Origin of the sequence: Pseudomonas chlororaphis (genome assembly GCF_001921865.1) — a bacterium.
In the GTDB taxonomy this organism is placed as follows: domain Bacteria; phylum Pseudomonadota; class Gammaproteobacteria; order Pseudomonadales; family Pseudomonadaceae; genus Aquipseudomonas; species Aquipseudomonas chlororaphis_D.
Genome location: NZ_MSCT01000014.1, coordinates 53201 through 232543, shown reverse-complemented (window position 1 = coordinate 232543; position 179343 = coordinate 53201). Strand labels below are relative to the sequence as shown.

The following is a 179343-nucleotide window of genomic DNA, read 5'->3' as shown; positions in this document are numbered from 1 at the left end:
GTGAATCAGCCAGCCGCCGTGGGGCAGCTGTTCGGCGTAGTCGCCCTGGGCCCAGACCCCGGGGAACTGGCTGAAGTAGGACGCGCGCAGCTTCTCCTGGCCAGGGTCGTGCCACAGGCCGATGGGCATGGCCGGGAAATGCCGGGTGCACACCAGCTCGCCTTTTTCGCCGATCACCGGCCGACCCTGGTCGTTCCACACCTCGATGGCCATGCCCAGGCTCTTGCCCTGCATCTCGCCGCGGCGCACCGGAGTCAGCGGGTTGCCGATGACGAAGCAGGACACGATATCGGTGCCGCCGGACATCGAGGCCAGGCACAGGTCCTGTTTCCATTCGCGGTAGACGTAGTCGTAGCTTTGCGGCGACAGCGGTGAACCGGTGCACAGCAGGGTCTTGAGGCTGGCCAGGGAATGGCTGCGGCGCGGCTGCAGGCCGGCCTTCTCCAGGGCGGCCAGGTACTTGGGGCTGGTGCCGAAGACGGTGATGCGTTCCTGGTCGATCAGGTTCACCAGGTGCTCGGGCCCCGGGTGGAACGGCGAGCCGTCGTACAGCAGCACGCTGGCGCCCACCGCCAGGCCGGAGACCAGCCAGTTCCACATCATCCAGCCGCAGGTGGTGTAGTAGAACAGCACCTCGCCGGGGTGCAGGTCGCTGTGCAGGCCGTGCTCCTTGAGGTGCTGCAACAGCACGCCGCCGGTGCTGTGGACGATGCACTTGGGCACGCCGGTGGTGCCGCTGGAATAGAGGATGTACAGCGGATGGGCGAAGGGCACGGCGACGAATTCCGGCTCGCCGCCGGGGCAGTAGAAGTCTTCCCACAGGCTGACCCCTGCCTGGGTGCGGAAGTCTTCGACGCGGGCCTCGGGCCGGGCGTAAGGCACCACGATCAGCTGTTGCAGGGACGGCAGGCGTTCGAGGATTTCGTTGAGCTTGGCGCTCTGGTCGATCGGCTTGCCGGCATAGCGGTAGCCGGCGCAGGTGATCAGTACCTTGGGTTCGATCTGGCCGAAACGGTCGATCACCCCCTGGGTGCCGAAGTCCGGCGAGGAGCAGGACCAGATGGCCCCGATGCTGGTGGTGGCGAGCATGCCCACCAGGGTCTGCCAGGTGTTGGGCATGCAGGCCGCGACCCGGTCGCCAAGGCCGACGCCGGCAGCTTGCAGGCTGCGTTGCAGGCCGGCGACATGGTCCGCCAGTTGCCGCCAGGTCAGCTGTTCGCGCTGGCCGTTCTCGTTGATCGCCACCACCGCGACGCCGTCGTCGCGGCGCTTGAGCAGGTGCTGGGCGAAGTTCAGGGTGGCGCCGGGAAACCAGCGGGCGCTGGGCATGCTGCGGTCTTCGACCAGCACGGCGCTGGGCGGCGTCTGAAACTCGACGTCGAAGAAATCGACGACGGCCTGCCAGAAGGCTTCGCGCTGGTCGATGCTCCACTGGTGCAGGGCGGGAAAGTCGGCAAGGTCGAGGTCGTGACGGTGGTTGACCAGGCGCCGGAAGGCTTCCATGCGGGTCTTGCTGATGCGCTCGGCGCTGGGTTGCCAGAGTATTTCGGACATGGGATGCCTCTTGTTGTTCTTATTGCACGCAAACCGATTCTAATGCCGTATGCCCTGTAGCCGCTGCCGAAGGCTGCGATAAGGCGCGTAGCGCCTTCCGGGGCCTTGAAGAACACGTCTCCTGCGGAGCCGATCGCAGCCTGCGGCAGCGGCTACAGATCGCGTTCTACTGGGCCAGCCAGCCGCCGTCGATATTCCACGCCGCGCCGCGCACCTGGCTGCCGGCTTCGCTGCACAGGAACAGCACCAGCTCGCCCAACTGCGCAGGGGTGACGAACTCCAGCGACGGCTGTTTTTCCGCCAGCAGATCGTGCCGCGCCTGTTGCGGGTCGACCCCGGCCGCGGCGCGATCGTCGATCTGTTTCTGCACCAGCGGGGTCAGCACCCAGCCCGGGCAGATGGCGTTGCAGGTGACGTTGCTGGCGGCGGTTTCCAGGCCGACCACCTTGGTCAGGCCGATCACCCCGTGCTTGGCCGCCACATAGGCGGCCTTGCCCACCGAACCGACCTGGCCGTGCACCGAGGCGATATTGACGATCCGCCCCCAGCCCTTGGCGCGCATGCCCGGCAGGCTCAGGCGGGTGCTGTGGAACACCGACGACAGGTTGATGGCGATGATCGAATCCCAGCGCTCCACGGGGAATTCCTCGACCGCCGCCACGTGCTGGATGCCAGCGTTGTTGACCAGGATATCGACGCCGCCGAACTCGCGCTCGGCGTAGGCCAGCATGTCGGCGATCTGCGCCGGGTCGCTGACGTCGGCCGGGTGATGGCCGACCTTGCCGCCGAATTGTCGCACCTCGGCAATCACCTTCGAGGTATCGCCGAAACCGTTGAGGATCAGGTCGGCGCCGGCCTTGGCCAGGCTCAGGGCTATGCCTAGGCCAATGCCGCTGGTGGAGCCGGTGACGAGGGCGGTCTTGCCCGCAAGATTGCTCATGGATACCTCACACAATGCCGGTGGCGTAGAAAGTGGCGATGACGACGAAGACCGCCAGGGTCTTGATCAGGGTAATGCAGAAAATGTCCTTGTAGGCCTCGCGGTGGGTCAGCCCGGTGACGGCCAGCAGGGTAATGACCGCGCCGTTGTGCGGCAGGGTGTCCATGCCGCCGCTGGCCATGGCGGCCACCCGGTGCAGCACTTCCAGCGGGATGTTGGCGGCGTGGGCGGCGCTGATGAAGGTCTCGGACATGGCCGCCAGGGCGATGCTCATGCCGCCCGAGGCGGAACCGGTGATGCCGGCCAGCAGGGTCACGGTGATGGCTTCGTTGACCAGCGGGTTGGGGATGCTTTTCAGCCAATCCGAGAGCACCAGGAAGCCCGGCAGGGAGGCGATCACCGCGCCGAAACCGTATTCCGAGGCGGTGTTCATCGCCGCCAGCAGCGCGCCGCTGACCGCGCTCTTGCTGCCTTCGGCGAGCTTGCTGCGAATGGCCGAGAAGCCGAACACCAGGACCATGACGATGCCCACCAGCAAGGCCGCCTGGACCGCCCAGATGGCGGTGAGCTTGGCTACGTCGGTCTGCACCGGGGCGGCCATGCCGGCCAGGGCCAGGCTGTGGGTCTTGCCGTACCACTGGGGAATCCAGTGGGTGAACAGCAGGTTCATCAGGCCCACCAGCAACAGCGGCGACAGGGCGATCCAGGGGTTGGGCAGCTGGATGTCGGCGGCGGTTTCCGGCTCGTTGCGCAGCTCGGTGCCATAGCCTTCGCCGGCTTTGTGCGCCTTGTTGCGCTGGCGCTGGAGGAACAGCATGCCGGCGCAGAACACGAAAATGGTGCCGATCAGCCCGAGCCAGGGCGCGGCCCAGGCGGTGGTGTTGAAGAAGGTGCTGGGGATGATGTTCTGGATCTGCGGGGTGCCGGGCAGGGCGTCCATGGTGAAGGAGAACGCGCCGAGGGCGATGGTCGCCGGGATCAGGCGCTTGGGGATGTTGCTCTGGCGGAACATCTCGGCGGCGAACGGGTAGACCGCGAACACCACCACGAACAGCGACACGCCGCCGTAGGTCAGCAGGGCGCAGACCAGCACGATCACCAGCATGGCCTGGCGGGTGCCGAGCAGGCGGATGGCCGCGGCGACGATCGAACGGGAGAAGCCCGACAGCTCGATCAACTTGCCGAACACCGCGCCGAGCAGGAACACCGGGAAGTACAGCTTGATGAAGCCGACCATTTTCTCCATGAACACCCCGGTGAACGCGGGGGCGACGGCGGAAGGGTCGGTGAGCAGCACGGCGCCGAGGGCGGCGATGGGGGCAAAGAGAATGACGCTGTAGCCGCGGTAGGCAGCCAGCATCAACAGCGCGAGGGCTGCCAGGGCAATGATCACACTCATGGTGTGTCTCTCCAGGATTGTTATTTTTGTGGGGTGAAGCGTGTGGAGAGGGGCTATAGCGAGTTTTGTGCCATGTCGTTAAGTTATTGAAATGTAAGTTATTTTGTATTTTTTTTGGTGGCGGTGCAGGGTTTTGTCTCTGTTTTGAGACATTTTTCGGGCTTGAGGACGCCATCGCGGGCAAGCCTCGCTCCTACAGAAGTGTGCAGGGCTCTTATAGGAGCGAGGCTTGCCCGCGATCAGCGCGAAGCGCTGGCTCTTTCTCTCTGTGGAGACGATTGTCTCTTTATCGAGACTCTTCGATCCCCAACGCCGCCATCTTCTTGTACAAGGTCGAACGCCCCAGCCCCAGGCGCGCCGCGGCTTCAATGACCTTGCCGCCGCATTGGGCCAGGGTCGTCTCGATCAATTGCCGGTCGAAGCGCTCGCGGGCGGCGGCGAAGGTTTGGTTGGGCAGGGCCTCGGCGTTGGGCGCGCTGGCGGCGCGCGGCACCGGGCTGAAGCTGCCGATGGCCGCGCGCAGGTCGACAACGTTGAGCATCAGGTCGTCGCTGAGCAGGGCGGCGCGCTCCAGCACGTTGCGCAGCTCGCGGATATTGCCCGGCCACGCGTGTTGGCCGAGCAGGGCCAGGGCGTCGGGGGCCAATTCGTGCTGGCTGCGCAGTTCTTCGAGAATGGCTTCGCTCAGGGCCGGCAGGTCGTCCAGGCGTTCGCGCAGCGGCGGCACCTGGATCGGCAGCACGTTGAGGCGGTAGTACAGGTCGGCGCGGAATTCGCCGCGCTTGATCGCCGCCTCCAGGTCGGTGGAGGTGGCGGCGATCACCCGCACGTCGCTCTGGATCACCTCGTTGGAGCCCACCGGCTCGAACTCTTTTTCTTGCAGCACCCGCAGCAGCTTGCTTTGCAGGGGCAGGGGCATGTCGCCGATCTCGTCGAGAAACAGCGTGCCGCCCTGGGCGATCTGCAATTTGCCGGCGCGGCCCTTGCGGTCGGCGCCGGTGAAGGCGCCGGGGGCGGTGCCGAAGAATTCGGCCTCCAGCAGGGCTTCGGGAATCGCCGCGCTGTTGATGCTGACGAAGGCCTTGTGCGCTCGCGGCGAAGCGGCGTGGATGGCCTGGGCCAGCAGTTCCTTGCCGGTGCCGGTCTCGCCTTGCAGCAGCACCGGCGAGTCGGTGCTGGCGCTGCGTCGGGCGCGGCGCTTGACTTCCAGGCTGGCGGCGCTGGTGCCGATGAAGTGGGCGAAGTTGTATTTGGTCTGTCGCGCCCGCAGCAGCGAACGCGTGGAAGCCAGTTCTTCCTGCATGCTCAGGTAGCGCTTGAGCATCGGCGACAGGCTGCGCAGCTCGTCGAACAGGGCGAAGCCGATGGCGCCGATCACCGCCCCGGCATCGTCGTGGATCGGCAGGCGCATGACCACCAGCGGGTCCTTCGGCGTGTCTTGCATGTCCAGCAGAATCGGCCGGCCGGTGCGCACCACCTCGCGCAGCAGGCTGCTGGGGATCACGCTCTCGCAGGGCTTGCCGATGGCGAACGCCGCCGACTCCAGGCCAAAGCGCCGGGCGTAGCGTTCGTTCATCCAGACGATATTCGCGTCGCGGTCGACGATCACCGTGCCCTCGCTGGACTGCTCGATGATCTCGAACAGCGAGCGGATCGCCAGTTGCCGGACCCGCTGGTAATCCTTGAGGTTTTCGGTGTCGTTCATGGGCTGGAGTCCTGAGGGAAGCGCGGCGCCGATTATGCCGGGAATCCCCGCGTCGACGCGACTGTGGTGGCCAACGCCAACCCTGTAGCCGCTGCCGCAGGCTGCGTACGAGCGGCACGCTCGCAACGATCTTGCGACCGTCGGAGACCCTGCGGGTCTTACGCAGCCTCGCGGGCTCGGCAGCGGCTACAGGGTGTCGCTTTTGTCGGAACGAGCCGGGTCAGCCGGGGTGGGCGGCGGCCAGCAGCTCCTGGGTGTAGGGATGTTGCGGCGCGTCGAACACGTCGTGGCTGGGGCCGCGTTCGACCACCTTGCCGTCCTTGATCACGATCATGTCGTGGGCCAGGGCACGGACCACCGCCAGGTCGTGGCTGATGAACAGGTAGGTCAGGCCGTGCCGCTCCTGGAGCTGGCGCAGCAGCGCCACCACCTGTTTCTGCACCGTGCGGTCCAGGGCCGAGGTCGGCTCGTCGAGCAGGATCAGCGCCGGCTTGAGCACCAACGCGCGGGCAATCGCAATGCGCTGGCGCTGGCCGCCGGAAAACTCGTGGGGGTAGCGATGGCGGCTGGCCGGGTCGAGGCCGACTTCTTCCAGGGCCTGGATCACCTGCTGCTCGCACTGCTGGGCAGTAAGGCGGCTGTGCACTTCCAGGCCTTCGCTGATGATCTGCTGCACCGACATCCGCGGGCTGAGGCTGCCGAACGGGTCCTGGAACACCACCTGCATCTGTTTGCGCCAGGGCCGTAGCTGCTTCTGGTCGAGGCCGTCCAGCGCCTCGCCCTGGAAGCGGATGCTGCCTTCGGAATCCAGCAGGCGCAGGATCGCCTGGCCGAGCGTGGACTTGCCCGAGCCGGACTCGCCGACGATGCCCAGGGTCTTGCCCCGTTGCAGGCTCAGGCTGATGCCGTCCACCGCGCGCAGGTAGCGCTTGCGCTGGAACAGCCCGCCGCCGATCTGGAACTCGACGCTGAGGTCGTCCACCTGCAGCACCACTTCGCGCTCGTCCCGGGGCAGCGCTTCGCCTTCCGGCTCGGCGTTGAGCAGTACTCGGCTATACGGGTGTTGCGGCGCGTTGAACAGGGTTTCGCACGGCGCCTGCTCGACGATCTGCCCGGCCTTCATCACACAGACGCGCTGGGCGATGCTGCGCACCAGGTTGAGGTCGTGGCTGATCAGCAGCAGCGACATGCCCAGGCGCTGTTGCAGGGATTTGAGCAGCAGCAGGATCTTGCGCTGCACGGTCACGTCCAGCGCGGTGGTCGGCTCGTCGGCGATCAGCAGTTCCGGCTCGCAGGCCAGGGCCATGGCGATCATCACCCGCTGCCGTTGGCCGCCGGAAAGCTGGTGCGGATAGGCCTTGAGCCGTTCCTCGGGTTTCTGGATGCCCACCAGGCGCAGCAGTTCGAGGATCCGCGCCTGGGCCGCCTTGCCGCCCAGGCCCTTGTGCAGCAGCAGGGTTTCGCCGATCTGTTTTTCGATGCTGTGCAGCGGGTTGAGCGAGGTCATCGGCTCCTGGAAGATCATGGCGATGCGGTCGCCGCGCAGCTTCTGCAAGGTCTTGGCGTCGGCGCCGAGCAACTCCTGGCCGCGGTAGCGGATGCTGCCGCTGCTGCGGGTGTCGCAGTCGGGCAGCAGTTGCAGGATCGAGTGGGCGGTCACCGACTTGCCCGAGCCCGACTCGCCGACCAGCGCCAGGCACTCGCCGGGGCGGATATCCAGGCACAGGTCGCGCACCACTTGCTGCGCGCCGAAGGCGACGTTGAGGTTGCGGATTTCGATCAGGGGGTCGGTCATTTCGGCATTCGCTTGATCAAGGTCGTGGTTCAAGAGCGCGGCTCAAGAGCGTGGATCGAAGGCATCGCGCAGCGCCTCGCCGATAAACACCAGCAGCGAGAGGATCAGCGCCAGGGTGAAAAATGCCGTCAGGCCCAGCCACGGCGCTTGCAGGTTCTGCTTGCCCTGGCCGATCAGCTCGCCCAGGGAGGCGCTGCCGGCGGGCATGCCGAAGCCGAGGAAGTCCAGGGCGGTGAGGGTGGAAATCGCCCCGGTGAGAATGAACGGCAGGTAGCTCAGGGTCGCGTTCATCGCGTTGGGCAGGATGTGCCGCACGATCACCTTGCGGTCGTTGAGGCCCAGGGCGCGGGCAGCCTTGACGTACTCCAGATTGCGTCCGCGCAGGAACTCGGCGCGCACCACGTCGACCAGGGCCAGCCAGGAAAACAGCGCCATGATCCCCAGCAGCCACCAGAAGTTCGGCTCGACGAAACCGGACAGGATGATCAGCAGGTAGAGCACCGGCAGCCCCGACCAGACCTCCAGCAAGCGCTGGCCCAGCAGGTCGACCCAGCCGCCGTAATAGCCTTGCAGGGCGCCGGCGGCGATGCCGATCAGCGCGCTGATGGCAGTCAGCGCCAGGGCGAACAGGATCGACACCCGGGCGCCGTAGATCACCCGGGCCAGCACGTCGCGGGCCTGGTCGTCGGTGCCCAGCCAGTTGACCGCGCTCGGCGGGCTCGGCGCGGGGCGGCTGAGGTCGTAGTTGGGCGTGTCTTCGCTGAACGGGATCGGCGGGAACAGCAGCCAGCCGCCGTCCTGGCGGATCAGCTGCTGCACGTAGTCACTGCGATAGTCGGCCTGGAACGGCAGCTGGCCGCCGAACTCCTGCTCGGTGTAGCGCTTGAACACCGGGAAATACAGCGAGCCCTGGTAGCTGACCACCAGCGGTTTGTCGTTGGCGATCAGCTCGCCGCCCAGGGTCAGGGCGAACAGGCCGATGAACAGCCACAGCGACCACCAGCCGCGGCGGTTTTTCTTGAACCGTTCGAAGCGCCGACGCGCCAGCGGGGAGAGCGTGAGCATCAGGCGTTCCTCGCGGCGAAGTCGATCCGCGGGTCGACCAGGGTGTAGCAGAGGTCGCCGACGAGTTTTATCAAGAGGCCGAACAGGGTGAAGATGAACAGCGAGCCGAACACCACCGGGTAGTCGCGCGACACCGCGGCTTCGTAGCTCATGCGCCCGAGGCCGTCGAGGGAGAAGATCACCTCGATCAGCAGGGAGCCGGCGAAGAACACGCTGATAAAGGCCTGGGGAATCCCCGATACCACCAGCAGCATGGCGTTGCGGAACACATGGCCGTACAGCACCCGGCGCTCGCTCAGGCCCTTGGCCCGGGCGGTGACCACGTACTGGCGGGTGATCTCGTTGAGGAACGAGTTCTTGGTGAGGATGGTCAGGGTGGCGAAGCCGCCGATCACCAGGGAGGTCACCGGCAGCACCAGGTGCCAGAAGTAATCGGCGATCTTGCCGACGGTGCTCAGTTGCTCGAAGTTGTCCGAGACCAGCCCGCGCACCGGGAACCAGTTCAGCGAGGTGCCGCCGGCGAACACCACGATCAGGAACATGGCGAACAGGAACGCCGGCATGGCGTAGCCGATGACGATCGCGGTGCTGCTCCAGATATCGAAATGGCTGCCGTGGCGCACCGCCTTGCGAATCCCCAGGGGGATCGACACCAGGTAGGTGATCAGCGTGGCCCAGAGCCCGAGGGAGAGGGTCACCGGCATCTTCTGCAGGATCAGTTCGGTGACCGTGGCGCCGCGGAAGAAGCTCTTGCCGAAGTCCAGCTGCGCATAGCTCTTGAGCATCAGCCACAGGCGTTCGTGGGCCGGCTTGTCGAAGCCGTACTGTTTCTCGATGTCCTTGATCAGCTGCGGGTCGAGGCCGCGGCTGGCCCGGGAGTTGCCGCTGATAGTGTCGCTGGAACCGCCGAGGTTGCCGCCCCCGCCGATGCCTTGCAGGCGGGCGATGGCCTGTTCCACCGGGCCGCCGGGCGCAGCCTGGACGATGGCGAAGTTGACCAGCAGGATGATCAGCAGCGTCGGCACGATCAGCAGCAGGCGCCGCAGGATATAGGCCAGCATCAGTGCGCTCCTCCGGGTTTGCCGCGCTGGATGCGTTCGGCCGCCATCTGCTCGTTGGTCAGGGGCGTGGGGCTCATTTCCCACCAGCTTTCGATGGCTTCGTCATTGCTCGCGGGAATGGCCGGCATGCCGAAGCGGTTCCACCACACGGTGGAGGTGCCTGGTGGGTAGTAGTTGGGGATCCAGTAGTAATTCCATTGCAGCACCCGGTCCAGGGCATGGGCGTAGCGTAGCATTTGCGGCTGGGTGGTGGCCTTGACCAGGCCGGTGATCAGGCTGTCCACCGCGGGGTTCTTCAGCACCATCAGGTTGCTGGAGCCGGGGTCGTTGGCCGCCGCCGAGCCGAAGTAGTTGTACAGTTCCAGCCCCGGCGAGGTGGTCACCGGGTAGCCGGTGACGATCATGTCGTAGTCGCGGGCCATCAGCCGGTTGACGTACTGCGAGGAGTCGATGCGGCGGATCTCCAGGGTGATGCCGATCTGCGCCAGGTTGCGCTTGTAGGGCAGCAGCAGACGCTCGATGCCGTTCTGGCTGTTGAGGAAGGTGAAGCGCAGCGGCTCGCCGTCGGCGTTCACCAGCGTGTCGCCGTCGGGTTTCCAGCCGGCGGCTTCGAGCAAGGCCAGGGCTTGCAGCTGCTTGTCGCGGATCAGGCCGCTGCCGTCGGTTTTCGGCGCCTCGAAGACCTGGTCGAAGACTTCGTCGGGGACCTGCCCGCGCAGCGGTTCGAGGATTTTCAGCTCCTCGGCGTCGGGCAAGGCCCGGGCGGCCAGGGCGCTGTTGGAGAAGAAACTCTGCTGGCGGATGTACAGGTCGCGCATCATCTGCCGGTTGCTCCACTCGAAATCCCAGAGCATGGCCAGGGCCTGGCGCACCCGGCGGTCCTGGAACATCGGCTTTTGCAGGTTGAACACGAAACCCTGGGCCGGTTGCGGCGCTTCCTTGGCCAGGTGGGCCTTTTGCAGGCGGCCGTCGTCCAGGGCCGGGCCGGCGTAGCCGATGGAAAAGCCGGTGGCGGAGAACTCGCGGTTGTAGTCGTAGGCGCCGCCGCGCAGCACTTGGCGGGCGACGTCGGTGTCGCCGAAATACTCGATGCTGAAACGGTCGAAGTTGTACAGGCCGCGGCTGACCGGCAGGTCCTTGCCCCACCAGTCGGCGTCACGGGCGAAGGTGATGCTGTTGCCGTTGTCGACCTTGCTCACCTTGTACGGGCCGCTACCCAGGGGCGCTTCGTAACCGCCGCCGCCAGCGAAGTCGCGACTCTTCCACCAGTGCTCGGGCAGCACCGGCAGGGTCGCGATATCCAGGGGCAGGGTGCGGTTTTCGTTGTTCTTGAAGTCGAAGCGGATCACCTGTGGCGACTCGACCTGGACGTCCTTCACATCGGCGAACTGGGTGCGATAGCGCAGGCTGCCCTGGGTCATCAGCAGGTTGTAGGTGTAGCGCACATCTTCGGCGGTGATCGGCACACCGTCGGCGAAACGCGCCTTGGGGTTGATATAGAAGCGCAGCCACAGGCCGTCGTCGGCGCGCTCCATCTTTTGCGCCACCAGGCCGTAGACGGTGTAGGGCTCGTCGAGCGAGCGCTGGGCCAGGGGCGAATAGATGTAGCCGTCGAGTTGCGAGACGCCGATGCCTTTGTCGATGTAGGGCAGCACATGGTCGAAGCGGCCGATCTCGATGGCCGAGCGGCGCAGGCTGCCGCCTTTGGGCGCTTGGGGGTTGGTGTAGGCGAAGTGGCTGAAACCCGCGGGGTACTTGGCCGGTTCGCCGTAGACGGTCAGGGCGTGTTGCGGTGCGGCGTCGACACTCGCGGCCCCCAGCAGCAGGGCCAGGGCGGTGAATAGCGCGGAGGGGAAAAGCAGTCGCATTGTCAGCCTTAAGAGCCGGGTGATCGATGACCACGATTTGTACGCTACCGGCGCGCTGCTGACCAGCGCGGGCGGTAGCCCAAACGCAACGGCCCACCAAAGGGCGGGCCGTCGTTCATGCGCATCGCGACAGGATCAGTCCTGGCGGCTGGTGACTTCCAGCAGGTGGTAACCGAACTGGGTCTTCACCGGACCTTGCACGACGTTGACCGGGGCGCTGAACACCACGGTGTCGAATTCCTTGACCATCTGGCCCGGACCGAACGAGCCCAGGTTGCCGCCGTCGCGGCTGGACGGGCAGGTGGAGTTCTTCTTCGCGACGTCGGCGAAGTCGGCGCCGGCTTCGATCTCGGCTTTCAGTTCGTTGCACTTGGCTTCGCTGGCAACCAGGATGTGACGGGCAGTGGCTTTGGCCATGGGGAGTTGCTCCTTTCAAGAAAGTGGTGAGCCTACCGGATTGTGTAGCCTATTTCTTGTCAAAGTTCCGTCAAGGCGTTGCAGCGTCGGATCGTCGGCAGCGCGGCGATATCATCGAAGACCCTGCGGGTCTTATCGCAGCCTGCGGCAGCGGCTACGGAGAGAGTGGGGTTGTGTAGGAGCGAGGCTTGCCCGCGATGCAGGCGACGCGGAGCAACAGTCACACCGCGTCACCGTTCATCGCGGGCAAGCTCCGCTCCTACAGCTCAGGCAGAGGCCGGAACCTGTTGCCGCTTGTCGCGCAGCTGACGGGCGGCGTTGCGCAGCAACTGCTCGGTGGCGTCCCAGCCCAGGCAACCGTCCGTCACCGAAACCCCGTAGCGCAGGGTCGGGCTCAGCGGCTGGCACCCCTCGAACAGATGGCTTTCCAGCATCACCCCGACCAGCGTTCCGTCGCCCTGCAGGCGCTGCTCCAGCACTTCGTTGAACACCGCCGGTTGGCGCAACGGGTCTTTGCCGCTGTTGGCATGGCTGCAATCGACCATGATCCGCGCCGGGATCTTCAGCTTGTGCAAGTCGTGCTGCACCTGGGCCACGCTCTGGCGGTCGTAGTTCGGGCCGCGATGGCCGCCGCGCAGCACCAGGTGGGTGTCGGGGTTGCCCGGGGTCTGGATCACCGCCGGATGGCCCTGGCTGTCGACGCCGAAGTGACGGTGCGGGTGCGCCGCCGAGCGCATGGCGTCGCAGGCAATGCCGACGCCGCCGTCGGTACCGTTCTTGAAGCCCACGGGCATGCCCAGGCCGCTGGCCATTTCCCGGTGGATCTGCGATTCGGTGGTGCGCGCGCCGACGGCGACCCAGCTCAGCAGGTCGTCGAAGTAGCCGGCGGCCATGGGTTGCAGCAGCTCGGTGGCGATCGGAAGGCCCAGGCGCAGCATCTCGCGCATCAGCTCGCGGGACAGGGTCAGGCCGCCGGCCATGTCGTCGCTGCCGTCCAGGCGCGGGTCGTAGGCCAGGCCTTTCCAGCCCACGGTGGTGCGGGGTTTTTCGACGTAGGCGCGCATCACCAGCAGCAGCTCGTCGCTGACATCGGTGGCCAGGCGGGCGAGATTAGCGGCGTATTCCAGGGCGGACTGTGGGTCGTGAATCGAGCAGGGACCGACGACGACCAGCAAGCGCGAGTCTTCACCGTTGAGGATGGCGCGCACCGCTTGGCGATGGGCGGCGACTTGTTGGCCGAGGGCGGTGCTCAACGGCAGTTGCTGCTTGAGTTCAAGCGAGCTGGGCAGGCGCTGGCTCAGGGTTTCGTTGGCGCAGTCGCGGGTGGACAGTGGCAGAGCGGAGACGGACGAATTCATGTTCAAGGCTTCCTGGGCGGGCGGCGGGTGGTTTCCCCGCGCGCGGCCCTACTGGGGTGTTCGACAATTGGCCGGATTCGTGATGCAGCTGTTTTTGCCACCAGCAGGTGACCGGTCGGAGGCGGCAGGCTGTCCCGAACGGAGGCTGCTAAATCGCCAGGCGCTGTACAGGTCGTAACGGTAATAAGTGGCGTAGTTCATGGTTTGAATCCTCGTTAAGTTCGGTGTCGCAAAAAGTCGTGGTTGAAAATCTTCGGCCCAGAAAAACAAAACCCCCGGTCGGGAGGCCGACCGGGGGTGAGATTTTCTCTGGTAGGCGACCCGTTGAAGTGGGCGCCGTTTGGGTATCAGGCGCGCCAGTGGCTAAACCAATACCCAAAATAAAAGCTGACGGTTGCGTTGGCGTTTTTCACCCAGGCAGCCAAACCTGCGCACGAGGCGTTGGCGGTGTGGCGATGCGAGGAAAGGGTGAGGGACGACATGCTGTTTCTCCGTGAAGTGGGGCGAGCTTACTAGAGGCCGGGGGCGCGGTTCAATCAGAAAATCCTATCGCGTTGCCAGTCGCCGCCTATGAGTTAAGCGCCTCGGCGTTTTATGACACACTCGCCGCGCCCTCATTTGCGCTCCTCCAGGACCGATCATGACCACGCTGACCCTCGCTGCCGCTCAATCGATTGCCATCGCCGGGGACCTGCCGGGCAATATCGCCCGGCACCTGGCCTTCATCCGCGCCGCTGCCGCGCAGGGCGTGCAATGGCTGGTGTTTCCCGAGCTGTCCCTGACCGGTTACGAACCGACGCTGGCGGCCGAGTTGGCGATAGTGCCGGACAGCCCGCTGCTGCAGCCGCTGCGCGAACTGGCCCGGGAGCTGGGCGTGACCGCGGTGGTGGGCATGCCGATCCGCCTGTCCGCCGCGGGGCCGCTGTTGATCGGCGCCCTGGTGCTGGCGGCCGACGGGTCGCTGGCGGTGTACAGCAAGCAGCACCTGCATGCCGGCGAGGAGCAGGTCTTCACGCCGGGAGTGGGCGGCGCGAACCTGGCACTGGCCGAGGAGCGGATGGCCCTGGCGGTCTGCGCCGATTTCTCCCAGGCCAGCCACGCGCGGGCTGCGGCGCGGTCTGGAGCCAGCATCTATGCGGCCGGGGTGTTGATTGGCGAGCAGGGTTACGCCGCCGACAGCGCGCTGTTGCAAGGCTATGCCGCGGAACACGCCATGCTGGTGCTGATGGCCAACCACGGCGGGCCGACCGGGGGCTGGGTGTCGGCCGGGCGCAGCGCGATCTGGGGCCCCGATGGCCGCTTGATCGTGGCGGCGGCGGGCACTGGCGACATGCTGCTGATCGCCCGGCGCGACGCCGGTCGCTGGAGTGGCGCCCAGGCGAAGGTCGAAGGGCTTTGAACGGTCTGGAGCTACGGCCGGCCAGCGCCGCGCAGGACCTGGTTTTCGCCCGTGACCTGACCCGCAGCACCATGCTGGGTTACTACATCCGCCATGATCTGTTGTGGCTGGATGAAGGTTTCGACGTGGCCTGGGCCGGGCGCAGGAACCTGCTGATCTGCCAGGGCGCCGCGGTGCAGGGTTTCGTCAGCCTGAGCCGCGATGCCAAGGCGTTGTACATCCGCGAACTGCATATGCTCGAGGCGTATCGCGGGCAGGGCGCGGGAGCCTGGACCATCACGCAGGTGTTGGCGATGGCGCGTGACGAACGGCGCGGGCTGCTGCGTTTGACGGTGTTCAAGGACAACCCGGCGCAGGCGCTCTATCGGCGGATGGGGTTGGAGGTGGTTGGCGAGGACGAGTGTTTTCTGCGGATGGAACGCGGCAGTGCCGCGGATGAGTAGCAGCGTGATTCTGCTTCAGCGACGGGGGGATTTGCAGATCAGGCGGGCGCCTGGTCGGGGCCTTCGGGCTCGGCCAGGATGATGCCGTCTTTCATGCCCAGCAAGACCGCCACCTTGTGCGCTTCTCCGCGGCGTCCTTTCTTGCGACCGGCCAGGACCTGGTAGGTGGTGGCTGGATCGACCCCGTGTTCACGGGCGAACTGTTGAACCGATTTACCTTGATGTTCAAGCCAGGCCTTGGCTTGTGCGGCAGTGCGGATACCGGGCATAGTTCAAAACCGTTCAAATTTGTTCAATGCTTGAAGGGTGTAACACCCCTAGGGGTGCATAAAAAAGGATCATACATCCAAATGAGTGGAATCGGCGCGCGGTTAAGACAGGAAAGGGAACGCCTGGGGTTGTCGCAGAAAAAATTTGGTGAAGTTGGCGGCGTGGAAGCCAATGCCCAAGGCAGATACGAAAGTGGAGACCGGGTACCCAAGGCGGATTATCTGTCGCGGGTGGCGGTCAAGGGGGCCGACGTCCTCTATATCGTCACCGGCAGACGGACCCCGGCCCGGGCCGAAAACCTCAGTCAGTGCGAGGAGCGAATCCTCGTCAGCTATCGGGCGCTGTACAAGGAGGATCAGGATGCAATCTGCCACCTGACCACGACCCTTGCCGAGCGCTCGGTTTGCAGCCTCTTGAAAACCAGGGCGAACACCCGAGAGCCTTAGGGCAGGGCGTTCGCAGTGTACTTACCCCCTGCCGGATATTTCGCGCGAACAGCGGCTTTTATATGGCGTTTGTCATTAGCTCAGCACGCTGCTTTTTTGCTAAGGTGTCCGGCAACCTATAAAGACCATATCGCGAGGTGTCTGCTTGATTAGGGTGCTAGTAGTCGATGACCATGATCTCGTTCGTACAGGTATTACACGAATGCTGGCTGACATCGATGGCCTGCAAGTGGTCGGTCAGGCCGAGTCAGGGGAGGAGTCCCTGCTCAAGGCCCGGGAGTTGAAACCCGATGTGGTTCTGATGGACGTCAAGATGCCCGGGATCGGCGGTCTTGAAGCCACGCGCAAATTGTTGCGCAGTCATCCGGATATCAAAGTCGTGGCCGTCACTGTGTGTGAGGAAGATCCGTTCCCGACCCGCTTGCTGCAAGCCGGCGCGGCGGGCTACTTGACCAAGGGCGCGGGTCTCAACGAAATGGTCCAGGCCATCCGTCTGGTGTTTGCCGGCCAGCGTTACATCAGCCCGCAAATTGCCCAGCAACTGGTGTTCAAGTCCTTCCAGCCGTCCAGCGAGTCGCCGTTCGATGCCTTGTCGGAGCGGGAGATCCAGATTGCGCTGATGATCGTCGGTTGCCAGAAAGTGCAGATCATTTCAGACAAGTTGTGTCTGTCCCCGAAAACCGTGAATACCTACCGTTACCGTATCTTCGAGAAGCTCTCGATCAGCAGCGATGTCGAACTGACGTTGCTGGCGGTCCGCCACGGCATGGTCGACGCCAGCGCCTGACGATGACCGAACCGTTCGATCCGAGTGCCTTTCTTTCCACCTGCAGTGGCCGCCCCGGCGTGTATCGCATGTTCGACAGCGATGCGCGTCTGCTCTACGTCGGTAAAGCCAAGAACCTGAAGAACCGCCTGGCCAGTTACTTTCGCAAGACCGGCCTGGCGCCCAAGACCGCCGCCCTGGTGGGGCGCATCGCACAGATCGAAACCACCATCACCGCCAACGAAACCGAGGCCCTGCTGCTCGAGCAGACGCTGATCAAGGAATGGCGGCCGCCGTACAACATCCTGTTGCGCGACGATAAGTCCTATCCCTATGTGTTCCTGTCCGACGGCGAGTTTCCGCGGTTCAGCATCCATCGCGGGGCGAAGAAGCAGAAGGGCAAGTACTTCGGGCCGTACCCCAGTGCCGGGGCCATCCGTGAGAGCCTGAGCCTGCTGCAAAAGACCTTCATGGTCCGCCAGTGCGAAGACAGCTACTACAAGAATCGCACCCGGCCGTGCCTGCAATATCAGATCAAGCGCTGCAAGGCGCCGTGCGTCGGCCTGGTGGAGGCCCCGGTGTACGCCGAAGATGTGCGCCACTCGGTGATGTTCCTCGAAGGCCGCAGCAATGCCCTGAGCGACGAGCTGTCGAGCGGCATGGAGCAAGCGGCCGCGACCCTGGACTTCGAGAAAGCCGCCGAGCTGCGCGACCAGATTTCCCTGCTGCGGCGGGTGCAGGACCAGCAGAGCATGGAAGGCGGCAGCGGCGACGTGGACGTGGTCGCGGCGTTCGTCAACCCGGGCGGCGCCTGCGTGCACCTGATCAGCGTGCGTGGCGGGCGGGTGCTGGGCAGCAAGAACTTCTTTCCCCAGGTGGGCATCGAGGAGGAAGTGGCCGAGGTCATGTCGGCGTTCCTCGGCCAGTATTTTCTCAGCAGCCCGGAACGCGACCTGCCCAGCGAGCTGATCGTCAACGTGGTCCACGAGGATTTCCCGGCGTTGATCGCCGGCATCCAGGAGTTGCGCGGCCGCGAACTGAGCATCAGCCACCGGGTGCGCGGTACGCGGGCGCGCTGGCAGCAGTTGGCGGTGACCAACGCCGAACAGGCCTTGAGCGCGCGCCTGGCCAACCGTCAGCATGTGGCGGCGCGTTTCGAGGCCCTGGCCGAAGTGCTGAACCTCGACGAGCCGCCGCAACGCCTGGAGTGCTACGACATCAGCCACTCCAGCGGCGAGGCGACCGTGGCCTCCTGCGTGGTGTTCGGGCCGGAAGGGCCGCTGAAGTCCGATTACCGGCGCTACAACATCGAAGGCGTGACCGCCGGCGACGACTATGCGGCGATGCACCAGGCCCTGACCCGACGCTTCAGCAAGCTCAAGGAGGGCGAGGGCAAGCTGCCGGACATCCTCCTGGTAGACGGCGGCAAGGGCCAGTTGTCCATGGCCCGCGATGTGCTCAACGAGCTGGCGGTGCCCGACCTGATCCTGTTGGGCGTGGCCAAGGGCGCGACGCGCAAGGCCGGTTTCGAGACCCTGTACCTCAACGACGCGGCCCATGAGTTCACCCTCAAGGGCGATTCGCCGGCGCTGCACTTGATCCAGCAGATCCGCGACGAGGCCCACCGTTTTGCCATCACCGGGCACCGCGCGCGCCGCGGCAAGACCCGCCGCACGTCGACCCTCGAAGGCGTGGCCGGCGTCGGCCCCAAGCGCCGCCGCGACCTGCTGAAACATTTTGGTGGATTGCAGGAGCTGTCTCGTGCAAGCATCGACGAGATCGCCAAAGCACCGGGGATCAGTAAAAAGCTCGCTGAGTTGATTTATGCAAACCTGCACAGCGAGTAGAATGCCAACTCACCTCGTAGCCAGTTGTGCCGATGAATATCCCTAATCTGATCACCGTTCTACGCGTTCTGCTCATCCCGATCTTCATTTTGCTGTTTTACCTGCCTTATAGCTGGAGCTACATGGCCGCCAGTTCCGTGTTCGCGTTCGCCGCGGCCACCGATTGGCTCGATGGCTACCTGGCGCGGCGCCTGGAACAGAGCACGCCGTTCGGGGCTTTCCTCGATCCGGTGGCCGACAAGTTGATGGTGGCGGTGGCCCTGGTGCTGCTGGTGCAGGAACACGGCAACCTGTGGCTGACCCTGCCGGCGGCGGTGATCATCGGACGCGAAATCGTCGTCTCCGCCCTGCGCGAGTGGATGGCTGAAATCGGTGCCCGCGCGCAAGTGGCGGTATCGAACATGGGCAAATGGAAAACCGCCGCGCAGATGCTGGCGCTGGTGATCCTGCTGGCCAACCCGTCAGCCTTCACCTTCTGGGTACTGCTGGGTTATGCGTTGTTGCTGATCGCGGCGGGGCTCACCCTGTGGTCCATGCTGCAATACCTGCGCGCCGCCTGGCCGCATCTGAAGACCGATGTGGAAAAGAAATAAAACTTTTTTGAATCAAGGGGTTGACGCAGTTTCGAATTTCTATAGAATGCACACCACCAAGACGCGGGAATAGCTCAGTTGGTAGAGCACGACCTTGCCAAGGTCGGGGTCGCGAGTTCGAGTCTCGTTTCCCGCTCCAAACATAGCGTCGTAGAGCTCAATCGAATTCAACGGCGATCGCAAAAAGGACCTTCGGGTCCTTTTTTCGTTTGTGTCGTATTCTCCTGACATCTACTGCGTTCCCTCTGCATCCTAAGCGCTTCTTCGGTCGAACGTCCCAGGCGGAGATCGAATGGATGAAGACGGCCGACGCATTGCCCGCGCCGTCCATGCCCTCTGTCGATGTCTCGTCGCATGCGTCCTGCGCGCCAGCCTGCCATGCCATGGTGTGGGCGATATGGCGAAGATGGGCCCGGCGCTTGAGCACAACCATACAAGACACCTCATTGCGCCCTCGGGCATAGTCCTTCGATTCATTTTTCGCTCTCGGAATCGGCTTATGGACACGTTGCTCGCGTTGAAGAGGGTCGTTGAAGCCGTGCGCCGTGGCGGCTATTCATCGGCGGGCGTCTGCCTGCCCAGCAGCGCGACGATGCCGGCGCGGCGTGGCTGATCCGGGCTGGAGCTGTACCAGGCTAAACCCGGCGCCGTCGGTACTTGCGTCAAGGGACTGCGTCTGTCCAACCCTCGCCGTTCCAGTCGTATCAACGGGGTCATCGAACTCCTCGAGAAAACCCTCGCTACCCGAGTATCGCCCAGGCCTTGAGCAAGACCGTGTTGTGCGCCCCGTGGCTGTTGGCGCGGCCGGTGCGGGCCTGGAGTCTGGCTCTCTTCGTGGATACAAGGTGGTCGCTATGGCTAACGACATTCATCCGGCGCACGGCTTCATCAATTCCAGGTGCCGGTTCGGCGGCCTGTCGCGCGACCGGCCCGCGCCGTGGGTCAGGGGTTGGGCCGCTGCCGAAGGGCCTCTCCGGGGCGCGGCCCGTGGCCCGGCATCAGAAAGGCCCGAGCTTGAGCGGGTACTGGATGACGATGTACAACCGGTCGATGTCGTCGCCGGCCTGGGCGCTGTTGGCCCGGTGGCTGACATGGGACAGTTGCAGCGACAGGTCCTTGGCCGGGCCCGCTTGCACGATGTAGTGCAGGTCCAGGTCGCGTTCCCAATGGCGTCCGCCCCGGCCCTGTTGCGGGTTGTAGGTGCCGCTGTCGGCATCGAAGGGGTTGTAGGCGCCGCCTTGGGGCGCATGGCTGCCGTCGATACCGCGGCCGCTCACGTAACGGGCCATGAAGCTCAGGCCGGGAATGCCCAGGACGCCCAGGTCGAGGTCGTAACGGGCTTGCCAGGAGCGTTCGCCCGGGCCGTTGAAGTCGGCGTACTTGATCGAGTTGGCGAGGTAGATGGAGTCGCCGCCGACGAAATCGAAGGGCGTGTCGCCGTGGATTTTCTGGTAGCCCAGGGTGAACGCCTGGGCATCGATCCGGTATTTGCCGGAGAGGCTGTAGGCCGTGGTGTCGATGGCGCCGGCCTCGGCCCGGCCCTGGTCGCGGGTGTGGTACAGGTTGCCGTCGAGGAACAGCTGGCCAAGGCTGGCATGCAGGTTGGCGTAGTACTGGCGCCAGGTATCGCTCAGCTCCGAGGCGTAGAGGGCGCCACCCAGCGCCTGGTCGGTGAACAGGTCGGCGCCGATGAAGCCGATGCTGGCGTGGCGGGTCGTTGCCCCGTAGCCAGTAAAGTCGCCCTCGCGGGTCGAGGCGTCCTGGTTCTTGAAGGCGTTGAAATGACCGGCCTGCAACTCGACCCCCTCGAACTCGCGGCTGGAGAGCAGCAGGCCGCTGGCGTATTCCGGTTGCAGGCGTTTGTCGGCGGTGTCGAACACCGGGGTCGCCACGGTCATTTCACCGAGCGTCAAGGTGGTTCGCGAGGCCTTGAGTTTCAGCGCGCCGCCGGCACTGGAGTAGCTGTCTTCGCCGCGTCCGTCATGGTCCAGTGGCAACAGGCCCGTTCCGGAATGCCCTTTGCCACCGTCCAGTTTCAAGCCCAGGAAGCCATGGGCGTCGATCCCCACGCCGATGGCGCCGGGGGTGAAACCGGACTCGAACGTGGCGATGAAGCCCTGGGCCCATTCCTTGGTGTAGCTCTTGCCGGACGGGGCAGGGGATCGATAGTCGTTGTTGAGGTAGAAGTTGCGGCTGAGCACTTCAAGACTCGCCCCTTCGAGAAAGCCGGGAATGTCTTGCGCGTTCTGCGCCGCCATCGCTGGCGCGGTGCTGCCGGTGAGCAGGGCAAGCAGCCAGAGCGGTTTCAGCGAGACGTTCGCTGGCCCCGGCGCGCTGAGGTTTTTCGATACAGGCGACATGCTTATTTCCCGCGTGAAAGTGAGTTGTCCAGGACGCGGGTGGTATCGCTGCCGGCAGAGGGCGGCAGGGATTCGATCAGTCCGCGTCCGCTTGGCGTGACCATCGGATCAAGGCGAGGAATGGTTGCGTGTTACGCGGCGCGAGGATTGTACGGCTGTGCTGCTTTCGGGCGTTTCGGGGGCGCGAATGCGGGGAGGATGGCGTGGCGCGCCTGCCGGGTTTTACCCGTGGCGGGTTGCTACGGGCCAACCCCTCTCGCCGCGGAGCACGCTGGCGGCCCCTTCGGCAATCGACAGCCACAGGATCGTGTCAGTCACCTTCCGGCTACCGCCCGGCGATCGTTCTCGACGCAAGCCCCGCTGGGGCCGTACTTCAAACCGCTTCCCACGACTCAAGGATTGTCATGAAAAAGACCCTCGATACCGCTCAAGGCGCGACCTCCCTTTCGCCCTGGAGCCCGCTGAAGAATGGCCTGTTTCGCGGGCTGTGGCTGGCCAGCATCGCCTCGAACATTGGCACCTGGATGCATGAGGTGGGCGCTGGCTGGCTGATGACCTCGCTGTCGGCCAGCCCGATGACGGTGGCGCTGGTGCAGGTGGCCGCCGCGGCGCCGATGTTTTTCCTCGCGCTGCCGGCGGGGGCGCTGGCCGACATCGTCGACAAGCGCCGTTACCTGTTGCTGGTGCAGGGCTGGATGGCCAGCATCGCCATGCTGCTGGCGTTCCTGACCCTCAGCGGTCTGATGACGGTGCCGTTGCTGCTGCTGTTGACCCTGGCCATGGGCATTGGCACGGCCCTGATGATGCCGGCCTGGTCGGCCCTGACCCCGGAGCTGGTGCCCGCCGGCGAATTGCCCGCGGCCATCGCCTTGAGCAGCGTCGGGACCAATGTGGCGCGCGCGGTGGGCCCGGCCATCGCCGGGGTCCTGGTGAGCCTGGCGGGACCCTGGGCGACTTTCGCGGTGAACGCGCTGTCGTTCTTCGCGGTGATCGCCGTGCTCGCCTGCTGGCGGCGCGAGCCGAAGGTCGCGGTGTTGCCGGCGGAGCGCCTGTTCAGCGCGATTCGCGTGGGTTGGCGCTACGCCTGCAGTTCCCACCCTCTGCAACGGGTACTGGTTCGCACCCTGGGGTTCTTCTTTGGCGCCAGCGCGGGCATGTCCTTGCTGCCGTTGATCGTGCGTGGCGAGTTGCAGGGCAGCGCGACCCAGTTCGGCGTGTTGCTCGGCAGTGTCGGCCTCGGCGCCGTGCTGGGGGCGATGCTGTTGCCACGGCTGCGCCAGCGCATCGCGGTGGACCGCCTGGTAGCGCTGGCCAGCGTGATCTACGCCCTGGTGTTGTTCGCCCTGGCCTGGCTGCGCGACTTCTATCTGTTGATCCCGGTGATGCTGATCAGCGGCGGCGCCTGGATCGCGGTGCTGTCGAGTTTTCAGGTGGCGGCCCAGACTTCGGTGCCGGCCTGGGTACGGGCGCGGGCGCTGGCGGTGTATATCCTGATGTTCTTCGGCAGCATGGCCCTGGGCGGGTTGCTCTGGGGTTGGGTGGCCAGCCAGTTGTCCATGAGCGTGGCGCTGAGCGCGGCGGCAGCGGTGCTGCTGGCCGGGGTCGGGCTGACCTGGCGCGTTGGCTTGCCCCAGCGCAGTGCCGAAGACCTGGCGCCGTCGTTGCACTGGCCGCAACCGCTGCTCGGCGACGACCTGGACCAGGAGCGCGGGCCGGTGATGGTCAGCTTGGAGTACGACATCGCCCCCGAACACGCCCAGGCCTTCCAGCTGGCGATGAACCCGGTGCGGCGCATGCGCCAGCGCAACGGTTCGTTTTCCTGGTGCCTGCTGCAGGACAGTGAAAATCCGCGCTTGTGGTGCGAGCTTTTCTTCGACGAGTCCTGGGTCGGCCACTTGCGCCACCATGGGCGGGTAACTCGCGCCGAGCTGAAGATCGAGGCGGCCGCCCGGCGTTTTCAGAGCGAAGGGGTGGAGATCCGGATCCGCCATTTCCTCAAAGGGCAGGGCTGAAGGAGCGTGGCGTTCCCGTGCCCTGTAGCCGCTGCCGCAGGCTGCATACGAGCGGTATGCTCGCGGAGATTCGACGGCCGCCGAGGCCCTGCGGGCTCGGCAGCGGCTACATAAACTTATGTGTTGTCAGGTGATGCGCCCACCCCTTGTAAGAGCGAGCTTGCTCGCGAAAAAAACGCGCGACATGCACGGTTTTCTCTTTGATTCGTGAAGTGTTTTTCGAAAGTATCGCGCATCTTCGCGATTTGGCGTCCTGTGCCTGCTGCAAGTTCGGGCTTGCAGCCCCGGTCGTCGCAACATCGGCGACCGTGACCGCAAGCCCGAACAAACCAGTCGGTCAGAACAACTGCGGCAGCTCCTGCGCCCGCAGATCGAACACCAGCACTTCGGCATTGACGCCGCGGCTCAAGGTCAACGCCTGTTCCTCCCGGACCCGTACGCCATCGCCTTCGTGCAAGCTCAGGCCGTTGAGGTCGACCGAGCCGCGGGCCACATGCACATAGGCGTAGCGGTTGGCGTCGAGTGTCAGGGTGGCGCTTTCCTGGCCGTCAATCAGGCCGGCATAGACCCGCGCGTCCTGGCGAACCTGCAGCGAGCCGTCGGCCCCCTCGGGGGAGATGATCAGTTGCAGGCGGCCGCGTTTTTTCTGCGGGCTGAAATGCTCTTGCTGGTAACGCGGCTTGGCGCCGCTGACGTTCGGCACTATCCAGATTTGCAAAAAGTGCACAGGGGCGCTGGCCGAGTGGTTGTACTCGCTGTGCGCCACGCCGCTGCCGGCGCTCATCAGTTGCACGTCGCCGGGACGGATCACCGAACCGGTGCCCAGGGTGTCCTTGTGTTCCAGGGCACCCTCGAGCACATAGGAGAAAATCTCCATGTCCCGGTGCGGGTGCTGGCCGAACCCCTTGTCGGCGGCGACCCGATCGTCGTTGATCACCAGCAGGTCGGAAAAACCCTGTTCCCGCGGGTTGCGATAGTTGGCGAAGGAAAAGGTGTGGAACGACTTCAACCAACCGTGGTTGGCCGCGCCGCGATCAGAGGCTTTACGAAGGGTCAGCATGGTGGAATCTCCTGTCGGGACGGGAATTCGTCCGGTTGAGGAGAAGGTTAATGTCTACTTTTTTTGCAATAAGTAGATCAAAAACGAAATACTGTCCCTTTATGGTTGACAATTTTTTCGCGATAAATCACGTATTCTTGTCCCTCGAGCGCGTGCCGTCCGGGCCAGCAGCCCGCTGTCGGTGCCTGTTTCCAACTCTTTGATATCGGTGATGCTCACCCATGAAGACCGTGGCTATGGTGCTGTTTCCAGACTTTCTCCTGCTCGACATGGCTGGGCCCATGGAGGTGTTTTCCACCGCCAATCGCTATCTGCAGCCGGGCGACCGTTATCAGCTGTCGCTGATCGGCACCGAGCCCGGCGTGCTGCGGGCTTCCAACGGCGTCCGCGTGCAGGCCGATATGCATATCGACCAGGCGCGCGGCGGCTATGACCTGCTGCTGGTGTCCGGGGGGCCGGGGGCCAGCAGTGAAAGGTGCCCACCGTTGCTCGAGTGGTTGCCGGGCGCCGTCGGCCGGTCGGTCGATTACGGCTCGATCTGCACCGGGGCTTTCATCTTGGGGCATGCCGGTTTGCTCGACGGTTACCGGGTGACGACTCACTGGGATTACACCGAGCGATTGGTCCGAGCCTTTCCCGGGGCGACGGTGGAGACCGACCGGATTTACGTCAGGGACCGCAACCTGATCACCTCGGGCGGAGTCACCGCCGGCATCGATCTGGCCTTGGCCGTGGTCGCTCGCGACCACGGCAGGAAAGTTGCTCAGGACGTGGCCAAGCTGTTGCTGGTGGTGATGAAGCGCCAGGGTGGGCAGGCGCAGTTCAGTCCGTTGACGGCCCCGGTCGGGGCCCGGGAAACCCCGGTGACCCGGGTGCAGAACCATGTGCTCGAACACCTCGACGAGACCTTTGGCATCGAGCGCATGGCAGGCCTGGCGAATATGAGCGCGCGCCATTTCTCCAGGGTGTTTGCTCGCGAAGTGAACATGACGCCCATGGCGTTTCTACAAAGTGCGCGCATCGACCGCGCCAGGAGCCTGCTGGAGACCAGCGACCTGCCGCTCAAGACCGTGGCTTACAAAAGCGGTTTCGGCAGCGTGCGGCACATGCGCTTTCTGTTCAGTGAAAAACTCGGCCTGACGCCCACCCAGTATCGGCAACAGTTCAGCTAGTGTCCGTCTGGCGCATTGCGATGGCCGTGCCGCTCCCTCCAGGGCGGTTGTTCCGTCATCCGGGCCTGCCCAAGATACCCAGGAATTTCTGGAAGTGGAGAGGGGAGCCAGGGCCGACTCATGCAACACCTTGGGCGAGGCCGGGTTTTCAGTACGTGGATGATTATGAGCAGCGTCAAAGATTTCAACGGCAATGGGGTGCTGCGGTTCGGCCCCTATGTGTTCCACCTGCGGCAACGGCTGGTCCTCGACGGTGACCGCCCTTTGCGCATGGGTGGGCGAGCCCTGGACATCTTGCGGGTACTGGTCGAGCACGCCGGCGAGGTGGTCGGCAAGGACGAATTGATCGCCTGTGTCTGGCCGAACTCCGTGGTCGAGGACATCAACGTGCGCGTGCACATCGCCGCTCTGCGCCGGGCCCTCGGCGACGGCCAGGACGGGCAGCGCTACATCGTCAACATTCCGTTGCGCGGTTATTGCTTCGTCGCCCCGGTCCTGCGCGTGTCGTTCGAGAGCCTGCACAAGCCCCAGCACAACCTGCCGGCAAGGTTGACACCGGTCATCGGTCGAGACCCGGTGGTCGACAGTCTGGTCCGGCAGTTACCGGTGCGTCGGTTCATGACCCTGGTCGGTCCGCCGGGAATTGGCAAGACCACGGTGGCGCTGCGCGTGGCCGAGTTACTGTTGCAGCACTATGGCGATGGGGTGTGGTTCATCGATCTGTCGGCAATCGACGACCCGACGCAGATGATCGGGCATTTGACGCGCACCCTTGAACTGGACGCCGGCCTGGAAGCGCTGGTGGCCTGGCACGCCTTGCTGGTGCTGGACAATTGCGAGCACCTGCTCGAACCCTGCCGGACAGTGCTGGAGCCGTTGCTGGCCTCGGCGCCGTGGTTGTCGATCCTGGCCACCAGCCGTGAGCCGCTGCGGCTTCCGGGGGAAACCGTGCATGGCCTGGCGGCCCTGTCGGTGCCGCCGGTTTCGGCCTTGCACAGCGTGGCCGAGGTCATGGGCCATTCGGCGGTGCAACTGCTCGTCAGCCGCGCCCAGGCCCGCCAGCAAGGGTTTGCCTTGCGTGAACAAGACTTGGAGGTGGTGCGCGAAATCTGCCATCGGCTCGATGGCCTGCCATTGGCCATCGAACTGGCGGCGGCGCAGATCGACGCACTGGCGCTGGTGGGGCTGCAAGCGCAACTGGACAATTGCTTTCAACTGCTGACCCGCGGCCGGCGCACCGCCGTGGCGCGACATCAGACGCTCAAGTCCGCCCTGGACTGGAGCTACCTGCGGTTGAGTGCGCAGGAGCAAACCGTGTTTCAACGGCTGGCGGTGTTTGAAATGGCCTTCACCCTGGACGTTGCCACTGACGTCATCAGCTGTGAGCTGTTGCGGCCCGAGTGTGTGGCGATGGCGTTGGAGCGGCTTGCGGCACAATCGCTGCTGTCGGTCGAGCAGGGCCATGGCGCGACAGGTTACCGGTTTCTCAACATCCCCCGCGCCTATGCGCTGGAGAGGCTGGAGCACAGCGGACAGCGGCAGTTGTTCGAAAGGCGTCATGCCCACCGCAGCGGCGAGGCCTGGGATTCAGCCAGGAGCCTGCCGCCGCAGCTCGTCGAGCAATTGACGGACGCGGATCAGCTCGGACATGGCCAGGCCTTCGGTGAACCGCGTGCAGATGGGTTCGAGTAGCCCGAGGGCGCGCCGGTAGCGCCCCTGACGCTGCCAAAGCCGCGCCAGTGACGCAGCGCTGCGCAGCTCCCAGGCCAATGCGCCCTGAGCCTTCGCCACCGCCAGGGCCTGGTGCAGCAGCGCCTCGGCTACCTCCGGAGCGGTATCGCTGGGCAGGGTCTCGGCCCTGGCGCGGAGCAGTTCCGCCGTGCTCCAGCTCGCCGCGTCGGTTTCGGCCCGTTGCAGCAAGGCCTTGTCAATAAAGCGGCTGTCGAGCGTGACCATGATTTCCCCGAGCAACCCGCTGGCCGGTTGCGTTGGGGCGAGCGCCGGAGCGCCTTCGATGACTTGCGCATAGTGCCGGCCCCAGGTGTAGAACAGCAGCACCGAATGCTTCTGCGCCTGCTCCAGCAGCAGGCGCAAGAGTTCGCGGGCCGTCGGGGTGTCGCCGTTGTAGTGGGCGATCAGGCAGCCGGACAATGCCAGGGTGTAGCAGATGGATGCGCCGTGATTGATCTGCAACGCTATGTCCAGGGCGTGGCGGGCGGTGCGCCAGGCCTTTTCCGGATAGCCTTGCAGCCAGAGGATCCGCGCCAGGATCGTCAGGGCAGCCACGCTCTGGTCGTACTGCACGCCCAGGCCACGGGTAAAGCGGCTGAGATACCCGCTCTGGGCCATGAGCTGGATGACCTGCTCGGCTTTGTCCCGGGCTTGCGCCTGGTCTCCGGCAAAGTGCAGGGCCAGCGCCTGCAAGCGCTGGACGCTGAGGGCACGCTCGACGCGGCCGGCGTCGCGCGACGCCAGGTGCTCGAACTGGCGGCTTTGCTCCAAGGCCTGCTGGTAGTGACCGCCATTGAGGTTGACCACCATGTGCCCGGACACCGCCTTGAGCTGGGAGGGCAGATCGGCACAGCTTTCGGCCAGGGCCCTGGCCGTCGTGAAGGCATCGATCGCTTCGGCGCTATTGTCCTGGGTGTGATAGCAGGCGCTGCCCAGGGCGAGCTTGAGGGCCAGGGTCAAGCGCGGGCAAGGTTCGCCCGTGGCATGCGGCAGGGCCGCCAGGGCCTTGCGCACATACAGGTCGTGCTCCTTGAGCAGCGACAGCTCCTGCCACAGTGGCGCGCAGGCCGCAGCCAGACGGATTGCCAGCATTCGCGGGCCCTGGGTATTCAAGCCCCAGTCGAGCGCCGCCCGGATGTCTTCCAGGCTGCGGGCGTAGCGCTCGATCAAAAGCTGCGAGGAGGTGTGCTCCCAGTCGTCCCGGGCCTGGCGCATCAAGGCCAGGCAACGTTCGGCATGGCGCTTGCGCGTCGCCGCCAGCTCAGCGGCCTGCTCGAGTTTTGCCAGGACATAGCGGCGGGTGGTGTCCAGCAGGCGATAGAACACTTCCTCGTCGCCGACCTCCACGCTCAGCAAGGACTTGGCCACCAGTTGGGTGATCGAGGTGAAAACCCCATTGGGCTTGATGTTCCCGTCGACGATCACCGCCGCTGCCGATTGCAGGGTGAAGCTGCCCCTGAAAATGCCCAGCCGGCGCAGACAAGCCTGTTCGTGGGCATCGAGCAGCTCGAAACTCCAGTCCAGGGTGGCATGCAAGGTCTGATGACGCCCCTGGGGTATCTGGCCGCCGTGGGGCAGCAGGCGAAAATTGCCTTGCAGTTGCTCCAGCAATCCGCCGAGCCCCAAAGCACCAACTTGGGCGGCCGCCAGCTCGATGGCCAGGGGAATGCCGTCCAGGCGCCGGCAGATTTCGCTCGCCAGGGGCAGTTCGTCTTCGCCCAGTTCAAAGCTGTCGTGACTGGCCATCGCCCGTTCGACGAACAATTGCAGGGCCGAGAAGGTCAGGGCCTGGGTGCGATCCAGCACCGCGATGGGCGCAGGGCAGTCCAGCGACCCCAGGCGTTGCACGAATTCGCCTTCGGCCCGCAGGCTCTCGCGGCTGGTGGCCAGAACATGCACCTGTGGCGCGGCGCGCAGGATGCTCTCGCAGAGTGGTGCGATGGCGTCGAGCAAGTGCTCGCAGTTGTCGATCACCAGCAGCATCTGCCGCTCGCGCAGGAAACTTGCCAGGCTGCCCAGCGGTTCGCCCTCGTGCAGTGCCAGGTCGAGGAGTGTCGCCAGCTGGCTGCCGATCATCTGCGGGTCATGGATCGGCGTCAGGTCCAGCAGCCGGATACCGTCCCGGTAGTTGCCAATCAGTTGTTCGGCAACCCGCAGGGCCACGCTGGTCTTGCCGATACCGCCGGGGCCGACCAGGGTGATGAACCGCTGGCGCGCCAGTTGCTTCGTGAGGCGCTCCACCAGCGCCTGGCGGCCGATCAAGCGAGCGCGCCGCACCGGCAGGTTGTGGCTGCTCGATCCGACAGAAGCGTTTTCGGGCTGTTGTCCGATAGGCTCCAGGGCGAACGGCGCGACAAAGCTGTAGCCACGCTGGGCCACGGTGACGATGTAGCGCTGGCCCGCCTGGCCGTCGCCCAGGGCTTTGCGCAATGCCGCCATGTGCACGCGCAGATTGGTGTCTTCGACGACGCTCTTGGGCCAGACCCGCGCGATCAACTGCCGCTTGCTGACCACCTGCCCGGCCTGCTCCAGCAGGGCCAGTAAAATATCCATGGAGCGCCGACCCAGGCGCAAGGGGCGCTCGGCTTCCAGGATCAGGCGTTGCCCGGGGTAGATCCGGTAGGGGCCGAAACGCACGGCCTGTTCGGGGCGAAGGGTCAACGGCTTACTCCTGCTGCTGGTCTTTGGCGTCTTCCCCGCCGCACCTGCGCGGGGAGAGAGGACGAAGGGCGCAGCTTTCTATCGCGGGCTTTTCGAGCATGTTCCCCAGGTTTTTCGAGCAACGCAACGCGCTGCCCGGACAGGCTCGCGCCCTGGGCGCTACCCGCTGCAACCTCCTTGCCCTCGCCGGATGCCGCGGGTATGGGGCGCGGCATCGCTGAGCGGGGCGGCGGGGCGGTGCTTGCGTCATTGAAAATTAACAACGTTTAACTCGTCTCGCGTTCGACATTGGCCTAAGACTCCAACCCTTCAAGCGCGTCAATCGAAGCACGGTGGCAGCTGCTCCAGGCTACGAAGCGGGGGATCAGGAAATGAGCAATGTGATGGTCTATCACCGTGGCTATGGTCATACCCGAGCCATGGCCGAAGCCGTGGCCCGGGGCGTTCGATGGGCCATTGAACCGGCTCGGCAGTTTCCTGGGGGCCCCGTCGAATGTCGAGCAGTCCCCCGGGCACGCGCGCCTGGCCGAGCGCATGGGCTAGCCGGCGTTTCCCGGTACCTGCGTGCTCGCGTGGCGAGGGCCTGGGTGGGCGCGCATCACCTGGCCGCGCCAGGTAAACGGATTGATGCCTTCGCTGTGGGTGAAGATATGGCAGAAGTGCGCCTGATCGCAGAACCCGCATTCCAGGCTGATCTGCGTCAGGGTCAGGTCGGTGTTGCGGATCAGGTGCTTGGCCCGGGCGATGCGCTGGCGACGGATCCATTCCTGGGGCGACAGGCCGGTGCTGCATTTGAAGGCCCGGGAGAAATGGCTGCGGGAGAGGGCGCAGGCCCTGGCAAGTTCGGTGACCTCAAGGGTGTCGCTCAGGCCGTCGAGGATCATTTGCTTGACCAGGCTTTCGCGCCAGGGAGAGAGGCCGCCGTTGGTGGTTTTTTGCGTTTGTGGGACTGACGCCCTGATGGCGTCGTGCTGAGCGTGGGCCATGACAAAATTCCGTGTCGGAGGGAAATGCGCCGGCCCACCGAAGGGTGGGCTGGCCGCTTCCCGCTTTGAGAAAACAGGTCTGCGCAGAGGGCTTCATTCTTGGTGGCGGGGCGGGGGCGCGCGAGTTAAACGTTGTTAATTCCGTTCGGAGGCCATGCCGGGCAAGGCATGCCGCCGTGGGTTTGCGGGGGGCGGGAGAGGGATATGCGGTGCTCTTGCGCGCCTCACCAAAAGCGCCGGCCCCTGGGGCTGGGCGACCGTCCAGCCGGACCCTCTGGCAAAGAGAGCACATCCATTCAATTTTTCCTTGCCCCGGCCACGCATTATTCGGTCACGGCGCAGCAACGTCGGTGACTTTTCAATGATGTGGGGGCGCCAATGAACGCTTCACCATGGGATGAACGGGCTCGGGATTTCGGGCTGCTGTTTCTGCGGGTCAGTGCCGGGCTGTTTCTGTTGTGGGTGCATGGCCTGCCGAAGCTGCTTGACTACAGTACGGAGTTGCAACGCATCGAGGACCCGTTCCACCTGGGGGCTGGCCTGACCCTGATGCTGGCGATTTTCGCCGAGGTGCTGTGCCCATTGCTGATCGTCGTCGGGGTGGCGGTGCGCCTGGCCTGCCTGCCGATCCTGGCGGTGCTGCTGGTGGCATTGCTGGTGGTGCATCCGCAGTGGAGCCTGGCCGAAGGACAGTTCGCCTGGCTGCTGTTGATCCTGTTCAGCAGCATCCTGATCGCCGGCCCGGGACGGCTGGCCCTTAATGATCGTTTTGCCGGAGCTTTACGTTATGCCTGATGCCAAGCGCCTTGAAGCCACCACGCAGGCGGGTTCCGACGAGGTCGTGACCTTGATCGTCAAGCACCGGGTCAAGGCCGGTTTCGAGGTGTCCTATGAGGCTTGGTTGCGCAATGTCGTGGCGGTCGCCGGACAGCACGAAGGGCATCTGGGCGTGGACGTGATTCGCGGCAAGAGTGGCGGTCTGGACCTCTTCACTTGCGTGCTGCGTTTCTGCTCCACCGAGGCCATGCAGCGCTGGCTCGAATCGCCGCAGCGGCAGGCGCTGGTCGACGAAGCCGCGCCCATGCTGGCGGACGGCGACCAGACCGAAGTCCTGCCGCTCCATGAGTTCTGGTTTTCTGCGCAGACCGACGACTCGGCACCGCCGCGTTGGAAGCAGGCGGTGTTGACCCTGCTGGTGATCTTGCCGCACACCTTGCTGGTGCCGCTGATCTGGGGGCCTGTGCTGGAGCTCCATGCCTGGCTTGGCAACTACGTGGTCGCCACCTTCCTGATCACCCTGACCATCGTGGTCTCGGTGGTGTACCTGTTCATGCCCATGGCGACCCGGCTGTTCGCGCCCTGGCTGCAAGCTTCCGTTACCCCACAACGCCTGGAGCCCGGTCATGGCCAATAACGACAAACCGATCGATCCGCTGCGCCGCCGTCTGCTGGCAGCCGGGTCCTTGCTCAGCGCGGCGGCTTTCTGGCCGCACCTGTCCCATGCCTCTTCCCATTCAGAAGGACATCCGATGAACGCCGATCTGATTCTATTCAATGGTCAATTCCACACCGTCGACCGTGAGAAACCCCGCGCCAGCGCGGTCGCCATCAGCCAGGGGCGCTTCGTCGCGGTAGGCACAGACGCCGAGGCCATGGCCTTGCGCGGCAGCGCTACCCAGGTCATCGACCTCAAGGGCCGCACGGTGATTCCCGGTCTCAACGACTCGCACCTGCACCTGATCCGCGGTGGCCTGAACTACAACCTGGAACTGCGCTGGGAAGGCGTGCCTTCGCTGGCTGACGCGCTACGCATGCTCAAGGACCAGGCCGACCGCACGCCGACCCCGCAATGGGTGCGCGTGGTCGGTGGCTGGAACGAATTCCAGTTCGCCGAAAAGCGCATGCCGACCCTGGAAGAGCTCAACCGGGCCGCGCCGGACACGCCGGTGTTCGTCTTGCACCTGTACGACCGCGCCTTGCTCAACCGTGCGGCGTTGCGCGTTGCCGGCTACACCCGCAACACGCCGAACCCGCCGGGCGGCGAGATCGTGCGCGACAGCAACGGCGAGCCCACTGGCATGCTGGTGGCCCGGCCCAACGCGATGATCCTTTACTCGACCCTGGCCAAGGGGCCGAAGCTGCCGCTGGAATACCAGGTCAACTCGACCCGCCAGTTCATGCGCGAGCTCAATCGTCTGGGCCTGACCAGCGCCATCGACGCCGGCGGCGGTTTCCAGAACTACCCGGACGACTACGCGGTGATCGAGCAACTGGCCAGGGAGCAGCAGTTGACGGTGCGCATCGCCTACAACCTGTTCACCCAGAAGCCCAAGGAAGAACTCACCGACTTCAAGAACTGGACCGGCAGCGTCAAGCTGCGCCAGGGTGACGACTTCCTGCGGCACAACGGCGCCGGGGAAATGCTGGTGTTCTCCGCCGCCGACTTCGAGGACTTCCTCGAGCCGCGTCCGGACTTGCCGCAAACCATGGAGCAGGAACTGGAGCCGGTGGTGCGCCACCTGGTGGAGCAGCGCTGGCCGTTCCGCCTGCACGCCACCTACGACGAATCGATCTCGCGCATGCTCGATGTATTCGAGAAGGTCAACCGCGATATTCCGTTCAATGGCCTGCCATGGTTTTTCGACCACGCCGAAACCATCACACCGAAAAACATCGAGCGGGTGCGGGCGCTGGGCGGCGGCATCGCGATCCAGGACCGCATGGCGTTCCAGGGTGAATACTTCGTCGACCGCTACGGCGCCAAGGCTGCCGAACAGACCCCGCCGATCCAGCGCATGCTCGCCGAGGGCGTGCCGGTGGGCGCCGGCACCGACGCCACCCGGGTCTCCAGCTACAACCCCTGGACCTCCTTGTACTGGATGGTCAGTGGCAAGACCGTGGGCGGCATGGCGCTGCACGCTGAAGGCCTGCCACGGCTGACCGCGCTGGAGCTGTTCACCCACGGCAGCGCCTGGTTCTCCTCGGAGCAGGGCAAGAAAGGCCAGATCAAGGTCGGCCAGCTGGCGGACCTGGCGGCGCTGTCCGCGGACTTTTTCAGTGTCGAGGAAGAGGCCATCAAGTGGATCGAATCGGTGCTGACCGTGGTCGACGGCAAGGTGGTGTATGCCGCCGGCGACTTCGAGAAACTCGGACCGGCCGGTATACCGGTGCTGCCGGACTGGTCGCCGGTGGCCAAGGTGCCGGGGCACTGGCGCCCGACCTCGCCGCTGATGGCCCAGGTGCACCAGTGCAGTGGCCCGTGCGCGGTACACGCCCACAGCCACGAGCGGGCGCGCCTGTCGAATGTGCCGGTCAGTGACTTCCAGGGGTTCTGGGGTGCCTTCGGCTGCTCGTGCTTTGCCTTCTGACGTTCAACCACAGCGCCGGCTACGGCGGCCGGCGTTTCTCGCGACATCCATCCGCCAAGGAGTTTCACATGAGTAACGTACCTTACAAACGCCTGGACATTAATGACGCCGCTGTCCTGCTGGTCGACCACCAGACCGGCCTGATCTCGCTGGTACAGGACTTCTCGCCGAACGAGTTCAAGAACAACGTGCTGGCCCTGGCCGATTGCGCCAAGTTCTTCAAGTTGCCGACCATCCTCACCACCAGCTTCGAGTCCGGCCCGAACGGCCCGCTGGTGCCCGAGCTGAAAGAGATGTTCCCGGACGCGCCCTACATCCCTCGTCCAGGCCAGATCAATGCCTGGGACAACGAAGACTTCGTCAAGGCGATCAAGGCCACCGGCCGCAAGCAACTGATCATCGCCGGTGTCGTGACCGACGTCTGCGTGGCGTTCCCGACCCTGTGCGCGCTGGAGGAAGGTTTTGATGTGTTCGTCGTGACGGATGCTTCCGGTACCTTCAACGAAGTGGTGCAGCAGGCCGCTTGGGCACGCATGGCCGCCGCCGGCGCGCAACTGGTCAACTGGTTCTCCGTGGCGTGCGAGTTGCAGCGTGACTGGCGCAACGACATGGAAGGCCTGGCCAACCTGCTGTCGCAACGTATCCCGAACTACCGCAACCTGATGAACAGCTACTCGGCGTTCAACACCAAGTAAGCCTGCGCTACTGCCGATACAAAAAATGCCCGCTCAAGGGCGTAATGCCAGTCAGTCAAGTGAAGAGCAACCCTGTAGGAGCGAGTGTGCTCGCGATGGGCTCAAGAACACCGCGTTTACCCAAGCAAGGGCGCGGTATCGTTCGCCGCTATCGCGAGCACGCTCGCTCCTGCAATGTCCTTGACCGATCGGCATTACGTGCAACGGCGGGCATTTTTTTTGCCGTGAACCCTGATCGATGAGGTGCCAGATGGCCCAAAAACCGCTATAAGCGTTCGACTGTCCACCAGGAAGTGACAATGAACCCGTTCGAGGATATGCGTATTTTTTGCCAGGTCATGGACTCCGGCAGCTTCACCGCGGCCGCGGATCAGCTGGGCTTGTCCAAGCAGTTCGTCAGCCGGCGCGTGATGCAACTGGAAGAGCGCCTGGGCGTGCGCCTGCTCAATCGCTCGACCCGAAGCCTGGATGTGACGCCCCTGGGGCAGAGTTACTACGAGTCGGCCTTGCGCCTGCTCAACGAAGTCGAGCAGGTGGAGCAGGGCATCGCCGGCCAGACCGTCGAACCCCGGGGCACCATTCGCCTGAGCGCGCCGCTGTCGTTCGCCATGGCCCATCTGGGGGAGCTGTTGCCAGCGTTCCTGCGGCGCTATAGCGGGGTCACGGTCGAGGTCGATCTCAGCGATCGCCCGGTGGACCTGATCGGCGAGGGCTACGACCTGGCCTTGCGCATCGGCGTGCTGGAAGACTCGACGCTGATCGCCCGCCGTATCGCCTCGATCCAGCGGGTGTATTGCGCCAGCCCGGCTTATCTCGCCGAACGTGGCACTCCGCTCAGGCCCGAGGAACTGTCGGGCCACGACTGCCTGCCTTACGGCCACGGCCGCCAGGTGCAGTGGCGTTTTGCAGGGCCGGGCCACAAGCCCTTGCTGGTCAACGTCACCGGCAGGATGCGGGTCAACAACGGAGAATTGCTCAAGGACGCGGCCATCGCCGGCATGGGCATTACTTACCTGCCGGCCTTCATCGTCAGGGCGGCGCTGAAGGACGGGCGCCTGGTGTCGCTGCTGGACGACTTCGAGCCCGAGCCCCTGGCCTTGTCGGCGGTCTATCCGCAGCACCGCCAGGGTTCGCGGCCGGTGCAGGTCTTCATCGAGTTCCTGCGCGAACAGCTCAATCGCGGTGCCATTCCTGCTTCAGGCATCAGTGAGTTTTAGGTTCAGTGGGCCGAACGCCGGAGGCGAGTCTCGTTTCCCGCTCCAAACATAGCGCTGTAGCGTTCAATCGAATTCCACGGCGATCGCAAAAAGGACCTTCGGGTCCTTTTTGCGTTTCTGCGGATTCAACCGAGATCCGGCGCCTGCCGCTTTTGTTCAGCACAGCACCAGCGAAGTGCGCCCGCGGAACCCGAGGTTGCTATTGAACCGCGTCGCAGCGCCTGGCGCCGGGGCCAGCGTCGGGTAATGCCGCAGGACGGCACCCAGGGTTTCAGCGGCAATGACTCGGACCGCCGGCGCACCCAGGCAGTAGTGGGCGCCCTGGCCGAAGGCCAGATGCTGGCTGTCGCTGCGCTTGAGGCGAAAGCTGTCCGGCTGGTGATAATGCCCGGCGTCGCGATGGGCGGAAGCCACATAGGACAGGACGACCTGACCCGTTTCCATTCGGCAGTCCTTCCAGGTGAACGCCTCGCGGACCAACCGGCCGACAAACTGCACCGGCGTGTCGTAGCGCAGCGTTTCCTCGACCAGGGCGTCGAGCAACTCCGGTTCCTGTTGGACCAGCGCCAACTGATCCGGATGCGCCTGGAGCGCGGCAATGGCATTGCCCACCAGATAGGCGGTGGGCTCCAGGGCGGCGAACAGCAGCATCACCACTTGGGCGACCGCCTCGGAGCGACCCGGTCGGTAACCCTTGACCTCCATGCCCATGAGCTCATGCAGCAACGAGCCTTCGTGGTTATCCGAGCGGGCGATTTCATCCAGGTACCCCAGCAGCGCCAGGGCGCTGTCGCGGATAGGGCGGATGTCTTGCGGCGCGAGGTTGGTCGAGCCGTAGAGCCTGGAGATGTCTTGCGACCAGGATTTCAACCGCGGCGCATCGGCGGCGGGAACGCCCAGCAACTCGGCGAGCGCCAGCCCCGGCAGGGGCGTCGCCAGATCCTGCATGACATCGAATCGGCCAGGCTCCGCGCGTTGGCGCATCAGCGTGTCGATGAGGCGTCGTACCCGGGGGAGCAGGTTTTCCGGTCGGAGCTGAACCGCCGCCTTGAGGGCATGCTGGCGCATGCACAAGTGACGATGGTCTTCGTTGAACGCGATCCAGCCGTCGAACGCGCGGAACATGTCCTCGAACTCTGCCCGCTGTTCCGCGCGTAACCCCGCGACCGGCAGCCGGGCGCGCGAGGTCGACAGGCGAGGGTCGCACAGCAGTTGGCGCGCATCGTCATGGCAAAAGACCAGCCACGCGCCGCCGAACAGATGCGCGGCTCGATAACGAGGACTGCACCGACGCATATAGGCATAGAACGGATAAGGGTCGGCGATAAAGCGCTCATCGTTGTGCTCGAACACGCGGGGGTCGAACTCATCGCCTGGCATGGGCGTTGGGGCGTTCTGCCGGGGTCGTGATATGGAGCGGGTTGCCGTCCGGGTCCTCGACCACGGACATGACCTTGCCCCACGGCTGCGGTTGCACTTCCTTGATGATCTTGACCCCGGCCTGGCGCAGCTTTTCGATGGCCGCCTCGGTGTCTTCCACGTACAGGCACAACTCGCCGCGCGGCCCCGAAGGCGGGGGAAGCATGCGTTGCTGGAAGTAGCTCGCGGCGACGTAGGTCCACAGCCCCAATCGCTTGCCGGCCAGTTCCAGCGTCACGTATTCGGGGTCTGCGCCGGCTTCCTCCGGAAAGCGGAAGGTTTCCTGAAACTCGAGCAGCTCGGTGTAGAACTTCAAGGAACGCTTGAGATCGGCAACATAGAAAATAGGAAACATATCGAAGTACATGGCTCCCTCCATCGCGCGGAACGCTGTGTCGTCACTGACCGTCCAGATAACAGGTTTAGGATTTGGCGAAGCGCTTGTCAAAGCGGGTGGAGGCCTTGGCGTGCAAAAACAGACTGAAGGTCTGCTGCCGGTAATACCCGGGGATTGAATAGGTGGCTTTGGGCAAGTCATAGGTCAAGTACAAGAATTGAAAGCATCGCTTTGCCACTGATCGAGAGTCAGGTCGGCACGATTTTCTAAGCCCGTTAGTTGTACTCCAGTATGTAGGTCAGGGTGGCATCTGCTCTGCCTACGCTGATTTCCCCGCCCGTAGCGATGTAACGTGCCTTGCCGGAAAAACGATACATTTCGTTCCCGGGCCCGCTCGCTTGCCAGTCCAGGGCAACGGCTTTGGCTTTGGAGAAGGGCAACGGCGCGCCGCTGTCGGTGGTGAGTGAAATACCCACGCCCTTGGCCACGCCTTGCTGTCCGGCGCCATTCAGATTCAGTAGACCGTCGCGAACGGAGTTGCCCTCGAAATAGACCTTTACCGGTGGCTTGGTCGTCGGGTTCAGCCCTTCACAGACGACGTCCAGGGCGAAGGGGTGATCCACGACCGATCCTCGACTGATCTGGGCAACGGCGGGGCGCCCCATAGTGACGACGGTATCGGTTTTTGGAGTGAAACAACTGGTGAAGAACGCGTTGTGCTCCAGCTTTGTCTTCAGGTTCGTTCCTTGAATGTTGAAGGTTGCGCGTGTTGGCGTGGTGTAGGTGGTGTCGATAAAGAAGCTGGTTTGATAGTTGAAGGGCGGCATGTCCCCTTTTCCAACTCCCATTGCTGTTCGCACGAACTCAACGGAGAGAATGTTTGGGAAATACATAATCACTCCGTCATGTCCTGTGCTCGAGGAAAAGGGTGGAAAAGATGGGGTTGACCAGTTTGAGTTTGCGCGGTGCCCAATCCGTATACCCACACCGGGAATGCCAGACTCGTACAATCCTCGATTATCAATTGGTATGAGATTAGTGCTGGGGGTTGTCATTCCACGTTGGCCACGTTTTCCATCGTAGGCGCACCAAGACCATCCGCCCCAGTTGCCCGAGGCTCCAGCCACAATTGAATAAGAGGCCATCACTCCCCCAATAGGGACGCTTTTCAAGCTCGTTACAGCAGGCAACGGCGAAATGCTGGATAAACTTGGCGGATTCCTTTCTGGTTTCTCGCAGTAGGCCATGGCCGATGTCGCTCCGGCGCAACCGACCGCGATGATGAGCGCGCGAGTCAGTTTTCTAAGGACGTGGTGTTGGATCGGACTTGGGAGCTTCATAGGCAGTAATCGATAGGTAATTAATGTCCAAGGATTGTATGGGTTTTTATGTGATTTGTGGGGGCGATACTGGATTTTAAGAAACGTCTTAGTCTTTGGTTTGTAAGTGTGACTATGTAGGTGTTTAGTGTTTTAAGTTGCTATTTTGTGTAAGGGTTGGTTGGTTTTTTACTTTTTATATGGGTTTTTAATGTGTGTTTTTCTATTGTTGTTGATTGAAGTTAAGTTTTTTAGCGGGTGTATGGGGTTGGGTTTTTGAGGTGGGGAAAAATTTAATATCAATGTGCAAGTAGTTTTATATGCCGGGCGAGTAAGGTGGTTTTGCATTAAGTCCAGTCTTGAGGGGCAGTACCCGCCTCCCTCGACGGAGTAGATCGGAAAATGAGCCTGCCCGAGGTTGGTAAGGTTGTTTCTAGCATGCCAGCAGGATTTTGAATGCGCAGGGCGCGTTGATACGGTTGTTTCCCGAGCTCGAGTGGCACTCCAGGGCGCTGTACGCGATCTACTCCAGCCGCCACCAGCTGCCGCTGAAAACCCGTCGCTTCATCGATTTTCTCGTCGCCTATCCCCACAGCCCCCAGGACCTCTAGCCAATATGTGGCTTACTCGCTAACAGGGATTGCCGCGTTGCGGTGAGTTTCAACACGATCAAAAAAACGACCCTCGGGGCCTTTTCCCTGTCGCCGGATTTTATGCGTTGGCGAACGGCGCCCTTACGCGGTGACGTCCTATATCGCGATCAATCTAGGAATGTCCTTATTTATCTGTGGTTTACCCCTTTGATATGGTTTTTGCCGATTTCAAGGAGGTGATCCCGGTGCTCTATTTTTCTTCGGTCCTGCGTAAAGGTCTTTTTTTCGGCTTGTCCGTTCTTGTGCCTCTGGCGGCCTCTGCTGAGGAATGCCATATCGAGGTTAACGACGTGAAAGTCCCCAACCCTTATGTCATGTCCGTGGGGCCATTCAACTCGGTGGCTTTCGACCCTCAGGTCGCCAACGGTACCGTGGTGTTCTCGCAGCAGGTCCCAACGATTGGTAGCAGTGGGAATATCCTGTGTCCGGGCTCTGGCGGGGTACGTAATGTCTACAGCGGGCAGATAGGCCCTACGGGGGCCTACAGTACCTGGCCTACGCAAGTCCAAGGCATAGGGGTGAGATTACGTCACAGTAACCACAGTACGTGGTGGCCCTTTGAGTTCTCTAACGCTCAGAACTCAATGTTTTTCGGAAAAAGCGACCTCGTTGTCGAGCTGGTCAAGACCGGCCCTATCACTGCGGGAGGTAGCCTGACCGGCGAGCTGGGCGGCAGTTGGGTTCGCGACAAGACTTTCCAATTTCTGTCATACAGGATTTCCGGTTCGCTCCAGATCAAACCGACCGTGCCGAGTTGTCACTACACAGGACCGAGCACCATTCCCGTGCCACTGGGCTCGATGAGTATGAACAGTACCAGTGCAGTAGGTCCCGCCAAGTCGTTCACCATCAACCTGGCGTGTTCCGGCGGTACCCAGAATGCCACCACTCGGGTCTACATGACGCTGACCGACGTCGCCAATCCGGGCAATCGCACCGACCTGTTGACCCTGGCCCCGGACTCGACCGCCAAGGGCGTCGGCATACGCCTGATGAATGACAACACCGCCGTCCGTTTCGGCCCCGAGACCGACGCCAGCGCGGCCTGGTTCGTCAAGCAGAGTGGCAACGGCACTATCTCCATTCCGCTCTCCGCCCACTACATCAAGACCGGAACGCTCAAGGCCGGTAGCGTGAAGGCCATGGCGACCTTCACTATTTCCTATCGATGACAGGGCTCGACATCCCGATCAGGGCGTGTCGAAGAACGCCGACGCGAAGCGTGTTCGGCAAGCGCCTCTACTGAAAAGCCCGGCATTGCCGGGCTTTTTTTATGGCTGCACCGGCCGTTACGGTTTCGGCGGCTTGGTGAAGGTGCCCCGGCAGTAGGCCGCCGTGCCGTAGTTCTGGGTTTTCTTGACGATGTCGCTCAGGTCCGCCGCGCTGTTGAAGTCGTAGGAATAGATGCCGAGCTCGGGGTCGAAGAAAAACAGGTTCTGGGCGTTTTTATAGAGGCCCATCGCATGCCCGCCGACCCCGGGACGGCCGTCGGCGGAGACGAAGTAGAAGCTTCCCGCCGTCATGGCTTTCAGCGCATCGACGCTGGGCGGCAGCCCTTCAAAGGGGTGGAAGCTCGACGTCGGCAACAGCATGGGCGGGAGCAGCAGGGCAAAGGTCTCGCCTTTTTCCACCTGATCCTGCAGGGCGTCGCATTGCTCCGGCGTCAGCTTCAGCGACTGGGCCAGGCCCGCGTTGTCGATGGCCGCCAGCCATTTCATGACGGCCGCTTCGCAGACGCCGTGGGGGTGCTTCTGGGTCCGGTTGACCCATTTGACCAGTAGTTTTGCGCTCATGACCGCTCCTTGGTGGTGCTGCTGTCCGGTTCGCCGAAAATGGCCTGTTGAGGTATAGGTCGGCTTTTTATCCCTGGCCAGCGCCGCGAAACCTCGGCGCGATGAGCGGCCGATCCGTCGTCAGCGGAGGCCTTGGGCCAGGGCCAGGTCGGCCGGTTCCTGCCAGGCGCCGCCCAGCGCGGTGTACAGGTTGACCTCGGCGATCAGCTGCGCCAGCCGGTCGTTGATCAGGCCCTGCTGCGCGCTGAACAGCGAGCGCTGCGCGTCGAGGAACACCAGGTTGCTGTCGGCGCCGGTGCGGTAGCGGTGCTCGGCCATGCGGTAGTAGTCCTGGGTGGCGGCGACCAGGTCCCGCTGGGCGTCGAGCTGGTGGTTGTAGGTCTGGCGCGCGGCGAGGCCGTCGGCGACTTCCTGGAAGGCGGCCTGGATCGATTTTTCGTACTGCGCGACGCCGATGTCTTTCTGCAGCTTGGCGTAGTCGAGGCTGGCCCGCAGGCTGCCGGCATTGAAGATCGGCAGGTTGATCTGCGGCTTGAAGGTCCAGCCGCCCGAGCCGCCCTTGAACAGCCCGGCCAGTTCCAGGCTGGAGGTGCCGGCGTTGGCGGTCAGGCTGATGCTCGGGAAGAACGCCGCGCGGGCCGCGCCGATATTGGCGTTGGCGGCTTGCAACTGGTACTCGGCCTGGAGGATGTCCGGCCGGCGTTGCAAGAGGTCCGAGGGCAGCCCGGGCGGAACCCTGGCGACCAGGTCGCTGGCCAGCGGCCGGGCGGGCAGGGCATCGTCCACCGGCGCGCCCACCAGCAGGGTCAGGTTGTTGAGGTCGTGGGCGATCTGGCGCTGGTAGCGAGCCAGGTTGGCGCGGGCGGTTTCGACGCTGGTCTGCGCCTGGCTCACATCCAGCGCCGAGACCTTGCCGGCGTCGGCGCTGCGTTGGGTCAGGCGCAGGCTCTGCTCGTCGGCGACCAGGGTCTTGGCGGTCAGCGCCAGCAGTTCCTGGTCGGCGCGCCAGGTCAGGTAGGCGTTGGCGACGTTGGCCACCAGGCTCAGCTGGGCGCTGTGTCGGGCCTGCTCGGTGGCCAGGTAGCTGAGCAGGGTCTGCTGGGTGAGGCTGCGCACCCGGCCGAAAAAGTCCAGCTCGTAGGCGCTGACCCCCAGCGTCGCCGAGTAGGACGACTTGATCGCCGCCTGGCCGGTGCCGGTGACTTTCCCCGGCAGGCGTTGGCGCGAACCGGCGGCGTTGGCGGACACCGCCGGAAACAGGTCGGCGCGCTGGATGCGGTACTGGGCCTGGAAGGCTTCCACGTTCAGCGCCGCGACCCGCAGGTCGCGGTTGTTGACCAGGGCCCGGCGGATCAGCGTCTGCAACTCGGGGTCGTGGAACAGCGCCTGCCAGTCCGCGCCTGCTTCGACGGACGGGCTTGCGGCGGCATAGGCCGGGCCCTGGGGGTACTGCGGCGCGATCGGCGCCGCGGGCTGGCGGTAGTCCGGGATCAGCGAGCAGCCGCCCAGAACCAGCGCCACGGTGGCCACAGCCAATGGGAACTTACTCATCGAACAGCCTCGTGTAAAAACCACGGGGCCTGTCGACGGCGTCCCGGGCGGGTTGAAAGAAACGTGCGCGGCGCGGCTCAGGCCCCGACCATCCATTTGGCCAGGCCGTGCCGGCCGCTGACCCCGAGCTTGGCGGCGGCGCGCTTGAGGTAGGTTTCCACGGAGCTGTTCTTGACGCTGAGCCGCTCGGCCAGCTCCGGCACCGTGCCGCCGGTCAGCAGGCCCAGGCAGACCTCTTTCTCCCGGGCCGACAAGCTGATGTCGCCCTGGCTCAGGCGTTGGTTGAACTCCCGTTGCAGCGGCGATTGCTCGACCTGTGCCAAGGGGCTGTCGGGGGCGCGGCCGAGGGTTCGCCGGCCGCGCTGGCGGTTGATCTGCGCATGGCGTTCCACCAGCGGCAACAACGTGTGCGAAAGGCTCTTGAGGAACGACAGCTCGGCGAGGGAGAAGGGCCGTTGCGTGTGGGGGCGGTGGAAGGTGATGACGCAGCGCCGGTTGGATTTGCGCGACACCAGGTTGCACTGGTGGGAGAGGTGATGCGGGTGGGTGCCGGTGGCCTGGGCGTTCATCTGGATCAGCAGTGCGTCGTCCATTGCGATGACCTTTTCCAGCAGCGGATGATCGTCCTGGTACTGTGCCGGGGTGGGCGGCGGCTCTTCGTGCAGGCCGGCGCTGCCCAGCGGGTTGACCTCGAGGAGGCTGGCCTGGCGCTCGTCGAGGGTCCATTCGCCGAGTTCCACCTGATGCACCGCCACCAGCTTGTCCACCAGGTGCAGCATCTTCGCCGCGAAGACCCCGTGCCCGGTGCTGGAAATCAGCTCCCCCAGTTCGTTGTAGAAATGCGGACTGTCTATGTTGCGCATGCTGCTGGTCAGACTCATATCCCTATCATCCTTGATCTAGACAGAACGTCGAACGGTTGGCGTGGCGGCCTCCGGAGACCCTGGCGGCGGGTCGGCGCAGGCGGGTTTTTTTCATTTAATCGCGTGGGTTTGCCCAGCGTCTGTAGCTGAAAGCGGGGACACACGCTGCCATAAAAGCCGCGCTGGCGAATGGGCGGGAGCGGCGCAAAACCGCGGCCGCGCCAGTTCGGCGACAGGCTTGTCTGACAGTTAAATCATTGATGATGGTCAGATTTATCTGATTTGTCGGCGGCCCTGGCGAGGCGCTTTGCCGCACGCCGCTGGCGGATGTCCTACACGCTTTTAAGCCATTGAATCGGGAATTTTTAGCTAACACGCGCGCGCAGAAAACGGCTTAGCCCCTGGCCAGGTGAGTTGCGGGTTGTCCGGGTTTCAGGTGACAGACAGCGCGCTCGGGCGCTGGTTGAATCCGCGGATACCTCCCATCACCAGCGCTGCCGGGCCCTGCCTCGCGCAGGGACACTCCACATGAGAAGGATCTTATGACGCTCTATTCCGCAGCCGCCGTGGACGCGTTCCCCCTGACCGCCGCCCAGCGCGATATCTGGCTCGACCAACTGAGCCGCGGCGACTCGCCGCTGTACAACATCGGCGGTTATGTCGAACTCAGCGGCCCGTTCGACGCCGGGCTGCTGCAACAGGCGGTCGAATTGCTGGTGCGCAAGCACGATGCGTTGCGCACGGTGCTGCTGCCCGGCGCCGGCAGCGACGGCTTGCCCTTGCAGGCCTTCGCCCAGGCGATGCCGGCGGCGGTGCCGCTGCACGACTTGAGCACCCGGGCCGAACCCCTGGCCCAGGCCCAGGCCTTGATGCGGCAACGGATGGAGCAGCCGTACCGCTTCGACGGCGAGCCCTTGTTCCGGTTTTTCCTGGTGCGCCTGGACGAGCGCCATCACCTGCTGTGCATCCAGGTCCACCACCTGATTCTCGACGGCTGGGGCTTTGGCCAGCTGTTGCAATCGCTGGGCGGGATCTACACCGCGTTGCAGCGCGGGCGGCGTCCCGAATTGTCGGCGCCGTCCTATGTCGATTTCATCCACGACGACGAGCGCTACCACGGCTCGCCGCGCTACCTGCGCGACCGTGCGTACTGGCAGGACAAGTACCGCACGTTGCCCGAACCGCTGCTGACGCCGCGTTATCGCGAGCGCGCGGCGGCGGGCGGTGGCCAGGGCAACAGCCTGGTGCGGGCGTTTCCCGGGCACTTGCACGAGCGCATGAAACAGCTGGGGAAAACCACCCGGGCCTCGGCGTTCCATGTGCTGCTGGCCGCCCTGTATGTGTATTTCAGCCGCACTGAGCAGCGCGACGATTGGGTGGTCGGGCTGCCGCTGCTCAACCGCTCCAACGCCCGCTTCAAGAACACCCTGGGGCTGTTCGCCCAGGTCAGCGCGGTGCGTTTGCGCTTCAGCCAGCAGCTGTCGTTCGGCGAGTTGGTGCGGGCGATTCGCGACGGGCTCAAGCAGGATTTCCGCCATCAGCGGTTTCCCCTGAGCGAGATGAACCGTTCCCTGGGCCTGCTGCGCGAGGACCGCGGCCAGCTGTTCGACCTGTCGCTGTCCTACGAGCAGGACGAGCACGATTGCCGCTACGGCGAGGCGCTGGGGCACCCGGTCAAGGTCGCCAACGGCCACGAGCCGCTGCCCCTGGCCATCCACCTGCGCAGCAACAGCTACAACGACAAGGCGTGGATGCATTACATCTACAACGAGGCGTACTTCCAGGGCGAGGACATCGAGGCCCTGGCCGAGCGCCTGGTGCAGGTGCTGGAACAGGGGCTGGCCGCGCCCGAGCGGCCGATTGCCGGCTTGTCCCTGCTCGCGGCCCGCGACAGCGCGCTGTTGCAGCAATGGCATGCGAGCCGCCCGGCGCCGGTCTGCCCAGAGCCTGTGCATGCGCGCATCGAGGCCCGGGCGGTCACCGCGCCGAATGATCTGGCGGCGGTCTGCCAGGAGCGCTCGCTGACCTACGCGGCGCTGAACCGCCAGGCCAACCAGTTGGCCCATCGGCTGCGGGAACTGGGGGTGGCGCCCGACGACCGGGTCGCCGTCGTCGCCCGCCGGGGCCTGGAGACCCTGGTCGGGTTGCTGGCGGTGCTCAAGGCCGGGGCGGCCTATGTGCCGATCGACCCGGCCCATCCCGCCGAGCGCCTCGCCTACCTGCTGCACGACAGCGCGCCGGTGGCGGTGCTCAGCCAAGGGCCGCTGCTGGCGCGCTTGCCGGCCCTGGCGGTGCCGGTTCTCGACCTGCTCGCGGCAGACGGCTGGCGGCAGTACCCCACGGACAATCCGCAGGTGCCGGGGTTGACCCCGGCCAATCTGGTCTACGTGATCTACACCTCGGGTTCCACCGGCTTGCCCAAGGGCGTGATGGTCGAGCACCGGACCCTGGCCAACCTGGTGGACTGGCATTGCGCGGCGTTCGACCTGGGCCCGGGCCGCCATACCTCGAGCCTCGCCGGCTTCGGTTTCGACGCCATGGCCTGGGAGGTCTGGCCGGCGCTGTGCAGCGGCGCGACCCTGCACCTGGCGCCGGCCCGCGACGGCAACGAAGACATCGACGCGCTGCTCGACTGGTGGCGCGCGCAACCGCTGGACGTGAGCTTCCTGCCGACCCCGGTGGCCGAATACGCCTTCAGCCAGCGGCGCGGCCATCCGACCCTGCGCACCTTGCTGATCGGCGGCGACCGCCTGCGCCAGTTCGTCGAGGCGCAGCGCTTCGCCGTGATCAACAACTACGGGCCGACCGAAGCCACGGTGGTCGCCACCTCCGGACGCGTCGAGGCCGGGCAGGGCCTGCATATCGGCCAGCCCATCGACCACACCCGGGTCTACCTGCTGGACGAGCAGTTGCAACCGGTGCCGGTGGGCGTGGCCGGCGAGTTGTACGTCGGCGGCGCCGGGGTGGCCCGGGGTTACCTGAACCGTCCCGAGTTGAGCGCCGAGCGTTTCCTCGACGATCCGTTCAGCGACCTGCCCGATGCCCGCATGTACCGCAGCGGCGACCTGGCGCGCCGGCGGGCCGACGGCACACTCGAATACCTGGGGCGCAACGACGACCAGGTGAAGATCCGCGGCATGCGCATCGAACTCGGCGAGATCGAAAGCGCCCTGGCAGCCGTGGCCGGAGTCGGCGAAGCGGTGGTCGAGGCCCGCGACGGGCGCCTGCTGGCGTACTTCACCGACGCGGCCGGCGGGTCGGCGCCAGAGGTCGGCCAACTGCATGCCGAGCTGCAAGGCCGGCTGCCGGACTACATGCTGCCCGCCGCCTACGTGCGCCTGGCGGCGCTGCCGCTGACGGCCAACGGCAAGCTCGACCGCCGCGCCTTGCCGGCGCCTGGGCCGACGGCTTTTATCAGCCGCGGCTACGAGGTGCCCGAGGGCGAAGTCGAGATCGCCCTGGCGGCCATCTGGGCCGAATTGCTCAAGGTCGATCAGGTCGGCCGCCAGGATCATTTCTTCGAGCTGGGCGGCCATTCGCTGCTGGCGGTGGCGCTGGTGGAACGCATGCGCGAGGCCGGGTTGCAGGCCGACGTGCGCGTGCTGTTCGAGCAGCCGACCCTGGCCAGCCTGGCCGCGGCGGTGGGCAACGGCCGCGAAGTCGCGGTGCCGGCCAACCGGGTGCTCGAGGATTGCCTGCTGATCACCCCGGACATGCTGGCCCTGGCGCAGCTGGATCAGGCGAGCATCGAGCGCATCGTCGCCACGGTGCCGGGCGGCGCGGCCAACGTGCAGGAAATCTACCCCCTGGCGCCGTTGCAGGAAGGCCTGTTGTACCACCACATGACCGCCGAGGAGCGCGATCCCTACCAGCAGCACGCGCTGTTCGCCTTCGACTCGCTGCGCCACCTGGACGACTTTGCCCAGGCGCTGCAACAGGTGGTGGCGCGGCACGACATCCTGCGCACCAGCCTGGTCTGGGACGGCCTGGCGCAACCGATGCAGGTGGTCTGGCGCGAGGCGCGGCTGCGGCTGGAGGAAGTGCTGCTCGACCCGCAGGCCGGCGACGTCGCCGGGCAACTGCGCGAACGCCTGGACCCGCGCCTGCGGCCCCTGGACCTGGGGCAGGCGCCGATGATGGCCCTGGCCTACAGCGAAGACCCGCGCAACGGGCGCTGGGTCGGCATGCTGCGCTTTCACCATCTGGTCAACGACGCCACCTCCACCGGCGTGCTGCTGGAGGAAATCCACGCTTACCTGGTTGGAAGCGCGGCACAGTTGCCGGAGCCGGTGCCGTATCGGCGTTATGTGGCGCAGACCCGCCTGGGCGAGCGGGACGAAGAGCACGCCGGGTTTTTCCGCGAATGGTTGGCGGACGTCGACGAGCCGAGCCTGGCCTTCGGCCTGCTGGAACATCCGCTGGCCGGCGATGCACACGACAAAGTCCAGGGCTTGCTGGCGCCGGCCCTGGCCCGGCGCTTGCGCAGCCAGGCGCGGACGCTGGGAGTGAGCGCGGCGAGCGTCTTCCACCTGGCCTGGGCCCTGGTCCTGGGGCGCCTGTGCGGGCGCGAGGACGTGGTGTTCGGCACCGTGCTGCTAGGTCGTTTGCAGGCCGGTGCCGGGGCGGATCGGGCCCTGGGCATGTTTATCAATACCTTGCCGCTGCGCCTCGACGTGAGCGGGCAGGGGGCCGCCGACGGGGTGCGCGAAACCCATCGCCGCCTGAGCGCCTTGCTCGCCCACGAACATGCGCCGCTGGCCCTGGCCCAGCGTTGCAGCGGGGTGGCCGCGCCGTTGCCGTTGTTCAACAGCCTGCTCAATTACCGCCATGGCGGCCAGGACCTGGGGAGCGAGCTGCCGGGCGTCCAACTGCTGAGCAGCGACGATATTGTCAGCTACCCGCTGATGCTGGCGGTGGACGACTTCGACGAGGCCTTCCGCCTCAGCGCCATGGCGCCGCGCAGCCTGGGGCCGCAGCGCCTGCTGGATGCCCTGCACACCGCGCTCGAGGGTTTGGTCGATGCCCTGGAACAGGCGCCGCAGACTGCCTTGCGCCAATTGCCGGTACTGCCGGCGGCGGAGCTGCATCGGCTGCTGGTGCAGTTCAACGCCACGGAGGTCGACTATCCGCGCGAGCAGACCCTGCACGCGCTGTTCGAGGCCCAGGTGCGGCGCACCCCGGACGCCGTGGCGTTGCAGGCCGGCGACCGACAGTTGAGCTACGCCCAGCTCAACCAGCGGGCCAACCAGTTGGCCCATCACCTGATCGAACTCGGCGTACGGCCCGATACCCACGTGGGCATTTGCGTCGAGCGCAGCCTGGAGCTGGTGATCGGCCTGCTGGGCATTCTCAAGGCCGGCGGCGCCTATGTGCCGCTGGACCCCGGCTACCCCCTGGAGCGCCTGCACTACATGCTGCAAGACAGCGCGCCGCTGGCGGTGCTGATGCACGAAGCGACCCGCGAGCGGCTGGACGGGGTGCCGATCATGTGCGTCGACTTCGACCAGGGCGACTGGCAACGGCACCCCACGAGCGACCCGCAGGTGCCGGGGCTCGAGGTCTCGCACCTGGCCTATGTGATCTACACCTCCGGCTCCACCGGCCTGCCCAAGGGCGTGATGATCGAGCATCGCGGCCTCGGCAACCTGATGCACTGGGGGTCGCAGATCTGCCCGGACGCGCAACAGGGCTCGCTGTTGCAGCGTGCGCCGTTCAGCTTCGACGGCTCGGTGTGGGAGCTGTTCTGGCCGCTGACCAACGGCATGCGCCTGGTCCTGGCGCGGCCCGACGGGCACCGCGAGCCGGCGTACCTGGCGCAGACCATCCGCGAGCAGGGCATCACGGTGATCAAGTTCGTCCCGGCGCTGTTGCAGCAGTTTCTCGAACTCGACGAGGTCAGCCAGTGCAGCAGCCTGACCGACGTGTTCTGCGGCGGCGGCGAACTCACCGCGGCCATCGCCCGGCGCTTGCGGCAACTGTTGCCACAGGCCCGGCTGCACAACGTCTACGGCCCTACCGAAGCCACGGTGGACAGCACTGCCTGGACCCTGGAGCCCGGGGCTCCCGTGCCGGACAGCCAGTTGCCGATCGGCAACACCCGGGTCTATGTCCTGGACGACCACGACCGGCCCGTGCCGCTGGGGGTGAGCGGCCACCTGCATATCGGCGGGGTCGGGGTGGCCCGCGGTTACCTGGGGCTCGCGGCGTTGCAGGCCGAGCGTTTTATCGACAGCCCGTTCGTCGCCGGCGACCGCCTGTACCGCACCGGCGACCTGGTGCGCTATCGCGCCGACGGCTGCCTGGAGTTCCTCGGGCGCAACGATTTCCAGGTCAAGCTGCGCGGCCTGCGGGTCGAGCTCGGCGAGATCGAGGCGCGCCTGGCCAGCCATTCGGCCCTGCGCGAGGTGGTGGTGCTGATGCGCGACGAGCGCCTGGTGGCCTACTTCACCCTGCGCGCGGGCGCCGCGGCGCCGGGCATCGAGGGCTTGCGCGGGTATCTGCTGGCGCAGGTGCCGGAGTACATGGTGCCTTCGGCCTTCGTCCAGCTCGACGAACTGCCGCTCGGCCCCAACGGCAAGCTGGCGCGCAAGGCGCTGCCGGCGCCTGGGCAGGACGCGGTGCTCAGCCGCGGTTTCGAGGCGCCCCAGGGCGAGGTGGAAACCGTGCTGGCGCAGATCTGGGCCGAGGTGTTGAAGCTCGAGCGGGTCGGGCGTCACGACCACTTCTTCGAGCTGGGCGGGCATTCGCTGCTGGCGGTCAGCCTGGTGGCGCGCATGCGCCAGGCCGGGCTCAACGCCGACGCCCGCGTGCTGTTCAGCGAGCCGACCCTGGCCCAGCTGGCGGCCCGGACCGAGAGCCAGGTGCAACGCCTGGCGATCCCGGCCACCACCATCCCGAGCCTGAACCGCAAGCGCCGGCTCTGATCCGTCCACACATCCGGCAACACAACCTGTCCCTGGCCGCGCCGCGCCCCGCTGGCGTTGCCAGGGCGGCGCGGCGTCGGGCCGGGGGCTTGTCCCGGCTTCCCGTGTCAGACGGTCGCACCCGGATGTTTTAGTTTTCCAGGCCTGCGGGACAGCACCGTCGGGCTCGCTGCCCCTGTCGTTTTCCAACCGGGCAGGTTGGGAGCGCAGGGCGCAACGGGTCGAGGCGCGGGCATCAGGTTGCAGCTGAAAAACGGAATTTCTCCTCAACCCTTGGCGAATTTAAAGCAGGTTACTCAATGCAGTTCAGCGAATTGATGGCAATTATTTCCACCCACCCGATCCGTCTTCAACAGGAAGAAGGCGACCTGGTGATCCTGGGGGACGACGAGGGGCTGGACGATGCGTTGTGGGACAACCTGGTGGCGCACAAGGCGCGCCTGCTGGAGCTGGTGGCCCGCCACGGCGGCGACTGGCTGAGCCCGGCGTTTCGCATCACCCCGGACATGCTGCCGCTGGTGGAGCTGGACCCGGCGGCCATCGAGCGCATCGTCGCCAGCGTGCCGGGCGGCGCGGCCAACGTGCAGGACATCTACCCGCTGGCGCCGCTGCAAGAGGGCATGCTCTACCACCATCTGTCCGCGCAGCAGGGCGACCCCTACGTGCTGCACGCGCAGTTCGCCTTCGCCAGCCGCGCGCGCCTGGAAGCCTTCGCCGAGGCCCTGCAATGGGTGATCGAACGTCACGACATCCTGCGCACCGCGCTGTTCTGGGAGCGCCTGGATGCGCCGGTGCAGGTGGTCTGGCGCGAGGCGCGGCTGACCTGCGAAGAGGTTCGCTTCGAGGTCGGCGGCGATGCGTTGGCGCAACTGCGGGCGCGTTTCGATGCCCGGCACTTCCGCCTCGACCTGCGCCAGGCGCCGCTGCTGCGCCTGGTGTTCGCCGAAGACCCGGAGCAGCAGCGGCTGGTCGGCATGCTGCTGTTCCATCACACGGTCATGGACCATACGGCGCTGGACCTGGTGCGCGAGGAAATCCACGCGCACCTGTCGGGCCGGGCCGAGGGCGTGGCCGCCGCCGTGCCGTTTCGCGACTATCTGGCCCAGGCGCGGCAGGGGGCGGACGAGCAGGCGCACGAGGCGTTCTTTCGCCAGATGCTCGGCGACATCGACGAGCCGACCCTGCCGTTCGGCCTGCGCGACGTGCAGGGCGACGGCCGCGGCATCGAGGAGCTGCGCCTCGACCTCGACGCGGGCCTGAGCCTGCGCTTGCGCGGCCAGTCCCGGCAACTGGGGGTGAGCACCGCGAGCCTGATGCACCTGGCGCTGGCCATGGTGCTGGGCAAGGTGTCGGGGCGCGCCGCGGTGGTGTTCGGCACCGTGCTGTTGGGGCGCATGGACGCCGGCGAAGGCGCCGAGCGCGCCCTGGGCATGTTTATCAATACCCTGCCGCTGCGGGTGGACGTCGGCGAGCAGGGCGCGCGGGCGGCGGTGCAGGCGACCCACCAGCGCCTGACCGCGCTGCTGGCCCACGAGCAGGCCTCCCTGGCCCTGGCCCAGCGTTGCAGCGCGGTGAGCGCGCCGACGCCGCTGTTCAGCGCCATGCTCAATTACCGGCACAGCGCCGCCGGCGACACGGCCGCGGTGATCGACATCGCCGAGGGCATCCAGGTGCTGGGTGCCGAGGAGCGCACCAACTACCCGCTGACGGTCAACGTCGACGACCTCGGCGAAGGCTTTCGCCTGACCCTGCTGGTCGCCGCCGAGATCGGCGCCGCGCGCGTCGGCGGTTACCTGCGCACCGCCCTGGAAAGCCTGGCCGAGGCCCTGGAGCAGAACCCGGACGCGCCGTTGCAGGGCCTGGACATCCTCCCGGCCGCCGAGCGCCAACAACTGCTGGACGGCCTCAACCCAAGCCCGCGCGCGTTTCCCGACAGCGCCCTGATCCATCAGCAAGTGGAAGCCCAGGCCGCGGCCCGGCCCGAGGCCGTGGCGCTGATCCACGAAGGCCAGTGCCTGACCTACGGCGAACTGAACGCGCGCGCCAACCAGCTGGCGCACCGCCTGCTGGCCCTGGGCATCCGCCCGGACGACCGGGTGGCGATCTGCGTCGAGCGCGGGCCGCAGATGATCGTCGGCCTGCTGGGCATCCTCAAGGCGGGCGCCGGCTATGTGCCCATCGACCCGGCCTATCCCGAGGAACGCATCCGCTACACCCTGGGCGACAGCGAACCGGTGGCGCTGCTGGTCCAGGCCGGCACCCGGCATTTGCTGGGCGATTCGCCGCTGGCGCTGCTCGACCTCGACAGCCCCGAGCTGCGCCTGGAGTCCCCCGACAACCCCGAAGTGCCGGGGCTGACCGCGGCGCACCTGGCCTATGTGATCTACACCTCCGGCTCCACCGGCTTGCCCAAGGGCGTGATGATCGAGCACCGCAACGTCGCGCGGCTGTTCTCGGCCACCCAGGCCTGGTTCGACTTCAACCCGCAGGATGTGTGGGCGCTGTTCCATTCCTTCGCCTTCGACTTTTCGGTCTGGGAAATCTGGGGCGCGCTGATCCACGGCGGCCAGTTGCTGGTGGTGCCGCAGTTGCTCAGCCGCTCGCCGGACGAGTGCTACGCGCTGCTGTGCGAGGCGGGGGTGAGCATTCTCAACCAGACCCCGAGCGCCTTCCGCCAGCTGATCGCGGCCCAGGAACGCAGCCCGTTGCAGCATTCCCTGCGCCAGGTGATCTTCGGCGGCGAGGCCCTGGATCCGGGCATGCTCAAGCCCTGGTACGCGCGCATCGGCAATGCCGGCACGCAGCTGGTGAACATGTACGGCATCACCGAAACCACGGTGCACGTGACCTACCGCCCGCTGGAAGCGGCGGACGCCCAGGGCCCGGGCGGTAGCCCCATGGGCGGGGCCAGCCCTATCGGCAGGCCGATCCCCGACCTGCGCCTGTATGTGCTCGACGCGCAGCGCGAGCCGGTACCGTTGGGGGTGGTCGGCGAGCTGTATGTCGGCGGCGCCGGGGTGGCGCGCGGTTACCTGAACCGCGAGCAACTGAACGCCGAGCGCTTTATCCGCGACCCGTTCCGCGAAGACGGCCAGCGCCTGTACAAGACCGGCGACCTGGCACGCTGGAACGCCGCGGGCGACCTGGAGTACCTGGGGCGCAACGACGATCAGGTGAAGATCCGCGGCTTTCGGATCGAGCTGGGGGAAATCGAGGCGCGGCTGGCGGCCTGCGCCGGGGTGCGTGAGGCGCTGGTGATCGCCCGCGAGGACGAACCCGGCGAGCGGCGCCTGGTGGCCTACCTGATCGCCGCCGAAGGGCTTGAGCTGGACGCGGCGGCCCTGCGCGACCAGTTGCTGCTGTCGCTGGCCGACTACATGCTGCCCAGCGCCTTCGTCCAGCTCGACGCCTGGCCGCTGACCACCAACGGCAAGCTCGACCGCAAGGCATTGCCGGCGCCGGACAGCGCGGCCCTGGCCCGGCGCGAATTCGAGGCGCCGCGGGGCGCGGTGGAAAGCCGCATCGCGGCGATCTGGCAGGAGCTGCTCAAGGTCGAGCGCGTGGGGCGCCACGACAATTTCTTCGAACTGGGCGGGCATTCGCTGCTGGCGGTCAAGCTGATCGAACGCATGCGCCAGGTCGAACTCGGCGCCGACGTGCGCGTACTGTTCGGCCAGCCGACCCTGGCCGCCCTGGCCGCGGCCGTTGGCGGGCAGCCTGAGGTGGCGGTGCCGGCCAACCGCATCGGCGCCGACTGCGCGCGCATCACCCCGGACCTGCTGCCCCTGGCGAACCTCGACCAGGCCGCCATCGACCGCCTGGTCGCCGGCATTCCCGGCGGCGTCGAGAATGTGCAGGACGTCTATGGCCTGGCGCCGTTGCAGGCGGGGATTCTCTATCACCACCTGGCCAGCGCCGAGGGCGACCCCTATGTGCTGCAAGTGCAGTGCGCCTTCCGCGGCCGGGACCAGGTCGAGGCCTTCGTCGGCGCCCTGGACAGCGTGATCGAACACCACGACATCCTGCGCAGCAGCGTGCACTGGGAAGGCCTGGACGAGCCGGTGCAAGTGGTCTGGCGCCAGGCGCCGCTGGTGGTCGAGCAACTGGAACCGCAGACCGACAGCGACGTCCTGGGCCAGTTGCAGCAGCGCTTCGACCCGCGGCATTACCGGCTGGACCTGGGCCGCGCCTCGCTGATGCGCTTCGCCTATGCCCGCGATGAGCGCAACGGGCGCTGGCTGGGGATTTTGCTGCTGCACCACATCCTGCTGGACCACACCGCGCTGGCCGCGCTGGTGGCGGACATGAGCGCCAGCCTGGCGGGGCAGGCCCGGCCGCTGGACGCCGCGGCGCAGTACCGCAACTACGTGGCCCAGGCCCGGCTCGGGGTCAGCGAGCAGGCCCATGAAGCCTTCTTTCGCGAGATGCTCGGCGACATCGACGAGCCGACCCTGGCCTTCGGCCTGGGGGACGTCAACCGCGACGGCAGCGGCATCGCCGAGACGCACCTGGGCCTGGACGCCGCCCTGGCCAAGCGCCTGCGCGCGCAGGCGCGGCAACTCGGGGTCAGCGCCGCGAGCCTGGTGCACCTGGCGTGGGCCCAGGTGCTGAGCCAGGTCACCGGCCGCGACGACGTGGTGTTCGGCAGCGTGCTGCTGGGCCGGATGCAGGGCGGCGCAGGCGCCGACCGGGCCCTGGGGATGTTTATCAATACCTTGCCGCTGCGGCTTGGCCTCGGCGCATTGGGCGTGCGCGACGGGGTGCGCGCCACCCACCAGCGCCTCGCGCAACTGCTCGGCCACGAGCATGCCTCCCTGGCCCTGGCCCAGCGCTGCAGCGGCGTGTCGGCGTCGCTGCCGCTGTTCAACAGCCTGCTCAATTACCGCCACAGCGCCGCCGAAGACGTCGCCTCGGTGGACGCCGTGGCCTGGGACGGGATCGAGATCATCAGCTCTGAAGAGCGCAGCAACTACCCGCTGGTGCTCAATGTCGACGACCGCGGCGACGCCTTCGAGCTGGTGGTGCAGACCCTGGCCGAGGTCGACGGCCCGCGCGTGGCCGGCTACATGCACAGTGCCTTGCAGGGGCTGGCGCAGGCCCTGGAACAGGCGCCGGACCGGCCGCTGCGCGAGCTGACGATACTGTCGAATGAAGAACGCCAGCGCCTGTTGCTGACCTTCAACGCCACCCGGCGCGACTACCCGCGCACGCAGACCGTGCACGGCCTGTTCGAGGCCCAGGCGCGGCTGCGGCCCGAGGCCGAGGCGGCGGTGCAGGGCGCGCGGAGCCTGAGCTACGACGCGCTGAACCGTCGCGCCAACCAGCTGGCCCACCGCTTGATCGGCCTCGGCGTGGCGCCGGGGGACCGGGTGGCGCTGTTGCTGGAACGTTCCCTGGACCTGCTGGTCGGCCAGTTGGCAGTGAGCAAATGCGCCGCGGTCTATGTGCCGCTGGACGCCCAGGCGCCGGCCGAACGCCAGGCCTTCATGCTCGACGACAGCGCGGCGAAAGTGCTGTTGAGCCATAGCCGCGAGGCGTGCGGCCACCGCGTCGCGCGGATCGACCTGGACCTGCCGGCGCCCGCCGGCCTGGCGGAGCACAACCCGGGGCTGGCGCAATCGTCCGAGGCGCTGGCGTACATCATGTACACCTCCGGTTCCACCGGTACGCCCAAGGGCGTGCTGGTGCCGCACCGGGCAATCGTGCGGCTGGTAATCAACAACGGCTACGCCGATTTCAACCCGCACGACCGCGTGGCGTTCGCCTCCAACCCGGCGTTCGACGCCAGCACCCTGGAAGTCTGGGCGCCCTTGCTCAACGGCGGTTGCGCGGTGGTGGTCGAGCAGGACGTGCTGCTGGCCCGCGACCATTTCTCCCGGCTGTTGCAAGCGCAGCGGGTCAGCGTGCTGTGGCTGACCGCGGGGCTGTTCCACCAGTACGCCGACGGCCTGATGGCGGCGTTCGGCCAACTGCGCTACCTGATCGTCGGCGGCGACGTGCTCGACCCGGCGGTAATCGCCCGGGTCTTGCAACAGGGCGCGCCGCGGCACCTGCTCAACGGTTACGGGCCGACCGAGGCCACGACCTTTTCCACCACCTTCGAAATCGCCGCGGTGGAGGCGGGCGGCATTCCCATCGGCCGGCCGATCGGCAACAGCCGCGCCTACGTGCTCGACGCGCAGCGGCAACCGCTGCCGATCGGCGCGGTCGGCGAGCTGTACATCGGCGGCGACGGCGTGGCCAAGGGCTACCTGAACCAACCGCAACTGACCGCCCAGGCGTTTATCGCCGACCCGTTCAGCCAGGCGGCGGCCGGCGAGGCGCCGGGCTTGCTGTACCGCACCGGCGACCTGGCGGCGTGGCGCGCCGACGGCACCTTGCTCTACCTGGGGCGCAACGACCAGCAGGTGAAACTGCGCGGGTTGCGCATCGAGCTGGGCGAGATCGAAGCGCGGCTGGCGTCTTGCCCGGGCGTGCGGGAGAGCGTGGTGCTGGCCCGCGAGGATGAGCCGGGGGACAAGCGCCTGGTGGCCTATTTCACCGTGACGGCCGACGTCCCGGCGCCGGACATCGAGCGCCTGCGCGCCCATCTGCACGAGCAATTGCCCGACTACATGGTGCCTTCGGCCTATGTGCGCCTGGACCGCCTGCCGCTGACCGCCAACGGCAAGCTCGACCGCAAGGCGCTGCCGGCGCCGGCGCGCGAGGATTTGCTCGACCGCGGCTTCGAGGCGCCAGAGGGCGCGCTGGAAATCGCCCTGGCGCGGATCTGGAGCGAGTTGCTCAAGGTCGAGCGCATCGGCCGTCATGACCACTTCTTCGAGCTGGGCGGGCATTCGCTGCTGGCGGTGAGCCTGATCGAACGCATGCGCCAGATCGGCCTCAGCGCCGACGTGCGCGTGCTGTTCCGCCAGCCGAGCCTGGCGGCCCTGGCCGCGGCGGTGGGCAGCGGCCGCGAAGTCGCGGTGCCGGCCAACCGTATCGGCGCCGACTGCCGGCGCATCACCCCGGACCTGCTGCCGCTGGTGCAGCTGGAGCAGGCCGAGATCGAGCGCATCGTCGCCCAGGTGCCCGGCGGCGCCGCCAATGTGCAGGACATCTACCCCCTGGCGCCGTTGCAGGAAGGCATTCTCTACCACCACATCAGCGCCGGGCAGGGCGACCCCTACCTGCTGCAATCGCGCATGGCCTTCGACAGCCTGGCGCGCTTGCAGGCCTTTGCCGGGGCCTTGCAGAAGGTCGTCGCGCGCCACGATATCCTGCGCACCGCGGTGCTCTGGGAGGGCCTGAAGCAGCCGGTGCAAGTGGTCTGGCGCGAGGCCGAGCTGCCCCTGCAACGGGTGCCGCTCGACCCGGCCGCCGGCGACGTGCTGGAACAGTTGCACGGCTGCTTCGACGCCCGCCATTACCGTCTCGACCTGAGCCAGGCGCCGCTGTTGCGCATGGTCTACGCCGAAGACCCGGACAACGGGCGGCTGGTGGCGATCCTGCTGTTCCATCACTTGGCCCTGGATCACACGGCGATGGCCGTGGTCGGCGAGGAAATGCGCGCCTTGCTGTTCGGCGAGGCCGACCGCCTGGGCGCCCCGGTGCCTTATCGCAACTACGTGGCCCAGGCACGCCTGGGCGCGGCGCAGGAGGAGCACGAGGTGTTTTTTTGCGAAATGCTCGGCGATATCGACGAGCCGACCCTGCCGTTCGGCCTGCAGGACGTGCAAGGCGACGGCCATGATATCGAGGAGGCCGAGCTGAGCCTGGACGCCGCGCTGAGCCTGCGCCTGCGGGCCCTGGCCCGGCAGTTGGGGGTGAGCGCGGCGAGCCTGATGCACCTGGCCTGGGCCCAGGTGCTGGGGCAGCTTGCCAACCGCCGCGAGGTGGTGTTCGGCACGGTGCTGATGGGCCGTATGCAGGGCGGCGCCGGGGCCGACCGGGCCCTGGGGATGTTTATCAATACCTTGCCGCTGCGGGTCGACCGCGGCCTGGGGGTGCAGGCCGCGGTGCAGGCGACCCACGCCCGGTTGAGCGCGCTGCTCGGCCACGAACACGCGTCCCTGGCCCTGGCCCAGCGGTGCAGCGGGGTGGCAGCCGCGGCGCCGTTGTTCAGCGCCTTGCTCAACTACCGCCACAGCCGGCCGCAGGACCTGGCGCAATCCGGGGAGGGCATCTGGCAGGGCGTCGAGCTGCTGGGCGGCGAAGAGCGCAGCAACTACCCGCTGACCCTGAGCGTCGACGACCTCGGCGCAGGCTTCGGCCTCCATGTGCTGACGCTGGCGAGCGTCGGCGCGCCGCGCATCTGCCAGTACCTGGAGCAGGTGCTGGAGCAATTGGCCCAAGCCCTGGAGCACACGCCCGAGCTGGCGCTGCAACGGCTGTCGATCCTGCCGCTGGCGGAACGCGAGCGCCTGCTGTCGGGCTTCAACGCCAGCGCCGCGGATTACCCGCGCGGGCAGACCGTCCACGGCCTGTTCGAGGCCCGCGCCGAAGCGGCCCCGGACGCCATCGCGCTGTTGCAGGGCGAGCACCGCCTGACCTACCGCCAGCTCAACCAGGCGGCCAACCAACTGGCCTGGCACCTGCTGGCCCGGGGCGTGCAGCCGGACGACCGGATCGCCCTCTGCGTGCGCCGCAGCCCGCAGATGCTGATCGGCCTGCTGGCGATCCTCAAGACCGGCGCCGCCTATGTGCCGATCGACCCGGCGCACCCGGCCGAACGCATCGCCTACCTGTTGCAGGACAGCGCGCCGGTGGCGGTGCTGGCGCAAGAGGCCACCCTCGGGTTGCTGGGCGAGGGCCTGCCGGTGATCGACCTGGCGTCCCGCGACTGGCAATACCGCCCCGTGACCAACCCCTGGCTGGCGCGACTGGGCCCGACCCACCTGGCCTATGTGATCTACACCTCCGGCTCCACCGGTTTGCCCAAGGGCGTGATGGTCGAGCACCGCAGCCTGGAAAACCTGGTGCACTGGCACTGCGCGGCGTTCGACCTGGGCCCGGGCAGCCACACCTCCAGCGTCGCCGGTTTCGGCTTCGACGCCATGGCCTGGGAGGTCTGGCCGGCGCTGTGCGCGGGCGCGACCCTGCATGTGCCGCCGACCGAGCTGGGCAACGAACAGATCGACGCGCTGCTCGACTGGTGGCGCGCCCAGCCGCTGGACGTCAGCTTCCTGCCGACCCCGGTGGCCGAATACGCCTTCAGCCAGGACCAGGAGCACCCGACCCTGCGCACCCTGCTGATCGGCGGCGACCGCCTGCGCCAGTTCGCCCGGAACCAGCGCTTCGCGGTGATCAACAACTACGGCCCGACCGAGGCCACGGTGGTGGCCACCTCAGGAAGGATGGCCGTGGGGCAGCCGCTGCATATCGGCAAGCCCATGGCCAATGCCCGGGTCTACCTGCTGGACGAGCAGTTGCAACCGGTGCCGGTGGGGGTTGCGGGCGAGCTGTACGTGGGGGGCGCCGGGGTGGCCCGGGGTTACCTGAACCGTCCGCAACTGACCGCCGAACGGTTTATCCAGGACCCGTTCGACAGCCAGCCGGATGCCCGCCTGTACCGCACCGGCGACCTGGCGCGCTGGCTGGCCGACGGCAGCATCGACTACCTGGGGCGCAACGACGACCAGGTCAAGGTACGCGGCATGCGTATCGAACCGGGGGAAATCGAAGCGGCCCTGGCCAGCCACCCGGCGCTGCGCGAATGCGTGGTGCTGGTGCGCGACGGGCGCCTGGTGGCCTGGTTCAGCGCCCAGGGCGAGGTGGCGAGCGACGCGTTGCGCGAGCACCTGCAAGGGCGCCTGCCCGAGTACATGCTGCCCGCGGCCTATGTGCGCCTGGACAGCCTGCCGCTGACCGCCAACGGCAAGCTCGACCGCAAGGCGCTGCCGGATCCGCAAGCGAGCGCCTTGCTCAGCCGCGGTTACCAGGCCCCCGAAGGCGAGGTGGAGGTCGCCCTGGCGGCGATCTGGAGCGACGTGCTCAAGGTCGAGCGGGTCGGCCGGCACGACCACTTCTTCGAGCTGGGCGGCCATTCGCTGCTGGCGGTGAGCGTGATCGAGCGCATGCGCCAGCTCGGCCTCGGCGCCGACGTGCGCGTGCTGTTCAGCCAGCCGACCCTGGCGGCGCTGGCCGCGGCGGTGGGCAACGGCCGCGAAGTCGAGGTGCCGGCCAACCGCATCGGCGTCGACTGCCAGCGCATCACCCCGGACCTGCTGCCGCTGGTGGCGCTGGACCAGGGCGCCATCGACCGGGTGCTGGAGACGGTCCCGGGCGGCGCCGCCAATGTGCAGGACATCTACCCCCTGGCGCCGTTGCAGGAGGGCATTCTCTACCACCACATCATGGCCGAGCAGGGCGATCCCTACCTGCTGCACGCCCAACTGGCGTTCGCCAGCCTGGAGCGCTTGCAGGCCTTCAGCCAGGCCCTGCAACAGGTGATCGCGCGCCACGACATCCTGCGTACCGGGGTGGTCTGGGAAGGCTTGCGCCAGCCGGTGCAAGTGGTCTGGCGCGAAGCGCCGCTGGCGGTGCGCGAGGTGCCGTGCGACCCGGCCGGCGGCGAGGTGCTGGCGCAACTGCACGCGCGCTTCGATGCCCGGCACTACCGCCTGGATATCGCCCGGGCGCCGCTGATCCAGCTGATGTACGCCGAAGACCCGGCCCACGCTCGCGTGGTGGCGGTGTTGCTGTTCCACCACCTGGCCATGGACCACAGCGCGCTGGACGTGGTGCGTCACGAACTCCAGGCTTTCCTGTTGGGCCAGGGCCGGCAACTGGGGCCGGCGGTGCCGTTTCGCAACTATGTGGCCCAGGCGCGCCTGGGCACCAGCGAGCAGGAACATGAGGCGTTCTTCCGCGAGATGCTCGGCGATATCGACGAGCCGACCCTGGCCTTCGGCTTGCAGGATGTGCGGGGCGATGGGCACGGGATCGAGGAGCGGCGGCTGCACCTGCCGGCGTCCCTCAACCAGGCCCTGAGAAGCCAGGCGCGGTGCCTGGGGGTGAGTACCGCCAGCCTGTTCCATCTGGCCTGGGCCCAGGTGCTGGCCGCCACTTCGGGCAAGCGCAGCGTGGTGTTCGGCACGGTGCTGGTGGGCCGGATGCAAGGCGGCGCGGGGGCCGACCGGGCGTTGGGGATGTTTATCAATACCCTGCCGCTGCGGGTCGATATCAATGGGCTGGACGTGCGTGCCGGCGTGCGCGCCGCCCATGCCCGGTTGACGGCATTGCTGGGGCACGAACACGCGTCCCTGGCCCTGGCGCAACGTTGCAGTGGCGTCGCCGCGCCGCTGCCGTTGTTCAGCGCCATGCTCAACTACCGCCACAGCGCTACCCCGCACCCGGCGCTGCAACAGGCCTGGGAGGGGATCGAAACCCTGGCCAGCGACGAGCGCACCAACTACCCGCTGACCCTCAACGTCGACGACCTCGGCGACGGCTATGAGCTGACCGCGTTGGTGGCCGCCGGGATCGGCGCGCAACGGGTCTGCGACTACATGCAGACCGCCCTGCAAGGGCTGGTGGAGGCCCTGGAGCAGGCGCCGCAAACGGCGCTGGAGCGCTTGCCGGTGATCACCGCCGAGGAGCGTCGGCAGCTGCTGGACGGCTTCAACGCCACCGCGCGCGACTACGACCTGGAGCAGACGATTCACGGGCTGTTCGAGGCCCAGGTCGAACGCACGCCCGAGGCCCAGGCGGTCAAGGCCGGCGCGCACTCGCTGAGCTACTGTGCCCTCAACCAGCGGGCCAACCAGCTGGCGCATTACTTGCGCGAACAGGGCGTGGGCCCGGATTCGCGGGTGGCGATCTGTGTCGAGCGCGGGCTGGAGATGGTGGTGGGCCTGTTGGCGATCCTCAAGGCCGGCGGCGGTTACGTGCCGCTGGACCCGGCGTACCCGCCGGAGCGCATTGCCTACATGCTCGAAGACAGCGCGCCGGTGGCGGTGCTGGCCCAGGGCGCGACCGGCCATCTGTTGGGCAACGTGCCGGTGATCGATATGGAGCGGCCGCTGTGGCAGGACCGGCCGCTGGACAACCCGCAGATTCCCGAGCTGACCCCGCGGCATCTGGTCTACGTGATCTACACCTCCGGTTCCACCGGCAAGCCCAAGGGGGTGATCAACGAACACCGCGCGGTGGTCAATCGCCTGTTGTGGATGCAGGAGGAATACGCCCTGGACGCCGCCGACGCGGTGCTGCAAAAGACCCCGTTCAGTTTCGATGTGTCGGTCTGGGAATTCTTCTGGCCGTTGATGACCGGCGCGCGACTGGTGATGGCCCGCCCCGAAGGCCACAAGGACCCGACCTACCTGGGCGAGGTGATCGAGGCCGAGCACATCAGCACCTTGCACTTCGTGCCGTCGATGCTCGACGTATTCCTCGCTCACGGCGACAGCGCACGCTGCGCCGGCCTGACGCGGGTGCTGTGCAGCGGCGAAGCCTTGCCGGGCAGCCTGGTGCGGCGCTTCAAGACGCAATTGCCGGGCACTGAGCTGCACAACCTCTACGGCCCGACCGAGGCGGCGGTGGACGTCACCGCCTGGAATTGCGCGGGCCCTGTCGAGCAGACCCCGGACAACACGCCGATCGGCAAACCCATTGCCAACACCCGAATGTACCTGCTGGACGAGCAGTTGCAGCCGGTGCCGCTGGGGGTGGTGGGCGAGTTGTATATCGGCGGGGTGCAGGTGGCGCGCGGCTATCTGCATCGCCCGCAACTGACCGCCGAACGTTTTCTCAAGGACCCGTTCCGCGACGAGCCGCAGGCCCGGATGTACCGCACCGGCGACGTCGGCCGCTACTTGCCGGACGGCGTCATCGAGTACCTGGGGCGCAACGACGATCAGGTGAAGATCCGCGGCTTGCGCATCGAGCTGGGGGAAATCCAGGCGCGCCTGACCCAGTTCCCTGGGGTCAAGGAAGCAGTGGTGGTGGCCCGCGAGGATGTGCCGGGGGACAAACGCCTGGTGGCCTATTTCACCCTCCAGGTGGCAGGCCAGGCCCTGGAAACCGAAGCGCTGCGCAGCCACCTGCTGGAGCAGCTGCCGGAGTACATGCTGCCGGCGCTGTTCGTGCCGCTGCCGGCCTTGCCCCTGAGCCCCAACGGCAAGCTGGACCGCAAGGCGCTGCCGGCGCCGGACCTGGAAGCGCTGCGGGTCCGCGAGTACGAGGCGCCGGTGGGCGATACCGAGATCCTGTTGGCGCGGATCTGGGCCGAGTTGTTGAACCTGGAGCGGGTGGGGCGGCACGACCATTTCTTCGAGCTGGGCGGGCATTCGCTGCTGGCCGTCAGCCTGGTCGGCCGCTTGCGCCAGGAAGGCATGGAAGCCGATGTCAGGGCGTTATTCGAACAGCCGACCCTGGCTGGATACGCCGCAATTACCGAACGAATGGAGATCGTCCTGTGAGCATGCTCGAACTGTTGGCGACACTGAAAGCCAAGGATATTCAACTGGCGCTCAAGGGCGATCAACTGCTGGTGCAAGGCAACAAGCAAGCGTTGAGCGAACCGGCGGTGCTGGCCCTGCTGCGCGAACACAAGCCGGCGCTGATCGAGCTGATCCGCGCCGGCGACTACAGCGCGAGCAAGGCCGGGCAGGTCGAGGTGCCGGCCAACGTGATCGCCGTCGACGCCGAGCGGATCACCCCGGCCATGCTGCCGCTGGCCAGCCTCGACCAGGAGGCCATCGACCGTATTGTCGCCAGCGTTCCCGGCGGGGTGGCCAACGTGCAGGACATCTACCCGCTGGCGCCGTTGCAGCGAGGCATCCTCTATCACCACGCGAGCGCCGCCCAGGGCGACCCCTATGTGCTCCAGGCGCAGTTCGCCTTTACCGATGCCGGGCGCCTGGCGGCCTTTGCCGAAGCCTTGCAGGGGGTGATCGACCGCCATGACATCCTGCGTACGGCGGTGCATTGGCAGGGCCTGGAGGAGCCGGTGCAAGTGGTCTGGCGCCAGGCCGCGCTGGTGTGCGAGGAGATCGGCCTCGACCCGGCGGCCGGCGAGGTGGCCGAGCAGTTGCGCGCGGCGTTCGACCCCCGGCATTACCGCCTGGACGTGACCCGGGCACCGCTGATCCGGCTGATGCACGCCTCCGACCCGGCGCGCCAGCGGGTGGTGGCGGTCTTGCTGTTTCATCATATGGCCCTGGACCACAGCGCCCTGGACGTGGTGCGCCACGAGCTCCAGGCGTTCCTCTCGGGCGAGGGCCGGCAATTGGGGCCGGCGGTGCCGTTTCGCAACTACGTGGCCCAGGCGTGCCTGGGCACCAGCGAGCAGGAACATGAGGCGTTCTTTCGCCAGATGCTCGGCGATATCGACGAGCCGACCCTGCCGTTCGGTTTGCAGGACGTGCAAGGCGACGGCAGCGCCATCGGCGAATTCGACCTGCCGCTCGCCGCGCCGCTGAGCCAGGGGCTGCGCCAGCAGGCGCGGCAGGCGGGGGTGAGCGCCGCGAGCCTGTTCCACCTGGCCTGGGCCCTGGTGCTGGGCGCGTTGTCGGGCCGCCAGCAGGTGGTGTTCGGCACGGTGCTGATGGGGCGTATGCAGGGCGGCGGCGACAACGACCGGGCCCTGGGCATGTTCATCAACACCTTGCCGCTGCGGGTGAGCCTGGGCGCGCAGTCGGTGCAGGACGCGCTCAAGGCCACCCACGGGCGCCTGACCGCCTTGTTGCGCCACGAACACGCACCCCTGGCCCTGGCCCAGCGGTGCAGCGGGGTGGCGGCGCCGACGCCGCTGTTCAGCGCCTTGCTCAACTACCGGCACAGCGCCGCGCCGGCCGCCGTCGAGCCGAGCGCGGCCTGGCAGGGCATCAGCAACCTCAGCGCGCACGAGCGCAGCAACTACCCGCTGACCCTGAGCGTCAACGACCTGGGCGAAGGGTTCAGCCTGAGCCTGCTGGCCGTCGAGTCGGTCGACGCGGCGCGGATCTGCGGCTATATGCAGGCGGCCCTGGAACAACTGGTCCAGGCCCTGGAGCAGGCCCCGCAGCGGGCGCTGGAACAGCTGTCGATCCTCGCGCCGGCCGAGCGCGAGCACCTGCTGCATGGCTTCAATGCCAGCCATCGGCAATTCCCCGCGCCGCAGACCGTGCACCGGCGCATCGAGGCCCGGGCCGCGGCGACCCCGCACGCCCTGGCGGCGGTCTGCCTGGAGCAGTCGCTGAGCTATGCCGAGTTGAACGCGCGGGCCAATGCCCTGGCCCATCACCTGCGCACCCTCGGGGTCGGGCCCGACGAGCGGGTCGCCATCGTTGCCCGCCGCGGCCTGGAGACCCTGGTCGGGCTGCTGGCGATCCTCAAGGCCGGCGCCGCCTATGTGCCGGTGGACCCGGCGCACCCGGCGGAACGCATCGCCTACCTGTTGCAGGACAGCGCGCCGCGGGCGGTGCTGAGCCAGTCCGGGCTGCTGGCGCGGTTGCCGGCGCTGACCGTGCCGGTGATCGCCCTCGATACGTTCGACGGCAAGGCGCATTCGCCAGACAACCCGCAGGTGCCCGGGCTGAGCCCGGCGAACCTCGCCTATGTGATCTACACCTCCGGCTCCACCGGCCTGCCCAAGGGCGTGATGGTCGAGCACCGCAGCCTGGAAAACCTGGTGCACTGGCACTGCGCGGCGTTCGACTTGGGCCCGGGCAGCCACACCTCCAGCGTCGCCGGTTTCGGTTTCGACGCCATGGCCTGGGAGGTCTGGCCGGCGCTGTGCGTGGGTGCGACCCTGCACCTGCCGCCGGCCGAGCTGGGCAACGAACAGATCGACGCGCTGCTCGACTGGTGGCGCGCCCAGCCGCTGGACGTCAGCTTCCTGCCGACCCCGGTGGCCGAATACGCCTTCGGCCAGGATCAGGAGCACCCGACCCTGCGCACCCTGCTGATCGGCGGCGACCGCCTGCGCCAGTTCGCCCGGAACCAGCGCTTCGCGGTGATCAACAACTACGGCCCGACCGAAGCCACGGTGGTCGCCACCTCCGGGCGCGTCGAGGCGGGAGGGCCGTTGCATATCGGCCAGCCGGTGGCCAATGCCCGGGTCTACCTGCTGGACGAGCAGTTGCAACCGGTGCCGGTGGGCGTGGCGGGCGAACTTTACGTCGGCGGCGCCGGGGTGGCCCGGGGTTACCTGAACCGTCCGGAACTGAGCGCCGAGCGCTTTATCGACGATCCGTTCAGCGACCTGGCCGATGCCCGTCTGTACCGCACCGGCGACCTGGCGCGCTGGCTGGCCGATGGCAGCATCGAGTACCTGGGGCGCAACGACGACCAGGTGAAGATCCGCGGCGTGCGGATCGAGTTGGGGGAAATCGAGACTTGCCTCAACCAGTTGCCGGGCATCCAGGAAGCTGTGGTACTGGCCCGCGAGGACGAGCCCGGGCACCCGCGGCTGGTGGCGTATTTCACCGCGCAGCCGCAGGTCGAGGCGCTGGCGGTGGGCGAACTGCGGGCCTGCCTGATGGCCCGGTTGCCCGACTACATGGTGCCGACGGCCTATGTGCCGCTCGACAGCCTGCCGCTGACCGCCAACGGCAAGCTGGACCGCAAGGCCCTGCCCAAACCCCAGGACGACGCGCTGTTCTCCCGCGCCTACGAGGCCCCGCAAGGCGAACTGGAACAGGCCCTGGCGCAGATCTGGGCCGAGGTGCTCAAGGTCGAGCGGGTCGGGCGCCAGGATCACTTCTTCGAGCTGGGCGGCCACTCGCTGCTGGCGATGCGCATGGTCTCCCAGGTCCGCCAGCGCCTCGGGGTGGAGCTGGCCCTCGGCGAGCTGTTCGCCAATGCCGAGCTGGCGGCCGTGGCCCGGGTGCTGGCGGAGGCGGGGCGCAGCACGCTGCCGCCGATCCTGCCGGCGCCGCGCGACGAGCCGCTGCCGCTGTCGTTCGCCCAGCAACGCCTGTGGTTCCTGGCACAGATGGGCGGCGCCAGCGCCACCTACAACATTCCCCTGGGCCTGCGCCTGCGCGGGCGGCTCGACGTGAGCGCGCTGCAACGGGCGCTGGCGCGGATCGTCGCGCGCCACGAAAGCCTGCGCAGCCGCTTTGTCGCCTGTGACGACGAGCCGCGGGTGCTGCTGGCCGCCGCCGACGAGGCGCTGGACCTGCCCGTCGAGGACCTGCGCCATCGGCCCCAGGCCCAGCAGACCGTGCAGGCGTTGCTGCGGGAGGAGGCCGCCGAGCCGTTCGACCTGCAGCGCGGGCCGCTGTTGCGCGGGCGGCTGCTGGCGCTGGCCGACGACGAACATGTCTTGCTCCTGACCCTGCACCACATCATCACCGACGGCTGGTCCATGGGCGTGCTGACCGGCGAGCTGACGGCGCTGTACCAGGCCTTCAGCCAGGGCCGGGACGACCCGCTGCCGCCGCTGGCGGTGCAGTACGGCGACTTTGCCCTGTGGCAGCGGCGCTGGCTCGACGGCGAGCTGCTGCAACGCCAGGGCGCCTATTGGCAACAGGCCCTGGGCGGGGCGCCGGCCTTGCTGATGCTGCCCACCGACCGCCCGCGCCCGGCGCAGCAGGACCACCGGGGGCAACGCCTCGAGGTGCTACTGGACGAGCCGTTGAGCGCCGCGCTCAAGGCCCTGGCCCAGCGCCATGGCTGCACGCTGTACATGGTCATGATGGCGGCCTGGGCGCAGTTGCTCGCGCGTCTGGCCGGACAGGCCGAGGTGGTGATCGGCTCGCCGGTGGCCAACCGCGCGAACGCCGAAGTCGAAGGGCTGATCGGCCTGTTCGTCAACACCCTGGCGGTGCGGATCGACACCGCGGGCGCGCCGAGCGTCGAGGCGCTGCTGGCCCGGGTCAAGGCCTGCACCCTGCAAGCCCAGGCCCATCAGGACCTGCCGTTCGAGCGGGTGGTGGAGCTGTTGCGGCCGGTGCGCAGCCTGTCCCACAGCCCGCTGTTCCAGACCCTGCTGAGCTGGGAAAACCACGACGGCCCGCAACTGGAGCTGGGCGAACTGCGCCTGGAAGGGCTGGCGGCGGCGGGTGAAGTGGCCAAGTTCGACCTGTCCCTGAGCCTGGGCGAGGTGCGCGGGCGCATCGGCGGTTCGCTGGAATACGCCACGGCGCTGTTCGACGCCGCCACCCTGCAACGCTACCTCGGCTACTTCACCCGGCTGTTGCAGGCCATGGTCGGCAACGATCAGGCGCCGCTGGAGCAGGTCGCGTTGCTGGACGAGCGCGAGCGCCGGCAGTTGCTGGAAGGCCTCAATGCCACCGCCCGCGACTACGACCTGGAGCAAACCATCCATGGGTTGTTCGAGGCCCAGGCGCAGCGCACGCCCGAGGCGCTGGCGGTCAAGGCCGGCGCGCAGTCGCTGAGCTACCGCGCCCTCAACCAGCGGGCCAACCAGCTGGCGCATTACCTGCGCGAGCAGGGCGTGGGCCCGGATTCGCGGGTGGCGATCTGCGTCGAGCGCGGGCTGGAGATGGTGGTGGGCCTGCTGGCGATCCTCAAGGCCGGCGGCGGTTATGTGCCGCTGGACCCGGCGTACCCGCCGGAGCGCATCGCCTACATGCTCGAGGACAGCGCGCCGGTGGCGGTGCTGGCCCAGGGCGCGACCCGCGGCTTGCTCGGCGAGGTGCCGGTGATCGACCTGGAGCGGCCGCTGTGGCAGGACCGGTCGCTGGACAACCCGCGGATTCCCGAGCTGACCCCGCGGCATCTGGTCTACGTGATCTACACCTCCGGTTCCACCGGCAAGCCCAAGGGGGTGATCAACGAGCATCGCGCGGTGGTCAACCGCCTGCTGTGGATGCAGGAGGAATACGCCCTGGACGCCGCCGACGCGGTGCTGCAAAAGACCCCGTTCAGCTTCGACGTCTCGGTCTGGGAGTTCTTCTGGCCGCTGATGACCGGCGCGCGGCTGGTGATGGCCCGCCCCGAAGGCCACAAGGACCCGGCCTACCTGGGCGAGGTGATCGAGGCCGAAAAGATCAGCACCTTGCACTTCGTGCCGTCGATGCTCGACGTATTCCTCGCTCACGGCGACAGCGCACGTTGCGCCGGCCTGACGCGGGTGCTTTGCAGCGGCGAAGCCTTGCCGGGCAGCCTGGTGCGGCGTTTCAAGACGCAATTGCCGGGCACTGAGCTGCACAACCTCTACGGCCCGACCGAGGCGGCGGTGGACGTCACCGCCTGGCACTGCGCGGGCCCTGTCGAGCAGACCCCGGACAACACGCCGATCGGCAAACCGATCGCCAACACCCGAATGTACCTGCTGGACGAGCAGTTGCAGCCGGTGCCGCTGGGGGTGGTGGGCGAGCTGTATATCGGCGGGGTGCAAGTGGCGCGCGGTTATCTGCATCGCCCGCAACTGAGCGCCGAACGTTTTCTCAAGGACCCGTTCCGCGACGAGCCGCAGGCCCGGATGTACCGCACCGGCGACGTCGGCCGTTACTTGCCGGACGGCGTGATCGAGTACCTGGGGCGCAACGACGATCAGGTGAAGATCCGCGGCCTGCGCATCGAACTGGGAGAGATCCAGGCGCGCCTGACCCAGTTCCCCGGGATCAAGGAGGCGGTGGTGGTGGCCCGCGAGGATGTGCCGGGCGACAAGCGCCTGGTGGCGTACTACACCACCGAGGCGGCGAACGCCGCGCCGGAGGCCGAAGCCCTGCGCAGCCACCTGCTGGAGCAGTTGCCGGAGTACATGCTGCCGGCCGCGTTCGTGCCGCTGGATGCCTTGCCCCTGAGCCCCAACGGCAAGCTGGACCGCAAGGCGCTGCCGGCGCCGGACCTGGAAGCGTTGCGGGTCCGCGAGTACGAGGCGCCGGTGGGCGATACCGAGATCCTCCTGGCGCAGATCTGGGCCGAGTTGTTGAACCTGGAACGGGTGGGGCGGCACGACCATTTCTTCGAGCTGGGCGGGCATTCGCTGCTGGCGGTCAACCTGATCGCGCGGATGCGCCGGGTCGGCCTGGCGGCGGATGTGCGGGTGCTGTTCGGCCAGCCGACCCTGGCCGCGCTGGCGGCGGCCGTGGGCGACGGGCGCGAGGTGGCGGTGCCGGCCAACGGCATCGTCCCCGGGGCCGAGCGGATCGTTCCGGCGATGCTGCCGCTGGCCAGCCTCGACCAGGAGGCCATCGAGCGCCTTGTCGCCAGCGTGCCCGGCGGCGTCGCCAACGTGCAGGACATCTACGCCCTGGCGCCGTTGCAGGCGGGCATCCTCTATCACCATATCGCCGCCCGCCAGGGCGACCCCTATGTGCTCCAGGCGCAGTTCGCCTTTGCCAGCCCGGAACGCCTGGCGGCGTTTGTCCTGGCCTTGCAAGCGGTGATCGAGCGCCACGACATCCTGCGCAGCTCGATGCACTGGAAGGGCCTGGAAGAACCGGTGCAAGTGGTCTGGCGCCAGGCCCCGCTGGTCTGCGAGGCGGTGGCGGTGGACGCCGCGCAGGGCGATGTACTGGGCCAGTTGCAGGCGCGTTTCGAGCCGCGCCAGTATCGCCTGGACCTCGCCCAGGCGCCGCTGCTGCGCCTGGTGCACGCCCACGACCCGGTCAACCGGCGCGTGGTGGCGCTGCTGCTGTTCCATCACCTGGTCATGGACCACCTCGCCCTGGAGGTGCTGCAGTATGAAATGCAGGCCTGGCTGCTGGGCGAGGGCGAACACCTGGGGCCGGCGGTGCCGTACCGCAACTACGTGGCCCAGACCCGCCTGGGCGTCGGCGAGCAGGAGCACGAGGCGTTCTTTCGCCAGATGCTGGCGGACTTCGACCAACCGACCCGGCCGTTCGCCCTGGCGGCGCCGACCGGCGAGGGCGACAGCGAAGCCGCGCAGGTGCTGCTCGACAGCGGCTTGAGCCGCCGCCTGCGGGTCCAGGCCCGGCAGCTGGGGATCGGCGTCGCGAGCCTGATGCACCTGGCCTGGGCCCAACTGCTGAGCCGGGTGTCGAACCAGTCGTCGGTGGTCTTCGGCACCGTGCTGCTGGGGCGGATGCAGGGCGGCGAAGGCGCGGAGCGGGCGCTGGGGGTGTTTATCAACACCTTGCCGCTGCGGGTTGACCTGGCCGACCAGGAGGTGGCCGAAGCGGCCCTGGCCACCCACGGGCGCCTGAGCCAGTTGCTCGGCCACGAACATGCGCCGCTGGCGCTGGTGCAGCGTTGCAGCGCGGTGGCGCCGGCCACGCCGCTGTTCAGCACCTTGCTCAACTACCGCCACAGCGCCCCGGCCGAGGCGCTGGCGGACGCTGCCGCGACGGCCTGGCAGGGCATGCAATTGCTCAACGCCGAAGAGCGCAGCAACTACCTGCTGACCCTGAGCGTCGACGACCTGGGCGAGGATTTCCAGCTGACCGCCCTGGCGCTGCCGGGCATCGGCGCGCAGCGCATCTGCGGCTATATGCAGGTGGTCCTGGAGCACCTGGCGCAGGCCCTGGAGCAGGCGCCGCAGACACCGGTCGAAACCCTGGAGATTCTCGGCGCCGAGGAACGCCGGCAACTGCTCGAGGGCTTCAATGCCAGCGCCCGCGACTTCCCCCACGAGCAGACCGTGCACCGGCTGTTCGAGGCCCAGGCCCGGGCCCGCCCCGAGGCCACGGCCGCGGTGCATGGCCCGCAGGCGCTGAGCTACGGCCAGCTCAACGCCCGGGCCAACCGGCTGGCCCACCATCTGCTGGCCCTGGGCGTGTGCCCGGGGGCTACGGTGGCGATTCTCCTGGAGCGTTCCCTGGACTTGCTGGTCAGCCAGCTGGCCGTCTGCAAGTGCGCGGCGGTCTATGTGCCGCTCGACCGCCATGCGCCGGCCGAGCGCCAGGGGTTCATCCTCGAGGACTGCCAGGCGGCGCTGTTGCTGACCCGCAGCGACGAAACCCTGGGCGGCGCGGTGCGCCGGGTCGAGCTGGACCGCCTGGACCTGGCCGGCCAGCCGAACCACGACCCGGGGCTGGAGCAATCCAGCGAAGCGGTGGCGTACATCATGTACACCTCCGGTTCCACCGGCGCCCCCAAGGGCGTGCTGGTGCCGCACCGGGGCATCACCCGCCTGGTGCTGAACAACGGCTACGCCGATTTCAACGCCGGCGACCGCGTGGCGTTCGCCTCCAACCCGGCGTTCGACGCCAGCACCATGGACGTCTGGGGCGCCTTGCTCAACGGCGCCCAGGTGCAGGTGATCGACCATCACACGCTGCTCGACCCGCTGCGTTTCGGCGCGGCGCTGAAAAGCACCGGCAGCAGCGTGCTGTTCGTCACCACGGCGCTGTTCAACCAGTACGTGCAGCTGATTCCCGAGGCCCTCAAGGGCCTGCGGATTCTCCTGTGCGGCGGCGAACGGGCCGACCCGGCGGCGTTCCGGCGCTTGCTGGCGCAGGCGCCGGACCTGCGCCTGGTGCATTGCTACGGCCCCACCGAAACCACCACCTACGCCACCACCCACGAGGTGCGAACGCTGGCGGCGGACGCCGAGAGCGTGCCGGTGGGCCGGCCGATCTCCAACACCCAGGTGTATGTGCTCGACGCCCGGCAACAGCCGGTGCCCCAGGGCGTGGTGGGCGAGATCTACATTGGCGGCCACGGCGTGGCCAAGGGCTACCTGAACCGGGCCGCGCTGACCGCCGAGAAGTTTCTCCACGACCCGTTCAACCCGCGGCCGGATGGCCTGATGTACCGCACCGGCGACCTTGGGCGCTGGCTCGACCAGGGCCTGCTGGAGTGCCTGGGGCGCAACGACGACCAGGTGAAGATCCGTGGCTTTCGCATCGAGCTGGGCGAGATCGAAGCGCGCCTGGCGACGTGCCCGGGGGTCAGGGAAGTGGTGGTGCTGGCCCGCGAGGACGAGCCCGGCGACAAGCGCCTGGTGGCGTATTGCAGCCTGGAGCGGCCGGTGTCGGTCGAGCAGTTGCGGGGTTATCTGCAGGGCCGCCTGCCGGACTACATGGTGCCCGCGGCCTATGTGCTGCTGGAGCGGTTGCCGCTGACCGGCAACGGCAAGGTCGACCGCAAGGCGCTGCCGGCGCCGCAACTGGACGCCCTGGCGCACGCGGTGTACGAGGCCCCGGTCGGCCCGTTGGAGCAGCGCCTGGCGCAGGCCTGGGCCGAGGTGCTGAAGCTTTCGCAGGTCGGGCGCCACGACAGTTTCTTCGAGCTGGGCGGCCATTCGCTGCTGGCGATCCGCCTGGTCAACCTGCTGCAAGAGGCCGGCCTGGAATTGACCCTGGCCGAGCTGTTCGAGCACGCCAGCGTCGCCTCGGTCGCCGCCTTGCTGGGCCAGCGCGACGCCGCCCCGCAACGCGACGAGACGCTGGTCAGGGTGCGCAGCGGCGGCAGCCAGCCGCCGCTGTTCCTGGTCCATGAATTCAGCGGCCTGGATGTGTATTTCCCGGCGCTGGGCCAGCACATTCCCGGCGACTTCCCGATCTACGGCCTGCCCGGGGTCGCCCTCGGCCAGCCGCAGCTGCACACCATGCAATGCCTGGCTGCGCGCCTGGTGACGATCATCCGCGGGGTCCAGGCCGAAGGGCCGTATCGCCTGGCGGGCTGGTCGTTCGGCGGGGTACTGGCCTACGAGATCGCCCTGCAACTGATCGGCCAGGACCAGCCGGTGGAATTCCTCGGCCTGATCGACAGCTACGTGCCGCGCCTGACCGACCAGGGCAAGGCGCGCTGGTCCGGCGACAACGCCCTCAAGCTGCACCTGTTGCTGCAATGCAGCCTGTACTGGAAAGCCCAGGGCGCCGCTGGCGGCGCGGCGCTGGCCAGCCTCGACGGCTTGCAGCGGCAACTGGACGAGCTGGACGTCGCCGCGCTGCTGCGCCGCTGCCGCAGCGAACAGCTGCTGTACCCGGAGATGGCCGCGGCGTCGGACACCGACCTGCTGTATTTCCTCGAACGCGAAGTCGGCCACGGCCATGCCCTGGCGCACTACAGCCTGGCCGCCTACCCGCTGCCGGTGCACCTGTTCTGCGCCGAGGAGCGGCCCACCGAGTTGTCGCGGCGCAGCCGGCGGCTGGGCTGGGACGCGGTGCTGGCGGCGGATCGCCTGCGGGCGATCGACGTGCCGGGCGACCACCAGAGCATGATGCAGGCGCCGCATATCCGGGCGCTCGGCCGGGCCATGGGCGAAGCCTTGCAGGCCTCGGCGGCGGAGCATGCCGCGGCGGCGCCGCGAACGCCCTATCAGCCGGTGCTGAGGATCCAGGGCGGGGCGGCGGGGCAGTGGCCGATCGTCTGCGTGCCGGGGGCCGGCGACAGCGTCACCGGGTTTATCGGCCTGACCGACGCCCTGGGCCCGGACTGGCCGATCCTCGGCCTGCAACCTCGCGGCCTGGAGGGCGACGCGGTGCCCCACAGCCGGGTCGAGAGCGCCGCGGCGTACTACCTCGACGCGTTGGAGCAGCAGTACCCGACGGGGCCGCTGCACCTGATCGGCCATTCCTTCGGCGGCTGGGTGGCGTTCGAAATGGCCGTGCTGCTAGAGGCCAAGGGGCGCGAGGTGGCGTCCCTGACCCTGATCGACAGCGAAGCCCCGGGCGGCGACGGCGTGGTCGGCAAGCCCTATACCACCACCGCGGCCCTGCATCGGCTGATCGACGCCATGCAACTGGCCTCGGGCCAATCCCTGGGCATCGACCCGCGGGCGTTCGCCATGGCCGAGGACGTGGCGCAGCTGGAGCAGTTGCATGCCGGCATGGTCCGCGTCGGCCTGATGTCGCCGCGCTCCACGCCCGAGGCCATGCACGGGCCGGCCCGCACCTTCGCCAGCGCCCTGCGCACCTTGTATCAGCCGCGCCAACGCTACCAGGGCCGGGCGCGCCTGGTGCTGGCGGACGACCCGGGCCTGGATGCCGCCGGCAACCGACGGGAGCAGCAGGCCATGGTCGAGGGCTGGCGCGGGCAGGTGGCCGGGCTGGAGGTCTGGCATGGCCCCGGCAACCATTTCAGCCTGCTCAAGGCGCCCCATGTGGCGAGCCTGGCGGCCTGGTGGCACGAGGGCCGGTCGGTGCCGACGGGAGAGGGGGTGTCATAGGGCGGGCGTGGCGACAACGCGTCACGGACGGGATCGGCGGCCGGCTCCACGGCCCGCCGGCCCGCTTGGTTCAACGGGAAGCACCGCTCATGACGGCAATAGGGTGCTTCGCAGTGGGGCCCGGCAGTAGCCGGGCCCACCCTCAACGGATGTGTGGTCACCTATGGAAAAGTCGAAGTTTCGCAAAATCGCTATGGGGTTGGCGCTGGCCGTGGCGGCCGCTCTGGTTTTCTATGCGGTGCAGGTGCCGGCGCAGGCGCCGCAATACCTGACCGCCACGGTCGAGCGCGGCGATATCGAGAACGCGGTGCTGGCCGCCGGGTTGCTCGAAGGCATCAAGCAGGTGGATGTCGGGGCCCAGGTGTCGGGGCAGTTGAAGTCGCTCAAGGTCAAGCTCGGCGACAAGGTGAAGAAGGGCCAGTGGCTGGCGGAAATCGACCCGCTGGTGTTGCAGAACACCTTGCGCCAGGCCCAGGTCGACGAGGAAAACCTGCAGGCGCAGCGGCGCGCCACCGCTGCCCAGCTCAAGGAAACCAAGTCGATCTACGAGCGCTACCACGGCTTGCAGGTCGACGCGGCGATTTCCAAGCAGGAGTACGAGACCGCCGAGGCCAACTACGAGGTGCAGCGCGCCAACCTGTTGTCCCTCGACGCGCAGATCAAGAGCGCGCATATCCAGATCGACACCGCCAAGGTCAACCTGGCCTATACCCGCATCGTCGCGCCTATCGACGGCGACGTGGTGGGCATCGTCACCCAGGAAGGCCAGACCGTGATCGCCCAGCAACTGGCGCCGGTGCTGCTCAAGCTCGCCGACCTCGACACCATGACCGTCAAGGCCCAGGTCTCGGAGGCCGACGTGATCCATATCAGCCCCGGCCAGGAGGTGTACTTCACCATCCTCGGCGAGGACCGGCGCTACTACGGCAAGCTGCGCGGCACGGAGCCGGCGCCGCAGAACTTCCTCGACACCCAGACCGCGGGCACGCCGAAACAGACCACCGCGGTGTTCTACAACGCCTTGTTCGATGTGCCCAACCCGGACCATCGCCTGCGGATCTCCATGACCGCCCAGGTGCGGATCGTGCTCGACACCGCCAAGGACGTGCTGACGGTGCCGGTGGCCGCCCTGGGCGCGCGCAACGGCGACGGCAGCTTCCCGGTGCGGGTGCTGGACGCCAAGGGCCTGGCCCAATCGCGCAACGTGCGGACCGGGATCAACAACAACGTCAAGGTGCAGGTCGAGGACGGCCTGGCCGAAGGCGATCGGGTGGTGATCGGCGATCCGGCGCCGGCCGTGGCGGGGGCGTGAGCATGAGCCAGCCCCAACCGCTGCTGGAACTCAAGGGCATCAGCCGCAGCTTCAAGGCCGGCGAGCGCGAGTTCATGGCCCTGAAACACATCGACCTGACGATCCACGCCGGGGAAATGGTGGCCATCACCGGCGCCTCGGGCTCCGGCAAGTCGACCCTGATGAACATCCTCGGTTGCCTCGACTACGCCACCGGCGGCAGCTACCGGATCAATGGCCGGGAAACCCGCGACCTCGACGACCAGGCGCTGGCGGAACTGCGCCGCGACTACTTCGGCTTCATCTTCCAGCGCTATCACTTGCTGCCGCACCTGAGCGCCATGCATAACGTCGAGATGCCGGCGATCTACGCCGGCACCGCCGAGGCCAAGCGCCACGGCCGGGCCCGCGAGCTGCTGGCGCGGCTGGGCCTGACCGGGCACCTGAGCCACCGGCCGAGCCAGCTGTCCGGCGGCCAGCAGCAGCGGGTGAGCATCGCCCGGGCCTTGATGAACGGCGGCGAAGTGATCCTCGCCGACGAACCCACCGGCGCCCTGGACACCGCCAGCGGCAAGGAGGTGATGAACATCCTGCTGGAACTGCACGCCGCCGGGCACACGGTGATCATCGTCACCCACGACCCCAAGGTCGCGGCCCACGCCGAGCGGATCATCGAGGTGCGCGACGGCGAGATCCTCAGCGACCGGGCCAATGTCCGCGAAGGCGTCCCGGCCAGCGACGCGCCGGTGGTCCTCGAGCCCAGCGGCGCGCGGCGCCTGGTGGCCAGCCTGGGGCTGTTCCGCGAGGCCTTCAACATGGCCTGGGTGGCGCTGGTCTCCCACCGCATGCGGACCTTGCTGACCATGCTCGGCATCGTCATCGGCATCACCTCGGTGGTGTCGATCTCGGCCATCGGCGAGGGCGCCAAGCGCTATGTGCTCAAGGACATCCAGGCCATCGGCAGCAACACCATCGATATCTATTCCGGCACCAGCTTCGGCGACAGCCGGGCGACAGCCATCGAGACGTTGGTGCCCGCCGATGTCGTGGCCCTCAACCAGCTGTACTACGTCGACAGCGCGACCCCGGTGGTGGGGCGCAACCTGTTGTTGCGCTACCGCAACATCGACCTCGACGCCCAGGTCAACGGCGTCAGCCACCAGTACTTCCAGGTGCGCGGGTTGAAGCTGGAGGCCGGGATCGCCTTCAGCGAAAACGACGCCCGGCGCCAGGCCCAGGTGGTGGTCATCGACCACAACACCCGGCACCGCCTGTTCGGTCCGGGAGAAGACCCCCTGGGCCAGGTGATCCTGGTGGGCAACCTGCCGTGCACGGTGATCGGGGTCACCGCCGAGAACAAGAACATGTTCGCCGCGAGCAAGGCGCTGAACGTCTGGGTGCCCTACGAGACCGCGGCCGGGCGCCTGCTCGGCCAGCGCTACCTGGACAGCATCACGGTGCGGATCAAGGACGGCCAGCCGAGCAAAGTGGTGGAAGACAACGTCACCAAGCTGATGCTGCAACGCCACGGCACCAAGGATTTCTTCACCAACAACCTGGATAGCATCATGCAGACGGTGCAGAAAACCAGCCGCTCCCTGGCGCTGCTGCTGTCGCTGATCGCGGTGATTTCCCTGGTGGTCGGCGGCATCGGGGTGATGAACATCATGCTGGTGTCGGTCACCGAGCGCACCCGTGAGATCGGCATTCGCATGGCGGTGGGCGCGCGCCAGTCGGACATCCGCCAGCAGTTCCTGGTGGAGGCGGTGATGGTCTGCCTGATCGGCGGGATGATCGGCATTTCCCTGTCCTATGCCATCGGCTACCTGTTCGCGCTGTTCGTCAAGGAATGGGAAATGGTCTTTTCCATGGGCTCGATCGTCACCGCGTTCGCCTGCTCGACCCTGATCGGCATCGTCTTCGGCTTCGTGCCGGCGCGCAACGCCGCGCGCCTGGACCCCATCGAGGCCCTGGCGCGGGACTGACCGCAGGTGCCCGCCGACGGCGAACGTCGGCGGGCGGCGGACTCAGAGGCCGGTGCCGGGGCCCGTGGCGGCGCCGGCTTCGTCCGGGGAGTACATCCAGCGCAGCAGCGAGTGCCGCCCGCTGATGCCGAGCTTGATCGCGGCGCGCTTGAGGTAGCTTTCGACGGTGTGCACCTTGAGTCTCAACTGGACGGCCAGCTCCGGCGCGGTACGCCCGGCCAGCAGGCCGACGCAGACCTGCATCTCCCGGTCCGACAATTTGAGCCCCGACTGCCGCAGGCGGGCGGCGAAGCGCAGGCGCAGGGTTTCCAGGCCCTGGCGTTCGAGGCTGGCGCCGGCGGCGTGGTCCGCCATGGCGTCGAGCGGTTGCAGGGCGGTCAGGTGTTTTTCCACCATGGGCAGCAGCAGCGGGGAAAAGTCCTGCAAGAGAATGCGTTCCTGGGGCGAGAAGCTCTGTGACTGGCAGGAGCGGTAGACCGAGATCCCGTAGCGGTAATCGTCCTTGTGCCCGGTCAGGTGCAACTGCGCGGCGCCTGTGTCGCAGGGTTCGTGGGCGGCGTCGCTGTAGACCTCGTCGTGGGCGGGCCCGGGCTGCGATGGGCCCTGCGCGTACGCCGGCCTCTGGGTGATGTGCGTGGCGTCCACCGCCAGTTGGGTGCGTATCAGGTCATGCAGCCTGCGCGGGAAGCTGCGGCTGCCGGTGCTGGCGATGACCTTGCCGATGTGGGGGAACAGTAGTTGTGAGTTCATCGTTTCATCCATGAGTTTCGTGTTGCGCGACACCTGTCTTTATAGCGACGAGCGCGCCGGGTCCATGTTTACAGCCTTATGTCCAAAACAGCGGATTTAGAGCGCCTCGGCGGATTCGACGCCGTCTCGTATCCTAGTACAGGGTTGCGGTGGCGGTTTGATGAATCACGGTAAAAAGCCCGCGGCAGAGCGCTTTCTTGCGCGCGACGCCGATCTGGCGGGCGCCGGAGACCCTGCGGGTCTTGCGCAGCCTCGCAGGCTCGGCAGCGGCTACAGGGATTGCGAACACCCCAATATCCCCGCCATGCCCGCTCTGTGTAGCCGCTGCCGCAGGCTGCGCACGAGCGGCACGCTCGCAGCGATCCCACCGACGCCGGAGACCCTGCGGGTCTTGCGCAGCCTCGCAGGCTCGGCAGCGGCTACAGGGCCCGCGAACACCCCAATATCCCGCCGCTCTGTGTAGCCGCTGCCGCAGGCTGCGCACGAGCGGCACGCTCGCGGCGATCTTGCGGGCGGGTCAGTGGGACGAGACGTACGGGGACGGCGTGGCCGGTTCGGGCAGGGCGTAGGTGGCTTTCATCCATTCGATCTCGGCGTGGGGCGTGCGGCCGAAGAAGCGCTTGAACTCGCGGCTGAATTGCGAGGCGCTTTCGTAGCCGACGTCGAACGCCGCCGTCGACGCGCTCATGGCGTGGCGCAGCATCAGCAGCCGCGCCTGGTGCAGGCGGGTGGACTTCAGGTACTGCATGGGCGAGGAGTGGGTCACGTTGCGAAAATGCAGGTGGAAACTGGTCACGCTCATGCTCGCTTCCCGGGCCAGGGACAACACGTCCAGGCGTTCCTGGTAGCTGCTGTGGATCTTGCGGATCGCCCGCACGATCTTGGCGAAATGCCCCTGGCGGTCGAGCGCGGCGCGCATCGAGCCGCCCTGTTCGCCGGTGAGGATGCGGTAGTAGATCTCGCGCACCAGCGCCGGCCCGAGTATCCGCGCGTCGCCCGGGACGCTCATCGCTTCGAGAAAACGCAGGGTCGAGTCACGCAGCCCATCGTCCATGGGCGAGGCATACAGGCCCTTGGGCGGGGCGTCGCTGGGCCCCAGCGCCTCGTCCACTTGCAGCAGCAACTCGCTGGCCAGTTGCAGGTCCAGGCGCATGTAGACCGCCAGCATGGGCTCGGCCTGGCTGGCGTCGGTCTCCATGGTGAACGGCACGGGCACGGACACCACCAGGTAGTGCTGGGCGTCGTACACATAGACGTCGTCGCCCAGGTAGCCGCGCTTGCGTCCCTGGCACAGGATCACGATCCCCGGGTCGTACAGCACCGGGGTTCGCGTCAGCGGCCGGTTCGAGCGCAGAAAGCGGACGTCGTCCAGGGCGCTGAGGTTGTAGCCCTCGACCGGCGCGAGCTGTTCCAGCAACCGCACCATGCGCGCGGCGGATGAATCGGCCTGAGTCATTGCGGTCTCCCTTGTCTGCTCAACCGTCGGTCGAACGGCTCAGCGCTTGCCATTGATCGATCTCGCTGGCCGCGTGCTTGAGCTTGTCGCGCACCAACTCCAGGGCATCGCTGCCCAACAGCACGTGGGCCGGCGGGGCCGGGCTGGCGATGATCTGCAACATCGCCTGCGCGGCCTTGCGCGGATCGCCGAGCTGCTTGCCGCTCTTGGCCTGGCGCGCCTGGCGCACCGGGTCGAAGCTCGCGTCGTAGTCGGCGATGCTGCGTGGGGTGCGCTGCATCGAGCGGCCGGCCCAGTCGGTGCGAAACGAGCCCGGCGCCACGGCGGTGACGAAAATATTGAAAGGCGCCAGTTCCTTGCTCAGCGTATCGGAGATGCCTTCCAGGGCAAATTTGCTCCCGCAGTAGTAGGCGATGCCGGGCATCGTGATAGTGCCGCCCATGGAGGTGATGTTAAGGATACGGCCAGCGCGGCGCTGGCGAAAATACGGCAGGAACGCCTTGGTCACCGCCACCGCGCCGAACACATTGACGTCGAACTGACGGCGCAGGGCTTCCAGCGGCGACTCTTCGAAAATGCCCTCGTGCCCGTAGCCGGCATTGTTGACCAACACATCGACCGGGCCGTGGCGCGCCTCGACCGCCGCGACCACGGCGTCGATCCGCGCGAAGTCGGTGACATCCAGGACGACGCCGTGGGCCCGCTCCGCGGCGAGCGCCTCGAAGGCCTGCAAGGCCGCTTCGCTGCGCACGGTGCCGATGACCCGGTGGCCGGCGGCCAGCGCTTGCTGCGCCAGGGCGTTGCCGAAGCCGCTGCTGACGCCAGTGATGAACAGGGTGTTGCTGCGATTCATGGCCAAGGCCTCTGTAGTGGGTACGAGGCGATGGTAGCGAGCGTCCATCCGCCGACCTATGCCGGTTCGTCCGCGAGGATTGCCTATTCCTACCGGTGTCGGGAGCGCGCGTGGCGGTCCGACGAGGGAGTCGCAGGTCGCCCGTGCCGGCTCGACCTGGATCGATGTGGTTTTTTTACGCAAGGACCCGCCAGGGCGGCGGGTCCGGCGGGGCTCAGAGTTTCGGCAACTGGCCGATGCGGCCGATCATTTCGGTGACGATCTGCAGGTCCAGCTGGAACTGCTCGGTGGTCTTGAACTCGTTGTCGGTGTGGCCGGTGTACTTGACCTCGGGACGGGCCAGGCCGAATTGCACGCCGTTGGGCAATTCATGCACCGAGGTGGCGCCGGCGGAGGTGCCGAACTTGTGCTCCATGCCGAGGTTTTCGCTGGCCACCGCCAGCAGCGCCTTGACCCATTCGCCTTCAGGGTTGCGGTACATCGGCTCGGCGATCTTGTAGTCGAAGTTCACCGCGACATGGCTCTTCTTGCTCCAGACGGCGAGCTTGTCGGCGATTTCCTTCTTCAGCACGTCCGGGGTCTTGCCCTTCGGCACCCGCAGGTTGACCGCCAGCTGGAAGGCCTTGTCGTCCTGCGCGACATAGGTCAGGGAGGTGGTCAGCGGGCCCATGAAGGGATCGGCGAAACCCACCCCCAGTTTGTTGCCCAGGTAGTCCAGGCCCCAGTTGTCGGCGGCATACCGCGCGGCGTCGGTGATCTGGTTGTGCTTGAACGCGACCTTGCCGTTCAGGCCGTTGACGAAGTCGAGCATGCGCGCCACCGGGTTGACCCCCGACTCGGGTTCGGAGGAGTGGGCGGAGACGCCGGTGACGGTCAGCTTGACGTCCTTGCCGTCGACCTTGGCCGCGACGCTGAAGTCGCCGCCATGGGCCTTGGCGTATTCGGCGCCGGCTTTTTGCAGGCTGGCGGCCAGTTCCGCGGGCTTGTCGGTCAGCAGGGTGGCGACCGATGCGCCGGGGATCTGGTTGGTCGCCAGGCCGCCGGTCATCGAGACGATCTCGGCGCCTTTGCCTTCGGCCGCGCGCCGGGGGAAGGTGGCCATGACCGTGCCGTAGCCTTTCTCGGCGATCACCACCGGGTAGCCGCCGTCCAGCGCCAGGTTGTAGTTGGGCGTCGGGTTGCGCTCGAAGTAGTAGGGGATGGCGTCGCCGCTGGTTTCCTCGGTGGTGTCCACCAGCAGCTTGAAGTTGCGCGCCAGGGGCAGTTTTTCTTCCTTGATGATCTTCATCGCGTAGAGCGCGACCACGATGCCGTTCTTGTCGTCCTCGGTGCCGCGGCCGTACATGCGATCGCCCACCAGGGTGACCTTGAACGGGTCGAGCTTGGTGCCGTCCGGCAACACCCAGTTTTCCGGGGTCACGGGCACCACGTCGGCGTGGGCGTGGATGCCCACCACTTCGTCGCCGCTGCCTTGCAGGGAGATTTCATAGACGCGGTTGTCGACGTTGCGGAAGGTCAGGTCGAAGGCCTTGGCCAGGTCCTTGATCTTGTCGGCGATCTTCAGGAACTCGGGGTTCTCGTGCTGCGGCACGCCGTCGACACGGACGGTGGGGATGGCCACCAGCTCGATCAGGGTCTGGGTCGCGGCCTTGCCGTATTTCACCCGGGCATACAGGCCCAGCAGGCGATGGATTTCGTTCTGCTGCTCGGCGGTCAGCGTCTTGTTGTCGACAAAGGCGGCGATGGCCGGGCCGAGGTTGGCGCTCTTGGCCACGTCGCTCTTGGCCAGGGTGCCGAGGAACTGGCGGAAATCGGTGACCGAGGCTTCGTTGAAGTCCTTGAGGATGGCCGCGCTCTGTTGCGGGGTGATGTTGGCGTGGGCGCTGGTGAAGGCTGACAGGCTGGCCAGCATCAGGGTGGCCGCGGCCAGGTGCTTGAGGGAGAAATCCATTACGGGGCATTCCTTGCAAGAGAGTAAGAAGTGTCTGAACGATCAGGCAGAAACCTTCCCAAGCTAACACCACGAGGGCGGCCGACGGGAGCCCCCGAAGTGGGATCTGTCGCACAGAACGGCAAAAGCGGCGCACAAACGCAAAAGTCCTGGCGTGGCCCGGTGCCATGTCTGCGCCCGGGTTCCGCCCCCTGTCCTGTTCGCAGGGCGGGGGGCAACGCGGTGGCCGTCAGAACGCGTATTGCAGGCGGGTGTAGTAGTAGCCGCCGGTGAAGCCGAAGGGCGAATAGCTGCCCCAGTTGTCGCCGAACGAGGAGTTGCTGACGCCGATGTGGTCGGGGTACTTGTCGAACAGGTTCTGCGCGCCCACGGCCACCGTCAGCTGTTTGTCGAAGGCGTAGGCCACGTCCAGGTCGGTGATCCACTTGGCCGAATACTCGCGGTCCAGGCTCGGGTCGCTGGAGCTGTTGACCTCGGTGTAGGTGCCATAGCGGGTCAGCCGCAGGTTGACGTCGAAGTCATGGATCGCCCAGTCGGCGGAGAAAATCATCTTGCTGCTCGGCGAGGTCTTGGTGATCAGCGCCCGAGACTGTCGCCCCAGCAACTGGAAGCCGCTGCCCAGGGCGCTCAATTGCGCCGGGGTGTCGCTGACGCTGAGGATCTGCGTGTGGTTGTAGTTCAGCGCCGCGGTCCATTTCACCGAACCGTAGCGCTCCAGGTCCTGCCGGTAGTTGCCCACCACGTCGACGCCCGAGGTGCGGGTGTTGGCGCCGTTGGTGAAGTACTGCGCGCCGGCGGTGGCCGGTACGCCGATGCTGTCGAGCAGGGCGGCGACGCCCGGCCCCTGGAAGCGTTCGCTGAGCACCAGGCGGTCACGCAGGTTGATCACGTAGCCATCCACGGTCAGGCTCAGGTCGTCGCTGGGGGTCAGGGCGAAGCCCAGGCTGAAGTTGGTCGAGCGCTCCGGCTTCAATGACTGCGCGCCCAGGGCCTGGGCGCCGGCCGAGTCCACCGGCAGGATCACGTAGTTATACGACTGGTAGACACCGTTGATGGTGTCGAAACCGGTGGAGCGCGCGGTGAAGATCTGGTTGGCCAGGGACGGCGCGCGAAAGCCGTTGCTGATGGTGCCGCGCAGGGCGAACACCGGGTTGAATGCGTAGCGCGTACTGAGCTTGCCGCTGCGGGTGGCGCCGACGCCTTCGTTGTAATGCTCGTAGCGCGCGGCGACGCCGACGTACCACTGTTCCACCGGGTAGAAACCCAGGTCGACGTAGCTGGCGACGCTGTTGCGGCTGATCTTCTGTTCGTCCTCGGGGCTGATGCCATTGGTGACCTGGGCGCCCGGGTCGGGGCGTTGCCCGGCGCGCGGGTGGCCGGCGGGAAACACATAGCCGCCGTCGATGTAGGAGGCTTCGGAGCCGGCGCGGGTCTCGTAGCTTTCGCGCCGGTGCTCGAAGCCGAAGGCCACGTCCAGGGGCTTGGCCAGGCCGATGTCGTAGCTGTTTTTCAGGTCCAGGTTGCTGGTCAACTGGTCGGCGATGTAGATGCCCGAGGTGAATTTGTTCGGGGTGTTTTCCCCCAGCGACGGGTTCTGGTTGTCGTAGGTGCGCTGCTTGGCGTAGTTGCGCCCGTAGGTGCTGCTCAGGTCCCAGGCCCAACCGGCGAGGTCGCTGCCCTTGGCGCCGAACGCCGACTGGAAGTCGGTTTCGTTGATCAGCCAGTAGGGGCTGTAGCCGTCGGGGTAGCCGTTGGGGCCGGTGGTGATGGTGTTGCGCCCGTTGGGCAGGCGGAAGTTCTGGCCGTCGTTGTTTTCCCGGGTGGCCAGGGTGGAGAACGAATACAGGGTCAGGTTGTCGCCCAGCGGCAGGTCGAGGTTGTAGCCGGCGTCGGCCAGTTGGCTGCGCGGCAGGCCGTAGCCCTTGTAGGTGTGGTGGCTGGCGCCGGCCTCGCGCGGGTCGGGCGAACCGTCGGCCTGGGGGTAGTAGTGGTTGGCGTAGCCGTTGCTGCCGGCCTTGTTGTCGCGTTCCTGGTAGCGGGTGTCGAGGGAGAGATTGAGCACGCCCGCTTCGCCGACCTGGAAGCCATAGTTGAGCGCCTCCTGGGCGGTGCCGCGCTTGCCGTCGTAGCCCTGGCCTAGGGTGGTGTCGGAGCTGCCGCCGGTGGTCTGCTTGAGGATGATGTTGATCACCCCGGAAATCGCGTCCGAGCCGTACTGCGCCGCCGCGCCGTCGCGCAGCACCTCGATGTGGTCGATGGACGCCACGGGGATCAGGTCGAGGTCGCTGGGCGCCGCGCCGCTGTTGATGCCGTTGATGTTCAGGGTGGCGCTGGTGTGCCGGCGCTTGCCGTTGACCAGCACCAACACATGGGAGGCGGTGAGGCCGCGCAAGGTGGCCGAGCGCACCACGCCGCTGGCGTCCCAGCCGGCGCGGTCGGGCAGGTTGAACGAAGGAATGAACTTGCTCAGCGCTTCCAGCAGGCTGGGTTTGCCCACCGCGCGCAGTTGCTCGCCGGTGACCACGTCGATCGGCGTCGGGCTGGTGGTCACGGTGCGTTCGGCGGTGCCGCGGTTGCCGGTGACCACCACCGTGTCGAGGGTCGGCGCGGCGCCGTCGGCGGCGTGCAGGTTGAGCGAGGCCAGGCCGCAGGCGATCGACAGCGGCAGCAATAACGGGCGATAGGCAGGCGCGGCAGGGCGTCTTGGGCGGTTGGGCATGGGGGCAGGCTCCTGAAGGGCGGCGGGCGTTACTTTTTACGAGCGGCGATGGCTTCGATTTCCACCAGACCGCCGGGCAGCGGCAAGGCGACCACTTGCACCGCGGTGCGCGCCGGTTTGTGCGGTTGTTCGGCGCTGCCGAAGAACGGCGTGTAGCCCTGTTGCAGCCCGGCGAAATCCAGCTTGCCGCCCTTGGCCGGGTCGCCCACCAGGAACACCCGCAACTGGATCACGTCGCCCAGGTCCAGGCCCTGGCTGCGCAGCACGCCCTTGAGCTTGTTGAGGATGGAGGTGGTCTGGGTCGCGGTGTCGCCGTAGGCGGCGAACGAGTCCTTCGGCGCTTGCGGGTCGTGCAGGTCGGCGAGCAGGCCGCTGACGAACAGCAGCTCGGTCTGCGCCGGCACCGCCACCGCCAGGGAGATCGGGAAGTCGGAGTTGGGCAGGGCGATGCGCTTGATGTCGTCGGCCTGGGCGGCGCCGGTGAGCAGGGTGGCGGTCATGAGCAGTCCTATGAGCAGTGCGTTGGTTTTCATCGGTCGATCCTTCTGGGTAGGGAAAAATGCCGGCACTCAGGCGGCGACGCCCGCGTGCTGGCGTTCGGCGTGGCGGCCGATCAGGCCGACGATGCGCCGCGCCGAATCGGCGGCGCTGTTCTGCCAGATGCCGACGCCGCCGTGGGCCAGGGCGTCGCTGGCCAGGTAGGTGCGGCCTTGAGGCTGGTTGAGCACCTGGTAGGCGGGCTCGCCGACCTCGTCGTTGACGATCCACGGACCCTTGCTGAAGGGCACCTTGGACCAGTTGATCGCCACCGGTTTTTGCAGCTTGGCGCTGTGCCCGGGGTGCAGCAGCTCGACCGCCTGGCGCGAGGAGGCGAACTGCTCGGCCAGGGGTTTCTGGCAGAAGGCCTGGGCGGTCTCGGCGATGTTGTAGGCGGCGACCAGGATGCCCTGGGCGCTGTTCAGGCGGTCGCTGGGGTACCACAGGCCCTTGACCTCATGGTCCAGGTAGGAAAGCCCGCCGTAGATGTTGAAGTCGGTTTCCCAGAAGCGCGGCGACTGCCACGCCACCTTGTTCGCCAGGTCGCTCTGGGCGCTGAGGATCGCCTGCTTGAACGGCGCGCTGAAGTTGTTCGGCAGCCGCGCCAGCAGCGGCAGGGGCACGGTGACGATGGCGTAGTCGGCGCTCAGGGTCTGGGTCTTGCCGGTCTGGCGGTCCTTGTAGGTGATGCGGCTGCCCTGCTCGGAGGTCTGGATATCACTGACTTCGGCGTGGAAACGCACCGCGTCCTTGAGTTTTTCGTAGAACGCCAGGGGGATGCGGTCCATGCCGCCCACCGGTTGGAACATGGTGGTGGAGAACTCGGGGATCTCGTCGAACACCAAAGCCGCCCAGAGCTTGGGGTTGAGCAGGGTCTGCAACGACAGCGGGTCGCGGGTGATGCCGGTCTGGTCGCCCGCGCCGGGAATGCGGGTGTAGCCCGAGCGCACCGAGCCCTTGTATTTGAAGTCGGCGTTGAGGTCGCCGTAGACCTTGAGGAAGTTCAGCAACGCCTGGCGGTCGTCGGCGCTCAGGTCCTGGTCCAGGGCCTTGCGGCTGACGGTGCGCGCCAGCAGTTCCGAGAGCTGGCCGCGGGTGTCGTTGACCGCCTGGCGCAACTGGAACGCCGGTTGCCGGGCGTCAGGCAGGGCCAGAGCGTTGCGGCTGCTGTTGACCAGCACTTGCAGCTCGACCCCCAGCTCGCGGCAGTAGCCGAGCAGGGTCTGGTGATGGCTGGGAATGCGCGCCGGGCCGGCGTTGAAGAACTGCCCGTCGTCGAAGTCCACGGTCTGGCTGACGCCGTCGTCGAAATCGATCTTGCTGCCGCGGCGCAGGGTCCAGTTGCGGCCGCCGACCCGTTCGCGGGCTTCCAGGATGGTCACGGTAAAGCCGGCCTTGCGCAGTTCATAGGCGCTGACCAGCCCGGAAATGCCGGCGCCGACCACCACCACATGTTTGCCTGTGCCGCTGCTGCCCAGCTGCAACGGCTCGAAGCTGGCGGCCAGGGCCTTGGGGGCAAGACCGAGGGCGTCGAGGGCGCCGACGGCGGCGGAATAGCCACCGACGGCGGCGATTCGGGAGATCAGTTGCCTGCGGGTAAAAGCCATGAGGTGCTCCTTGGCATAGTTGCCTGTATGGGGGTCAGAGGTCGTAGCGCACGGTCAGCAACAGGGTTCGCGGGTCGTTGACGGCGTAGTAGCGGGCGCCGCTGGACGGCACGTAGCCGACCGATTGCGGGTAGGCGCGGTCGAGCAGGTTTTTCACCGCCAGGGTGGTGGTCCAGTGGCCGTCGGCGGAGAGGTAGCGGGTGTTGGCGTTCCAGAAGGTCTGGGCGGGGATTTCCTGGATGTCGTCGTTCAGCGCGTTGGCGTAGGACTTGGTCTGGAACTGCGCGTCGGTGCCCGCCAGCCAAGTGCCGGGCAGGCCGACGGGGAGGGTGTAGTCGAGGCCGACGCTGGTGTTCCAGCGCGGCGAGAACACCAGTTGCTTGCCGTTGGCGTCGACCCCGGCGCCGCTGGCGTTCTCGAAGTCGTCGTACTGGCTTTGCAGGTAACCGAGGTTGAAGGTCAGTTGCAGGTCCGGCGTCAGGGCGCTGAGGGTTTCCAGTTCGACGCCGTAGGTGTGCGCCCGGCCGACGTTGGTGCGCAGGCTGACGCCCAGGGCCGGGTCGTAGGCGTTGGTCTGCAGGTCCTTGTAGTCGTTGTAGAACAGCGCCAGGTTGGCGCGCAGGCGGCGGTCGAGGAAGTCACCCTTGAAGCCGGTTTCCCAGGTGGTCACGTCTTCCGGGGAGAACGCCTGCTCGGCGGCGGCGCGGGTCGGCGCGCGATTGTCGTAGCCGCCGGCCTTGAAGCCCTTGGCCACGTAGGCGTACTGGTTCAGGTGCGGGGTCCAGGCGTATTCGAAGCCGAGCTTGGGGCTGGTGGACTGCCAGGACTTGCTCGAGTCGGCGCTGAAATTGCTCCCGATGACCTGCCGCTCAGGGGTGATCGCGGCGTTGTCGTAGTCGAAATTCTTGTGCTCGCGGGTAAAGCGCAGCCCGGCGATCAGCGCCAGTTGCGGGGTCAGCTTGTAGCTGCCCTGGCCGTACAGCGCGTAGCTCTCGGTGTGGGTGGTGCTGTACTGGCCCTGGCCGATCACCCGGTTGCGGGCGACGGAGTAGGTGAGGTTGTCGCGGTCGGCCTCGAACTTCTCGCGGTACAGGTACAGGCCGGTGCTGAAGCTGAAGTCGTCGTAGTCGCCGTTGAGCTGCAACTCCTGGGTGGCGTAGTCCTGCTTGTAGGTGATCAGGTTGTTCTGGATCAGCGCCGCCTGCCCGGAGTTGTCGTAGTCCACGGGCTGGTCGAAGGCCGAATAGGCGGTCACCGACTTGAAGCTCAGGTGCTCGTCGATGGCGTAGATCGCCCGCAGCACCGAGCTGCCCTGGTCGAGGCGGTTCTTCGGGGCGAGGCTGCTGTAGCTCTTGAACTTGTCGAAGCGGCCGTTGGCGTCGAACGGCGTGTAGCTGGTGGTGTCGCCGCGGTCGAAGGTGCCGGCCAGGGTCAGTTGCACGTCCCAGGGCGAGTCCTCGGGCTTGTAGCGCAGCTTGCCGCGGTACGACTGGATATCGACGTTGTTCACGTCCTTGCCGCGGGTCGGGTTGGAGACGGTGCCGTCGCGGCTCAGGCGGATCGCCGAAAAGCTGCCGAACAGGGTGTTGTCCACCAGCGGGCCGCTGATCAGCAGGCGGCCGTTGCGGGCGTCGTAGTTGCCGGCGCCGAGCTCGATGAAACCGCGGGTTTCCTGGGTCGGGTCGCGGGTGATCACACGGATCGCGCCGGCGCTGCTGTTGCGTCCGTAGAGGGTGCCCTGGGGCCCGCGCAGCACCTCGACGCGCTCGACGTCGTTGAAGTCGAGCATCGAGGAAATGGCCCGCGGGATGTACAGGTCGTCGGCGTAGACCGCCACCGCCGCTTCCTGGATCGGGTCGGTTTCGCCGATGCCGCGGATGCCGTAGGTCTGCGCGCTGTAGGAGATCGACTGGCGGCTCAGGGTCAGGTTCGGCACCTGCCCCGAGAGGTCGCGGATGCTCTTGATCTGCTTGTCTTCCAGGGCCTTTTCGTCGAACGCGGAGATCGCCAGCGGGGCTTTCTGCAAGTCCTCGCTGCGGTGTTCGGCGGTGACGGTGACCACCGGCAGGGCGCCGTCTTTGCCGGCCTCCTCGGCGAGCGCCGGCACGCCGGCCAGGTTCAGCGATAAGCCCGCGCTCAGGGACACGGCCAGCGTCAGGCGGTTTTGGGTGAAGGTGTGCATGGTGAAAACCCCGGTGTAGGTACGGCGTTGGCGTCGTTATGTTTTTTTCGGCGCAGAGCGGCCGGGGCCAGGGCGGTAAAGCCATGGCGGCGGAGGGCCTGGGGCCGGTTTCAGGTTCGGGTGCAACGGTTGACCGTGGAGTGGTGTCGGCCGGAAAAAATGCAGTTCCGTGGGCCTCCACCTGGTCGGGTGGTCGGTGCTGGGTGTAACAGTATTTGTATAAATACGCGCTGTAAAAGTCTGAATAGTTATAAGTTAATTATAAAAATATGTAATTTAAAAAAAGAAATAGATGCGTATTTCTGATGTTTATTTTTAGGGTTCGGAAACGCAATCGCGAGCCAGCTCGCTCCTGCAGGCTACGTAAGACCTGTAGGAGCGAGCTGGCTCGCGATGGCGGTGAAGCGTCTGGCGCTACTTAATAACCGCGCGTGAGGTTCGCCGGATTCTCCAGCGGCCGACCGCCGAGAAAGCGTTCGAGGTTGGCCAGGAAGCTCTCGGCGATCTCCTCCCCGCTGCGGGTGGAGATCGCCGAGGTATGCGGCGACAAATGCACCCGGGGGTGGGTGTACAGCGGATGGCCCGCCGGCAGCGGCTCGGGCTCGGTGACGTCCAGCGAGGCCAGGCCGACGCGGCCGTTCTCCAGGGCTTCGAGCAGGGCGACGTGGTCCAGCAGGCCGCCGCGGGCGATGTTGATCAGGTGCAGGCCGGGCTTGGCGCTGGCCAGCACGGCGCGGTCGACGATGGCGCGGGTGGCTTCGGTCAGCGGCGCCGCCAGCACCAGGTGATCGGAACGGCCGAACAGCGCGTGGATATCCCGCGCGGCCTCGACGCCTTCGACCTCGAACGGCGTCGAACTCTGGCGCAGCGCCAGCACGTTGAGCCCCAGCGCCCGGGCCTTGGCCGCCAGGCTACGGCCGATCGCGCCGAAGCCGAACAGCCCCAGGGTGCTGCCCTTGAGCGGGGCCAGGGCGCTGTACTGCCATTGCCCGTCGTGCACCCAGATCTCGGGCAGGCGCTTGGCCGCGGCGAAGATCGAGGCCAGGGCGAACTCGGCGATGTTCTCCGCGGCGCTGCCGCGCGAGGTGCTCACCGGCGGGCCGTCGAACAGCCAGCGCGGGTAGAAGTCGATGCCCGACGACACCAGGTGCACCCATCGCAGGCCATAGGGCCAGCCCGGCGGCGGGGTGTCCGGCGCCACGTAGCCGCGCACGTTGATCGGCCGGGCGAGGAGAATGCCGACCTCGGCCGGCAGGTCGCTGGGCACCCCGGCCGGCACGTCGATCAGTTGCGCCGTGGGGTGGGTCAGGGCGAGGCGCTGGCGCACCGCGTCGTTGAAATCCGGGTCCAGCTGGCTGGCGATGACGATCGGGTTCATGGGCGTTCCTTTGGCTGGCGCTGGGCGAAGACGGCTTTGCCGACGCCTTGCAGCACGGCATCGTTCTGGGGGGTGTGCACGCGGCTGCAAAGCACGTCGCGGTAATGCCGCTGCAACGGGTTATGGCGCGACAGGCCGGGGTTGCCGCTGGCCTCGATGGCCAGCTCGACGGCGCGAATGGCGTTGTCGGTGACCAGGTATTTCAACTGCGCGGCGTGGCTGGCGTGGGTGCGGCCTTCGGCGGCGGCATCCAGCAGGCTGCGGTTGGCGAACAGCAGGGTGTCGATCTGGCCGACGGTTTCCTGGAAGCGCGGCAGGGTCGACAGCGCCGCGCCGAGGTTGGACGGCTTGCGCGTCTCCAGCCAGCCCACCAGCCAGTCCCGCGCGGCCTGGGCGACCCCGTCGTAAACCGCCGACAGCAGCACCGCCATCCACAGGAAACCGTCGCCGTCGAGTTCCGCTTGCGGCGCGCTCCAGGGGCTGACGCTGACCGCGTGGTCCAGCGGCACCAGCACGTTGTCGAACTGCACCTCGTGGCTGCACGTAGCGCGCATGCCCAGGTGGTCCCAGTCCTCGACGATGCGAATCCCGGGGGTGTCCTTGTGCACCAGCCAGGCGCCCACCAGCGGGTCCTCGTCGGTGCTGCGGGCCCAGACGCTGAACCAGCTCAGGCCGTGGCTGCCGGTGGAGTAGATCTTGCGCCCGCTGATGCGCCAGCCGGCGGCGGTGCGCCGCGCCACGGTCGCCGGCAGGCCGCCGCGGGCCGGGGTGCCGAGGTCCGGCTCGACCCGCAGGGCGTTGATCAGCGCGCCGTCGCGCACCGCGTCCGCGGCCACCCGCAGGCGCAGGGCCTCTGGCCAGTTCTTGTTGTCTTGCAGGCGTGCGTGCTGCAGGTACTGCATCACCAGGATCAGCGCCGTGGAGGGTTCGCCCTTGGCCACCGCGGCGATCGCCTGGCGCGCCTGGGCCAGGTTGGCGCCGCCGCCGCCCAAGGCCTTGGGCACGGTCAGCGCCAGCAGGCCGTGCTCGTGCAGCAGGCGGAAGTTGTCGTGGGGGAAGGCGCCGCTTGCGTCGTACAGGTGCGCCGTGGCCGCCAGCTGTTGGCCGAGGCGTTCGAGCAGGGCGTCGAAGCCGGCGGCTTCCACCGATTGCAGCAAGGGCGTGTGAGGCGAAGGAAGACTCATGGTGCGTTCACTCGGTCGGGAGGCTGGGAGGCGGTTCATGACGGCAACAGGTGGAAGCTCTTGTCCCACAGCGGGCTGACGTCGAGGCGTTCGCTGAGCACGCCGGCGTCGAAGAACAGGTCGGCGACTTCCTGCTGCGAGGCGATGGCCTGGTCGTTGACCGCGATGATCCGCGAGGGCTGGCTGCGGTTGTTATACATGTCGAGGAACACTGCCTTGTCGACGCCCAGCAACTGTGCCGACTTGGCCGCCCAGGGCTCGGGGTTGTCGTTGATCCAGTCCAGGGTCCGCGCCTGGCGCTGGATGTAGTCCTGGATCGCCTGGCGGCGCAGCGGCTCGTCGAGGGCCGCCGGGCGCGCGGCGATCAGGTAGTTGCCGGACAGGTAGCCCAGGGCGGTCTTCAGCACCCGGGCGCCGCTGCGGAATTTCGCCAGCTGGATGAACACCCCGTAGATCACCCAGGCGTCGAGCTGGCCGCTCTGGAAGGCGCTGAAACCGTCCTGCGGGGTGAGCGCCACGGCAGTGATGTCGTTCAGGGTCAGGCCCTGTTCCTTCAAGGCCTTGATCAGGAAATAGTGCGAGGTGGTGGAGCGCACGTAGCCGACCCGCTTGCCGCGCAACTGGCCGACCGACTCGATTGGCGAGTCCTTGGGGATCAGGAACACCTGATTGTTCACGTCGCCCTGCAACACCGCGATCAGGCGCGGCTGGCGATGGCTCTGGATCGAGAAGATCGGCGGGATCTCGCTCATCCCGCCGACGTCCAGGCTGCCCGAGGCCAGCGCTTCGACGATCAGGTTGCCGCCGGCGAACTCGGCGTATTCGACCTTGTAGGGCGTGTCGGCGGTGCCGGCGTCGTCGACGAAGTAGGAGTCCTGGCCGCGGTAGGTGGCGACTCCCAGGGTCAGCTCCGAGAGCTTGCTGGCCGCGGCGAAGGCGCGCCCTGGCAAGCCCAGCGATGCCAGCCCCAGTGATGACAAGCCCAGGGCGCCGAGGGCAAGGGAGCCGGCGGCGAGAAATTCGCGGCGGTTGAACGGCTGGCGGGTGATGAATTTGCTCATGGTCGGGCCCTGGTCAGATGGCGAGTTGCACCGGGACGCGCCCGAGCAGATGTTCGACGGCGCGCAGCACCGGGTCGGCTTCGGTGCGCACCAGCCAGTCCGGGCTGACCTCGGCGAAGTGCACGCTGGCGTCCCGGGCGATCACCAGCACGGTCGGCTGGGGCAATTCCCAGGTGCCGGTGCCGGTGACGTCGCCGATGGGGCTGCCCTTGGCCAGGGCGGCCCGGCGCGAGGCCTCGTCGAAGCGGTAGAGGATGCCCAGGTGCCCGCCGAGGCGGTTGTCCGGGTCGCTGGCCACTTGCAGTTGCAGGTCGTGGCGGGTCTTGATCTCGACCAGGCGTTCGGGCACCTGCGGGCTGACCGCCACCAGCGGCACCCCCAGCGCCTGCAACCGTGGGTACAGCCGCCGCTGGTAATAGGGCAGGGCGATATTGCAGGCCGGGCAGCCGGCGAAGCGGAAGAAGATCAGCACCGCCGGCCCGTTGGCCAACAACTCGTCGCGGCTCAGGCTGCCGCCTTCGACCTTGAGCAGGTTGAACGGCGCGATCAGGTCGCCGGCCTTGACGAAGCTGGCCTCCCGGGCCTCGTCCAGCAGGCGCTGGCGCTGGTCGATATTGACTTGCAGGGCCGCCGGCTCCCAGGTGGCCAGGCGCTGCGCGTGCAGCTCAGCCAGTTGGCGGTTGAGGGATTCGCTCATGCCACGGCCTCGCTGTCGGTCGGCGACGTGGGCGCGTAGCGGTTGGCCGGCACGTCCAGGCCGAGGTGGTCGCGCAGGGTCTGGCCGTTGTATTCGCGGCGGAACACACCGCGTCGTTGCAGCACCGGCACCACCAGTTCGGTGAAGTACTGCAGGCCGTCCGGCAGCAGCGAATTGATGATGAAGCCGTCGGCCGCGCCGGCCTCGAACCATTGCTGGAGCGCGTCGGCCACCTGCTCGGGGGTGCCGACGAAGTCCCGTCGCGGCCGCGAGAAGCGCAGGGCCACTTCGCGCAGGGTCAGGCCTTCGTCCCGGGCCAGTTGCTTGATCCGCTCCGAGCCGCCTTTCTGGCTGTTGGCCCCCAGGTCGCCCAGGTCGGGGAAGGGCGCGTCCAGCGGGTACTGGCTGAAGTCGTGGTCGTTGAACGGCCGGCCGAGGGCGACGATCGCGTCCTCGATGCTCACCAGCGCCACGGCCTGCCGGTAGCGCTCCTCGACCTCGGCGGCATCGCGCCCGACGATGGGCCGGATGCCGGGCAGGATCGACAGCGCGTCGGCGTCGCGACCCGCGCCCTTGGCGCGGCGCTTGAGGTCCTGGTAGTAGGCCTGGGCTTCCTCGACATGCTCGGGGCTGACGAAGATCGCGTCGGCGTTGGCGGCGGCGAAGTTGCGCCCGTCCTCGGAGGTGCCGGCCTGGAAGATCACCGGCTGGCCCTGGCGCGAGCGGGCGATGTTGAGCGGGCCCTTGACCGCGAAGAACTCGCCCTGGTGGTCCAGGGCATGCAGCTTGCCGGGGGTGAAGAATTCGCCGCTCTGCTTGTCGTAGGCGAAGGCGTCGTCTTCCCAGGAATCCCACAGGCCCTTGACCACCGCCACATGCTCCTGGGCGATGCGGTAGCGCACGGCGTGGGGCGGGTGTTCGGCCTTGCCGAAGTTGGCGGCGGTGCCGCTGAGCCAGGAGGTCACCACGTTCCAGCCGGCGCGGCCGCCGCTGATGTGGTCCAGCGAGGCGAACTGGCGGGCCACCTGGAACGGCTCGGTGTAGCTGACGGTGACGGTGGCCACCAGGCCGATATGCCGGGTGGTGGCGGCCAGCGCCGAGAGAATGGTCAGCGGCTCGAAGCGGTTGAGGTAGTGCGGGCTGGATTTCTCGTGGATGTGCAGGCTGTCGGCGATGAACACGAAGTCGAATTTCGCCGCCTCGGCCAGCTGCGTCTGCTGTTGATAGAAGCTGAAGTTCACGCTGGCGTTGGCCAGGGCCTGCGGGTGGCGCCATTCGCCCCAGCCGTGGCCGACGCCGTGGACCATCGCGCCGAGTTTCAGTTGACGTTGCTTGCTCATGGTGGTGCTCCTGGGTCCGTGGGCTCAGCGCGATGCCTGGCCGAGTTGTGCGCGTGGGGCGTTGAAGCTCTTGTCGAAGCCGCTGGAAACGTCGATGGCTTTGCCGAGCAGGCCTTCCTCGCGGTAGATGTCCGCGGTGGCCTGCAGGCCGGCGATGACCCGGTCGTCGATGGCCACCGGCTCGATGTGCGTGGCCCTGGCCACTGCCAGGTGCACCTCCAGCGGCAGGCCGGTGACCCGTGCCAGGGCCGCGGCGTATGCCTCGGGGTGGGCGTTGGTCCAGCGGTAGGCGCGGTCGATGCGGGCGACGAAGTCGTCGAGCTGCGCGCGTTTCTCGGTGATGGCCTGGCGGGTGGCGGCCAGGTACAGGTGGTTGCTCAGCAGGTGGTCGCCGCTGACCAGCACCTTGGCCTGGCTCTGGGTGGTGGCGATGGTGGTGTAGGGGTCCCAGGTCGCCCAGGCGTCGGCGGTGCCGTTGTCCAGCAGCAGGCGCGACTCGCTGGGCAGCAGGTAGATGAATTGCACGTCACCGGTGCTCAGGCCGACCTCGCGCAGGGCCTTGATCGCCAGGAAATGGCCGATGGAGCCGCGGGTGGTGACGATGCGCTTGCCCTTGAGGTCGCGGGCGTCGTTCAGGGGCGACTCCCTGGGCGCGAGGATCGCCGTGGTGTAGCGCCCCTGGGCATGCACGATGCTGACCACCTTGAGCGGCGCGCCGGCGCCGAGGGCGAACACATAGGGCGCGTCGCCCAGGCCGCCGACATCCACGGCGCCGGCATTCAGCGCCTCGCCCAGGGGCGCGGCGGCGGGGAATTCGGAGAACTGGATCGGGTAGGGCACATTCTCGAGTTCGCCGGAAACCTCCAGCAGGACCTTGAGCGTGGACTTCTGGTTGGCCACCCGCAGCGGTTGCAGGTCGGCGGCCTGGGCGGCGGCAGTCAGGGTGACGGCCAGGGTGGCGGCGAGGCTCAGCAAGAGCGTCAACAGCGGGTGGCGGGGCAGGGTAAGGCGCATGACGGCAGGCTCCAGGCGGTGTCGTGGTTTCGGGGTGCCTCCGCCTGGAGAAAGGGGTCGGTCCGGGTGTCGCTTCGGGTGGCTCGCGTGCCGGTCGGGCCCGCGAGCTTTTTTAGATCGGTGGTTTCAGATCCCGGGTTTCAGATCCCAGGTTTCAAATCACCTGGAAACCATGGGTGCCGTCGCGGGCCAACTGGTCCACCAGGCCGAACTCCCAATCCAGGTAGGCCTGCATCGCCTCATGGGGGTTGTCGGTGCCCTCGTAGGGCCGGCGGTAACGGTCGATGCGCGGCGAGGCCAGGCGGCTTTCGCCGGTTTCCAGCGGCAGCTGCGCGTCGATCCAGCCGGCGGTGCCGTTGTGCAGCAGGAACACCGCCTGGCCGGTCAGGGCCTCGACCTCGGCGACCGCCAGCCGCGCCAGCTGGCTGCTGCCGCAGGTCAGCACGTAGCGCTGGGCCGGCGGCACCTGGGCCAGGGCGTCGGCCAGTTGCCCGCGCAAGGCCCACCAGGCCCCCGGAATATGACGCTTGACGTAGTTGGCGCTGCTGGTGAAATCCAGCACCGCGGTGTCGCCATGTTCCAGCCAGTCGGCCAGGGTCCCGGCGTCGATGACTTCGGCCTGGCGCGGCGCGGGCACCGGCGCCTGCCAGGGGCCTCGTTCGCTGAAATCTCCAGGCGCCAGGTCGTCGAGGACGTGCACCTGCCACCCCAGCTGCGCGAGCCAGGAGGCCGACATATTGGCGCGCACGCCGTCGTCGTCCACCAGCACCAGGCGCGCGCCGCGCACGCTGGCGAAGTGATCGGTTTCCTGCACCAGCTGGCCGCCGGGGGTCGAGCGCGCGGCGGGCAGGTGGCCGGCTTCGTATTCTTCCGGGCTGCGCACATCGAACAGGTAGGTGCTGCGGCTCGCGTCCTGTTGCCAGCGTTGCAGGTCGGCGAGGCTGGCGCGGCCGACCCGGGCCTTGTCGGCCACCCGGCGGGCGTCGACGGCGGCGATCAGCCGGCTGGCTTCGCCGACAGGCGCGAAGCGCCGCGACTGGCCGTGTTCCAGGGCTTGCCCGGCCAGGGTCCAGCCGATGGTGCCGTTGCGCAGGGCCGCCACCGGGTTGGCGATGCCGGCGTTGATCAGCGACTGGGTGCCGATGATGCTGCGGGTGCGCCCGGCGCAGTTGACGACGATCCGCGTGGTCGGGTCCGGCGCCAGCTCGCGGGCGCGCAGCACCAGCTCCGCCCCCGGCACGCTGATCCCGGTGGGAATGCTCATGGTCTGGTATTCGTCGAAGCGCCGGGCATCGAGCACCACCACATCGGCCTTGGACGCGAGCAGCGCCTGGACTTCCTGCGCCGCCAGGGACGGCGTATGGCGCTGGCTTTCCACCAGTTCGCCGAAGGCCTTGCTCGGCACGTTGACGTCGATGAACAGCTCGCCGCCGGCGCGGCGCCAGCCCTCCAGGCCGCCTTCGAGCAGGCTGACGCGGGTATAGCCCAGCTCGCGCAGGCGCTGCGCCGCGCGTTGTGCCAGGCCTTCGCCGTTGTCGTAGACGGTGACCTGGGTATCGCGCCGGGGAATCCGCGAATAGACCTCCAGCTCCAGCTTCGACAGCGGGATATTGGCGGCGAACAGCGGATGCCCCTGGGCGAAGGGCGCTTCTTCGCGCACATCGACCAGGGCCAGCTCTTCACGGTCCAGCAGCGCCTGGCGGATCTCGGTATAGGCGCGGGTCGATGCAGTGCTCATAGGGCTTGGCTCTCTTTGGACAGGTCCCAGATATTGGGCAGGAAGGCGTTGGAATAACCGGAGATGAACAGTTTTTCGCTGCCGTCGTCCTGGTACACCGCGCGGCGTACCGCGCCGATGTTGGCGCCGTACACGTGGATGCTGATCGACACCCGGTCGTCGAAGGCATTGCTGACCTGATGGATATCGCCGACCCGCGGCGACACGGCCTCGACCTGGCCGGGGCGCAGTTCGATCCGCGGGCCGGCGGCGCGCAGCTCATCGTCGTGGCGCTGGAAACCCTGGGAATACTCGGCGCCGCGCAACATGCCGATCAGCCCCCAGACCCGGTGGTCGTGGATCGGCGTGCTTTGCCCCGGGCCCCAGACGAAACTGACCACACTGAAGCGCTGCCGCGAATCGGCGTGCAGCAGGTATTGCTGGTAGCGCTCGGGGTCGGGCCGGGCGAAGTCCTCGGGCAGCCAGTCGTCATGGCTGACCAGTTGCGCCAGCAGCTGGCCGCCGCGGTGCAGCAGGTCGCCTTCGCGGGGGTTGCCGTCGAGCAACTCCGCCAGGGCGCCTATGAAGGCTCTGAGTCGCTCCGGGTGTCGGGCCTGGGTCATGGCGGTTCCATCGTCGTGGGGAAAAGTTGGTTTGATGATTTAAGCATAATGATTTTTCTTAATATGCTATTTTTTTATGATTAGGTTATATCCGAAAGGAATTTAGAACCCTTGTGAATAGTGTTAGACGTTATCGATAGATGCGCCGGGCTATCCAGATATTCACAATGGAATTATGCTTTTCAAACATCTTGTCGACTGTTCTCTATGTGCGGGCCAAATGAAAATTGACGATATCGACGCTTTCGTCGAAGTGATTCGCTGCCAGTCCATCAGCCATGCCGCCGAGACCCTGCAACTGACCCAGCCGGCGATCACGCGGCGCGTGCAGAACTTCGAGCAGGCCCTGGGCGTGGAGTTGTTCGACCGCAATACCAAGCCGCTCAAGCCCACGCTGATCGGCACGCGGGTGTACGAGCAGTGCCGGCTGATCCTGCGGGAAATGGATGCCCTGCGCGAGCTGGTGGCCACTGACGCGCCGCCCACCGGGCTGTTGCGCCTGGGCGTGCCGCAAACCATCGGCGACGTGGTGCTGCTCGACGCCCTCAAGCACCTGCGCGTCGAATACCCCGAGTTGCGCGCCCAGGTGGCCACGGGCTGGGGCAGCCAGCTGGTGGGCAAGATCGAGCGCGGCGAACTGGACGCGGCGGCGGCGCTGTTCCCGGCCGGCAAGATCTTCCCGGACAACATCGTCGGCGAGTCGATCGGCAAGATGGAGCTGGTGGTGGTCTGCGCCAAGGCGCAGTTGCCCAAGCGCCCGTGCAAGCTGGCCGACGTCTACCAGAACGGCTGGATTCTCAACCCCGACGGCTGCGGTTTCCGCGCCGGGTTGCAACGCACCCTGTCGGACCAGGGCCTGGCGCTGCGGGTCAACCTGGAAACCTTCGGCACCGAATTGCAACTGGGTCTGGTCGCCGACGGCCTGGGGCTGGGCCTGGTGCCGCGGCCGTTGCTCGAGCGCAGCGTGCACCGCGAACAGCTGGCGGCGATGCCGCTCAAGGACTTCAAGCCGGTGATGGACCTGTGGCTGATCTACCCGCATTTCCTCGGCAACCTGCAAGGGCCGGTGGACGCCTTCGGCAAGCTGGTCGCCGGTTCGTTGCAGAAGATCAAGAGCGCTGCCTGAGGGCAAAAGGGGTAAGGCTTAACATGAAAAAATATAATAATTAGCTTAGATTAAAATGTGCTTTTTATTATGTTTGGCCTTCCCCTAGGCTTGCCGGAGATTCTCTACGAGCCTCCAGGAAGCCTAGCCATGAGCAGCGTCAGCCCGTTGTCCAGCGTCTCGAAGAATGTCCGCCAGCGCGTCAGCCCCGAAGAGTGGGAGGTGCGGGTGAAACTGGCCGCGGCCTATCGGCTGGCGGCGCTGTTCAAGTGGACCGACCACATCTACACGCATTTTTCCGCACGGGTGCCGGGGCCCGACGAGCACTTCCTGATCAATGCCTTCGGTTTGCTGTTCGACGAAATCAGCGCCTCCAACCTGGTCAAGGTCGACATCGACGGCACCATCGTCGACGACCCCACGGGCCTGGGCATCAACTACGCCGGCTACGTGATCCACAGCGCCATCCACGGCGCCCGGCCCGACCTGCACGCGGTGCTGCACACCCACACTCGCGACGGCATTGCCGTGTCCGCCCAGCGCGACGGCTTGTTGCCGATCTCCCAGCACGCCATCGGCTTTTCCGGGCGAGTGGCTTACCACGGCTATGAAGGCGTGGCCCTGGACCTGGACGAGCGCGAGCGGTTGGTGGCCGACCTGGGAGACAAGAGCGTATTGATCCTGCGCAACCACGGCCTGCTGACCGCGGGCATCAGCGTCGAGCACGCGTTCCAGCAACTGCACGGCCTGGAGCGCGCTTGCAACATCCAGATCGCCGCCCAGGCGGCGGGCAATGCCGAGTTGATCTTCCCGCCGCGCGAGGTGGTGGCCAAGGTCGAGAAACAGGCCGAAGTCTTCAGCCAAGGCGACGGCCCCGGCGTCGTGCGGCACTGGGACGCGCTGATCCGCCAGCTGGAACGGAGCGATACGGGCTATAAGGACTGACGGCCCGAAGCGCGATTTGCCAGGCCTGCCCTCGCGGCTGCTGCGCAGCCGTACGCAGCCTGCGGCAGCGGCTACAGGGCGGTGCCAAGTCGCAGCCCTGACGCAAAACCCGTAGCCGCTGCCGAGCCTCGGCGAGGCTGCGTACGAGCGCGCAGCGCTCGCTCAAGCAGGCGCCGCCGAGGGTCGGTGACGGCGCTACCGTTCAGGCCACTTTTTCCGCCGCCTGGCGTTCGCGCTCGGCGACGAGTTGCCGGGTCAGGGGGATCAGGCGTTTGCCGTAGTCGATGGCGTCGTCGAGCGGGTCGAAGCCGCGGATCAGGAAGGTGGTGATGCCCAGGTCGTAATAGTCGAGCAGGGCCTCGGCCACCTGTTCCGGGGTGCCCACCAGGGCGGTGGAATTGCCTTGGGCGCCGAGCAGGCCGGCGATCCCGGTCCATAGCCGCTTGTCCAGGCGCGAGCCCTGGGCCGCGGCGGCCAGCAGGCGGCGCGAGCCTTCGTTGGGCGGTTCGCGGCGCACGAAACCGCTCTGTTCGGCCAGGGCCGTGGCCTGTTGCAGGATACGTTCGGCGCGTGCCCAGGCCTGTTCCTCGGTGTCCGCCAGGATCGGCCGCAACGACAGGCTGAAGCGGATGCTGCGCCCATGCCTGGCCGCTTCGGCGCGCACCTGGGTCACCACGTCGCGCACCTGCTCCAGGGTTTCGCCCCACAGCGCGTAGACGTCCGCGTGCTTGCCCGCCACCGCGATAGCCGCCGCGGAGGAGCCGCCGAAATACAACGGGATATGCGGCTGTTGCGGCGAGCGCACCGCCGAGTGCGCGCCCTCGACCTGGTAGTAGCTGCCGTGATAGTCGAAAGGTTGTTCACTGGCCCATTCCTGGCGCAGCACGTCGAGGTATTCGTCGGTGCGGGCGTAGCGTTCGTCCTTGCCGATATGGCTGCCGTCGGCCCGCAGTTCGCGGTCGTCGCCGCCGGTGATGATGTGCACCGCCGTGCGCCCGCCGTTGAACACATCGAGGGTGGCGAACTGGCGCGCGGCCAGGGTCGGCGCAGCGAAGCCCGGGCGGTGGGCGATCAGGAACTGCAGCTTTTTCGTCACGCTGGCGGCGTGGGCGGCGATCAAGGTGCTGTCCGGGCTGGTGGAATGGAAGGCTACCAGCGCGCGGTCGAAGCCGGCTTCTTCATGGGCGCGGGCGACCTGTTCCACGTATTCGGGTTGCAGGACAGGGCCGCTGCGGGGTTGGATCTCCGACGACTGATGGCCGCCGATATAGCCGATGAATTCGATACTCATGGTGGATTCCTTTAGGGGGTAAGCCGCTCTGACAAGCCTCCACCGGGCAGGGGGTCGGTCCGTGGCATCGAAAGTAGGCGCAGCGGGGCGGGCTGTGAAATGCCGTTTTGTTCTAAGTTAATTATTAAATTAACTGATTATTTAAATATCTATTTATCAGCAATGCGCATTTTTAAGTAAACCATGGCCACACCTCTCGAAGGGCCCGGTTCGATCGGCTTTACTATGCAAATTATTTATCAGCTCAACGTTCTATCTGATTTTTAATCATATTAGGTTATTCCCAAAAAGAATTTCACTGGCTTTTTTTATGCGAATAGCATGAATCCAAAGGGGCGGCATGACGCCTCCCGCCCGGTCCTCGATGAGGAAGGAAGCCCGATGAGCGAAAAGACCTTCGATCCGCCGAGCGCCAGCAGTTCGTTTTCCGTGGACAAGGCCGCTCGTCCCGGCACTGCCGGCTCGGGGGCGTCGCGGCTGATCCCCGACTGGTTGCGCACTTGGCGCACCCCCGACGTCCTGTTGCGCCTGCTCAGCCCGATCGTGCTGCTGTTGCTGTGGGAACTGGCCTCGCGCTGGGGGCTGATTCCGCAGCGGGTGATCGCCGCGCCGTCGCAGATCGGGGGCACGCTGTGGGCCATGATCGCCTCGGGCGAGCTGGGCCGGCACCTGCTGGTTTCGTTGCAGCGGGCGCTGGTGGGGCTGAGCATCGGCGTCAGCCTCGGGGTGGTCGCGGCCCTGATCAGCGGCCTGTCGAAACGCGGCGAGGTGGTGCTCGATTCGCCGATGCAGATGCTGCGCACCATCCCTTCGCTGGCCCTGGTGCCGCTGTTCATCCTCTGGTTCGGCATCGGCGAGTTCACCAAGATCGCCCTGATCGTCACCGGCACCACCTTCCCGGTGTACCTGAACCTGTTCGCCGGCATCCGCAACATCGACCCCAAGCTGATCGAGGCCGCCAACACCCTGGGCCTGAGCCGCCGCGAGCTGATCTGGCACGTGATCCTGCCGGGCTCGCTGCCGTCGTTTTTCGTCGGCCTGCGCTACTCCCTGGGGATCTCCTGGCTGGCCCTGGTGTTCGTCGAGCAGATCAACACCACGGCCGGCATCGGCTACCTGGCCAGCGACGCGCGCGACTTCATGCGCACCGACGTGATCGTGATCTGCCTGTTGATCTACAGCGTCCTCGGCCTGTTGATCGACGGGCTGATCCGCACCCTGGAACGTTTTGCCCTGGCCTGGCGCCCATCTTTCGTGAGGAACTGATATGTCGAGCATCGAGCGTGTGAACGCCCCTGAACCCGCGCCCGTGCAACTGCGCAACGTGGTGCGCCAGTTCGGCGAGCAGCGGGTGATCGACGGCCTGGACCTGGACATCGCGCCGGGGGAATTCGTCGCGCTGCTGGGCGCCAGCGGTTCGGGCAAGACCACCTTGCTGCGCAGCCTGGCCGGGCTCGACAGCATCGACAGCGGCCAGTTGCGGGTGCCCAAGGCCCGGGCGGCGGTGTTCCAGGAGCCGCGGCTGATGCCCTGGAAACGCGCCTGGAAGAACGTGATTCTCGGCCTGCGCATCCCCAACGCCCGCGCCCGCGCGGTGCAGGCCCTGACCGAAGTGGGCCTGGCCCATCGGCTCGAAGCCTACCCGGCGACCCTCTCGGGCGGCGAAGCCCAGCGGGTGGCGCTGGCCCGCGGCCTGGTGCGCGAGCCCAAGCTGCTGTTACTCGACGAACCCTTCGCCGCGCTGGATGCCCTGACCCGGATCCGCATGCACCGGCTGATCATCGACCTGTGGCGCAAACACACCCCGGCGGTGCTGCTGGTGACCCACGACGTGGACGAAGCCATCCTCCTGGCCGACCGGGTCATCGTGCTGGCCAACGGCAGGATCGCCGAGCAACTGAGCATCGACCTGCCGCGCGCGCGCGATACCGGCCAGGAAGGTTTCCAGGCGATCCGCGCGCGCCTGTTGCGGCTGTTGGGCGTGGAAGCGACGGAGCCCGCGGTGCAGGCCAGCGGTACTGTGCGCCAGGTGGCCGGCGACAGCGTCCGGCGTTTTGCCCACGCCTGAGCCGCCGGGCGCGTGGCACGTTGTCCCAGGTGCTTGGGGCCCGCACATAAACGTTGCGCGGGCGCGAAGAAAGCAGGATGTTTGGCGCGCGCCTGTCGTTGCCCTCGGCAACGACAGGCCAGCAACGTTGGAGTGGGCAATCGCCTGCGCCGGCTTTCGACCTGAATCACAGGAGAGTGAGGGATGACGTCCTTTAGCATTCGCCCGCTGCACAGCGCCGACACCGAAGCCTTGCTGGCGTTCGAGGTGCGTAATCGCCAGTGGTTCGAGTCGCAGATCGACGCGCGTGCCCCTGGGTTTTATTCGCCACAGGGGGTCGCCGAGCATATTGAGACGTACCTGGCCGGTTTCGCCGCCGGCACCTGGCACCCGCTGGTGATCGAGGATTCGCAGGGGAATATCGTCGGCCGGGCCAACTTGAAAGACATCGACCCGCAGCAGCGCTGCGCCGAGGTCGGCTACCGGATCGACCAGCAGGCGTGCGGGCAGGGGCTCGCGACCCTGGCGCTGCAACAGCTGATCCACGAGGCGCGGCTGCGCTGGGCGCTGAGCCACTTGGTGGCTTACGTCTACGAGGACAATATCGGCTCGAAAAAAGTCCTGGTGCGCTGCGGCTTCTCGCCCTCCTGCAACCACAGCCAGGGCCCTGAAAGCGGCTTCGTGCTGGCGCTCTAGATCGCCCCCAGCGCTGGACGGCGCGGGCGGATTGGCGAGCGCCGCGCCGGGGCTTCGGTCGCAAATATTTGAAATGCTCGGCATTGCCCGACAGAATCGCGCCCCGATCCGGCCGTAGGCGCTGGACGTTCGTAACAAAAGGGGCGGCCGTTGAACCAACAGACATTATCCATACGCCTGGAGCGCGTGGCGGCGCAGGTGCCGGCCGGCGCGCGCCTGGCCGATATCGGCTCGGATCACGGTTACCTGCCGGTGGCCTTGCTGCGCCGTGGTGCCATCGCCGCCGCGGTGGCCGGCGAGGTGGCGTTGACGCCGTTCCACGCGGCCGAACGCAGCGTGCGCGACAGCGGCCTGGAACACTCCATCAGCGTGCGTTTGGCCGACGGCCTGGCGGCGATCGAGCCGGCGGACGGCATCACCGCGGTCAGCCTGTGCGGCATGGGCGGCGAGACGATTCGCGACATCCTCGACAGCGGCAAAGCCTATCTGCGCGGCGATGAGCGCCTGATCCTGCAACCCAACGGCGGCGAGCAGCCGCTGCGCCAATGGCTGATGGACCACGGCTACCGCATCCTCTTCGAGGACGTGCTGCGGGAAAACCGCTTCTATTACGAAATCATCGTCGCCGAGCGCGCCGGGCAGGTGAGTTATACCGACCAGGAGCTGTACTTCGGCCCGTTGCAGATGCAGGCCCGCAGCCCGGTCTTCCTGGCCAAGTGGCAGCGCCTGCTGCGCCTCAAGCAGAAGACCCTGGGCCAGTTCGCGCGGATGGGGCAGGCGGTGCCCGAACAGAAGGCCCGAGACCTCGCCCGCCAGGTCGAGTGGATCGTCGAACTGCTGGCGTGAAGTTACGCGGGCCTAGCTTCGCGGTTCGGCCACCAGCAACAACGATTGCGGCACGGGGCTTTGCGGGTGCTGCGGCTCTTGCAGGGCGGCCAGCCGGAAGCCCGCCATGTCCAGGGCATTCAGCCAGCTGGAGAGGGTCCGCATGTACCACGGCATGGGCTGCCACTGGCCCTTGAACCCGGCGAACGTTTCTTCGCGCCAGCCGTCCTGATAGTCGCCCGCTGCCGCGGCCCAGGGGTGCAGCGTCTGGATCGTCAGCGCGCCGCCGGGGGCGAGCAGGGCGTGCAGGGCCGCCAGCAACGGGATGATGTCCTGGTGCAGCAGGGCGAAGTTGGCGCAGATCAGGTCGTAGCCGCGGCCGATGTCGACCCGGGCCTCGACCAGTTGCTCATAGCTGGCCAGGTGCACCGGCGCGGAGCCCGCCGCCCGCGCCGCCTCGACCAGCGTCGCGTCGCCGTCCACGCCGACCGCCTCGATGCCCCGCTGGGCCAGGGCCCGCAGCAGCCAGCCCTCGCCGCAGCCGAGGTCGAGCACGCGTTCGGGTTGACGGCTCAGCGCCGCCAGGAGAATGGCCTGGTCGGTGACCTCGACGCGGCTGGCGATGGCGCCGCCGCGGACCGCGTCGATCCAGGCCTGGGCGTTGTGTTGCCAGCTGTGCAGCAGAGCGGATTCGGGAGTGGGCATGTCGAGGTCCAGGGTGGTGGCTGAGCGGAGCGGCAAGGCGCGTCGGGCTGACGTTAGCAGACGGCAACCGGTACCTGAATGGTGGCTTTAGTGACCGTGGCGGAAGTTGTCAAATGAACATTTTATGATTGTGAAAAATGAAGATTTCTTTCGGATAAGTCTGATATCTGTTGTAGGAATGGCCAGTCAAAATCCTTCGCTCGAATAATTATATTTTCGGTTTAGGGGGCTTCTATTGAACGCGTGCAGACTCAGTAGGTTGGCGGTATTCCTTATCATTCCAGGCGGCATGTTTCCTCAAATCTCAGCCGCTGCCCTTGCTGACGTCTGCCGCCCCGTGGGCTCCTCTGTCGTCAGCGTTCCCTTGCCGGCCACGATCACCGCGCAACGGGATCTTGCCGTTGGTGGGGTACTGGCTTCCGTCGAAGTCAAAGCCGCGATGAGTTGCAACAATATTTTCTTTCCGACCGGGTGGAGCGCTCAATACTTCAAGTCGCCTTCCAATGTGGCGGTGGGTCTTAGTCGGGAGACGTTTTTGACGGGGGTCAACGGAGTCGGTTTGAGATGGACCCTGGCGGAGCCCAATGGGGGGCGTTATTCGCTCAGCAATACGGGCCTCAACAACTCAACCCCTGTGACTGAGTTTGGTTTTCCGTATCTGGGCGGGACGCGCTATTACACTCTCCAGCACACGTTCGAGTTGATCAAGTTGGGGGATATTGCCGGGGGGAGTTTCCGGTTTCCGAACTTCTCGGTCATGACCCGCCCCAGCTCTGCTTTGGGTGGGCTCTACGATCAGACCCTGAACAGTTTCTCGTTTTCAACGGTCCAGGTCGCGGTCGCGTCGTGCTCCCTGGTCAAGAACAGCATCCTGGTCAAGATGGGGCGTGTCGATATCGGTGCTTTTCGCGGTGCGGGAAGCAGTACGCCGGAGAAAGGGTTTTCCATCGACCTGCGTTGCGATGCCGGGGCGAGGGTCAACCTGACGCTCGACAATACCTCCCAGGTCAGCGGCTATCCGGGCACCATCAGATTGACGTCTTCCGGACAGTCGGCCAGGGGCGTGGGCATCCAGATCCTGGATGCTTCCAAGGCCAGCCCTACGCCCATGCCCCTGGGCCAGCGCCAGGCATTGGGGACGGCGGAAAACGGCGTCAATTCGATAAAGCTGGCGGCCCGTTATATCCAGATCGGCAGCAACGTCTCCGGCGGCAAGGCCGATGGCTCGCTGACCTTTATCCTCAATTATCTTTGAAGCGTCCGATGCGAATCGTCCGGCGGCTTATCTACCAGCCGGGTCGCTGCCCGCGCCGCTGAAGCTGGTGGACAGGCCACTCAGTGCGCCTTGGCTTGCCTGATCCTGACCAGGATCAGCGCCAGGATCGCAATCGCCAAGGGCGCCATGCCGAGCATCGCCGGCCGTGGGTCGATCTCGACGCCGAGCAGGTGCACGCCGGAATAAACCAGCTTCAGCAGATTCAACAGGTAGTAGGTGATGGCGATGATCGACAGGCCTTCCACGGCCCGCTGGATCTTGATCTGGGCGTCGGCGCGGGCGTTCAGGCTCTTGAGGATTTCCGCGTTCTGCTCCTCCATTTCCACCTGCACCCGGGCCTGCAACAGGTCGCCCAGGTTGGCCACGCCCTTGGCCAGGTGCTCCAGGCGTTGTTCGGTGGCGGCGCAGTAGCGCACGGTGGGCTTGAAGCGCCGCTCGATAAACACTCCCAGGCGCTGGCAATCGCCGAGATGGCTTTCCCGCAGTTCGCCCAGGCGCTCGAACACCAGTTGCGCGTAGGCCTGGATGGCGCTGAAGCGATGACGGGTTTTCGCGGTGTTGCTGACCAGCTGCGCCGAGAGGCTGGAGATATCCGCCAGCAGGGCCTTGGCGTCGCCGCTGCCGGCCTCGGCGTTGCGCTCCGACAGGCTGACCAGGGTCTTGTCGAAGGCATCCAGTTGCGCGCTCAGGTGCTTGGCCGTGGTCAGGGACAACGAGGCCATCATCCGGTAGGTCTCGATTTCCAGCAGCCGGCGGATCATCCGCCCCTGGCGGTAGGCATTGAGGCGTCGGTTGATGAACAGCAGGCGGTTGCTGCCGTCTGCGGCGAGCCGGAAATCGCTCCAGACCAACGCATCGCCGCCGCCCACGGACGAGCCGCAGGGGTCCTTGAAACCGTAGTCGGCAAGCTCCAGGCCGGCTTCGCCGCGCACCACGATCTGCACCGAATTGATCAACTGCCCGCGGTGCGGCTCGATCCGCTCCGCCAGCGCCGCGGGCAGCGAGGTCCAGCACGGTTCGCCGTCGGGCGCGGCGACCACCAGGGTCAGGGTGACGAACTCGGCGTGGCGCTCCCACTTCAGCGGGTGGCCGTCGAGCCGGGTAATGCCCTGGGCGGCGTGCGGGTCGAACGGCTCGGAGCAGCAGCGTTGCAGCAGGGCGTTGCACTCAGGGGCGTCGCCGAGGAAGGCCAGGTGGAACACATGGGCCGGCTCGTCGAAATACAGGGAAGGGCGGGCGTGGAGCTCGTTGTGCAGAGGTTGTCTTTGCGGGTGCATGGAGGCTGGCCGTGTTGGAATTGTTGTGGGCGCGTGCGATCGATGCCCGTGGACGACGGGCAGCGATTCGCGGCTATCGATGCTGGGACAGATGAGGTCCCCCGCGAGTCACCGCCAACCGGACAGGCGCCCTTAAACGCCCCGGCTTCTCTCTGGCGGCAACTGGAACAGCCCGAGGACCCTGATCGGCTTGCCGGCCACCGAGCTCCAGAACCAGCCGGAAACTGGCAGCGCCAGCAGGGCCGCGGCGTACAGGGTCCAATGGGCGTAGTGAGCGACGGCGCGGGCGAGGGCGGGCATGGTCTCGGGCTGGCGCGGCGTCGGGTGGGTCAGGCGCCAGTAGAGGCGCAGCGGGATGATGAGCAGTATCGAGCTGGCCAGGGCCTTGTGCAGGAAGGTCAGCTGGTGTTCGTCGTTGAGCTGTTGGCGGGCGTACACGGCGACCATGCCCAGGGCAAAGCTGCCCAGCCAGATCAGCGCCATCGCCCCGTGCAGCCATTTTGCCGTTGCTGTGTAGTTCAGGGTGAATCCGTCGTTCAGGCACCGCCGGCGATGACCTTGCAGGTTCGGCAGAAGCCCGGCGAAGGGGCCGGCGGGGATACTCTTGGTGGCGCGGATTAATCCGCGTCGGTCCGGGCTGGGCCGGGCCCCTCAGGTTGTGGTTGCAAGCCGCGATGGCGCACACGACAATGCGAGTCATTATCAGTCGCGAATTATTCCATCGTCATGCCCGCCAACGACTTGTCCTTACGCAGCGCTGTCAACGATCTGTATTGTGACCATCACGGTTGGCTCCAGGGCTGGTTGCGCAAGCGCCTGGGCAATACCTTCGATGCCGCGGACCTGACCCAGGACACCTTCGTCCGGGTGATCAAGGCGCGCTCCGCGCTGGACATCCGCGAGCCGCGCTCCTACCTGTCGATGATCGCCAAGGGCCTGTTGATCGACCTGTTCCGGCGGCGCTCACTGGAGCAGTCCTACCTCGAAGTGCTGGCGGCCATGCCAGAGTCCCTGCAACCGTCGCCGGAGGAGCAGGCGATTCTGTTCCAGGCCCTGATGGAAATCGACCGCCTGCTGCAAGGGCTCGGGCCTCGGGTCAAGCAGACCTTCATCCTGTCGCAGTTCAATGGCCTGACCTACCCGCAGATCGCCGAGCAGTTGGGCATCAGCGTGCGCACGGTGAACAACCACATGGCCAAGGCCATGGCGCATTGCTGCCTGATGCAGATCCAGTTGCAATGCCCATGAGCCTGCCCGCCGAAGAAGTGAAGGCCATCGGGGTCGCGGCGCAGTGGTACGCGCGGTTGCATTCGGGCACCGCCAGCGACGCCGATCGGGCGGCCTGGGACAGTTGGCTGGCCGCCGATCCGCTGCACTGCCAGGCCTGGCAACGCATGGCCGCGGTGGCCGAGCAGATGGCCAGCGTGCCGGGTGCCCTGGCGGCGCCGACCTTGAGCAAGGCCGGCAACCGTTCGCGGCGCCAGGTGCTGCGCAGCGCCTTGTTGCTGACCTCCGCCGGCACCCTGGGCTGGCTGGGCTGGCGCAGCCAGGCGGCGCAGGACCTGCTGTGCGACTACCGCACCGCGGTGGGCGAGCGTCGCGAGTTCCTCCTGGCGGACGGCAGCCGCCTGCTGCTCAACACCGACACCTCGGTCAACCTGCGTTTCGACGGGCGCCAGCGAGTGCTGGAATTGCTCTGGGGCGAGATTCTGGTGAGCACCGCGGCCGATCCGTCGCAGCGGCCGTTCAAGGTCGTCACCCGGCATGCCGAGGTGCTGGCATTGGGCACGCGTTTCATCGTCCGCAGCCAGGCCCGCGGCGGCGAGGTGGCGGTGCTGGAAAAAGCGGTGGAGGTCAGCGTGCCGGGCAGCGGTCCGGCGGTGCGTGTCGAGGCCGGCAAGCGCCTGGCGTTCGACGAGCGGAACCTGGGCCCGCTGCGCGGCAACGATGTTTCGGTCGGCGCCTGGCAGCAGGGCAGCATCATCGCCATCGACCGGCCGCTGGCCGCGCTGCTCGACGAGCTGGCGCGTTATCGTCCCGGCGTGTTGCGCTGGGACCCGGCCATCGCCGGGCTCAAGGTTTCCGGGGTCTTTCCCATCGACGACACCGATCTGGCCCTGGCGGCGCTGGAGAGCGGATTCGCCTTGCGCGTGACCCGCTACAGCCGGTTCTGGGTCCAGGTCGCCGGGGCCGATTCGCGCTGACGCCGTGCCCTGGAAAAAAAACAGGCGCGGCGCCTGCATTTTTTGTCCGCGCCGTTCGGCTCATCCCTCAGTGAATGTTTATTGACCATTGTGGGGGAGCAGAGCATGTCGTTGGGGAATACGCCGGGTCGTCTGGCGAATGCAGTGAAAGTCGCGTTGCTGGCGGCGGGCATGGCCGGCGCCTGTTCGGCGAATGCTGGCCAGGCAGCGGGGGCCGCGGCGCAACAGAGCCAGGTCCGCGCCTATGACATCGGCGCTGGCAGCCTGGTGGAGGTGCTGACCCGGTTTTCCAGCGCCGCCGGCGCGGCGATTTCGTTCGATGCGCGGCAAACCCAGGGCTTGCAATCGCCCGGGCTCAAGGGCGAGTTCGGGGTGGGCGAAGGTTTCGCGCGGATCCTGCGCGGCAGCGGCCTGCGCGCCGAGCCCCAGGCCAACGGCAGCTATGTGCTGCGGGCGATTCCTGCGCTCGGCTCGGCGCTGGAGCTGGGCGCCACCCACATCGACGGCCAGTTGCTCGGCGCGACCACCGAGAACAGCGGCTCGTACACCACCGGGGCGGTGACCATCGGCAAGGGCCAGCACTCCCTGCGGGAAACCCCGCAATCGGTGACGGTCATGACCCGCAAGATGCTCGACGACCAGAACCTGAACACCATCGACCAGGTCATGGAAAAGACCCCGGGCATCACCGTCTACGACTCGACCATGGGCGGCAAGTATTTCTATTCCCGCGGCTTTCGCATGTCGGGCCAGTACCAGTACGACGGGGTTCCCCTGGACATGGGCAACCTCTATGTCCAGGCCGACAGCTTCAGCGGCGACATGGCCTATTACGATCGGGTGGAGGTGCTGCGCGGCGCCGCCGGGATGATGAAAGGCTCGGGCGGCACCGCCGGCGGTGTGAACTTCGTGCGCAAGCGCGGCCAGGGCACCCCGCAGACCGAGGTCACGCTGTCGGGCGGCAGCTGGGACAACTACCGTGGGCAGGTCGACACCGGCGGCCCGTTGAACGAGTCCGGCACCTTGCGCGGACGCGTGGTAGTGGCCGAACAGAGCCGGCATTACTTCACCGACGATGCCAACCGCAAGGACCAGGTGTATTACGGCGCGCTCGATGCCGACCTGAGCCCCGACACCACCCTCGGCCTGGGCATCGCCTATGAAGACGTCGACGCCAACCCGTGCTGGGGCGGCTTGCCGCGCTACAAGGACGGCAGTGACCTGAAGCTCAGTCGCTCGACCTGCCTCGATCCGTCCTGGAACACCTGGCGCAGCAAGCGCACCACGGTGTTCGGCGACCTCAAGCATCAGCTCAACGACGACTGGGCGCTGAAGGTCGCCGGCGTCTACACCAAGAACACCCAGGACATCAAATACGCCTTCGCCTCTGGTTCGGTGACGCCCGGCACCGACACCACCGGCATGCTCGGCAGCCTGTACGACTACGACCAGGTCGACTACGGCCTCGACGCCTACCTGGACGGCAAGTTCACCGCCTTCGGCCTGCAACATGAGCTGTTGCTGGGGGTCAACGGCAGCCGTTCGGACAAGGACGACTTCTACTCGGTGGCCTTCTTGCCGCAGCGACAGAACGTGTTCGACCCGGACCGGCATATCCCCGAGCCGGACGACAGCTACTTCAGCGAGCGCTCGACCCGCGGCGGCCCGGTGAAAAGCGTCACCGAACAGCAAGGCTTGTACTCGACCCTGCGACTCAAGCTGGCCGAGCCCCTGACCTTCGTGGTTGGCGGCCGCGTGAGTTGGTACCGCTCGAAAACCGATTCGCTGTTCATTCGTTCCGGCACCTCGGAGCACGCCCGAAGCACCGAGACCGGGCAGGTCACGCCGTTCGCCGGGCTGTTGCTGGACCTCAACGACAACCTGACCGCCTATGCCAGCTACGCCGAGATCTTCACGCCCCAGGGCAACTACCGCTCGCAAAGCGGCTCGACGCTCAAGCCGCTGGTGGGCCAAAGCTACGAGCTGGGGATCAAGGGCGAATGGTTCGACGGGCGCCTGAACAGTGCCTTCAGCCTGTTCCAGACCGTGCAGAAGGACCAGGCACAGACCGACTACAACTCCAGCTGCCCGTCCTCCGACGGCTACTGCTACCTGAACTCCGGCAAGGTCCGGGCCCAGGGTTTCGAAGCGGAAATCAGCGGCGAGGTCATCGAGCGCCTGCAACTGCTGGCCGGTTACACCTACACCCAGACCAAGACCCTGGACGACATCGACAGCAGCCTCAACGGCGCCGCGTTCAACAGCTATGTGCCGCGCCATGTGCTGCGCCTGTGGGGCGACTACGCCCTGGGCGGCGCGTTCGAGCGCTTCAGCATCGGCGCCGGAGTCAACGCGCAAAGCGACAACTTCCGGGTGTCCCCGGCCAGCAACGAGAAACTCACCCAGGCCGGCTACGCGGTATGGAACGGCCGCGTCGGCTACCGCATCGACGACACCTGGTCGCTGGCGCTCAACGGCAACAACCTGTTCGACAAGCGCTACTACGCCACCATCGGCACCGAAACCTTCGGCAACTACTACGGCGATCCGCGCAACTTCACCCTGACCCTCAAGGCGCGGTTCTGAGCCTCGGCCGATAAACAACGCCACTCTCTGAGTGGCGTTGTTGTCTGCGACTGGCTCAGCCGATCTCCACCCAGGGCCGATCGCTCCCCGCAGCCAGCAACGCCTCGACCGATTGCACGACAATCCGCCCATCCGCCGTGCCCAACGCCAGGTGCCCGTCGCGGGCGTCCATGGCGTAAATCAGGGTCGGCCAACCGTCGATACGCACCTTGGCATCGAGCCGTCGGGCGCCGCTGCGGGCGTCGATCAGCAGCAGGCGGCCATCGAGGAAGGCCGCCGCCACCAGGCCCGCTTCGGGCAGATGCGCCAGCGAACTGGGGGAGGCAGCGGTGGGGTGGCGCCACAATTCCTGGCCGGACGGCAACTGCTTGCGGTAGATGAAACCCTGGTACGGCTCGCTGACCGACGGGCTGTAGTGCCGGCCGGCGATGGCCACGCCGGCGCCCAGGGCGTCCTCGACGTAAGCGCCGCGACATTCCATGGCGTGGCTGGCGGGGGTGCGATCGGGCTTGAGCAGCGGCCACAGCCGGCGCACCTCGCCGTCGGGCTGGACGATGCACAGGTACTTGTGTTCGTGGGAGCTGGCCGGGGTGCCCTGGAGGGCGAACAGTTGCGGGGCGCCGCTGATGCCGAGGTAGTGGTTGAAGCAGTCGTAGTGGCCGATATCCAGGCGCCGGACGCTGTCGCGGGCCGGGTCGAGCAGGGTGTCGCCGGCTGTCGAGCCGGGGGCGCGCAGGCGGTTGCGGCGCCCCAGCAGGCGGCCGTCGGTGGACGCGGAAAAGGTGTATTCGTCGTCGTAGGCCCGCACCAGGACCAGGCCGTCGTCCGTCAGCCGGTACAGGCGCGAATCCCGTCGATAGGCTTCGGGGCCGTCCTGCAGCTGCACGCCGTGCACATGCACCCCGGCCCCGCGCAGGATCTCGGCGCCGTAGCCCGAGCCCGCATAGTGGGCAAGCCGGGTGCCGTCCGTGCCGTAGATGTCCAGCAGGCAATCGTCGTGGGTGACGCCGATCCGCTGCGGGCCGAGCCAGACGATGTCGCGGATCGCGCTGCGGCATTCCAGCGCGGGCACGCCCAGCCACTGGGCCAGGCGCGTCGTCGGCGGGCTCGGCTCGTCGGCGGGGCGTTGCGCGGCGGCGACGGTGGCGGCCGGGTCCAGTTCCAGCACCGCGGGCGTTTGCGCGGCCCACGCCGCGTCACTGTCGTCGGCCTGTACCCGGAACAGGGTGTCGAGGACCGCCGGCCAGTCGCTGTCGTCCAGGCCGTCCCATTCTTCGTTCCAGGGGCGGACCCAGGCTTCGATCCGCTCGCCGCTGGCGTCGTAGCGGCAGCGCTGCACTTCGGGAATATCGGCAAAAGGGCGGCGGTTGTGGCCGCTCTGCCAGTCCCAGACCACCAGTTCGCCCTCGAACAGATAGCCGCCGTCGTAGCTGCCGGCGCCGATCAGCAACCGCGGCAGGCTGGGGTGGAAATCCAGGTCGTTGATCGGCAGGCGCAGCTCGTCGAAGACCGCGAACGGTACCGCGGCGCCGCGTCGGTACAGGCCGACCCGATAGCGCAGCGCCGTACCGCCGTAGGCCGCCCGCGCGGGCGGGTTGATCAGCAAGGGAAATTCCGAGACCACGGCGGCGATATCGCCGGCGGGGTGGAAGAACGCGCCGGTGATCCTGCCTGTTGCGTGCAAGGTGGGGTCCATGATGCGGGTCATTGCGGCTTCCTGATTGACGGCCGTGTGGCGTGGCCATGCTACCCGCAGCGTGCCCACGCGCGGAAGCATTCGTCGGCGCGCTGGTTTCTTGATTGGCGTCAAGCGCGGCGGCGGGCGGCGGCGCTAGGCTCGCCTTCCATCCATGGCTTGTGGGGCCCGGGGACGCATGATCTATCCGTTGCTGCTTACGCTGCACCTGTTCGCCGCGCTGGTGTTCATCGGCACGGTGTTCTTCGAAGTGCTGTTCCTGGAACACATCCGAAAGCAACTGCCCGCCAAGCTCATGGTGCTGCTCGAACAGGGCATCGGCCGCCGTGCGCGGACGCTGATGCCCTGGGTCCTGCTGACGTTGTTCGGCGCCGGCCTGGGCATGGTCTGGGCGCGCTACCTGCCGGTGCTGGCGGCGCCGCTGGCGTCGTCGTTCGGCACCTTGCTGCTGCTGAAGATCCTGCTGGCCGCCAGCGTGCTCGGGCATTTCCTGGCGGCCATGCTGCTGTTCAAGCGCGGGCGCATGAATGCCCGTTACTCGCACTTCATCCATCACAGCCTGTTCGGCCACATGGTGCTGATCGTGCTGCTGGCCAAGGGGATGTTCTACCTGAGCTGGTGAGCCGCCGACCTCACGTTTGATGCAAGTCAAGGAGCCCCGGGCGTTAACGCCGGACACTGGCCCTCCATCGCCAGTCCCGGAGGCTTGTCATGCCCGATCCACTCCAGCACCGCCGCGAGCCGGGCCTGCGCCGCGATCAAGGCGTGCTCGACCCCAACTGCCACGCCGACACGCGTAGGTTCCATGCCGGCATCGGCTCGCTGGACCTGCTGCGCGCCTTGCGCAGCAGCCGGCAGAAACATCGGCCGCTGTCGCTGAACGTGCAGTTCCCGAGCCGTGGGGCGGGCCTGGCGGACGAACACGCCGCCGACGAGGCTTACCTGCGGCGCCTGGCGCGCGAGATCGAGCTGGTCGGCTGCCACCTGGGGCCGGAGCAGCGCGTCGAGCAGTTCCACCTCGGCGGCGCCACGCCCGGCGCGGCGCATCTGCAACGCCTGATGCAGCAGCTGCGCCAGCGCTTCCATTTTCTCGACCACGATTGCGGCGACTACAGCATCGAGGTCGACCTGCACCGCACCGACTGGGCGACCATGGGCCTGCTGCGCGAGCAGGGGTTCAACCAGGTCTGCATCGGCGTGCCGGACATCGGCGCCGACTGCGAACGGTCAGAGGCCTGCTACCAGAATCCGGCGCCCATCCACTCGCTGATCGATGCCGCGCGGACCTTCGGCTATCGCTCGGTGAACGTCGACCTGGGGTACGGCCATGCCTGGCAGACCCCGGCGAGTTTCGCCAGCAAGCTGGCGACCCTGATCGAGCTGGAGCCCGACCGCCTGCTGGTGTTCGACTACGCCCAGCCGCCGCTGCGCTATCGGCGCCAGGGCCAGGCCGGGCGTCGCGAACCCTGTGCCCCGCAGGCCAAGGACGCGATGCGGCGGATCTGCTTCGAGCACCTGCTGGCAGCGGGTTACCAGTACATCGGCCTGGGCCAGTTCGTGCGCCCCGACGACGACCTGATGCTGGCCCAGGAGCGCGGCAGGCTGCGGCGCAACTGCCAGGGTTTCACCTGCCACGGCTATTGCGACCACGTGGGGCTCGGACTGGGCGCCATCAGCCAGTTCGACGAGCTGTACACCCAGAACAGCGAGGTGGAACACGACTATCAGCAGCAACTGGACCTGGGCCAGCTGGCCACCTGTCGCGGCTGGCGCTGCGAGGCCGCGGACCGGGTCCGGCAGTTGGTGATGGAGCGCCTGGCCTGCGACCTGGAGCTGGACATCCTGGCCATCGAAAGCCGCTACGGGCTGATCTTTCGCCAGTATTTCGCCGGCGCCTGGCGGCGTTTGCAGCAGCTGAGCTGGAGCGGCCTGGTGGAACTCTCGGACCGTTTCATCAGCATCCTGCCCGCCGGCCGGCCGGAAGTGGACAGCATCTGCCAGCTGTTCGAGGAAGACCTGAACAGCCCCGGGCAGGCCTGCGCCCGGGAATGCATCGAGCCGGACAGCGAGCGCTGAGTCGAGCGGTCGCTGTGCGCTTGACGGCGATCAAGTTTGCCGGCCGGGTGGCTTGTCGGGTCGCGCGCGGCGCCTTAGCGTGGTGCCGAACCCCGCCGTCGAATCAGGTAGCCCATGGACCTCGGACACGCTCGCGAACCCTTCTACCAACCGCTGGACAATGAACAGGCGCTGTTCGAGCAGGCCTGGCGGCATGGCCTGCCGGTCCTGATCAAAGGCCCCACGGGCTGCGGCAAGACCCGTTTCGTGCAGCACATGGCCCATCGGCTGAACCTGGCGTTGCACACCGTGGCCTGCCACGACGACTTGAGCGCCGCCGACCTGACCGGCCGCCACCTGATCGGCGCCCAGGGCACCTGGTGGCAGGACGGGCCGCTGACCCGGGCGGTGCGCGAGGGCGGCATCTGCTACCTCGACGAAGTGGTCGAGGCGCGCCAGGACACAGTGGTGGTCCTGCACCCCCTGGCCGACGACCGTCGCGAGCTGTTCCTCGAACGCACCGGTGAAGTGCTGCGGGCGCCGCCGTCGTTCATGCTGGTGGTGTCCTACAACCCCGGTTACCAGAACCTGCTCAAGGGCCTGAAACCCAGCACCCGCCAGCGCTTCGTGGCACTGCGCTTCGACTACCCGGCGCCGGCCGAAGAAGCGTGCATCGTCCAGCGCGAGGCCCAGGTCGAGGCGGCCCTGGCGGCGCGGATCGTTGGCCTCGGGCACGCCCTGCGACGCCTGGAACAGCATGACCTGGAGGAGGTGGCCTCGACCCGGTTGCTGATTTTCACCGCGCGCATGATCGCCGCCGGCATGACCCCGCGCGAGGCGTGCCGGGCCTGCCTGGCCGAGCCCCTGAGCGACGACCCGGCGACGGTGGCGGCGCTGATGGACGTGGTCGATGTGCACTTCGGCTGAGCCTGTCGCGGCCCCCGGACGACGCTTGCCGGGGGACCTGGCGATGTGGTTGTTCATCCTCGCCGAGCTGTCGGTGTTCGCCTTGTTGATCCTCGCGTTCGCCGTGACCCAGCAACTCAAGCCGCAGCTGTTCGCCGCCAGCCGCCAGTGGCTCGACACCTCCACCGGCCTGGCCATGACCCTGAGCCTGCTGGGCACCGGGCTGCTGGCGGCGCTGGCCCTGGAGCGGGTCCGGCGGGCCCGGCCGCGCTCGGCGGCGACGCTGTTGCTGGCGGCCTTGCTGGTGGCCGGCGTCTACCTGCGGCTCAAGCTCGGCGAATACCGGCACCTGCTGGAGCTGGGACTGGATCTTGCGCACGACACCTTCTTCACCCTGTACTGGGTCCTCACCGGTTTTCATTTCCTCCACGTGCTACTCGGCCTGCTGATGCTCGGCTGGCTGGCTCACGGCTGCCTGCGCGGGCGCTACGGCGCCGGGCGCCAGGCGGGCTTCGAGTCCGCGGTGCTGTATTGGCACATGGTGGACCTGGTCTGGGTGCTGCTGTTTCCGCTGGTCTACGTTCTGGATTGACGAGGTGGGCATGTCCGCGCGCGGTTTCTTGTTGGTCTGTTGGGCGGCCCTGGCCGGTCTCAGCCTGGGCACCGTCTGGCTCGGCGGCTGGGCCCGCAGCGGCGCGCCGGGCTGGCCGCTGGCGCCGCTGATCCTGCTGCTGGCGGTGGCCAAGGCCTGGCTGATCGTCGACGGTTTCATGGAGCTGCGCCACGGGCCGCGTCTCTGGCGCGGGCTGTTGCTGGGCTGGGCGGTGCTGCTGGCGTTGCTGCTGGGCCTGCTCCTGCTGGGCTAATACCCGAGTAAAACCATCGGAGTTTCTTGATCGCCATCAAGCGGGTTCGCGACCCGCGCTTCCTAGAATGGCCGGGCCAAGCAAAGAGGAAGCGAGCATGTCGGACACCTTCACCAAAGGCATGGCCAGGAACATCTATTTCGGGGGGAGCGTGTTCTTCTTCCTGATCTTCCTGGCCCTGACCTACCACACCGAGCAGACCTTTCCCGTACGCAGCAACGACGCGCTGTTGAGCGCGGCGGTGGTGCGCGGCAAGACGGTCTGGGAACAGAACAACTGCATCGGCTGCCACACGCTGCTGGGCGAGGGCGCCTACTTCGCGCCGGAGCTGGGCAACGTGTTCCAGCGCCGCGGCGGCGAGGCCGGCTTCAAGCCGTTCCTGCAGGCCTGGATGAAGATGCAGCCGTTGGGCGTGCCCGGGCGCCGGGCCATGCCGCAGTTCAACCTGAGCCAGCAGGAGGTCGACGACATCGCCGAGTTCCTCAAGTGGAGCTCGAACATCAACACCAATGGCTGGCCGCCAAACAAGGAGGGCTGAACCATGCGCGTTGCCAATCCCCATCTGAAATTCGCTTCGCAAGCCGTGGCCAAACCCTACTTCGTGTTCGCCCTGATGCTGTTCCTCGGCCAGGTGCTGTTCGGGTTGATCATGGGCCTGCAATACGTGATCGGCGACTTCCTGTTCCCGGTCATTCCCTTCAACGTGGCGCGGATGGTCCATACCAACCTGCTGATCGTCTGGCTGCTGTTCGGCTTCATGGGCGCGGCCTATTACCTGATCCCGGAAGAAGCCGACCGCGAGCTGCACAGCCCGAGGTTGGCGCTGGTGCTGTTCTGGGTGTTCGCCGCCGCCGGCGTGCTGACCATCCTCGGCTACCTGCTGGTGCCCTACGCGGGGCTGGCGCGGTTGACCCACAACGAGCTGCTGCCGACCATGGGCCGCGAGTTCCTCGAACAGCCGACTATCACCAAGATGGGCATCGTGGTCGTCTGCCTGGGCTTTCTCTACAACATCGGCATGACCCTGCTCAAGGGTCGCAAGACCACGGTCAGCATGGTCATGATGACCGGCCTGATCGGCCTCGCGGTGTTCTTCCTGTTCTCCTTCTACAACCCGGCCAACCTTGCCCGTGACAAGTTCTACTGGTGGTGGGTGGTGCACCTGTGGGTGGAAGGCGTGTGGGAATTGATCATGGGCGCGATGCTGGCTTTCGTGCTGATCAAGATCACCGGCGTCGACCGCGAAGTGGTGGAGAAGTGGCTGTACGTGATCATCGCCATGGCGCTGATCAGCGGGATCATCGGCACCGGCCACCACTTCTTCTGGATCGGCGCGCCCGAGGTCTGGCTGTGGGTCGGCTCGATCTTCTCGGCGCTGGAGCCGCTGCCGTTCCTGGCCATGGTGATCTTCGCCTTCAGCATGGTGAAGAATCGCCGCCGGCAACACCCGAACCGCGCCGCCACGCTGTGGGCCAAGGGCACTACGGTGACCGCGTTCTTCGGCGCTGGGGTCTGGGGGTTCCTGCACACCCTGGCGCCGGTCAACTACTACACCCACGGCACGCAACTGACCGCGGCCCACGGCCACCTGGCGTTCTACGGCGCCTACGCGATGATCGTCATGACCCTGATCAGCTACGCCATGCCGCGCCTGCGCGGGCTCGGCGAGGCGGCGGACGAACGCTCGCAGACCCTGGAGGTCTGGGGCTTCTGGCTGATGACCCTGTCGATGGTGATGATCACCCTGTTGCTCACCGCCGCCGGGGTGGTTCAGGTGCTGCTGCAACGCTGGGCCGAAGACGGCAGCGCGCTGCCGTTCATGGCCACGGTGGAGCATCTGGGTGGGCTGTTCTGGGCACGCCTGGCCGCCGGCCTGGGCTTTCTCGCCGGGCTGCTGTGCTACCTGCTGAGCTTCCGCCAGCGCGGCCGCGCCGCCCTGCGTGCAACCGCCCCGGCCATGCCCTGATGACATGCCGCAGGCCGAACGACGTGGCGTGCCAGGCAAACCCGGTGCGCAGGCCTTGCGAGGACTGCGTCCTCGTACGCAGCCTCGCAGGCTCGGCAGCGGCTACAAAAGCGCACAGGACCTTGGCCCTGTAGCCGCTGTCGAGCGCCAGCGAGGCTGCGCACGGGCGCGCAGCGGCCGCCAACCGGACGGCGCGGTGTTTCAGGCAAACCCGGTGCGCAGGCTTTGCGAGGACTGCGTCCTCGTACGCAGCCTCACGGGCTCGGCAGCGGCTACAGGCGTCCGGGCCGTTTCCCGGCATTTGAAAAGGAGGGCCGCATGGCCTTTACCCCGGAACTGGAAGAGTGGGTCGGCAGCGTCTGGCACCGTTTCATCACCCGCCGGGCCAGCGTGGATTTCCCCGAGGCGCGGGTCGAACTGGCGTCGCGCCAGCGCGCCCTGGCCCTGTTGTTGCGGGCGATGGGCGGGGCCGGTCGCGGCGTGGAGGCGGCCAGCGAGCGCGACCTGCTGCTGCGCCGCAGCCTGTTGCAGCAGATCGCCGGTACCTGCCGGCAGGTGCCCCTGGCCTGGTGCGACGCCGACAACCTGCGCCTGCCGGCGAGCCTCGCGGTGTTTCCCGAGGCCGCCCTGAACGAGGAACTCTACCGCTGGCTGGCGCTGCTGGCGGCGCAGTCCGGGCCGCTGCGCCATTGGGGCCGCGACAACCAGCGCTGGACCCGCCAACTGTTGCAGCGCTACCCGGCGTTGCGCGGGCGTTACCAGCGGCTGGTCGAGGCGCACCTGCCCCTGCGCCCGGACCCGACGACCTTGAGCCGCGCCGACGCCGCGCTGGAACGCGCGGTGTGCCGGGCCCTGCGCGAACCCGGCAGCGTCGCCGAATTTCCCCGCAGCGAACGCGCGGCCTGGCCGGTGCCGTTGTGGCTGTACCCGCCGTTGCAACTGGCCAGCCCGCTGGCCGCCGACCTGGAGGACTCGCCCGAAGAGCTTGCCAGCACCGCCGGCGAGCAGGCCGGCGGACGCAAACGCGCCAGCCGGGTCGAGGAACACCCGCGCGACGGCGGCCTGCTGATCGTGCGCCTGGAGAACCTGTTCAGCTGGACCGAGCATGTGGACCTCGACCGCTGGGCGCACGACAGCGAAGACCCGGACGCTGCCCGGGTCGCCGCCGACCTCGATGAGCTGACCCTGTCGCGCACCCGCCTGCGCAAGGGCGGCGGCCTCAAGCTGCACCTGGACCTGCCGCCGGCGGACGTCGACGATATTCCCCTGGGCGAGGGCATCCGCCTGCCGGAATGGGACTACCGCAAGGAGCGCCTGCAACAGGCGTTCGTCAACCTGCAGATGCTCGCCCCGCGCGACGACCTGCCGCAGCCGTTGCCGCCGCGCCTCAAGGCCCAGGCGCAGCGTTTGCGGCGCCAGTTCCAGCAACTGCGCAACCAGCGCCAATGGTTGCGCCAGCAGCCCCAGGGCAAGGAGCTGGACCTGTCGGCCTGGGTGGATTTTCAGGTCGAGCGCGCCCATGGCGGCTGCGCCGAACGCGGGCTGTTCCTGGAGCGGCGGCCGGCCCGGCGCGACCTGGCGTGCCTGTTGCTGGCCGATGTCTCGATGTCCACCGACGCGCACCTCAACGATATGCAGCGGGTGATCGAGGTGATCCGCGACAGCCTGCTGCTGTTCGGCGAAACCCTCTCGGCCCTCGGCGACGATTTCGCCCTGTACGGGTTTTCCTCGCTGCGCCGCCAGCAGGTGCGGATGCTCGAACTCAAGGCCTTCGACCAGGGTTACGACGACCGCACCCGCGGGCGTATCCAGGGGCTCAAGCCGGGGTTCTACACGCGCATGGGCGCGGCCATCCGCCAGGCCACGCGCCTGCTCGGCGGCCGCCCGCGCCAACGCAAGCTGTTGCTGTTGCTGACCGACGGCAAGCCCAACGACCTGGACCTCTACGAGGGCCGCTATGGCGTGGAGGACACCCGCGCGGCGCTGCTGGAGGCGCGGCGCCAGGGGCTGACGCCGTTCTGTATCACCATCGATCGCGAGGCCGCGAGCTACCTGCCGTACCTGTTCGGCAACCAGGGCTACACCCTGATCCGCCAGCCCGAACAACTGCCCCTGCGCTTGCCGCAGCTGTATCGCCAACTGACCCGGCCCTGAGGCGCCATTACGAGCGAAGGTCCGTAGCCGTGCGCGGTCTGTAGCCGCTGCCGAGCGAAGCGAGGCTGCGTACGGGCGCGCAGCGGCCGCCAATCGGGCGGCGCGGTGTTTCAGACAAACCCGGTGCGCAGGCCTTGCGAGAACTTCGTTCTCGTACGCAGCCTCGCAGGCTCGGCAGCGGCTACAGGCGTACACCCTCGCGTGTCGCCGCCAATCGGGCGGCGGGGTGTTTCAGCGCGGCAACCAGAAAAACATCGCCACGCAGAACAGCGTCAGGCCCAGGCAGAACCACTGGAAACACCGCAGCCGACGGGCCTCGACCTGTGCCGTCGGAGCCGGCAACGGCATGCCGCAGTGGCGGCAGTGGGTTTGCAGCGGCGGATTGCGGCCCTGGCAGTACAGGCAGACCGAGGCTGCGCTCATTCGAATTGCTCCAGGCGCGGCCGGTCGAGAATGACGATCTGGCGGCCGTCCTGGCTGATGATCTTGTCGTCGATCAGCCGGCGAATGATCCGCGAGAAGGTCTCCGGCTGGATCGCCAGGTGGCCGGCGATCAACTGCTTGGCCATTGGCAGCTCGAACTGGCGCTGCACCGGTTGTACCTGCATCAGCTGCGTCAGCAGGTAACGCACCACGCGGTGGGTGGCGTTTTTCAGCGACAGGGTCTCGATCTCGTTGACCCGCTGGTGCAGGCGCACGCAGAGCTTGCCGAGCAGGGCGAAGGTCAGGCGGCTGTTGTTTTGCAGCAGCCGCAGGTAGGTGGCGTTGGCCAGGCGGTAGAGCTGGGTCGGGCCGATGGCTTCGGCCGAGGCCACGTAGTCCGGGGTGTCCATCAGCATCATGGCCTCGGCGAAGGTCTGGCGCGGGCCGATGACCTCGAACACCTTTTCCTGGCCGTCCGGGGTCAGGCGGTAGACCTTCACCGCGCCGGCGATCACGAAATAGAAGGCCTCGGCCGGTTCGCCCTGGCGGAACAACGGGTCGCCCTTGTCGAGGCTGAGCAACTGGCTGGCCGCCATCAGCTCGTCCAGCTGCTCCTCGTTCAAGGGCTCGAACAGGTGATGGCTGCGCAGGATCTGGTGATGGACGCGGTGAAGCACCATGGCATTCATCCTTGGGTCAGGGGAGGGTGGAGGGCGCTCAGATAAGGGTCAGGGCGACACGGCTGGCGAGGGCGAGGATCGCGCCCAGGACGGCGAACCACGTCAGTGGCTGGATGACGTTATGCATGGTGGCTCCGGCGGTTCGAGAAGGATCGGGGTGCCCGGGGTTCAGCAAGAGCCGGGCCAGGCGCCCAAGCCGCGGAATACACGGGAAGCTTTCAGTGCTGTAGTCAAAACGACCCTTGGTGTTTCGGGTGTAAATGACTATCGATTGGTCATTTTGACTCTGCTTGCGCAAGCACGCCCGCGCGCCGATACCGGGCGCACCCCACGGCTCCGGGCCGGGCGAGGGTGGCCGGCGTCGGGGCACGCCCCTTGCACAGCCAATGGCACGGGCGGGCAGTGTGCCCGCCGTCCCTCGGCAAGCTTGATATACGACAAGGGCAAGCCCGGGCCCATGGCCGATGATGCTGGAGGACCGATTCGCCGGATCGGCCGCTGGGTAAAAAAGTGCGGGGTAAAAAATGCCGGGTAAAAAGGAGTGGCTTCATGCAAGTACTTGAGCGTCGCGCGGCCCTGGCCATAGTGCCGCTGTTGCGCCTGGCCTTCCGGCCGTTTTTTCTCGCCGGCTGCGCCCTGGCGTTGCTGGCGGTGCCGCTGTGGCTGGCGGCCCTGCACGGTAGCCTGGGCGATTGGCAACCGGCGGGGGGCTGGCTGGGCTGGCACCGTCACGAACTGCTGTTCGGCTTCGGCCTGGCGATCGTCGGCGGTTTCCTGCTGACCGCGGTGCAGACCTGGACCGGTCAGCCGGGCCTCAGTGGCACACCGCTGGCGGCCCTGGCCTTGCTCTGGCTGGCGGCGCGCCTGGCCTGGCTGGGTAACGCGCCGTGGCCGCTGCTGGCCGTGCTGGAGTTGGGGTTTCCCCTGGCGCTGGCCGGGTTGATGGGGCGCCTGCTGTGGAAGGTCAGGCAACGGCGCAATTACCCGATCGTCCTGGTGCTGCTGTTGCTGGCCGCGGCGGACGGCGTGTCGGTGGCTGGCCTGCTGCCGGGCCACGGAGGCTGGCAGCGCCAGGGCGTGCTCAGCGGCCTGTGGCTGGTGGCGGCGATGATGGGCTTGATCGGCGGCCGGGTGATTCCGTTCTTCACCCAGCGCGGCCTTGGCCGGGCCGCGGCGGTGGCGCCCTGGCCGTGGCTCGATCGCCTGGTGCTGGTGGGTTCGGCGCTGGTGGCGCTGGCGTACGCCACGGGGCTGGCGCTTACGGTCAATGCCGGGGTCGGCGCACTGTTTCTGCTGCTGGCGGCCGGGCACCTGCTGCGCTTGTGGCGCTGGCACGACCGCGGGTTGTGGCGGGTGCCGCTGCTGTGGTCGCTGCACCTGGCCTACGCCTGGCTGGCGCTGGCCTGCCTGGGCATGGCGCTGTGGCATTTCGGCGCGCCGCTGAACCCCAGCCTGGCCGTGCACGGCCTGACCATCGGCGCCATGGCCGGGCTGATCCTGGCGATGATCGCGCGGGTCAGCCTGGGGCATACCGGGCGCCCGCTGGAGCCGCCGGCGGGGATGACCCTGGCATTCGTGCTGCTCAACCTGGCCTGCTTCAGCCGGGTCGTGCTGGTGCTGTGGCTGCCGCTGGCGGCGTTGTGGCTGGCGGGGCTGTGCTGGGTCCTGGCCTTCGCGCTGTACCTCTGGCGGTACGCGCCGATGCTGCTGCGGGCGCGGGTCGACGGGCATCCGGGTTGAACGCTGGGCTTCGCACGCTGAACAAGGAAACACGCCATGATTTACCCCTGGTTATTGGGCGCCCACCTGCTGGCGGCCATCGCGTTCATCGGCACGCTGTTCTTCGAGGTGTGCATCTGGCACACCGCGCGCCGGCAGTTGGCCAGCGACGCCCAGGCGCTGGCCGACCAGGCCATCGCGGTGCGTTCGCGCAAGGTCCTGCACGGCGTGGTGCTGCTGTTGTACGGCTCCGGCCTCGGCCTGGCCTGGCACCATCGCGGCGCCCTGGGCCAGCCCCTGGGCAGCCATTTCGCCAGCCTGCTGAGCCTGAAGATCGCCCTGGCCCTGAGCATCATCGGCCACTACCTGGTGCTGGCGTACTGGCTGAAAACCGCCCGGCTGACAGCGGTCCGCGCCTGCTGGATCCGCCGCAGCGTGCTGGCGCACATGCTGCTGATCGTGGTCCTGGCCAAGGCCATGTTCTATTGGCACGGTTGAGCCGCCGCGGTGTTCCAGAGAACGTTGATTTGCGACAAAGGCCGGTGCGCGCCGATGGCCGATGATGGCCAGCCAGCGGACCGCACAGGGCGGTGCCTGCTGAAAACAATGGACTGGACTTTTGTCGCGCGGGCGGCGGCCCCGAGCCTTCTGGGGCTTGCCCGCGGTAAGGGTGATACGAGCATGTTGCGTGAAAGTCTGGTGGCCGACCTGAGTGTCGAGCTGCCCAATGCCGAGCGTTTGCAGCGTCTGGTGCAGACCCTGCGGCACTCCTTCAAGGCCGGGGCCGTGGGCCTGTTGCGCCTGGACGACGACAGCCTGCGGCCGGTGGCGACCGCGGGCCTGGTCGAGGAAGCCCTCGGGCGGCGTTTCGCGGTTGCCCGGCACCCGCGCCTGGCGGCGCTGCTGGCGTCGCGTGAGCCCACCGGATTCGCGCCCGACAGCCGCCTGCCGAACCCTTACGACGGGCTGTTCGACCATCCGCTCGGCGCGCCGCTGGCGGCGCACGATGGCCTGGGCGCGAGCCTGTACGTGGAGGGGCGGCTCTGGGGCGTCGTCACCCTCGATGCGTTGCCGCCCGGGGCCTTCGAGCGGTCGGCTGGGGACGAACTCAAGCGCTGCCTCGGGCAGATCGAGGCCGCGGTGCGGATCACTCGCCTGGAGCAGGAAAACCGCAGCCTGCGCCTGGCGCGCGGCGACGCCGAAGAGCCATTTCTGCCCCTGAGCGCGGCGGTCGACGATTGCCAGCGGCAGAAGATCCGCCAGGCCCTGAGCCGCTGCCGGGACAACTGGGCCCGCGCCGCCCGGCTGCTGGAAGTCGACCCCAGCAACCTGCACAAACTGGCCCGGCGCCTGCGCCTCAAGTAACGCCTGTTTTTGTAGGCGCGCAGCTTGCTCGCGATGGTCGTCAACGCTTACGCGTGCAAGCTGACACCCCGCGCCGCGTTCAGGTTCATCGCGAGCAAGCTGCGCTCCTACAGTGGCGTAGGGCGATCAATCGGTGGTGGTCGTTGATGGCGGTCAAGGCGCTGTGGGGCAGGGCCTCGCAGACTGCGCCAAACCCCTGACGGAGATCGCCCCCATGCCCCTTTCCCTGGCCCAGATGCGCCGTGACTACTGCCGCGACGGCCTGCCCGACGCGGGCGCGCCCGACGATCCGCTGGCGCTGTTCGGCCAGTGGTTGCAACAGGCCCGCGACACCGAGCAGCCTCCGGTGGAGGCCAACAGCATGTGCCTGGCCACGGTCGACGAGCACGGCCAGCCCCATTGCCGGGTGCTGTTGCTCAAGGGCGTGAGCGAGGCGGGCCTGACCTTTTTCGGTAACTACCAGAGCGCCAAGGGCGAGGAACTGGCGGCCAACCCGCGGGCGGCGATGACCTTCTTCTGGCCGGCCCTGGAGCGCCAGGTACGCATCGAAGGGCCGGTGGCGCGGCTCGCGCCGCGGTTGTCGGATGTGTATTTCGACTCGCGTTCCCTGGCCAGCCGCCTCGGCGCCTGGGCCTCGCCGCAAAGCCAGCCACTGGCCGACCGTTTGCAGTTGGAGTCCTTGCTGGCCAGTGCCGCCAGCCGCTTCGACGGCCAGCCGCTGCCGCGCCCCGAACACTGGGGCGGCTACTGCCTGCGCCCGCAGCGCCTGGAGTTCTGGCAAGGGCGCAGCGACCGCCTGCACGACCGTCTCGACTACCGCCTGCGCGACGGCGCCTGGCAGCGCGCGCGGCTGGCGCCCTGAGGGCTGTCGGCCCGTCGAGGTACCTCCTTGGAGGAATAGGTTCGCCGGCGCTTTCGGTTCAGGCTGGGGCCTGTCCTCATTCACGGGAAGGCTTGATATGGCCCATCTGGCGCAACGCACGTTTCACCCCCTGAACATCGCCGTGCTGACCATCAGCGACACGCGCACCCTGGAAACCGATACCTCGGGCCAGACCCTCAGCGACCTGCTGCGGGGCGCCGGGCATGTGCTGGTCGACCGCGGCCTGGTGCCGGACGACATCTACCAGATCCGCGCGCGGCTCTCGCAGTGGATCGCCGACCCCGCGGTGCAAGTGGTGCTGATGACCGGCGGCACCGGTTTCACCGCGCGGGACAACACGCCCCAGGCGGTGCTGCCGCTGCTGGACAAGTCCGTGGACGGTTTCGGCGAGCTGTTCCGCCAGGTCTCGCTGGAGGAAATCGGCATGTCCAGCTTGCAGTCGCGGGCCTTGGCGGGGATGAGCAACGGCGTGCTGGTGTGTTGCCTGCCGGGTTCGCCGGGCGCCTGCCGCACCGCCTGGAACAAGATCCTCGGCGAGCAGTTGGACAGCCGCACCGGCCCGTGCAATTTCGCCCCGCACCTGAAGCCGCAGGCCGAACAGGCTATCGGCGCCTGTGGGGTGCGCCCGTGAGCGTCTGCGGCAGCGGCCCGCTGCTCCCGGTGGAGCAGGCCATCGCCCAGCTGCTGGAGCAGGTGCCGCCGCCACCGACCGTGCAGAGCATTGCCCTGGAACAGGCCCTGGGCCGGGTCCTGGCGACGGATATCGCCTCGCCGCTGGACCTGCCCGGCTGGGACAACAGCGCCATGGACGGTTACGCCTTCCGCGCCGCCGACCTGCCCGCGGGCGGCGGCAGCCTGGCGCTGGCCGGGCGCGTCGCCGCCGGGCAGGCCGCCGATTCGCCCCTGCTGCCGCAGCAGGCGGTGCGGATCTTCACCGGCGCGCCGTTGCCGCGGGGCGCCGACAGCGTCGCGCCCCAGGAGGTCTGTCGGGTCGAGGGCGAACGGGTGCGGGTGCCGCCGGCGACGGCGGGCGATCACGTGCGCCAGCAGGGCGAGGAACTGAGCCGCGGGCAACTGCTGCTCAAGGCCGGCAAGCGCCTGCGGGCCCAGGAACTGGGCTTGCTGGCCGCCGCCGGGATCGCCCGGGTCGAGGTCTACCGGCCGTTGCGGGTGTGCCTGCTGAGCAGCGGCAACGAGCTGCGCGAGCCCGGCCAGCCCCTGGCGCCGGGGCAGATCTACAACAGCAATCGGTATTGCCTGGGCGCGCTGTTGCGCGGCTGGGGCGTCGAGGTGCACGACGACGGGGTCATGGCCGACGAACTGGCGGCCAGCCGGCATGCCTTGAGCCTGGCCTCGTCGGAGTGCGACCTGCTGCTGACCTCGGGCGGGGTCTCGGTCGGCGAGGAGGACCACCTCAAGCAAGCGATCGAAGCATTGGGCCGGGTGGATTTCTGGCGCCTGGCGATCCAGCCGGGCAAGCCGCTGGCCTTCGGCCAAGTGGCCGGCAAGCCCTGGCTCGGCCTGCCGGGCAACCCGTCGGCGGCGCTGGTGACCGCGCTGGTGGTGGTGCGCCCGTTCCTGCTGCGGGCCCAGGGCGTGATCGATGTGCTGCCGAACAACCTGGCGCTGCCGGCCGGCTTCGAGTGGTTGCAGCGCAACCGGCGCCGGCAGTACCTGCGGGCACGCCTGGTGCCCGGCGCCGACGGCCAGGCCAGCGTGCAACTGCACCCGCAGCAGAGCTCGGCGATGTTGAGCGCCGCCTGCTGGGCCGACGGCCTGGCGGTGGTGGAGTGCGAGCGCCAGGTGCGCCTGGGCGAGCCGGTGCCGTTCCTGTCGTTCGCCGAACTGATGCAATGACGTCATTGATGGCGATCAAGGCCGTGGCCGGCGGCGTGGCTAGACTGGCAGCGCCGTTTCGATCGCCGCGCACGCGTGCTCGCGCCGTGTGCCTTGTTGAGGATCCCCCATGCAACTGGTCTGTCCGGCAGGCAACCTGCCTGCGCTGAAAGCGGCGGTGCGCCAAGGCGCCGATGCCGTCTACGTCGGTTTTCGCGACGACACCAACGCCCGGCATTTCGCCGGGCTGAACATGGACGACAAGCAGTTCGACGCGGCGGTCGCGCACATCCGCCAGCACCAGCGCCAACTCTATGTGGCGGTCAACACCTACCCCCAGCCCGACGGCTGGGCGCGCTGGCAGCGGGCGGTGGACCGCGCCGCCGACCATGGCGTCGACGCGCTGATCGCCGCCGATCCCGGGGTGCTGGGCTACGCCAGCCAGCGCCATCCGCAACTGAACCTGCACCTGTCGGTGCAGGGCTCGGCCACCAACGCCAGCGCCCTGGCGTTCTACGTCCAGCGCTACCGCATCCGCCGCGCGGTGCTGCCGCGGGTGCTGTCCCTGGCCCAGGTGCGCCAGGTGGCGGCCAGCGGCACGGTGCCGGTCGAGGTCTTCGCCTTTGGCAGCTTGTGCATCATGGCCGAGGGCCGCTGCCACCTGTCGTCCTATATCACCGGCGAGTCGCCGAACCTGTGCGGCGTCTGTTCGCCGGCCAAGGCGGTGCGCTGGAGCGAGGAAGCCACGGGGTTGAACGCGCGCCTGAGTGACGTGCTGATCGACCGCTACGGGCCGGACGAGCCGGCGGGCTACCCGACCCTGTGCAAGGGCCGTTTCCTGGTCGGGGGCAAGCGCTTCCACGCCCTGGAGGAGCCCACCAGCCTCGACACCCTGGACCTGCTGCCGGAGCTGGCGGCCATGGGCGTCGAGGCGGTGAAGATCGAAGGCCGCCAGCGCAGCCCGGCCTATGTCGAGCAGGTCACCCGGGTCTGGCGCGCGGCGCTGGACACCCATCGCGCCGCGCCTGCGGGGTTCGCGGTCAAGGACCAGTGGCGCCAGGTGCTGGCCGGTTTGTCCGAGGGCAGCCAGACCACCCTGGGCGCCTATCACCGTTCATGGCAATGAGGAGTTATCGATGAAGCTCAGCCTGGGCCCCGTCCTGTTCTACTGGGACAAGGAGCAATTGGGGCGTTTTTATGCCGAGATGTCGGCCTTGCCCCTGGATGTGATTTACCTGGGGGAAACCGTGTGTTCGAAACGCCGGGCCTTGTCCCTGGACCAATGGCTGGGCCTGGGGCGCGACTTGCAGGGTGGCGGTTCGAGGCAGATCGTGCTCAGCGGCCTGACCCTGATCGAGGCCGCGTCGGAGCTGTCGAGCCTGCGCCGGCTGTGCGACAACGGCGAGCTGCTGGTGGAGGCCAACGACATGGGCGCGGTGCAGATGCTCGCCGAGCGCAAGCTGCCGTTCGTGGGCGGTCCGGCCCTCAACCTGTACAACGGCCAGGCCCTGGCCCAGTTGCTGGGCTGCGGGATGATCCGCTGGGTGCCGCCGGTGGAATGTTCGGCGCGCCTGATCCGCGCGGTGCTCGACCAGGCGCGGGAGCTGGGGCATGCGTTGCCGGAGGTCGAGGTGTTCGCCTACGGGCATCTGCCGCTGGCTTACTCCGCACGCTGCTTCACCGCCCGCGCGCAGGACCGGCCCAAGGACGACTGCCGCTTCTGTTGCATCGAGTACCCCGACGGCCTGGCGCTGAGCAGCCAGGAAGGCCAGCCGCTGTTCACCCTCAACGGCATCCAGACGATGTCCGCCGAGGTCACCAACTTGCTGGCCGACTATTCCGGGTTGCAGGCCTGCGGCGCCGATCTGCTACGCCTGAGCCCGCGGGCCCAGGGCATGGGCGAGGTGGTCGAGGCTTATCAACGGGTCCGCCAGGGCGCGACGCCGCCGCTGTTCGTCGACGGCTGCAACGGTTACTGGCATGGCCAGGCCGGCATGCTGCGTGTCGAGGAGGTGGGCCTGTGCTGAAGGCAAAATCGTCACGCCAGCCTGGCTGGTTGCCGGTCGCCGACCGCGTCTTGCCGCTGCTGCGCCGGGTGCCGTTCGGCGTGCAGCGCCTGGCCTTGCAACAGGGCCTCAACCGTTGCCTGGCCGAGCCGTTGCGCGCCGGCGAGTTCGACCTGCTGCGCCGTCGCTGGCTGTGCCTGCGCATCCCCGACCTGGGCCTGTGCTGGTACGTGACCCGCGAGCGCGACGGCCTGCGCATCGCCGAACGGGCCCGGGCCGACGTGACCATCAGCGGCAACTGGCGCGAGTTCCTGCTGCTGGCCAGCCGCCAGGAAGACCCGGACACCCTGTTCTTTCGCCGGCGCCTGGTGATCGAGGGCGACACCGAGCTGGGCCTGACCCTGAAGAACCTGATCGACAGCCTCGACCCCGAGGTGCTGCCGCGCTGGCTGTGGCACAACCTGGAGCGGGCGGGGAAAGGACTGGCGGCGGGGTGAAGCCGCCCCGGTTCCTGTAGGCGCGAGCTTGCTCGCGATGGCGGCTTTCCAGGCCTACCGCGGCGCCTGGATCGCCAGCAAGCTGGCTCCTACAGGTTTGGCGGTGTTCGCGAGGCCGGCGTTGTCCCCGATCCACTGTAGGAGCCAGCTTGCTCGCGATAGCGGTGGCCCAGGCACAGCGCGGCGCCTACAGGTTCGGCAGGCGTTCAGCCCGGGTAGGCGGCCAGGGCCTCGACGCCGAGGATCTGGATGGTGCGCCGCTGCACGGCGATCAGGCCGTCTTCCGTCAGGCGATGGAGGATGCGCGAGAAGGTTTCCGGTTGGATCCCCAGTTTCGAGGCCACCAGGCGCTTGGACACTTGCAGCACCACCTGGTCGCTGTGGGGGTCGCGTTCCTGCAACAGGAAGTTGGCCACGCGCCGGCCGGCGCTGCCCAGGGTCAGGGTGTCGATGTCCTTGAGGCGCTGGTGCAGGTGCACGCTCATGCTCGCCAGGATCGCCAGGCACACCTGCGGCTGGTCTTCCAGGGCGTTGCGGTAATGCTGGCCGTCGAGGCTGACCAGCACGCTGTCCTTGAGCGCGGTGGCGTTCACCGGGTAGCAGCGCGCCTGGCTGAACAGCAGGGCCTCGGCGAAGGTCTGCCCGGGCTGGATGATTTCCACCAGGTTCTCCTGGCCCTCGCCGGTGATCCGGTACAGCTTGAGCTGCCCGCTGACCAGCAGGAAGAAACGCCTGGCCGGGTCGCCCTGGTGCAGCAGGGTGCCCTGGCTGTCCAGGCGCTTGAGCTGGGCCAGGGCGCAGACTTCCTCGAAGACCTTGTCCGGCAGTTGCTTGAACAGGTGATGGCGACGCAAGCACAGCACGATCGATGGGTGGGTCAGCATGGCGTACCTCCGCTGCCGGCCATGGTAGGGCGTGCGCCGACCGCGGCCTATGCCTCCGCCGACCTACCTCTAAAGGGGCAGACGGCTCAGCCGGCGTTGCGCAGGTGCTCCATGGCCCACACGGCGGCCTCGACCCGCGAGCGCAGGCCGAGCTTGTGCAGCAGGTTCTTCACATGGACCTTGACCGTGCCTTCGGTGATGCCCAGCTTGTGGCCGATGACCTTGTTGCTGTAGCCGCCGGCAATGGTCTTGAGCACCTGGCGCTCGCGCTCGGTCAGCTCGACGTCCGCCTGGCGCGGCGGCGAGCGCAGGGCCTGGGCCATGACCCGGGTCAGCCCCGGGCTGATCACCAGCGCGCCGTTCAAGGCGTCGCGCAGGTACTGGATCAGCAGCTCGGGCTCCATGTCCTTGAGCAGGTAGCCGTCGGCGTCCAGGCGCAGGGCGTCGCGGATGTCGTCCTCGGCGTCGGACACGGTGAACAGCAGCACCTTGCCGGCATAGCCCATGGCGCGCAGGCGGCGCAGGGTCTCGATGCCGTTGAGCTGCGGCATGTTGTTGTCGAGCAGCACCAGGTCGGGCCGCAAGGGTTCGATCAGCGCCAGGGCTTCTTCGCCGTGGCCGGCTTCGCCGACGATCTGCAGGTCGTCTTCGAGTTCGAGCATCTGGCGGATGCCGCGCCGCATCATCGGGTGGTCGTCGACCAGCAGGATCCGGTAGGAGGGGGACGGGTTCATGTGACGCTGCCTTCTGTGGGGTGGCCGACCGTCGGGTGGCCGAGAAATTCCGGGCAGAACTCCATCTGCACCCGGGTGCCCTGGGGTGTTCGGGAAAAGATCTGTAACTGGCCGCGCAGGCTGCGGGCGCGCTCGTCCATGATGTTCAGCCCGTGGTGTTCGCGCTGGTCGCACGGCGCGCTGAAGCCGCGGCCGTCGTCCTCGACGGACAGGCGCAGGGTTTCGCCGTGCTGGCGCAGTTGCAGCCAGACGTTCTCGGCGTGGGCATGGCGCAGGCAGTTGGAGAGCGCCTCGCGGGTGATCTGCAACAGGTGGATCTGCTCGCTGGCCGAGAGCTCGAAGGCCAGGCTGTCGAGGTGCAGGTGCACCTGGAAATCGCCGCGCCGGGAGAACTCCTCGGCGGTCGCCTTGAGCTCCTGGGTCAGCCCGGCGTCGTGGATCTGCAAGCGGAAAGTGGTCAGCAGCTCGCGCAGCTGGCGGTAGGCGTTGTTGACCCCTTCGCGCAGTTCGGCGGTGACGTTTTCCAGGGTGCTGACCGGTTCGCCGCGGCGCATCAGGGTCTGCATGCGGCTGACTTGCAGCTTCATGTAGGACAGGGCCTGGGCCAGCGAGTCGTGCAGTTCGCGGGCGATGATCGCGCGCTCCTCGAACAGCAACAGGCGGTGGTCTTGCTCGCGCTGGCGCTTGAGCGACAGCGAGGTGCCGATCAGCGTGGCCAGGGCCTGGATCAGTTCGGTTTCCCAGGTTTGCGGGGCGTGGCCGTCGACGAAGTGCGCCTTGAGTTCGCCCAGCGCGTTGCCCTGGTTGCTGATGCTGAAACTCTGCCGCCCGGTCGGCTGGTGCCGCTGGCAGCTGGCGCAGTCGCTGAGGGCGCAGACCTCGCGGCTGTCGGCGCCATGCAGGGCGATCAGTTGCGGGGTCGGGGCCTGCAACTGGCCGTGCAGGCACAGCGACAGGCGCAGCCCCGGCAGGCGCTGCTGGAAGCGTCGGATCAGCTCGTCCAGGCCTTCGGCGTTGGCCAGCCGCGTGGCCAGGCTGCGGCTGCTCTGGTACAGCAGTTCGAGGGCGGCGTTGGCCTGTTGCAGGTTGAGGGTCTTTTGCCGCACCAGGGTTTCCAGGGTGCGGTGGGATTGCTCGATGGTCTCGGCCATGGCGTTGAAACTGGTGGCCAGCTGGCCCAGCTCGTCCTGGGACTGGTGGTTGACCCGCGCCTGGAAATCGCCGCGGCGAAAGCGCTGGGTGGCTTCCACCAGTTCCTGCAAGGGCGTGACCACGCTGTATTGCAGTTCGTACAGCCCCAGCAGCAGGACGAACAGGGTGGTGAACAGCGCCGCGCCCTGGATCACCTGTTGCCAGGTCTGCTTATGTTCGCTCTGGCGTTGCAGCAGGCTGACGAACTGGTTCAGCTGTTCGACGAAGGGCAGGGCCAGGGCCTGGAACGCCGCGGCGTCGCGCTGCTCCAGGGCGGGCTGCAACTGGTTGTTCCAGCGTTGCAGGATCTGCTGGTAGCTGCCTTGCAGGTCGGCGTCGGCGCCGTCTTCCAGGACCCGCTTGAGCGACGGGCTGTCCAGGCGCTGGCGCAGGCTCTGGCCGATCTCGGCGAGTTCCTCGGCGCTGGCGCCCGCGGCCAGTTTCCAGCTCAGGTGGTAGGTCTCCATGCGCACCGAACCCGCGGTGTTGATGGCCGCGGCGTCGCCCTGGCTGAACCAGGCGATCAGCCCGGCGCTCAGGGAACTGGCCAGGGCCAGCACGGCGATCAGGATCACCGCCAGGCCGGCGCGGGCGGGCAGGGAACTGCGCAGCCAGCGGATCAAGGGCGCGGGCCGCGGACGAAGCGGGGGAAAACGGGCATGGAGGCTCCAGGCGATGACAGGCGATGGTGTGGCCGCCGGTCCCTGGCGCTCTACCTCTAAAGAGTTGTGGTGGGTCGGATCCGCGCGGCGGCGGTGTGCAGCGCCGGCAGGAGCCCGGAAAACCAAGGGTTCAGAGGTTTTTCGGCCCTACCTCGTTGGAGGTAGGCGCCGCAAGCATAGGCCCGCGAGGCCCCGGGCTTCCTTGATCCGGGTCAAGTTTTTGCCGGGTTTGCCTCTCTAGTCTGCGGCCATGAACGACTGACTGGAGAGCGAGATGACCCAACCGCGTGTACGCCAAGGCCTGGTGCTGGGCATGAGTACGCTGGCCTTCACCGTGTGCTTCATGGTCTGGATGATGTTCGCGGTGCTCGGCGTGCCGATCAAGGAACTGCTGGCGCTCAACGAAACCCAGTTCGGCCTTCTGGCCGCCACACCGGTGCTGACCGGTTCCCTGGCACGCCTGCCGCTGGGCCTGTTGACCGACCGTTTCGGCGGGCGCAGCGTGTTCTTCCTGCTGATGCTGAGCTGCGTGCTGCCGCTGTACCTGATCAGCCACGCCACCGCCTATTGGCAGTTCCTGGTGCTGGGGCTGTTCGTCGGCCTGGCCGGCGGTTCGTTTTCCGTCGGCATCGCCTACGTCGCCAAGTGGTTCGACCAGGACAACCAGGGTTTCGCCATGGGCATCTTCGGCGCCGGCAACGCGGGCGCCGCGGTGACCAAGTTCCTCGCGCCGGCGCTGATCGCCGCGGGCAGCTGGCACCTGGTGCCGAAAGTCTTCAGCGCGATCCTGTTTATCACCGCGCTGCTGTTCTGGTTCCTCAGCGCCGACAACAAGGCCCACCGCAGCGCCTCGGGCGCCACCTTGCGCGAGCAGTTGGGCGCGCTGAAAGACCCGGCGGTGTGGCGCTACTGCCAGTACTACTCGATCGTCTTCGGCGGTTACGTGGCCCTGGCGCTGTGGATGACCCAGTACTACGTGCAGGAATACGGTTTCAGCCTGCAGAGCGCGGCGCTGCTGGCCGCTTGCTTTTCCCTGCCGGGCGGCGTGCTGCGCGCGGTCGGCGGCTGGATGTCGGACCGCTGGGGCGCGCAGAGCGTGACCTGGTGGGTGCTCTGGGTCAGCTGGATCTGCCTGTTCCTGCTGTCCTACCCGCAGACCCAGCTGCAAGTGCGCACCGTCGACGGCAGCCTGGATATGCATATCGGCCTGAGTCCCGCGCTGTTCACCGTGCTGCTGTTCGTCATGGGCATCGCCTTCGCCTTCGGCAAGGCCTCGGTGTTCAAGTACATCGCCAACGACTACCCGCAAAACATGGGCGCGGTGTCCGGCATCGTCGGGCTGGCCGGCGGCCTGGGCGGCTTCGTCCTGCCCATTCTGTTCGGCGCGCTAGTGGACCTCACCGGCGTGCGCTCTTCCTGCTTCATGTTGATGTACGGCGTGGTCTGGGTGTCGCTCACCTGGATGTACCTCAGCGAAATCCGCCAGCGCCCGCTGCTGGGCAGACAGCCCCAGGCAGCCGCGGCGCCGTTTTCCAGCATTGCCCAAGGAGAAGACCATGTCGGTTCTTAACACGCCTGACCACGGCCCGGTGATTCACGACTGGCGCCCGGAAGACCCCGCGTTCTGGGGCCGCAGCGGCAAAAAGACCGCCACCCGCAACCTGTGGATTTCCATTCCCGCACTGCTCCTGGCGTTCGCCGTGTGGATGGTCTGGAGCACGGTGATCGTGCGCCTGAACGCCATCGGCTTCAGCTTCAGCACCGACCAGCTGTTCTGGCTGGCGGCGCTGCCGGGGCTGTCGGGGGCGACCTTGCGGGTGTTCTATTCGTTCATGGTGCCGATCTTCGGCGGCCGCCGCTGGACTGCCCTGAGCACCGCTTCGCTGTTGCTGCCGTCGTTGTGGATGGGCTTTGCCGTGCAGGACCCGAACACCCCCTACAGCGTGTTCGTGCTGATCGCGCTGCTCTGCGGTTTCGGCGGCGGCAACTTCGCCTCGAGCATGTCCAACATCAGCTTCTTCTACCCCAAGGCGCAGCAGGGCACGGCCCTGGGCCTGAACGCCGGGCTGGGCAACCTCGGGGTCTCGGTGATGCAGTTCTGCGTGCCGCTGGTGATCACCTTCGGCCTGTTCGGCTGGCTTGGCGGGCAGCCCCAGGCACTGGCCGACGGCAGCCAGCTGTGGTTGCAGAACGCCGGCTTCCTCTGGGTGCCGTTCATTATCGCGGTGACCCTGCTGGCCTGGTTCGGCATGAACGACCTGTCCAGCGCCAAGGCCTCGTTCCGCGAGCAGGCGGTGATCTTCAAGCGCAAGCACAACTGGCTGATGTGCTGGCTGTACCTGGCCACCTTCGGCTCGTTCATCGGTTTCTCGGCGGCCTTTCCGCTGCTGATCAAGACCGCCTTCCCCCAGGTCAACGCCTTGACCTTCGCCTTCCTCGGCCCGCTGGTGGGTGCCCTGGTGCGGCCGCTGGGCGGCTGGCTGGCGGACAAGCTGGGCGGCGCGCGGGTGACCCTGTGGAACTTCGTGGCGATGATCGCGATGGTCTTCGGCGTCCTGGCATTCCTCCCGCAGCAGGGCGAGAGCGGCAATTTCTACGGCTTCCTCGGGATGTTCATGCTGCTGTTCGTCACCACCGGCATCGGCAACGGTTCGACCTTCCGCATGATCCCGGTGATCTTCCGCACCCTGCACGAACAGGCCGCCGCCGGGCAGAGCGCCGCGGTGCGCGAGCAGGCGCAGAAGAACGCCGGCAAGGAGTCGGCCGCGGTCCTGGGCTTCAGCTCGGCCATGGGCGCCTTCGGCGCGTTCTTCATCCCCAAATCCTTCGGCACCTCGATGGCCCTGACCGGCGGCCCGCAGATGGCCTTCTACCTGTTCGTCGGCTTTTACCTGAGCTGCATCCTGGTGACCTGGTGGTGGTACGCGCGCAAAGGCGCGGCGACTCCCTGCTGACACCACATGAATTCATCCCTTGCCCGGCGGGGCGCAGAACCCCGCGGCGAGCCTGAGAGGAAAGCACCATGAGTCATTTGTTGGATCAACTGCGGTTCTTCAACCGCAAGCAAAGCGAATTCGCCGACGGCCACGGGGAGACCCGCAAGGAGTCCCGCGACTGGGAAAACGTCTACCGCTCGCGCTGGCAGTACGACAAGATCGTGCGTTCGACCCACGGGGTGAACTGCACCGGTTCCTGCTCGTGGAAGATCTACGTGAAGAACGGCCTGATCACCTGGGAAACCCAGCAGACCGACTACCCGCGCACCCGCAACGACCTGCCCAACCACGAGCCGCGCGGCTGCCCGCGGGGCGCCAGCTACAGCTGGTACATCTACAGCGCCAACCGCCTGAAATACCCCAAGGTGCGCAAGCCGCTGCTCAAGCTGTGGCGCGAGGCACGCCAGACCCTTGCGCCGGTCGAGGCCTGGGCCAGCATCGTCGAGGATCCGGCCAAGGCCGAGTCGTACAAGAGCAAGCGCGGCATGGGCGGCTTCATCCGTTCCAGCTGGGACGAGGTCAACGAGATCGTCGCCGCGGCCAACGTCTACACCGTCAAGCAATACGGCCCTGACCGGGTGGTGGGTTTCTCGCCGATCCCGGCCATGTCGATGGTCAGCTACGCCGCCGGCGCCCGCTACCTGTCGCTGATCGGCGGCGCCTGCCTGAGCTTCTACGACTGGTACTGCGACCTGCCGCCGGCCTCGCCGATGGTCTGGGGCGAACAGACCGACGTGCCGGAGTCGGCCGACTGGTACAACTCCAACTACATCATCGCCTGGGGTTCCAACGTTCCGCAGACCCGCACCCCCGACGCGCACTTCTTCACCGAGGTGCGCTACAAGGGCACCAAGACCGTGGCCATCACCCCCGACTACTCGGAAGTGGCCAAGCTCACCGACCTGTGGCTCAACCCCAAGCAGGGCACCGACGCGGCGCTGGCCCAGGCCTTCAACCATGTGATCTTCAAGGAATTTCACCTGGACAGGCCGAGCGCCTATTTCACCGACTACGCCAAGCGCTACACCGACCTGCCGGTGCTGGTGCTGCTCAAACCCATGCTCGGCACCGCGCCGGGCGCCGGCTACCAGCCGGACCGCTTCCTGCGCGCCTCGGACCTGGCCGGCAACCTCGGCCAGGACAACAACCCCGAGTGGAAAACCATCGCCATGGATGCCGACGGCGAACTGGTGTCGCCCCAGGGTTCGATCGGCTATCGCTGGGGCGAGCAGGGCAAGTGGAACATCCTGCCCCGGGAAGGCGGCGAAGGCCGCGAGATCGACCTGCGCCTGAGCCTGCTCGGCGGCGACGTCGCCGAAGTGGCGTTCCCGTATTTCGCCGGCGAGACCCAGGAGCACTTCCAGCACGTGGCCGGCGACGCCGTGCAGTTTCGCCGGGTGCCGGTGCGCAGCCTGACCCTGGCCGACGGCAGCGAGGCCCGAGTGGCCACGGTGTTCGACCTGTCGGCGGCCAACCTGGCCATCGACCGCGGCCTGGGCGGTGCCAACGTGGCCAAGGACTACGACGATGCCAGCGTGCCCGGTACCCCGGCCTGGCAGGAGCAGATCACCGGCGTCAGCCGCGAAAAAGCCATCCAGATCGCCCGCGAGTTCGCCGACAACGCCGACAAGACCCGCGGCCGCTCGATGATCATCGTCGGCGCGGCGATGAACCACTGGTACCACATGGACATGAACTACCGCGGGCTGATCAACATGCTCATGCTCTGCGGTTGCGTGGGCCAGACCGGCGGCGGCTGGGCGCACTACGTCGGCCAGGAAAAACTGCGCCCGCAGTGCGGCTGGCTGCCCCTGGCCTTCGGCCTGGACTGGAACCGTCCGCCGCGGCAGATGAACGGCACCAGCTTCTTCTACGCCCACAGCTCGCAGTGGCGCCACGAGAAGATGAACATGCACGACGTGCTCTCGCCGCTGGCCGACAAGCGCCAGTTCCCCGAGCATGCGCTGGACTACAACATCCGCGCCGAACGCGCCGGCTGGCTGCCCAGCGCGCCGCAGCTGGACCGCAACCCGCTGCACATTGCCCGCGACGCCGCGGCGGCCGGCATGGCGCCGAAGGATTACGTGGTCAAGAGCCTGCACGAAGGCTCGCTGCGCTTTGCCTGCGAACAGCCGGACAGCCCGCAGAACTTCCCGCGCAACCTGTTCATCTGGCGTTCCAACCTGCTGGGCTCCTCGGGCAAGGGCCACGAGTACATGCTCAAGTACTTGCTCGGCACCCGTAACGGGGTGATGAACGAGGACATCGGCCAGTCCGGCGACTGCAAGCCGCAGGAAGCCGAATGGGTCGACGAAGGCGCCATCGGCAAGCTCGACCTGGTGACCACCCTGGACTTCCGCATGTCCTCGACCTGCGTCTATTCCGACATCGTCCTGCCGACCGCGACCTGGTACGAGAAGGACGACATGAACACCTCGGACATGCACCCCTTTATCCACCCGCTGTCGGCAGCCATCGACCCGGCGTGGGAATCGCGTTCCGACTGGGAGATCTACAAAGGCATCGCCAAGGCGTTTTCCAGCATGGCTGAAGGGCACCTGGGCGTGGAGCAGGACCTGGTCACCGTGCCGCTGCTGCACGACAGCGTCGGCGAGCTGGCCCAGCCGTTCGGCGGCACCGACTGGAAAACCGCCGGCGTCGCGCCGCAGCCGGGCAAGAACGCGCCGAACCTGCAAATCGTCGAGCGCGACTACCCGAACATCTACAAGCAGTTCACCTCCCTCGGCCCGTTGCTGGAAAAACTCGGCAACGGCGGCAAGGGCATCAACTGGAACACCGAGCACGAGGTGCAATTCCTCGGCGAGCTGAACTACCGCGAAGGCGCCGAAGGCATCAGCCAGGGCCGGCCGAAGATCGACACCGCGATCGACGCCGCCGAGGTGATCCTGTCCCTGGCCCCGGAAACCAACGGCCATGTGGCGGTCAAGGCCTGGGCCGCGTTGTCGGAATTCACCGGCATCGACCACAGCCACCTGGCGCTGCCCAAGGCCCATGAGGCGATCCGCTTCCGCGATATCCAGGCGCAGCCGCGCAAGATCATTTCCAGCCCTACCTGGTCGGGCCTGGAGGATGACCACGTGAGCTACAACGCCGGCTACACCAACGTCCACGAGAACATCCCGTGGCGCACCATCACCGGTCGCCAGCAGTTCTACCAGGACCACCCGTGGATGCAGGCGTTCGGCGAACAGCTGATGAGCTACCGGCCGCCGGTCAACACCCGGACCATCGAGGCGGTGAAGGGCAAGCGTGCCAACGGGCACCCGGAAATCGTCCTCAACTGGATCACTCCACACCAGAAGTGGGGCATCCACAGCACCTACAGCGACAACCTGTTGATGCTCACCCTGAGCCGCGGCGGGCCGATCGTCTGGCTCTCGGAGATCGACGCGAAACGCGCCGGCATCGAGGACAACGACTGGATCGAATGCTTCAACGCCAACGGCGCGGCGACCGCCCGCGCGGTGGTCAGCCAGCGGGTCAAGGAGGGCATGGTGATGATGTACCACGCCCAGGAACGGATCGTGAACGTGCCGGGCTCCGAGACCACCAGGACCCGCGGCGGCCACCACAACTCGGTGACCCGGGTGGTGCTCAAGCCGACCCACATGATCGGTGGCTACGCCCAGCAGGCCTACGGTTTCAACTATTACGGCACGGTCGGCTGCAACCGCGACGAGTTCGTCGTGGTGCGCAAGATGGCCCGCGTCGACTGGCTCGACGGTTCCAGCGGCGACGACCTGCCGCGCCCCCTGCCGACCGAGATGGATTGAGGAGTTGTCATGAAGATTCGTTCACAAATCGGCATGGTCCTGAACCTGGACAAATGCATCGGCTGCCACACCTGCTCGATCACCTGCAAGAACGTCTGGACCAGCCGCGAAGGCATGGAGTACGCCTGGTTCAACAACGTCGAGAGCAAGCCCGGGATCGGCTACCCCAAAGAATGGGAAAACCAGGACAAGTGGAAGGGCGGCTGGGTGCGCAACGCCAATGGCTCGATCAACCCGCGCATCGGCGGCAAGTTCCGGGTGCTGGCGAACATCTTCGCCAACCCTGATCTGCCTGGCCTGGACGACTACTACGAGCCGTTCGACTTCGACTACCAGCACCTGCACAGCGCGCCCCTGGGCGACCATCAGCCGACCGCGCGGCCGCGCTCGGTGGTGTCCGGCAAGCGCATGGAAAAGATCGAGTGGGGCCCGAACTGGGAAGAGATCCTCGGCAGCGAATTCGCCAAACGGCGCAAGGACCAGAATTTCGACCAGATCCAGGCGGACATCTACGGCGAGTACGAAAACACGTTCATGATGTACCTGCCGCGCTTGTGCGAGCACTGCCTGAACCCGGCGTGCGCGGCGTCTTGCCCGAGCGGGGCGATCTACAAGCGCGAGGAGGACGGCATCGTCCTGATCGACCAGGAGAAATGCCGCGGCTGGCGCATGTGCATCAGCGGCTGCCCGTACAAGAAGATCTATTTCAACTGGAAGAGCGGTAAGTCGGAGAAGTGCATCTTCTGCTACCCGCGGATCGAAGCGGGCATGCCCACGGTCTGCGCGGAAACCTGCGTCGGCCGTATCCGCTACCTCGGCGTGCTGCTGTACGACGCCGACCGCATCAGCGAGGTGGCGAGCACCGCCAGCGAGCAGGACCTGTACCAGAAGCAGCTGGAGATCTTCCTCGATCCCCATGACCCGGCGGTGATCCGCCAGGCCCTGGCCGACGGCGTGCCGCAGTCGGTGATCGACGCCGCGCAACGTTCGCCCGTGTACAAGATGGCCGTCGACTGGCAGCTGGCGCTACCGCTGCACCCGGAATACCGCACCTTGCCGATGGTCTGGTACGTGCCGCCGCTGTCGCCGATCCAGAACGCCGCGGCCGCCGGCACCGTGGGCATGAACGGGGTGATCCCGGACGTCGACAGCCTGCGCATCCCCCTGCGTTACCTGGCCAACCTGCTGACTGCGGGCGACGAGAAACCGGTCAAGCGCGCCCTCAAGCGCCTGCTGGCGATGCGTGCCTACAAGCGTTCCGAGCAGGTCGAAGGGGTGCAGGATTTGCAAGTGCTCGAGGACGTCGGCCTGAGCGTGAGCCAGGTCGAGGAGATGTACCGCTACCTGGCCATCGCCAACTACGAAGACCGCTACGTGGTGCCCAGCGCGCACCGCGAGGAAGCCATGAGCGACGCGTTCGCCGAACGTTCCGGTTGCGGCTTCAGTTTCGGCAGCGGTTGCAGCGGCAGTTCCGACACCAACATGTTCGGGGCGAAGAAAGCCAACCGCCGCGACATCCTGAAAACCGTACAGCTGTGGGAGGACTGAGCATGCGCATCCTTAAAGTGATTTCGCTGCTGCTCGATTACCCGAGCGCAACCCTGGTCGAGGGCCGCGACGAACTGGAGCAGGCGATCATCCAGGCCCGGGAGATCAGCCCGAAACAGCGCGGCGCGTTGTTCGAGCTGCTGGAACTGATCTGCAACAACGACCTGATGGACGGCCAGGAACACTACGGCGCGCTGTTCGGCCGCGGCCGCGCGCTGTCGCTGCTGCTGTTCGAGCACGTGCACGGCGAGTCCCGCGATCGCGGCCAGGCCATGGTCGACATGCTGGCGCAGTACGAGGCCGCCGGTTTCGCCATCGGCGTCAAGGAGCTGCCGGACTACATCCCGCTGTACCTGGAGTTTCTCTCCACCTGCGACGACCTGGAGGCCCGCGAGGGCCTGGCCGACGTCGCGCACCTGCTGGCCTTGCTCGCCGCGCGCCTGGAAGAGCGCGAGAGCGCCTATGCCAGTTGCTTCCGCGCCTTGTTGCAGATTGCCGGCGAGGAACCGCACCAGGCGGTGGCCGACCTGCGCGAGCAGGTCGCAGCCGAGCAGCGCGACGACTCCCTGGAAGCCCTGGACAAGGTCTGGGAAGAGGAGGCGGTGGACTTTCTCAAGGCCGAGCAGCAGGAACGTTGCAGCGCCCTGCCGAGCGCCCCGGGCAAGGCCCGGGAAGAGAGCGCGGTACCGCTGCACTGGGTGGGTTTTCAGCATCAGGAGCTGGCCGCCGTGCCAGCCAAGGAGATCGGCAATGTCTAAGTGGAATCTGTTGGCGTTCGGGGTCTATCCCTACGTGGCCCTGGCGATCTGCCTGTTGGGCAGTTGGGCGCGTTTCGACCTGTCGCAGTACAGCTGGAAGGCCAGTTCCAGCCAGATGCTCAACAACCGCGGCATGCGGGTGGCGAGCAACCTGTTCCATGTCGGCGTGCTGTTCGTCCTGGCCGGGCACTTCGTCGGCCTGCTGACCCCGGCCTCGGTCTATCACCCTGTGATCAGCACCGAGCACAAGCAATTGCTGGCGATGGTCTCCGGCGGGTTCTTCGGCCTGCTGTGCCTGATCGGTCTGCTGATGCTGATCAAGCGGCGCTTGAGCGACCCACGGGTCCGCGTCACCTCCAACCCGTCGGACATCCTGATCTTGCTGGTGCTGCTGGCGCAGTTGCTGCTGGGGTTGCTGACCATTGTCGCGTCCACCGCGCACATGGACGGCTCGGTGATGGTGATGCTCGCCGACTGGGCGCAGAACGTCGTGCTGCTGCGGCCCATGGACGCGGCGGCGGCCATCGCGCCGGTCGGCCTGACCTACAAGCTGCATGTGTTCCTCGGCCTGACCCTGTTCGTGCTGTTCCCCTTTACCCGCCTGGTGCATGTGATCAGCGCGCCGGTCTGGTACCTGGGGCGGCGTTATCAAATCGTGCGGCAGAAAATCTGAGGAGGTGCTCATGTCAGGCGGATGTGGATGTGGGGGCGGTAAAGGCGGCAGCGGCGGTTGTGGGTCTTCGGCCCGGGAAGAGCCGGCGCTGCCAGGAGGCGAGGGTAGTGGGGCGCTGGCGTTCACACCGCCGGTGCTGCCCGCGGCCGACGAGGCCCCGGCGCAACTGATTGCCAGCAGCGAGCAGGAGTGGCCGATCGTCAGCGTCAACCAGGTGGCGATCACCCCCCAGGCGCTGGCCCAGGAGCTGCAATATCACCCGGCGCAAAACCGCGAGGAGGCGGTGTACCTGGCGGCCAAGGCCCTGGTGATTCGCGAGCTGTTGCAGCAGCGGATCGCCGAGCTGGGCCTGGAGCTGCACGTGGGCGCCGGCGAGAACCAGGAGGAGGCGGCCACCCGCTTGCTGCTGGAACGCGAGGTGCAGGTGCCGGAGTGCGACGAAGCCAGTTGCTGGCGCTACTACGACAACAACCGCGGGCGCTTTCACAGCGCGCCGTTGCTGGCGGTGCGGCACATCCTGCTCGAGTGCGCGCCGGACGACGCGGCGGCGCGCAGCGTGGCGCGGGTCCAGGCGGAAATCTTGCTGCAACGCCTGGATGAAGCGCCCGACAGCTTCGCCGAGCTGGCGCACAAGTATTCGGCCTGCCCGTCGAAGGCCCAAGGCGGTTCCCTGGGGCAGATCAGCAAGGGCCAGACCGTGCCCGAGCTGGAGCGCCAGCTGTTCGGCCTGGCCCCGGGGCTGGCCGGCCAGCCGCTGGAAAGCCGCTACGGCTGGCATGTGATCCACGTCGACCAGCGGGTCGAAGGCCAGGCCTTGCCGTACGAGGCGGTGGCCACGGCGATCCGCAACCAGCTGCAACAGGGCGTCTGGCAAAAGGCCGTGGTGCAGTACCTGCAAACCCTGGTCGGCGCCGCGGACATTCGCGGCATCCAGTTGCAGGGCGCCGACTCGCCGCTGGTGCAGTAAGGGGAAGGCCATGAGCAATGTGATGCAGGACGGTTTCGGGCGGCAGATCGATTATCTGCGCTTGTCGGTCACCGACCGCTGCGATTTTCGCTGTGTGTACTGCATGGCCAAGAACATGACCTTCCTGCCGCGCCAGCAGGTGCTGACCCTGGAGGAGTTGCAGCGGGTGGCGGCGCTGTTCGTCGGCCAGGGGGTGAGCAAGATCCGCCTGACCGGCGGCGAGCCGCTGATTCGCCCGGGCATCGTCGACCTGTGCCGCAGCATCGCGGCCTTGCCGGGGTTGCGCGAGCTGGTGATGACCAGCAACGGCTCGCAGCTGGAGCGCCTGGCCCGGCCGCTGGCGCAGGCCGGGGTCAAGCGCATGAACATCAGCCTGGATAGCCTGGACCGGCAGAAGTTTCGCGCCATCACCCGCAACGGCGACCTCGAACAAGTGCTGCGCGGCATCGAGGCGGCGCGCGACGCGGGGTTCGAGCGGGTCAAGCTCAACTGCGTGGTGATGAAGGGGCGCAACTTCGACGAAGTGCCGCGGCTGGTGCAGTACGCCATCGAGCAGGGCATCGACATCAGCTTCATCGAGGAAATGCCCCTGGGCGACGTCGGTCGTTCGCGGGGCGAGGCCTTCTGCGCGAGCGACGAGGTGCGGGCGCTGATCGCCAGCCGCCACGCCTTGCTCGACAGCACCGAACACAGCGGCGGGCCGGCGCGTTATGTGCGTCTGGAGCGCCATCCGCAAACGCGGATCGGTTTTATCTCGCCCAACAGCCACAACTTTTGCGGCAGTTGCAATCGGCTGCGCATGACGGTCGAGGGCAAGCTGTTGTTGTGCCTGGGGCAGGAGGATGCCCTGGATTTGCGCGGGTTGCTGCGGCGCTATCCGCTGGATGATCGGCCGTTGATCGAGGCTTTGCACAAGGCGGTGCGGGGGAAGCCGTGGGGGCATGAATTCAGTCCGCAGGGGGTGGTGCAGGTGGTGAGGTTTATGAATATGAGTGGGGGGTGATGAGATTGGGGGTATATCCGTTGCTGCGGTAACGGCTGCTTATGGTTCCGCTCTTACAGCGGGTCACTTTTGGCAAACGCCCCAAAAGTAACCAAAAGGTCTTGCCCCTCCATTCGGTGCCTCGCCTAGGCTCGGCATGCCCTCACTCCGGTCTTGCTCCGGGGGCCGCCGCGAGGGGCCATCCCTGGCCCCGCGCGGCTACCTCGGCATCCCTGCCGAGGTGCCCCCTGCGCAAGACCTGCGCTCGGCCTCTGGGAACGGGGCAGGGTGGATCAAAAGCCGGCGCTGGCGCGACCTACCGGTCGGCGCGAAACGGTGTAGCCGCTGCCGAGCCTGCGAGGCTGCGTACGAGGCCGAAGGACTCGCCAAACCTGCCCACGCGGTTTATCAGGGAAAACGCAGTGCCTGGTTTTGCGACTGCTGCGCAGCCGTACGCAGCCTCGCAGGCTCGGCAGCGGCTACAGGAACCGTGTCCAGCCTCAGGCCGGCCTGTAGGCCGCCGTCTTGCTTTTGATTTTGATCTCAGCGCCCCGTTAACCACGATGGCCGAACGCAGGCATTGAGCCGTGGGCAACCCGGCAGGACGCCGGGTTAGCCGCACGGGGCCAGGGATGGCCCCTTGCGGCGGCCCACGGATCAATGCCGGAGTGAGGGCATGCCGAGCCCTAGCGAGGCACCGAGTGGAGGGGCAAGAGCGTTTTGCTTACTTTTGCGCTCTATCAAAAGTGAGCCGCTGTAAGAGCGGAACCCTAAGTGGCCATGACCGCAGCAACGGATATGTACCCGAACCAAAAAAACTTGACCACGATCAATGGTAACCCAACCGAATCTCCGTAAATTCACTGCATATTGTGTTTTAAGAATCAAAAACACCCATATGTAGTATGCGGAGGTCAAATGCACAGCACCCTGATCAGGCTCGGCAACAACCGCCTGCACAAACGCGACGGCAGCCTGGTTGCCTTCGACGCGGACAAGATCCGCCAGGCCCTGATCGCCGCCGGCACGGCCACGGGCGAGTACACCGAGGTCGAAGCCGAAGGCCTGCTCAAGGCCGTGCTGGCCCACCTGGAACAGCACACGAACCTGCACGTCGAACAGATCCAGGACCGGGTCGAACGGGTGCTGATGGACGCCGGCTTCTTCTGCGCCCTGCGCGCCTACATCGTCTACCGCGAACGGCACGGCCGCCTGCGCCGCGACCGCAAGACCCTGGTCGCGGTGGCGGCCTCGATGAACGAATACCTCGACCGCGAGGACTGGCGCGTCCAGGCCAACGCCAACCAGGGCTACTCCCTCGGCGGGCTGGTGCTCAACGTGTCCGGCAAGGTCACCGCCAACTACTGGCTGGACGAGGTCTACAGCCCAGCCATCGGCCGCGCCCACCGCGAGGCCGACCTGCATATCCACGACCTCGACATGCTCGCCGGCTACTGCGCCGGCTGGTCGTTGCGCACCTTGCTGCACGAAGGCCTCAACGGCGTGCCCGGCCGGGTCGAGGCCGGGCCGCCCAAGCACCTGGGCAGCGCCCTGGGGCAGATGGTGAATTTCCTCGGCACCTTGCAGAACGAATGGGCCGGGGCCCAGGCCTTCAGCTCCTTCGATACCTACCTCGCGCCCTATGTGCGCAAGGACCGCCTGAGCTACCCCGAGGTGCGCCAGGCGCTCCAGGAATTCATCTACAACCTCAACGTGCCGTCGCGCTGGGGCACCCAGACGCCCTTTACCAACCTGACCTTCGACTGGGTCTGCCCGCAGGACCTGCGCGAACAGATCCCGGTGATCGGCGGCGAGGAAATGCCCTTCGCCTACGGCGAGCTGCAAGCCGAGATGGACCTGCTCAACCGCGCCTACATCGAAGTGATGCAGGCCGGCGACGCCAAGGGCCGGGTGTTCACCTTCCCGATCCCGACCTACAACATCACCCACGACTTTCCCTGGGACAGCGACAACGCCGAGCGCCTGTTCGAGATGACCGCGCGCTACGGCCTGCCGTATTTCCAGAACTTCCTCAACTCGGACATGCAGCCCAACCAGGTGCGCTCGATGTGCTGCCGCCTGCAACTGGACGTGCGCGAGCTGCTCAAGCGCGGCGGCGGCCTGTTCGGTTCGGCGGAGCAGACCGGTTCGCTGGGGGTGGTGACGATCAACTGCACACGCCTGGGCCATGTGTTCAAGGGCAATACCAGTGGCCTGTTGCAACGCCTGGACGCGCTGATGGAGTTGGCGATGGAGAGCCTGGAGGTCAAGCGCAAGGTGATCCAGCACCATATGGACGCCGGCCTGTACCCCTACACCCGGCGTTACCTGGGCACGCTGCGCAATCACTTCTCGACCATCGGCCTCAACGGCCTGCATGAAATGCTGCGCAACTTCAGCGCCGACGAACAGGGCCTGCACACTGAGCAGGGGCGCCAGTTCGCCTTGCGCCTGCTGGACCATGTGCGGGCCACCCTGGTGCGCTTCCAGGAGGAAACCGGGCACCTGTACAACCTCGAGGCGACGCCGGCGGAAGGCACCACCTACCGCTTCGCCAAGGAGGACCGCAAGCGTTACCCGGGCATTCTCCAGGCCGGCAGCGAGGACGCGCCGTACTACACCAACTCTTCGCAACTGCCGGTGGGCTACACCGACGACCCGTTCGAGGCCCTGGAGCTGCAAGACGAACTGCAGTGCAAATACACCGGCGGCACCGTGCTGCACCTGTACATGGCCGAGCGGATTTCCTCGGCGGCGGCCTGCAAGCAACTGGTGCGCAAGGCCCTCGGGCGCTTCCGCCTGCCGTACCTGACCGTGACCCCGACCTTTTCCATCTGCCCGGTGCACGGCTACCTCGACGGCGAACACGAGTTCTGCCCCAAGTGCGACGAAGCCCTGTTGCTGGCCCAGCAATCGGGCAGCGTGCACTGATTTTTTTCCCACCCTCGCAAGGAGTTTCACCATGAACACATCGCACACATTGCCCCAGGCGCAACGCCAGCGCTGCGAAGTCTGGACCCGGGTGATGGGGTATCACCGCCCGGTCGCGGCCTTCAACCCGGGCAAACAGTCCGAGCACCGCGAGCGCCAGCACTTCACCGAGCCGGCGGCCGCGGCAGGGCAGCCATGAGCCGAGGGCTGCGGGTCGGGGGCCTGGTGCCCCTGACCACCCTCGACTACCCGGGGCTGCTGGCGTGCGTGCTGTTCTGCCAGGGCTGCGCCTGGCGTTGTCGCTACTGCCACAACCCGCAACTGATCGCGCCGCGCGGCAACGAGGAAATGGACTGGTGCCGGGTCCGGGGTTTTCTGCAACGCCGCCAGGACCTGCTCGATGCCGTGGTGTTCAGCGGCGGCGAGCCGACCTTGCAGGACGGTTTGCGCGGGGCGATGGACGAGGTGCGCGCCATGGGCTTCCGGGTCGGCCTGCACAGTGCCGGGATCAAGCCCAAGGCCTTTGCCAAGGCGCTGGCCGGCGCCGACTGGGTCGGCTTCGACGTCAAGGGCCTGGCCGAGGACGTTCCGGCGATCACCGGGATCGAGGGCAGCGGCCGGGCCAACTGGCGCAGCCTGGAACACCTGCTGGCCAGCGGCGTCGACTACGAATGCCGGACCACCGTGCACTGGCATCTGTTGCAGCCAGCGCGGCTGCTGCTGTTGGGGCAACGCCTGCAAGCGTTGGGGGTCAAGCGCTTCGCGGTGCAGATGGTGCGCCCCGCGCGCATGCTCGACCCGCAGCTGTCGAGCGCGCCGCAAGCGGTGCTGGTGCCCGACCTGTGGCAGCACCTGCGCGAGATGTTCGGGCAGTTCGTGTTGCGCGGCTAGGGCGGGGCGGGCGAGGGCGGGCTTGACCTCGAGCCGCCCGGGCCGTCAGCGGTCCTCGAGGTGTTCGGCAAAGGTGCTGCCGCGATAACGTTCGCGGAACACCCCGGCTTCCACCAGGCGTGGAACCACCTGTTCGAGGAACAACTGCAGCGAGCCGAACGAGCCGCCCGGCGCCGCGATAAAACCGTCTATCGCGCCGGCGTCGGCCCAGTCGAGGATCTGTTCGACGGCGTCGTCGACAGTGCCGACCACCTGCCAGTGGGCGGCGGAAATGACTTCCGGGCGCAGCAGCAATTGCTCCAGATACAGGGACTCGCGCTCGATCAACCGGCGCAGCAGGTTGCTGTGGGTGCGGCTGGCGGGGTTGTCCGCCGGCGGCGGCAGGTCGGTGGCGCCGACGGGCCGATCCACGGGCCAGTCGCTGAGGTCGAGCCCGATCATCTGCTTGATCGACGCCAGCTTGCGGGCCTTGTCGACGTGCTCGTGGGTCTGCATGAACAGTTCGTGGGCCGCCTTGCGGCTTGGCGCCAGGTACAGGCTCAGGCCGGGCAGCAGGCGCACATCCTGAGGCGAGCGGCCATGGCGTTCGGCGCGCCGCGACAGGTCGCGGCGCAGTTCGAGCGCGGCGGCCTTGTCCGGCGTCGGAGCGAACACCAGGTCGGCGACCGAAGCGGCGAAGTCTCGCCCGGTGTCCGAGGCGCCGGCCTGGATCAGCGGAATCCGCGCGTTGGCGAACGCCGGCAGGTTGAGTGGGCCGCGTACGCGCAAATAGGTACCGTCGTGGTCGATGGGGCGAACCTGGGCGACGTCGGCGTAGCGCCCGTTCTGCCGATCGATCAGCAGGGCTTCGTGGGGGAAACTGTCCCATAGCCGGAGCACCACCTGGGTGAACTCGGCGGCCCGGGCATAACGTTCTTCGGCGCTGGGCATGGCCTGCAAGCCGAAGTTTTCGTGGCCCTGCAACGCCGTGACGATATTCCAGCCTGCCCGCCCGTTGCTGATCCAGTGCAGCGATTGCAGTTGCCGTGCGACCACGTAGGGCGGGAAGAAGGTGGTCGAGACCGTGGTCACCAGGCCGATGCGCGAGGTCTCGCGAGCCACGGCGGCGAGCAGCACCGTGGGGTCGAGGCTGGCGAAGCCGGAACCGGTGGCCAGCACTTCCAGGGGCAGGTAGCTGACGTCGGGCCGAAAGACGAAATCGAGGTGCGCAGCTTCCGAGCGCCGGGCGATGTCGACCGCGAAGTCGGCGGAGAAAATCCCCTCGATATTGCTGTCGGCGCGACGCCAGGCGTCGCCGCTCAACCAGGTCGGGGCCAGCGACATGCCGATGTGCAGCTGTTTGCGGGTACTCATCTGTGGCCAATCTCCTGCGCGCGCAGCAACGGCGCGCGACGGTTGTGTGGGTTGTGTGTGGCGGGCCTCAAAACGCGCCCTTGACGCCGATCCCGACCGTGCGTGGCTGGGTCATGCTCGCCTCGATGCCGCCGATGCCGCGGTTTTCCTGCATATAGGTCGGCGAGCGATCGTCGAAGACGTTCTTGACGTAGCCGTAGAGCTGCACCTGGTCGTTGAAGCGGTAGCTCATGCGGGCGTCGGTGAGGGTGTAGGGCTTGATCGAGTAGGCCGAGGTGTTGGCGGTGTCGGAGTAGTAGCCGTCCAGGTAACGCACCTGGGCGTTGAGGTTGAGGCGCTCGGTAATGTCCCAGCTGGGGCCGACGCTCAGGGTGTAGCCGGGCGAACGGGCGAACTCGTTGTGTTCGTAGCCGGCGTTGCTGGAGATCTTGTCGATGCGGGTGCGCAGCGTGCCGGCGCTGGCCTTGAGCGTCAGGTTGTCCAGCAGGCGGTAGTCGGCCGCCAGTTCCAGGCCGTAGGCATGGGCCTTCTCGGCATTGATGGTGTAGGACTGGGCGACCCCCGGCGAGATCACCACCGGGATGTTGTACTGGGCGTCCTTGAAGTCCATGTAGAACAGGTTGCTGCTCAGGGTCAGCCGGTCGTCGAGCAGGTTGGCCCGGGTGAACAGTTCGTAGTTCCAGATCGACTCTTCCTTGAAATAAGCCCACTGCCGGGTGCTCAGGTTGAGGGACACGCCGCCCGGGTTGTAGCCGCGGCTGACCAGGGCGCCGACTGTCCATTGCGGCGTCACGGCATAGGCCAGGGACACCTTGGGCAACACCGCCTGGAAGGTTTTCTGGTAGTCCAGCGCCTGGGGCGCGAGCACCGAGTTGCCAAGCCGTTCGATGCGATCCTGCTGGTAGCGCAGGCCGGTGCTCAGGGTCCAGCGCTCGGTCAGGCGGTAGTGCAGTTCGCCGAACAGGCCGAAGTTTTCCTTGGTGTCGTCGAAGGCGGACAGCCCGCGCAGGTTGAGGGTTTCGTCGGTTTTGGTGTGGGCGTAGTAGAGGCCGCCCATCCCGCTCAGCACATCCTCCTGGTCGCCGAAGGTGATACGCGACTCGTTGGAGGCGTTCTTCTGCCGGACATCCGCGTCGCCTTGCCCGGCGGCCCCGGTGACCCGGTGCACCGACGACAGGGAATACTGCGCCTGGTTGAACAGCTTGATGCCGTTGTCCAGGTCGTAGGCGACGTCGAGGATGCTGGTGTTGGTGTCCTGCTCCCAGCTGGGCATGGTGGTGCTGCTGTGTTCCAGCTTGTGGAAGGGCGCCGAGGCCGCTTCCTGGGTCGGGCGGTTGGTGTCGTTGTGCGAAAAGGTGAACTTGGTCTCCAGCCCCGGGATGTTGCTGGGCAGCCACAGCAGCTTGGCGCGCAGGTTCAGGGCGCGGAAATCCTGATCGCTGCTGCCGCGCTGGAAGTTCGGGTTGTCGTAGTCGATGAAGGTGTCGCGCGCGGAATAATCCACCGCCAGCCGTCCGGCCAGGTCCTCGCCCAGCAGCGGGCCGGAGACCGCTAGCGAACTGCGCCGCGAGTGGTAGCTGCCGATTTCCGCCTGGTAGGCCGCCTCGGGGGTGAAGGTCGGGTCCTTGGTGTTGACGATGATCGCCCCGGCGATCGCGTTCGCCCCCTGGGAGGTGGTCTGCGGGCCGCGGAAGACTTCGATGCGGTCGACGTCCCAGACCGAGGTGGCGCCGAAGAACATCTCGTTGTAGTTCAGGTAGTGGCCGTCGAGGTTGATGGTGGCGCGGGGCACCGTGCCACCCCAGAACACGTTCTGCCCGTTGTTCGGCCCTTGGGTGTCCTGGCCACGGATGATCGGCGCGCCCACCGAATCGGTGTAAATCACGTTCGGCACATCGTCGATCGCTTCCCGTACCGAGGCGTTGCCGGTTTCTTCGCGGTCGAGGTCCCGGGCGGTCTTGACCGAGACGGACGACGCGGTGTTCTTCAGGTCGCGTTCGAGTTTCTCGCCGGTGACGACAAACGACTCCAGGGTGATGCCGGCTTTGTCGGCGGTCTTGGTTTCCTGCGCCAGGGTGGCGGGGGACGCCAGCAGGGTCGACAGTGTGAAGACGCCGATGCCATGCCCGAAGGCGCGATGGGGTTGTGCCATCAAGTTACTCTCCAAATAGGAATGATCCTCATTAGCGGCGAGCCTATCATGCGCCTACGATATTCCTCAATAAGGAATAGGTTCTGCATTGTGGTATTTTTGGCGGCTCGCCAAGCCTGCAGAAAATCATTCCTGGCGCAGGGGGAATCGGTATCATGAGCGGCGCCTGGCGCTGTCGCCGGGCAGGGGCGCCGCCCGTGGAACCGCGGCGGCCAGACACTGGTGAGGAGACTGAGCTTTTGAAGAATTTGCCGCCCCCGTCGGACGATGCGCTGGATGAACCACGCGAAAAGCGCTCCGGCACCATTCAATCGGTTTCGATCGCGGCGCGTTTTCTGAATGTCCTGGCCAATGCCGAGGGCGAGCTGGCGCTCGGCGAGGTCGCCCGGCGTACCGGAACGGGCGGCTCGACCGCCCATCGCTACCTGCAAAGCCTGGTCAAGGAAGGGCTGGCCAAGCAGGACCCGGTCAGCGGCCTGTACGACCTGGGGCCGGCCGCGCTGAGCATTGGCATCGGCGCCTTGAAACGCATCGACGCGGTGGAGATCGCGGCGCAGCACATGAAGTCGCTGGCCCATGGGCATGCCGCCAGCGGCGGGGTAGCGATCTGGACGGACCGGGGGCCGACCCTGGTGCGCTGGTACCGCAGCGCCTACTTCTCGATCAACCCGCTGGCGCTCGGCGATATCCTGCCCATCGACAACACCGCGTGCGGCCTGGTGTTCCAGGCGTTCCTGCCCAAGGCCACCATCGATGCCGCGCGCAAGCAGCAACCGGCGCATTTTCGCGGCAGCCCGCCGAGCAGCGCGATACTCGACGAGGTGCGCCAGCGGTGCTGGGCCGAACTGACCAGCCATCTGTTGTCGAACGTGACGGGGCAGGCAGCGCCGGTGTTCGACGCCCAGCAGGAAATCGTCTGCGCCATGACCACGGTCACCGACCTGGGGCAGTTGCAATCGCCCGAGGATCGGGATGCCTTGTTCCGCGCCGCTGATCTGGTCAACCAGGCCACGGGCGGTCGGATCATCGACGCCAGCCAGCGGCCGTTGCGCTCCTGAGTCCCTGAGTCAGCGCCCGGCGCCGAGCGCTATCGCGGGGGCCAGACCGATCCGGGCAGCCCCCTGGGCACCACCAGCGGTGTGCCGCTGACCGGGTCGGCGATGATGATCGAGGCCAGCCCGAACACCTGTTCGACCAATTGCTCGGTGAAGATCGCCGCGGGTTTGCCCTGGGCGACGATCGTGCCCTCGCGCAGGGCGATCAGGTGGGAGGCATAGCGGCAGGCCTGGTTGAGATCGTGCAGTACCGCGACGATGGTGCGCCCCTGGCGGTTGAGTTCGGCCAGCAGTTCGAGCAGCTCGATCTGGTGGACGATGTCCAGGTAGGTGGTCGGTTCGTCCAGCAGCAGGATCGGCGTTTCCTGGGCCAGCGCCATGGCGATCCAGACCCGTTGCCGCTGGCCGCCGGAAAGCTCGTCGAGCAGGCGTCCGGCCAGCTCGGCGACCCGGGTCGCTTGCATGGCGCGAGCCACCGCCTGCTCGTCGGCCGGTGACCACTGCATCAGGAACGACTGGTGCGGGTAGCGCCCGCGGGCCACCAGGTCGGCCACGGTAATGCCGTCCGGGGCAATCGCGCTTTGCGGCAGCAGGCCCAGGCGCCGCGCCACTTCCTTGGCCGGCAGCGTCCGGATGTCCTTGCCGTCGAGCAGGACCCGGCCCTTGGTCGGCGCCAGTAGCCGGGACAATGCCGCCAGCAGGGTGGACTTGCCGCAGGCGTTGGGGCCGACGATAACGGTGAACGAGCCGTCCGGCACGGCGAGGGAAAGATTCTGCGAAATGGTGCGCGTATCGCGGCGCAAGGTTACGGCATCCGCGGACAGGCGGTGGGTCATCGAGGGCGGCTCCTGGCAGGCGGGGAAGAGGGGAATCTTGCAATTTCAGAATCGATTCTACAATATGGAATGATATGTATGATAATCATTATCATATAGTCGGCAGTCAAAGCTTGCGCCTTTTCCTGCTTTCCACCCATTAATCGCGAACGATCCCCCGATGACCACCCGACGTTTTTCCGCTCTGTCGCTGGCCGCCGCCCTGGTGCTGGCGGGCCATCCGGCGCTGGCGCAGCCAACGCGTATCGTTTCCACCACCCCCAGCGTGACCGGCATCCTGCTGGCCATGGACGCGCCGCTGCTGGCCAGCGCGGCGACCACGCCCAGCCGCCTGACCGATACCAAGGGCTTTTTCTCGCAATGGGCGCAGGTGGCGGACGAGCGGGGCGTCGCGGTGCTGTACTCCAACCTGCGTTTCGATATCGAAGCGGTGATCGCCAGCGATCCGGACCTGGTGATCGCCTCCGCCACCGGCGCCGACAGCGTCGCCGCGCACCGGGCCGAACTCGAGGCACAAGGGATCGACACCCTGGTGGTCGACTATTCCAACCAGCGCTGGCAGGACATCGCCACCGAGCTGGGGCAACGCACCGGGCTCGAGCGGCAGGCGCAGGCGGCGATCCAGCGCTTCGACGCCTACGCCGCGCAAGCGGCGGCCCGCCTCACGCCGCCGCGGGAGCCGGTGAGCATTGTCGGCTACAACATCGCCGGGAGTTACTCGATCGGCCGGCTCGGCAGCCCGCAGGCCCGCCTGCTCGCGGCCCTGGGGTTTAGCGTGGCGCCGTTGCCGCAGGCGCTGGACGCCCAGGTGACGCGGGCTTCAGATTTTCAGTTCATCTCCCGGGAGAACCTGCCCGCGGCCATCGCCGGCGACAGCGTGTTCCTGTTGGGCGCCGGCGACAGCGACGTACAGGCGTTTCTCGCCGATCCGGTGCTGGCCAATCTGCCCGCGGTGCGCAACAAGCGGGTCTATGCCCTTGGGCCGAGTTCGTTTCGCATCGACTATTACTCCGGGCAGCAGATGATCGACACCGTGGCCGGGTACTTTCGCTGAACCATGCGCCTGCCCGCCCATTCTCTCGCCAGCGCCGGACCAACCCGGGTATCGCGTCCACGCCGTCGCGCCTGGGGGCTGCTGGCCGGCACGCTGCTGCTCGCGCTCATGGCCCTGCTCAGCCTGGCCGTCGGTTCGCGGCCCATTCCCCTGGCCGCGACCCTGGACGCCCTGCAAGCCATGGACCTGCACAACGATGAGCACCTGATCGTTCGCGAACTGCGTCTTCCGCGGACCCTGATCGGCTTGCTGGCCGGACTCGCCCTGGGGGTGGCCGGCGCGGTCATGCAGGCGGTCACCCGCAACCCCCTGGCCGAACCGGGGCTGCTGGGGATCAATGCCGGCGCGGCGCTGGCGGTGATCGTCGGGGCGGCGGCGTTCGACCTGGTGAATATGCTCCAGTACGTCTGGTTCGCCTTCGCCGGCGCGGGGCTGGCCGGGGTTGCCGTGTTCATGCTCGGCCAGGCCCACGAGACCGGCACCAACCCGGTCCGCCTGGTCCTGGCCGGGGCCGGCCTGTCGGTGATGCTGGCGTCGCTGACGGGCATCATCGTCCTCAACGCACCGCCGGAAGTCTTCGACAAATTTCGCCACTGGGCCGCGGGCTCCCTGGCCGGCAGCGGCTTCGCCGCCCTCGGGGTGCTGGCGGTGGCGGTCGGCGCGGGGCTGCTCGGGGCCTTTTCGATTGCCGCCAATCTCAATGCCCTGGCGTTGGGCCAGGACCTCGGCCGGGCGCTGGGGGTGAATGTGCGCCTGACCTGGCTGCTCGCCTGCCTGGCGGTGATGCTGCTGGCAGGAGCGGCCACCGCCGCGGCCGGGCCGATCGGTTTCGTCGGCCTGGTGGCGCCGCATATCGCGCGGCTGCTGGTCGGCCCGGACTATCGCTGGCTGTTGCCTTACTCGGCGCTCCTGGCCGCGGCGCTGTTGCTCGGCGCCGATGTGCTGGGCCGGGTGGTGGCCGCGCCGACGGAAATCGCCGCCGGCATCGTCGCCTTGCTGCTGGGCGGCCCGTGTTTCATCGCCCTGGTCAGGCACCTGCGCTTGAGCCGCTTATGAGCGATTTCATGGTCTTGCGCCTGGGGCCCTGGTCGATCCGCTGCCGCGCGCGCGCGGTCATCGTCTGCGGCGTGCTGGGCCTGCTCGGCTTGCTGCTGGGGGCGTTGTTGCTGGGCACCGGTACCCTGGCCTTGGGGCCGGGGGAGGTGCTGGCCAACCTGCTGGGCCACGGCCAGGACCCCACTGCGCAACGCATCGTCTTTCGGGTACGCCTGCCGCGGGTGCTCACGGCGCTCCTGGTCGGCAGCGCGCTGGGCATGGCCGGGGCGATCTTCCAGTCGATTTCGCGCAACGCGCTGGGCTCGCCGGATGTCATCGGTTTCACCACCGGGGCCGCCAGCGGCGCGATCGTGCAGATCATGCTGTTCGACGCCGGCCCGCTCGCGACCTCGCTGGCGGCGGTCGCCTCGGGCCTGGGCACGGCCTTGCTGGTGTTCGTGCTGGCCATGAAAGGACGGACCAGCGGCGGCTACCGCCTGGTGCTGGTGGGCATCGGTGTGGGCGCCAGCCTGGCCGGGCTGAACAGTGTGCTGCTGGTGACCGGCAACCTCGACCAGGCCATGTTCGCCCAGCTCTGGCTCGCCGGTTCGCTCAATACCCGCACCTGGTCCCACGTGTTACCGGCGGCCCTGGGGTTGTCGCTTATCGTGCCTGTGGCGCTCTATCACAGCCGGCGCGTCGATCTGCTGGAGATGGGCGACGCCACCGCCAGCCAGCTCGGGGTGGCGGTGGAACGCACTCGCCTGGTCATGGTGCTGGCCGCGGTGGGCCTGACCGCGATCGCGACCGCGGCGGCGGGGCCGATTGCCTTTATCGCCCTGGCCGGGCCGCAATTGGCCCGACGCCTGACCTTGTCTCCTGAGGTGCCGCTGGTGTCGGGAGCGCTGATGGGCGCGGTGTTGCTGCTGGCCGCCGACCTGCTCGGCCAGCGCCTGCCGATCAATGCCAATTTGCCGATCGGCCTGGTGACCGGGCTGTTGGGCGGTTGTTACCTGCTGTGGTTGCTGGCTCGCAGCAAGCGCGTCTGACTCTGGCCGCGCGCGGCCCACCGGCGAATCGCGCCGTGCTCAATCGGCCTGCGGCACGCCGGGAATCACGATCTTCTGGTCCCCCAGCCAGCGCCGGGCGCCGCAGCCGTTGCGCGAGTAGATGTCTTCGGGATTGTTGAGCTTGCAGTGTTCCAGCGACATGCAGCCGCAACCGATGCATTCGTCCAGGCTCATGTTCAGCCGTTCGAGTTCGGCGATGCGTTGCTGCACCCGGGTTTTCCAGGTGGCGGTCAGGCGCCGCCAGTCCTCGCCCGCCGGTGCGCTGTTGAGGGACAGGCCGGTCAGTTGCTGGATGATTTCGTCCAGGGAAAAACCGATGCGCTGGGCGAACACCACGTAGGCGATCCGTCGCAGCACCGAGCGCGGGTAGCGCCGGTGGCCGCTGCCGGCGCGGATCGAGTGGATCAGCCCGCGGGTCTCGTAGAAACGCAGCGCCGAGGCCATGACGCCGCTGCGCCGCGCCACTTCGGTGATGGTCAGGAGCGATTCGCCGGGTTTGTTCATGACGCCTCCGAAGGGGCTTTACTTAAAGTTAGCTTTAACTTTTATATTCCGCCTGCCAATAAATCAACACCTCTGTGTGCAGCGGGAGTCCTTGTTCATGAATCGAATTCGCCGAGTGTTCGGTCGAGGTTGTTCTTCCATTCCCCGACTGGGCGCCCTGGGCCTGCTGCTGGCGGTGGCCGGTTGCAGCGAAAAGAGCGAGCCGGTCGCCGCCGCGCCGCCCCAGGTCGAGGTGACGACCGTGAGCGTGCAGGCGGTGCGCGAGTGGGACCTGTTCAACGGCCGCATCAGTGCGGTGGATGCGGTGGACCTGCGTCCGCGAGTCAGCGGTTATGTCGAGCGCATCGCCTTTCGCGAGGGCGACGAGGTACAGAAGGGCCAGACCCTGTTCGTCATCGACCCGCGGCCTTACCGCGAGGCGCTGGCCAGTGCCCAGGCGCGGCTGGCGCGGGCCCGCGCGGCGGTGCGCCTGGCCACCGAGCAGGACCGCCGCGGCCAGGCGCTGGTCAAGCAGTCGGCGCTGTCGCGGGAGGAGGGCGACATTCGCAGCGCGACCCTGGCCCAGGGCGTGGCGGATGTGAACGCCGCCGTGGCCGACGTCGCCACCGCGCAGCTCAACCTCGACTTCACCCAGGTCCGCGCGCCGTTCTCCGGGCGGGTCGGCCGCGCCATGCTGACCCTCGGCAACCTGGCCCAGGCCGACCAGAGCGTGCTGACGCGGATCGTTTCCCAGGACCCGATGTACGTGTATTTCGACGCCGACGAACAGAGCCTGCTGCGTTACATCGAGCAGACGGGCGCCGGCCAGCGCCCGGGCGTGACCAACACCGTGCGCGTCGGCCTGGCCAACGACACCGGCACTTTCCCCCTGACCGGCACCGTGGACTTTCTCGACAACCAGGTCGACCCGGCCACCGGCACCATCCGCGTGCGCGCGGTGCTGCCCAACCCGGAGCGCAAGCTGACCGCCGGGCTGTTCGCCCGGGTGCGTCTGGAGGGCGCCAGCGAGACCCGCGCGGTGCTGCTCGACGACCGCGCGGTGCAGACCGACCAGGACCGCAAATACGTGTACGTGATCGGCGAGCACAACCAGGCCCTGCGCAAGGACGTCAGCCTCGGCCGGCAGCTCGACGGCCTGCGGGTGATCAGCGCGGGGCTGGCTGCCGGCGACCGGGTGGTGGTGAACGGAGCGCAGAAGATTTTCTTCTCGGGCATGCCGGTGGAGCCCAAGGAGAGCGCCGCGCCTGCGCGCCAGGCCTCGGCCGCCATTCCCCAACCGCCGTTGGCGCAGTAACGGAGAACGGCCATGGATTTCTCGAAGTTCTTCATCGACCGCCCGATCTTCGCCATCGTGCTGTCGATCATCATTTTCGCCCTCGGGCTGATCGCCATTCCGGTGCTGCCATCGGGGGAATACCCCGAGGTGGTGCCGACCAGCGTGGTGGTGCGCGCCAACTACCCGGGGGCCAACCCCAAGGAAATCGCCGAGTCGGTGGCCGTGCCCCTGGAAGAGGCGATCAACGGCGTCGAAGGGATCATGTACATGAAGTCGGTCGCCGGTTCCGACGGCAGCCTGGCGCTGAGCATCACCTTCGTCCCCGGGGTCGATCCGGACACCGCCGCGGTGCGCGTGCAGAACCGCGTCAGCCAGGCGCTGTCGCGGCTGCCCGAAGAGGTCCGGCAGTACGGCGTGACCACGCAGAAGCAGTCACCGACGCCGCTGATGTACGTCAGCCTGCTGTCCCCGGACAACCGCTACGACACCCTGTACCTGCGCAACTACCTGACCTTGCACGTCAAGGACGAGCTGTCGCGGTTGCCCGGTATCGGTGATGTCGGGGTCTACGGCTCGGGCGACTATGCGATGCGCATCTGGCTCGACCCCAACAGCCTGTCGGCGCGCGGGCTGACCGCGGCCGATGTGGTGAACGCGATTCGCGAACAGAACGTGCAGGTGTCGGCCGGGCAGTTGGGCGCCGAGCCGTCGCCCCAGGGCGCCGACTTCCTGGTGTCGATCAACGTGCGCGGGCGCTTGCGCAGCGAGCAGGAGTTTGCCGCGATTGTCCTCAAGAGCGGCGCCGACGGGCAGTTGGTACGGCTGTCGGACGTGGCGCGGGTCGAGCTCGGCGCGGGCGACTACACCCTGCGCGCGCGCCTCGACGACCGCAACCAGGCCACGGTGGGGATCTTCCTCTCGCCGGGGGCCAACGCCTTGCAGGTCGCCGACGCGGTCTACGGCAAGCTCGACGAGCTGTCGCGCAATTTCCCCGAAGGCGTGGCCTACAAGGCCGTGTGGGACCCGACGGTGTTCGTCCGCGAATCCATCAGCGCGGTGCAGCACACGCTGATGGAGGCCGTGGTGCTGGTGGTGCTGGTGGTGATCCTGTTCCTGCAGACCTGGCGCGCCTCGATCATCCCGCTGATCGCCGTACCGGTATCGGTGATCGGCACCTTCGCCTGGCTGTACCTCTTGGGCTACTCGATCAACACCCTGACCCTGTTCGGCCTGGTGCTGGCCATCGGCATCGTGGTCGACGACGCCATCGTGGTGGTGGAAAACGTCGAGCGTTTCATCGAGCAGGGCTTGCAGCCGCGAGAGGCGGCGCACCGGGCGATGAAGGAGGTGTCCGGGCCGATCATCGCCATCGCCCTGGTGCTGTGCGCGGTGTTTATCCCGATGACCTTCCTCTCCGGGGTCACCGGCCAGTTCTATAAACAGTTCGCGGTGACCATCGCGATTTCCACGGTGATTTCGGCGATCAACTCCCTGACCCTGTCGCCGGCCCTGGCGGCCAAGCTGTTCCGCCCCCACGGTGCGCCGCAGGACTGGTTGGAGCGCGGCATCCAGCGGCTGTTCGGGCGGTTCTTCCAGGCCTTCAACCGAGTGTTCAAGCGCCGTTCGGACGGCTACCACGGCCTGGTGGCCTACAGCCTGAAGCGGCGCGGCGGGGTGTTTTTCATCTACGCCTTGCTGCTGGTCGGCACGGCCTGGATGTTCAACCTGGTGCCGGGCGGGTTCATTCCGACCCAGGACAAGCTCTACCTGTTCGCCGGCGCCAAGCTGCCCGAAGGCGCGTCGCTGGCGCGCACCGACGCGGTGACCCGCGAGCTGATCGAGGCCGCGCGCTCGGTGGAAGGGGTGGACATGGTGCCGGCCTTCAGTGGCCTGAATGCCTTGCAGGCGGTGAACACGCCGAATGTCATGGCCGCCTACGTGATCCTCAAGCCGTTCGACCAGCGCGAGCGCGGCGCGGTGGCGATCAACGCTGAGCTCAACGCCAAGTTGTCGCGGGTCAGCGAAGGTTTTGCCTATGCGCTGTTGCCGCCGCCGATCCAGGGGCTGGGCAACGGCTCGGGGTATTCGCTGTACCTGGAAGACCGCGCGGGCCTCGGCTACGGTGCCTTGCAGAATGCCTTGAGTGCCTTCCAGGCGGCGGTGGCGCAGACCCCGGGCATGAGTTACCCGGTCAGTTCCTACCAGGCCAACATTCCGCAGCTGGAAGTGCAGGTGGACCGGGTCAAGGTCAAGGCCCAGGGAGTATCGCTGAGCGACGTGTTCAACACCTTGCAGACCTACCTGGGCTCGGTCTACGTCAATGACTTCAACCTGTTCGGCCGGGTCTACCGGGTCATGGCCCAGGCCGACAGCGCCTACCGCCAGACCGCCGAGGACATCGCCAGCCTGCGGGTGCGCAACGACCAGGGCGAGATGGTGCCGCTGGGCGCGATGATCAGCGTCACGCCCAGCTACGGTCCCGACCCGGTGGTGCGCTACAACGGCTACCCGGCCGCGGACCTGATCGGCGACTCCGATCCCAAGCAGCTGTCCTCGGGCCAGGTGATCGCCAAGCTGGAAGACATCGCCGCCCGAGTCTTGCCCCGCGGCATCACCCTGGAATGGACCGACCTGAGCTACCAGCAAGTCAGCCAGAGCCATGCGGCGGCGGTGGTGTTCCCGTTGGCGGTGATGCTGGTGTTCCTGGTGCTCGCCGCGCTGTACGAAAGCTGGACCCTGCCGCTGGCGGTGATCCTTATCGTCCCGGTGTGCATGCTCGCGGCCTTGAGCGGGGTGTGGCTCAGCGGCGGCGACAACAACGTGTTCGTCCAGGTCGGGCTGGTGGTGCTGATGGGCCTGGCGTGCAAGAACGCGATCCTGATCGTCGAGTTCGCCCGGGAACTGGAGCTCCAGGGCAAGGGCATCGTCGAGGCGGCGCTGGAGGCCTGCCGCTTGCGCCTGCGGCCGATCGTCATGACCTCGGTGGCGTTTATCGCCGGCTCCGTGCCGCTGCTGGTCGGCACCGGCGCCGGCAGCGAGATCCGCCGCGCCACCGGGGTCGCGGTGTTCTCGGGGATGCTCGGGGTGACCCTGTTCGGCCTGTTCCTGACCCCGGTGTTCTACGTCGCCTTGCGCAAACTGGCGACGCGCTTCCAGCCGGCGGCCAAGGCGCCAGCGCCAGCCCACGGCGCCGCTGCGGGCGACTGACGAGGCGCGCTGCTGGCGCTTCTTGACCCCGGTCAAGGGCCATTCCCGAGGGGCGGTGTAGGGTGCAAGGCACCTTCATCGCCGCTTCGGGGAACGCCATGGCCAAGCCCTTTCCCATCAACCCCAGGCACCCCGACCGTATCTGTTGGGGCTGCGACCGCTACTGCGCGGCCGACGCCCTGGCCTGCGGCAACGGCGCCGACCGCACCATGCACCCGGCCGAGATGCTGGGCGAGGATTGGTATGCGCATGGTGACTGGGGGATCGAGCCGCCGATTGCCTCGGACAAGGCGGTGGAGGAGGGGCAGGGTTGAGCACCCGCGCCAGTGGCGCAGGCCTCGACGGGGATGGAAACCCGGCAGCGGCGCGGCAGGCCGATGCGCCGCGCCGGGTTGCCCGGGACGTCAGCGCACGCCGCGGGCCCGCAGGCTGGCGGGGCTGAAATACTCCTCGTCCGGCGCCGGCTGGCTGAAGTCGGCGGTGCCCGCTTCTTCGTTGTCCAGCCATTGCACCATGTAGCGCCGCGATTGCAGGTCGTGGAAGACATCGAGGGCGCTGCCGATGGCAGGCAACTCGTAGGTATTGGTCAGGTAGGCCATGGACACCCGCCACAGCTCGCCACGGCTGTCATATTGCTCGGTGGCCGCGGCGCTCCAGCTGTCCTCGTCGAGGTAGAGGGTGCGTCGCGAGTAGAGGTGCCGCGCGCCAGGCTTGAGCTTGCCTTCCACCACCCACACCCGGTGCAGTTCGTAGCGGGTGTAGCGGGGCGTGATGTGGCCGGGGCCGATCAGTTCCTTGTACTTCACCTCGGGGCTGGAGATCCGGTAGTTGTTGTAGGGGATGTAGATTTCCTTTTTGCCGACCAGGGTCCAGTCGAAGCGATCCGGAGCGCCGTTGAACATGTCCTGGTCGTCGATCGTGCGCAGGCCATCGGTGGTCGAGCCTGGCGTGTCGTAGGCAAACAGGGGGGCGCGGCGCACGCGGCGCTGGCCCGGGTTGTAGCTCCAGGCCTGGCGGGGCTCCTTGACCTGGTCCAGGGTCTCGCGCACCAGCGAGGCGGTGCCGGCCAGGCGCGCCGGCGCTTTGACCACGGTCTGGTAGTAGAACAGGGTGTTGTTCAAGGCGCTGAAATTCCCTCCTTGCTGGTAGTACCTGAACAGCACGTCGTACTGGGTGGTCACTGGAGTGAAGCTGCCGTCGCGCTGCACCGCGGCCTCCGACGAACGGTGGGTCAGGTAGCTGCCGCGGTAGCGGGCGATGTGGTTCCACAGGGCTTCGAGGCCGCTCTGCGGCAGGGCGAACGGAATGCCGCCGAAGGCGTCGACGAAGCCGTAGCCGCCTTGGGCCAGCTTGGCGCTGGTGGCGTTCTTCAAGGTGTTGTCATACACCCATTGCGGCGCCGAGCCCGAACGCCGGCTCGGGTAGACCGGCATCTGGAAACTGTCCGGGTAGGTGTTGAACAAGGCGATTTCGCCCGGTGTGAGGTTGGCCTTGTATTGCTCCAGGTTGGCCTTGGTAATGGTGAACAGCGGCTTGTCGGCGGCGAACGGGTCGCTGCGGTGCCGGCCTGACTGGTAACCGGCCGGCGCCTGAGTGATGCCGCCGGTCCAGGACGGAATGGTGCCGGCGGCGTTGCCGGCCTTTTCCGCGCCCAGGGGTGTCAGGTCGGCGTGCAGCCGGGCTGCCTGTTCGGCGGTGACCGCGGCCAGGGCGCCCGTGTTGCCCAATGCCAGGGCGACGGTGAGGCCGATCAGGGGTCGCAGAGTGCGCATGATGATTTCTCCGTGGTGGATAGTTGCCCGGGCCTCGGCGTGCGGCCGAGGGCGGGCCGGTGGTTAAAAGGAGTACTTGACGTTGAAACCCAGGTTGTCGCGATCGCGCGAGGCGTTGTTCTGCCCCGCGCCGTAGAACGAGGTGTATTGCAGTTCGGCTTCCAGGCTGCTGCGGTAGGACGCCTTGAGGCCCAGGGTGTGGGCCTTGCGGCCTTCGATGAAGTTGCCGGCCGAGGAGGAGTTGCCCTTGAAGTCTTCCTTGTAGACCACGTAGGGCGAGAGGTTGACGCCGGCGTACACGTCGTTCCAGGTGCCGGCCAGTTGCAGGGTATAGCCATAGGCGTCGCGGTCGATCTGGCTGTCGCGGCCGAAACCGGAGGCATACCCCTTGTTCGCGCCGCTGGCGTAATAGCGCACGCTGCCATCGTAGGCGGTGTACTTCAGGCTGCTGCCGCGCACATGGTCGGAGGCGACTTCCGCGACCCCGGTGAGCGCGTCGAAGAACAGCGCCGGGCCGAAGTTGTAGAGGGCGCCGATGGAGGTGTTGAAGGCCTGGACCCGTTCGTAGTTGTGCACACCGCTGCCCAGGGTGATCTGCTGGTTGCCGATCTTCGCGCTCTGCCCGCTGCTGATCCTCGGGGCCTGGTTCATCAGGTCGCCCAGCAGGTCGTCGGTGGCGGCGATGCTGATCGGCAGGTTCGGCCGGTAGGCCAGCTCGCCGAACACCGTGGCATTGCCCAGGTTGGTGTTGAAGCTCACCCCGAGCATGCGGATGTCTTCCGGGTATTCGCGCTGGGCCACCAACTGGTTGGTCAGGTCGACCACCGTGGCGCCATTGACCAGGCCCAGGGTTTGCGCGGCCGCCGGGTTGCCGCGCCCGGCGGCCGCGGTCAATTCGCTGTAGCTGGCAAAGCCGCCGAGCGCCGCCAGTTGATCGAGGTCGACGCCGGCATAGGACGCCTCCAGGTGCGAGGCCAGGCTCGGCTCCTTGGCGTGGTAATTGACGAAATAGAAACCGAATTCGGTGGAGTTGAGCGACTCGGCCATGTAGCGCAAGGCGACACCGAACTGCCCGTCGTTGCGGGCGTTGATGTCCTTGTCGACCCGGGCCACCTTGATGACGCCGTTGCTGTCCAGGTAGTCGGTGCCCTGCAGGCCGCCGACGTGGGCGGCGGCCAGTTGCCGATAGAGCCCCTGGAACGCCGGGCTGGCCAGGGATTTGACCGAGGCATAGGCGGTGTTGCCGCCATCGGCGAACAGGTCGGTGCCCGAAAAATAGGTGCCCACCGGGTCGATCCGGGTTTCTTTCCAGTTCCACTGGTAGAAGGCATCCAGTGACAGGTTCTCGGTCAGGCCCGTGGTGAAACTGAACGCTTCAAGGGGCATCAACACCTCCTTGACCTCCGAACCCGGCAGGTGGAAGGCCGCGGCGTCGACCGGGTTGCTGGTGTTGACCCCGCCCCGGTAGAACAGGCCTTCACCCCAGTTGAAGACCTGGCGCCCGAGCCGGGCGGTCAAGGGCTTGCCGGCGATCTCCCAGTTGCCGTACAGGTAGGCGTCGAGAATCTCCGCGCGGTGGCCGGCCACGTTGCGTGTGTCCCGGGTGAAGCGGTCATCGCGCGGGTAGGACTGGCTCGGCTGGGCCGGGTTGTCGTTGTCGTAGTAGTCGTTGCGCTTGTCCATGACCTGGGTGTCGTAAAAGGTCGAGCCGCGCAGGAACAAGCCATAGTTCCGATAGGTCGCGCCGAGGTCGGAGGTGACCTTGTAGACCTCGGAAACCAGCCCGGTATTGAAGTTGCGGTTGCCGTCGTTGCCGTTGAGGTCGTCGTTGCTTTTGTCCCGGCCTTGCACGCGCCACAAGGTGCCGTAGGAAACCGTGGTGTCCAGGGAACCGGTGACCTGCTGGTCGGCGAAACTGAATTCCACGGCCTGGGCCGGGGCTGCGATACACAGCGGCAACAGGCCGGCCAGGGCCAGGCCGGCGCGCGCCGGCGGTTGGAGGGGGAGAGAGCGGCGGATGATATCCATGGCGAAAGCACTCTAAGGTCTGATCATTGTTATGGGGCCGCCCGCGCGGCCCGGTTGTTGTCGATCCGGCTTACAGAACTGCGATGTGTCGAACGTCGGCGGCACCCGATCGCGGGCAGCAGGGGACTGACGGGAGCGGATGTCCCGGACAATCGGTGGCGCAAGTTGACCCTGTGCTGGCGATGCGGACGCGGCGTGGCCTCAGCCGGTGGGCGCGTCGAGGGCGGCGTTGTGTTCGATGCAACGGGCGAAGTAGCCCAGGCTGCGTTTCGGCGTGCGGGCCAGGCTGGTCCTGTCGACATGGATCAGGCCGAAGCGCTTGGCAAAACCCTGGCCCCATTCCCAGTTGTCGGTCGCCGACCAGTAGAACAGCCCCTTGAGGCGTACTCCCTGGGCGTGAGCCGCCTGCGCGGCCTTGAGGTAGCTGGCCAGGTGGGCGATCCGCCCGGCGTCGTCCACCACGCCGTCGCGGGGTGGCGGGTCGGGCATGGCGAAGCCGGTCTCGGTCACGTACAGCTCGGGGGCGCCGTAGTCATGGTGCAGGCGCACGAGCATCTCGGTGAGGCCGTCGGGCTCTACGTGGAAATAGTCGGTGGCTGGCGCATCATGCGGCGGCTGGCCCTGGGCGAGGCCGAACATGTGGTTGGCGGCCTGCTTGATATAGATGCGGCTGTAGTAGTTCATGCCGAGAAAGTCCGGCTGGGCGGCGATCACTGGCATGTCGCCGTCGACGACGAACGGGGCGACCAGCTCGGCCACCGGCTGTGGGTAGCCCTTGCCGTACAGTGGGTCGACGAAGGCTCGGTTCCACAGCATGTCCACCCGTTGCGCGGCGGCCTGGTTTTCCGCGTGTCCGCCCTCGGCGCGCACGGGTTGCAGGTTCACCGTGGTGCCGATGCGGTGAGTGCCGGGCAGCGTCGCGCGCAGGGCCTGGAAGGCCAGGCCCTGGGCCAGGTTCTGATGATGGATCGCGGCGTAGGCGGCGTCGGCGCTGTTCAGGGCCGGGGCATGAATCTGCGCCGCGTAGCCGCGCAGGGCGACGCTGTTGGGTTCGTTCAGGACAATCCATTGGCTGATGCGGTCGCCCAGGCGCTCGGCGACGATCGCGGCGTAGTCCGCCAGGCGCTGGCAGATGTCGCGGTCGCGAAAGTCCCCGGCCCAGGTCGGCACGTCCCAATGGAACAGGGTCGGCCAGGGGGTGATGCCTTTGGCGAGCATGCTGTCGACCAGCCGATCATAGTAATCCAGGCCGGCGGCGCTCACTGAGTCCGCAGCGCTGGGCTGGATGCGTGGCCAGGCAATGGAGAACCGGAAGGCTTGCACGCCGGCCCCGGCCAGCAAGGCCAGGTCCGCCGGATAGTGTTCCTCGAACCCGGTGCAGAGTGCGTTGGTCGAACCGTCCAGCACGGCGCCGCGGGCATCGCAGAAGGCGTCCCAGTTGCTCGGGCCGCGGCCGCGCCGGCTTTCGGTCTGCGCCGCGGAGGCCGCGACGCCCCAGACGAAATCTGGGCTGAAGCGGGCTGTCGCGCCGCCGTCGATGGCGGGGGGATGTGAAGGGTCGTGGATCGCTGTCATGCCGGTCTTCCTTTCTGGGTTGTTTTTATGGGGGCTGGCGTCGTTTTAGGGGCGTGCAAAGGCTGCGCAGTTCTCCTGCGATGCGGGTGGAAGAGCGCGTGGCGCGGTCCTGGTCCGACGCTCACGTCGGGCCAGGACCGCGAGCAGGCGGCGGTGCAGGGCCGGGCCGATGGGGTAGGCGCAACCGATCAGGAACACGCCGATGCTGCCCGACAGCGGCACCCATGACATGGTGGCCAGCAGCAGGTGCGTGGTTTGCGCCGACTGGGGGCTGTTGGGAACGAAACCTATGGCGCCCAGGGCCAGGCCGAGGGTGCCGGCGGCAATGCCCAGGGCGGCCTTCTGGACGAAAATCACCGTGCCGATGATCAGCGACTCAGTACGCAGGCCAGAGCGCCATTGGCCATATTCCACGGTGTCCGGAACCATCGCCCAGAAGCACACGGCGGTGGCGCTGGCACCGATCGCGATAAGGGCCAGGATCGCCAGGAGCACGGCGTACCCGCAGGCGTTGAACAGATACCAGAAGATGAAACCCAGGCAGTAGCACGCGGTGCCCGCCAGCAGGGCCGGGCGTTTGCCGCGCGTACGCGCGACATGGGCCCAGGCCGGAGCGGACAAGGCGGCCAGGGCGGCCATCAGGGCCAGGGCGGTGCCGCCGAAGTCCGGATCGTTGCGCACGTATTTGAAGTAATAGAGCAGGTTCTTCGAGAAGAAGGTGCTGGCGCAGGAGTTCATCAAGGTGATGCCCAGCACCAGCAGCAACGGGCGGTTGCTCGCCAGGGACGCGAGCAGGGCGCCGAGGCCCGGACGGTCTTGCGCCGGCTCGCCGACGGCATCCGGGGCGTCGTCGTTGCCCGCGGCCAGCGCCGCGGTCCATAGCGCGATGGACGCGACGGCGGCGAAGAGCGCGGTGACCAGCGCCCAGGCGTGGCTATCGCCGCCGAAGTAGCGGGTCGCCGGCAAGGTCGTTGCCGATACCACCATGGCCGCGAGAATCGCGAAGACCATGCGGATACCGGCCATGGTCGCCCGTTCCTCGCTGTCCTGGGTGACGCGGGCGTAGAGCGAGGCGTAGGGCACCGACACCAGGGCGAACAGGGTACGGAAGGCGAAGTGGCTGACAATCGTCAGCGCCAGCAACTGCGTGGCCGGCCCGCGAGGCAGCGCGAAGACCAGGACAAAGGCAATGGCCAGCGGCACCGCGCCCAGGATGAGGTAGGGGCGAAACCGCCCGAAGCGGGTTCGGGTACGGTCGGCCATGGCGCCGATCAGCGGGTCGACCGCCGCGTCCCAGATCAGCGCGCTCATGTACACCAGGCCCGCGGCCGAGGCCGAGAGCCCGAGCACTTCGGTGTAGAAGAACAGCAGGAACAACGAGGCGATCTGCCAATAGAGATTGACCCCGAAATCCCCCGCGCCGAGGGAGATCTTGCGCCCCAGAGACATCTTGCGCTGTGCCTTGATCGGCGTGATATGCACCATCTGCAACCCCCACTTATTATTTTTGTTTTTGTCGCGTGTCGATGCTTGGCCACGGAATCCTTGAAGTGCGATCCGGCTGGCGATGAAAATTATCCAATCGGATAATTACCTTGCAGGAATCGGTTGTCAATGCCCGAGCACCTACGCCAGACTGGGTTTTTCCACATCACGGGGTCGCCAGACGCTGACGCATGAGTACGCCACGAGTAGCCAAGCAAGAACGCAGCGAGCAGACCCGGACCGAGATCCTGCAGACCGCGCTGGACCTGTTCTCCACCCGCGGTTTCGCGGCGGTGAGCCTGCGCGATATCGCAGACCGGGTGGGTGTCAACCACGCGATGATCCGTTATCACTTCGGCAGCAAGGAGGAGCTCTGGCGCGAGAGTGCCGCCTACCTTTTCGAGCGCCTGGAGCAGGAAATTCCAGCGCCCGATATCAGCGCCGAGCAGGCACCGGTGGAGTCACTGAAACGCTATATCGCCAGCTATGTGCGCTACTGCGCGCGACATCCCGAACACGCCCGGCTGATGGTGCAGGAGTCGATCATCGCGTCGGATCGGCTGAAGTGGGTATCCGACAAGTTCATCCGGCCCAACCATGCCCGGACCCTCAAGCTCATCGAAGGGGCCAGCCTGCCCAAGGGGCTGGCCGGCATGGACCCGGTGATGTTGCTGTACATGGTCGTGGCCATCGCGCAGATGCCTTACCTGGTCACCGCGGAACTGCAGTTTTCCCATGACCGGGACGTGCTGACGAGCGCAGCGATAGAGGCCCATGCCGAGGCGGTGGTGAGGTTCATTTTTCGCGATTGAGGCGAGGTGGCGGGGAGCGGGATTTCGCCGTTGTGCTGTTGCGCCAATGGGCAGCAACTCGTGGTACAGGTTGCTGCGCGGCAGGCCGTTGTCCAGGCGACCCACCACCAGGTCCCTGGGCGGTGATTGGGTCGGTCCCGATGTCGTCAGTCTGCTGGTCGGCGGGCGATACGTCGTCAAGCGCCGCCTGGAGGTGCGGCGCTCTTTTCAGTCATCCGGCCTCAATCCCTGACCAACCCTGGCGTCTGGGCCGGCGCATCGGAGCGGCGGTCCGGGTGGTCGCGTTCGCGGAAGCGGCGCAGGCCTTCGAGGGTTTCCGGTTGATGGATCGAGCGGTTGAAGCATTCGGCTTCGATGCGCAGCCCCTCGGCCAGGGGCTGGCCGTAGCCGCGCAGGGCGGCTTCCTTGTCCGAGCGCATGGCCGGCTGGGGCAGGGCGCAGAGCTGGCGCGCCAGTTCCAGCGCCCGCTCCAGCGAGCGGCCCTTGGCGACGACTTCGTTGGCCAGGCCGATCGCCAGTGCCTCGCTAGCGGAAATGACCTTGCCCGTGAGGATCAGCTCCAGCGCCCGGCCCATGCCGACGATGCGCGGCAGGCGCTGGGTGCCGCCGTCGGCCAGGCCGATGTTCCAGCGGCGGCAGGTGACGCCGAAGGAGGCGTGTTCCTCGGCGATGCGCAGGTCGGCGAAACAGGCCCATTCCAGGCCGCCGGCGTAGGCCACGCCGTTCACCGCGGCGATCACCGGTTTGTAGATGTCCGTCCAGCGGCTCGGGCCGATGATGCCGGGGCGCTCGCCGCGATTGTGCGCGGCGATCTCGTCCGGGTCGGAGGGCACCAGGTCGAACGCGGCCTCAAGGTCGCCGCCGGCGCAAAACGCTTTGTCGCCGGCGCCGGTGAGAATCGCCACCAGGGCCTGCGGATCGTCGCGAAAGCGGCCCCAGGCCTCGATCAATTCCAGGTGGGTGGTGGGGCCGATGCAATTGCGCTTATCCGGCCGGTTGAAGCGGATGATCCTGATCGGACCCTGGGTCTCGTAGTCGATTTCGCTGAATGCCATGCCGCCGCGCCTCTTGAGGGGGTCGAGGGATTGTCGGCGCCAGGCCCGGCTCGCGGCGCAGGCAAGGCGCACGGTGCGAGTGTAGACGCCGCTCAGCGCGGTAGCGGCTGCTTCCAGTCCCGCAGCACCTCGATCAGCGCGCGCAGCTTGGGCGGCACGTGCCGGCGATTGGCATAGTACAGCCACATGGCCGGCAACGGCTGGCAACTGCCAGGCAGCACTTCCACCAGTTGGCCGCTGTCGAGGTCGGCGGCGACGCGCTCGCGGATGAATACATGGGCGATGCCGACACCGGCACGGGCGGCCTCGATGACCGCCTGGGTGTCGGTGCTGATGAAGCGCCCGGGCACATCCAGCTTCACCTCGTGCCGGCCGTCGTGCAGTGGCCATTTGTGCAACTGGCCGTTGCTGGGGAAACGAAAGCGGATACAGGCATGCTGGCGCAATTCGTCGAGGCTGCGCGGCGCCGGGTGGCGCGCCAGGTAGTGCGGGCTGGCCACCAGGAGGCACTGCAGCGGCGGGGTGATCTGCACCGCGTGCATGCCCGGATGCAGCGCGTCGGCGAGGCGGATGCCGGCGTCGAGCTGCTCCTTGACGATGTCCACCAACTGATCGTCGTAGCGTATTTCCAGGGTGATCCCGGGGTAGCGCTGGAAAAAATCCTCGAGCAGCGGGGCGCCGATCAGATGCTTGGCCATGTGCAAGGCACTGATGCGCAGGTGCCCCGAGGGTTCGCCGCGGGTTTCTCCCAACGCCTCCCTGGCTTGCAGGAGGCTGCGATAGCCGGCTTCGCTGCCCTCGTGAAACCCTTGGCCGATTTGCGTCAGGCTGACGCCGCGGGTCGTGCGGTTGAACAGCTTGGCTTGCAGTTCGCTTTCCAGCTGGTTGATGGCCAGGCTCACGGCGGCCGGGGTCACGCCCAGCACGGCCGCGGCGCGGGTGAAGTTGCCGGCCTCGACCACCGCCATGAAGACGTGCAGCCCGGCCAATGGATCGCGTCGGTTCATCGTTAGAAATACTTAATAGTCTTGTCGAGGAAAGGCGGATTCTCTTAAAACTACGAGCTTCATAGACTCTTTTCAATCGCCAAGGAGTCCCGCCATGCCACCGCCCGTCACCCTCGAATCCGCTCGACAGATGTTCGCCAATGGCATTGCCAAAGCCCGGCAGATGCAGCTTTCGGTGTGCATCGCGATCGTTGACCAGGGCAGCAACCTGCTGGCGTTCGTGCGCATGGACGACGCCGTGCCGGGGGCCATCGACCTGGCCCAGCGCAAGGCGCGGACCTCGGCGCTGTTTCGTACCGCCAGCGCCGACCTCGGCGCTCTGTCCGGTCCGGGGCAGTCATTGTGGTCGATCGAGCAGAGCAATGGCGGCTTGACCAGCTTTGCCGGCGGCCTGCCCATCGTCGATCAGGCCGGACGTTGCCTGGGCGCCATCGGCGTCTCGGGCGGCACCGCCGACGAGGACCACCTCATTGCCAGCGCTTGTCTCTGAGCCCTGGCCCGCACGTTCTTTCTGGAGTAATCGCTATGAGTAAAAAACGCATCCTGGTAACGGGCGCCGGCTCGGGTTTCGGTCGTGAGGTGGCGCTGCGCCTGGCCGCCAATGGCCATGAGGTGATCGCCGGCGTGCAGATCACCCCGCAGGTCACCGAGCTGCGCCAGCTCGCCGCCAGCCGCAACCTCGAGCTGCGGGTCGAGAAGCTCGACATCACCTCGGCCCGCGACCGGGCCTATGCCTGGCAATGGGAGGTCGATGTGTTGCTGAACAATGCCGGCGACGCCGAAACCGGGGCCATCGCGGAGATCCCCGTGGATATCCTGCGCGCCCAGTTCGAAACCAACGTGTTCGCCAACCTGGAACTGACCCAGGGGTTCGTGCGGCAGATGGTCGAGCGGCGCAAGGGCAAGATCGTTTTTGTGTCGTCGATTGCCGGCCTGCTGACCGGGCCGTTCACCGGCGCCTACTGCGCCTCCAAGCACGCCCTGGAGTCCATCGCCGAGGCCCTGCACCGGGAACTGGCGGAGTTCGGCATCCAGGTCGCGACCATCAACCCCGGGCCGTATTCCACCGGCTTCAACGACCGCATGATGGAAACCTGGAAAAGCTGGTACGACCCGCAGAAACACTTCACCGACCACACCGGGCTGAAGTTCCCCTTCGAGCAACACGACCCCGAGGAAATGGTGGCGAAGATGGTCGAGGTGGTGGAGCGCGACGGCGGGCTATTCCGCAACCTGCTGCCGGAGCGTTTCGTCGACATCGTCAAGCAGGACCAGCAGGACGCCTGGACGCGCCGGCAGTCGTAAGCCCGCCGACTGTAGGAGCGAGCTTGCTCGCGAAGCGGCCTTGAGGATGGCATTGCTCTCAAGGGGGGGCACTCGGAGCCTCCCTGCGCCGAACTCGACTTCCCCCGGGCATTGCCGCAGCCGTTCAGCCCGGTATCGCCCCCGGCTCGAACTTGTAGCCCACGCCGTACAACGACTGGATCGGGTCTTGCCCGGGGCAGGCCTGGGCCAGTTTGCGCCGCAGGTTGCGGATATGGCTGTCGACGGTGCGGTCGGTGACGACCCGGTGGTCGGAGTACAGGCGGTCGAGCAACTGGTCGCGGGAAAACACCCGCCCGGGGGCGGCGGCCAGGGTCTTGAGCAGGCGCAGTTCCACCGGGGTCAGGTCCAGGGCGATGCCGTCGAACGAAGCGCGATAGCGCTCTTCGTCGATCTGCAAGCGGGCCTGCGCGGCCACCGTCAGCGGCGGGCCGCGGCGCAGGATGGCCTTGACCCGCGCCACCATTTCGCGCGGGCTGAAAGGCTTGCAGATGTAGTCGTCGGCGCCCAGGTCCAGGCCCAGCAGGCGGTCCACTTCCTCGACCCGGGCGGTGATCATGACAATCGGCACCGCGCTGAAACCGCGCAGCTCGCGGCACAGTTCCAGGCCGTCGCGCCCGGGCAGCATCAGGTCCAGCAGGATCAGCCGCGGCTCCCGGGCGCGCACCGCCGGCAGCACGTCCAGGCCGTTGTCCAGGCACTGGCAGGCGTAGCCGGCGGTGACGAGGTAGTCGCGCATCAGCGCGGCCAGTTTCGGTTCGTCCTCGACGATCAGGATCGGCGGTTCGCTGTTCATGCTTCAGGCCTTGCCGGGCAGGCGCAGGGTCAGCCACAGGCCGCCCAGGGGCGAGTGGTCGGCGGCGAGGCTGCCGCCATGGGCCAGGGCGATGCTGTGACAGATCGCCAGGCCCAGGCCGGCGCCGCCGCTGGCGCGGTTGCGCGAAGCCTCGCCGCGATAGAAGCGCTCGAACAGCCGGGGCAACTGGTCGGCCTCGACCCCGGGGCCGGAGTCGAGGAAATCGACGCGCAGGTTCTCGCCCTCGGCGCTGGCGCGGATGCGCAGCAGGCCGCCGGCATCGGTGTAGCGCAAGGCGTTTTCCAGCAGGTTGCTGAACAGTTGTTGCAGGCGCTTGGGGTCGGCATCCAGCGGCAACGATTGCGCCGGTAGCTCCAGCTCGACCTTGAGCCGGGCGGCCAGGCAGCGTTCCTGGAACATCGCCACGCTGGCCTGCAGCAGTTCGTTGAGCGAGCACGCGCTCTTGCGGTAGGTGAGGGCGCCGACATCGGCCAGCGACAGCTCGTACAGGTCGTCCACCAGCTTGCTGAGCATCGCCACTTCGCCTTGCAGCGACTGCATCGAATGCCGGTCGAGCTGGCGCAC

The 179343-nt window shown here is 66.9% G+C and carries 129 protein-coding genes, 1 tRNA gene and 3 pseudogenes (1 of these 133 running past the window's edge); 72 read left to right on the top strand and 61 right to left on the bottom strand.

The window, feature by feature from the left end; translation table 11 throughout:
- From BTN82_RS17485 to BTN82_RS31595, 11 genes are all read right to left on the bottom strand, one after another.
- The coding region (locus BTN82_RS17485; protein ID WP_075120373.1) for an acetoacetate--CoA ligase at nucleotides 1-1554 on the bottom strand (1554 nt) is incomplete at its 3' end.
- A gap of 166 nt (nucleotides 1555-1720) precedes the next feature.
- On the bottom strand, nucleotides 1721-2494 hold the full coding sequence (locus BTN82_RS17480) for a 3-hydroxybutyrate dehydrogenase (RefSeq protein WP_075120372.1): 774 nt from the start codon (nucleotides 2492-2494) through the stop codon (nucleotides 1721-1723).
- 7 nt (nucleotides 2495-2501) lie between these two features.
- Nucleotides 2502-3893, bottom strand: coding sequence for a GntP family permease (locus tag BTN82_RS17475; protein WP_075120371.1), 1392 nt, complete (start codon nucleotides 3891-3893; stop codon nucleotides 2502-2504).
- Between the two features lie 286 nt (nucleotides 3894-4179).
- A complete protein-coding gene (locus BTN82_RS17470; RefSeq protein ID WP_075120370.1) occupies nucleotides 4180-5598 on the bottom strand; it encodes a sigma-54 interaction domain-containing protein in 1419 nt (472 codons plus the stop codon).
- 220 nt (nucleotides 5599-5818) lie between these two features.
- A complete protein-coding gene (locus BTN82_RS17465; protein WP_075120381.1) occupies nucleotides 5819-7393 on the bottom strand; it encodes an ABC transporter ATP-binding protein in 1575 nt (524 codons plus the stop codon).
- A gap of 42 nt (nucleotides 7394-7435) precedes the next feature.
- Nucleotides 7436-8458 carry an ABC transporter permease gene (locus BTN82_RS17460; RefSeq protein ID WP_075120369.1) on the bottom strand — a complete coding sequence of 341 codons (1023 nt, stop codon included), beginning with the start codon at nucleotides 8456-8458 and terminating at the stop codon, nucleotides 7436-7438.
- Nucleotides 8458-9519 carry a microcin C ABC transporter permease YejB gene (locus BTN82_RS17455; RefSeq protein ID WP_075120368.1) on the bottom strand — a complete coding sequence of 354 codons (1062 nt, stop codon included), beginning with the start codon at nucleotides 9517-9519 and terminating at the stop codon, nucleotides 8458-8460. Before BTN82_RS17455 ends, BTN82_RS17460 begins: the two co-directional genes overlap by 1 nt.
- On the bottom strand, nucleotides 9519-11387 hold the full coding sequence (locus tag BTN82_RS17450) for an extracellular solute-binding protein (RefSeq protein ID WP_075120367.1): 1869 nt from the start codon (nucleotides 11385-11387) through the stop codon (nucleotides 9519-9521). The genes BTN82_RS17455 and BTN82_RS17450 overlap by 1 nt, the downstream gene beginning before the upstream one ends.
- A 135-nt stretch (nucleotides 11388-11522) precedes the next feature.
- Complete coding sequence (locus BTN82_RS17445) at nucleotides 11523-11804, bottom strand: peptidylprolyl isomerase (protein WP_075120366.1); 282 nt, start codon at nucleotides 11802-11804, stop codon at nucleotides 11523-11525.
- A 266-nt stretch (nucleotides 11805-12070) separates the two neighbouring features.
- Nucleotides 12071-13162: a 3-deoxy-7-phosphoheptulonate synthase gene (locus BTN82_RS17440; protein ID WP_075120365.1), complete on the bottom strand. Its 1092-nt coding sequence runs from the start codon at nucleotides 13160-13162 to the stop codon at nucleotides 12071-12073.
- A gap of 347 nt (nucleotides 13163-13509) precedes the next feature.
- Nucleotides 13510-13644, bottom strand: a complete 135-nt coding sequence (locus tag BTN82_RS31595) for a hypothetical protein (RefSeq protein ID WP_261792993.1) — start codon at nucleotides 13642-13644, stop codon at nucleotides 13510-13512.
- Nucleotides 13645-13802: 158 nt separating this feature from the next.
- Between BTN82_RS31595 and BTN82_RS17435 the strand changes: the two genes are divergently transcribed.
- Nucleotides 13803-14561: a carbon-nitrogen hydrolase family protein gene (locus tag BTN82_RS17435; protein ID WP_075120364.1), complete on the top strand. Its 759-nt coding sequence runs from the start codon at nucleotides 13803-13805 to the stop codon at nucleotides 14559-14561.
- Entirely contained in the window at nucleotides 14558-15004 is a 447-nt protein-coding gene (locus tag BTN82_RS17430; RefSeq protein WP_075120363.1) for a GNAT family N-acetyltransferase, read from the top strand. Before BTN82_RS17435 ends, BTN82_RS17430 begins: the two co-directional genes overlap by 4 nt.
- A gap of 38 nt (nucleotides 15005-15042) precedes the next feature.
- On the opposite strand, the gene BTN82_RS17425 is transcribed toward BTN82_RS17430, so the two are convergent.
- Nucleotides 15043-15273, bottom strand: a complete 231-nt coding sequence (locus BTN82_RS17425) for a DNA-binding protein (RefSeq protein WP_009044411.1) — start codon at nucleotides 15271-15273, stop codon at nucleotides 15043-15045.
- Nucleotides 15274-15354: 81 nt separating this feature from the next.
- Between BTN82_RS17425 and BTN82_RS17420 the strand changes: the two genes are divergently transcribed.
- From BTN82_RS17420 to BTN82_RS17400, 5 genes are all read left to right on the top strand, one after another.
- Nucleotides 15355-15720, top strand: coding sequence for a helix-turn-helix domain-containing protein (locus BTN82_RS17420; RefSeq protein ID WP_075120362.1), 366 nt, complete (start codon nucleotides 15355-15357; stop codon nucleotides 15718-15720).
- 145 nt (nucleotides 15721-15865) lie between these two features.
- Entirely contained in the window at nucleotides 15866-16507 is a 642-nt protein-coding gene (gene uvrY, locus BTN82_RS17415) for a UvrY/SirA/GacA family response regulator transcription factor (RefSeq protein WP_009049615.1), read from the top strand.
- A 2-nt stretch (nucleotides 16508-16509) separates the two neighbouring features.
- Nucleotides 16510-18333: an excinuclease ABC subunit UvrC gene (gene uvrC, locus BTN82_RS17410; protein ID WP_075120361.1), complete on the top strand. Its 1824-nt coding sequence runs from the start codon at nucleotides 16510-16512 to the stop codon at nucleotides 18331-18333.
- 32 nt (nucleotides 18334-18365) lie between these two features.
- Complete coding sequence (pgsA, locus tag BTN82_RS17405) at nucleotides 18366-18926, top strand: CDP-diacylglycerol--glycerol-3-phosphate 3-phosphatidyltransferase (RefSeq protein WP_075120360.1); 561 nt, start codon at nucleotides 18366-18368, stop codon at nucleotides 18924-18926.
- A 63-nt stretch (nucleotides 18927-18989) separates the two neighbouring features.
- Nucleotides 18990-19065, top strand: a tRNA-Gly gene (locus BTN82_RS17400).
- Between the two features lie 18 nt (nucleotides 19066-19083).
- Here BTN82_RS17400 and BTN82_RS31895 read toward each other — a convergent pair.
- Nucleotides 19084-19359 (bottom strand): hypothetical protein, encoded by a 276-nt coding sequence (locus BTN82_RS31895; protein WP_186828408.1) that lies wholly within the window; start codon nucleotides 19357-19359, stop codon nucleotides 19084-19086.
- A 565-nt stretch (nucleotides 19360-19924) separates the two neighbouring features.
- On the bottom strand, nucleotides 19925-21286 hold the full coding sequence (locus BTN82_RS17390) for an OprD family porin (protein WP_075120358.1): 1362 nt from the start codon (nucleotides 21284-21286) through the stop codon (nucleotides 19925-19927).
- Nucleotides 21287-21690: 404 nt separating this feature from the next.
- Here BTN82_RS17390 and BTN82_RS17385 point away from each other — a divergent pair, with 404 nt between their 5' ends.
- Nucleotides 21691-23298 (top strand): MFS transporter, encoded by a 1608-nt coding sequence (locus BTN82_RS17385; RefSeq protein WP_075120357.1) that lies wholly within the window; start codon nucleotides 21691-21693, stop codon nucleotides 23296-23298.
- A gap of 337 nt (nucleotides 23299-23635) precedes the next feature.
- Here the strand turns inward: BTN82_RS17385 and BTN82_RS17380 are convergent, their stop codons facing one another.
- Nucleotides 23636-24358, bottom strand: coding sequence for a pirin family protein (locus BTN82_RS17380; RefSeq protein ID WP_075120356.1), 723 nt, complete (start codon nucleotides 24356-24358; stop codon nucleotides 23636-23638).
- Between the two features lie 221 nt (nucleotides 24359-24579).
- Here BTN82_RS17380 and BTN82_RS17375 point away from each other — a divergent pair, with 221 nt between their 5' ends.
- The 3 genes from BTN82_RS17375 (at nucleotide 24580) to BTN82_RS31890 (ending at nucleotide 28999) form a co-directional block, all read left to right on the top strand.
- Nucleotides 24580-25530: a GlxA family transcriptional regulator gene (locus BTN82_RS17375; protein ID WP_075120355.1), complete on the top strand. Its 951-nt coding sequence runs from the start codon at nucleotides 24580-24582 to the stop codon at nucleotides 25528-25530.
- A gap of 165 nt (nucleotides 25531-25695) precedes the next feature.
- On the top strand, nucleotides 25696-27222 hold the full coding sequence (locus BTN82_RS17370) for an ATP-binding protein (RefSeq protein ID WP_075120354.1): 1527 nt from the start codon (nucleotides 25696-25698) through the stop codon (nucleotides 27220-27222).
- A 1627-nt stretch (nucleotides 27223-28849) separates the two neighbouring features.
- Nucleotides 28850-28999, top strand: coding sequence for an MYXO-CTERM sorting domain-containing protein (locus tag BTN82_RS31890; protein ID WP_410002822.1), 150 nt, complete (start codon nucleotides 28850-28852; stop codon nucleotides 28997-28999).
- A 212-nt stretch (nucleotides 29000-29211) separates the two neighbouring features.
- Here BTN82_RS31890 and BTN82_RS31885 read toward each other — a convergent pair.
- Nucleotides 29212-29898, bottom strand: a pseudogene (locus BTN82_RS31885) (winged helix-turn-helix domain-containing protein); the annotation flags it as partial.
- A gap of 395 nt (nucleotides 29899-30293) precedes the next feature.
- On the opposite strand from BTN82_RS31885, the pseudogene BTN82_RS31585 reads away from it, so the two are divergent.
- Nucleotides 30294-30368, top strand: a pseudogene (locus BTN82_RS31585) (NADPH-dependent FMN reductase); the annotation flags it as partial.
- Nucleotides 30369-30461: 93 nt separating this feature from the next.
- Here the strand turns inward: BTN82_RS31585 and BTN82_RS17360 are convergent.
- Nucleotides 30462-30908 (bottom strand): helix-turn-helix domain-containing protein, encoded by a 447-nt coding sequence (locus tag BTN82_RS17360; protein WP_075120352.1) that lies wholly within the window; start codon nucleotides 30906-30908, stop codon nucleotides 30462-30464.
- 378 nt (nucleotides 30909-31286) lie between these two features.
- Between BTN82_RS17360 and BTN82_RS17355 the strand changes: the two genes are divergently transcribed.
- The 5 genes from BTN82_RS17355 (at nucleotide 31287) to BTN82_RS17335 (ending at nucleotide 36188) form a co-directional block, all read left to right on the top strand.
- On the top strand, nucleotides 31287-31703 hold the full coding sequence (locus tag BTN82_RS17355; RefSeq protein WP_075120351.1) for a DoxX family protein: 417 nt from the start codon (nucleotides 31287-31289) through the stop codon (nucleotides 31701-31703).
- Nucleotides 31696-32322, top strand: coding sequence for an antibiotic biosynthesis monooxygenase (locus BTN82_RS17350; RefSeq protein ID WP_075120350.1), 627 nt, complete (start codon nucleotides 31696-31698; stop codon nucleotides 32320-32322). The genes BTN82_RS17355 and BTN82_RS17350 overlap by 8 nt, the downstream gene beginning before the upstream one ends.
- A gap of 115 nt (nucleotides 32323-32437) precedes the next feature.
- The gene (locus BTN82_RS17345) at nucleotides 32438-34276 is read left to right on the top strand and encodes an amidohydrolase (protein WP_075120380.1); all 1839 of its coding nucleotides are present in this window, start codon (nucleotides 32438-32440) and stop codon (nucleotides 34274-34276) included.
- 68 nt (nucleotides 34277-34344) lie between these two features.
- On the top strand, nucleotides 34345-34971 hold the full coding sequence (gene ycaC / locus BTN82_RS17340) for an isochorismate family cysteine hydrolase YcaC (protein ID WP_075120349.1): 627 nt from the start codon (nucleotides 34345-34347) through the stop codon (nucleotides 34969-34971).
- Nucleotides 34972-35270: 299 nt separating this feature from the next.
- Complete coding sequence (locus BTN82_RS17335) at nucleotides 35271-36188, top strand: LysR family transcriptional regulator (protein ID WP_075120348.1); 918 nt, start codon at nucleotides 35271-35273, stop codon at nucleotides 36186-36188.
- 156 nt (nucleotides 36189-36344) lie between these two features.
- Here BTN82_RS17335 and BTN82_RS17330 read toward each other — a convergent pair whose 3' ends face one another.
- The 3 genes from BTN82_RS17330 to BTN82_RS31580 form a co-directional block, all read right to left on the bottom strand.
- Entirely contained in the window at nucleotides 36345-37568 is a 1224-nt protein-coding gene (locus tag BTN82_RS17330) for a cytochrome P450 (RefSeq protein WP_075120347.1), read from the bottom strand.
- Complete coding sequence (locus BTN82_RS17325) at nucleotides 37555-37974, bottom strand: VOC family protein (protein WP_075120346.1); 420 nt, start codon at nucleotides 37972-37974, stop codon at nucleotides 37555-37557. Before BTN82_RS17325 ends, BTN82_RS17330 begins: the two co-directional genes overlap by 14 nt.
- A gap of 245 nt (nucleotides 37975-38219) precedes the next feature.
- Nucleotides 38220-38837: a fimbrial protein gene (locus BTN82_RS31580; protein WP_261792992.1), complete on the bottom strand. Its 618-nt coding sequence runs from the start codon at nucleotides 38835-38837 to the stop codon at nucleotides 38220-38222.
- Nucleotides 38838-39742: 905 nt separating this feature from the next.
- On the opposite strand from BTN82_RS31580, the gene BTN82_RS31575 reads away from it, so the two are divergent.
- Both BTN82_RS31575 and BTN82_RS31705 read left to right on the top strand, forming a co-directional pair.
- Nucleotides 39743-39874, top strand: coding sequence for a hypothetical protein (locus BTN82_RS31575; RefSeq protein WP_261792991.1), 132 nt, complete (start codon nucleotides 39743-39745; stop codon nucleotides 39872-39874).
- A 194-nt stretch (nucleotides 39875-40068) separates the two neighbouring features.
- A complete protein-coding gene (locus BTN82_RS31705; RefSeq protein ID WP_081375488.1) occupies nucleotides 40069-41088 on the top strand; it encodes a fimbrial protein in 1020 nt (339 codons plus the stop codon).
- 117 nt (nucleotides 41089-41205) lie between these two features.
- On the opposite strand, the gene BTN82_RS17310 is transcribed toward BTN82_RS31705, so the two are convergent.
- The 3 genes from BTN82_RS17310 to BTN82_RS17300 form a co-directional block, all read right to left on the bottom strand.
- Complete coding sequence (locus tag BTN82_RS17310; RefSeq protein ID WP_075120344.1) at nucleotides 41206-41709, bottom strand: hypothetical protein; 504 nt, start codon at nucleotides 41707-41709, stop codon at nucleotides 41206-41208.
- A 120-nt stretch (nucleotides 41710-41829) separates the two neighbouring features.
- Nucleotides 41830-43260 (bottom strand): AdeC/AdeK/OprM family multidrug efflux complex outer membrane factor, encoded by a 1431-nt coding sequence (gene adeC, locus BTN82_RS17305; RefSeq protein ID WP_075120343.1) that lies wholly within the window; start codon nucleotides 43258-43260, stop codon nucleotides 41830-41832.
- Between the two features lie 77 nt (nucleotides 43261-43337).
- Nucleotides 43338-44141, bottom strand: a complete 804-nt coding sequence (locus tag BTN82_RS17300; protein ID WP_075120342.1) for a helix-turn-helix transcriptional regulator — start codon at nucleotides 44139-44141, stop codon at nucleotides 43338-43340.
- Nucleotides 44142-44665: 524 nt separating this feature from the next.
- Between BTN82_RS17300 and BTN82_RS17295 the strand changes: the two genes are divergently transcribed.
- The 5 genes from BTN82_RS17295 to BTN82_RS17275 all read left to right on the top strand — a co-directional run bounded on the left by BTN82_RS17295 (nucleotide 44666) and on the right by BTN82_RS17275 (nucleotide 79274).
- Nucleotides 44666-51046: a non-ribosomal peptide synthetase gene (locus tag BTN82_RS17295; RefSeq protein ID WP_075120341.1), complete on the top strand. Its 6381-nt coding sequence runs from the start codon at nucleotides 44666-44668 to the stop codon at nucleotides 51044-51046.
- Nucleotides 51047-51345: 299 nt separating this feature from the next.
- Nucleotides 51346-64446 carry a non-ribosomal peptide synthetase gene (locus tag BTN82_RS17290; RefSeq protein WP_075120340.1) on the top strand — a complete coding sequence of 4367 codons (13101 nt, stop codon included), beginning with the start codon at nucleotides 51346-51348 and terminating at the stop codon, nucleotides 64444-64446.
- A complete protein-coding gene (locus BTN82_RS17285; RefSeq protein WP_075120339.1) occupies nucleotides 64443-75998 on the top strand; it encodes a non-ribosomal peptide synthetase in 11556 nt (3851 codons plus the stop codon). Before BTN82_RS17290 ends, BTN82_RS17285 begins: the two co-directional genes overlap by 4 nt.
- Before the next feature lie 163 nt (nucleotides 75999-76161).
- Entirely contained in the window at nucleotides 76162-77310 is a 1149-nt protein-coding gene (gene macA, locus BTN82_RS17280; protein WP_075120338.1) for a macrolide transporter subunit MacA, read from the top strand.
- Between the two features lie 2 nt (nucleotides 77311-77312).
- Complete coding sequence (locus tag BTN82_RS17275) at nucleotides 77313-79274, top strand: MacB family efflux pump subunit (RefSeq protein WP_075120337.1); 1962 nt, start codon at nucleotides 77313-77315, stop codon at nucleotides 79272-79274.
- A gap of 42 nt (nucleotides 79275-79316) precedes the next feature.
- On the opposite strand, the gene BTN82_RS17270 is transcribed toward BTN82_RS17275, so the two are convergent.
- From BTN82_RS17270 to BTN82_RS17195, 16 genes are all read right to left on the bottom strand, one after another.
- Entirely contained in the window at nucleotides 79317-80024 is a 708-nt protein-coding gene (locus BTN82_RS17270; RefSeq protein WP_075120336.1) for a helix-turn-helix transcriptional regulator, read from the bottom strand.
- 517 nt (nucleotides 80025-80541) lie between these two features.
- Nucleotides 80542-81480 carry an AraC family transcriptional regulator gene (locus BTN82_RS17265; protein WP_075120335.1) on the bottom strand — a complete coding sequence of 313 codons (939 nt, stop codon included), beginning with the start codon at nucleotides 81478-81480 and terminating at the stop codon, nucleotides 80542-80544.
- Nucleotides 81481-81499: 19 nt separating this feature from the next.
- Nucleotides 81500-82333, bottom strand: coding sequence for an oxidoreductase (locus BTN82_RS17260; protein WP_075120334.1), 834 nt, complete (start codon nucleotides 82331-82333; stop codon nucleotides 81500-81502).
- Between the two features lie 214 nt (nucleotides 82334-82547).
- The gene (locus tag BTN82_RS17255) at nucleotides 82548-84284 is read right to left on the bottom strand and encodes a dipeptidase (protein ID WP_075120333.1); all 1737 of its coding nucleotides are present in this window, start codon (nucleotides 84282-84284) and stop codon (nucleotides 82548-82550) included.
- A gap of 229 nt (nucleotides 84285-84513) precedes the next feature.
- The gene (locus tag BTN82_RS17250) at nucleotides 84514-87003 is read right to left on the bottom strand and encodes a TonB-dependent receptor plug domain-containing protein (protein WP_075120332.1); all 2490 of its coding nucleotides are present in this window, start codon (nucleotides 87001-87003) and stop codon (nucleotides 84514-84516) included.
- Nucleotides 87004-87032: 29 nt separating this feature from the next.
- Complete coding sequence (locus tag BTN82_RS17245; protein ID WP_075120331.1) at nucleotides 87033-87536, bottom strand: RidA family protein; 504 nt, start codon at nucleotides 87534-87536, stop codon at nucleotides 87033-87035.
- 36 nt (nucleotides 87537-87572) lie between these two features.
- The gene (locus BTN82_RS17240; protein WP_075120330.1) at nucleotides 87573-89147 is read right to left on the bottom strand and encodes a flavin monoamine oxidase family protein; all 1575 of its coding nucleotides are present in this window, start codon (nucleotides 89145-89147) and stop codon (nucleotides 87573-87575) included.
- 34 nt (nucleotides 89148-89181) lie between these two features.
- Complete coding sequence (locus BTN82_RS17235; protein WP_075120329.1) at nucleotides 89182-91329, bottom strand: TonB-dependent receptor; 2148 nt, start codon at nucleotides 91327-91329, stop codon at nucleotides 89182-89184.
- Nucleotides 91330-91747: 418 nt separating this feature from the next.
- Nucleotides 91748-92707 (bottom strand): D-isomer specific 2-hydroxyacid dehydrogenase family protein, encoded by a 960-nt coding sequence (locus BTN82_RS17230; RefSeq protein WP_075120328.1) that lies wholly within the window; start codon nucleotides 92705-92707, stop codon nucleotides 91748-91750.
- The gene (locus tag BTN82_RS17225) at nucleotides 92704-93891 is read right to left on the bottom strand and encodes an acyl-CoA dehydrogenase family protein (RefSeq protein ID WP_075120327.1); all 1188 of its coding nucleotides are present in this window, start codon (nucleotides 93889-93891) and stop codon (nucleotides 92704-92706) included. Before BTN82_RS17225 ends, BTN82_RS17230 begins: the two co-directional genes overlap by 4 nt.
- Before the next feature lie 35 nt (nucleotides 93892-93926).
- Nucleotides 93927-94952 carry an ABC transporter substrate-binding protein gene (locus BTN82_RS17220; RefSeq protein ID WP_075120326.1) on the bottom strand — a complete coding sequence of 342 codons (1026 nt, stop codon included), beginning with the start codon at nucleotides 94950-94952 and terminating at the stop codon, nucleotides 93927-93929.
- Between the two features lie 13 nt (nucleotides 94953-94965).
- Entirely contained in the window at nucleotides 94966-95649 is a 684-nt protein-coding gene (locus BTN82_RS17215; RefSeq protein ID WP_075120325.1) for a peroxiredoxin-like family protein, read from the bottom strand.
- Nucleotides 95646-96989, bottom strand: a complete 1344-nt coding sequence (locus BTN82_RS17210) for an LLM class flavin-dependent oxidoreductase (protein ID WP_075120324.1) — start codon at nucleotides 96987-96989, stop codon at nucleotides 95646-95648. The genes BTN82_RS17215 and BTN82_RS17210 overlap by 4 nt, the downstream gene beginning before the upstream one ends.
- A gap of 24 nt (nucleotides 96990-97013) precedes the next feature.
- Nucleotides 97014-98003 (bottom strand): ABC transporter substrate-binding protein, encoded by a 990-nt coding sequence (locus BTN82_RS17205; RefSeq protein ID WP_075120323.1) that lies wholly within the window; start codon nucleotides 98001-98003, stop codon nucleotides 97014-97016.
- A gap of 154 nt (nucleotides 98004-98157) precedes the next feature.
- A complete protein-coding gene (locus BTN82_RS17200; protein ID WP_075120322.1) occupies nucleotides 98158-99741 on the bottom strand; it encodes a rhodanese-related sulfurtransferase in 1584 nt (527 codons plus the stop codon).
- A complete protein-coding gene (locus BTN82_RS17195) occupies nucleotides 99738-100343 on the bottom strand; it encodes a cysteine dioxygenase (RefSeq protein WP_075120321.1) in 606 nt (201 codons plus the stop codon). Before BTN82_RS17195 ends, BTN82_RS17200 begins: the two co-directional genes overlap by 4 nt.
- Before the next feature lie 220 nt (nucleotides 100344-100563).
- Here BTN82_RS17195 and BTN82_RS17190 point away from each other — a divergent pair, with 220 nt between their 5' ends.
- Nucleotides 100564-101469, top strand: coding sequence for a LysR family transcriptional regulator (locus tag BTN82_RS17190; RefSeq protein WP_075120320.1), 906 nt, complete (start codon nucleotides 100564-100566; stop codon nucleotides 101467-101469).
- Nucleotides 101470-101598: 129 nt separating this feature from the next.
- Nucleotides 101599-102393: a class II aldolase/adducin family protein gene (locus BTN82_RS17185; protein WP_075120319.1), complete on the top strand. Its 795-nt coding sequence runs from the start codon at nucleotides 101599-101601 to the stop codon at nucleotides 102391-102393.
- 202 nt (nucleotides 102394-102595) lie between these two features.
- Here the strand turns inward: BTN82_RS17185 and BTN82_RS17180 are convergent, their stop codons facing one another.
- Nucleotides 102596-103684, bottom strand: a complete 1089-nt coding sequence (locus BTN82_RS17180; protein WP_075120318.1) for an LLM class flavin-dependent oxidoreductase — start codon at nucleotides 103682-103684, stop codon at nucleotides 102596-102598.
- A gap of 381 nt (nucleotides 103685-104065) precedes the next feature.
- On the opposite strand from BTN82_RS17180, the gene BTN82_RS17175 reads away from it, so the two are divergent.
- The 4 genes from BTN82_RS17175 (at nucleotide 104066) to BTN82_RS17160 (ending at nucleotide 107273) form a co-directional block, all read left to right on the top strand.
- Nucleotides 104066-104950: an ABC transporter permease gene (locus BTN82_RS17175; protein WP_075120317.1), complete on the top strand. Its 885-nt coding sequence runs from the start codon at nucleotides 104066-104068 to the stop codon at nucleotides 104948-104950.
- 1 nt (nucleotide 104951) lies between these two features.
- Nucleotides 104952-105752, top strand: a complete 801-nt coding sequence (locus BTN82_RS17170; protein WP_075120316.1) for an ABC transporter ATP-binding protein — start codon at nucleotides 104952-104954, stop codon at nucleotides 105750-105752.
- A 183-nt stretch (nucleotides 105753-105935) separates the two neighbouring features.
- Nucleotides 105936-106427: a GNAT family N-acetyltransferase gene (locus BTN82_RS17165; RefSeq protein ID WP_075120315.1), complete on the top strand. Its 492-nt coding sequence runs from the start codon at nucleotides 105936-105938 to the stop codon at nucleotides 106425-106427.
- A gap of 150 nt (nucleotides 106428-106577) precedes the next feature.
- The gene (locus BTN82_RS17160; protein ID WP_075120314.1) at nucleotides 106578-107273 is read left to right on the top strand and encodes a tRNA (adenine(22)-N(1))-methyltransferase; all 696 of its coding nucleotides are present in this window, start codon (nucleotides 106578-106580) and stop codon (nucleotides 107271-107273) included.
- 12 nt (nucleotides 107274-107285) lie between these two features.
- Here the strand turns inward: BTN82_RS17160 and BTN82_RS17155 are convergent, their stop codons facing one another.
- Nucleotides 107286-107957: a class I SAM-dependent methyltransferase gene (locus tag BTN82_RS17155; RefSeq protein ID WP_075120313.1), complete on the bottom strand. Its 672-nt coding sequence runs from the start codon at nucleotides 107955-107957 to the stop codon at nucleotides 107286-107288.
- Nucleotides 107958-108246: 289 nt separating this feature from the next.
- On the opposite strand from BTN82_RS17155, the gene BTN82_RS17150 reads away from it, so the two are divergent.
- Nucleotides 108247-109212, top strand: a complete 966-nt coding sequence (locus BTN82_RS17150) for a fimbrial protein (protein ID WP_075120378.1) — start codon at nucleotides 108247-108249, stop codon at nucleotides 109210-109212.
- An 80-nt stretch (nucleotides 109213-109292) separates the two neighbouring features.
- Here BTN82_RS17150 and BTN82_RS17145 read toward each other — a convergent pair whose 3' ends face one another.
- Nucleotides 109293-110510 carry a DUF3422 domain-containing protein gene (locus tag BTN82_RS17145; protein WP_075120312.1) on the bottom strand — a complete coding sequence of 406 codons (1218 nt, stop codon included), beginning with the start codon at nucleotides 110508-110510 and terminating at the stop codon, nucleotides 109293-109295.
- Between the two features lie 132 nt (nucleotides 110511-110642).
- Nucleotides 110643-111032: a cytochrome b gene (locus BTN82_RS17140; RefSeq protein WP_261792994.1), complete on the bottom strand. Its 390-nt coding sequence runs from the start codon at nucleotides 111030-111032 to the stop codon at nucleotides 110643-110645.
- A gap of 204 nt (nucleotides 111033-111236) precedes the next feature.
- Between BTN82_RS17140 and BTN82_RS17135 the strand changes: the two genes are divergently transcribed.
- The 3 genes from BTN82_RS17135 (at nucleotide 111237) to BTN82_RS17125 (ending at nucleotide 115300) form a co-directional block, all read left to right on the top strand.
- Nucleotides 111237-111758: a sigma-70 family RNA polymerase sigma factor gene (locus BTN82_RS17135; protein WP_075120310.1), complete on the top strand. Its 522-nt coding sequence runs from the start codon at nucleotides 111237-111239 to the stop codon at nucleotides 111756-111758.
- Complete coding sequence (locus tag BTN82_RS17130; RefSeq protein ID WP_075120309.1) at nucleotides 111755-112714, top strand: FecR domain-containing protein; 960 nt, start codon at nucleotides 111755-111757, stop codon at nucleotides 112712-112714. Before BTN82_RS17135 ends, BTN82_RS17130 begins: the two co-directional genes overlap by 4 nt.
- 105 nt (nucleotides 112715-112819) lie before the next feature.
- Complete coding sequence (locus BTN82_RS17125) at nucleotides 112820-115300, top strand: TonB-dependent siderophore receptor (protein ID WP_075120308.1); 2481 nt, start codon at nucleotides 112820-112822, stop codon at nucleotides 115298-115300.
- Between the two features lie 55 nt (nucleotides 115301-115355).
- Here BTN82_RS17125 and BTN82_RS17120 read toward each other — a convergent pair whose 3' ends face one another.
- A complete protein-coding gene (locus BTN82_RS17120) occupies nucleotides 115356-117008 on the bottom strand; it encodes a hypothetical protein (protein WP_075120307.1) in 1653 nt (550 codons plus the stop codon).
- A gap of 166 nt (nucleotides 117009-117174) precedes the next feature.
- On the opposite strand from BTN82_RS17120, the gene BTN82_RS17115 reads away from it, so the two are divergent.
- The 8 genes from BTN82_RS17115 to BTN82_RS17080 all read left to right on the top strand — a co-directional run bounded on the left by BTN82_RS17115 (nucleotide 117175) and on the right by BTN82_RS17080 (nucleotide 124943).
- Complete coding sequence (locus BTN82_RS17115; protein WP_075120306.1) at nucleotides 117175-117618, top strand: CopD family copper resistance protein; 444 nt, start codon at nucleotides 117175-117177, stop codon at nucleotides 117616-117618.
- An 89-nt stretch (nucleotides 117619-117707) separates the two neighbouring features.
- Complete coding sequence (locus BTN82_RS17110; protein ID WP_075120305.1) at nucleotides 117708-119072, top strand: hypothetical protein; 1365 nt, start codon at nucleotides 117708-117710, stop codon at nucleotides 119070-119072.
- Nucleotides 119073-119186: 114 nt separating this feature from the next.
- Nucleotides 119187-119978, top strand: a complete 792-nt coding sequence (locus tag BTN82_RS17105) for a CbbQ/NirQ/NorQ/GpvN family protein (protein WP_075120304.1) — start codon at nucleotides 119187-119189, stop codon at nucleotides 119976-119978.
- Entirely contained in the window at nucleotides 119962-120549 is a 588-nt protein-coding gene (locus BTN82_RS17100) for a cytochrome c oxidase subunit 3 (RefSeq protein WP_075120303.1), read from the top strand. The genes BTN82_RS17105 and BTN82_RS17100 overlap by 17 nt, the downstream gene beginning before the upstream one ends.
- A 10-nt stretch (nucleotides 120550-120559) precedes the next feature.
- Nucleotides 120560-120823 carry a cytochrome C oxidase subunit IV family protein gene (locus BTN82_RS17095; RefSeq protein ID WP_075120302.1) on the top strand — a complete coding sequence of 88 codons (264 nt, stop codon included), beginning with the start codon at nucleotides 120560-120562 and terminating at the stop codon, nucleotides 120821-120823.
- 97 nt (nucleotides 120824-120920) lie between these two features.
- Nucleotides 120921-121361, top strand: coding sequence for a c-type cytochrome (locus BTN82_RS17090; RefSeq protein WP_075120301.1), 441 nt, complete (start codon nucleotides 120921-120923; stop codon nucleotides 121359-121361).
- Nucleotides 121362-121364: 3 nt separating this feature from the next.
- Nucleotides 121365-122789, top strand: a complete 1425-nt coding sequence (locus BTN82_RS17085) for a cbb3-type cytochrome c oxidase subunit I (protein ID WP_075120300.1) — start codon at nucleotides 121365-121367, stop codon at nucleotides 122787-122789.
- A gap of 318 nt (nucleotides 122790-123107) precedes the next feature.
- Nucleotides 123108-124943 (top strand): nitric oxide reductase activation protein NorD, encoded by a 1836-nt coding sequence (locus tag BTN82_RS17080; RefSeq protein WP_075120299.1) that lies wholly within the window; start codon nucleotides 123108-123110, stop codon nucleotides 124941-124943.
- A 231-nt stretch (nucleotides 124944-125174) separates the two neighbouring features.
- Here the strand turns inward: BTN82_RS17080 and BTN82_RS17075 are convergent, their stop codons facing one another.
- The gene (locus BTN82_RS17075) at nucleotides 125175-125366 is read right to left on the bottom strand and encodes a protein DnrP (RefSeq protein ID WP_075120298.1); all 192 of its coding nucleotides are present in this window, start codon (nucleotides 125364-125366) and stop codon (nucleotides 125175-125177) included.
- Complete coding sequence (locus tag BTN82_RS17070; RefSeq protein ID WP_075120297.1) at nucleotides 125363-126046, bottom strand: Crp/Fnr family transcriptional regulator; 684 nt, start codon at nucleotides 126044-126046, stop codon at nucleotides 125363-125365. The genes BTN82_RS17075 and BTN82_RS17070 overlap by 4 nt, the downstream gene beginning before the upstream one ends.
- 549 nt (nucleotides 126047-126595) lie before the next feature.
- Between BTN82_RS17070 and BTN82_RS17065 the strand changes: the two genes are divergently transcribed.
- The 9 genes and pseudogenes from BTN82_RS17065 to BTN82_RS17025 all read left to right on the top strand — a co-directional run bounded on the left by BTN82_RS17065 (nucleotide 126596) and on the right by BTN82_RS17025 (nucleotide 134352).
- Nucleotides 126596-127786: an NnrS family protein gene (locus BTN82_RS17065; RefSeq protein WP_075120296.1), complete on the top strand. Its 1191-nt coding sequence runs from the start codon at nucleotides 126596-126598 to the stop codon at nucleotides 127784-127786.
- 36 nt (nucleotides 127787-127822) lie between these two features.
- Nucleotides 127823-128263: a hypothetical protein gene (locus BTN82_RS17060; RefSeq protein WP_075120295.1), complete on the top strand. Its 441-nt coding sequence runs from the start codon at nucleotides 127823-127825 to the stop codon at nucleotides 128261-128263.
- A 183-nt stretch (nucleotides 128264-128446) separates the two neighbouring features.
- Nucleotides 128447-128963 (top strand): annotated as a pseudogene (locus tag BTN82_RS17055) (GAF domain-containing protein); the annotation flags it as partial.
- Nucleotides 128964-129344: 381 nt separating this feature from the next.
- A complete protein-coding gene (gene pdxH, locus BTN82_RS17050; protein WP_075120294.1) occupies nucleotides 129345-129992 on the top strand; it encodes a pyridoxamine 5'-phosphate oxidase in 648 nt (215 codons plus the stop codon).
- A gap of 97 nt (nucleotides 129993-130089) precedes the next feature.
- Nucleotides 130090-130644, top strand: coding sequence for a molybdenum cofactor biosynthesis protein B (gene moaB, locus BTN82_RS17045; RefSeq protein ID WP_075120293.1), 555 nt, complete (start codon nucleotides 130090-130092; stop codon nucleotides 130642-130644).
- Nucleotides 130641-131870 (top strand): gephyrin-like molybdotransferase Glp, encoded by a 1230-nt coding sequence (gene glp, locus BTN82_RS17040; RefSeq protein ID WP_075120292.1) that lies wholly within the window; start codon nucleotides 130641-130643, stop codon nucleotides 131868-131870. The genes moaB and glp overlap by 4 nt, the downstream gene beginning before the upstream one ends.
- A gap of 109 nt (nucleotides 131871-131979) precedes the next feature.
- Nucleotides 131980-132975, top strand: a complete 996-nt coding sequence (locus BTN82_RS17035) for a peptidase U32 family protein (RefSeq protein WP_075120291.1) — start codon at nucleotides 131980-131982, stop codon at nucleotides 132973-132975.
- A 10-nt stretch (nucleotides 132976-132985) separates the two neighbouring features.
- Complete coding sequence (locus BTN82_RS17030; RefSeq protein WP_075120290.1) at nucleotides 132986-133876, top strand: U32 family peptidase; 891 nt, start codon at nucleotides 132986-132988, stop codon at nucleotides 133874-133876.
- On the top strand, nucleotides 133870-134352 hold the full coding sequence (locus BTN82_RS17025; RefSeq protein ID WP_075120289.1) for an SCP2 domain-containing protein: 483 nt from the start codon (nucleotides 133870-133872) through the stop codon (nucleotides 134350-134352). The genes BTN82_RS17030 and BTN82_RS17025 overlap by 7 nt, the downstream gene beginning before the upstream one ends.
- A 206-nt stretch (nucleotides 134353-134558) precedes the next feature.
- On the opposite strand, the gene BTN82_RS17020 is transcribed toward BTN82_RS17025, so the two are convergent.
- The 3 genes from BTN82_RS17020 to BTN82_RS17010 form a co-directional block, all read right to left on the bottom strand.
- A complete protein-coding gene (locus BTN82_RS17020; RefSeq protein WP_075120288.1) occupies nucleotides 134559-135236 on the bottom strand; it encodes a Crp/Fnr family transcriptional regulator in 678 nt (225 codons plus the stop codon).
- 86 nt (nucleotides 135237-135322) lie between these two features.
- Entirely contained in the window at nucleotides 135323-135970 is a 648-nt protein-coding gene (narL, locus tag BTN82_RS17015; protein WP_075120287.1) for a two-component system response regulator NarL, read from the bottom strand.
- Nucleotides 135967-137784 (bottom strand): HAMP domain-containing protein, encoded by a 1818-nt coding sequence (locus BTN82_RS17010; RefSeq protein ID WP_075120286.1) that lies wholly within the window; start codon nucleotides 137782-137784, stop codon nucleotides 135967-135969. The genes narL and BTN82_RS17010 overlap by 4 nt, the downstream gene beginning before the upstream one ends.
- A 313-nt stretch (nucleotides 137785-138097) precedes the next feature.
- Between BTN82_RS17010 and BTN82_RS17005 the strand changes: the two genes are divergently transcribed.
- The 11 genes from BTN82_RS17005 to BTN82_RS16945 all read left to right on the top strand — a co-directional run bounded on the left by BTN82_RS17005 (nucleotide 138098) and on the right by BTN82_RS16945 (nucleotide 153363).
- The gene (locus BTN82_RS17005; protein WP_075120285.1) at nucleotides 138098-139393 is read left to right on the top strand and encodes an MFS transporter; all 1296 of its coding nucleotides are present in this window, start codon (nucleotides 138098-138100) and stop codon (nucleotides 139391-139393) included.
- Nucleotides 139380-140777, top strand: a complete 1398-nt coding sequence (locus BTN82_RS17000) for a NarK family nitrate/nitrite MFS transporter (RefSeq protein ID WP_075120284.1) — start codon at nucleotides 139380-139382, stop codon at nucleotides 140775-140777. Before BTN82_RS17005 ends, BTN82_RS17000 begins: the two co-directional genes overlap by 14 nt.
- Before the next feature lie 68 nt (nucleotides 140778-140845).
- A complete protein-coding gene (locus BTN82_RS16995) occupies nucleotides 140846-144613 on the top strand; it encodes a nitrate reductase subunit alpha (RefSeq protein ID WP_075120283.1) in 3768 nt (1255 codons plus the stop codon).
- Between the two features lie 9 nt (nucleotides 144614-144622).
- Nucleotides 144623-146161, top strand: coding sequence for a nitrate reductase subunit beta (narH, locus tag BTN82_RS16990; protein WP_075120282.1), 1539 nt, complete (start codon nucleotides 144623-144625; stop codon nucleotides 146159-146161).
- Nucleotides 146162-146163: 2 nt separating this feature from the next.
- Nucleotides 146164-146919 (top strand): nitrate reductase molybdenum cofactor assembly chaperone, encoded by a 756-nt coding sequence (gene narJ, locus BTN82_RS16985; protein ID WP_075120281.1) that lies wholly within the window; start codon nucleotides 146164-146166, stop codon nucleotides 146917-146919.
- Nucleotides 146912-147592, top strand: coding sequence for a respiratory nitrate reductase subunit gamma (gene narI, locus BTN82_RS16980; RefSeq protein WP_075120280.1), 681 nt, complete (start codon nucleotides 146912-146914; stop codon nucleotides 147590-147592). Before narJ ends, narI begins: the two co-directional genes overlap by 8 nt.
- Nucleotides 147593-147602: 10 nt before the next feature.
- Nucleotides 147603-148559, top strand: a complete 957-nt coding sequence (locus tag BTN82_RS16975; RefSeq protein ID WP_075120279.1) for a peptidylprolyl isomerase — start codon at nucleotides 147603-147605, stop codon at nucleotides 148557-148559.
- Between the two features lie 10 nt (nucleotides 148560-148569).
- Nucleotides 148570-149562, top strand: a complete 993-nt coding sequence (moaA, locus tag BTN82_RS16970; protein WP_075120278.1) for a GTP 3',8-cyclase MoaA — start codon at nucleotides 148570-148572, stop codon at nucleotides 149560-149562.
- Between the two features lie 897 nt (nucleotides 149563-150459).
- Nucleotides 150460-152472: a ribonucleoside triphosphate reductase gene (locus BTN82_RS16955; RefSeq protein ID WP_075120277.1), complete on the top strand. Its 2013-nt coding sequence runs from the start codon at nucleotides 150460-150462 to the stop codon at nucleotides 152470-152472.
- A gap of 31 nt (nucleotides 152473-152503) precedes the next feature.
- Nucleotides 152504-152671 (top strand): anaerobic ribonucleoside-triphosphate reductase, encoded by a 168-nt coding sequence (gene nrdD, locus BTN82_RS16950; RefSeq protein ID WP_075120276.1) that lies wholly within the window; start codon nucleotides 152504-152506, stop codon nucleotides 152669-152671.
- Complete coding sequence (locus BTN82_RS16945) at nucleotides 152668-153363, top strand: anaerobic ribonucleoside-triphosphate reductase activating protein (protein WP_075120275.1); 696 nt, start codon at nucleotides 152668-152670, stop codon at nucleotides 153361-153363. Before nrdD ends, BTN82_RS16945 begins: the two co-directional genes overlap by 4 nt.
- A 45-nt stretch (nucleotides 153364-153408) precedes the next feature.
- Here BTN82_RS16945 and BTN82_RS16940 read toward each other — a convergent pair whose 3' ends face one another.
- Nucleotides 153409-154716, bottom strand: a complete 1308-nt coding sequence (locus BTN82_RS16940) for an NtaA/DmoA family FMN-dependent monooxygenase (RefSeq protein WP_075120274.1) — start codon at nucleotides 154714-154716, stop codon at nucleotides 153409-153411.
- Between the two features lie 67 nt (nucleotides 154717-154783).
- Nucleotides 154784-156868 carry a TonB-dependent receptor gene (locus BTN82_RS16935; RefSeq protein WP_075120273.1) on the bottom strand — a complete coding sequence of 695 codons (2085 nt, stop codon included), beginning with the start codon at nucleotides 156866-156868 and terminating at the stop codon, nucleotides 154784-154786.
- A gap of 272 nt (nucleotides 156869-157140) precedes the next feature.
- Between BTN82_RS16935 and BTN82_RS16930 the strand changes: the two genes are divergently transcribed.
- On the top strand, nucleotides 157141-157926 hold the full coding sequence (locus BTN82_RS16930; protein WP_148169585.1) for an IclR family transcriptional regulator: 786 nt from the start codon (nucleotides 157141-157143) through the stop codon (nucleotides 157924-157926).
- 29 nt (nucleotides 157927-157955) lie between these two features.
- On the opposite strand, the gene BTN82_RS16925 is transcribed toward BTN82_RS16930, so the two are convergent.
- On the bottom strand, nucleotides 157956-158759 hold the full coding sequence (locus BTN82_RS16925) for an ABC transporter ATP-binding protein (RefSeq protein ID WP_075120271.1): 804 nt from the start codon (nucleotides 158757-158759) through the stop codon (nucleotides 157956-157958).
- Between the two features lie 160 nt (nucleotides 158760-158919).
- Here BTN82_RS16925 and fepB point away from each other — a divergent pair, with 160 nt between their 5' ends.
- From fepB to BTN82_RS16910, 3 genes are read left to right on the top strand one after another with little or no spacing between them, the layout of a single operon-like run.
- Nucleotides 158920-159813 carry a Fe2+-enterobactin ABC transporter substrate-binding protein gene (gene fepB / locus BTN82_RS16920; RefSeq protein ID WP_075120270.1) on the top strand — a complete coding sequence of 298 codons (894 nt, stop codon included), beginning with the start codon at nucleotides 158920-158922 and terminating at the stop codon, nucleotides 159811-159813.
- Between the two features lie 3 nt (nucleotides 159814-159816).
- A complete protein-coding gene (locus BTN82_RS16915; RefSeq protein ID WP_075120269.1) occupies nucleotides 159817-160869 on the top strand; it encodes a FecCD family ABC transporter permease in 1053 nt (350 codons plus the stop codon).
- Nucleotides 160866-161897 (top strand): FecCD family ABC transporter permease, encoded by a 1032-nt coding sequence (locus BTN82_RS16910; RefSeq protein WP_075120268.1) that lies wholly within the window; start codon nucleotides 160866-160868, stop codon nucleotides 161895-161897. The genes BTN82_RS16915 and BTN82_RS16910 overlap by 4 nt, the downstream gene beginning before the upstream one ends.
- A gap of 39 nt (nucleotides 161898-161936) precedes the next feature.
- Here the strand turns inward: BTN82_RS16910 and soxR are convergent, their stop codons facing one another.
- Nucleotides 161937-162422 carry a redox-sensitive transcriptional activator SoxR gene (gene soxR / locus BTN82_RS16905; protein ID WP_075120267.1) on the bottom strand — a complete coding sequence of 162 codons (486 nt, stop codon included), beginning with the start codon at nucleotides 162420-162422 and terminating at the stop codon, nucleotides 161937-161939.
- A gap of 97 nt (nucleotides 162423-162519) precedes the next feature.
- Between soxR and BTN82_RS16900 the strand changes: the two genes are divergently transcribed.
- The 3 genes from BTN82_RS16900 to BTN82_RS16890 all read left to right on the top strand — a co-directional run bounded on the left by BTN82_RS16900 (nucleotide 162520) and on the right by BTN82_RS16890 (nucleotide 167219).
- Complete coding sequence (locus BTN82_RS16900) at nucleotides 162520-163716, top strand: efflux RND transporter periplasmic adaptor subunit (protein ID WP_075120266.1); 1197 nt, start codon at nucleotides 162520-162522, stop codon at nucleotides 163714-163716.
- Between the two features lie 12 nt (nucleotides 163717-163728).
- On the top strand, nucleotides 163729-166905 hold the full coding sequence (locus tag BTN82_RS16895) for an efflux RND transporter permease subunit (protein WP_075120265.1): 3177 nt from the start codon (nucleotides 163729-163731) through the stop codon (nucleotides 166903-166905).
- A gap of 98 nt (nucleotides 166906-167003) precedes the next feature.
- Nucleotides 167004-167219, top strand: coding sequence for a DUF3079 domain-containing protein (locus BTN82_RS16890; protein WP_075120377.1), 216 nt, complete (start codon nucleotides 167004-167006; stop codon nucleotides 167217-167219).
- A gap of 90 nt (nucleotides 167220-167309) precedes the next feature.
- Here the strand turns inward: BTN82_RS16890 and BTN82_RS16885 are convergent, their stop codons facing one another.
- The 4 genes from BTN82_RS16885 to BTN82_RS16870 form a co-directional block, all read right to left on the bottom strand.
- A complete protein-coding gene (locus BTN82_RS16885) occupies nucleotides 167310-168677 on the bottom strand; it encodes a DUF1329 domain-containing protein (protein WP_075120264.1) in 1368 nt (455 codons plus the stop codon).
- A gap of 63 nt (nucleotides 168678-168740) precedes the next feature.
- Nucleotides 168741-170705 carry a DUF1302 domain-containing protein gene (locus BTN82_RS16880; protein WP_075120263.1) on the bottom strand — a complete coding sequence of 655 codons (1965 nt, stop codon included), beginning with the start codon at nucleotides 170703-170705 and terminating at the stop codon, nucleotides 168741-168743.
- Between the two features lie 201 nt (nucleotides 170706-170906).
- A complete protein-coding gene (locus tag BTN82_RS16875) occupies nucleotides 170907-172280 on the bottom strand; it encodes a glycoside hydrolase family 1 protein (RefSeq protein ID WP_075120262.1) in 1374 nt (457 codons plus the stop codon).
- 45 nt (nucleotides 172281-172325) lie between these two features.
- Nucleotides 172326-173765: an MFS transporter gene (locus tag BTN82_RS16870; protein WP_075120376.1), complete on the bottom strand. Its 1440-nt coding sequence runs from the start codon at nucleotides 173763-173765 to the stop codon at nucleotides 172326-172328.
- A gap of 191 nt (nucleotides 173766-173956) precedes the next feature.
- On the opposite strand from BTN82_RS16870, the gene BTN82_RS16865 reads away from it, so the two are divergent.
- Nucleotides 173957-174577, top strand: a complete 621-nt coding sequence (locus BTN82_RS16865) for a TetR/AcrR family transcriptional regulator (RefSeq protein WP_075120261.1) — start codon at nucleotides 173957-173959, stop codon at nucleotides 174575-174577.
- 221 nt (nucleotides 174578-174798) lie between these two features.
- Here the strand turns inward: BTN82_RS16865 and BTN82_RS16860 are convergent, their stop codons facing one another.
- Together BTN82_RS16860 and BTN82_RS16855 are read right to left on the bottom strand one after the other, a co-directional pair.
- Entirely contained in the window at nucleotides 174799-175632 is an 834-nt protein-coding gene (locus tag BTN82_RS16860; RefSeq protein ID WP_075120260.1) for an enoyl-CoA hydratase-related protein, read from the bottom strand.
- A gap of 92 nt (nucleotides 175633-175724) precedes the next feature.
- The gene (locus BTN82_RS16855; protein ID WP_075120259.1) at nucleotides 175725-176639 is read right to left on the bottom strand and encodes a LysR family transcriptional regulator; all 915 of its coding nucleotides are present in this window, start codon (nucleotides 176637-176639) and stop codon (nucleotides 175725-175727) included.
- A gap of 94 nt (nucleotides 176640-176733) precedes the next feature.
- On the opposite strand from BTN82_RS16855, the gene BTN82_RS16850 reads away from it, so the two are divergent.
- Both BTN82_RS16850 and BTN82_RS16845 read left to right on the top strand, forming a co-directional pair.
- Nucleotides 176734-177129: a GlcG/HbpS family heme-binding protein gene (locus BTN82_RS16850; protein ID WP_075120258.1), complete on the top strand. Its 396-nt coding sequence runs from the start codon at nucleotides 176734-176736 to the stop codon at nucleotides 177127-177129.
- Nucleotides 177130-177164: 35 nt separating this feature from the next.
- Entirely contained in the window at nucleotides 177165-177944 is a 780-nt protein-coding gene (locus BTN82_RS16845) for an SDR family oxidoreductase (RefSeq protein ID WP_075120257.1), read from the top strand.
- A gap of 124 nt (nucleotides 177945-178068) precedes the next feature.
- Here BTN82_RS16845 and BTN82_RS16840 read toward each other — a convergent pair whose 3' ends face one another.
- Together BTN82_RS16840 and baeS are read right to left on the bottom strand one after the other, a co-directional pair.
- On the bottom strand, nucleotides 178069-178758 hold the full coding sequence (locus BTN82_RS16840; RefSeq protein ID WP_075120256.1) for a response regulator: 690 nt from the start codon (nucleotides 178756-178758) through the stop codon (nucleotides 178069-178071).
- A 3-nt stretch (nucleotides 178759-178761) separates the two neighbouring features.
- On the bottom strand, nucleotides 178762-179343 hold the 3' portion of the coding sequence (gene baeS / locus BTN82_RS16835; protein WP_075120255.1) for a sensor histidine kinase efflux regulator BaeS. 837 nt of this gene lie beyond the right edge of the window; the window shows 582 of its 1419 coding nt (coding positions 838-1419); its start codon lies beyond the right edge, outside the window; it ends in the stop codon at nucleotides 178762-178764.

What these genes read in the sequence shown, in the direction of transcription:
- BTN82_RS17080 (WP_075120299.1), top strand. Translation starts at nt 123,108, where the DNA reads ATGGCCTTTACCCCGGAACTGGAAGAGTGGGTCGGCAGCGTCTGGCAC.
- BTN82_RS17480 (WP_075120372.1), bottom strand. Translation starts at nt 2,494, where the DNA reads ATGAGCAATCTTGCGGGCAAGACCGCCCTCGTCACCGGCTCCACCAGC.
- BTN82_RS17240 (WP_075120330.1), bottom strand. Translation starts at nt 89,147, where the DNA reads ATGGCTTTTACCCGCAGGCAACTGATCTCCCGAATCGCCGCCGTCGGT.
- BTN82_RS17195 (WP_075120321.1), bottom strand. Translation starts at nt 100,343, where the DNA reads ATGACCCAGGCCCGACACCCGGAGCGACTCAGAGCCTTCATAGGCGCC.
- BTN82_RS17175 (WP_075120317.1), top strand. Translation starts at nt 104,066, where the DNA reads ATGAGCGAAAAGACCTTCGATCCGCCGAGCGCCAGCAGTTCGTTTTCC.
- BTN82_RS17445 (WP_075120366.1), bottom strand. Translation starts at nt 11,804, where the DNA reads ATGGCCAAAGCCACTGCCCGTCACATCCTGGTTGCCAGCGAAGCCAAG.
- BTN82_RS17205 (WP_075120323.1), bottom strand. Translation starts at nt 98,003, where the DNA reads ATGCGCCTTACCCTGCCCCGCCACCCGCTGTTGACGCTCTTGCTGAGC.
- BTN82_RS17085 (WP_075120300.1), top strand. Translation starts at nt 121,365, where the DNA reads ATGCGCGTTGCCAATCCCCATCTGAAATTCGCTTCGCAAGCCGTGGCC.
- BTN82_RS31895 (WP_186828408.1), bottom strand. Translation starts at nt 19,359, where the DNA reads ATGGTTGTGCTCAAGCGCCGGGCCCATCTTCGCCATATCGCCCACACC.
- BTN82_RS17380 (WP_075120356.1), bottom strand. Translation starts at nt 24,358, where the DNA reads ATGCTGACCCTTCGTAAAGCCTCTGATCGCGGCGCGGCCAACCACGGT.
- BTN82_RS17145 (WP_075120312.1), bottom strand. Translation starts at nt 110,510, where the DNA reads ATGCACCCGCAAAGACAACCTCTGCACAACGAGCTCCACGCCCGCCCT.
- narI (WP_075120280.1), top strand. Translation starts at nt 146,912, where the DNA reads ATGTCTAAGTGGAATCTGTTGGCGTTCGGGGTCTATCCCTACGTGGCC.
- BTN82_RS17135 (WP_075120310.1), top strand. Translation starts at nt 111,237, where the DNA reads ATGCCCGCCAACGACTTGTCCTTACGCAGCGCTGTCAACGATCTGTAT.
- BTN82_RS17210 (WP_075120324.1), bottom strand. Translation starts at nt 96,989, where the DNA reads ATGAGCAAGCAACGTCAACTGAAACTCGGCGCGATGGTCCACGGCGTC.
- BTN82_RS17190 (WP_075120320.1), top strand. Translation starts at nt 100,564, where the DNA reads ATGAAAATTGACGATATCGACGCTTTCGTCGAAGTGATTCGCTGCCAG.
- BTN82_RS17290 (WP_075120340.1), top strand. Translation starts at nt 51,346, where the DNA reads ATGCAGTTCAGCGAATTGATGGCAATTATTTCCACCCACCCGATCCGT.
- BTN82_RS17345 (WP_075120380.1), top strand. Translation starts at nt 32,438, where the DNA reads ATGAACGCCGATCTGATTCTATTCAATGGTCAATTCCACACCGTCGAC.
- BTN82_RS17005 (WP_075120285.1), top strand. Translation starts at nt 138,098, where the DNA reads ATGACCCAACCGCGTGTACGCCAAGGCCTGGTGCTGGGCATGAGTACG.
- BTN82_RS17115 (WP_075120306.1), top strand. Translation starts at nt 117,175, where the DNA reads ATGATCTATCCGTTGCTGCTTACGCTGCACCTGTTCGCCGCGCTGGTG.
- BTN82_RS17295 (WP_075120341.1), top strand. Translation starts at nt 44,666, where the DNA reads ATGACGCTCTATTCCGCAGCCGCCGTGGACGCGTTCCCCCTGACCGCC.
- BTN82_RS17270 (WP_075120336.1), bottom strand. Translation starts at nt 80,024, where the DNA reads ATGAACTCACAACTACTGTTCCCCCACATCGGCAAGGTCATCGCCAGC.
- pdxH (WP_075120294.1), top strand. Translation starts at nt 129,345, where the DNA reads ATGCCCCTTTCCCTGGCCCAGATGCGCCGTGACTACTGCCGCGACGGC.
- BTN82_RS17060 (WP_075120295.1), top strand. Translation starts at nt 127,823, where the DNA reads ATGATTTACCCCTGGTTATTGGGCGCCCACCTGCTGGCGGCCATCGCG.
- BTN82_RS17110 (WP_075120305.1), top strand. Translation starts at nt 117,708, where the DNA reads ATGCCCGATCCACTCCAGCACCGCCGCGAGCCGGGCCTGCGCCGCGAT.
- BTN82_RS17020 (WP_075120288.1), bottom strand. Translation starts at nt 135,236, where the DNA reads ATGCTGACCCACCCATCGATCGTGCTGTGCTTGCGTCGCCATCACCTG.
- BTN82_RS17460 (WP_075120369.1), bottom strand. Translation starts at nt 8,458, where the DNA reads ATGCTCACGCTCTCCCCGCTGGCGCGTCGGCGCTTCGAACGGTTCAAG.
- BTN82_RS17220 (WP_075120326.1), bottom strand. Translation starts at nt 94,952, where the DNA reads ATGAGCAAATTCATCACCCGCCAGCCGTTCAACCGCCGCGAATTTCTC.
- fepB (WP_075120270.1), top strand. Translation starts at nt 158,920, where the DNA reads ATGACCACCCGACGTTTTTCCGCTCTGTCGCTGGCCGCCGCCCTGGTG.
- BTN82_RS17375 (WP_075120355.1), top strand. Translation starts at nt 24,580, where the DNA reads ATGAAGACCGTGGCTATGGTGCTGTTTCCAGACTTTCTCCTGCTCGAC.
- BTN82_RS17065 (WP_075120296.1), top strand. Translation starts at nt 126,596, where the DNA reads ATGCAAGTACTTGAGCGTCGCGCGGCCCTGGCCATAGTGCCGCTGTTG.
- BTN82_RS17450 (WP_075120367.1), bottom strand. Translation starts at nt 11,387, where the DNA reads ATGCGACTGCTTTTCCCCTCCGCGCTATTCACCGCCCTGGCCCTGCTG.
- BTN82_RS17275 (WP_075120337.1), top strand. Translation starts at nt 77,313, where the DNA reads ATGAGCCAGCCCCAACCGCTGCTGGAACTCAAGGGCATCAGCCGCAGC.
- BTN82_RS31580 (WP_261792992.1), bottom strand. Translation starts at nt 38,837, where the DNA reads ATGTATTTCCCAAACATTCTCTCCGTTGAGTTCGTGCGAACAGCAATG.
- BTN82_RS17125 (WP_075120308.1), top strand. Translation starts at nt 112,820, where the DNA reads ATGTCGTTGGGGAATACGCCGGGTCGTCTGGCGAATGCAGTGAAAGTC.
- BTN82_RS17130 (WP_075120309.1), top strand. Translation starts at nt 111,755, where the DNA reads ATGAGCCTGCCCGCCGAAGAAGTGAAGGCCATCGGGGTCGCGGCGCAG.
- BTN82_RS17170 (WP_075120316.1), top strand. Translation starts at nt 104,952, where the DNA reads ATGTCGAGCATCGAGCGTGTGAACGCCCCTGAACCCGCGCCCGTGCAA.
- BTN82_RS16870 (WP_075120376.1), bottom strand. Translation starts at nt 173,765, where the DNA reads ATGGTGCATATCACGCCGATCAAGGCACAGCGCAAGATGTCTCTGGGG.
- BTN82_RS17435 (WP_075120364.1), top strand. Translation starts at nt 13,803, where the DNA reads ATGACCACGCTGACCCTCGCTGCCGCTCAATCGATTGCCATCGCCGGG.
- BTN82_RS17355 (WP_075120351.1), top strand. Translation starts at nt 31,287, where the DNA reads ATGAACGCTTCACCATGGGATGAACGGGCTCGGGATTTCGGGCTGCTG.
- BTN82_RS16865 (WP_075120261.1), top strand. Translation starts at nt 173,957, where the DNA reads ATGAGTACGCCACGAGTAGCCAAGCAAGAACGCAGCGAGCAGACCCGG.
- BTN82_RS16955 (WP_075120277.1), top strand. Translation starts at nt 150,460, where the DNA reads ATGCACAGCACCCTGATCAGGCTCGGCAACAACCGCCTGCACAAACGC.
- BTN82_RS17070 (WP_075120297.1), bottom strand. Translation starts at nt 126,046, where the DNA reads ATGGTGCTTCACCGCGTCCATCACCAGATCCTGCGCAGCCATCACCTG.
- BTN82_RS17030 (WP_075120290.1), top strand. Translation starts at nt 132,986, where the DNA reads ATGAAGCTCAGCCTGGGCCCCGTCCTGTTCTACTGGGACAAGGAGCAA.
- BTN82_RS16925 (WP_075120271.1), bottom strand. Translation starts at nt 158,759, where the DNA reads ATGACCCACCGCCTGTCCGCGGATGCCGTAACCTTGCGCCGCGATACG.
- BTN82_RS17325 (WP_075120346.1), bottom strand. Translation starts at nt 37,974, where the DNA reads ATGTACTTCGATATGTTTCCTATTTTCTATGTTGCCGATCTCAAGCGT.
- BTN82_RS17440 (WP_075120365.1), bottom strand. Translation starts at nt 13,162, where the DNA reads ATGAATTCGTCCGTCTCCGCTCTGCCACTGTCCACCCGCGACTGCGCC.
- BTN82_RS17360 (WP_075120352.1), bottom strand. Translation starts at nt 30,908, where the DNA reads ATGGCCCACGCTCAGCACGACGCCATCAGGGCGTCAGTCCCACAAACG.
- BTN82_RS16845 (WP_075120257.1), top strand. Translation starts at nt 177,165, where the DNA reads ATGAGTAAAAAACGCATCCTGGTAACGGGCGCCGGCTCGGGTTTCGGT.
- BTN82_RS17420 (WP_075120362.1), top strand. Translation starts at nt 15,355, where the DNA reads ATGAGTGGAATCGGCGCGCGGTTAAGACAGGAAAGGGAACGCCTGGGG.
- moaB (WP_075120293.1), top strand. Translation starts at nt 130,090, where the DNA reads ATGGCCCATCTGGCGCAACGCACGTTTCACCCCCTGAACATCGCCGTG.
- BTN82_RS17475 (WP_075120371.1), bottom strand. Translation starts at nt 3,893, where the DNA reads ATGAGTGTGATCATTGCCCTGGCAGCCCTCGCGCTGTTGATGCTGGCT.
- BTN82_RS17075 (WP_075120298.1), bottom strand. Translation starts at nt 125,366, where the DNA reads ATGAGCGCAGCCTCGGTCTGCCTGTACTGCCAGGGCCGCAATCCGCCG.
- moaA (WP_075120278.1), top strand. Translation starts at nt 148,570, where the DNA reads ATGAGCAATGTGATGCAGGACGGTTTCGGGCGGCAGATCGATTATCTG.
- BTN82_RS17185 (WP_075120319.1), top strand. Translation starts at nt 101,599, where the DNA reads ATGAGCAGCGTCAGCCCGTTGTCCAGCGTCTCGAAGAATGTCCGCCAG.
- BTN82_RS16880 (WP_075120263.1), bottom strand. Translation starts at nt 170,705, where the DNA reads ATGGATATCATCCGCCGCTCTCTCCCCCTCCAACCGCCGGCGCGCGCC.
- BTN82_RS16900 (WP_075120266.1), top strand. Translation starts at nt 162,520, where the DNA reads ATGAATCGAATTCGCCGAGTGTTCGGTCGAGGTTGTTCTTCCATTCCC.
- soxR (WP_075120267.1), bottom strand. Translation starts at nt 162,422, where the DNA reads ATGAACAAACCCGGCGAATCGCTCCTGACCATCACCGAAGTGGCGCGG.
- pgsA (WP_075120360.1), top strand. Translation starts at nt 18,366, where the DNA reads ATGAATATCCCTAATCTGATCACCGTTCTACGCGTTCTGCTCATCCCG.
- BTN82_RS31705 (WP_081375488.1), top strand. Translation starts at nt 40,069, where the DNA reads ATGGTTTTTGCCGATTTCAAGGAGGTGATCCCGGTGCTCTATTTTTCT.
- BTN82_RS17260 (WP_075120334.1), bottom strand. Translation starts at nt 82,333, where the DNA reads ATGAATCGCAGCAACACCCTGTTCATCACTGGCGTCAGCAGCGGCTTC.
- BTN82_RS17385 (WP_075120357.1), top strand. Translation starts at nt 21,691, where the DNA reads ATGAAAAAGACCCTCGATACCGCTCAAGGCGCGACCTCCCTTTCGCCC.
- BTN82_RS17090 (WP_075120301.1), top strand. Translation starts at nt 120,921, where the DNA reads ATGTCGGACACCTTCACCAAAGGCATGGCCAGGAACATCTATTTCGGG.
- BTN82_RS17100 (WP_075120303.1), top strand. Translation starts at nt 119,962, where the DNA reads ATGTGCACTTCGGCTGAGCCTGTCGCGGCCCCCGGACGACGCTTGCCG.
- BTN82_RS17350 (WP_075120350.1), top strand. Translation starts at nt 31,696, where the DNA reads ATGCCTGATGCCAAGCGCCTTGAAGCCACCACGCAGGCGGGTTCCGAC.
- BTN82_RS17335 (WP_075120348.1), top strand. Translation starts at nt 35,271, where the DNA reads ATGAACCCGTTCGAGGATATGCGTATTTTTTGCCAGGTCATGGACTCC.
- BTN82_RS17035 (WP_075120291.1), top strand. Translation starts at nt 131,980, where the DNA reads ATGCAACTGGTCTGTCCGGCAGGCAACCTGCCTGCGCTGAAAGCGGCG.
- BTN82_RS16940 (WP_075120274.1), bottom strand. Translation starts at nt 154,716, where the DNA reads ATGAGTACCCGCAAACAGCTGCACATCGGCATGTCGCTGGCCCCGACC.
- BTN82_RS17235 (WP_075120329.1), bottom strand. Translation starts at nt 91,329, where the DNA reads ATGCACACCTTCACCCAAAACCGCCTGACGCTGGCCGTGTCCCTGAGC.
- narH (WP_075120282.1), top strand. Translation starts at nt 144,623, where the DNA reads ATGAAGATTCGTTCACAAATCGGCATGGTCCTGAACCTGGACAAATGC.
- BTN82_RS17330 (WP_075120347.1), bottom strand. Translation starts at nt 37,568, where the DNA reads ATGCCAGGCGATGAGTTCGACCCCCGCGTGTTCGAGCACAACGATGAG.
- BTN82_RS17180 (WP_075120318.1), bottom strand. Translation starts at nt 103,684, where the DNA reads ATGAGTATCGAATTCATCGGCTATATCGGCGGCCATCAGTCGTCGGAG.
- BTN82_RS17155 (WP_075120313.1), bottom strand. Translation starts at nt 107,957, where the DNA reads ATGCCCACTCCCGAATCCGCTCTGCTGCACAGCTGGCAACACAACGCC.
- BTN82_RS17230 (WP_075120328.1), bottom strand. Translation starts at nt 92,707, where the DNA reads ATGAACCCGATCGTCATCGCCAGCCAGCTGGACCCGGATTTCAACGAC.
- BTN82_RS17225 (WP_075120327.1), bottom strand. Translation starts at nt 93,891, where the DNA reads ATGAGTCTTCCTTCGCCTCACACGCCCTTGCTGCAATCGGTGGAAGCC.
- BTN82_RS17425 (WP_009044411.1), bottom strand. Translation starts at nt 15,273, where the DNA reads ATGCCCGGTATCCGCACTGCCGCACAAGCCAAGGCCTGGCTTGAACAT.
- BTN82_RS16975 (WP_075120279.1), top strand. Translation starts at nt 147,603, where the DNA reads ATGTCAGGCGGATGTGGATGTGGGGGCGGTAAAGGCGGCAGCGGCGGT.
- nrdD (WP_075120276.1), top strand. Translation starts at nt 152,504, where the DNA reads ATGAACACATCGCACACATTGCCCCAGGCGCAACGCCAGCGCTGCGAA.
- BTN82_RS17470 (WP_075120370.1), bottom strand. Translation starts at nt 5,598, where the DNA reads ATGAACGACACCGAAAACCTCAAGGATTACCAGCGGGTCCGGCAACTG.
- BTN82_RS16895 (WP_075120265.1), top strand. Translation starts at nt 163,729, where the DNA reads ATGGATTTCTCGAAGTTCTTCATCGACCGCCCGATCTTCGCCATCGTG.
- BTN82_RS17250 (WP_075120332.1), bottom strand. Translation starts at nt 87,003, where the DNA reads ATGCCCAACCGCCCAAGACGCCCTGCCGCGCCTGCCTATCGCCCGTTA.
- BTN82_RS17105 (WP_075120304.1), top strand. Translation starts at nt 119,187, where the DNA reads ATGGACCTCGGACACGCTCGCGAACCCTTCTACCAACCGCTGGACAAT.
- BTN82_RS16935 (WP_075120273.1), bottom strand. Translation starts at nt 156,868, where the DNA reads ATGGCACAACCCCATCGCGCCTTCGGGCATGGCATCGGCGTCTTCACA.
- narL (WP_075120287.1), bottom strand. Translation starts at nt 135,970, where the DNA reads ATGAACCCGTCCCCCTCCTACCGGATCCTGCTGGTCGACGACCACCCG.
- BTN82_RS17265 (WP_075120335.1), bottom strand. Translation starts at nt 81,480, where the DNA reads ATGACTCAGGCCGATTCATCCGCCGCGCGCATGGTGCGGTTGCTGGAA.
- narJ (WP_075120281.1), top strand. Translation starts at nt 146,164, where the DNA reads ATGCGCATCCTTAAAGTGATTTCGCTGCTGCTCGATTACCCGAGCGCA.
- BTN82_RS17310 (WP_075120344.1), bottom strand. Translation starts at nt 41,709, where the DNA reads ATGAGCGCAAAACTACTGGTCAAATGGGTCAACCGGACCCAGAAGCAC.
- uvrC (WP_075120361.1), top strand. Translation starts at nt 16,510, where the DNA reads ATGACCGAACCGTTCGATCCGAGTGCCTTTCTTTCCACCTGCAGTGGC.
- BTN82_RS17245 (WP_075120331.1), bottom strand. Translation starts at nt 87,536, where the DNA reads ATGAAAACCAACGCACTGCTCATAGGACTGCTCATGACCGCCACCCTG.
- BTN82_RS17200 (WP_075120322.1), bottom strand. Translation starts at nt 99,741, where the DNA reads ATGAGCACTGCATCGACCCGCGCCTATACCGAGATCCGCCAGGCGCTG.
- BTN82_RS17000 (WP_075120284.1), top strand. Translation starts at nt 139,380, where the DNA reads ATGTCGGTTCTTAACACGCCTGACCACGGCCCGGTGATTCACGACTGG.
- BTN82_RS17120 (WP_075120307.1), bottom strand. Translation starts at nt 117,008, where the DNA reads ATGACCCGCATCATGGACCCCACCTTGCACGCAACAGGCAGGATCACC.
- BTN82_RS16840 (WP_075120256.1), bottom strand. Translation starts at nt 178,758, where the DNA reads ATGAACAGCGAACCGCCGATCCTGATCGTCGAGGACGAACCGAAACTG.
- BTN82_RS17150 (WP_075120378.1), top strand. Translation starts at nt 108,247, where the DNA reads ATGTTTCCTCAAATCTCAGCCGCTGCCCTTGCTGACGTCTGCCGCCCC.
- adeC (WP_075120343.1), bottom strand. Translation starts at nt 43,260, where the DNA reads ATGAGTAAGTTCCCATTGGCTGTGGCCACCGTGGCGCTGGTTCTGGGC.
- BTN82_RS16860 (WP_075120260.1), bottom strand. Translation starts at nt 175,632, where the DNA reads ATGGCATTCAGCGAAATCGACTACGAGACCCAGGGTCCGATCAGGATC.
- BTN82_RS16885 (WP_075120264.1), bottom strand. Translation starts at nt 168,677, where the DNA reads ATGCGCACTCTGCGACCCCTGATCGGCCTCACCGTCGCCCTGGCATTG.
- BTN82_RS17390 (WP_075120358.1), bottom strand. Translation starts at nt 21,286, where the DNA reads ATGTCGCCTGTATCGAAAAACCTCAGCGCGCCGGGGCCAGCGAACGTC.
- BTN82_RS17255 (WP_075120333.1), bottom strand. Translation starts at nt 84,284, where the DNA reads ATGGATTTCTCCCTCAAGCACCTGGCCGCGGCCACCCTGATGCTGGCC.
- BTN82_RS16850 (WP_075120258.1), top strand. Translation starts at nt 176,734, where the DNA reads ATGCCACCGCCCGTCACCCTCGAATCCGCTCGACAGATGTTCGCCAAT.
- BTN82_RS17165 (WP_075120315.1), top strand. Translation starts at nt 105,936, where the DNA reads ATGACGTCCTTTAGCATTCGCCCGCTGCACAGCGCCGACACCGAAGCC.
- BTN82_RS17095 (WP_075120302.1), top strand. Translation starts at nt 120,560, where the DNA reads ATGTCCGCGCGCGGTTTCTTGTTGGTCTGTTGGGCGGCCCTGGCCGGT.
- BTN82_RS16855 (WP_075120259.1), bottom strand. Translation starts at nt 176,639, where the DNA reads ATGAACCGACGCGATCCATTGGCCGGGCTGCACGTCTTCATGGCGGTG.
- BTN82_RS17455 (WP_075120368.1), bottom strand. Translation starts at nt 9,519, where the DNA reads ATGCTGGCCTATATCCTGCGGCGCCTGCTGCTGATCGTGCCGACGCTG.
- BTN82_RS16945 (WP_075120275.1), top strand. Translation starts at nt 152,668, where the DNA reads ATGAGCCGAGGGCTGCGGGTCGGGGGCCTGGTGCCCCTGACCACCCTC.
- BTN82_RS31595 (WP_261792993.1), bottom strand. Translation starts at nt 13,644, where the DNA reads ATGTCGTCCCTCACCCTTTCCTCGCATCGCCACACCGCCAACGCCTCG.
- BTN82_RS16995 (WP_075120283.1), top strand. Translation starts at nt 140,846, where the DNA reads ATGAGTCATTTGTTGGATCAACTGCGGTTCTTCAACCGCAAGCAAAGC.
- BTN82_RS16875 (WP_075120262.1), bottom strand. Translation starts at nt 172,280, where the DNA reads ATGACAGCGATCCACGACCCTTCACATCCCCCCGCCATCGACGGCGGC.
- BTN82_RS17465 (WP_075120381.1), bottom strand. Translation starts at nt 7,393, where the DNA reads ATGACCGACCCCCTGATCGAAATCCGCAACCTCAACGTCGCCTTCGGC.
- ycaC (WP_075120349.1), top strand. Translation starts at nt 34,345, where the DNA reads ATGAGTAACGTACCTTACAAACGCCTGGACATTAATGACGCCGCTGTC.
- BTN82_RS17300 (WP_075120342.1), bottom strand. Translation starts at nt 44,141, where the DNA reads ATGAGTCTGACCAGCAGCATGCGCAACATAGACAGTCCGCATTTCTAC.
- BTN82_RS17370 (WP_075120354.1), top strand. Translation starts at nt 25,696, where the DNA reads ATGAGCAGCGTCAAAGATTTCAACGGCAATGGGGTGCTGCGGTTCGGC.
- BTN82_RS16910 (WP_075120268.1), top strand. Translation starts at nt 160,866, where the DNA reads ATGAGCGATTTCATGGTCTTGCGCCTGGGGCCCTGGTCGATCCGCTGC.
- BTN82_RS16890 (WP_075120377.1), top strand. Translation starts at nt 167,004, where the DNA reads ATGGCCAAGCCCTTTCCCATCAACCCCAGGCACCCCGACCGTATCTGT.
- BTN82_RS16915 (WP_075120269.1), top strand. Translation starts at nt 159,817, where the DNA reads ATGCGCCTGCCCGCCCATTCTCTCGCCAGCGCCGGACCAACCCGGGTA.
- macA (WP_075120338.1), top strand. Translation starts at nt 76,162, where the DNA reads ATGGAAAAGTCGAAGTTTCGCAAAATCGCTATGGGGTTGGCGCTGGCC.
- BTN82_RS17215 (WP_075120325.1), bottom strand. Translation starts at nt 95,649, where the DNA reads ATGAGCGAATCCCTCAACCGCCAACTGGCTGAGCTGCACGCGCAGCGC.